At 62.7% G+C, this 210872-nt stretch carries 172 protein-coding genes, 1 tRNA gene, 1 pseudogene and 1 riboswitch; of the genes and pseudogenes, 91 read left to right on the top strand and 83 right to left on the bottom strand.

Going from position 1 to position 210872, the window contains the following annotated elements; translation table 11 throughout:
- The 8 genes and pseudogenes from ACFQ95_RS09320 to ACFQ95_RS09285 all read right to left on the bottom strand — a co-directional run.
- The coding region (locus tag ACFQ95_RS09320; protein WP_422830567.1) for an ATP-binding cassette domain-containing protein at nt 1-242 on the bottom strand (242 nt) is incomplete at its 3' end.
- Nucleotides 235-1002, bottom strand: coding sequence for an ABC transporter ATP-binding protein (locus ACFQ95_RS09315; protein ID WP_422830579.1), 768 nt, complete (start codon nt 1000-1002; stop codon nt 235-237). The genes ACFQ95_RS09315 and ACFQ95_RS09320, both read right to left, overlap by 8 nt.
- A gap of 48 nt (nt 1003-1050) precedes the next feature.
- A pseudogene (locus ACFQ95_RS09310) lies at nt 1051-2337 on the bottom strand (FAD-dependent oxidoreductase); the annotation flags it as partial.
- Nucleotides 2334-2606: a 2Fe-2S iron-sulfur cluster-binding protein gene (locus tag ACFQ95_RS09305; protein WP_422830566.1), complete on the bottom strand. Its 273-nt coding sequence runs from the start codon at nt 2604-2606 to the stop codon at nt 2334-2336. The pseudogene ACFQ95_RS09310 and the gene ACFQ95_RS09305, both read right to left, overlap by 4 nt.
- Nucleotides 2603-3730: an NAD(P)/FAD-dependent oxidoreductase gene (locus ACFQ95_RS09300; RefSeq protein ID WP_422830565.1), complete on the bottom strand. Its 1128-nt coding sequence runs from the start codon at nt 3728-3730 to the stop codon at nt 2603-2605. The genes ACFQ95_RS09305 and ACFQ95_RS09300 overlap by 4 nt, the downstream gene beginning before the upstream one ends.
- 20 nt (nt 3731-3750) lie before the next feature.
- Nucleotides 3751-4884: a branched-chain amino acid ABC transporter substrate-binding protein gene (locus ACFQ95_RS09295; protein ID WP_422830564.1), complete on the bottom strand. Its 1134-nt coding sequence runs from the start codon at nt 4882-4884 to the stop codon at nt 3751-3753.
- Between the two features lie 30 nt (nt 4885-4914).
- On the bottom strand, nt 4915-5829 hold the full coding sequence (locus ACFQ95_RS09290; protein ID WP_422830563.1) for a dihydrodipicolinate synthase family protein: 915 nt from the start codon (nt 5827-5829) through the stop codon (nt 4915-4917).
- A 379-nt stretch (nt 5830-6208) separates the two neighbouring features.
- Nucleotides 6209-7132 carry a LysR family transcriptional regulator gene (locus tag ACFQ95_RS09285; protein ID WP_422830562.1) on the bottom strand — a complete coding sequence of 308 codons (924 nt, stop codon included), beginning with the start codon at nt 7130-7132 and terminating at the stop codon, nt 6209-6211.
- Nucleotides 7133-7397: 265 nt separating this feature from the next.
- On the opposite strand from ACFQ95_RS09285, the gene ACFQ95_RS09280 reads away from it, so the two are divergent.
- The 4 genes from ACFQ95_RS09280 (at nt 7398) to ACFQ95_RS09265 (ending at nt 13069) form a co-directional block, all read left to right on the top strand.
- A complete protein-coding gene (locus ACFQ95_RS09280) occupies nt 7398-8816 on the top strand; it encodes an MFS transporter (protein WP_422830561.1) in 1419 nt (472 codons plus the stop codon).
- A gap of 115 nt (nt 8817-8931) precedes the next feature.
- Nucleotides 8932-11562 carry an alanine--tRNA ligase gene (alaS, locus tag ACFQ95_RS09275; protein ID WP_422830560.1) on the top strand — a complete coding sequence of 877 codons (2631 nt, stop codon included), beginning with the start codon at nt 8932-8934 and terminating at the stop codon, nt 11560-11562.
- 383 nt (nt 11563-11945) lie between these two features.
- On the top strand, nt 11946-12272 hold the full coding sequence (locus ACFQ95_RS09270; RefSeq protein WP_422830559.1) for a hypothetical protein: 327 nt from the start codon (nt 11946-11948) through the stop codon (nt 12270-12272).
- Nucleotides 12272-13069, top strand: a complete 798-nt coding sequence (locus ACFQ95_RS09265) for a hypothetical protein (RefSeq protein ID WP_422830558.1) — start codon at nt 12272-12274, stop codon at nt 13067-13069. Before ACFQ95_RS09270 ends, ACFQ95_RS09265 begins: the two co-directional genes overlap by 1 nt.
- A gap of 36 nt (nt 13070-13105) precedes the next feature.
- Here ACFQ95_RS09265 and ACFQ95_RS09260 read toward each other — a convergent pair whose 3' ends face one another.
- The 5 genes from ACFQ95_RS09260 to ACFQ95_RS09240 all read right to left on the bottom strand — a co-directional run bounded on the left by ACFQ95_RS09260 (nt 13106) and on the right by ACFQ95_RS09240 (nt 18226).
- A complete protein-coding gene (locus ACFQ95_RS09260) occupies nt 13106-14032 on the bottom strand; it encodes a pseudouridine synthase (RefSeq protein WP_422830557.1) in 927 nt (308 codons plus the stop codon).
- Nucleotides 14029-14784: a tRNA (guanosine(46)-N7)-methyltransferase TrmB gene (gene trmB / locus ACFQ95_RS09255; protein ID WP_422830556.1), complete on the bottom strand. Its 756-nt coding sequence runs from the start codon at nt 14782-14784 to the stop codon at nt 14029-14031. The genes ACFQ95_RS09260 and trmB overlap by 4 nt, the downstream gene beginning before the upstream one ends.
- Nucleotides 14781-15749 (bottom strand): tRNA glutamyl-Q(34) synthetase GluQRS, encoded by a 969-nt coding sequence (gene gluQRS, locus ACFQ95_RS09250; protein WP_422830555.1) that lies wholly within the window; start codon nt 15747-15749, stop codon nt 14781-14783. The genes trmB and gluQRS overlap by 4 nt, the downstream gene beginning before the upstream one ends.
- A gap of 16 nt (nt 15750-15765) precedes the next feature.
- Entirely contained in the window at nt 15766-16842 is a 1077-nt protein-coding gene (locus ACFQ95_RS09245) for an NAD(P)/FAD-dependent oxidoreductase (protein WP_422830554.1), read from the bottom strand.
- 436 nt (nt 16843-17278) lie between these two features.
- Nucleotides 17279-18226, bottom strand: coding sequence for a LysR family transcriptional regulator (locus tag ACFQ95_RS09240; RefSeq protein ID WP_422830553.1), 948 nt, complete (start codon nt 18224-18226; stop codon nt 17279-17281).
- Nucleotides 18227-18381: 155 nt separating this feature from the next.
- Here ACFQ95_RS09240 and ACFQ95_RS09235 point away from each other — a divergent pair, with 155 nt between their 5' ends.
- The 5 genes from ACFQ95_RS09235 (at nt 18382) to ACFQ95_RS09215 (ending at nt 21802) form a co-directional block, all read left to right on the top strand.
- Nucleotides 18382-19083: a pirin family protein gene (locus ACFQ95_RS09235; protein ID WP_422830552.1), complete on the top strand. Its 702-nt coding sequence runs from the start codon at nt 18382-18384 to the stop codon at nt 19081-19083.
- Nucleotides 19084-19265: 182 nt separating this feature from the next.
- Nucleotides 19266-19676: a DoxX family protein gene (locus tag ACFQ95_RS09230; protein ID WP_422830551.1), complete on the top strand. Its 411-nt coding sequence runs from the start codon at nt 19266-19268 to the stop codon at nt 19674-19676.
- 110 nt (nt 19677-19786) lie between these two features.
- The gene (locus tag ACFQ95_RS09225) at nt 19787-20341 is read left to right on the top strand and encodes an NAD(P)H-dependent oxidoreductase (RefSeq protein ID WP_422830550.1); all 555 of its coding nucleotides are present in this window, start codon (nt 19787-19789) and stop codon (nt 20339-20341) included.
- Nucleotides 20342-20440: 99 nt separating this feature from the next.
- Nucleotides 20441-20869: an OsmC family protein gene (locus tag ACFQ95_RS09220; protein WP_422830549.1), complete on the top strand. Its 429-nt coding sequence runs from the start codon at nt 20441-20443 to the stop codon at nt 20867-20869.
- Nucleotides 20870-20920: 51 nt separating this feature from the next.
- Nucleotides 20921-21802, top strand: a complete 882-nt coding sequence (locus ACFQ95_RS09215) for a pirin family protein (RefSeq protein WP_422830548.1) — start codon at nt 20921-20923, stop codon at nt 21800-21802.
- Between the two features lie 60 nt (nt 21803-21862).
- Here the strand turns inward: ACFQ95_RS09215 and ACFQ95_RS09210 are convergent, their stop codons facing one another.
- Nucleotides 21863-22630 (bottom strand): sulfurtransferase, encoded by a 768-nt coding sequence (locus ACFQ95_RS09210; protein ID WP_422830547.1) that lies wholly within the window; start codon nt 22628-22630, stop codon nt 21863-21865.
- Nucleotides 22631-22860: 230 nt separating this feature from the next.
- Between ACFQ95_RS09210 and ACFQ95_RS09205 the strand changes: the two genes are divergently transcribed.
- Nucleotides 22861-23562: a PEP-CTERM sorting domain-containing protein gene (locus ACFQ95_RS09205; protein ID WP_422830546.1), complete on the top strand. Its 702-nt coding sequence runs from the start codon at nt 22861-22863 to the stop codon at nt 23560-23562.
- Between the two features lie 50 nt (nt 23563-23612).
- Here the strand turns inward: ACFQ95_RS09205 and ACFQ95_RS09200 are convergent, their stop codons facing one another.
- Complete coding sequence (locus ACFQ95_RS09200; protein ID WP_422830545.1) at nt 23613-24095, bottom strand: hypothetical protein; 483 nt, start codon at nt 24093-24095, stop codon at nt 23613-23615.
- A gap of 249 nt (nt 24096-24344) precedes the next feature.
- Between ACFQ95_RS09200 and ACFQ95_RS09195 the strand changes: the two genes are divergently transcribed.
- Together ACFQ95_RS09195 and ACFQ95_RS09190 are read left to right on the top strand one after the other, a co-directional pair.
- The gene (locus tag ACFQ95_RS09195) at nt 24345-25226 is read left to right on the top strand and encodes a DMT family transporter (RefSeq protein ID WP_422830544.1); all 882 of its coding nucleotides are present in this window, start codon (nt 24345-24347) and stop codon (nt 25224-25226) included.
- A 193-nt stretch (nt 25227-25419) separates the two neighbouring features.
- Nucleotides 25420-28047 (top strand): diguanylate cyclase domain-containing protein, encoded by a 2628-nt coding sequence (locus tag ACFQ95_RS09190; protein ID WP_422830543.1) that lies wholly within the window; start codon nt 25420-25422, stop codon nt 28045-28047.
- A gap of 13 nt (nt 28048-28060) precedes the next feature.
- Here the strand turns inward: ACFQ95_RS09190 and ACFQ95_RS09185 are convergent, their stop codons facing one another.
- The 4 genes from ACFQ95_RS09185 to ACFQ95_RS09170 form a co-directional block, all read right to left on the bottom strand.
- The gene (locus ACFQ95_RS09185) at nt 28061-29461 is read right to left on the bottom strand and encodes an MATE family efflux transporter (protein WP_422830542.1); all 1401 of its coding nucleotides are present in this window, start codon (nt 29459-29461) and stop codon (nt 28061-28063) included.
- Between the two features lie 104 nt (nt 29462-29565).
- Nucleotides 29566-30495, bottom strand: a complete 930-nt coding sequence (locus ACFQ95_RS09180) for a DMT family transporter (RefSeq protein ID WP_422830578.1) — start codon at nt 30493-30495, stop codon at nt 29566-29568.
- A 23-nt stretch (nt 30496-30518) separates the two neighbouring features.
- Nucleotides 30519-31064 (bottom strand): methylated-DNA--[protein]-cysteine S-methyltransferase, encoded by a 546-nt coding sequence (locus ACFQ95_RS09175; RefSeq protein WP_422830577.1) that lies wholly within the window; start codon nt 31062-31064, stop codon nt 30519-30521.
- On the bottom strand, nt 31060-32667 hold the full coding sequence (locus ACFQ95_RS09170) for a DNA-3-methyladenine glycosylase 2 family protein (RefSeq protein WP_422830541.1): 1608 nt from the start codon (nt 32665-32667) through the stop codon (nt 31060-31062). The genes ACFQ95_RS09175 and ACFQ95_RS09170 overlap by 5 nt, the downstream gene beginning before the upstream one ends.
- Before the next feature lie 96 nt (nt 32668-32763).
- Here ACFQ95_RS09170 and ACFQ95_RS09165 point away from each other — a divergent pair, with 96 nt between their 5' ends.
- A complete protein-coding gene (locus ACFQ95_RS09165; RefSeq protein WP_422830540.1) occupies nt 32764-33651 on the top strand; it encodes a Kdo hydroxylase family protein in 888 nt (295 codons plus the stop codon).
- Nucleotides 33652-33664: 13 nt separating this feature from the next.
- On the opposite strand, the gene ACFQ95_RS09160 is transcribed toward ACFQ95_RS09165, so the two are convergent.
- Nucleotides 33665-34285 (bottom strand): glutathione S-transferase, encoded by a 621-nt coding sequence (locus ACFQ95_RS09160; protein ID WP_422830539.1) that lies wholly within the window; start codon nt 34283-34285, stop codon nt 33665-33667.
- A 99-nt stretch (nt 34286-34384) separates the two neighbouring features.
- Entirely contained in the window at nt 34385-35941 is a 1557-nt protein-coding gene (locus ACFQ95_RS09155) for a glycine betaine ABC transporter substrate-binding protein (RefSeq protein ID WP_422830538.1), read from the bottom strand.
- 76 nt (nt 35942-36017) lie between these two features.
- Here ACFQ95_RS09155 and ACFQ95_RS09150 point away from each other — a divergent pair, with 76 nt between their 5' ends.
- Entirely contained in the window at nt 36018-36524 is a 507-nt protein-coding gene (locus ACFQ95_RS09150; RefSeq protein ID WP_422830537.1) for an Lrp/AsnC family transcriptional regulator, read from the top strand.
- 33 nt (nt 36525-36557) lie between these two features.
- Here ACFQ95_RS09150 and mnmC read toward each other — a convergent pair whose 3' ends face one another.
- Nucleotides 36558-38321, bottom strand: a complete 1764-nt coding sequence (mnmC, locus tag ACFQ95_RS09145; protein WP_422830536.1) for an FAD-dependent 5-carboxymethylaminomethyl-2-thiouridine(34) oxidoreductase MnmC — start codon at nt 38319-38321, stop codon at nt 36558-36560.
- Between the two features lie 90 nt (nt 38322-38411).
- Nucleotides 38412-38684 carry an oxidative damage protection protein gene (locus ACFQ95_RS09140; protein ID WP_422830535.1) on the bottom strand — a complete coding sequence of 91 codons (273 nt, stop codon included), beginning with the start codon at nt 38682-38684 and terminating at the stop codon, nt 38412-38414.
- Between the two features lie 127 nt (nt 38685-38811).
- Between ACFQ95_RS09140 and ACFQ95_RS09135 the strand changes: the two genes are divergently transcribed.
- The 12 genes from ACFQ95_RS09135 (at nt 38812) to ACFQ95_RS09080 (ending at nt 49871) form a co-directional block, all read left to right on the top strand.
- Nucleotides 38812-39846, top strand: a complete 1035-nt coding sequence (locus ACFQ95_RS09135; RefSeq protein WP_422830534.1) for a sulfate ABC transporter substrate-binding protein — start codon at nt 38812-38814, stop codon at nt 39844-39846.
- 33 nt (nt 39847-39879) lie between these two features.
- Nucleotides 39880-40470, top strand: a complete 591-nt coding sequence (gene ssuE / locus ACFQ95_RS09130; RefSeq protein ID WP_422830533.1) for an NADPH-dependent FMN reductase — start codon at nt 39880-39882, stop codon at nt 40468-40470.
- A 172-nt stretch (nt 40471-40642) separates the two neighbouring features.
- Nucleotides 40643-41596, top strand: coding sequence for a sulfonate ABC transporter substrate-binding protein (locus tag ACFQ95_RS09125; protein WP_422830532.1), 954 nt, complete (start codon nt 40643-40645; stop codon nt 41594-41596).
- A gap of 23 nt (nt 41597-41619) precedes the next feature.
- The gene (locus ACFQ95_RS09120; RefSeq protein WP_422830531.1) at nt 41620-42648 is read left to right on the top strand and encodes an aliphatic sulfonate ABC transporter substrate-binding protein; all 1029 of its coding nucleotides are present in this window, start codon (nt 41620-41622) and stop codon (nt 42646-42648) included.
- Between the two features lie 65 nt (nt 42649-42713).
- Nucleotides 42714-43931, top strand: coding sequence for an FMNH2-dependent alkanesulfonate monooxygenase (gene ssuD / locus ACFQ95_RS09115; protein ID WP_422830530.1), 1218 nt, complete (start codon nt 42714-42716; stop codon nt 43929-43931).
- Between the two features lie 13 nt (nt 43932-43944).
- Complete coding sequence (locus ACFQ95_RS09110; protein ID WP_422830529.1) at nt 43945-44328, top strand: VOC family protein; 384 nt, start codon at nt 43945-43947, stop codon at nt 44326-44328.
- Complete coding sequence (gene ssuC, locus ACFQ95_RS09105) at nt 44325-45200, top strand: aliphatic sulfonate ABC transporter permease SsuC (RefSeq protein WP_422830528.1); 876 nt, start codon at nt 44325-44327, stop codon at nt 45198-45200. The genes ACFQ95_RS09110 and ssuC overlap by 4 nt, the downstream gene beginning before the upstream one ends.
- 78 nt (nt 45201-45278) lie before the next feature.
- On the top strand, nt 45279-46196 hold the full coding sequence (locus ACFQ95_RS09100) for an aliphatic sulfonate ABC transporter substrate-binding protein (RefSeq protein WP_422830576.1): 918 nt from the start codon (nt 45279-45281) through the stop codon (nt 46194-46196).
- A gap of 2 nt (nt 46197-46198) precedes the next feature.
- Nucleotides 46199-47023, top strand: coding sequence for an ATP-binding cassette domain-containing protein (locus ACFQ95_RS09095; RefSeq protein ID WP_422830527.1), 825 nt, complete (start codon nt 46199-46201; stop codon nt 47021-47023).
- Between the two features lie 50 nt (nt 47024-47073).
- Complete coding sequence (locus ACFQ95_RS09090) at nt 47074-47289, top strand: TOBE domain-containing protein (protein ID WP_422830526.1); 216 nt, start codon at nt 47074-47076, stop codon at nt 47287-47289.
- A gap of 135 nt (nt 47290-47424) precedes the next feature.
- Nucleotides 47425-48387, top strand: coding sequence for a CysB family HTH-type transcriptional regulator (locus ACFQ95_RS09085; RefSeq protein ID WP_422830525.1), 963 nt, complete (start codon nt 47425-47427; stop codon nt 48385-48387).
- Nucleotides 48388-48473: 86 nt separating this feature from the next.
- Nucleotides 48474-49871 carry an LLM class flavin-dependent oxidoreductase gene (locus tag ACFQ95_RS09080; RefSeq protein WP_422830524.1) on the top strand — a complete coding sequence of 466 codons (1398 nt, stop codon included), beginning with the start codon at nt 48474-48476 and terminating at the stop codon, nt 49869-49871.
- 79 nt (nt 49872-49950) lie between these two features.
- Here ACFQ95_RS09080 and ACFQ95_RS09075 read toward each other — a convergent pair whose 3' ends face one another.
- Nucleotides 49951-51564, bottom strand: a complete 1614-nt coding sequence (locus ACFQ95_RS09075) for a rhodanese-related sulfurtransferase (protein WP_422830523.1) — start codon at nt 51562-51564, stop codon at nt 49951-49953.
- Nucleotides 51565-51590: 26 nt separating this feature from the next.
- Nucleotides 51591-52169 carry a cysteine dioxygenase gene (locus ACFQ95_RS09070; RefSeq protein ID WP_422830522.1) on the bottom strand — a complete coding sequence of 193 codons (579 nt, stop codon included), beginning with the start codon at nt 52167-52169 and terminating at the stop codon, nt 51591-51593.
- 142 nt (nt 52170-52311) lie between these two features.
- Between ACFQ95_RS09070 and ACFQ95_RS09065 the strand changes: the two genes are divergently transcribed.
- The 6 genes from ACFQ95_RS09065 to ACFQ95_RS09040 all read left to right on the top strand — a co-directional run bounded on the left by ACFQ95_RS09065 (nt 52312) and on the right by ACFQ95_RS09040 (nt 58736).
- Complete coding sequence (locus ACFQ95_RS09065) at nt 52312-53322, top strand: ABC transporter substrate-binding protein (protein ID WP_422830521.1); 1011 nt, start codon at nt 52312-52314, stop codon at nt 53320-53322.
- A gap of 14 nt (nt 53323-53336) precedes the next feature.
- A complete protein-coding gene (locus tag ACFQ95_RS09060) occupies nt 53337-54401 on the top strand; it encodes an ABC transporter permease (protein ID WP_422830520.1) in 1065 nt (354 codons plus the stop codon).
- A complete protein-coding gene (locus ACFQ95_RS09055; RefSeq protein WP_422830575.1) occupies nt 54395-55201 on the top strand; it encodes an ABC transporter ATP-binding protein in 807 nt (268 codons plus the stop codon). Before ACFQ95_RS09060 ends, ACFQ95_RS09055 begins: the two co-directional genes overlap by 7 nt.
- Nucleotides 55202-55213: 12 nt before the next feature.
- Complete coding sequence (locus ACFQ95_RS09050) at nt 55214-56383, top strand: c-type cytochrome (protein WP_422830519.1); 1170 nt, start codon at nt 55214-55216, stop codon at nt 56381-56383.
- A 119-nt stretch (nt 56384-56502) separates the two neighbouring features.
- A complete protein-coding gene (locus ACFQ95_RS09045) occupies nt 56503-57633 on the top strand; it encodes an LLM class flavin-dependent oxidoreductase (protein ID WP_422830518.1) in 1131 nt (376 codons plus the stop codon).
- A gap of 461 nt (nt 57634-58094) precedes the next feature.
- A complete protein-coding gene (locus ACFQ95_RS09040; protein ID WP_422830517.1) occupies nt 58095-58736 on the top strand; it encodes a LuxR C-terminal-related transcriptional regulator in 642 nt (213 codons plus the stop codon).
- Between the two features lie 14 nt (nt 58737-58750).
- Here ACFQ95_RS09040 and ACFQ95_RS09035 read toward each other — a convergent pair whose 3' ends face one another.
- Nucleotides 58751-61402: a PAS-domain containing protein gene (locus tag ACFQ95_RS09035; protein ID WP_422830516.1), complete on the bottom strand. Its 2652-nt coding sequence runs from the start codon at nt 61400-61402 to the stop codon at nt 58751-58753.
- Between the two features lie 169 nt (nt 61403-61571).
- On the opposite strand from ACFQ95_RS09035, the gene ACFQ95_RS09030 reads away from it, so the two are divergent.
- A complete protein-coding gene (locus tag ACFQ95_RS09030; protein ID WP_422830515.1) occupies nt 61572-62915 on the top strand; it encodes a dicarboxylate/amino acid:cation symporter in 1344 nt (447 codons plus the stop codon).
- 71 nt (nt 62916-62986) lie between these two features.
- Here the strand turns inward: ACFQ95_RS09030 and ACFQ95_RS09025 are convergent, their stop codons facing one another.
- Entirely contained in the window at nt 62987-64021 is a 1035-nt protein-coding gene (locus ACFQ95_RS09025; protein ID WP_422830514.1) for an ABC transporter substrate-binding protein, read from the bottom strand.
- A gap of 222 nt (nt 64022-64243) precedes the next feature.
- Here ACFQ95_RS09025 and ACFQ95_RS09020 point away from each other — a divergent pair, with 222 nt between their 5' ends.
- The 4 genes from ACFQ95_RS09020 to ACFQ95_RS09005 all read left to right on the top strand — a co-directional run bounded on the left by ACFQ95_RS09020 (nt 64244) and on the right by ACFQ95_RS09005 (nt 67879).
- Nucleotides 64244-65080, top strand: coding sequence for a class II aldolase/adducin family protein (locus ACFQ95_RS09020; protein ID WP_422830513.1), 837 nt, complete (start codon nt 64244-64246; stop codon nt 65078-65080).
- A complete protein-coding gene (locus ACFQ95_RS09015; RefSeq protein ID WP_422830512.1) occupies nt 65077-66240 on the top strand; it encodes an acyl-CoA dehydrogenase family protein in 1164 nt (387 codons plus the stop codon). The genes ACFQ95_RS09020 and ACFQ95_RS09015 overlap by 4 nt, the downstream gene beginning before the upstream one ends.
- A gap of 46 nt (nt 66241-66286) precedes the next feature.
- Nucleotides 66287-67219 (top strand): ABC transporter substrate-binding protein, encoded by a 933-nt coding sequence (locus ACFQ95_RS09010; RefSeq protein ID WP_422830511.1) that lies wholly within the window; start codon nt 66287-66289, stop codon nt 67217-67219.
- Nucleotides 67220-67432: 213 nt separating this feature from the next.
- Nucleotides 67433-67879, top strand: coding sequence for a rhodanese-like domain-containing protein (locus ACFQ95_RS09005; protein ID WP_422830574.1), 447 nt, complete (start codon nt 67433-67435; stop codon nt 67877-67879).
- 5 nt (nt 67880-67884) lie between these two features.
- Here the strand turns inward: ACFQ95_RS09005 and ACFQ95_RS09000 are convergent, their stop codons facing one another.
- Nucleotides 67885-68451 (bottom strand): PaaI family thioesterase, encoded by a 567-nt coding sequence (locus ACFQ95_RS09000; protein ID WP_422830510.1) that lies wholly within the window; start codon nt 68449-68451, stop codon nt 67885-67887.
- Nucleotides 68452-68525: 74 nt separating this feature from the next.
- Here ACFQ95_RS09000 and ACFQ95_RS08995 point away from each other — a divergent pair, with 74 nt between their 5' ends.
- Nucleotides 68526-69026 carry a MarR family winged helix-turn-helix transcriptional regulator gene (locus ACFQ95_RS08995; RefSeq protein ID WP_422830509.1) on the top strand — a complete coding sequence of 167 codons (501 nt, stop codon included), beginning with the start codon at nt 68526-68528 and terminating at the stop codon, nt 69024-69026.
- Nucleotides 69027-70265 carry an MFS transporter gene (locus ACFQ95_RS08990; protein WP_422830508.1) on the top strand — a complete coding sequence of 413 codons (1239 nt, stop codon included), beginning with the start codon at nt 69027-69029 and terminating at the stop codon, nt 70263-70265. It begins immediately after the preceding gene.
- 8 nt (nt 70266-70273) lie between these two features.
- Here the strand turns inward: ACFQ95_RS08990 and ACFQ95_RS08985 are convergent, their stop codons facing one another.
- The 3 genes from ACFQ95_RS08985 to ACFQ95_RS08975 all read right to left on the bottom strand — a co-directional run bounded on the left by ACFQ95_RS08985 (nt 70274) and on the right by ACFQ95_RS08975 (nt 76287).
- A complete protein-coding gene (locus ACFQ95_RS08985) occupies nt 70274-71698 on the bottom strand; it encodes an efflux transporter outer membrane subunit (protein ID WP_422830507.1) in 1425 nt (474 codons plus the stop codon).
- A gap of 1 nt (nt 71699) precedes the next feature.
- Nucleotides 71700-74843 (bottom strand): efflux RND transporter permease subunit, encoded by a 3144-nt coding sequence (locus ACFQ95_RS08980; protein ID WP_422830506.1) that lies wholly within the window; start codon nt 74841-74843, stop codon nt 71700-71702.
- 280 nt (nt 74844-75123) lie between these two features.
- Nucleotides 75124-76287 carry an efflux RND transporter periplasmic adaptor subunit gene (locus ACFQ95_RS08975; protein WP_422830505.1) on the bottom strand — a complete coding sequence of 388 codons (1164 nt, stop codon included), beginning with the start codon at nt 76285-76287 and terminating at the stop codon, nt 75124-75126.
- A 117-nt stretch (nt 76288-76404) separates the two neighbouring features.
- Here ACFQ95_RS08975 and ACFQ95_RS08970 point away from each other — a divergent pair, with 117 nt between their 5' ends.
- Together ACFQ95_RS08970 and ACFQ95_RS08965 are read left to right on the top strand one after the other, a co-directional pair.
- Complete coding sequence (locus ACFQ95_RS08970) at nt 76405-77097, top strand: TetR/AcrR family transcriptional regulator (protein WP_422830504.1); 693 nt, start codon at nt 76405-76407, stop codon at nt 77095-77097.
- Nucleotides 77098-77540: 443 nt separating this feature from the next.
- Entirely contained in the window at nt 77541-79913 is a 2373-nt protein-coding gene (locus ACFQ95_RS08965) for a DNA polymerase II (RefSeq protein WP_422830573.1), read from the top strand.
- 138 nt (nt 79914-80051) lie between these two features.
- Here the strand turns inward: ACFQ95_RS08965 and ACFQ95_RS08960 are convergent, their stop codons facing one another.
- From ACFQ95_RS08960 to ACFQ95_RS08950, 3 genes are all read right to left on the bottom strand, one after another.
- Nucleotides 80052-81011 carry a Bug family tripartite tricarboxylate transporter substrate binding protein gene (locus tag ACFQ95_RS08960; RefSeq protein ID WP_422830503.1) on the bottom strand — a complete coding sequence of 320 codons (960 nt, stop codon included), beginning with the start codon at nt 81009-81011 and terminating at the stop codon, nt 80052-80054.
- A 128-nt stretch (nt 81012-81139) separates the two neighbouring features.
- Nucleotides 81140-82135, bottom strand: coding sequence for a Bug family tripartite tricarboxylate transporter substrate binding protein (locus ACFQ95_RS08955; RefSeq protein WP_422830502.1), 996 nt, complete (start codon nt 82133-82135; stop codon nt 81140-81142).
- A gap of 44 nt (nt 82136-82179) precedes the next feature.
- Nucleotides 82180-83325 carry a mandelate racemase/muconate lactonizing enzyme family protein gene (locus ACFQ95_RS08950; RefSeq protein ID WP_422830501.1) on the bottom strand — a complete coding sequence of 382 codons (1146 nt, stop codon included), beginning with the start codon at nt 83323-83325 and terminating at the stop codon, nt 82180-82182.
- 89 nt (nt 83326-83414) lie between these two features.
- Between ACFQ95_RS08950 and ACFQ95_RS08945 the strand changes: the two genes are divergently transcribed.
- A complete protein-coding gene (locus ACFQ95_RS08945; protein ID WP_422830500.1) occupies nt 83415-84326 on the top strand; it encodes a LysR family transcriptional regulator in 912 nt (303 codons plus the stop codon).
- A 123-nt stretch (nt 84327-84449) separates the two neighbouring features.
- Here the strand turns inward: ACFQ95_RS08945 and ACFQ95_RS08940 are convergent, their stop codons facing one another.
- The 13 genes from ACFQ95_RS08940 to ACFQ95_RS08880 all read right to left on the bottom strand — a co-directional run bounded on the left by ACFQ95_RS08940 (nt 84450) and on the right by ACFQ95_RS08880 (nt 96639).
- Complete coding sequence (locus tag ACFQ95_RS08940) at nt 84450-84659, bottom strand: hypothetical protein (protein WP_422830499.1); 210 nt, start codon at nt 84657-84659, stop codon at nt 84450-84452.
- 8 nt (nt 84660-84667) lie between these two features.
- Nucleotides 84668-85081: a hypothetical protein gene (locus tag ACFQ95_RS08935; RefSeq protein WP_422830498.1), complete on the bottom strand. Its 414-nt coding sequence runs from the start codon at nt 85079-85081 to the stop codon at nt 84668-84670.
- Between the two features lie 244 nt (nt 85082-85325).
- A complete protein-coding gene (locus ACFQ95_RS08930) occupies nt 85326-85829 on the bottom strand; it encodes a hypothetical protein (RefSeq protein ID WP_422830497.1) in 504 nt (167 codons plus the stop codon).
- A gap of 587 nt (nt 85830-86416) precedes the next feature.
- Nucleotides 86417-86812 (bottom strand): hypothetical protein, encoded by a 396-nt coding sequence (locus ACFQ95_RS08925; protein WP_422830496.1) that lies wholly within the window; start codon nt 86810-86812, stop codon nt 86417-86419.
- A gap of 147 nt (nt 86813-86959) precedes the next feature.
- Entirely contained in the window at nt 86960-87472 is a 513-nt protein-coding gene (locus ACFQ95_RS08920) for a hypothetical protein (RefSeq protein ID WP_422830495.1), read from the bottom strand.
- 588 nt (nt 87473-88060) lie between these two features.
- Nucleotides 88061-88474 carry a WapI family immunity protein gene (locus tag ACFQ95_RS08915; protein WP_422830494.1) on the bottom strand — a complete coding sequence of 138 codons (414 nt, stop codon included), beginning with the start codon at nt 88472-88474 and terminating at the stop codon, nt 88061-88063.
- Between the two features lie 174 nt (nt 88475-88648).
- Nucleotides 88649-89110: a GNAT family N-acetyltransferase gene (locus ACFQ95_RS08910; protein WP_422830493.1), complete on the bottom strand. Its 462-nt coding sequence runs from the start codon at nt 89108-89110 to the stop codon at nt 88649-88651.
- Nucleotides 89110-89898, bottom strand: a complete 789-nt coding sequence (locus ACFQ95_RS08905) for an SDR family NAD(P)-dependent oxidoreductase (RefSeq protein WP_422830492.1) — start codon at nt 89896-89898, stop codon at nt 89110-89112. Before ACFQ95_RS08905 ends, ACFQ95_RS08910 begins: the two co-directional genes overlap by 1 nt.
- Before the next feature lie 2 nt (nt 89899-89900).
- Nucleotides 89901-90539 (bottom strand): 2-dehydro-3-deoxy-6-phosphogalactonate aldolase, encoded by a 639-nt coding sequence (locus ACFQ95_RS08900; protein ID WP_422830491.1) that lies wholly within the window; start codon nt 90537-90539, stop codon nt 89901-89903.
- 18 nt (nt 90540-90557) lie between these two features.
- Nucleotides 90558-91487, bottom strand: coding sequence for a 2-dehydro-3-deoxygalactonokinase (locus ACFQ95_RS08895; RefSeq protein ID WP_422830490.1), 930 nt, complete (start codon nt 91485-91487; stop codon nt 90558-90560).
- Nucleotides 91484-92440 (bottom strand): sugar kinase, encoded by a 957-nt coding sequence (locus tag ACFQ95_RS08890; protein WP_422830489.1) that lies wholly within the window; start codon nt 92438-92440, stop codon nt 91484-91486. The genes ACFQ95_RS08895 and ACFQ95_RS08890 overlap by 4 nt, the downstream gene beginning before the upstream one ends.
- A 173-nt stretch (nt 92441-92613) precedes the next feature.
- Nucleotides 92614-96102 carry a response regulator gene (locus ACFQ95_RS08885; protein ID WP_422830488.1) on the bottom strand — a complete coding sequence of 1163 codons (3489 nt, stop codon included), beginning with the start codon at nt 96100-96102 and terminating at the stop codon, nt 92614-92616.
- A gap of 150 nt (nt 96103-96252) precedes the next feature.
- The gene (locus ACFQ95_RS08880; protein WP_422830487.1) at nt 96253-96639 is read right to left on the bottom strand and encodes a RidA family protein; all 387 of its coding nucleotides are present in this window, start codon (nt 96637-96639) and stop codon (nt 96253-96255) included.
- A 257-nt stretch (nt 96640-96896) separates the two neighbouring features.
- Here ACFQ95_RS08880 and ACFQ95_RS08875 point away from each other — a divergent pair, with 257 nt between their 5' ends.
- From ACFQ95_RS08875 to adh, 10 genes are all read left to right on the top strand, one after another.
- Complete coding sequence (locus tag ACFQ95_RS08875) at nt 96897-98390, top strand: ABC transporter substrate-binding protein (protein ID WP_422830572.1); 1494 nt, start codon at nt 96897-96899, stop codon at nt 98388-98390.
- Nucleotides 98391-98577: 187 nt separating this feature from the next.
- Complete coding sequence (locus ACFQ95_RS08870) at nt 98578-99525, top strand: ABC transporter permease (protein WP_422830486.1); 948 nt, start codon at nt 98578-98580, stop codon at nt 99523-99525.
- The gene (locus ACFQ95_RS08865) at nt 99522-100382 is read left to right on the top strand and encodes an ABC transporter permease (RefSeq protein ID WP_422830485.1); all 861 of its coding nucleotides are present in this window, start codon (nt 99522-99524) and stop codon (nt 100380-100382) included. Before ACFQ95_RS08870 ends, ACFQ95_RS08865 begins: the two co-directional genes overlap by 4 nt.
- A 7-nt stretch (nt 100383-100389) precedes the next feature.
- The gene (locus ACFQ95_RS08860; protein ID WP_422830484.1) at nt 100390-101460 is read left to right on the top strand and encodes an ABC transporter ATP-binding protein; all 1071 of its coding nucleotides are present in this window, start codon (nt 100390-100392) and stop codon (nt 101458-101460) included.
- Nucleotides 101457-102461: an ABC transporter ATP-binding protein gene (locus ACFQ95_RS08855; protein WP_422830483.1), complete on the top strand. Its 1005-nt coding sequence runs from the start codon at nt 101457-101459 to the stop codon at nt 102459-102461. Before ACFQ95_RS08860 ends, ACFQ95_RS08855 begins: the two co-directional genes overlap by 4 nt.
- Before the next feature lie 26 nt (nt 102462-102487).
- Nucleotides 102488-103759 (top strand): amino acid deaminase, encoded by a 1272-nt coding sequence (locus ACFQ95_RS08850; protein ID WP_422830482.1) that lies wholly within the window; start codon nt 102488-102490, stop codon nt 103757-103759.
- Nucleotides 103760-103813: 54 nt separating this feature from the next.
- Complete coding sequence (locus ACFQ95_RS08845) at nt 103814-104707, top strand: MurR/RpiR family transcriptional regulator (RefSeq protein WP_422830481.1); 894 nt, start codon at nt 103814-103816, stop codon at nt 104705-104707.
- A 16-nt stretch (nt 104708-104723) separates the two neighbouring features.
- Nucleotides 104724-106193 (top strand): N-acyl-D-amino-acid deacylase family protein, encoded by a 1470-nt coding sequence (locus ACFQ95_RS08840; protein ID WP_422830480.1) that lies wholly within the window; start codon nt 104724-104726, stop codon nt 106191-106193.
- A gap of 120 nt (nt 106194-106313) precedes the next feature.
- The gene (locus ACFQ95_RS08835; RefSeq protein WP_422830479.1) at nt 106314-107312 is read left to right on the top strand and encodes a tripartite tricarboxylate transporter substrate binding protein; all 999 of its coding nucleotides are present in this window, start codon (nt 106314-106316) and stop codon (nt 107310-107312) included.
- A 377-nt stretch (nt 107313-107689) separates the two neighbouring features.
- Nucleotides 107690-109210: an aldehyde dehydrogenase gene (adh, locus tag ACFQ95_RS08830; protein WP_422830478.1), complete on the top strand. Its 1521-nt coding sequence runs from the start codon at nt 107690-107692 to the stop codon at nt 109208-109210.
- Nucleotides 109211-109217: 7 nt separating this feature from the next.
- On the opposite strand, the gene ACFQ95_RS08825 is transcribed toward adh, so the two are convergent.
- From ACFQ95_RS08825 to lptF, 6 genes are all read right to left on the bottom strand, one after another.
- Nucleotides 109218-111188, bottom strand: a complete 1971-nt coding sequence (locus ACFQ95_RS08825) for a sigma-54-dependent Fis family transcriptional regulator (RefSeq protein WP_422830477.1) — start codon at nt 111186-111188, stop codon at nt 109218-109220.
- A 109-nt stretch (nt 111189-111297) separates the two neighbouring features.
- Complete coding sequence (locus ACFQ95_RS08820) at nt 111298-112479, bottom strand: pyridoxal phosphate-dependent aminotransferase (protein ID WP_422830476.1); 1182 nt, start codon at nt 112477-112479, stop codon at nt 111298-111300.
- Nucleotides 112480-112663: 184 nt separating this feature from the next.
- A complete protein-coding gene (locus tag ACFQ95_RS08815) occupies nt 112664-113605 on the bottom strand; it encodes a CysB family HTH-type transcriptional regulator (RefSeq protein ID WP_422830475.1) in 942 nt (313 codons plus the stop codon).
- A gap of 53 nt (nt 113606-113658) precedes the next feature.
- Entirely contained in the window at nt 113659-114021 is a 363-nt protein-coding gene (locus tag ACFQ95_RS08810) for a sirohydrochlorin chelatase (RefSeq protein ID WP_422830474.1), read from the bottom strand.
- Between the two features lie 15 nt (nt 114022-114036).
- Nucleotides 114037-115146: an LPS export ABC transporter permease LptG gene (lptG, locus tag ACFQ95_RS08805; RefSeq protein ID WP_422830473.1), complete on the bottom strand. Its 1110-nt coding sequence runs from the start codon at nt 115144-115146 to the stop codon at nt 114037-114039.
- A complete protein-coding gene (lptF, locus tag ACFQ95_RS08800; RefSeq protein ID WP_422830472.1) occupies nt 115143-116246 on the bottom strand; it encodes an LPS export ABC transporter permease LptF in 1104 nt (367 codons plus the stop codon). Before lptF ends, lptG begins: the two co-directional genes overlap by 4 nt.
- A 23-nt stretch (nt 116247-116269) precedes the next feature.
- Here lptF and ACFQ95_RS08795 point away from each other — a divergent pair, with 23 nt between their 5' ends.
- From ACFQ95_RS08795 to ACFQ95_RS08765, 7 genes are all read left to right on the top strand, one after another.
- Nucleotides 116270-117802, top strand: coding sequence for a leucyl aminopeptidase (locus ACFQ95_RS08795; protein WP_422830471.1), 1533 nt, complete (start codon nt 116270-116272; stop codon nt 117800-117802).
- 25 nt (nt 117803-117827) lie between these two features.
- Nucleotides 117828-118262, top strand: coding sequence for a DNA polymerase III subunit chi (locus ACFQ95_RS08790; RefSeq protein WP_422830470.1), 435 nt, complete (start codon nt 117828-117830; stop codon nt 118260-118262).
- Nucleotides 118262-118681: a hypothetical protein gene (locus ACFQ95_RS08785; protein WP_422830469.1), complete on the top strand. Its 420-nt coding sequence runs from the start codon at nt 118262-118264 to the stop codon at nt 118679-118681. The genes ACFQ95_RS08790 and ACFQ95_RS08785 overlap by 1 nt, the downstream gene beginning before the upstream one ends.
- A 219-nt stretch (nt 118682-118900) precedes the next feature.
- Entirely contained in the window at nt 118901-120034 is a 1134-nt protein-coding gene (locus ACFQ95_RS08780; RefSeq protein ID WP_422830468.1) for a branched-chain amino acid ABC transporter substrate-binding protein, read from the top strand.
- A gap of 372 nt (nt 120035-120406) precedes the next feature.
- Nucleotides 120407-123946 (top strand): DNA polymerase III subunit alpha, encoded by a 3540-nt coding sequence (dnaE, locus tag ACFQ95_RS08775; RefSeq protein ID WP_422830467.1) that lies wholly within the window; start codon nt 120407-120409, stop codon nt 123944-123946.
- Between the two features lie 107 nt (nt 123947-124053).
- A complete protein-coding gene (gene ppk1 / locus ACFQ95_RS08770) occupies nt 124054-126159 on the top strand; it encodes a polyphosphate kinase 1 (RefSeq protein ID WP_422830466.1) in 2106 nt (701 codons plus the stop codon).
- 13 nt (nt 126160-126172) lie between these two features.
- Nucleotides 126173-126634, top strand: a complete 462-nt coding sequence (locus tag ACFQ95_RS08765; protein WP_422830465.1) for a SixA phosphatase family protein — start codon at nt 126173-126175, stop codon at nt 126632-126634.
- A gap of 15 nt (nt 126635-126649) precedes the next feature.
- Here the strand turns inward: ACFQ95_RS08765 and ACFQ95_RS08760 are convergent, their stop codons facing one another.
- Nucleotides 126650-127168: a hypothetical protein gene (locus ACFQ95_RS08760; protein WP_422830464.1), complete on the bottom strand. Its 519-nt coding sequence runs from the start codon at nt 127166-127168 to the stop codon at nt 126650-126652.
- A gap of 214 nt (nt 127169-127382) precedes the next feature.
- On the opposite strand from ACFQ95_RS08760, the gene clpS reads away from it, so the two are divergent.
- The 3 genes from clpS (at nt 127383) to ACFQ95_RS08745 (ending at nt 131645) form a co-directional block, all read left to right on the top strand.
- Nucleotides 127383-127742: an ATP-dependent Clp protease adapter ClpS gene (clpS, locus tag ACFQ95_RS08755; RefSeq protein WP_422830463.1), complete on the top strand. Its 360-nt coding sequence runs from the start codon at nt 127383-127385 to the stop codon at nt 127740-127742.
- Between the two features lie 69 nt (nt 127743-127811).
- A complete protein-coding gene (gene clpA, locus ACFQ95_RS08750) occupies nt 127812-130151 on the top strand; it encodes an ATP-dependent Clp protease ATP-binding subunit ClpA (RefSeq protein ID WP_422830462.1) in 2340 nt (779 codons plus the stop codon).
- Between the two features lie 405 nt (nt 130152-130556).
- Complete coding sequence (locus ACFQ95_RS08745) at nt 130557-131645, top strand: serine hydrolase (RefSeq protein ID WP_422830461.1); 1089 nt, start codon at nt 130557-130559, stop codon at nt 131643-131645.
- Nucleotides 131646-131768: 123 nt separating this feature from the next.
- Here ACFQ95_RS08745 and ACFQ95_RS08740 read toward each other — a convergent pair whose 3' ends face one another.
- From ACFQ95_RS08740 to aat, 3 genes are all read right to left on the bottom strand, one after another.
- Nucleotides 131769-132563, bottom strand: a complete 795-nt coding sequence (locus tag ACFQ95_RS08740; protein WP_422830460.1) for an IclR family transcriptional regulator — start codon at nt 132561-132563, stop codon at nt 131769-131771.
- A gap of 87 nt (nt 132564-132650) precedes the next feature.
- Entirely contained in the window at nt 132651-133421 is a 771-nt protein-coding gene (locus ACFQ95_RS08735; RefSeq protein ID WP_422830459.1) for an arginyltransferase, read from the bottom strand.
- Nucleotides 133418-134182, bottom strand: coding sequence for a leucyl/phenylalanyl-tRNA--protein transferase (aat, locus tag ACFQ95_RS08730; RefSeq protein WP_422830458.1), 765 nt, complete (start codon nt 134180-134182; stop codon nt 133418-133420). Before aat ends, ACFQ95_RS08735 begins: the two co-directional genes overlap by 4 nt.
- Before the next feature lie 292 nt (nt 134183-134474).
- On the opposite strand from aat, the gene dinG reads away from it, so the two are divergent.
- On the top strand, nt 134475-136667 hold the full coding sequence (dinG, locus tag ACFQ95_RS08725; protein WP_422830457.1) for an ATP-dependent DNA helicase DinG: 2193 nt from the start codon (nt 134475-134477) through the stop codon (nt 136665-136667).
- 34 nt (nt 136668-136701) lie between these two features.
- Here the strand turns inward: dinG and ACFQ95_RS08720 are convergent, their stop codons facing one another.
- Both ACFQ95_RS08720 and ACFQ95_RS08715 read right to left on the bottom strand, forming a co-directional pair.
- A complete protein-coding gene (locus tag ACFQ95_RS08720; RefSeq protein WP_422830456.1) occupies nt 136702-137334 on the bottom strand; it encodes a LysE family translocator in 633 nt (210 codons plus the stop codon).
- 48 nt (nt 137335-137382) lie between these two features.
- Complete coding sequence (locus ACFQ95_RS08715; protein WP_422830455.1) at nt 137383-137892, bottom strand: flavodoxin domain-containing protein; 510 nt, start codon at nt 137890-137892, stop codon at nt 137383-137385.
- Between the two features lie 202 nt (nt 137893-138094).
- Here ACFQ95_RS08715 and ACFQ95_RS08710 point away from each other — a divergent pair.
- Nucleotides 138095-138171, top strand: a tRNA-Pro gene (locus ACFQ95_RS08710).
- A gap of 102 nt (nt 138172-138273) precedes the next feature.
- Here ACFQ95_RS08710 and ACFQ95_RS08705 read toward each other — a convergent pair.
- The 3 genes from ACFQ95_RS08705 to imuA are packed head-to-tail and all read right to left on the bottom strand — an operon-like array spanning nt 138274 to nt 143676.
- Entirely contained in the window at nt 138274-141450 is a 3177-nt protein-coding gene (locus tag ACFQ95_RS08705; RefSeq protein WP_422830454.1) for an error-prone DNA polymerase, read from the bottom strand.
- Between the two features lie 56 nt (nt 141451-141506).
- Nucleotides 141507-142793 (bottom strand): Y-family DNA polymerase, encoded by a 1287-nt coding sequence (locus ACFQ95_RS08700; RefSeq protein ID WP_422830453.1) that lies wholly within the window; start codon nt 142791-142793, stop codon nt 141507-141509.
- Nucleotides 142794-142836: 43 nt separating this feature from the next.
- Nucleotides 142837-143676 carry a translesion DNA synthesis-associated protein ImuA gene (gene imuA / locus ACFQ95_RS08695; protein WP_422830452.1) on the bottom strand — a complete coding sequence of 280 codons (840 nt, stop codon included), beginning with the start codon at nt 143674-143676 and terminating at the stop codon, nt 142837-142839.
- Between the two features lie 105 nt (nt 143677-143781).
- Nucleotides 143782-143881, top strand: a riboswitch (TPP riboswitch).
- A gap of 91 nt (nt 143882-143972) precedes the next feature.
- Here imuA and thiC point away from each other — a divergent pair.
- Complete coding sequence (gene thiC / locus ACFQ95_RS08690; protein WP_422830451.1) at nt 143973-145868, top strand: phosphomethylpyrimidine synthase ThiC; 1896 nt, start codon at nt 143973-143975, stop codon at nt 145866-145868.
- Nucleotides 145869-145957: 89 nt separating this feature from the next.
- On the opposite strand, the gene ACFQ95_RS08685 is transcribed toward thiC, so the two are convergent.
- The 6 genes from ACFQ95_RS08685 to ACFQ95_RS08660 all read right to left on the bottom strand — a co-directional run bounded on the left by ACFQ95_RS08685 (nt 145958) and on the right by ACFQ95_RS08660 (nt 153689).
- On the bottom strand, nt 145958-147280 hold the full coding sequence (locus tag ACFQ95_RS08685) for a hypothetical protein (protein ID WP_422830450.1): 1323 nt from the start codon (nt 147278-147280) through the stop codon (nt 145958-145960).
- 187 nt (nt 147281-147467) lie between these two features.
- Nucleotides 147468-148478: a hypothetical protein gene (locus ACFQ95_RS08680; protein WP_422830449.1), complete on the bottom strand. Its 1011-nt coding sequence runs from the start codon at nt 148476-148478 to the stop codon at nt 147468-147470.
- Nucleotides 148479-148705: 227 nt separating this feature from the next.
- Nucleotides 148706-149617, bottom strand: coding sequence for a 3-hydroxyisobutyrate dehydrogenase (mmsB, locus tag ACFQ95_RS08675; RefSeq protein WP_422830448.1), 912 nt, complete (start codon nt 149615-149617; stop codon nt 148706-148708).
- A gap of 24 nt (nt 149618-149641) precedes the next feature.
- The gene (locus tag ACFQ95_RS08670; RefSeq protein ID WP_422830447.1) at nt 149642-150772 is read right to left on the bottom strand and encodes an enoyl-CoA hydratase/isomerase family protein; all 1131 of its coding nucleotides are present in this window, start codon (nt 150770-150772) and stop codon (nt 149642-149644) included.
- A 97-nt stretch (nt 150773-150869) separates the two neighbouring features.
- A complete protein-coding gene (locus tag ACFQ95_RS08665; RefSeq protein ID WP_422830446.1) occupies nt 150870-152030 on the bottom strand; it encodes an acyl-CoA dehydrogenase family protein in 1161 nt (386 codons plus the stop codon).
- Between the two features lie 141 nt (nt 152031-152171).
- Nucleotides 152172-153689, bottom strand: coding sequence for a CoA-acylating methylmalonate-semialdehyde dehydrogenase (locus ACFQ95_RS08660; protein ID WP_422830445.1), 1518 nt, complete (start codon nt 153687-153689; stop codon nt 152172-152174).
- A gap of 173 nt (nt 153690-153862) precedes the next feature.
- Between ACFQ95_RS08660 and ACFQ95_RS08655 the strand changes: the two genes are divergently transcribed.
- A complete protein-coding gene (locus ACFQ95_RS08655; RefSeq protein WP_422830444.1) occupies nt 153863-154771 on the top strand; it encodes a LysR family transcriptional regulator in 909 nt (302 codons plus the stop codon).
- A complete protein-coding gene (locus ACFQ95_RS08650) occupies nt 154768-155961 on the top strand; it encodes a VanZ family protein (RefSeq protein ID WP_422830443.1) in 1194 nt (397 codons plus the stop codon). Before ACFQ95_RS08655 ends, ACFQ95_RS08650 begins: the two co-directional genes overlap by 4 nt.
- On the opposite strand, the gene ACFQ95_RS08645 is transcribed toward ACFQ95_RS08650, so the two are convergent.
- Nucleotides 155948-158248: a VanZ family protein gene (locus ACFQ95_RS08645; protein WP_422830442.1), complete on the bottom strand. Its 2301-nt coding sequence runs from the start codon at nt 158246-158248 to the stop codon at nt 155948-155950. The genes ACFQ95_RS08650 and ACFQ95_RS08645 overlap by 14 nt on opposite strands.
- 152 nt (nt 158249-158400) lie before the next feature.
- On the opposite strand from ACFQ95_RS08645, the gene ACFQ95_RS08640 reads away from it, so the two are divergent.
- From ACFQ95_RS08640 to ACFQ95_RS08615, 6 genes are all read left to right on the top strand, one after another.
- On the top strand, nt 158401-159516 hold the full coding sequence (locus ACFQ95_RS08640; RefSeq protein ID WP_422830441.1) for an NADH:flavin oxidoreductase/NADH oxidase: 1116 nt from the start codon (nt 158401-158403) through the stop codon (nt 159514-159516).
- Between the two features lie 253 nt (nt 159517-159769).
- Nucleotides 159770-163297, top strand: a complete 3528-nt coding sequence (gene smc, locus ACFQ95_RS08635) for a chromosome segregation protein SMC (protein ID WP_422830440.1) — start codon at nt 159770-159772, stop codon at nt 163295-163297.
- A gap of 5 nt (nt 163298-163302) precedes the next feature.
- Nucleotides 163303-164385 (top strand): cell division protein ZipA C-terminal FtsZ-binding domain-containing protein, encoded by a 1083-nt coding sequence (locus ACFQ95_RS08630; RefSeq protein WP_422830439.1) that lies wholly within the window; start codon nt 163303-163305, stop codon nt 164383-164385.
- 6 nt (nt 164386-164391) lie between these two features.
- Nucleotides 164392-166560: an NAD-dependent DNA ligase LigA gene (ligA, locus tag ACFQ95_RS08625; protein ID WP_422830438.1), complete on the top strand. Its 2169-nt coding sequence runs from the start codon at nt 164392-164394 to the stop codon at nt 166558-166560.
- Between the two features lie 326 nt (nt 166561-166886).
- Nucleotides 166887-167894, top strand: coding sequence for a dihydrodipicolinate synthase family protein (locus ACFQ95_RS08620; RefSeq protein ID WP_422830437.1), 1008 nt, complete (start codon nt 166887-166889; stop codon nt 167892-167894).
- On the top strand, nt 167891-168706 hold the full coding sequence (locus ACFQ95_RS08615) for an aspartate dehydrogenase (protein WP_422830436.1): 816 nt from the start codon (nt 167891-167893) through the stop codon (nt 168704-168706). The genes ACFQ95_RS08620 and ACFQ95_RS08615 overlap by 4 nt, the downstream gene beginning before the upstream one ends.
- A gap of 63 nt (nt 168707-168769) precedes the next feature.
- On the opposite strand, the gene ACFQ95_RS08610 is transcribed toward ACFQ95_RS08615, so the two are convergent.
- Complete coding sequence (locus ACFQ95_RS08610; RefSeq protein ID WP_422830435.1) at nt 168770-169687, bottom strand: LysR family transcriptional regulator; 918 nt, start codon at nt 169685-169687, stop codon at nt 168770-168772.
- A gap of 236 nt (nt 169688-169923) precedes the next feature.
- Here ACFQ95_RS08610 and ACFQ95_RS08605 point away from each other — a divergent pair, with 236 nt between their 5' ends.
- The 4 genes from ACFQ95_RS08605 (at nt 169924) to ACFQ95_RS08590 (ending at nt 173510) form a co-directional block, all read left to right on the top strand.
- A complete protein-coding gene (locus tag ACFQ95_RS08605) occupies nt 169924-170559 on the top strand; it encodes a nuclear transport factor 2 family protein (protein WP_422830434.1) in 636 nt (211 codons plus the stop codon).
- A complete protein-coding gene (locus ACFQ95_RS08600; protein ID WP_422830433.1) occupies nt 170559-171554 on the top strand; it encodes a Bug family tripartite tricarboxylate transporter substrate binding protein in 996 nt (331 codons plus the stop codon). The genes ACFQ95_RS08605 and ACFQ95_RS08600 overlap by 1 nt, the downstream gene beginning before the upstream one ends.
- 64 nt (nt 171555-171618) lie before the next feature.
- Entirely contained in the window at nt 171619-172953 is a 1335-nt protein-coding gene (locus ACFQ95_RS08595) for an amidohydrolase family protein (RefSeq protein ID WP_422830432.1), read from the top strand.
- 62 nt (nt 172954-173015) lie between these two features.
- Nucleotides 173016-173510: a RidA family protein gene (locus tag ACFQ95_RS08590; RefSeq protein WP_422830431.1), complete on the top strand. Its 495-nt coding sequence runs from the start codon at nt 173016-173018 to the stop codon at nt 173508-173510.
- Between the two features lie 26 nt (nt 173511-173536).
- Here ACFQ95_RS08590 and ACFQ95_RS08585 read toward each other — a convergent pair whose 3' ends face one another.
- Nucleotides 173537-174442, bottom strand: coding sequence for a LysR family transcriptional regulator (locus ACFQ95_RS08585; RefSeq protein WP_422830430.1), 906 nt, complete (start codon nt 174440-174442; stop codon nt 173537-173539).
- An 82-nt stretch (nt 174443-174524) separates the two neighbouring features.
- Between ACFQ95_RS08585 and ACFQ95_RS08580 the strand changes: the two genes are divergently transcribed.
- The 7 genes from ACFQ95_RS08580 to ACFQ95_RS08550 are packed head-to-tail and all read left to right on the top strand — an operon-like array spanning nt 174525 to nt 180662.
- Nucleotides 174525-175562 carry a porin gene (locus tag ACFQ95_RS08580; protein ID WP_422830429.1) on the top strand — a complete coding sequence of 346 codons (1038 nt, stop codon included), beginning with the start codon at nt 174525-174527 and terminating at the stop codon, nt 175560-175562.
- A gap of 20 nt (nt 175563-175582) precedes the next feature.
- Entirely contained in the window at nt 175583-176668 is a 1086-nt protein-coding gene (locus tag ACFQ95_RS08575; protein WP_422830428.1) for an amidohydrolase family protein, read from the top strand.
- Entirely contained in the window at nt 176665-177579 is a 915-nt protein-coding gene (locus ACFQ95_RS08570) for a dioxygenase (protein ID WP_422830427.1), read from the top strand. The genes ACFQ95_RS08575 and ACFQ95_RS08570 overlap by 4 nt, the downstream gene beginning before the upstream one ends.
- 7 nt (nt 177580-177586) lie before the next feature.
- Entirely contained in the window at nt 177587-178360 is a 774-nt protein-coding gene (locus tag ACFQ95_RS08565) for an SDR family NAD(P)-dependent oxidoreductase (RefSeq protein ID WP_422830426.1), read from the top strand.
- 8 nt (nt 178361-178368) lie between these two features.
- Nucleotides 178369-179262 carry a 3-keto-5-aminohexanoate cleavage protein gene (locus ACFQ95_RS08560; RefSeq protein ID WP_422830425.1) on the top strand — a complete coding sequence of 298 codons (894 nt, stop codon included), beginning with the start codon at nt 178369-178371 and terminating at the stop codon, nt 179260-179262.
- Nucleotides 179263-179289: 27 nt separating this feature from the next.
- A complete protein-coding gene (locus tag ACFQ95_RS08555) occupies nt 179290-180294 on the top strand; it encodes a quinone oxidoreductase family protein (RefSeq protein ID WP_422830424.1) in 1005 nt (334 codons plus the stop codon).
- A 14-nt stretch (nt 180295-180308) separates the two neighbouring features.
- Nucleotides 180309-180662 (top strand): cupin domain-containing protein, encoded by a 354-nt coding sequence (locus tag ACFQ95_RS08550; RefSeq protein WP_422830423.1) that lies wholly within the window; start codon nt 180309-180311, stop codon nt 180660-180662.
- A 116-nt stretch (nt 180663-180778) separates the two neighbouring features.
- On the opposite strand, the gene ACFQ95_RS08545 is transcribed toward ACFQ95_RS08550, so the two are convergent.
- The gene (locus ACFQ95_RS08545) at nt 180779-181141 is read right to left on the bottom strand and encodes a GNAT family N-acetyltransferase (protein ID WP_422830422.1); all 363 of its coding nucleotides are present in this window, start codon (nt 181139-181141) and stop codon (nt 180779-180781) included.
- Nucleotides 181142-181293: 152 nt separating this feature from the next.
- Nucleotides 181294-182172 (bottom strand): LysR substrate-binding domain-containing protein, encoded by an 879-nt coding sequence (locus ACFQ95_RS08540; protein WP_422830421.1) that lies wholly within the window; start codon nt 182170-182172, stop codon nt 181294-181296.
- Nucleotides 182173-182305: 133 nt separating this feature from the next.
- On the opposite strand from ACFQ95_RS08540, the gene ACFQ95_RS08535 reads away from it, so the two are divergent.
- The 4 genes from ACFQ95_RS08535 to ACFQ95_RS08520 all read left to right on the top strand — a co-directional run bounded on the left by ACFQ95_RS08535 (nt 182306) and on the right by ACFQ95_RS08520 (nt 189819).
- On the top strand, nt 182306-183439 hold the full coding sequence (locus tag ACFQ95_RS08535; RefSeq protein ID WP_422830420.1) for a M14 family metallopeptidase: 1134 nt from the start codon (nt 182306-182308) through the stop codon (nt 183437-183439).
- 56 nt (nt 183440-183495) lie between these two features.
- A complete protein-coding gene (locus ACFQ95_RS08530) occupies nt 183496-184830 on the top strand; it encodes an MFS transporter (RefSeq protein WP_422830419.1) in 1335 nt (444 codons plus the stop codon).
- A 304-nt stretch (nt 184831-185134) separates the two neighbouring features.
- On the top strand, nt 185135-186580 hold the full coding sequence (locus tag ACFQ95_RS08525) for an efflux RND transporter periplasmic adaptor subunit (protein ID WP_422830418.1): 1446 nt from the start codon (nt 185135-185137) through the stop codon (nt 186578-186580).
- A gap of 38 nt (nt 186581-186618) precedes the next feature.
- Complete coding sequence (locus ACFQ95_RS08520; RefSeq protein WP_422830417.1) at nt 186619-189819, top strand: efflux RND transporter permease subunit; 3201 nt, start codon at nt 186619-186621, stop codon at nt 189817-189819.
- Between the two features lie 140 nt (nt 189820-189959).
- On the opposite strand, the gene ACFQ95_RS08515 is transcribed toward ACFQ95_RS08520, so the two are convergent.
- The 6 genes from ACFQ95_RS08515 to nirB form a co-directional block, all read right to left on the bottom strand.
- Nucleotides 189960-190250 (bottom strand): zf-TFIIB domain-containing protein, encoded by a 291-nt coding sequence (locus ACFQ95_RS08515; RefSeq protein ID WP_422830416.1) that lies wholly within the window; start codon nt 190248-190250, stop codon nt 189960-189962.
- A 120-nt stretch (nt 190251-190370) separates the two neighbouring features.
- Entirely contained in the window at nt 190371-192122 is a 1752-nt protein-coding gene (locus tag ACFQ95_RS08510; RefSeq protein ID WP_422830415.1) for a protein kinase domain-containing protein, read from the bottom strand.
- A 99-nt stretch (nt 192123-192221) separates the two neighbouring features.
- Nucleotides 192222-193034, bottom strand: a complete 813-nt coding sequence (locus ACFQ95_RS08505) for a formate/nitrite transporter family protein (RefSeq protein ID WP_422830414.1) — start codon at nt 193032-193034, stop codon at nt 192222-192224.
- A 336-nt stretch (nt 193035-193370) separates the two neighbouring features.
- Nucleotides 193371-194678, bottom strand: a complete 1308-nt coding sequence (locus ACFQ95_RS08500; RefSeq protein ID WP_422830413.1) for a nitrate- and nitrite sensing domain-containing protein — start codon at nt 194676-194678, stop codon at nt 193371-193373.
- 65 nt (nt 194679-194743) lie between these two features.
- Entirely contained in the window at nt 194744-195097 is a 354-nt protein-coding gene (nirD, locus tag ACFQ95_RS08495) for a nitrite reductase small subunit NirD (protein ID WP_422830412.1), read from the bottom strand.
- A 23-nt stretch (nt 195098-195120) separates the two neighbouring features.
- Nucleotides 195121-197646, bottom strand: coding sequence for a nitrite reductase large subunit NirB (gene nirB / locus ACFQ95_RS08490; RefSeq protein WP_422830411.1), 2526 nt, complete (start codon nt 197644-197646; stop codon nt 195121-195123).
- Nucleotides 197647-198159: 513 nt separating this feature from the next.
- On the opposite strand from nirB, the gene ACFQ95_RS08485 reads away from it, so the two are divergent.
- Nucleotides 198160-200502, top strand: coding sequence for a diguanylate cyclase domain-containing protein (locus ACFQ95_RS08485; RefSeq protein ID WP_422830410.1), 2343 nt, complete (start codon nt 198160-198162; stop codon nt 200500-200502).
- Nucleotides 200503-200523: 21 nt separating this feature from the next.
- Here the strand turns inward: ACFQ95_RS08485 and ACFQ95_RS08480 are convergent, their stop codons facing one another.
- Nucleotides 200524-200961 carry a YbaN family protein gene (locus ACFQ95_RS08480; RefSeq protein ID WP_422830409.1) on the bottom strand — a complete coding sequence of 146 codons (438 nt, stop codon included), beginning with the start codon at nt 200959-200961 and terminating at the stop codon, nt 200524-200526.
- 75 nt (nt 200962-201036) lie between these two features.
- On the opposite strand from ACFQ95_RS08480, the gene def reads away from it, so the two are divergent.
- The gene (gene def / locus ACFQ95_RS08475) at nt 201037-201576 is read left to right on the top strand and encodes a peptide deformylase (RefSeq protein ID WP_422830408.1); all 540 of its coding nucleotides are present in this window, start codon (nt 201037-201039) and stop codon (nt 201574-201576) included.
- Here the strand turns inward: def and ACFQ95_RS08470 are convergent.
- The 3 genes from ACFQ95_RS08470 to map form a co-directional block, all read right to left on the bottom strand.
- Nucleotides 201528-203012, bottom strand: a complete 1485-nt coding sequence (locus ACFQ95_RS08470; protein WP_422830407.1) for a serine hydrolase domain-containing protein — start codon at nt 203010-203012, stop codon at nt 201528-201530. The two genes, def and ACFQ95_RS08470, sit on opposite strands and share 49 nt — an antisense overlap.
- A gap of 65 nt (nt 203013-203077) precedes the next feature.
- Nucleotides 203078-205714 carry a [protein-PII] uridylyltransferase gene (locus ACFQ95_RS08465; protein ID WP_422830406.1) on the bottom strand — a complete coding sequence of 879 codons (2637 nt, stop codon included), beginning with the start codon at nt 205712-205714 and terminating at the stop codon, nt 203078-203080.
- An 88-nt stretch (nt 205715-205802) separates the two neighbouring features.
- A complete protein-coding gene (map, locus tag ACFQ95_RS08460; protein ID WP_422830405.1) occupies nt 205803-206633 on the bottom strand; it encodes a type I methionyl aminopeptidase in 831 nt (276 codons plus the stop codon).
- Nucleotides 206634-206825: 192 nt separating this feature from the next.
- On the opposite strand from map, the gene purL reads away from it, so the two are divergent.
- Entirely contained in the window at nt 206826-210860 is a 4035-nt protein-coding gene (gene purL / locus ACFQ95_RS08455; RefSeq protein ID WP_422830404.1) for a phosphoribosylformylglycinamidine synthase, read from the top strand.
- The last annotated feature ends 12 nt before the right edge of the window (nt 210861-210872 follow it).

Genomic DNA, 210872 nt, shown 5'->3' with positions numbered 1-210872 from the left:
ATGCGGTGTGGCGGCATGCTGATGGTTTCTTTGCCTTCCACCATGATCGAGCCCGTGCGTTTGCCCACCAGGCCGAGTATGGCGCGCAGCGTCGAGGTGCGGCCCGCGCCGTTGCGGCCCAGCAGCGTGACACATTCACCGGCCTTGACTTCAAGGTCTATGCCCCGCAGCACATGTGATTCCCCATACCAGGCGTTCAGGTCCTTGATGGACAGCACGGTTGAAGAGTTGGTGTCAGACATGTTCGGCCTCTTCTTCCGTGCCCATGTAGGCTTCGCGTACGGCGGGATCGACCGATACCTGTGCATACGGCCCTTGGGCCAGGATCTCGCCGCGCTGCAACACGGTGATGGTGTCGCTGATGTCGGCGACCACCTTCATGTTGTGTTCGACCATCAGGATGCTGCGGTCGGCCGAGACCTTTTTGATCAGGTCCTTGATGCGGTCCACGTCTTCGTGGCCCATACCTTGGGTGGGCTCGTCCAGCAGCAGCAGTTCGGGGTCCAGCGCCAAGGTGGTGGCGATCTCCAGTGTGCGTTTGCGGCCATAGGGCAGGTCACCGGCCAGCAGTTGCGCGGCGTTCGTCAGGCCCACCTGTTCGAGCAGGGCCATGGCCACAGGGTCGAGGGTGCGCAGCGCCGCCACGGGCTGCCAGAAGCGGTAGTCAAGGCCGGCCTTGCGCTGCAGCGCAATCTTCACGTTCTCCAGCACGCTGAGTTGCGGGAACACGGCCGAGATCTGGAACGAGCGCACGATGCCGCGGCGCGCAATCTGCGCGGGCTTTTCGTGGGTGATGTCTATGCCATTAAAGGTGATGCTGCCCGCGCTGGGAATGTGGAACTTGGTCAGCAGGTTGAAGACGGTGGTTTTGCCCGCGCCGTTGGGGCCAATCAACGCGTGGATGGAGCCACGTCTGACCTTGAGGTCGACGTTGCGCACGGCGACGAAACCACGGAACTCTTTGCTGAGTCCCTTGGTTTCGAGTATGAAGTCAGGCTGCATGCTGGAATTCCTCGGCGTTTTCTGGGGGGGGTTTTGCGAATGGAGCACGGCAAGCCCGGCCAGCGTGCTGATGCGTACCGGCGACAGCGGCGGGCGCGGCGCGCTCGGGGCCCAGCCGTACATGAATTGCGTGGCCGCGCCGCACACCCGGCCCTGGCAGGCACCCATGCCGCAGCGGGTGTGCAGCTTGGCTTCAGTCCAGCTGTGGTGTTGCGCCAGCGATGCGTGTTGCACGTCTTCGCAGCGGCAGACCAGGGTGTCGGGGGTCGCCAGGTGGCGCAGCGGCTCGGCCAGCGCGAAGCTGCGCTGCAGGCTGCTGGCGAATTGCTCCCAGCGCGCACCTTGGGCGCGAAGGGCCTTGGCTTGTGCGGTGCTGCCCACAGCAGCGTGGCCGGCCATGGCGCCCTGTGCCAAAGCGCGTTCGCTGCCACCCACACCGGTGTTTTCACCGGCGGCGTAAACGTTTGGCAGGCTGGTGGCTTGCTGGGCATCTACCGCCAGGGCGGCGGCGCCGTTGCGCAGCACTACCGCACAGCCCAGGTGTTGCCCGAGTTCGGTATTGGGCACCAGGCCAAAGCCGCAGGCCACACGGTCGCAGGCTATGTGTTCCATGTGAGCCGTGCTGCCTTGCACGTTGCGTTGTAGCTGCACCGATTCCACCCGGCCTTCGCCCTGCACCGCGAGCACGTGGCTGCTTGTGCGGTAGGCCGTGTTGAACAGTCCTAGCGATTGCATGGCCTTGTCTGGCCAGCGCGCGAGTTGCGCCGCGAAAGCGGCCACGGCTTTGAGGCTGGCCTGTTCGGCGATGCGCAGTACATGGGCTCCGGCCTTGCTGGCCGTGGCGGCTGCGGCCAACAACAGCGGGCCGCTGCCGGCGACGATGATGCGTTCGTCTTTCACTGGCATGCCGGATTTGATGAGCGCCTGCAATGCTCCCGCGCCGCTGACGCCAGGCAGCGTCCAACCCGGAAAAGGCAGCAGTAGTTCACGTGCGCCGGTGCACAGAATCAGTTTTTGCCAGCCCATGCGCCAGCCGTGTTCGGCATTCTCCAGCAGCAACTCTTGCGGGCCGGACTGGGCGATGACACGTGTGCCACTGAACACGCGGATGTTGGCGCAGCGCGCGATGGCATCGCGGCGCTGCAGGGCGCCAACAGGCAGGTCGACGGATGGGCCATCGCGCCAGATCTGGCCACCGGGCGAGGGGTTGTCGTCGACGATGGTGATGGCAGCGCCGCTGGGCGCGGCCGCCAGTGCGGCGGCCATGCCCGCGGGGCCGGCGCCTATGATCAGCACGTCGCAATGTTCTAGGGGAAGGGACGTGGGGTTGGTCATGACGTGGTCTCCACCACCATGCCGTCGGCGCAGCGGGTCTGGCAGGCCAAACGGCGCCGGCCGTCGATGTTGACGCGGCATTCCTGGCATATGCCCATGCCGCAAAAGGGCGCGCGCGCTTCGCCCAATACCGATCGCCGTGCCACGCCCATATGTGTCATAGTGTGGGCTGCCTGCGCCACGCGCAGCGCGGCGGCGACCGAGGTGCCGGCGGCAATGCGCAAGGCCTGGCCGTTGATGTGCAGACTGACTTGTTTGTCGCGGTTCATGCTGGTGTGGTCTCGGAAGAAGTCGCGGCAAAACGCTGGACCGCATAAGGCGCGGGAGCGAAGGCGGGCGCGCCACCCGTCATCAGCGCGGCCAGCAGATGCGCCGTTCCGGTGGCCGTGGTCACACCCAGGCCTTCGTGGCCCACGGCCAGCCACAGGCCTTCGCGCCAGGGGTGGCGGCCGAGCAGGGGCAGACTGTCCGGGGTGGCGGCGCGCAGGCCGGTCCAACTGCGGATGGCGTTGAGCTCGCCCAGCGCTGGCATGTAGTGCAGTGCGCGCTGCAGCATCTGCGCCACCATGTCAGGTTCGACGGCCAGGTCGGTGGTGTCGAACTGGCGCGAGGAACCTATGAGCATTTGGCCGGTCGGGCGCGGCTGCAGGTTGAAGGCCACAGAGGGCCCTTCGGCGTGGTGCGCGCTGGTGATGTAGCCCAGCTCCACCAGTTGGTGGTGCACCGTGCCGGGGTAGCGGTCGGTGATCAACAGGTGGCCCTTCTTCGGGCGTATCGGCAGCTCCGGGCACAGTCTGGTGGCGTGTATGCCGTTGGCCAGCAGGATCTGCGGCGCGTGGCGCTGGCTGCCATCGGCCAGGCGCACGTGGCCGGGTTCAATGGCCACAACCTCGGCCTGTGCGACGGTGATGTGGCCGCCGCCCTGTGCAGCGTCGTGCAGAAACCAGCGTGCGGCGTTCGGTGCGTAGACGATGGCGTCGCCCATCACTTCAAGTGCGCCGCTCAGGCCCGCCCGAAGTGCCGGTTCGGCTGCGGCCAGTTGTGCGGCGTTGAGCAAGCGGCAGTCCACACCTTGTGTGCGCAGGCGTTGCCCCTTTTCTTCGGCAGCGGCCATTTCGGCGTCGTCAGCTGCCACCCACAAGGTGCCGCAGGCGCTGTAGGCGCAATCGGCCGCGAGGCGCGGCACCAGACTGCGCCACAGGTCCAGAGAGTGCCGGCTCAAGGCGAGTTCGGCCGGGTTGTCGTCCATCACCACCAGGTGCCCCATGCCCGCGCCGGTGGCACCGCCCAGCTGTGCGTCCAGCACCAACACGCGCTGGCCGGCCTGCGCCAGGGCGTGGGCACAGGCTGCGCCGACGATACCGGCGCCAATGACGATCACATCAGGTTGCATGGAGCTGGGCACGTTGGGGGTCAGTAGCTTGCGAGCGCGGTGGGCACTGTGTTCTTGAACGTGAACACCGTGATCGGTGCTTGTGTCATGTTGCCCTTGTCGTCATAGGTGTAGGTGCCGGCCACGCCCTTGTACGAGGCCTTGTAGATTTCGGCTCCGACCTTGTTCGGGTCAATCGAATTCGCCTTTTGCATAGCCTCGCCTATGAGCATGGTCTGGTCGTAGAACGAAGCGCCGTAGGCATCGGTGTCGGTGTTGAAGCGCTTCTTGTACTTGGCCTTGAAGGCCGGGCCACCAACGGCTTTTTCCAGCATCGAGCCGCCTTGGGCGCAGTACACGGTGTCGTTTACCGCATCACCGCCTAGCTTGCCTACCTCGGGACTGCACAAGGTGTCGCCGCCCAGCAGCTTGGCGGTCAGGCCGAGCTGCTTCATCTGGCGTGCCATGGGGGCGGCTTGGGGGGCATAACCACCGAAGAAGATGGCCTCGGGTTGCCTGGCCTTGAGGCTGGTGAGTATGGACAGGAAGTCCACCGCCTTGTCGGTCGTGAACTCCTGGCCCACCACCGTCAGGCCCTGCTTCTTGGCTTCCTTGGTGAACTCTTCGGCCACACCCTGGCCGAAAGCGGTGCGGTCGTCGACCACGGCAACCTTGCTGACCTTCAGCACCTTGGCCGCGTAGACCGCCATGTTCGAGCCTATCTGGGTATCGCTGGCGATGATGCGGAACAGGTTCTTGTAGCCACCGTCGGTGACCTTGGGGTTGGTGCCCACGGTGGAGACCATGGCGCCGCCGTTGCTGTACACCCGCGAGGCCGGAATGGCGACGCCGGAGCAGTAAGGCCCCATCACGTACTTGACGCCGTTGTCGACCAGTTTTTGCGCCACGTTGACGCCCGACTTGGCATCACACTGGTCGTCTTCCGACGACAGCTCGAATTTCAGCGTCTTGCCAGCCACCACCATCTTCCTGGCGTTGAGTTCCTCAATCGCGAGCCGGACACCGTTTTCGTTGTCTTTGCCCGCGAAGGCATTGGGGCCGGACAGCGGGCCGCTGTGGCCTATGGTCACGACCTGTTCCTGGGCGCTCGCCTGGCTAGCGCAGGCCAACACGGCAAGGCCCAGGGCCGAGAGAAGATGGGGGCGGGTGTTCATGGGAGTCTCCTGGTGTGATGACGACGGAAATCAGGCAACCGACTGGTACTGGGTGGGGCGCGTGGCCAGGGCCTTGGCGACGATGTTTTCGATGAAGGCGCGCTCTTCGCCGATCAGCGGCAGGCGCGGGCGGCGCATGTGTTCCGTGCCCACACCCACCAGCAGGTCGATGAGCTTGAGGTTCTGCACCAGCTTGGTCGACACATCCAGGTGCAGCATGGGCGTCATCCACTGGTACAGCTTCAGCGCCTCGGCCCACTGGCCGGCCTTCATCAGGTCATACAGCGCCACGGTTTCGCGCGGGAAGGCGCAACCGACACCGGCCAGCAGGCCGTCGCAGCCCAACGCCAGGCCTTCATAGGCCAGGTCGTCCACACCCAGGAACAACTGGTAGCGGTCACCCAGCACGTTGCGCAGGTCGGTGATGCGGCGGATGTTGTCGGTGCTTTCCTTGATGGCGACGATGTGTTCGCAGTCGGCCAGTTGCACCATGTGTTCGGGCTTGAGGTCGACGCGGTAGGCCACCGGGTTGTTGTAGACCATGATGGGCTTTTGCGCCGCGTTGGCCATGGTGCGCACGTTCTGCATGGCTTCGCGGGCGTCGGCGACGTAAATCACCGAGGGCATCACCATGAAGCCGGCCACCCCCAGTTTGTTGGCGCCATCGATGTAGCGCAGGGCTTCGCGGGTGCTGGTTTCCGAGACGTTGGCCAGTACCGGAATACGGCCATCGGCGGCTTCCAGCGCGATCTTGGCGACCTGCAGCTTTTCTTCCAGCGACAGGGTGCTGGCTTCGCCGAGGGAGCCGCAGGTCACCAGGCCGTGAATGCCGTTGCGGATCTGGAAATCAATGTGTTTGGCGGTGCCGGCGGCGTCTATGCTTTCGTCGGCGTGGAACTTGGTGGTGATGGCGGGGAAGATGCCTTTCCAGCGCGGGTTGGTCATGAGAGTGAGCTCCTAAAAGTGAGGTTGAAGAGGCCCCGAGGGCCGTCGTGGTGTTCTCTGGGTAGAGGATTGTTAATATATTAAGAAGATATTTAAAATATCTTGTTGGGGTATTAAGCAGGTTGCGTGCCACATCTTTTGGGTGTATTTGCAGCCGTTTTGGGGCAGCTTTGCGGTGCATGCAGGGCGTTTGCCCGCAGGTATCACCCGTTTTGGCGCAGGCGGGCACACGCTTGAAGCGGCGTGCCGCAATTTGGGGCTAGCTTGGCGACGGGCGTGGCCAGGCCGGGTCTGGTGCTGGACCAGCAGACCGTTCTGTAAATGCTGAGGTTGCCACCCTCAGGGCGCAATGCCAGCAGGGATTGGGTGCTTTGGGGCGTTAGCCGCTTTGTGGCACGCGTGCGCGGCACACGGTCAGCACCAGTTGCCGCAGCCAACGGTGTGCTGGGTCGGCTTCCAAGCGCGGGTGCCACATTTGCGAGACGGTGATCTGCTCGGTGGGCACGGGTAGCTCAAAAGCGTAGGGTGCCGATGCTTGGGGCTCGGATGGGTTGGCAAGAAACGTCTCAGGCACCAAAGCCACCAAATCCGAGGACCGCGCCACGGCCAGCGCCGCAGGAAAGCTGGGCACCACGGCGACGATGTTTCTTTTCAGCCCCAAGGCCGCCAGACCAAGGTCTACCGGGCCGCTTTTGCCGCTGCGGCGCGAGGCCACCACGTGGCCGAATGACACATATTGTTCGGCGCTGACGGCCAACGTTGATGCGAGTGGATGTCCGGCCCTGACCACGCCCAGAAAACGATCGCGGAACAAGGCCTGCACGCGTACTTCGGGGCCCATTTCACCGAGCACGCCGATTTCCAGGTCGGCCGTCCCTTCGCGCAAATGCGCGGCCGTCTTTTCCAGCTTGGGGGCGAAGCGCAAACGCAGCTGCGGCGCGATGGCCATGGCGGCGGCGATCAGCGGCGCGGCGAAGGCTTCGATGAAACCGTCGTTGGCGCGTATGGTGAAGCTGCGCTGCAGCGTGCTGAAGTCGGCCTCGCTGGTGACCGGACTCAGCAAGGCGCGCGCCTGGTGCACAGCATCTTGCGTGCGTTGGCTCAGCGCCTCGGCGTGGGGTGTCAGCACCATCTGGCGGCCGGCGCGCACCAGCAACGGGTCGCCTGTGGCCTCACGCAGGCGGATCAAGGTGCGGCTCATGGCCGAGGCGCTGAGGCCAAGGCGGCGCGCCGCGCCTGCGACGCTGACCTCCGCCAACAAGGCATCGAGTGCAATCAGCAGGTTTAAATCGGGTTCGGACATGCTTGATCGTAACGAGAGTGTTGAACTGAACCATGGCGTTTACTGCAGTGTATGAATGCAGTCGCAGCGCCTTCCGCCGGCTGTGTCGCGTCGCTAAAGTGGCTGCACCGACCCATCACCACAACACCATGCCAAACATCTTCTGTCTCAAAACTGCCAGCAGCCCCGATGGCTGGGTACGCCCATGGGGTATTCGCTCTGGGCACAATCGCGGCTTCGCCCTCTCTTACGGGCTCGCGCTGGTCATGCACCATGCGGGGGCCACATGTCCATGACTCTAGCGTCTGCAACAGTTCCGATCCAAGACGGACTTCCCGCCCCCGCGCGTTACCGCGCCATGTTTGTCATCCTGTTGGGCGTGGCCTTCTCGGTGCTCGACGGCACCATCGTCAACCTGGCCTTGCCGGGCCTGGCAGTGGACCTGAAGGTGACCGACGCACAAACCATCTGGGTGGTCAATGCCTACCAGATGGCGGTGCTGGTGGCGCTGTTGCCGTTGGCGGCGCTGGGTGACCAGATCGGTTACCGGCGCGTCTATCTGTGGGGCGTGGCGCTGTTCACCGTGGCATCGCTGGGCTGTGTGATGGCCACTTCCTTGCCCTGGCTGGTGACGGCGCGGGTGCTGCAGGGCCTGGGCTCGGCCGGCATCATGGCGGTGAATGCGGCGCTGGTGCGGCTGACTTATCCCAAAGACCTGTTTGGGCGTGGTGTGGCCTTCAACTCCATGGTGGTGGCCTCGACCTCGGTGGCCGGCCCCACCGTGGCGGCGGCGATTTTGTCCGTGGCCTCGTGGCCCTGGCTGTTTGCGATCAACCTTCCCCTGGGCGTGCTGGTGTGGTTCCTGGGGCGTTCGGCGCTGCCGTTCAACCATGCCAGCCAGTCCTCGGCAGCACGCTTGGCGCCGCTGGACATTGTGCTCAATGCGCTGATGTTCGGCCTGGTGTTCATGGGTGCAGACGCTCTGGGCACCGGCGTGGCGGATGGCAAAGCCCTGACCGAACTGACTGGCGGCATCGTCATGCTGGCCGTGGGTGTGGCGGTAGGCTTGGTGTATGTACGCCGGCAGATGCGCCAGGTGGTGCCGCTGCTGCCGCTGGACCTGCTGCGCATCCCGGTGTTTGCCTTGTCTATGTGTACTTCTGTGGCCGCTTTCACCGCACAGACCCTGGCCTATATCGCGCTGCCCTTCATGCTGTTGAATGGCCTGGGGCGTTCCCACTTTGCCGCCGGCGCGCTGATCACCGCCTGGCCCATCGCCATTGTGGTGGTGGCGCCCATGGTGGGGCGGCTGATTGGCAAGATTGCCGATGGCCTGCTCGGCGGCCTTGGCCTGGGTCTGCTGGCCCTTGGTTTGGCGATGCTGGCAGGTTTGCCCGCGCAGCCTGGTGATGTGGAAATCGCGGCCTGGCTGGCTTTGTGTGGTGTCGGGTTTGCGGTGTTCCAGTCGCCAAATAACCACACCATCCTGACCTCGCCACCGGCCCACCGGGGCGGTGCGGCCAGTGGTATGTTGGGCACGGCGCGTCTGACCGGGCAAACCCTGGGCGCGGTGTTGATCGCCGTGGTGTTCAGCCTGTGGAGCGCCCACGACGGCACGGGTGTGCGCGTGGCACTGGGCCTTGCTGCAGGTTTCGCCGCAATGGCGGGGGTCTTCAGTTCGCTGCGGCTGCGCCACGCCAAATAACAGCAGCTGTATAGGTTTGGCGCTAAGAAAATTTATAATCGCGGGTTCGGCAAAACCAAAGCCAGCAAGTGAACATACGGCTGGCCTTGGCCCACGGCTCCCAACATTGCGCACCATGACCACTCCAAAGCTTTCCGTCGCAGACATCCGCAAGACTTTTCTCGACTTCTTTGCCTCCAAGGGGCATACCGTGGTGCCGAGCAGCTCGCTGGTGCCGGGCAACGACCCCACGCTGATGTTCACCAACTCGGGCATGGTGCAGTTCAAGGACGTGTTTCTGGGCACGGACAAGCGTTCCTACGTGCGCGCAACCTCGGTGCAGGCCTGCCTGCGTGCTGGCGGCAAACACAACGACCTGGAAAACGTCGGTTACACCGCGCGCCACCACACGTTTTTTGAAATGCTGGGCAACTGGAGCTTTGGCGATTACTTCAAGCGCGAGTCGCTCAAGTGGGCCTGGGAACTGCTGACCGAGGTTTACAAGCTGCCGGCCGAGCGCCTGCTGGCCACGGTCTACGAAGAAGATGACGAGGCCTACGACATCTGGACCAAGGAAATCGGCCTGCCACCCGAGCGTGTGATCCGCATCGGTGACAACAAGGGCGGCCGCTACAAGAGCGACAACTTCTGGATGATGGCCGACACCGGCCCGTGCGGCCCGTGCTCGGAAATCTTCTACGACCACGGCGACCACATCCCCGGCGGCCCTCCGGGCAGCCCCGAAGAAGACGGTGACCGCTTCATCGAGATCTGGAACAACGTGTTCATGCAGTTCAACATGGCCGAGGATGGTTCGGTCACCAAGCTGCCCGCACCCTGCGTGGACACCGGCATGGGTTTGGAGCGCCTCGCCGCCATCTTGCAGCACGTGCACAGCAATTACGAGATCGACCTGTTCGACGCACTGATCAAGGCCGCTGGCCGCGAAACCGGCGTCAGCGACCTGAACCAGAAGAGCCTGCGTGTGATCGCCGACCACATCCGTGCCACCTCGTTCCTGGTGGCCGATGGCGTGATTCCTAGCAACGAAGGCCGTGGCTATGTGCAACGCCGCATCGTGCGCCGTGCGATTCGCCATGGTTACCTGCTGGGTTGCAAAAAGCCGTTCTTCCACAAGCTGGTGCCCGACCTGGTGGCGCTGATGGGCGACGCCTACCCCAAGCTGCGTGCCGACGAACAACGCATCATCGAAGTGCTGAAGACCGAAGAAGAGCGCTTCTTTGAGACCCTGGCCAACGGCATGGGCATTCTGGACGCAGCCCTGGCGGGCGGTGTCAGCGTCCTGCCCGGCGAAGTCGCCTTCAAGCTGCACGACACCTACGGCTTCCCGCTGGACCTCTCGGCCGACGTCTGCCGCGAGCGCGGTGTCACGGTGGACGAAGCCGGCTTTGCCGCCGCCATGGAAAACCAGAAAGCCATGGGCCGCGCCGCTGGCAAGTTCAAGATGGACAAGGCGCTGGAATACACCGGCGAGGGCAATCTGTTCACCGGCTACGACGGCCTGCAGTCTGCTGCGAAAGTGGTAGCGCTCTACGTAGACGGTACCAGCGTTAACGAGCTAAAGAGTGGCCAAACTGGCACCGTGGTGCTGGACACCACGCCGTTTTATGCAGAATCCGGCGGACAGGTGGGCGACGAAGGCCGCCTGACCGCTGCTGGTGTGCGCTTCGACGTGGGCGACACACAAAAAATCAAGGCCGATGTCTACGGCCACCAAGGTACGCTGGCCGAGGGTTCGCTCAAGGTGGGCGACAGCGTGAGCGCCGAGGTCAACACCGCCGTACGCGCCGCCACCGTGCGCAACCACTCGGCCACCCACTTGATGCACAAGGCCTTGCGCGAAGTGCTGGGTGAGCACGTGCAGCAAAAGGGTTCGTTGGTGAACGCCGAGCGTACGCGTTTCGATTTTGCGCATGGCGCACCGGTCACCGATGCGCAGATCCGCCAGATCGAGGACATCGTCAACGCCGAGATCCTGAAGAACGAGCCGACCCAGGCACGCATCATGGACATCGAGTCGGCCCAGAAGACCGGCGCCATGATGTTGTTCGGCGAGAAGTACGGCGAAACCGTGCGTGTGCTCGACATCGGCTCCAGCCGTGAACTCTGCGGCGGCACCCACGTGCAGCGTACCGGCGACATCGGTCTGTTCAAGGTGGTGGGCGAGGGCGGCATTGCCGCTGGCGTGCGCCGCATCGAGGCCATCACCGGCCTGAACGCCCTGGCCTATCTGCAGGAAACCGAAGCCACCGTGGCCCAGGCTGCGGCCAGCTTCAAGGCGCCGGTGGCCGAGTTGCAGTCGCGCATCGCACAAGCGCTGGACAACGCCAAGGCGCTGGAAAAGGAAGTCGCCGCTCTGAAGAGCAAGCTGGCCGCCAACCAGGGCGCCGAGCTGCTGCAGCAGGCCGTGGAAGTTGCTGGTATCAAGCTGCTGGCGGCACGACTCGACGGCGCGGATGCCAAGACCCTGCGCGACACCCTGACGCAGCTGCGCGACAAGCTCCAGCCTTCCGTGGTGGTGCTGGCTGCGGTGGACGGCGACAAGGTGCAGATCGCCGTGGGCGTGAGCAAGGAAACCACGGCCAAGGTCAAGGCCGGTGAGCTGGTCAACTTTGTGGCCCAGCAAGTGGGTGGCAAGGGTGGCGGCAAGCCTGACATGGCCATGGCCGGCGGCACCAATGCGGCAGCCTTGCCGGCCGCGCTGGCCTCGGTGCAAGCCTGGGTGCAGCAGCAACTCGCTGTCTGATCGGTTCTGCGCGCAGTTTCGGGCGCGGCTGTGCAGGCCGTGCCGCGCGCATACTCTGCAAAATCCTGATGGGCCAGGCGACGACCAGGCTCTTGGGCCTTGGCCAGGCAGGGCGGTTCTAGCCGCATCCGCGCGCCCGCGCGCGCGTTTGACGGCTGCTGAAGCCGTCCAACTGAGCAGAAATCAACGTTTAGCCATCTCGAAGCGGCCAAGCTAGCGAAATGCGCGCTTCTTGTGAAATATGCAACGAGGCCCGGCCCATTCCCGAGGCCAAATAGCACCTGCGTTGCACGCACCTGTCAACGCGCATCTGGATCGCCTGGTCGCTGTCCCGCAGTGCCAAGGCGCCACCAAGAAGAAGCCACAACAAGAGCGAGGGAAGCATGAGCAACAAGCAATTTCAACCGGCCGACACTGCGGAAATGCTGTCTGGGCCTGAGCCCAAGACGGGCCCGGTGGGGGCTTCCGCGTATTTCGATCGCGCCGGGATGTTATGGATTGCCGGCTGTCTTGCCTTGGCCGTGGGTGCCGGCCATTTGATTCCGCGACTGGATACATTGCTGAGCCCACCGACGCAGCCAAACCGTGAGCGTATGGAGCTTTCCCGCAGCCCGGTGCCCGTGGCGCCGTCAAATGTGACACCTGCCGTCGTCAACGGTCAGGCCGGCGGCGCGGCGGTCATGGCAACCGGCCCGTCAAAGGTGTGGTGATGCAAGCCTCTACCCTGGGGCAACGCTATTTTGGTGTTCCGCACCTGAGCTTGTATGGCCGACGCGCCTCGGATCGGCTGAGCGCATCGCGTTGTGCCAACGCAGATCCCGTCAGCAGCTTGGGCGCACCTCTGGCACCTAGTGACTTGGCGGCTACACCAGTGGGTGGTGTGCGTGTGCTGATCGTGGATACACCCGGTCCCGACCTGGAGCGCTTGGTCGGCGTGGTCCGTGCCTATGCGGGTTTTCAGTTGCTGCCGCCGCTGGACTACGGCCTGGAATACGGCCTGGAATACGCCGCTGAGCTGGTGGAAGAGGTCAGGCACCAGTCTCCGGACATCTTGGTGATGGACATCGGCAGGGGCGATGCCGGCGTGGCGGCTTCGATCCGTGCTTGCCGTGTGGCTTCACCACACACGGAGATTTTGTTGCGCACCCCGGTGGGCAACGACGGATATGTGTTGGCCTGCATAGAAGCGGGTGCATCGGGTTACTTTTTCAAAGATGCCGCAGCCGAATGGATTGTTGCTTGTGTGCTGGCCTTGCGTGACGGTGGCGCGCTTATCAGCCCGGGTATTGCGCGGCGAGTTTTGTCGCGGTTTCCGCTTGCTGCAGCCGGCCTGCACCCGGCCGCAGGCGGCGCGGAGTTGACCGAGCCGCAGGTGGATGTGTTGCGCCTGGTGGCGTGTGGTACGGGTTTGCACGAGATCTCGGATACCCTGGCCCTGACAACACGCCAGGTACTGGCGCTGATCAAAAGTGTCTACCGCGTCTTGGCCGATACCGCGCAAGCTTGAGGTGTATCGCCTGTCTGGCGCTAGGCGCCCCCGGGCTTAGGCGTCCGGCAGCACCAGGCGCCGCGCGCTTTCGAATACCCTGAGTTCACCCGTGACCGGGTCGGTGAAACGCACTGCACGGGCCAGCAACTGCAGCGGTTGTGCCATGTCTTCCGGGCTGTTGTCCACCACCGGGTAAAAACGGTCGTTGCGGATCGGGGCGCCAATAGCCGCCATGTGCACCCGTAGCTGATGGCGCTTGCCAGTCAGTGGCGACAAACTGTAGCGTGCCCAGGCGCCACGTTGCTCCAGCAGCTTCATCTGGGTTTCGGAGTTCACCGCGCCCTCGACCTCACACAAACGAAAAAAGGGCTCACCCTGGGCCATGCAACTGCGGTGCAGCCGGGGAAAAGCCAGTTCCGGGCGTGCGGGTGCAATGGCTTCGTAATGTTTGTGCACCAGTCGTTCGCGAAACAGCCGGTGGTAGGCGTTGCGGTCTTCCGGGCGTATGGAGAAGAGGGTGATGCCGGCGGTTTCGCGGTCGAGCCGGTGCAATGGTGCCAGCGAATCGATGCCAAGCTGCTGCTTGAGTTTGACCAGCAGCGTTTGTGTCAGGTACTGGCCGCCCGGCACGCTGGGCAGGAAATGCGGTTTGTCGGCCACCAGCAGATGCCTGTCCTGAAACAGGATGGTGGCGTCGAGCTGAAGCTTGATTTCGTCTTCTACGTCGCGGTAATAGAACAGGCGGGAGTGCGCCCGGTAGGGCGCTGTAGGGGGGACGGGGGTTCCCGCAAGATCGACCACCAAGCCACGGCTCATGCGTTTGAGCCAATCAGCCCGGGGAATCGCCGGAAAACGCTCTGCCAGAAAGTCCGCCACCGTGGCCCATGCCCCATCGGGCAGGCCGACCAGACTGGGGCCTACCCCGTTGCGCACCGGTGGTGTGTGCTGGGCGGCGTTTTGCCGCCCCGGGCTTGCTTTCACGCGCGTCGGAACACCACATCCCATACGCCGTGGCCCAAGCGAATGCCGCGATTTTCAAACTTGGTGAGTGGGCGGTAAGGCGGTTTGTTGGCGTAGCCCGATGGGTCGTGTGAGGTGTTCTTCAGACGTGGCTCTGCACCCAGCACCTCCAGCATTTGCACGGCATAGGGTTCCCAGTCGGTGGCGCAATGCAGGTAGCCGCCGATCTTCAGCCGGGCCGCGAGCTTGGCCACCAGGGCTGGCTGCACCAGGCGACGTTTGTTGTGGCGTTTTTTGTGCCACGGATCGGGAAAGAAGATATGCACGCCCTCGATGGAGCCCTCGGGCAGCATGTTGTCTATCACTTCCACGGCGTCGTGCGCCAGGATGCGGATGTTGCCGATATTTTGTTCGCCTATGCGCTTGAGCAGCGAACCCACGCCGGGTTCATGCACTTCGCAGCACAGGAAGTTGGTGTCCGGCATCACCTTGGCAATGTGCGCCGACGCCTCGCCCATGCCAAAGCCGATTTCCAGCACCGTGGGGGCTTTACGGCCAAACGCCGCGGTCAAGTCCAGCGGTCGGGCCGCGTAGGGCAGCACAAAACGCGGGCCCAACTCTTCCGTGGCCTTGGCTTGGCCCACGGTAGTGCGGCCAGCGCGGCGCACAAAACTCTTGATGGTCTTGGGAAAGGGGACACCGGCGGGCGCCGCTTGTGGCGAGGCTTCGGGGCTGGTGTCCGGGACGAGAGGGGAGGAAATTGGGGCGTTCACGGAGCGAGATTGTAAATACCGTGCCAAGCCTTTATCCAGTAAGCCAGCTTTTCTTCACGGCTACCTGTCACGGGCGGCAACTGCAAGGCCTTCGCCGCGGCGTCCAGCGCGGCGTTTGGCATGGACATGTCGAAGGCCTGTGCGCCATTTTGCTTGGACAGTTTTTCGCCGTTGACGCCTAGCACCAGCGGCGTGTGCAGGTAGTGCGGGGTGGCCAGGGCCAGGGCTTGCTGCAACAAGATCTGGCGCGGCGTGTTGTCGGCCAGATCTTCGCCGCGCACCACGTGGGTGATGCCTTGGGCCGCGTCGTCCACAACAACCGCGAGCTGGTAGGCCCAGAGGCCATCGGCTCGGCGCAAAACGAAATCGCCGACCTCCTGGGCTACGTTTTGCTGTTGGAGGCCGAGGCGGCGATCCGCCCAGTGCAGCATGTTGTTTGTTATTGAAAAAGTAGCATTTTGCGCTTGAGCAGCATGCCTGGAAGCCGATTTTTCTTCAGATTTTTGAATGTCAAGACGCCAGGCGCGCGCGGGTTTGCCATCCAGTCCGTGCCGGCAGGTGCCGGGATAAACCAGTTCACCATGCCGCGTCGGGGCTTGCCCGAGCTTCAACGCGGCTTGGGCGATTTCTTTGCGTGAGCAAGCGCAGGGATAGACCAGCTTTGTCTGCTGCAACAGGTCCAGCGCCTGCTGGTAAAGCGGGCCACGCTGCGATTGCCACACGGGCTCGGCATCGGGCCATAAACCGCAGGCGGCGAGTTGTTGCAGGATGACGCGGTCCATGCCCGGCAGGCAGCGCGGGCTATCCACATCTTCGATGCGCACCAGCCACTGGCCGCCATGGGCGCGCGCGTCGAGCCAACTGGCCAGGGCCGCAACCAACGAGCCCGCATGCAGCGGGCCCGTGGGGGAGGGGGCAAAGCGGCCGATGTAATCACCGACGTAGCGGCCAGCGTCGCCGCTCAAATCACCACCTCTTGACTCATGCCACGCTGAGCGCCAACTCCAGGCCCGAGATAAAAGCGTCTTCGACCCGATGCCCCAGACACCAGTCGCCCGCCAGGCCCAGACCGGCTTTGTCGTCCCACAGATGGCTGCGGCCCAGGGGTTTGATGGTTTGTGCCGAGCCCCAGCAGTGCACGGTGGCCATGGTCGGTTCGGCGCGGATGCCGGTGACTTCGGCAAAGGCTTTGTGTAGCTTGGCCTGTACGCGCGGGGTGTCGTCTTCCTGGTGTTCGTGTGACCACGCGGCGCTGGCCTGCACGGTCCAGCGTTCCACACCGCCACGGCCGGGTTTGGATGATTCACGGGCCAGCCAGGCGATGCGGTGGTGGTTGCTGCGCGCCGCGTTCCACTGCGGCCCCAGGTGGCTCAGCGTGGGCTGGCTCGCCTGTGGGTAGGCCAGCAGCAGTGTCCAGCACGGAGCGACGCGTACGTCCTGCAGCGCCTTGGCGAATTTGGGATGGGCGGCGTCGTCAAACAACAGGCGCTGCGCCTGCGCTGCGGTGGTGGCCAGCAGCACTTGGTCGAAGCCGGAGAACACGTGTTCCGCGTCCGGCACGCCGGGCGAGCCCTGGGTGCGCAACTGCCATTGTCTGGGCGCCATGCGATCGCGTTCAATGCCAACCACGCGGGTTTCCAGTTCGATCTGCTTCTGGCTGACAAAGGGCTGGGCCCAGTGTTCGACGAGTGCGTTCATGCCGGGGGTAGGCACCCAATGTGATTCACGGCCGGGCAGAGCGGCAGAAGCGACGCGGCCAAAGGCGTCGAGCACACGCACCAGGTTGGCGCTCCAGGGGCGGCAAACATGCTGGGCCGTGGCTTGCAGGGCCAGCAGAAAACGCGGGTCACGCACGGTGAAGTATTGCGCGCCGTAGTCGAAGGTGCCAAACGCTGTCTCGGTGGTGGCCATGCGTCCGCCCACGGCTTGGTTTTTGTCGAACACCGTGACGTGATGGCCTGCCTGCATCAAGGTGCGGGCACAGGCGATGCCGGCGATGCCGGCGCCGATGACGGCAATGCGTCGAGGAGGTTTGGCTTTCGGTTTGGATGTTTTCATGTCGGTTGCCTGGTTGAGTGTCAGAACGTTGTGACGGCGGTCGTTGTCTTTGTCTCAGCTCCGTGTGGCCAGCACAAATTGCCAATGCCCACGGCGTCCACTCTACACGCTGCGCCAAAGGGTTTTGCGAAACGGCACTCAGGTGTCACACCATTGACTTAGGGCCTGTTAACACTATGGATGAGAGAGCGAACGTGATTCAAAAGCCGCCAATCAAGACGCTGTGTCATCAGAACTTTGGCGGCCAGGCGTCTGCCTGGCCTAGGAGTGCAACGCGGAGTGGCGGCTTTTTAAGCACGTTCCCAACGGGTTGCGGCCCAAAAGACCAGCCGCGTCGTTGCAAAGCCTTGCCGGGGTTCACCCCGGCTGCGTTTTGCGCCTCGCCCCTGGCCTTTTGGACTCGCAACGCGTCTCCCATCCATGGGGTTAACAGGCCCTAATCCCATTGTTGGCTTTGACGTTCCAGCAATGCCTGGCGTGTGGGCGCGCTTTCCAACTGCTGCAGCCACCACTTCAACGCGCGGCCTTGTGTGCCGCGCGCCGGCGTGCGCCAGGCGTAGTGCAGGCGCACGATGCGGTTTGGCCGCTCTACGCGTTTGCTCACCAGGTGGCCCGCGTCGAGATACGGGCGCACCAGGCTTTCAGGCAGAAAGCCCACGCCCAGGCCGCGCAGCTGGGCTTCCAGCTTGGCGCGCATGCTGGGCACGGTAAACACGTCCTGGCCCGCGAGCAACCCATAGGTGAGCCCGCCGCCGCGCTGCACGCTGTCGGCCACGGCCACCGCGCGATGCTGGCCTATGACGGCGTCCGCAATCGGTTCCACCGCTTTGGCAAGGGGGTGGTGGGGCGCTGTCACAAAAATGAACGGCATCTCGCCCAGCAAACGGGCTTCGATTTCGGGACTGGAGGCCACCTCCATGGCCACGCCAATCGACAAATCGGCCTGGCCCGAGGTCAGCGCTTCCAGCGTGCCCGAGAGGATTTCTTCACGTAGCCGGATGCGTGTGGGCGGGTTCAGCGCGTAGAAGGCTTCGCACAGCTCCATCATCGTGGCGTGGGAGACCACGCTGTCCACCGCCAGGCTGAGTTGTGGTTCCCATCCCGTGGCCACACGTTTGACGCGGTTCGCCACCGCATCCACGTCGGCCAGCAGGCGGCGGCCCTCGCGCAGCAATTCGGTGCCCGCCTCGGTGACCTTGGCCTGGCGCGAGCTGCGGTCGAACAGCAGCACGTCGAGTGCATCTTCGATCTGGCGTACGCGGTAGGTGAGGGCGCTGGGCACCATGCCCAGGCTGCGCGCTGCGCCGGCAAAACTGCCCGCATCGGCAATGGCGACCAACATGGCCAGGGCTTCAGGTGTCAGGACTTCGCGCGGGTTTTGCATGATCGGCTATCGACTATTCAAATAATTTGAATGATGCCATCAAACGCCATGACTCGCAGAACAGCCTCAGACGCCTAAAGTTGAGCCCATGGAAGCACACGATGCCTCCACAACCAGGGCGCCGGAAGGCGCGCTAACCAAGACAGGAGTTCGTTATGTTGACACTTCGTAAATCTCAGGACCGCGGCCATGCTGATCACGGTTGGCTGAAGTCCCAACATAGTTTTTCGTTTGCCGGTTACTTTGACGCTGACCACATGGGCTGGGGCAATCTGCGTGTGATCAACGAAGACCGCATCGCCCCGGGCACCGGCTTCGGCGCCCACGGCCACCGCGACATGGAAATCATCAGCTACGTGCTCGAAGGTGAACTGGCCCACCAGGACACCATGGGCAACGTGAAGGCGATTCCGCCCGGTGACGTGCAACGCATGAGTGCGGGCAACGGCGTGCGCCACAGCGAGTTCAACCATGCACCTGATGCGACAACGCACTTTCTGCAAATCTGGATTGAACCCAATGTGACCGGCATTCCCGCCAGCTACGAGCAAAAGACCTTTGCGGCGAACGAGAAGCGTGGTGCCCTGCGCCTGGTGGCCTCGCCCGACGGTGCCAATGGTTCGGTGAAGGTGAATGCCGATGCTGCCATGTATGCTGGCTTGTTTGACGGTGAGGAATCGGCCACTTTGGCGCTGAACCCGGAGCGCAAGGGCTATGTGCACCTGGTGCGCGGTGCGTTGCAGGTCAACGGCGAAAGCCTGAGTGCTGGCGATGCGCTGTTGCTCGACGGCGAGAAGTCGGTTTCGCTGAGCGGCGGCCAGGATGCCGAGGTTCTGGTTTTCGACCTGAGCCGGTAACCAAGCTCGGGCGGTGCGGTCACCTCGCTCGTGGCTGTACCGTTGAGCGGTTGATTCCAACCGTTCATACCGCTTGGGGGTGATGCCGGGAACTAGTTCCTGGTGCGTTTCCTCCACGGCGGTGGTGTTTCCAAGAGTTGCGTTTTCTTTTTTGTTTCTTTTATTTTTTAGGAAAAATCATCATGTTGAATTCTTTGCAAAATCCGCTGAACCTGGTGGGTCGTCTGCTGATCGCGCTGTTGTTCCTGCCTGCAGGTATCAGCAAGCTCACCGGCTTTGCCGGCACGGTGGGTTACATCGCGTCCAAGGGTCTGCCCATGCCGTCGGTTGGCGCTGCAATTGCGCTGGTGGTGGAGATTGTGGGTGGCTTGGCACTGATCTTCGGCTTTGGCACACGTATCGCGGCACTGGTGTTGGCGGTGTTCACCTTGGGCGCCAGTGTGTTCTTTCACAACTACTGGGGTGTGCCAGCTGAACAAGCCATGGTGCAGCAACTGATGTTCTTCAAGAACATCGCCGTCATCGGTGGCCTGCTGGTGTTGGCCGCCCATGGTGCAGGTGCCTGGAGCCTGGACGCACGCCGCGGCAACTAAGCGCTTGCGCTAGCAGGAAAGGGCCGGCGGTTTCGTCCGGCCCTTTCTTTTGGGTGATGCGCTCGTGGGCCGGCGCAGCCATACTGTTGAATCAAAAAAGGGAGATTGAGATGTCTGAAGTTGTTGTTGTTTACCACTCCGGTTATGGCCATACCCAGCGCATGGCGCAAGCCGTTGCCGCTGGCGCCGATGCCGAGTTGCTGGCCATTGATGCGGACGGCCAATTGCCTGAAGGCGGTTGGGAAAGCCTGGCCGCAGCCCAGGCCATCATCTTTGGCTCGCCCACCTACATGGGCAGCGTCAGCTGGCAGTTCAAGCGTTTTGCCGACGCCTCGAGCAAGGTCTGGTTTGCCAGCGGCTGGAAGGACAAGATCGCCGGTGGCTTCACCAACAGCGCCAGCCCCAGCGGCGACAAACAAAACACCCTGGTCACCTTGAACACTCTGGCCATGCAGCACGGCATGTTGTGGGTCAGCCTGGGTGTGATGCCCAGCAACGCCAAGGCGGCGGGGCCGAACGACCCTAACGCCTTGGGCTCCTACATGGGGGCCATGGCGCGCTCGCCATCCGACGCCAGTGCTGGCGAGATGTTTGCCGGGGATCTGGACGGTGCCCGCGCTTATGGCGCACGTGTGGCCGAGATGGCCAAACGTTTCGCGGCTTGAGTTCACTGAGCCAGTTTCAGCGCGGAAGTCGGTTAGGCTTGCCGCCTGCGCTGAGCGTGTCCGGCCTCGAAACAGAAATTGCCTTGGAAGGGATTGTTTATGTCGATTGAACTCAGTCTTGCACGCCATGTGGTGCCTGCTCAAGCGGCCAGCGCCCTGGCCCAGTCCGTCAAAATTGATATGCACCAGTTGCTGGCCGACGTGAGTGTGGCCGAAGGTGGCAACGATGCCGGACCCAGCCCGCATGACTTCTACGATACGGCGCTGGCCAGTTGCAAGGCACTCACCGTGATGTGGTACGCCCGCAAGGCCGGTATTCCGGTGGACGACATCCACACCGTGGTGACGCGCGACAGCAGCAAGGAGCGCGACGGCATTTACCGTCTCTCGGCCAAACTGCAGATCAAGGGCGAGCTGACCGACGCGCAGATGCAGAAGCTGCAGGCCGTGGCCGAGAAATGCCCGGTGCACAAACTCATGACGGCCGTGACCACCGAAATCGAAACCCAGGTCGAGCGTCTCGCCTGAGCCGACAATAGCCAGAACAGCCAACTCAACAGCACAACAGGAGCCGCCACCATGGGTATCGCCGCACAGATCAACGGACATCAAAAAGACCTGGGCGGTGGCTTCTTCGTGCGCCGCTTGCTGCCCTCGGTGCACAAGCAGGGCGTGGGCCCGTTCATCTTTTTCGACCACTTCGGCCCGGTCACGGTACAGCCCGAAACCGAGCACGACGTGCGCCCGCATCCGCACATTGGCCTGGCCACCGTGACCTATCTGTTCGAGGGCGCCATCATGCACCGCGACAGCCTGGGCTCGGTGCAGAAAATTGAACCCGGCGCCATCAACTGGATGACGGCGGGACGCGGCATCGTGCACTCCGAGCGGCGCCCGGAAGAGCTGGCCAAAGTGCCTTATGTGAACCACGGCATCCAGCTCTGGGCCGCCTTGCCGCAGTCAGCGGAAGAGGTGGAGCCCAGCTTCATCCACACCGCCGCCGCTCAACTGCCGGCCAAGGCGGTCGGCGCCTCCACCGTGCGCGTGCTGATTGGTGAGGCCTTTGGCCAGAAGTCGCCGGTGGCCACGTTTTGCCGTACCTTGTATGTCGATGTGAAACTCGCCGCAGGCGAGGTGTTCGAGTTGCCCGCGAGCGAAGCCGAGCTGGGGGTTTATGCCGTCGACGGCCCGGTCGAGATTGATGGCGAAGTGCTGGCGCAACAGGCGTTCGCCTTTCTGGAGCCCGGCAAGACCTGCCTGCTGCGCGCCGATGCCGATGTGCAGTTGATGGTGCTGGGCGGTGACAAACTCGACGGCCATCGCCACATGGTGTGGAATTTTGTCTCCAGCCGCAAAGAGCGCATACAGCAGGCCGAGCAAGACTGGCTGGCGCAACGCATGGGCCAGGTGCCCGGCGAAACCGAGTTCATTCCACTGCCACCGCCGCGCAAGCCGGCTTGAGCAAAGTTTTTGCCACTTGCGCAGGCTGCATATGCGCAGGCAGCTATTAAAACTGTAGTTTTAGCTGGAGGCTTCTTCGGTCGCGGTGGTCTGGCTCAGGTCTGCGCCCAGTGTGCGTCGCTCGTCAAACACAAAACAGTCGCCGTGGTAGTGGGCGCCATCGGTTTCCTCGAAGTACTTGAGGATGCCGCCTTCCAACTGGTAGACCCGCTCCACGCCCACCTCACGCATCAGGATGGCGGCCTTTTCGCAGCGTATGCCGCCGGTGCAGAAGCTCACCACGGTCTTGCCCTCGAACGCGTTCTTGTGGGCGTTGAGTGCCGCCGGGAACTCGCTGAACTTGGTGATGCGCCAGTCGATGGCGCCGTCAAACGTGCCGTGGTCCACCTCGAAGGCGTTGCGTGTATCCAGCGTCACCACCGGGCGGCCCTCGTCGTCCACGCCGCTGTCCAGCCAGCGGCGCACGGTGGCCGCGGCCACGGCTGGGGCCCGGCCATCGTTGCGTGAGAAATCGGGCTGAATGGTCGGGTAGTCCATGCGGATGATTTCGCGCTTGACCTTCACCAGCATCTTCTTGAACGGCTGCGTGGCCGACCAGCTCTCCTTGGGCGCCAGGTCGGCAAAGCGTGGGTCGGCCTTGGTTTGTGCCATGAAGCCGTGCACCGCTTCGGCCGGGCCGGCGAGAAACATGTTGATGCCCTCGTGCGCCAGCAGGATGGTGCCCTTGAGCTGAAGGTCGTTGGCCCGGGCCAGCAACACCTCGCGCACGGCGTCGGCATCGGGCAGGGGGACAAACTTGTAGACGGAGATGTTGAGGATGGAGTTCACACGCGGATTTTAAGAGGCCGACCCGATCCGGTCTCTGTGCTGCATCAAAGCCCCAGTCCGGAACGCTTTGCAGAACGTTTTGGCAAGCGAGGCGCGGAATCCGGCCAAGTGTTCAAAATTCGTCGAAATTGTTTACACAATTGACACAAATCGCGGCTAAGTTGTTGATTCAACATGGTGGCATGAAGTCTGCTGTTACTTAATGAAACAACTTAAAACTTTTCGCAGCCATGAACTTCGTCTCCAAATTTCTGCTCTCCGCCAGCATGGCCCTGATGTCTCTCAGTGCCTCTGCTTCGCTCACCCCGGCCTATGACACCTTCGGCACCCTGGCCGGCGCCACCTTCGGCGGCACTGGCATATCCAATAGCGCTGTGGCGATCGACAGGTTCACCGGCCGCAACATCTTCGGCCAGGCGACTGGCACCATCACGCTGGGCCTGACGGTGACCGCACGTTATGCCAACCAAGCCGTGACGAACAACGGTGCCGGTGTTTTCTACGCTGCCGCCGGGGTGGACCAGACCAATGCTGCGTCGATCGCGCAGCAACTGGCAACCTGGAACATCGACTACTACATTGGCGGCGACACCATCGCCAACCCCTACAGCTACTCGCTGTTGTTTGACGTTGACCCTAGCGCCAACGAAAACTTCAAGACCATTTACTGGGGGCTGACAAATTCGCAGAACTCGACAAACGTGGGTTTTAACCTTGTTGAACTGCTCAGCGGATACAGCTTTGACCCCAATGCGATCGGCCAGTACAGCTTTATTCTGGAAGCTACGAACATATTCACCGGCAACATCGTGGGCATGACCTCGGTGCTGGTGACCGTGGGCAACAACACGGTGCCAGAACCCGCCTCGCTGGCGCTGCTGGCCTTGGGTCTGGTGGGCGTGGCTGCAGCCAGTCGCCGCCGCAAAAGCTGATCTGTATCGCTGGCCCTGCGTTTGGGGGGACACAGCAGCCCTGTGTCCGCTCAAGCCACGTTGCCACGGCCTTGCATGCGGTCGTCGACCTCTCCAATGTAGGCGGCAAGGGTGTTGCCCGAGCTGTCGATACGGCTCAGGATCAGCTCGGTCTGCCGTTGCAGCTCCTGGCGCAGGCTGGCCTCGTGGGCCGCTTCGCGCTGCAGCGCGTTTTGGTTCATCTGCTCCAGCGCCTGGCGTAACTCGGTGAAGCGTGAAGCTTCGGCCTTGTCGGCCAACTCGCGCTGCGCGTTGATCTCTTTGCTGAACTTGCGGCTTTCCAGCAAATACGCGGTCTGCTGGTAAGCCGATGCCAGCATGAACACCAGCAGCGACACCACCAGTAGTCCAACCATCACCAAGCCCAATGGGGCCTGAAAAATGGCAAACCCCAGGCTGAGTTCCGTGGGCTGCATGAACTCGCTCCAGTTGAGGGTCACAAAGGCGGCAATCAACAGGATGAAAGCAATCAGCAAAATGGTGCGCAGGCGCATGGGAGTTCTCCTCTGTGGTTGTACATGCATTATGTAGAGGTGAGGGCACATGCCGCTGTAGGCGAAGTTTGTCTTTGTCGGGCTTGGTCTGCATGCCGGCGGGCGAGGGCAATGGCGGCCCTAGGGGTTTGCCGCGCCACTGGCTGGTGCAGATCTGGGCGAAAATAGCGCGCCGCATACGTCAGCAATCGCCATCAGTTTCATCTCGAACTTGGGGCCCGTATGGGCCTCCCAACGTTCTGTCATTCCATGAAACTCTCTCACGCGCGCGCTTTGTTCCTGATGGTTCTGGTTACCTTGATGTGGTCGATCGCGGGGGTCACCACACGCCATCTCGAATCGGCCAAGAGCTTCGAGGTCACTTTCTGGCGCAGCTTTTTCACCTTGCTGTCCCTGCTGGTGATACTGCCGGCCTTCCAGGGGCGCGAGGTATTTCAGAAGATCCGTCGCGGTGGGGTCTCGGTGCTGGTGTCGGGTGTGTGCTGGAGCATCATGTTCACCGCCTTCATGGTGGCACTGACACTGACCACGGTCGCCAACGTGCTGGTGACCATGGCGCTGGGGCCGTTGTTCACGGCTTTGGTGGCGCGCATTTTTATTGGCCATCGTCTGGCGCTGCGCACCTGGTTGGCGATTGCCGTGGCAGGCCTGGGCATAGGTTATATGTACGGCACGCAGTTGCAGATGGAAGGTGACATGTTGCTAGGCACCGCGGTCGCCTTGTGTGTGCCCTTGGCTGCTGCCATCAACTGGACGGTGGTGCAGCGCAGCCAGGCGCATGGCCAGCATGTTGATCTGGTGCCGGCGGTCATGGTCGGGGCCTTGATCTCCACGCTGGTGACGCTGCCTTTGGCATACCCGTTCCAGGCCACGGCGCATGATGTGGGTCTGCTGGCCCTGTTGGGGCTGGTGCAACTGGCGATTCCCTGTGTGTTGTCGGTGTTGTGCGCGCGGGTTCTGCAGGCGCCGGAAGTGTCCTTGCTGGGGCTGCTGGAAGTGATCTTCGGTATTGCGCTGGCATGGTGGGGCGCCAACGAAGCCCCGGGTGCTACCGTGCTGATCGGTGGTGCCATGGTGGTGGGGGCCTTGGTCACCAACGAGGTCTGGGGCTGGGCGCAACGCCGGGCCTGAGGCGGTGCGGTTATAGCCCGTACGCCCCCCGTTGGATGCGGTATTTCTCCTTAGCATTTGTTGGCTTTCTGTCAGGCCAAACTCGTATCATCAGGAAAATTGCGGCACAAAACCAAGCCTTTGAGGCTTGCTTGGGCGTCTTCAACGGTCCCTGGATAAACGATCTGAGTGAATAGCGAGTGAGGGTGCCTGCATGAAGAGTGCAAATGGGGAAGTTCATCCTCTGCCGTTGCGCTGGCTGCTGCTGGTCGATGTGCTGGTGATCGTGTTGTTTGTCTCGTTGGCGGCGGTGACGCTGAAGGCCAGCCGCGAGTCCTATCACCAACGTGCGCTGACGGCCGGCGAAAACCTTGCCCAGGGTTTGCAGCAAAACATTGCCGCCGAATTGACGCGTGTGGACACCGCCATGCGCAGTGTCATCCAGGAGATGCGCCGCTCCCGCAGCGGCGAAGGCTTTGACGCAGCCTTGACCAACACCATGCTCGCCGAACAAATGGCGCTGGTGCCCGAGCTGCAAGGTCTGCGCATCGCCGACGCCGATGGCGTTGTGCGTTTCGGCAGCGCCGTGCCGACCCTGGCTCCGCTGGAGATTAAATCGCGTGCATTTTTTGTGCGCGCCCGGGACGACGTCAGTGGCCGCCTGGTGATCTCCGAGCCTCTGGTGTCGCGCATCAGCCACCAGCAGGTGATTGCGCTGGCGCGGCGCTTCGACAATGCCGATGGCTCCTTTGGCGGTGTCATCTATGGGGTGTTGGACATTGCACATTTGGCGCAGCAGTTAGCCAGTGTGGATGTGGGCAGCGAGGGCGCAGTGAGTTTGCGCTTCCTCGACCTGACGCTGATTGCGCGCCAGGTCGCAGGCCGACCCGAGACCGAACCTCCCGCCAGCGACAACGTTTCCCCGGCACTGCGCCAGGCCGTGGCGGCGCGCCCGGACCGGGGGGTGGTGGTCACACGTGCGCCACTGGACCAGGTGGAGCGCATAGGCGCCTACCGCCAGGTCGAAGGGTATCCGCTGCTGGTGTTGGTGGGCCTGGGCACGCAGGAATATGCGCTGACCTGGCGTACACAACTGAGCCAGGTTGCCGGCCTGGTCACGGCGGCGGCGCTGGTACTGGCGTTTTCCTCGGTGGCGGTGTACCGCGCCTGGCGGCGTGAACGTGCGGCCGCGGCCGCGCTGGCCCATGAGGCGCGGCGCCACCAAGCCCTGCTGCACACCGCCAGCGACGGCATCCATGTGCTGGACCGCACGGGACAATTGGTGGAGTTGAGTGCGTCATTTGCGGCCATGCTGGGTTATAGCCCCGAGCAAATGCGTGGCCGGCACGTTGCGGACTGGGACGCGGCGCTGCCAGAGCAGAACATTGCGCAGTTTCTTGCCACCGCCGACCTGCGCGAACTGCGCAAGTTTGAGACGCGGCACCGCCGTGCCGATGGCAGCAGCATCGATGTGGAGGTGAGCAGCGTGGCGGTGTCGATTGAAGGCGAGGAGCTGATCTACTGTTCGTCGCGCGACATCACCGAGCGCAAGACCTTGGCGACCCGGCTGGCCAACTCGGCTGCGGAGATCCGCGATCTGTATGACAACGCCCCTTGTGGCTACTACTCGCTGGACGCGGATGGCTACTTCCTGCACGTCAACACCACCGTGGCGTCCTGGCTGGGGTGCACGCCGCAGGCGCTCATTGGCCAGCGCCAAATTTCCGAGTTTCTGACGGACGAAGGCCGGGCGCAGTTCAAGCGCCTGTTTCCCCAGGTCAAGGCCAATCAGGCCGTCTCTGGCCTGGTGCTGGACTTGGTGGCACCTGGCATGCCGGCGCGCCAGGTCAGCCTGAGTGCCACCGCCGTGACCGATGCGCAGGGTGCATTTCTGATGACCCGCACCGTGATCTACGACATCACGGAACTCAAGGCGACCAAAGAACGCTTGCAGCACGTGCTGCGGGAGCAGCAGTTGATGCTGGACAACGAATTGATAGGTATTGTGAAATTGCGCGACCAGAAGGTGGTGTGGCGCAACCAGGCCATGCAGACCATTTTTGGCTACGCGCCGCAAGACGTCGAAGGGGCGTCGCTGATGCAGTTCCATGTCAATGAAGAGGCCTACCACACGCTGCGCGCGCGCGCGCTGACCGCATTGCGCGCTGGTGAGCGCTTCCGTGCGCAATTTCAGGTCAGGCACAAACTCGGACATCTGATATGGGTGGACGCCCACGGCGTGATGTTAGACCACGCGCTGGAGGAGTCGATGTGGATGTTGGCCGACATCACGCCGCTGAAGGCTTCGCAGGAACGGGTCGAGCACATGGCTTTTCATGACGCATTGACGGGCTTGCCCAACCGCTCCTCGCTGGTCAGCCGCATCACACCTGCCATGGCCATGGCCACGCGTTACCACCAGCGTCTGGGCCTGTGTTACCTCGATCTGGATGGCTTCAAGCAGGTCAATGACGTCCACGGCCACGCGGCGGGAGACGAGTTGCTGAAAACGATGGCGCAGCGGCTGCAGGCCACGGTGCGTGGCAACGACACCGTCTGCCGGCTCGGCGGGGACGAGTTCGTGATCCTGCTCGCACATCTGGAAAGTGCCGACGAGCACCTGACCGTGTTGCGCCGGGTGGTGGCGCTGATCGAAAGCCCGGTGCAACTGTCTAACGGCATAGAAGTCGCGGTCTCGGCCAGTATTGGTGTGGCCTTCTACCCCGAGCATGGGCAGGATCTACAGAGCCTGCTGGGGAATGCGGACCAGGCGATGTATGCCGCAAAAAAAACCGACGAGCGTGTGCGTGTGTTTGAACCCCCGGCGGCGCCGCGCGGCTAGAAGAAGCGCTGGATCAACGCGGGCCTGCGGCGGCCAGCAGGCGTTGCCTGGACACGCGTCCGAGCAACAGCCACAGGCTGACGGCGGCCACGGTCAAGCCCACCACCAAGGCCGTCCAAAAGCCTTGGGCCGCCATGGGCACGGCCGGTTTCCAGGGCAACCATTCGGGCGCCAGGCCCAGCACACAGCCCAAGGGCAGGCAAATGCCCCAGAACGAAAACATGTGAATGAACATCGGCAGGCGCGTGACCTTGTAGGCGCGCACGGCGCTGGCCACAGCCACCTGGGTGCCGTCCGACAACTGGAATACCGCCGCAAACAACAGCAGGTGGGCGGCCAGAGCCGCCACGCCGGCGTCGCTGGTGTAGGCATTGGCAATGACCGTGTTGAACAGCGCAATGCCCAAAGCCGCCCCAGCCGACAACGCCAGCGCCATGCCAACGCCAACCCAGGCACGCATGCGCGCCGCGTGTGCATCCTGGGCGCCCAAGGCCTGGCCGACGCGGGTCAGCAGTGCCACGCCCAGGCTCATGGGCAGCATGAACACCAGTGACGTAAAACTCAGCGCCACCTGGTGTGCGGCCACCACGGTGGCGCCAAAGCCCGCCACCAGGAGCGCCACCAGGCTGAAGGCGCTGGACTCGGCAAAAAACGTCACGCCAATCGGCAAACCGAGCTTGAGCAGGCCGCGGATCTCGCGCCATTCGGGCCACTCCCATTGGCGCAGCGGCTGGGTGCTGCGGTAGGCCGGTGCGCGGCGTACCCACCACAGAATGGCGCCCAGATCGAACCAGACACAGGCCACCGTGGCCCAGGCACAACCCTGGCCGCCGAGTCGCGGCAGGCCGAACAGGCCAAACACCAGCAGGCTGTTGAGCACGATGCTGATCAGCAGCGCCAACACGGCAATCACCATCATCGGTTTGGTCTGGTTGATGCTGGTGCTGTAGCCGTACAACACGCGATAAAGGCAAAACGCCGGGAAGGCGGTGCTGGTGATGCGCACGAAGTTTATGGCCAGTGTGCGCACTGCGGGCTCCAACTGCATGTGGTCAAACACCACGGTCGCGACGTTGGCCGCCAGCATGGCCAGCACACCCAGGCCCAGGGCTTTCCACATCGCCTGGCGCACCACGTGCGGAATGCGCCCCAGCGCCTGTGCGCCATAGAGTTGCGACACCACGGGGTTGACCGACAGCAATGCGCCGGTGAGCGTGATCATCAGCAAGTGCCAGATCGACACGCCCAGTGACACACCGGCCAGATCCTCGGCCGAGGCATGGCCGGCCATGGCCACGTCGGTCACACCCAGGCCGACGGTGGCGAGTTGCCCGATCAGCACCGGCCAGGCCAGCCGCCACAAGGCTTTGATTTCGGTTTGTATGGCGGCGCTGCGCAGGTGGCGAATGGGCATTGAGCGAAAAAGGCGGTCAGGCTGGCAAGCGGGCAGAGGCAGCAGCGCCGTGAGCCATGCCCGCAGCGCTACAAAGGGCCCGCGAGTCTACCCGCCGAGTGGCTCTACGCGTTTTTGGTTTTGCCAAGCTTGACCAGCCCGGTCGACAAGACCGTGCCACAGACAATCACCAGGCCACAACCTACCATCCACAGCGTGAGGCTTTCACCCAGGAAAACCGTGCCGTAAAACACGCCGAACACCGGAATGGCAAAGGTCACGGTCAAGGCTTTGGCCGGCCCCACGGTGGCGATCAGCCGGAAGAACAACACATAGGCCACGGCCGAACACAGCACCCCCACCACCAGCAGCGAGCCCCAGGCGTGTGCGCTGGGCAGCACCTCAGGGCGCAGCCACAGCGCGGGCAAAGCCAAACCTATGGCCGCGCCGATCTGGCTGCCGGCCGCAGTCGCCATAGGCGGCACGCCGGTGAGAAAACGTTTGGTGAAGCTGCCCGCAATGCCGTAGCACAGGCAGGCCAGCAGGCAGGCCAACACCGCCCAACCGGTGGCCGCGCCGCTGGCGCCGGGCTTGAAGCTGGCCTTTTCCCAGGCCAGCAGCACCACACCCAGAAAGCCTATGGCCAGGCCGATGATGCGCGAGCCGTCAGGCTTTTCGCGCAGCCAGACCCAGGCCACAACGGCGCCAAACAAGGGTGTTGTGGCGTTCAGGATGGACGACAAACCGGTGCTGATGGACAACACCGCATATGAGAAGCAGGCAAACGGAATCGCCGAGTTCAACAGCCCTACGCCGAGCACCGCGCGCCAGTGCTGGGCCAGTGCGGGAAACAAATTGCGCATCCACAGAAGAGGCAGCAGGGCGATGGCCGCGATCAGCACCCGCAGGCCTGCGGTGGGCACGGCGCCAAACTCCAGCGCCGCGCCACGCATGAACAGAAACGATGCGCCCCAGATGGCGGCCAGCAGCACAAAGTCGAAAATCCATTTCTTGGACTGTCCGGTGCTGGAGGTTGCGGCTGTAGCTGCGCTGATGGGTGTTTTGAGGCTGGGGTTGTTCACTGTGTTTTTCTCGTTTTATGGCTCACATGGGGCTGGGTCGCCAGGGGCGCATTCTCTCTCTGAAGCAGCCAGGCTTTGCGCTCCACACCGCCGGCATAACCGGTGAGGTCGCCGCTGCTGCCGACCACGCGGTGGCAGGGCACGACCACACTGATGGGATTGCGGCCAATCGCCGCACCCACGGCGCGCACGGCCTTGGGGCGGCCTATGTGTTGGCTCAATGCGCGGTAACTGGTGGTCGCACCGGCCGGGATCTGCAGCAGCGCTTGCCACACGGCTTGCTGAAACGGCGTGCCGCCGCCCAGGTCCAGTGGTACGTCGAACCGGGCGCTGGTGCCGGCAAAGTAAGCGACCAAGGCGTCACGCGTTTGCACCAGCACAGGATGGCTTTCCAGTGGCACCAGCGGCCATTGGTTCAGGTCGGGTTCGTGGCGCTGGCCGTCGAACCACACACCACATAAGCCTTTTTCCGAGGCGGCGAAGGTCATGGGGCCCAGCGGGCTGAGCCAGCTGGTGCGCACGGTATTGGGCGAATAGTTAATCATGATTTTGATCTCCAGCGCTTGCTGTATCTGCGAGGGCTGCTGCTGTTTTTGATAGCTTTTGGGGCTTTGCCGGGGGCGCAAGTTCGGCCCAGGCAGACAACACGGCGTAGCTGCGCCAGGGGCGCCACGCCTGGGAGGCTTCTTCCGCGGCACGCGCCGGTTGCCGTTCGGCGCGCACACCCAGCGCGTTCTGCAGCGCCACGTCCCCCGCAGGAAACGCGTCCGGCCAGCGCAGCGCACGCATGGCGATGTATTGCGCGGTCCAGTCGCCAATACCGGGCATCGCTTTCAAGGCCTGCACGGTGGCTTCCACCGGAGCCCCTGGAAACAAGGCCAGCTGCTGGCCAGCCACGGCCTGCGCCAGCGCGATGATGGCCGCCTGCCTTTGCCGCACGATGCCAAGCTGGCCGAGGGCGTCACCGGCGGCGTCGCCCAAAAGGCTGATGGCCATGGGTGTGGGGAACAAACGGTTGAGTTCGGGTCTGCTGGTTTCCATGGGTGTGCCCAGACGGTTCACCAGGCGCTGCGCCAGGGTGCGTGCGGCAGCCACGGTGATCTGCTGGCCCAACACGGCGCGTACGGCCAATTCGAAGCCGTCCATGCTGCCCGGCACACGCTGGCCCAGGCCTTGCGGAAAACGCTGGCCCAGCACCGCGTGGATGGCTTCGGGGTCGGCGTCCAGGTCTAGCCAGGCGCGCACGCGCCGGATCACATGCGGCAGTACCGAGCCCAGGCCGTCACTCACGCGCAGGACTACGCGGTGATGTGCGGGTTCAAATTCAACTTCAATCCAGCCGGTATGTTCCGCACCCGCTGCCTGCACCCGCAGCGTGCGGGCCATTTGCAAAGGCATGTGCGGGGCTTCATCCACGGGGGTTATCCATTCGACCCCCGACACCAGCCGCGTCCGGAAAAAGGCCAGCAGCGCGGCGGCATCAAACGGCGGGCGGTATGCAAGTCTGATGTTGCTGGAGGCCAGATGCTGCTCGGCCGGCGCTGCACCCTGGCGCCGCAGTTGGCTAGGGCTGAGCCGGTAGTGCGCCGCAAACGCATCGTTGAAGCGGCGCACGCTGGCATAACCGCTGGAGAGCGCTACCTGGGCCACGGGCAACTGGGTATCGGCCAGCAACTGCTTGGCGGTGAGCAGGCGGCGGGTTTGCAGGTATTGCATGGGCGACACGCCAAACTCGGCCATGAAGATGCGGCGCACGTGGCGATCGCTCACACCCATGCGTGTGGCCAGGGCTTCGACCGTGGGGGGCTCGTCGGGCCAGGCGTCGGGCTCGTCGAGCAAACGCGCAGCCTGCTGGGCCAGGATGCGCGAAGCGTCCTGCACCGACCAATGCAGGCTGTGTGGCGCCAGTTCCGGCCGGCAGCGCAGGCAAGGGCGAAAGCCGGCCAGTTCGGCCTGGGCCGCATGGGTGTAGAAGCGGCAGTTTTCGCGTTTGGGTGTGCGCACACCACATACCGGCCGGCAGTAGATGCCGGTGCTGGTGACGGCAGTGAAGAAGCGGCCGTCAAAGCGTGCGTCACGAGTGCGCAGCGCCATGTAGCAGGCATCGTCTTCCAGGCTGTTGGGGGCGGGGGTGAGGGCTTCCATGGCTTGAATCATAGGCTTGGCCTGGGCACAGGTTAGCCGTTTTCGGACATGTGCCTGAGCAGCCCTTTCAGCGCCAAGGTTTGCGAGAATGCAGCGATGCAAAACCCTATTGTTGAAGTTGCCGGGGCGTCGTGGACCGGCCGCAGCCCGCAGGCCGACTGGGCCGAGGCGCTGGAAGGCGGCGGTGTGTTGTACTTCCCGCAAATGGCCTTCAGCTTGTCGCCGGCCGAGGCGGCCTTGCTGCGCCCCGAAGTGCGTGACCCTAAGTCGCGCAACATCAGCCAACGCGCGCAGCCGGATGCGCCGGTGAAAGGTGCTGTGGGCACCGAGGCCGAGCTGGCCACGCTGAGCGCCATGATGCTGCGTTACCGCACCCAAGCCAACGCGCTGATCGACCAACTGTTTCCCAACTACACGCCGCACCTGCGACTGGAGCCCACCAGCTTTAGGCCCATGCAGGTCGAATCGCGCACGCAGTCCTGGCGTGCCGACGACAAGCGCCTGCATGTAGACGCGTTTCCCTCGCGGCCGAACCGGGGCGAACGCATTCTGCGCGTGTTCACCAATCTGAACCCGGCCGGTGTGCCGCGCCTGTGGCGTGTCGGCGAGCCGTTTGACGTGATGGCCCAACGCTTTCTGCCCCAGGCCAAGCCCTACCGTGCCTGGCAGGCCGCGTGGTTGCGGCGGCTGCGCATCACCAAGTCGCTGCGCAGCGAATACGACCACATGATGCTGCAACTGCACGACCTGCTGAAGCAGAACCTGGACTACCAGCGTACGGCCGACCAGATGGAAATGCCGTTCGCCGCGGGCAGCACCTGGGTGTGTTTTTCGGACCAGACCTTGCACGCGGTCTACAGCGGCCAGTTCATGATGGAGCAAACCTACTTTATGGCGCCGCAATACCAGACCCATCCCGAGCGCAGCCCGCTGGGGGTGTTGACGCGGCTGACCGGGCGGCCGTTGCTGGGCGCGCCGCTGTAGCGGGTGCACGGCCTCATAGCGGCGGTGCCGTTTGGAATGCGGGCAGCGTTTCGGCCTGTGCAGAAAACGCCGTCAGCACGGGATGGGCGGCTTCAGAAATCAAGTCGCCCACCAGTGGCGGCAGCAACATCTGGCTGAACTGCCAGGCGACTGCGGCCGTCACACCCGCCTGGGTCATGCCGGCCGCAGTGCAGGCCAGCGGCACACGTACCAACTCCGCCTCAAGCTCGGCATAGGCTGTCACCAATTGCTGCTGCACCCGCTCCAGCCAAGGTGCGTGTAACTTGTCTGCGGGGCGCAGCTTGTGTTCGTAGACGATTTGCACCGACTTCTCGCAGGCTGCCAGCGCCAGCCCCACCACGCGCAGCGCGTGCCGCAGGTCTTGCAGATCGGCGGGCCAGAGCGACCTGCCGGCTGCGGCTTCCACGTAGTCCAGGATCAGGTTTGAATCCATCAGCACCGTGCCGTCGTCGCAGACCAGCGTGGGCGCTTTCACCACCGGATTGAGCTGCTTGAATTGCTCAAAGGTGGAGAACACCGAAATCGAGCGATGCTCAAATGCAATGTTCAACAAATGCAGCGTGATGGCGACGCGGCGTACATAAGGCGAATCGAGCATGCCTATGAGTTGCATGATGGGTCCAGGGAGTGGAATGAGAGCGTTTGAAGATAGGCAATCCCTCGCCCTGTGTACAGGCGCAAACATCGGAAAAACCGGCCCTGGGCCGATGAACTATTGGGCAAGCGCTGCGGCGCGTGTCTGGGTCGGCCGCAGCCAGCGTTGCAGCAACTCAAAAAAAGCTTCGCTCAGCAAGGCCAGCAAGGCCGCAGGCAAGGCGCCAGCCATCAGCAGTTCGCGGTCATTCAAGGCCAGGCCGGTGACGATGCGTTCGCCATAACCACCCGCGCCGACAAATGCCGCAATGGTGGCCGTGCCAATGGCAATCGCCATGGCTGTGCGCACTCCGGCGATCAGGGTGGGCAGGGCCAAGGGCAGTTGCACGTAACGCAGGCTTTGCGTCGGCGTCATGCCCAGGGCGGTGCTGGCGTTGCGCAGGCCATCGGGCACTTCGGCCAGGCCGGTGACGGTGTTGCTCATGATGGGCAGCAACGAATAAAGCGTCAGGGCCATCAGCGCTGGCACCGTGCCAATGGCGCCGGTGAGCGAAATCAAGATCGCCAACAGCGCCAGCGAAGGCACGGTTTGCATCAGGCTGGTGAAGGTGAGCGCGGCGGCACGTGCGCGCGGCTGGGCCGCCACGGCAATTGCAATCGGCACCGCAATCACCATCGCAATGCCCACCGACAGCAGCACCAGCAGCAAATGCTGGTAGGTGAGGCGCGCGAGATCCGGGCCCAGCAGCTTGGCCATGAAACCGCGCGCGGCCGTTTCCGTGCCACCCGCTGGGCTGCCGCCAGAGGTGAGGCTTTTCAGGAAGTCGCGCGCAATCACATCAAAGGCGACACCTTGTAATTCTGCGCGGGCGTTCATCGCGATCATGGCGTGTTCGTCTATCCTGCCTTCCAGTGCCTTCAGCGCGGCCCAAGTTTGCGGCAGGCGTTGTGGCAGGTCCAGCCGGTGCAATACCAGCGCGTCGTAGCGCGGGAAATAGGCCTTGTTGTCCTGCAGCACACGCAGGCCCAAGTGGTCGATCTTGGCGTCGGTGGTGTAGATGTCGATCACGTCCACTTGCTTGGCGCCAATCGCGTCGTAGGCCAGGCCATGGTCCAGGCCCACGGGTTGGGCCTTCAAGGCGTAACGCTCGGCCATACCGCGCCAGCCGTCGGCCCGGCCTATGAATTCGTTGGACAAACCGAACTTCAACTGCGGGTGCGCCGCCAGGTCGCTCAGGGTGCGAATGCCCAGTCGCTCGGCATCGGCTGCGCGCATGGCCAGCGCGTAGCCGTCATTGAAGCCCAGCGCAATGGCTACGCCCAGGCCCAGCGGCTTGAGGGCCGCGTTCATGGCCTCGATGGAGGTGGCCTTGGGGTCTTTGAGAATCTCCTGCGCAATGGTGCCGCTGTACTCGGCATACATGTCAATGCTGCCGGAGCGCAGCGCCTCGTAGACGATGGCCGTGTTGCCTATGCCCTGCGTGAGCTTGGGCGGCTGCTGCAATGTCGGCTTGGCCGTTTGTGACAGCACCTCGGCCAGGATGTAGGACTCGGTAAAACGTTTGGAGCCAACCGTCAGCGTGCCCGGGTCCTGGGTGGCGGCATGTGATGCCGAGGCGGCGCACAAGGCAAGAAGCCCCATGAGCTTGAAGAAGGCGTTGTGCAGGAGTGACAATGCAATGGCCCCTTACGATGGTTAGGGGCCAGTTTACGTAGATTCCCTTCAAGCGAGGCAAACGGCCGTGGGCAACTTGGTGTTGGACAAAAAGGATTGGCAGATTCTCGAAGCCCTGCAGGCCGACGCAAGGCAGAGCCTGGCGGCCTTGGGTAAACAAATTGGTTTGTCGCAGCCGGCCATGAGCGAGCGTGTACGCAAGCTCGAGGACGCCGGGGTGATAGAAGGCTACGGTGCGCGCATCAACCTGCGTGCGGTGGGTGTGGGGCTGCAGGCCATCATCCGCATCCAGACCAACCACACCGGCATTCAGCCCTACCTCAAGCTATTTGCGGAAATGCCCGAGGTACTGGAGGTTGACCGCGTGACGGGCGCCGATTGTTTTGTTGTGCGCTGCGCCATTGCCCAGCCGGAAGATCTGGAGCGTGTGGTCGACACCCTGGCCACCTATGGCGCGGTGACCACCTCGTTGGTGTTGTCCAGCCCGGTGCGCAAAGGCGTGCTGCGGCCTGCGCAAAACCCGCCTCAGCCTAGACTGGTCGCGGTGGCGCCAGCCCCGGCCAAGCCACGGCGCAAGGCTTGAACCTGGCTGAATGTGCTTGAGTGCGCTAGAACCTCAGCCCTTGGCCTGGGCGCGCCGTGCGTCCAGTGCGGCCGCCAGTTTGGCCGGCAGGGGCAGGGGCTCGCCGTGCAGGCGTGCCGCCAATAGTTCTGCACACAACACGGCCAGCGTCAGGCCGCGCGAGCCCATGGCGGTGCTGACCCATAGGCCAGGTGCGTGCTGCGCATCGAGCGGGCCCACCAGCGGCAGCCGATCCGGATAGGTGCAACGCACTCCGGCCCAGGCAGTGACCGCGCCTTCCTCAAAAGCCGGCTGCAAGGCGGCTGCCACCTGGGGTAAAAGTATTTGTAATTTGGCCCAATTCGCGGTGTGGTCTTCGGGGCGGATCAGGGCCTGATCACAAGCGCGTTCGTAGGTGGCGCCGGTGATCCAGATCGCTTGGGCCTCATCGGGCCCGGGCACACCGCTGATGAAACTGCCCAGGCCATTCACGGGAAACGGCGGGCGTGTCGCTTCCAACTCGGGCGGGGCCTCGCTCATGGAGCCATAAGCCACCTGGCCGCGTAGTGGGTTCAGCGGCAGCGCGGCGGGCAGCAAACCATGTGTGAGTGCCCGTGTGCCGTAGGCCGTGGCCAGCACCACCAGCGGCGCTTGCAGAATGTTGTTGCCGGTTGCGTCCAAGAGTTGCCAGGCCGCGCCATCCGCCGTGCGTTGCAGGCGCTCCACGCGCACGCCGCCACACCATTGCACACCCGGCGTGGCCAGCAGCGCGCGCACCAGAGCGGCCGGGCGTAGCCAGCCGGCGCTGGCGTGCCAATGGCATGCCTCACTGGGCAGATCGCTCGGCAGGCCGGCTTGTGTACGTTGCGCGTGGCTCGCGGGGCGGCTCCAGTCGCGGCTGGCGGCGTCGTCATGTGGCAGTTTTTTGACCGAACCCTCGGCTTGATGCTGCAGCACACCAGTGGGGCCCCAGTCCACATCTTCACGCAGCAGGCCGCGCGCCAGCTCGCGTGTGGCGCGCACACCCGCACGCGTGATGCGTGAGACCAGGTTGTCATCTCCCGACACATGGGGCGCAAACAAGCCCGCTGGCAAGGCCGACGCGCCGGTGGCGGGTCGATCGGCCGCGTCCAGCACCAGCACACGCCAGCCGCGCCGCGCCAGGCTGGCGGCCGCGCTGGCACCTGCAATGCCCGCGCCAATGACGATGCAGTCGCCTGGCTCGCCCGTCCAATAGGCGGGCTCGCTCACGTCGCCACGCGGCGTCCATGCTGGGGCGTATTCGCCTTTTAGGAGGTCGTGTGTTTTTTGTACCTTGAATCCCACTTGCGCCAAAGCGTCGTGTACGGCTTGCGTGGTGGCTTCAGTGGCGATGCGCGTACCCAAGCGGCAGCAGCGCGCCACGGCCTTGAGTGTGTGTGGCGACCATTGCTCTGTGTTCGTTCCATCAAGGTACACGCTGTCAGCCTGACAGGGCCGCTCGCGCAGCATGACCTGGGCATCGCCAATACACAGGGTCAGCAGTACTTGGCCGCCTTCAAATACCAGGCGATGCACGCCCGGCTGCAGCCCCCACAACTGCGCGGCCAGTTGCGTTGCGAGCGGGTGCTGCACGTGATCAAAGTTGACCGGCCCAGCCGCAATGGCGACGAAGTGCAGCACACGTGGCCGCGCTGGGTCGCGTCGCCAGGCATCCCAGGTGGCGAGAAAGTTCAGCCCAGCGCCAAAGCTTGTCTCCAATACACACCAGCGCGGCTGACCGCGCCAAGCCACGGGCAGGCCGCAGCCTTGGAGCAACGCATCAGCAGATTCAGCCATGAGGGAACAAATACGGGGTCATGAAACAAAAACGGCCTGGGACTTTCGCCCAGGCCGCTCAATTGTGGCGGTTAGAACCTGCTTACGAACTTAGGCCGAAGGCGGCACGTAGCCCTGCGCGGCGTCGGCGCCGGCGCCGAAGAAATGGTTTTCCATCTGCCGCGCCAGGTATTGGCGGGCGCGCAGATCGGCCAGGTTGAGGCGGTTTTCGTTCACCAGCATGGTCTGGTGCTTGATCCAGCCGGCCCAGGCTTCCTTGCTGACGTTTTCCCAAATGCGTTGGCCGAGCGCGCCGGGGTAGGGGGGGAAATCAAGTCCTTCAGCTTCTTTGCCGAGCTTGATGCATTGAACCATGCGTGCCATGAGTGTGGGTACTTTCGCTTGTCTTAGATGTTTGGGTAATTTAAAACTGAAAACTAAGTAGTTTTAGTTTTTTGCAACGGCTTCCAGAATGCGTTCCATCAAGTTTTTTGAGGAATTGGAGCCAAAAATGACGTCACGCCGCAACTTTATCAATGTTTCCGCCCAGGCCGCTTTGGCCCTCACCCTCGCAGGGTCGGCTATTGGCGCCATCGCCCAATCGGCACCAGCGCCTGTCACGTTGCTGAACGTGTCGTACGACCCAACCCGCGAGCTGTATGTGGACTACAACGCCGCCTTCAGCAAGTACTGGAAGGGCAAGACCGGCCAGGACGTGACCATCAAACAATCGCATGGCGGCTCGGGCAAACAGGCCCGCTCGGTGATCGATGGCATTGACGCCGATGTGGTGACGCTGGCGCTGGGCGGCGACGTGGACGCACTGGTGAACAACGGCGGCCTGATCAAGCAGGACTGGGTCAAGCGCCTGCCGCACAACTCGGCACCCTACAGCTCGACCATTGTGTTCCTGGTGCGCAAGGGCAACCCCAAGGGTGTGAAGGACTGGGACGACCTGATCAAGCCCGGTGTGTCGGTGATCACCCCCAACCCCAAGACCTCGGGTGGTGCGCGCTGGAACTACCTCGCCGCCTGGGAATACGCCAAGCGCAAGCAGGGCGGCGACGCACAAGCCAAGACCTTCGTCAGCGCACTGTTCAAGAACGTGCCCGTGCTGGACACCGGCGCACGTGGCTCCACCATCACCTTTGTGCAGCGCAATGTGGGCGACGTGCTGCTGGCCTGGGAAAACGAAGCCTTCCTGGCGCTGAAGGAATTCGGCCCCGAGAAGTTTGAAATCGTCGTGCCCAGCATCAGCATCCTGGCCGAACCTTCGGTCTCTGTCGTAGACAAGGTGGTGGACCGCAAGGGCTCGCGTGCTGTCGCCACGGCCTACCTGGAGTACCTGTATTCCGATGAAGGCCAAGAAATTGCCGGTCGTAACTACTACCGCCCCACCGCCGACAAGGCCAAGGCCAAGTACGCCAACCAGTTCCCCAAGCTGACGCTGTTCACCATTGACCAGGCGTTTGGTGGCTGGGGCAAGGCCGACAAGGCCCACTTTGCCGACGGTGGCTCGTTCGATCAAATCTATACCAACAAATAAGCCGTCACGGCTTGCTGAAACCAGGGAACCCCCATGTCTGTTTTGTTGATTGCCGGTAGCCCGTCCGAACGTTCACGTTCTGCGGCTTTGCTGGACAGCGTTTCGCAGCAACTGGCCAGCCGAGGCCAATTGGTCGAACGCCTGCATATTCGCGATCTGTCGCCGCAGGCGCTGCTGCTGGCCGACGTGGGGCACCGCACCATCAGCCAGGCTGTGGATCTGGTGGCCCGTGCCCGTGTGCTGGTGGTGGCCACGCCGGTCTACAAGGCGGCCTACAGCGGCGTGCTGAAGGTGTTTTTGGACCTGCTGCCACAAACCGCACTGAAGGGCAAAACCGTGTTGCCTTTGGCCACCGGTGGCAGCCCACACCACATGTTGGCGCTGGACTACGCGCTGCGTCCGGTGTTGCAGTCGCTGGGGGCCAAACACATACTGCCCGGCATCTATGCCACGGATGCGCAAGTGACCTCGATTCCCGAGGGCGCCTACCTCGTAGGCCCGGAGATCTCCAGCCGTATCGACGAAGCGGTGAACACGCTGGTGACCGAAACCCTGCGTCCAGCGCCAGTGCCCGCCGGGCGTTTCGAGCCTGTGCATTTCTCGCAAGTGCGATGTAGCGTTTAACAAGCGGTGAGGGCAGGCGGCAAACGCCGCACTGCTCCGCACCGGTCTTTTCATCTTTTCCATTTGTTTTTGCAAATGCCCCGGTGTTGCGGGCAGGGGCTGCTGTTGCCCTGCACCACGTATACGCCGCCAAAGATTTGTTGAACCTTCTACATCCTGAAAGAAATTTGCCATGACCATCTCATTTAATCGCCGCCAGGTCCTGACCAGCGCCATCGCCGCAGCGGCCCTGGGCGGCAGCAGCCTGACGCAGGCGCAAAGCGGTGAACGTATCTTGCGTGTGGGCCATCAGAAAGGCTGGCTGTCCGTGCTGAAGGGCCGCGGCACGCTGGAGAAACGCCTGGCGCCGCTGGGCGTGAAGGTCAGTTGGACCGAATTCAACGCCGGTCCGGTGCAGCTGGAAGCGCTGAACGTTGGTGCCATCGATTTTGGTGACGTGGGCGAAGCGCCGCCAATCTTTGCCCAGGCCGCCGGTGCGCCGCTGGTCTACGCCGGTGCCACCGTGCCACGCCCAGCGTTAGAGGCGGTGATCGTGCCCAAGACCTCGGCCATCCAGCACGTCAAAGACCTCAAGGGCAAACGCATCGCCTACAACAAGGGCTCGAACGTGCATTACTTCCTGGTGAAGCTGCTCGAAAAACACGGCCTGAAGTACAGCGATGTGCAGTCGGTTTTTCTGGCGCCAGCCGATGCGCGGGCGGCGTTTGAAAAAGGCGCGGTCGATGCCTGGATCATCTGGGACCCGTTCCTTGCCGCCGCACAAAAAACGCTGGACGCCCGTACCCTGGCAGACGCCACCGGTGTGGTGCACAACCGTGCCTACTACTTCACCTCGCGTGACTTCGCCACGCGTAATGCCGACGTGCTGCGCATTGCGCTCGAAGAACTCAACAACATCGACAACTGGGCGGCACAGAACAAGGATGCTGCCGCTGCCGAGCTGGCCAGTGTGCTTGGCCTGGACAAGAGCATCACCGCGCTCTACCTCAGCCGCGCGCAGTTTGGCACCGCCCCGGTGACCCGCGCCATCCTGGCCGAGCAGCAGCAAATTGCCGACACCTTCTTCGACCTGAAGCTGATCCCGAAGAAGCTCAACCTGCTGCACGCCGCACCGGTGGATCTGTAAACACACACCGTCTGGAGCACACCATGAGCCTGTTATCCGTTCCACCAGCACAGCGCCGCCGCGCACTGCAGTTGTTGGGCACCACCGCGTTCAGCTGGAGCCTGTCCAGCCTGTTCGCGCAGGATGCCAAGGCGCAAGGTGTCTCCGCCGTGGCGGCACCCGAGGTGCTGCGCATAGGCTACCAAAAGGCGGCCGTCAACCTGGTGATCCTGAAGCAGCAGGGCGTGCTGGAAAAACGCTTCCCCAACAGCAAGATTGTCTGGCTGGAGTTTCCGGCTGGCCCGCAGTTGCTGGAAGCATTGGCCAGCGGCAGCCTGGAGTTTGGCTTGACCGGCGACACCCCACCGGTGTTTGCACAGTCGGCCGGCATCGAGTTGCTGTATGTGGGCGCCGAGCCTTCCAAGCCCGACAGCTCGGCCATTCTGGTGCCGGGCCCCTCACCGCTGAAGTCGCTGCAGGACCTCAAGGGCCGCCGTGTGGCGTTCCAGAAAGGCTCCAGCGCGCACTACCTGGTGCTGCGTGCGCTGGAGAAGGCCAACCTGGCCTGGAGCGACATTCAACCGGTGTACCTGGCACCCGCCGATGCACGTGCCGCGTTTGAAAAAGGCGCGGTCGATGCATGGGCCATCTGGGACCCGTTTTATGCGGCGACCGAACTGGCGATCAGCCCACGCGCCTTGGCCACGGGACGCGGGCTGTCTGGCAACAACTCGTTTTACCTGGCGGCCAAACCGTTTGTGCAAAAACACCCGCAAGTGCTGGGCGCGTTGTTCGACGAACTGACCCGCGCCGACCGCCTGGCGCAGGACGCGCGCAAGGAAGCCATCAAGCTGATTGCCAACTTCAGTGGCCTGGATGCCGGGGTGGTGAGCCTGTTCATACAGCGCCGCCCGCCATCCCCCGTGGGTTTGCTGAACGCACAAATCGTGGCCGACCAGCAGCGTGTGGCCGATGCCTTTCTAAAGCTAGGCCTGATCCCCCGCGCCGTGCGTGTGAGCGACATCGTCTGGCGCCCCACGCCGGCCGAGCTTGGCCGATTGGCGGCTGGCTGAGCAACGTACTCCCCTTCAAAAAACACCCCTAGAAATTTCCGAACACGTCTTCAGGAGCCTCTTCCATGCAAGTATTCTGGTTCATTCCCACCCACGGCGACAGCCGTTACCTTGGCACCGCTGAAGGCGCGCGCCAGATCGGCCACGATTACTTCAAGCAGATCGCCGTCGCGGCCGACAGCCTGGGTTATGAAGGTGTTTTGTTGCCCACAGGCCGCACCTGTGAAGACCCTTGGGTGGTCGCCGCGAGCCTGATCCCCGTGACACGCCGCCTCAAGTTCCTGGTCGCCGTGCGCCCCGGCCTGCACCAGCCTGGTCTGGCCGCACGCATGGCCGCTACGTTCGACCGCCTCTCGGGTGGCCGCCTGCTGATCAACCTGGTCACCGGCGGCGATCAAGCCGAGTTGGAAGGTGATGGCGTGTACCTCGATCACGCGGCACGCTACGAACAATCGGCCGAGTTCATCCGCATCTGGCGCGAAGTCATTGCGCGCAGCCATGAAGGCCAGAGTCTGGACTTCGACGGCCAGCACATCCAGGTCAAAGGCGCCAAGCTGCTGTTCCCGTCGGTGCAGCGTCCCTATCCGCCGGTTTATTTTGGTGGCTCGTCCGAGCCCGCACACGATCTGGCCGCCGAGCAGGTGGATGCCTACCTCACCTGGGGTGAACCACCGGCCGAAGTGGCCAAGAAGATTGCCGACGTACGTGCGCGTGCCGCCAAACACGGCCGCACGCTGCGCTTTGGTATCCGCCTGCACGTCATCGTGCGCGAAAGCGACAGCCGCGCCTGGGAAGCCGCGGAAGACCTCATCAGCCGCGTGAAGGACGAGACCGTGGTCAACGCCCAGGCGGCCTTTGCACGCATGGATTCGGTCGGCCAGCGGCGTATGGCCGCGCTGCATGCCAAGGGGGTCAAGCGTACGCGCGCCGACCTGGAAATCAGTCCCAACCTGTGGGCTGGTGTAGGCCTGGTGCGTGGTGGTGCCGGCACGGCCCTGGTGGGCGACCCGCACACCGTGGCCGAACGTATGCAGGAATACGCGGCGGCTGGCATAGACACCTTTGTGTTGTCGGGCTACCCGCACCTGGAAGAGGCCTACCGTTTTGCCGAACTGGTGTTCCCGCTGTTGCCGCTGGCGTTGCGCGACAAGCTCCATGGCGGGCCGGTTTTTGGTGAAGCCGTGGGCAACAGCTATGTGCCACGCGCTGTGGTTCCGCACACCGCACTGCACGCCGCAAATTCGCTAGCACCTGATGCCGCACGTGCGGCATCACAAAGCTGAGGAGGACCAGCCCATGCCCATCCATTCCATCCAACGTGTGCACCACGTGCAACTGGCCTATCCGGCCGGCGCCGAGGGGCAGATCCGCAACTTCTACCACCAGCTTCTGGGCCTGCCCGAGCTGCGCCAGCCGCCCAGCCGCACCCTGCGTTTTGCGGCCGGTGCGCAGCAGATAGAGCTGGTGCCCACCGACAGCAACGCGCCCGCACCCGTGGCCTCGCACCTGGCCTTCGAGGTCGACAACCTGCCTGAATTACGCAGCCGCTTGCTGCAAGCGCAACTGCAGTTGGTGGAGAACCGCGCATTGCCCGGTTATCTGCGTTTTTATGTCAAAGACCCAGCGGGCAACCAACTGGAGTTTTTGGAACCCGACGACGAATTGGAGTACCCCGTATGACGCAATCTGTGCAAGAACTCTCTGTCTCGCCGCTGCCCGATAGCCAGTTGGCCGAGCCCGGCAGCGGTGCCACTGCTGCCGCCCTAGGTCGCTTTGCCACTGTGCTGGGCCAACGGCTGCTGCCCTGGCTGGTGCCGGTGTTGTTGATCACGGTGTGGCAAATCGCCTCCACGCTGGGTTGGCTCTCAACCCGCGTGTTGCCCGCGCCGGTGGACGTGGTGCGTGCTGCCTGGACGCTGGCCGTGTCGGGCGAGTTGTGGGTGCACGTGAAGATCAGCGCTGGTCGCGCACTTGCCGGCTTGGCGATTGGTGGCGGCTTGGGCCTGCTGCTGGGCCTGCTGACTGGTTCCATCCGCTTCTTTGAGACGCTGCTCGATTCGACCATTCAGATGGTGCGCAACATCCCCGCATTGGCACTGATTCCGCTGGTCATCCTGTGGTTTGGCATTGACGAGTCGGCCAAGCTGTTCCTGATCAGCGTGTCGGTGTTCTTCCCGATTTACCTCAACACCTTCCACGGCATCCGCAATGTGGATCCGGGCCTGATCGAAATGGGCCGCACCTACGGCCTCACACGCTGGCAACTGTACCGCGACATCGTCTTACCGGGCGCGCTGTCGTCCATCCTGGTGGGCCTGCGTTTTTCGCTGGGTTTGATGTGGGTGATTCTGATCGTGGCCGAGACCATTTCTGCGCAGTCTGGCATTGGTTACCTGACCATGAACGCCCGCGAATTCCTGCAGACCGACGTGGTGCTCGTGGGCATTCTGCTCTACGCGCTGCTGGGCAAGCTGGCCGACGTTTTTGCGCGTGGGCTGGAGCACTGGTGGCTGCGCTGGCACCCCGGCTACCAAGCCAAGGTCAACGCTTGAAGCACAGCATCTGAGAGACACATCATGAATTTGAATCGTTCTTTGAACCGCCGCCATGTGTTGACAGGCTTGGCAGCAATGGGCGTGCTGGGCACGACTGGATTGGCGTCCGCACAAGCTAACGCTACGGTTCGCATCGGCTACCAAAAGTCGTCCACGCTGATCGCCGTGCTGAAGACCCAGGGAGTGCTGGAGCAACAACTCGCGCCGCTGGGCGTGAAGCTGTCCTGGCACGAATTCACCAGCGGCTTGCCGCTTTTGGAGGCCTTGAACCTGGACAACCTGGACTTCACCGCCGACGTGGCCGACACCGTGCCGGTGTTCGCCCAGGCGGCTGGTGCAAACCTGACCTTTGTGGCGCAGGAAGCGCCGTCGCCCACGGCCCAGGCGATTGTGGTGCGCTCCGACTCGCCCTTGCGCAGCGTGGCCGACCTCAAGGGCAAACGAGTCGGTTTTGCCAAGGCTGCGGGTGTGCACTACCTGCTGATCGCCGCGCTGGAAAAGGCCGGGCTCAGCTTGCGCGACATCGAGCCCGCCTACCTGACCCCGGCCGATGGCCGTGCCGCGTTTGAACGCGGCGCCATAGACGCCTGGGTGGTGTGGGACCCATTTTTGTCCGCCGCCCAACGCCAGTCGAACATCCGTGTGCTGGCCGACGGCACGGGTGTGGCGTCCTACCAGCGCTACTACCTGGCCAGCACGCGTTATGCGCAGGCGCGGCCCGATGTGCTCAAGGTGATCTACGCCGAACTGGTGAAAACCGGCCAATGGGTGAAGGCCAATCCACGCGACGCGGCGGCACTGCTGGCGCCGGTGTGGGGGCTGGATGCCGCCACCGTGGAGCAGGCCAATGGTCGCCGCAGCTACGCCGTGCGCCCGGTGGTGCTGGACGGCCTGGCCGAGCAGCAACGTATTGCCGATGCCTTCCTGAGTGAAAAGCTGTTGCCCAAGCGTGTCAACACGCTGGAAGTTTCTCTTTACAAACCTGGAGCCTGAAGATGTCCGACGTTTCCGCACCAGAAAAAGCCGACACGGCCAAAGGTGGCCTGCGCCTGCGCTTGCGCAACCTGAGCAAGAGTTATGGCGCACGCGAAGTGCTGCGCAACACCCAACTGGAAATCGAACCCGGCGAATTTGTCGCCATCGTGGGCCGCAGCGGCTGCGGCAAAAGCACCTTGCTGCGCCTGGTGGCCGGCCTGGAGTCGGCCAGCAGCGGTTCGCTGCAGACCGATGGCCAGGAGATCAAGGGCTTGCGCCCCGACACCCGCATCATGTTCCAGGAAGCGCGCCTGCTGCCCTGGCACCGCGTGCTGGACAACGTGCTGCTGGGCCTGCCCACGGCCGCCATCCAACGCGGCCGCGAAGTGCTGCAGCAGGTGGGCCTGGGCGACCGCGCCAACGAATGGCCGGCGCGTTTGTCGGGCGGTCAACGCCAACGTGTGGCGCTGGCGCGGGCGCTGGTGCACCGCCCGCAGTTGCTGCTGCTGGACGAGCCTCTGGGCGCGCTGGATGCTTTGACGCGCACCGAGATGCACCGCCTGATCGAAGGCCTGTGGCAGCGCCATCGTTTCACCGCCTTGCTGGTGACACACGACGTGCAAGAGGCCGTGGCCCTGGCCGACCGCGTGATCCTGATCGAAGACGGGCGTATTGCGCTGGATGAACGCATCACGCTAGCACGCCCGCGTTCACAAGGTGATGCGGCCTTTGCCGCGATCGAAAAACGCATTCTCGACCGTGTGCTGCAAAAGCCCGACGCTGAACCCGCGCAGCCCAGCGACTGGCCGGGTGTGCCAGCCGTTGGCCTGCGCTGGGCGATCTGAATCTTTTACTGTTTCAACATTTCTCTAACGGACTACAAAAGGAGTACCCCATGTCCATTCAAGCCATCAATGTGCGCAACCAGTTCAAAGGCAAAGTCCGCGAAATCATCCGCGGCGACGTGGTCTCGGAAGTCGACGTGGAAACGCCGTTTGGCGTGGTCACCTCGGTGATCACCACGCGCTCGGTCGACGACCTGGGCTTGGTGGTGGGCTCGGATGTTGTGGCCTTGGTCAAGTCGACCGAAGTCTCTATCGCCAAGCTGTAAGGTCAAGCTGTCAGGCCAAGCTCTCAAACGTTTTAAGAAAAAAGTGGCTGCAGCACTTGCACAACAAGCGTATGCAGCTACAAGAATAGGAGCCCTTGCGACATCGCAGCCCGGTGGGTGCAGGGCCGTCTGGTCATGAATTTTCAGCAATTGCGCTCTGTGCGCGAAGCCGTGCGTTGCGGCTTCAATTTGACCGAGGTGGCGCACATGTTGTTCACCTCGCAACCCGGCGTGAGCCGCCAGATCCGCGAGCTAGAGGAAGAGCTGGGCGTGGAGATTTTTGTGCGCGCTGGCAAACGCCTGACCGGCCTCACGCCGCCGGGCCAGACACTGTTGCCGATTCTGGAGCGCCTGCTGCTGGAAGCCGAGAACCTCAAGCGTGCGGGTGAAGACTTTCACGCCAGTTCACATGGCCGCCTGTCGGTCGCCGCCACACACTCTCAAGCGCGTTATGCCTTGCCACAGGTGGTGCGCGACTTCAGGGCGCGCTTTCCCAATGTCAGCATGCATCTGCACCAGGGCTCGCCACGCCAGGTGGCCGAGATGCTGCTCAGCGGCGAGGCCGACATTGGTGTGGCGACCGAGGCGCTGGCCACTTACGACGGCCTGGTGACACTGCCGTGTTACCGCTGGACGCACAGCATCGTGGTGCAGCCCGGCCATCCCTTGCTGGAGACCGATGCGCCGGTGACGCTGGAGCAACTCGCCGAGTACCCCATCATCACCTACGAACAGGGCTACACCGGCCGCGCCCACATCGACGAAGCCTTTGCGCGCGAAGGCCTGCGCCCCGACGTGGTGCTGACCGCCATGGACGCCGATGTGATCAAGACCTATGTGGAGCTGGGCATGGGGGTGGGCATCGTGGCCTCGATTGCCGTGGATCCGGAGCGTGACCGCCAGTTGCGCATTCTGGAGGCGCGCCATTTGTTCGAGGTCAACCTCACGCGGCTGGGCTTGCGCCGAGGCGGCTGGCTGCGCGGTTATGCCTACCACTTCATCGAGAGTTTTGTGCCCACGCTGACACGTGAGGCCGTGGACCTGGCCTTGCAGCAGGCGGCGCAATCGGCAGCGGCGGCAGCGCATACCGATAGTTGATTTTCTTCGTTGGCGATCAAAGCCCTGCGGCCTACGCTGCAGGGCTTTGTCATTTTTGCCCGCCACATTCTTCAAGGACGCTCTCCATGGCCCAGAACCCCAGCACCCAAGCGCGCACCCTCAAACTCGGTTTTGTTCTCCACGGCGTGGGCGCCGGCTGGGGCGACTGGCGCTACGAGACGGCGGTGACCGACGCCAGCGTCAACTTCGGCTTCTACAAGGCGCAAGCGCAACTCGCCGAGCAGGCCGGGTTTGAATTCTTGTTCGTGGCCGACAGCGTGCACATCACGCCGCGCTCCAGCCCGCATTACCTCAACCGTTTCGAGCCCATCACCATTCTTTCGGCCCTGGCCGCGGTCACCGAGCGCATAGGCTTGGTGGCCACGGTGACGGCCAGCTACAGCGAACCTTTCACGGTGGCGCGCCAATTCGCTTCGCTAGACCACATCAGCGGTGGCCGTGCGGGCTGGAACGTGGTCACCTCGTGGCTGGACGGCAGCGCACGCAACTATGGCCGCGAAGAACACTACGCCCACGACGTGCGTTACCGCCTGGCCGGTGAACACCTGGACGTGGTGCAAGGCCTGTGGGATTCATGGGAAGACGATGCGCTGGTACGCGACAAAACCAGCGGCCAGTTCTTCGACGAAAAGAAGCTGCACAAGCTGGACCACAAGGGCGAGTTCTTCCAGGTGGAAGGGCCGCTCAACATCAGCCGTTCCCCACAAGGCCAGCCGGTGATCTTCCAGGCCGGTGCTTCGGAGGACGGCAAGGCCTTTGCGTCCGCCAGGGCCGATGCGATCTTCTTCCATGGCGACACGTTTGAAGAGGCCCGCGCCTACGCACAAGAGGTCAAAGGCCGCGTGGCCGCAGCCGGCCGCAACCCGGACCAGGTGTTTCTGTTGCCCGGCATACGCCCCATCGTGGGCCGCACGGCAGAAGAAGCCGAAGCCAAATTCGAAGCCCTGGCCGCGCTGGTGCCGATTGAAAACGCACTGGCGGCCTTGGCCCGCCCATTCAACGACCACGACTTTCGCCAGTACCCGCTGGACGCGCCATTCCCGGATCTGGGCGAGCTGGGCCGCAACAGCCAGGCTTCGGCCACTGATCGCATCAAACAACACGCGCGTGAGCACCAACTGACGCTGCGCGAGGTGGCGCAATGGTTTGCCCGCCCCAAGCGCAGCTTCGTGGGCACGGCCGAGCAAGTGGTGGATGAAATCCAGCGCTGGTTCGAGGGTGGTGCGGCCGATGGTTTTGTGTTCTTCGAGGCCTTGCCCAACGACTCGCTGAAGCAGTTTGTCGCGCTGGCCGTGCCGCTGCTGCAAGCGCGTGGCCTGTTGCGCCCGGCATTGCCACACACCACGTTCCGCGCGAACCTGGGGCTGACTGTGCCGGAGAACCGCAACACCGTGGCACGGACCGCCATCGCCCAGGCTGCGCAGCCCGCCGTTGCCAAAGCCAGGGAAGCCGCCACGGTCTGAGCCGCGCACACCATCTGCACAAAACAAAAGGGGGACAGTTTGTCCCCCTTGTTGTTGGTGCCGTTTGCTCTGCGCTGGACTACAACACCTTGAACCCATGTGTGCCATCACGCGCCAGTTGGTCGACCAGGCCAAACTCCCAATCCAGATACGCCTGCATGGCTTCGCGCGGGCTTTCCGTGCCTTCGTAGGGGCGGCGGTAGCGGTCTATGCGTGGCGCGGCCAGGCGGGTTTCGCCGTGTTCCAGCGGCAGGCCCTGGGCGATCCAGGCTTGTGTGCCGCCGTCCAGCACCCAGACTTCGGCGCCGGTTTGTTCGGCGATGTCTTGCACCGCGTAGCGGGCCAACAGGCTGCTGCCGCAGGTCACTACATAACGTTTTGCCTTGGGGATTTCTTTCAGCCCTTGGGCCAATTGCGAGCGCAGCACAAACCAGGCGCCGGGAATATGGCGTTGCACGTAGTTGGCGCTGGTGGTGAAGTCGAGTACCGCGGTGTCGCCGGCGGGTGTGTTCGCCAGCCAGTTGGCCAAGTCGGCGGCGCTGACGTTTTGCGAGTGGCCACGTGGCTCTGGGTAGGCGGCGGCTTGTGGCGCGGTCGTGAAGTCGCTTGCCGGCACGTCGTCCAGCACCCAGACCTCCCAGCCCAATTGGGCCAGCCACGAAGCCGTCATGTTGGCGCGCACACCGTCGGTGTCGGCCAGCACCAGGCGGGCACCGCGTACCGGGGCGGAGTGGTCGGTCTCCTGCACCAGTTGACCGCCGGGTGCGCTGGCAAAGCCGGGCAGATGGCCGCCAGCAAATTCTTCCGGGGTGCGCACATCAAAGAAATAGCTGGTGCGGCTGGCTTGTTCGGCGGCGCTGCGCCAGCGTGCCAAGTCGGCGGTTTTGGCGCGGCCCACAGCCGCGCGGTCGGCCACACTGCGGGCCTGGGTTGCGGCCTGTGCGCGCTGTGCTTCGTCCAAAGGTGCGGCTTCGGCGCCTTGGCGACTGGCACCTTTGTCGAGTTTTTGGCTGGCCAACAGCCAGCCTATGGTGCCGTTGCGCAGGGCCGCCACGGGGTTGGGCACACCTGCGTTCACCAACGATTGTGTGCCTATGATGCTGCGGGTGCGGCCCGCGCAGTTGACGATGATTTGTGTCGCCGGGTTGGGCGCCAGGGCGCGTGCGCGCAGCACCAGTTCGGCCCCGGGTACGCTGGTGGCGCTGGGGATGCTCATGGTCTGGTATTCGTCGAAGCGGCGTGCGTCGAGAACCACCACATCGGCCTTGGCGTCCAGCAGCGCCTGCACTTCCTCGGCAGCGAGTGACGGTGTGTGGCGTTTGGCTTCCACCAGTTCACCAAAGGCTTTGCTGGGCACGTTCACGTCGATGAAGATTTCGCCGCCAGCATCGCGCCAACCCTGCAGGCCGCCTTGCAGCAAGGCCACATCGGTGTAGCCGAGTTGCTGCAGCGTGGCCGCCGCCGGTGCGGCCAGGCCTTCGCCGTTGTCATACACCACGATGGTTGTGTTGCGGCGCGGGATACGACGCCAGGCGTCCAGCTCCAGCCGGCTGGCGGGAAAGTTGGCTGCGAACAGCGGGTGGGCTTGGGCGAAGGGGTCTTCTTCGCGCACGTCGATCAGCGCAATTTCTTGCTGCGCCAGCAGGGCTTGGCGCACGTCGGCAGGGGTCTTGAAAGCAATCGTTTGAGGCATGTTGGAAGTGAAAAGCAGTCGGGAAATTAAGCTGTCGCCAGCGCCGGTGCGCTATAGCCGGAGATGAACAGTTTGCTCGAGCCATCGGGGAAAAACACCTCGCGTTTCACCTTGCCAATGTCGGCGCCGTAAACGTGGATGCTGATGGAGGTTTGCCCAGCCAGTGCGTTGTGCACGCGGTGCACGTCGCCCAGACGCGGTGACACGGCTTCCACATCGCCGGGGTGCAAGGTGATGGCGCTGCCGTCGGCCTGCCATTGCCCGTCGGCACTTAAGGCATAGGCTTGCGACACCTCGGCGCCGCGCAGCATGCCGATTAGCCCCCACACGGTGTGGTTGTGTATGGGTGTGGCCTGGCCCGGCCCCCAGACAAAACTCACCACCGAAAAGCGCTCGCGCGCATCGGCATGCAGCAGGTATTGGCTGTAGCGGGCGGCATCGGGCTGGGCGTGGCTGGCGGGCAGCCAGTCGTCATGGCGCACCAGGGCCTGCAGCAGCGCGCCGCCCTCGGCCACCACGCGGGCTTCATCGGGGCCGGTGTCTAGCAGGGCGCCAAAGGCCTGCACGAAGTCGTTCAGGCGTGGAATGTCTAGCAAAGTGGTCATGGTGTGGATTGAACCAGTGAATGCATGGCTTTGTGCTGACGCTTTTGCATATCCATAACTGAAATCCTTCTTTCCCAGGTTTTGCATTTTTGATTGCAATAGCCGTCGATTCAGCCTCAATTTAAACCAAAGGGATGACCGCATGGAACAGAACAAACTCGCAAACTGGTCGCGCCGCCAATGGCTGCAGGCCGCCGGTGTGACAGGCGCTGTGGCCGGCGCCAGCGTGATCGGCCGTTCGGCCTTTGCGGCCGGGCCGCTGCGCGAGGTGAAACTGGCCTGGAACGCCAACGCCATTTGTTTGTCGGCAGCGCCTGTGGCGCAAGAGCGCGGCATCTTTGAAAAACACGGCTTGAAGGTCGAGCTGGTGAACTTTGCGGGTTCCACCGACCAGTTGCTCGAAGCCATCGCCACCTCCAAGGCCGACGCCGGTGTGGGCATGGTGCACCGCTGGATCAAGCCGCTGGAGTCGGGCTTTGACGTGAAGCTGGTGGGCAGTTCACATGGCGGCTGCTCGCGCCTGGTGGGTTACGGCCCCGCCGGTGTGACCGACCTGCAAAAGCTCAAGGGCAAAACCATCGCCGTGTCCGACCTCAACAGCCCCGGCAAGAACTTCTTCTCGGTGCTGCTGACCAAGGCCGGGCTGAATCCCGAAAAAGACGTGACTTGGCGCCAGTTTCCCGGCGACATGCTGGGCCTGGCGGTAGAGAAGGGTGAGGCCCACGCGATTGCCGACGGTGATCCCAACCTGTTCCTGATCCAGCGCCGTACCAAGGGACTGGTGGACCTGGCAAGCAACCTGTCGGGTGAATACGCCGCCAAAACCTGCTGCGTGCTGGGTGTGAGTGGCAACATGGTGCGCAACGACAGACCCACGGCCGCCGCGTTGACACGTGCGCTGATAGAGGCCTCAGACTTCGTGGCCGACAACCCGAACGAAACCGCCAAAATCTTCAGCCCCTACTCCAAGGTGCCGCAGGAAGACTTGCGCGCCGTGTTGGGCACGTTGACGCACCGCAACCACCCCGTGGGCACGGCGTTGCGCCAGGAGATCGAGTTCTACGCCCGCGACTTCAAGCTGGTCAACGTGCTCAAGCCCAGCACCGACCCGGCCAAGTTTGCGGCCCACGTCTACGCCGACGTGTTGGCTTGACGCTGGAGCCAGCCATGAGCATAGTCGCCGACAACCTCTTGCCCGCGCCACCCGGCGTGGCTGCGCCGCGCACCCGAACCCAGGCAGCCGCGCGCCCGCTGCAAGCCGTGGCGCCCGCCAGGTTCTGGAGCATTGGCCTGCTGGCCAGCATAGCCTGGGCTTTACTCGGTGCGCTGACCTACCTGTGGCCCAACAAGCCCGCAGGCTTCAACGAGTGGACCTACACCGAAGAGTTTGCCTGGGCGGCCTTTGGTGTGGCCGGGCTGCTGTTCGCGCTGGTTTTGGCTCCGGTGTTGACACCCTGGTCTGTCGCCACACAAAGGGTGCGCCCGCTGGGCCCGTGGCTGGTGGCGCTGGCGCTGGGCTTTTCCATCTGGCAGGTGTTCACCGCCAAGCTGGGCACACTGCCGCCACCGTTTTTTGCGCCGCCGCAAACTTTGGTCGAGGTGTATGCCACCGACTACGCACGCCTGGCCGAGAGCGCTGGCAACTCACTGCGATTGCTGGCCGTGGGCATTTCGATTGGCGCCAGTGTGGGTTTTGTGATTGGCGTGTTGATAGGCTGGTCGCGCCAGGCCAGCTACTGGATTCACCCGGTGCTGCGTATTCTGGGCCCAGTGCCGACCACGGCGCTGCTGCCCATCAGCTTTTATTTCTTTCCATCGAGCTGGTCCACGGCGATTTTCCTGATTGCGCTGGGCATGGCGTTTCCGGTGGCGGTGCTCACCTGGTCGGGGGTCGCCAACGTGCATAAAAACTACTACGACGTGGCGCGCACGCTGGGCGCCTCGCAATGGTTTCTGGTGTTGCGTGTCGCCATCCCGGCAGCCTTGCCGCAGGTGTTTGTGGGCTTGTTCATGGGCTTGGGTGCGGCGTTTTCCACGCTGGTGGTGGCCGAGATGCTGGGTGTGAAGTCCGGCCTGGGCTGGTACCTCACCTGGGCGCAAGGCTGGGCGGCCTATCCCAATATGTATGCCGCCTTGATCATCATGGCGCTGCTGTTCTCGGGTGTGATCACCTTGTTGTTTGTGCTGCGCGACCGGGTGTTGTCGTGGCAGAAGGGGGTTGTGAAATGGTGAGTGTGGTCGAGAAAGAGGCGCCTGCAGCAGCGCAGAACAGCGTGAAAGGTTCACAGATTGATGTGCGCAATGTGAGCCATTGGTTTGATTTGCCGGGTGGTGCCCTGCATGTGATAGACGAGCTGGACTTGTCTATCGCCCCGGGCGAGTTTGTCGCCTTGCTGGGCCCCAGCGGCTGCGGCAAAAGCACTTTGCTGCGCTTGGTGGCTGGGCTGGAGCCGGCGACCACGGGCAGCTTGCTGCAAGACGGCAAAACCATCACCCAGCCCGATCCGTCACGCATTGTGGTGTTTCAGGATCCCACGCTGTTCCCTTGGCGCACGGTGTGGGACAACGTGGCCCTGGGCCTGCAGGCGCGTGGTGTGCTGAAGGCGCAGCGCCAGCGTGTCGAGCAAGCGCTGGAACTGGTGGGCCTGGCCTCGTTTGCCAAGGCCTTTCCGCACCAGTTGTCGGGCGGCATGGCGCAGCGCGTGGCCCTGGCGCGGGCCTTGGTCAACGACCCCAGCCTGCTGGTGCTCGATGAACCCTTGGGCAAGCTCGACTCGTTGACGCGGCTGAGCATGCAGACCGAGTTGGTCGAGTTGTGGCAACGCACCGGTTTCTCGGCACTGCTGGTCACACACGATGTGGAAGAGGCGCTGTTCATGGCGCAGCGCGTGGTGGTGTTCTCCGACCGGCCGGCGCGTATCACCGAAGTGCTGGTGAACGACCTGCCATATCCGCGCCACCGTGGCGACCCCAAGTTGGCGGCACTGCGCCACCGTGCGCTGGCCTTGCTGGGCCTGGATGCGAGCTGGTAAGCAACGTTTCCTGTGGCACTTTCTCCCGAGATAGTCAACGGCCTGCTCGAAGGCCTGCAGGCCGCGCAACAAGGTCTGCGTAGCCTGTTGTCGTGGCTGGGCCTGGCGCCCGAGGTGTATGGCCAACCGGCGTGGCCGTTTGCGCATCGCCTATCGGCCGAAATGCTGCTGGTCGATGCTGGCCATGCGCGGCGTGTGCTCACAGCGCTGGGCGCCAGCGTGTTTGCCGCCGGCCTGGTCCTATGGTCGTTTTTTTGGCGGCGCGCGCGCGAGCGGTTGTGGCTGCTGGCCGTGGCGGTGCTGGTGTTGACGCCCTGGCCCGATGCAAACCTGTTGTTGACTGCCGCCGTGCCCACCAGCCTGCACCAGTCGCCCAGCGGCTTTAGCGCACAAGGCATTGTGCGTGGCCAGGCGGTGTACCAGCAGCAATGTATTCGTTGCCACGGCACGGACGGTCGGGGCGAAGGACCCGACGCGGCCAGCCTGCCGATGTGGCCACCATCACTCAATGGCGCCTTGTTGTGGAAGCGCCTCGATGGTGAGTTGTTCTGGCGCGTGCGCGAAGGTATGCAAGGTCGTGGCGGTGTGCCCACCATGCCGGGTTTTGGCCATGTGCTGAACGACCAAGAGGTCTGGGACGTGCTGGACTACCTGCAGGCCCACGCCGCTGGCCAGATGCTGCGCGAGAGTGGCGCCTGGGAGCGGCCTATACGCTTGCCCGCCTTGGCGGTGCGCTGCAGGCGCGGCCTGAGTGGCGAGCACAGCACACACGATTTGCTGGGTCAGCGCGTCCGTGTGGTACTGCCCAGCGCAGCGGGCCTGCCCGAACAGGATCCGCGCCTGGTCGACCTGGTGGCCACCGCGCGCCCACAAGACGCGGGCGACGACCCTGAATGCCTGACCGATGGCCCGGCGTCCATGGCCGCCTTGGCCTTGGTGTTGGGCGTGCCGCAAACCGAGTTGCCGGGCTACCAGATGATTGTGGATCGCGCCGGCTGGCTGCGTGCGCGTGGCCTGCCGGGCGCACCTGCGTGGTCGGAGGACGACCTGGTGTGCCGCTCGGGTGTGACAGGGCCGGCCGTCACCAAAACCAACGCAACACCGGGCGAAGGCCTGGATGCCCTGGTGCGGCGCATGGACGCAGAACCGGTGCGTTTGCTGCGCGGCGGCTTTCCACATTGAGCCCGCTGTACATGTGCAAAAACCGCATGCCCAAACACGTTTTCCTTCGTTGGCAATGAGGCCTCTGGGTTTGAAGATCCAGGCATTGACAGCATTTCACCTGACAGGAGTTTTCTCACATGGCAGTCCAGTTCATAGGCATGATTCAGTCGCAAGAGGTTTCAGAAACCATTGCACCCAAAGGCCCGGCCCTCAACCCGGCTTACGTGCGGGCGTTTGCACAAGCGCATGAACATGCAGGCTTTGACCGCGTGTTGGTGCCCGCCAGTTCCACCAGCCCAGATCCGCTGTTGACCGTGGCCTATGCCGCTGCCGCGACGCAACGTGTGCACTTCCTGCTGGCCCATCGCCCCGGTTTTGTGTCGCCCACCCTGGCCGCGCGCCAATTGGCCACGCTGGACCACTACACCGGCGGGCGTGTGGCGGTGCACTACATCTCGGGTGGCTCGGACGAAGACCAGCAGCGCGACGGCGACTACCTGGGCCACGACGAACGTTATGCCCGCACCGATGAGTACCTGCAAGTGCTGCGCCGCGTCTGGGGCGAAGAAAAGCCGTTTGACCATGACGGCACTTACTACCGCGCCAAGGGGGCGTGGAGCGAAATCAAACCGGTGAACGGCAAGCGTGTGCCCATCTTCTTTGGTGGTGCTTCGGCCCCGGCTTTGAAGGTGGCGGGCAAACACGCCGACGTCTACGCCTTGTGGGGTGAGTCCTTGGCGCAAGCCGGCGACCTGGTGCGCCGTGTACGTGCCGAAGCCGCGCAAAACGGCCGCGAACTCAACTTCAGCATTTCGTTCCGCCCCATCCTGGGCAAGACCGAAGATGAAGCCTGGGCGCGTGCCGATCAAATTTTGCAGGACACGCGCCGCCTGCGCACACAACAGGGTTTTGCACGCGGTGCCGGGCCGCAACAAAGCGAAGGGGCGCAGCGCCTGCTGGCCGATGCGGCCAAGGGTGATCGTGTGGACCAGCGCCTGTGGACGGCGATTGCGCGCGAAATCGGCGGCCGCTCCAACTCCACATCGCTGGTGGGCACGGCCGAGCAGGTGGCCGATGCCTTGCTGGAGTACTACAAGCTGGGCATCAGCACCTTCCTGATCCGTGGCTTCGACCCGCTGGTCGATGCCATTGAGTATGGCCGTGAACTGCTGCCGCTGGTGCGCGCCAAGGTCGCTGCGCTGGACGCCAAACTGGCCGCGCAAGCCAAGGATGTACATGTGCAGCCGCTGGAGCGCAAGGCAGCTTGAAACCACATGGGTTGGGGAAGTCAAGACTGGGGAGTCTTGACGGATAGCGGAAGAGAGAGAAGAGAGAAGGGGAAAGATAGCGGGCAGATTGGGGATGCCCAGGCGGTGTGTTCCTCGCAAGTTCATGTATGGACCGGCGGGTGATGCACTTTTGTGCCGGCAGCGCGGTTGGAGTGATCCAGCGGCTCTGCCGGCATTTTCTTTGGTGCGAGCCCATTGCGTGGCAGCCGTCGAAGCGGGCTGGTCCAACTGGCAGAATGCCAGTCTCTTCGCATTCCTCAAAACACAAAGTGAAAATCCTGAATTCGATCATGACGGCCGTCGGTTGGATCGTGACCATCGCCGCTCTTTTGGCTGCCTTTGGCTTTGGCTACATGCACATGCGCTACGGCCCGGTGGACATACGCATTCCGGTGCGTGGCCGTTAAGGCGACGCGAGCCCTGACTTTCCGCCAAGACCCATGCCCGGCACCACACTGCTTGTCGCCGACGACCATCCGCTGTTTCGCGCAGCGGTGATCCATGTGCTGCGCCAGTCATTGCCTACCCTGTGTGTGTGGGAAGCGGCCAGTGCCGCCACGCTGCGTTCCGCGCTGCAGGAGCACGCCGACATTGAGCTGGTGCTGCTTGACTTGGCGATGCCGGGGGCGCACGGTTTTTCGTCGCTGCTGCACGTGCGTGGCGAGTACCCCGATATTCCGGTGGTGGTGATCTCGTCGAACGAACACCCGCGTGTGGTGCGCCGCGCGCAGCAGTTTGGCGCGGCCGGGTTTATCCCGAAATCGGCACCGGCCGAAACCATGGGTGAGGCCATACGCACGGTGCTGGAAGGCGGCAACTGGTTTCAGCCTATGGCGGCGGAACGCTCCGAGGCCGATGCGCAACTGGCCGCAAGATTGGCGCAACTCACGCCGCAGCAGTTTCGCGTGTTGTTGTGTCTGGCCGACGGCTTGCTCAACAAACAAATCGCCCACGAACTGGGACTGGCCGAGAACACCGTCAAGGTGCACATCACCGCCATTCTGAAGAAGCTGGAGTGTTATAGCCGCACCCAGGCGGCGGTGCTGGTGAAGAGCCTGGAGCCCGAGAGCGGCAGTAATTAAATTTTTCGCACCGCTTATTGGTGGCGCAGCAGCATCTGGCTCATCAGCGCGCGCAGCGCCGGTGCACGTACCGGTTTGGCCAGCAGTCCCCAGCCGTGTTCAGCGGCCTCTTGCCGCAGTACCTCGTCGCGCTCGGCGCTGAGCAGTATCACCGGCGGCTTGGCATCCCAGATCTGGCACAGGCGGGCATAGAGGTGCGGGCCATACACCGTGCCCATGCGCACGTCCAGCAGCAGCAATTGTGGTGCCGCCTGGGCGGCATCGCCGCTGGCCGCAAGCAGGGCGTCTTGCGGGCCGCCGGCAAAGGCCACGTCGCAATCCCAGCGCTGCAGCAAGGCACGCATGGCGTCGCAGGCCCTGGGGTCGTTGTCTATACACCAGCAGCGGCAAGCGCGCAGCGGTGAATCGTCCAGAGGTTCCAGCGCCGATGGCGGCGGGGGTGCGGTCTGGCTGGCCGCCACGTCGCCCAACGGCACGCGCACCCAGAACACGCTGCCGCGGCCTAGCTGCGAGCGCAGGCCGATTTGATGGCCCAGCACGCGGCCAATGCGTTCCACAATGGCCAGGCCCAGGCCGGCGCCCCGGTCGTTGCCATGGCCTTCGTCCAGGCGGCGGAACTCCTCGAAGATTTCGCCCTGCAGGCTTTCGGGAATGCCCGGACCCTGGTCGTGCACCTCGATGCGCAGATGGTCGCCATCGAAGCGGCAGCCCAGCAGGATGCGCCCTTGCCGGGTGTAACGCACGGCATTCGACAAAAAGTTCTGCAGGATGCGGCGCAGCAGCGCCTCGTCGGTGCGCACGATGTAGTGTGTGGGCACGCCACGCAGCCGCAGGCCGTGGCTTTCGGCCAGGATGCCGAACTCGCGCACCAGCGCATCCAGCAGTGGCGCCAGCGCGAAGTCGCGCACATGCACCTGCAGCTGGCCGGCCTCCATGCGCGCGATGTCTAGCAGGCTGTTGAGAATGCCGTCCTGCGCCATCAGCGCACTCTCCACATGGTCGGACAGTTGCTGGCCGGCCTCGTCGTGTACATGGCCACGCAGCGCCGAAAGAAACATGCGTGCGGCGTTCAGTGGCTGCAGCAGGTCATGCACAGCCGCGGCCACAAAACGGGTCTTGTAGCGGTTGGCGTTCTCGGCCTCGCGCTTGGCCTGGGCCAGGTCGCGTGTGCGCTGGTCTATGCGGTGTTCCAGCGCATCGGCCAGCGAGCGCAGTTCGCGCGCGGTGTTTTTATAACTGGTGATGTCGGCGTAGCTGGTGACGAAGCCGCCCTCGGGCAGCGGGTTGCCACGGATTTCCAGCACCGTGCCGTCGTCTTTTTCGCTCTCGCGCAGGTGTGGCTTGCCGCTGCGCAGATGGTTCAGCCGGCGCTGTATGGCTTCTTCTATCGGACCGGGCCCGAGCAGCCCACGGCGCGCGTTGTAGCGGAACAAGTCTTCAATCGGCCGGCCGATCTGCAGCAGGTCGGCCGGAAAACGAAACAGCTCGACGTAGCGCGAATTCCAGGCCACGAGCTGCAGTTGCGGGTCTATCACCACCACGCCCTGGGGCAGGTGTTCCAGGCTGCGGCTGAGGCCGGTGTCGGCTTTTTTCGCGGCCAGCACAATGCCGTCCTGCGCCGAGCGCAGCTCCTGGGCGTGGTGCTGCAGCACGGCCTCGAGTTCCTGGCGGCTACGCAGGCGCAGCGCCCACAGGCGGCGGCGCTGCTGGATGAACAATACCAGCAGCGACAGGGCCAGCCAAAGCCCCGCGGCGGCGATTGCCGCTGCGCGCGCCGCAACGGTGCTGGCGTGGGTGTCGTGCAGCAGGTGCAGGCGCCATTCGGGCTCGGGCGCCTGCAGGGTTTGCCAAAGCAATTCGCCGCGTTCGAGCGGCTGCTGCACACGCACGATGCGGCTGTTGTTCGTCAGCGTTTCCTGCGTGGTGTAGTGCAGTGCCTGCAACTGCTGGTCGGCGTATTGCCGCGTGGCGCCCAGCTCCTGCTGGTCTTGCGCGCTCAGCGGCGCGAGCAGGCGGTAACGCCACTCGGCGCGGCTGGCCAGAAACACCACGCCGTGGGCATCCGAGGCGAAAACGATGTCTGGCGTTTGCAGCCATTCGCGCTCAAGCTCGGCCAGGGCGATCTTGATCACCACGATGCCGCGCACCGCACCACTGGCGTCCAGCATGGCTTGTGACAGAAAGTAGCCCGGCTCGCCCGTGGTCAGCCCTATGCCGTAGAACTGGCCCTTGCCGCTGGCCAGCGCCTGCTGCACATAGGGCCTGAAGCTGTAGTCCACCCCCACATTGCTGCGTGGATCGCGCCAGTTGCTGGCGGCCAGCGCCGTGCCCTGGTGGTCTATGAGCGTGAGGGTGGATGACAGGCTGGCGCCGTTGGCGCGTTCCAGCTTGAGGTTGAGCCGCGCCACGTCGGAGGGTGACAGCGGGCGCGACACGGCCTCGCGCAATTCCTGGTCCAGCGCCAGCACCTGGGGCAGGGTGCGGTAGCGGTCTATGCGCTGTTGCAGCGCCTGGGCATAAAGCCGTAACTGGCCGCGCACGTTGTCGCCTTCTTCGGCCAGCGCCCGGGCGTTGGCGAAGTGGTAGGCGCCCAATACCGACAACACCAGTCCGCCAACGATGATCAGCGCGATCAGCCAGGGGCGTGGAGAGCGAAGGAAATGCATGCCCGGAGTATCGCGGCAAGCCCGGATTTGAGCGTGTGGCGAGGGCAAAACCGTTCTACGCACTTCTACCTAATACCAATAGGTTATGGGCGAACCGGCCGCCAAGCGTTACAAACTGGGCCGGGCGCGCCTGCGTGCCCAGATCACTCGAATGACCAGGAGCCAAACCATGCTTGCCATCCCCACCCCAACCGCTGCGCCCGTGCGCTTACCGTTTTACCGGCAGCTCTACTTTCAGGTCGTGCTGGCGATCATCCTGGGGGTGCTGCTGGGCCATTTCGAACCGAAATTTGCGGCTGAATTCAAGCCGCTGGGCGACGCCTTCATCAAGCTGGTGAAGATGATCATTGCGCCGGTGATTTTCCTGACCATCGTCACCGGTATTGCCAGCATGACGCACCTGAGCACCGTGGGCCGGGTGTTTGCCAAAGCCATGGCTTACTTCCTGTTCTTCTCGACCCTGGCGCTGGTGGTGGGCCTGGTGGTCGCCAACGTGTTGCAGCCTGGCACGGGCATGCACATCAACCCGGCTGACCTGGACCAGAAGGAAGTGACCTCCTACGTCGCCAAGTCGCACGAAATGAGCCTGGTGGGCTTCGTGATGGACATCATTCCGAAGACGCTGATCAGCCCGTTTGTCGGCGACAACATTCTGCAGGTGCTGTTGGTGGCAGTGTTGTTTGGTGTGTCGTTGGCGATGGTGGGTGATGCGGGCAAGCCGGTGCTCAATTTCCTGGAAGCGCTCACCAAGCCCATCTTCAAGCTGGTGCACATCGTGATGAAGGCCGCGCCGATTGGTGCTTTTGGTGCCATGGCGTTCACCATAGGCAAGTTCGGCCTGGGCTCGCTGGTCAACCTGGCGGGCCTGGTGGCCACGTTCTACATCACCTCGCTGCTGTTTGTGGTGGTGATTCTGGGGGGCGTGGCACGTGCTTGCGGCTTCTCGGTGTTCAAGCTGATCCGTTACCTGAAGGCCGAACTGCTGCTGGTGCTGGGCACCTCGTCTTCTGAATCTGCCTTGCCATCGTTGATGGAAAAGATGGAAAAAGCCGGTTGCAGCAAGTCTGTGGTGGGGCTGGTGGTGCCCACGGGTTATTCGTTCAACCTGGATGGCACAAACATCTACATGACGCTGGCGGCGCTGTTCATTGCGCAGGCCACCGACACCCACCTGACGCTGGGCCACCAGGTCGCACTGCTGCTGGTCGCCATGCTGAGCTCCAAGGGCGCAGCCGGCGTGACCGGCGCAGGCTTCATCACCCTGGCCGCCACCTTGGCCGTGGTGCCCGAAGTGCCGGTGGCCGGTATGGCGCTGATTCTGGGGGTGGACCGGTTCATGAGCGAGTGCCGTTCCTTGACCAACTTCATGGGCAACGCCGTGGCGACCGTGGTGGTGTCGCGCTGGGAAAATGCACTGGACCGTGACCAGCTCAAGCTGGCGTTGGACGGTGGCCCTAAGAGTGTGGACATCGATGACCTGCCGCTGTCGGGGGCATTGCCTGTAGGCAAGTAAGCTTGCTGCCCATCCGTTGATGCGTTGTTGAAAAGAGGCCCGTTGGGGCCTCTTTTTTTGTTTGAGCTGCGTCAGACTGCGGCGGGTGTAGCTTGCAGCGCAGAGGCGAAGCTGCGGTCCCACAGCGGCGCGACCTGCGCCGGGCCGTCCAGCACGCCGAGTTGCAAAAAGGTATCGGCCCCGGCCTGGTGGCCTTTCACCACATCTTCGGTCACCGGGCGCAGGTCGTAGTCGGTGCTGCGGGCGTTCCAGAGTTCCACCAGATCACCCACGGGCACACGGGTTTCGGCGGCCTGGGCGCGCGCGTAGGCCAGGTAGTTGCTGTTGGACCACAGGTAGGCGCGGCGCAGGCGCTGCAGGTAGTCGCTGATGGCCGCGTGTTTCAAGGGCTCGGCTACCGATTTCGGGTTGGCGTAGATCGGGAAGTTGCCCGACAGATAACCCAGCCCGGTCTTGAGCACACGGGCACCATAACGCAGGCGTGCGAGTTGGCCGTTGTAGCCGTAGATGGCCCAGGCGTCGAGGTCGCCACGATCAAAGGCCGAGAGTCCATCGGCCGGCGTGAGGTTGATGGCGTTGATGTCGCTGAACGACAGACCGGCCTCGGCCAACTGCTTGCTCAGGAAGTAATGCGCGGTGGTGGCGCGCACGTAGCCCACACGTTTGCCCTTGAGATCGGCAATGCGTTGAATCGGCGCGTCCTTGCGCGCCAGGGTGACCTGGTTGTTCAGGTCTTCACGCACCACGGCGATGAACTTCACCTGCGCCTTTTGCCGCGCGGCGAACAGCGCCGGGATCTCGCTGCCCGAGCCCAGGTCGAGTGCGTCGCCGTTGATCGCCTCAATGTGCAGCACACCGTTGTTGAGTTCGTGCCACTCGATGCGGTAAGGTGTTTGCGCCTGTCCGGCGGCGGTGAAGAGCGCACGCCACAAACCTTTGTAGGTACCTATGCGCAATGTGACCTTGGACAGATCGGGCGTGGTGGCGGCGCTGGCGGCGAATACCGGGCCGGCGATGGCACTGGCTCCCACAGCCGAGATCGCCCTCAGCAGCGAGCGGCGGCGCGGGGAATTGGTGAGAGCGGGGGGAACTGGGGTAGCGGTCATGGAGGCAGGCCTTTCAAGCGGGCGGTCACAAAACCCAGAGCTTGGCCCCGGCGGCGCGTGGCTGCAAAGATCGATGGGTAGCAACGATATGCAGTAAATGTCTGCCGCCGAACGGGCTTGCGCTACATGCCGAAACCGCATGTCTTCACGCGGTTTTCTTCGTTGTCGTGCACCTGGGGCCTGCCTAGAGTGGGGCTGTTGTTTCCCCTACAGAAAGCCCCCATGTCCGCAGTGCTGTCCGTGCCCGACCTTGAAGAACTTGCCCGCAGTGTCAAGCGCCCGTTGAACCATCCGGCGCAACGCCACGATTGGTTTGACGCGGCCGCGCCGCGCAGCAGCCACGCGGCCGAGCGCCGGCACCGGCAGGAAAACCTGGCGGTGGCCTTCAGGCTGTTTGCGCAGCAGGGCTTTGACTACGGCCTGGCCGGGCACATCACCGCGCGCGACCCTGAGTTCACCGACCACTTCTGGGTCAACCCGCTGGGTGTTCACTTCTCGCAGATCAAGGTGTCCGACCTGCTGCTGGTGAACCACAAGGGGGAGATCGTCATCGGCCAGGGTCCGCTGAACCGCGCCGCGTTTGCCATCCATGCGGCCTTGCACGAGGTGCGCCCGGATGTGGTGGCTGCGGCACACACCCATTCAACCTATGGCAAAGCCTGGTCGGCCCTGGGCCGCCGGCTGGACCCGCTGTCGCAGGACGCCTGCATTTTTTATGAAGACCATGCCTTGTTCGATGACTTCACGGGTGTGGTGCTGGAGACCGATGAAGGCTTTCGCATTGGCAAGGCCCTGGGCCAGCAGAAAGCCGTGATCCTGCAAAACCATGGCATCTTGACCGCAGGCCCGAGTGTGGAGGCCGCCGCCTGGTGGTACATCGCGCTGGAAAACACCTGCAAGGCGCAATTGCTGGCCGAAGCCGCCGGTGTGCCACGCCCCATACGCCCCGACGTGGCGCGGCATACCCACAGCCAGATTGGCGGGCCGGGTGGAGCGGTGTTCTCGTTTAAAAGCTTGTTCGACGTGCTGGTGCGCCGGGAACCCGAGGTGTTGCTGTGAACGCGCCTTTGACCCCGGCGCAAGTGGCCGGCACTTTGGCCGCGGGTTTTGCCAGCCGTGCCGCCACACACGACCGCGAAGGCAGTTTTCCACACGCCAATTTCGCCGAGCTGCAGGAGGCCGGTTTGCTGGCCCTGGCAGCGCCACGTGCATTGGGCGGACAGGGGGCGCCCGTGGGGGTGCTGGCCGAGGTGATTGGTGCGTTGGGCCATGCCTGCCCGGCCACGGCACTGGTGCTGACCATGCAATACATGCAACACCGCAGCATGGGCCGGGAGGGGGCGGCCTGGCCACCGGCGCTGGCAGCGCAATTGGTGCAGGAGTCGGTGCACGAGGTGTCGCTGGTGAACGCGCTACGGGTGGAGCCTGAGCTAGGATCGCCCGCGCGTGGCGGCCTGCCCGCAACGGTGGCACGCCGCACGGCAGACGGCTGGCGCATCAGCGGTCACAAGGTGTACTCCACCGGCGCGCCCATACTGCGCTGGCTGGTGGTGTGGGCGCGCACCGATGAGGCAACACCCCGCGTGGGCTCGTTTGTGGTGCGCAGCGACGCGCCTGGCGTCAAGGTGCTGCCCACCTGGGACCACTTGGGCCTGCGCGCCAGCGGCAGCCACGATGTGTTGTTCGACGATGTGGCCCTGCCGGCCGAACATGCGCTGGAGCTGCGCCAGCCACAGGACTGGGCCTATGGCCCGGCGGCGGCGCAATCTGCGCAGGCCATGCAGGCCGAGATGGCCTTGCTGCTGGGCGCGCTCTACACCGGTGTGGCGCGTGCCGCGCGCGACTGGTTGGTGGGCTTTTTGCAGGAGCGCAAGCCGGCCAGCCTGGGCGCTGCCTTGGCCAGCCTGCCACGTGCGCAGGAAGCGCTGGGCCACATCGAGGGCTTGCTGCTGGTGAACCAACGCTTGTTGGGCAGCCTGGCGCAAACCCTGGATGCCGGTGGTCTGCCGGCTTCGGCCGAAAGCGGCCTGGTGAAGGCGCAAACCACCCACAACGCCGTCGCGGTGGTGCAGGGCGCTTTGGCGCTCAGCAGCAACCATGGTTTGTCGCGCCACAACCCACTGGAGCGCCACCTGCGCGATGCCTTGTGTGGCCGCGTGCACACGCCGCAAGACGACAGCGTGTACGTCGCCGCGGGCAAACATGCCCTCGGTTTGTGAGCTTGCAGTCCCTCGTTTCAACGATTGTTTTTAAGCTGAATCCATCATGTTAAGACGCCAATTCCACCGCGCCGCCTTCACCGCGGCCACCACCCTGCTGGCCGCACCCTGGGTGCAGGCCCAAGGCCGCCCCGTGCTGCGCGCCGGCGACCAGAAAGGCGGCTTGCGTGCCTTGCTCGAAGCCGCTGACGGTTTAAAAGACCTGCCTTACGACATCCAGTGGAGCGAATTTCCCGCCGCTGCGCCTTTGGCCGAAGCGCTCAACGCCAATGCGGTTGACCTGGGCCCGATTGGCGACGGCCCTTTGTTGTTCACCCTGGCGGCCGGCAGCCGTGTCAAAGCCTTTGCGGCCAACCGCTCCGATGCCTATGGCACGGCGGTGCTGGTGCGCCCCGATTCCACTTTGAAAACCGCGGCCGACCTCAAGGGCAAACGTATAGGCACCAACCGTGGCTCTGTGGGCCACCTGGTGGCGCTCAGGGCATTGGAGTCGGCCGGCCTGCGCGCGAGCGACGCCGACTTTCGTTTCTTGCCACCGCCCGAAGCCAAGCTGGCGTTGACACAGGGCTCTATAGACGCCTGGTCGACCTGGGAGCCCTATACCGCGCTGGCCGAAACCGGCGGCCATGCGCGGGTGTTGGTGAATGGGCGTGGCCTGATGACGGGCTTGAGTTTTCTCGCCGCCACCGACGACGCCTTGAAAAGCAAGCGTGCCGCGCTGCGCGACTTTCAGCAACGTGTGGAGCGGGCACAGCTCTGGTCGTACCAACACTCGGCTGAGTTTGGCGCTGCTCTGGCGCGCATCATCGGCATCCCGGCCGATGCCGCCAAGCTGCAGTTTGAACGCCGTGCCACACGCTGGATTCCCATCGATGCACAAGTGCTGAAAGACCAGCAAAACACGGCCGATTTCTACCTCGCCGCCGGCCTGATCCGCCAACGCCTGGACGTGAGTGGCACGTTTGATTCGGCGGCCTGAGCCCGCAGCTTGAGTGCGCCAAAGGCCTGAGATTTTCAAAGGGAGAAAAAGCCCATGACGACACCGATGCAACTCTCGTTGCGCCCCGTGTTTGGCCGCCTATTGGGCCGCCCCGTGATAGGCAAGCCCGCGCTGCCGCCGAATCACCCTCGCTGGTCGTTCGCCATCTGGGCGGCCGCGCTCGCAGGAGAACCTTTGGCGGCGCGTGGCGAGGTGCCGGTTTTGCCCGGCAAGGCCGAAGCGGGTGCGACGGACGAGCCATTGCCCACCAGCGTAGAGCCTACGCGGGCCTGGTCGCTGGTGCAGGCCGGAGACGCCTTGCTGGTCGATGTGCGTTCGAGCGCCGAGTACCGTTTTGTCGGCCATGTGCCGGGCAGCCTGCATCTGCCCTGGGCCGAGGGTTTGCCGCTGATCCGCAACCCCTTGTTCCTGCGTGAACTCGAAGCCCTGGTGGCCGATGCGGCGACGCCGGGTTTTCCGGTGCTGCTCTTGTGCCGCAGTGGCAAACGCTCAGCCTTGGCGGCACAGGCCGCCGCGCGCGCCGGTGTGCCTAACGTGTGGTTTGTGCGCGAAGGTTTCGAGGGGGATCAAAACGACGCCAAGCAGCGCGGCCGTTTTGATGGCTGGCGTTTCCACGGCCTGCCGTGGGTGCAGGATTAGATTCTTTAACGCGACGGCATCTCAAACACCAAACACGTGGTCGTGGCATGCGCGTAAAGCGTGCCATCGGGCCCCACCAGCCGCGCGTCTGCGGTGGCCAACTGGCGGCCGCAGTGCAGCACCTTGCCCTCGGCGCGCACCAGGGGCACCTTGGGGGTCAGCGCTTTCACAATGTTCACGCTGAGTTCGGCCGTGGTGTAGCCCCGGCCAGCGGGCATCATGGAATGCACGGCGCAGCCCAGCGCTGAATCCAGCATGGTGGCAAACCAGCCACCATGCACTGTACCCATGGGGTTGAGCAGCGCGGGGCCCGTGCGTCCCTGGAACACCGCGCGCCCAAGTGCCACTTCCATCAACTGAAAGTTCACCGTCTTGGCGATGGGCGGGTAGGGCAGCTCGCCGGCCAGCATGGCTTGCATCATTTCCAGCCCGGTTTTGCCGACCAGTTGATCGGGCCGGGCCACGCCCGGGCCAGCGCCCGCCAGCATGCGTTGGCTCATGTCGGCTTCAGCGGCCAGCCAATCGGCCAGCAGGTCAGGCCTCACTTCAGTTGAGGGGGCGGTGGTGCTCATGGTATAGGCCTTTCTTCAGCTGGGTTTGAAATTTAAAAAATTGCATATGCAACTATTGCAGCTACAATGATGCCATGATTGCACCTGCAGATGTTTCCCCAGATGTCGCCTCCGCGCCAGAGGTGGCGCTCAAGCCGCAAGGCTGTACCAACCTCAAGCTGCGCCAGTTGATGCGCCGTGTAGGGCGTTTCTACGACGCCGAATTGGCCGGTGCCGGGCTCAAGACCACGCAGTATTCGCTGCTGACTTGCCTGGCCAAAAAGGGCCCTATGCGCCCGGCGGATCTGGCCAAGCTGTTGAAGATGGAGGCCTCCACCCTGACACGCAATGTGCAGCCCACCATTGCGGCCGGTTGGGTGGAGCAAAGCGCCGGGCCCGATGGCCGCAGCCGCATGCTCACACTCACCGAGGCCGGCCGCGAGAAGCGCCAGTTGGCCCAGCGCCGCTGGCGGGTGGCGCAAGAGCAGTTGAACCAATTGCTGGGTGTGGAGCGGGTCATCGCGCTGCACCAGCTGGTTGATGAATCCCTGGCCCTGTTGTCGCCAGAGGCCGTTGAAGCTTTCGAGGAACTTTAAATGTCCACCACTCCTTTGAATCCATCGAAGATCCACCCCGCGTGGCTGATTCTGCTGGCCGCCGCCGGTGCGTTTGCGCTGACCATGGGCGTGCGCCAAAGCATGGGCTTGTTTCTTAGCCCGATCAACACGGCCACCGGCCTGGGGGTCGGGCAGATCAGCCTGGCGTTTGCGTTTGGCCAGTTGTGGTGGGGGCTGACGCAGCCGTTCGCCGGTGCCATGGCCGACAAGGTGGGCACAGGCCGTGTGGTGCTCACGGGTGTGCTGCTGATTGTGCTGGGCACGTTCATCACCCCCTTCATGACCAGCACCTGGGGGCTGATCCTGGCCATTGGTGTGTTGTCGGCCGGCGGCGCCGGCATGGCCGGGCCGTCGGTGCTGATGGCCGCCACCACACGTTTGCTGCCACCCGAGCGACGCGGCTTTGCCACCGGCGTGGTGAACGCTGGTGGTTCATTTGGCCAGTTTCTGGTGGCGCCCTTGGCCGGTGCGTTGACCGTGGGCTTGGGTTGGGGTGGTGCGCTGCAGGTGTTGGCGGTGCTGACGCTGTTGGCGCTGCCGGCCGCCTGGGTGCTGCGTGGCAACAGCAGCAGTCTGGCCGCATCGGCGGGTGCGCCGGTGGTCAACCAGACGGCTTCCGAGGCCATTCGCACCGCTCTGCGCACGCCCAGTTATCTGATGCTGAGCGCGGGTTTCTTTGTCTGTGGTTTCCACGTGGCGTTTTTGGCCACCCACTTGCCGGGTGTGATCGAGGCTTGTGGCCTGTCGCCGCAGTGGGGCGGTTGGGCCCTGTCGGTGCTGGGCCTGTTCAACATCGTGGGCAGCCTGAGTATGGGCTGGGCCGTGGGCCGCTGGCGCATGAAGTCGCTGCTGACCCTGGTGTACGCCAGCCGCGCGCTGGGCATTGTGCTGTTTCTGTTGGCGCCCAAAACGGGTTTTGTGGTGCTGGTTTTCGCCGCGTGGATGGGCGTGAGTTTCCTGTCTACCGTGCCGCCCACGGCTGGCTTGGTGGCCAAGATGTTTGGCACGCGCCACATGGCCATGCTGTTCGGCATGGTGATGCTGGCGCACCAGTTGGGCGGTTTTTTGGGCGCCTTGCTGGGCGGCAAGGTATTTGCGGCCACCGGCAGCTACAACTGGATGTGGTACGCCGACATCGTGCTCGCGATTGGCGCCGCGCTGGTGCATTTGCCGATACGCGAAGCCAAGCTGCCGCCGCGTGTGGCAGTGGCAGCGTAAACCCACGGTCAGCTGGCGCCGGCTACGCCGCCTCCCAGAGCGCGGTACAGCGTGACCTGGTTTTCCAGCGCCGTGAGGCGCGTGGTGACCAGGCTCTTTTGTGCGCTGTACAAGCTGCGTTGTGCATCCAGCGCGTTGAGGAAGCTGTCCACACCTTTGACGTAGCGCGCGGTGGCCAGTTGGTAGCTGTCGTTGGCGGCCAGCACCAGGGCCTCTTGCGCGGCGAGTTGTTCACGCATGCTGCCTTGGCGTGCCAGCGCATCGGCGACTTCGCGGAATGCGGTTTGCACGGCCAGTTCGTAGGTTGAGACATAGAGTTTTTGCTGTGCTTCTGAATACGCCAGATTCGCCTTGTTGGCGCCACCATCAAAAATCGGCAGGCTCAAGGCGGGCGCCAGCGACCAGATGCCGGCACCGCCACTGAACAGGCTGGACAAGGCTGCGCTGGCGACACCGGCGCTGGCGGTGAGCGACAGCGTGGGGAAAAACGCCGCACGTGCCGCGCCAATGTTGGCGTTGGCCGACTTCAACTGGTGCTCGGCTTGAAGCACGTCAGGGCGCTGCAGCAACACGCTGGACGACAGGCCCGCTGGCACGGCGGCCAGGCTGCTTTTTGAATCAGGCAGTTCGCTGGGCAACAAGGCGTCATCGATGGCGCTGCCGGCCAACAGTTCGAGCGCATTGCGGTCTTGTGCGATGCTGGTGGTGGCTGTGGCCACGTCGGCGCGGGCTTGCTGGTAAACGGTTTCGGCCTGGCGCACGTCCACACGTGAGGTCACGCCGGCTTCCAGCCGCTTTTGCGTCAGCGCCATGGAGTTTTGCGCGCTGGCCATTGTGCTTTGGGCGATGGCGAGTTGGTTGCGGTCGGCTGCCAGCGTGTACCACGCCATGGCGGTTTCCGCGATCAGGCTGATGCGGGTGGCGCCGGCGGCTTCTTCGGTGGCGAGATAACTTTCGAGCGATGCATCACTCAAGCTGCGCACCCGGCCAAACAGGTCCAGCTCGTATGCGCTGATGCCTATGCTGGCGCTGGCCGATTCTGCGATGCCGGTGGCCGTGGTGCCGCTGTTGTTGCCGGTGATCGTGCCGCGCGCACGTGTGCCGTTGACACCCGCGTTCAGCGTGGGCAACTCGGCCGCGCGTTGCACGCGGTACTGCGCGCGCGCCGATTCGATGTTGGCAATGGTTTTGCGCAGGTCGCGGCTGTTGTTCAGCGCTTGGCTTATGACGGTTCGCAGACGCTCATCGAGTATGAAGTCGCGCCATGGAATGTCGGCGGCCCTGGTGCTCGCTGCCGTTGGCGTGGCGTAAGCCGCGCCCGTGGGCCAGCTGGCGGCCACAGGCGAGGCTGGTTGTTCATAGGTAGGCGCCATGCTGGAGCAGGCGCTCAACACCAGGCTGGCCAGCAGCGTGAGTATGTGTTTTTTTGTCATGTCAGATTCCCTGGGCCGCTTCGCCACGTGTGTGCGCCAGCGTTGGTGTAGGTGCGCTGAACAGCTTGCGCACCAGCACAAAAAACAGCGGCACGAAGAAGATGGCCAGCACGGTGGCGGTGAAGGTGCCACCGACAATGCCCGTGCCAATGGAGATGCGGCTGTTGGCGCCCGCGCCGCTGGACAAGGCCAGCGGCATGACCCCAGCGATGAACGCCAGCGAAGTCATCAAGATTGGCCGCAAGCGCAAACGCGCACCTTCGATGGCCGAGGCCACCAGGCCCGTGCCGCGCTGGAAGGCCGCCTCGGCAAACTCCACGATCAAAATCGCGTTCTTCGCCGCCAGGCCAATGGTGGTCAGCAAGGCGACCTGAAAGTACACGTCGTTTTCCAGCCCGCGCAAGGTGGCGGCCAACACCGCGCCCACCACACCCAGCGGAATCACCAGCAGTACCGACAGCGGCACCGACCAGCTTTCATACAAGGCTGCCAAACACAGGAACACCACCAGGATGGAGATGGCGTACAGCATGCTCGTTTGGCCGCTGGCCAAACGCTCCTGATACGACAGGCCGCTCCAGGCAAAGCTGCTGCCCGGGGGCAATTGGCCCGCCAGGGTTTCCATTTGGTCCATGGCCGTGCCGGAGCTGATGCCGCTGGCGGCCGCGCCTTGAATGGCGTAAGAGGCCAGGCCGTTGTAGCGCGACAGGCTTTCCGGCCCATAGGTCCACTCGGTGGTGGCAAAGGCCGAGAACGGTGTCATCGCATCCGAGTCGCCACGTACACGCCATTGGTTGATGTCGTCGGGCTTGGCGCGGAAGGGGGCGTCGGCCTGCATGTAGACCTTCTTCACGCGCGCACGGTCTATGAAGTCGTTCACGTAGGTGCCGGCCCAGGCCGAGCTCAGCGTGGCGTTGATGTCGTCCAGCGACAAACCTAGCGACAAGGCCTTGGCCTGGTCCACGTTGACCTTGAGCTGCGGTGTGTCTTCCATGCCGCCCGCACGCACGGCTGTGAGCTGTGTGTCTTTGCCGGCCGAACTCAGCAGGCTGTCGCGCATGCTTTTCAGCGTGGCACGCTTGGTGCCGGCGTCGGCCTGCAGTTGGAACTCGAAGCCGTTGGACTGACCCAGGCCCTGGATGGCTGGCGGGTTCAACGCAAACACCTGCGCGTCGCGCACGCTGCCCAGTGCTTTGGTGGCGCGGCCGGAAATCGCATCGGCGCGGTTTTGCGCACCGCTGCGCTGGCTCCAGTCTTTGAGCGAGACAAAGGCCATGCCGGCGTTTTGCCCGCTGCCACTGAAGTTGAACCCGGAGATGGTGAAGATGGCTTCGGTGTTGTCTTTTTCCGCGCTCAGGAAGTGTTGTTCCACCTGCTTGGCCACATCCATGGTGCGGCTCACCGAGGCACCTACGGGCAGGGTGTATTGCACCATGGCTTCGCCTTGGTCTTCATTCGGCAGGAAGCCTGTGGGCAGGCGCGTAAACAACACCGCCAACGCGCCCAGAATCAAACCGTAGACCAGCATCCAGCGCAGCGGGGTCTTCAACATGCGGGTGACACGGCCCTCGTAGCGGCCCAGCAGACGGTCAAAAGTGCTGTTGAACCAACCGGCCAAGCCGCGCGCCGAAGCTTCGCCTTCATGATGCTTCAAGAGCGTTGCGCACAGGGCGGGCGTTAACGTCAACGCCACCACCACCGACAGCGCCATCGACGACACAATGGTGATGGAGAACTGGCGGTAGATCACGCCGGTCGAGCCGCTGATGAAGGCCATGGGCAGGAACACCGCCGACAGCACCACGGCAATGCCGACCAGTGCGCCGGTGATTTCCTGCATGGACGCAATAGTGGCCTCGCGCGGCGAGAGCTTCTTCTCGCGCATCAGCCGCTCGACGTTTTCCACCACCACAATCGCATCGTCCACCAGCAGGCCGATCGACAGCACCATGCCAAACATCGTCAAGGTGTTGATGGAATAACCAAACACCGACAACACACCAAACGTGCCGAGCAGCACCACCGGCACGGCAATCGCCGGAATCAAGGTGGCGCGCCAGTTCTGCAGGAAAACAAACATCACAATCACCACCAGGGCGATGGCTTCAAACAGCGTCTTCACCACTTCTTCGATGGAGATCTTGATGAACTTGGTGCTGTCTTTGGGGTAGGCCACCTGGTAGCCCGTGGGCATGCCGGGCTGCAGCTTTTCAATGGTGGCGCGTACACGTGTGGCGGTGGAGAGTGCATTCGCGCCAGGTGCCAATTGCACGGCCAGGCCGGAGGCCGGGTGGCCGTTCAGGCGCGTCACGTTGTCGTAGCTTTCGCTGCCGATCTCCACCCGCGCCACGTCACCCAGGCGCACCATGGCGCCATGGCTGTCGTGTTTGACCACGATGGCGCGAAACTGCTCGGGCGTTTGCAGCTTGGACTGCGCCGTCACCGTGGCATTCAGTTGCTGGCTGCTGGCCGCCGGCAGCGCGCCAATCTTGCCGGCCGAGACCTGTGCGTTCTGCGCCTCGATGGCGCTCTGGATGTCGGACGGCATCAAGCTGTAGCCCGCAAGCTTGGCCGGGTCCAGCCAGATGCGCATGGCGTATTGCGAGCCGAAGACCTGCACACCACCCACGCCGTCGACGCGGGCGATCGGGTCCTGGATGTTGCTCACCAGGTAGTCGGCAATGTCGCTGGCGCTGGCCTTGTCGGTGGCGTCATACAGGGCGGCAATCATCAGAAAGTCGGTCTGCGACTTGGTGACCGTCACGCCGAGTTGCTGCACCGCATTGGGCAGCCGTGTCAGCGCTTGCTGTACCTTGTTTTGCACTTGCACCTGGGCGGTGTCGGGGTTGGTGCCTTGTTTGAAGGTGACGTTGATGCTGGCGCTGCCGGCCGAACTGCTGCTCGACGAAAAGTACAACAGGCCATCCAGGCCGGTGAGCTGCTGCTCCAGGATTTGCGTGACGCTGTTTTCCACCGTTTCGGCGGAGGCACCGGTGTAGGTGGCCTGGATGCGCACGGTGGGCGGCGCCACATCGGGGTATTGCGCCACGGGCAGTGACGTGATGGAGGCCGCACCGGCCAGCATGATGGCGATGGCGATGACCCAGGCGAAGATGGGCCGGTTGACGAAGAAACGGGCGAGCATGGTTAGGGCCTGTTAACACTATGAATACAAGATGCGTTGCGAGTCCAAAGGGCCAGAGGCGAGGCGCAAAACGCGGCCGGGGTAAACCCCGGCAAGGCTTTACAACGATGCGGCTGGTCTTTTGGGCTGCAACCCTTAGGGAACGCGGTTAAAAAACCGCCACTCCGCGTTGCTTTCCTAGGCCAGGCATGAGCCTGGCCGTCAAAGTTCTGATGGCACAGCGCCTTGATTGGCGGCTTTTTAATCACGTTCGCACTGGTATTCATAGTGTGAACAGGCCCTAGCGCTCCGTTGTGGTTTTGGCTGCCGAAGACAGGGCCAGCGCCTCGGCCTTGTTCGCGCCAACTTCTACTGGCTTCACCGTGTCGCCCTCCCGCACCTTGTTGCTGCCCTCGACCACGATGCGGTCGCCGGCTTGCAGGCCGCCGGACACCAGCCACTTGTCGTTGATGGCGCGTTGTGTGGTCACGCTGCGGCTGCTGATCTTGTTGTCGGCCGTGACCACCAGGGCCGTGGCATTGCCCTTGGGGTCGCGGCTGATGCCTTGTTGCGGCGCCAGGATGGCGTTCGGGTCTACGGCCTGGGCCAGCAGTGCCTGCACATACATGCCGGGCAGCAGGGCACCGTCGGGGTTGGGGAACTCGGCGCGCAGCGTCACCGAGCCCGTGGCTTCGTCCACCGCCACTTCGGCAAACTTCAGCTTGCCGGGCAGGGCGTAGGCGCTACCGTCCTCGAGCTTCAGGCTCACGTTGGCGCTGCCGGCCTTGAGCGCGCCCGAGGCAAGCGTGCGGCGCATCTGCAGCAGTTCAGCGCTGGATTGGGTGAGGTCCACATACATAGGGTCGAGCGCGCGTATGGTGGCCAAGGCCGTGGTCTGGCTGGCCGTGACCAAGGCCCCGGCAGTGACGCTAGATTTGCCGATGCGCCCCGAGATCGGTGCGCGCACCTGGGTGTAGTCGAGGTTGATGCGCGCCGTCGCCAGCGCGGCCTTCTTCTGCGCCACGGCCGCGACGGCTTGCTGGGCCGCGGCATGGGCGTCGTCCGCGTCCTGTTGCGACACGCCGTCAATCGCCAGCAGTTCGGCGTAGCGTGTGTCTTTGAGCTTGGCTGCGGCTACGGCGGCTTCGTCGCTGGCCAGGTTGGCGCGGGCTTCGTCGGCTGCGGCCTGGTAGCTCGAGGGGTCAATTTCATACAACACCTGGCCGGCTTTGACCAAGGCGCCTTCTTCAAATCTGCGTGCCTTGACGATGCCGCTGACCTGGGGGCGCACTTCGGACACCAAGGCCGCCGTGGTGCGGCCGGAGAGTTGGTTTTGCAGGGCCACGGCTTCGGTTTTGAGCGTGACCACAGCCACTTCGGTGATGCCGCGTGTAGGCGGGGCGGCTTTGTCGCTGCAGGCGCCAAGCAGCAGCGTGGCGGCCAGGATCAGGGTGGTGGTTTTCATGGTGAACGGCTTGTCTTGCGGCGTCCTCAAGGGGACTGGAGATGAATATAAATATGAGTGTGAACGTTCATTCTCATTTAAAATAAGATCACTTCCATTGCGCCGAGGTAAAGAAACGTGAACCGGTCCACCAGATCCGCCAGCTCCAACGGCATCCGTGCCGACCAAGAGCAAGCCAGTCCCGTGAAAGCTGCGCCGCGCCCGGCCAAGGCCGAGCGTGATGAATTGCGCCGCAGCGAAATTGCCGCTGCGGCGCGCGCGTGTGTGGTGCGCCACGGCTTTCACGCGGCCAGCATGGCGCAGATCGCCGAGCAGGCGAAGATGAGCGTGGGCCAGATCTACCGCTACTTCCCCAACAAGGAAGCCATAGTCCACGACATCGTCGAGCGCATCGTTTCGCAGCGCCTGGCGTGGATTGCCAGCAGCGCGCGGCAGTTTGATCTGGCCGCCTTCCTGGCCTCACGCATGTTCAGTGAAGACAAGGTCGAGATCGAAGACCGTGCCCTGCTGCTGGAAGTGACCGCCGAGGCCGCACGCAACCCGGTGGTGGCCGAGATCGTGAAAAAGGCCGACCACCGGCTGCACGCCCAAGCCATGGCGGCTGTGCGGGTGGACTACCCAGACCTGAGCGAGCGCGAAGCCGCCGCGCGTGTGGAGTTTGTCGCGGTGTTGTCCGAAGGCACGGCTTTCCGGCGCGCAACCGAACAGCCTGCCGACGTGGCGACATTGGAGGCCTTGTACCGCGAGGTGATAGGGCGGCTGTTTCCGCCGTCAAAGCCCGCCGCGCCTAAGAAGCGCAAAACGTCTTGAAGAGCTTGTGGCGCTCTTGTGTGTGTGCCACGCTTGCGTGAACCAGCAGCGGACCAGGTCAGCCATAAGCGGTGGCAATAAGCGGTGGCCATGAGCGGAGGCAATGAGCGGAGGCAATGAGCGGAGGCAATGGGCAAGTGTGAATGTCGCCTGTGGGCCCGACTGAGTCGCTTCGGCTTCACACAGAATTCGGCCAGGAACAGACATCCGGCTTCCTTGGTCAGAAACATGCTTCGACGGTGGTGGATATTCGAACAGGATTGGCTTGGGCGTCCGCCGCGTAGTGGACTCGCATCACCGCAGTTGGATGGAATGTTGGTATAGCCACTGGTGGTCACTGTTTTTTTGCACAGTGGGATAAACTGGGGCGCTATCTCTTGCGTAACAGAACCCCATCGCCCTTTAGCCTGTACTGAGTGCCGCGTCCAAGGCCCTGACTCCAAATTTCCGTGACCGAATTCAAGGGCTTCATCCTCACCCGCCATTGGCGGGATGCGCCGGCTGGCACAGAAATCGAGTTCTGGCTGGCGACCGAGGCCGGGCCGAGAAAGGTGCTCATCACCGAACAGACCTCGGTAGCCTTCGTCCCAACAGCGTATCGGGAAGTGGTCGAGGCGCAGCTGGCTGCATTTCCTCGTATGCAACTTCGCCCGCTTGAGTTGCGGACTTTCCATCAGGAACCGGTCTTCGGTGTCTACGCGACGCATTTTCGGCAACTTGGAAAACTGGCCCGCAGCCTTCAGCCGCTGAAGGTTCCGCTGTTGGAGGCCGACGTTCGTCCCCACGACCGCTACTTGATGGAGCGGTTCATCACTGCGGGTGTCCTCATCGAAGGCGGCCGCGTTGAAGGCTCGACCATCGTTGACTGCAGGCTCAAGCCCGCATCCGACTATAGGCCGGTGCTGAAGCTTGTGTCACTGGACATCGAGACCAGCCAACACGAGGCCTTGTATTCGGTTGCGTTGGACGGAATGGCCGAGCGCATCGTGTTCATTCTTGGCGAGCCACCGACGGATGTGGCCGAACCTCTGGATTTCGCGCTGATCTACTGTCCTACACGTAAGGCGATGGTCGAGAACCTCAACGCCTGGTTCGAACGCAACGACCCCGACGTCATCCTCGGTTGGAACGTGATTCAGTTCGACCTGCGGGTGCTTCAAAAGACGGCTGACGATTGCGGTGTTGAGCTGCTGCTGGGCCGAGACCGTCAAGCCATCCAGTGGCGTACCCATCCGGGCAAACAAGGCTACCTGTTCGCGCCAACACCTGGCCGACTGGTCATAGACGGCATAGACGCACTGAAGGCGGCGGTGTGGAGTTTTCCTTCCTTCAGTTTGGAGAATGTCTCGCAGACGCTGTTGGGGGAGGGTAAAGCCATTGGCGACGAGTACGACAAGATGGCCGAGATTGAGCGTCGGTATCAGGAGGACAAACCAGCCCTGGCCGTCTACAACATCCGCGATTGCGAGTTGGTTCTGCGCATCTTCGAAAAAGCCAAGCTTTTGCAGTTTGTATTGGAGCGGGCCCAAACGACAGGCCTGCAGGCCGACCACTTTGGCGGCTCCATCGCCGCATTTAGCCACCACTACCTGCCGCGTATGCACCGCCAAGGCTACGTCGCGCCCAATGTGGGCGAGATAGAGACCAAAGCATTTCCTGGCGGCTATGTCATGGACTCCAAGCCCGGCTTCTACGACTCAGTCGTGGTGCTGGACTACAAGAGCCTTTACCCCTCGATTATCAGAACTTTCCTCGTCGACCCCGTGGGTTATGCGGAAGGCATGAACTTGGCCGACACAGCGCTGGGCGTCGCTGGGCCCCAGGAGACCGTGTTCTCACGTGAGAAGCACTGCCTGCCGGAAATCGTGACCACTCTTTCAAAGGCCCGCGATGAAGCCAAGCGGGTCAAGAACGAGCCTTTGTCGCAGGCCCTGAAGCTGCTCATGAACTCCTTTGCCGGGGTGCTGGGTGCCACCGGATGCCGGTTCTTCAACCCCAAGCTGGTGTCCGCTGTGACCTTGCGTGGGCACGAGATGATGAAGCTGACCCGGGTGTTCGTCGAGGACCGAGGGTATGAAGCCATTTATGGCGATACCGACTCCATCTTCGTCTGGCTTAAAAAAGCCCACACGAATGACCAGGCACATGCTGTTGCGGCGCAACTGGTGAGAGACATCAACGCCTGGTGGACGCGGACTCTGCGTGAGGAGCAGGGTCTGGAGAACTTCCTGGAAATCGAGTTTGACACCCATTACAAGAGGTTCTTCATGCCAACCATCCGCGGGTCGGAGGTGGGCAGCAAGAAGCGTTATGCGGGGCTGAGCGTGGATGCAAGCGGACGGGAGATGATGGTTTATCGTGGCCTGGAGATGGCGCGCAGTGACTGGACTCCGTTGGCTCGCCAGTTCCAAGAAGGTTTGCTGACGCGCATCTTCCATGATGAGCCACACCGCGCGTTCGTCACCGACTATGCGCAGTCGATGCTGGCGGGGCAAAAGGATGACCTGCTCATCTACCGCAAGCGCTTGCGCCATCGCCTGGACGCCTACGAGGTCAACGTCCCGCCGCAAGTGCGCGCTGCGCGTATGGCAGACGAGCACAACGCGGCAGTTGGTCGACCCAAGCAGTACCAGAACGGCGGCTGGATTCAGTACGTCATGACCAGGGGTGGGCCAGAGCCGTTGGAGGTGCGCCAGTCCGGCATCGACTATGAACACTATTTATCCAAGCAACTTCAGCCGATTGCCGACGCCATTCTTTTTCCCTTCGGCGAGAGCTTTGGGTCTTTGACCACTTCCCAGCAAGACCTCTTTTAAGAGGGGGGCTTGGTGGGCTAGGCCACGGTTTCACTTCGGGCCCGCTGCTCCCCGAGCGGCCCAGGCTAACCCCAGTCACAAGGCTCTCAAGCCAACATTCAATGCGCCAATTCGACGGCACAAACAGGTAGGACTTGCCTAGTCCGCCTTGATACCGCGCGACTTGATAAGTTCTCGCCAACGAACATATTCTGTTGCCTGGAAGGCCGTGAACTCAGCCGGATTGCTGCCGACGATTTCGAGTCCTTGCTCGACCATACGCTTCTTGATCACTGGGTCGTTGATGGCCGCAATGGCTGCAGCCGCAATTTTTTGCTTCACAGCGGGCGGAAGACCTTTGGGTGCTGCGAGTCCCTGCCAGGAATAGACCTCAGCGCCCTTGACGCCAGATTCAGCAAGCGTGGGTACATCGGGCAGAACGGACGCGCGTTTGTCGCCAGTCACCGCCAGCGCGTGCAGCTTGCCTGCCTTGATTTGCTGGAGAACCGCGTTGACGTTTTGGAACGAGTACGCGACCTGGTTACCGAGCAAATCATTGATGGCTGGAGCACCTCCTTTGTAAGGAACATGCAGTCCCTCCGTGCCGGTCTGCTGCCAAAAGACTTCAGCGGAAAGATGGTCGGACGAGCCATTGCCCGAGCTGGCGAAGCTAATCTTTCCGGGGTTTGCTTTCAGCTCTGCGACCACGTCCGCAACGTTGCGGGATTTTTGCGCCGGACTCGCGACCAGCACATTGGGCGCTTGGACCGGAACACTCAGGTAGTCGAAGTCCTTGGTCGCATCGTAGGGCACAGACGGCAGCAAATGAGGCGCGACCACGTAGGAGCCCAGCGATGAAACCAACAGGGTGTAACCATCGGCTGGAGCACGCTTGACCATGCCCGCCCCAATGGTTCCCGTGGCCCCCGGCCGGTTGTCGACCACAAAGGATTGGCCAAACTTGTTCTGCATCTCGGTTGCAAGCGCACGGGCGACCATGTCTGTTGAGCCCCCCGCTGGAAAGGGAACGATGATGGTGACGGCTTTTTCAGGCCAACTGGTTTGCGCCATGGCAGTGCAAGTCATCACGAAGGCACATGCGGTGAGAAGTTTCTTCATTTCTTCGGTCTCCAAAAAATTGTTGTGAATCCAAGCTCCGTTGCGCACGCTTTGCACCGGGTGTTAGGCGCATGTACAACGGATGTTGGCGGGAACTGACGGCGTGAACCAACCAGCGAGGCCGGCTTCTATTCCGCCTGCAGGTTGGCGGCCTTTGCAAGCTGGGTCCACTGAGTGACTTCCTTGCGCACGAAGGCTGTGAAGTCAGCCGATGACATCCCCCCAGCTTGGTTGCCCGTGGACTCGAGCCTTTCTTTCACTTGTGGCTCCTGCAATGCGGCCACGACACCTTGCTGCAGCTTTTGTGCAATCTCGGGCGGCAGACCTGCCGGAGCGGACAGGCCGGTCCATGACACGGCCCTGAACCCGGCGAAGCCAGACTCGGCCACGGTGGGCACCTCTGGAAACAATGGGCTTCGTGTTTCGCTGGTGACCGCCAGAACTCGCAGCTTGCCGGCCTTGACGTATTGCGAAAGGGTGTCTGCCACCATGACCAGAATCGGCACCTGTCCACCGAGTACATCGGTAACCGCCGGGGCCGCGCCCTTGTATGGAATGTGGGTCAGGTCCAAGCCGGCCTTCTGCTTGAGCAGCTCAAACGCCAGTTGTCCAGAAGAGCCGTTGCCTGGACTTGCATAGTTGTATTTGCCAGGGTTCTGTTTGAGCAAGTCCAGCAACTGCGCAAAGGTCTTTGCCGGGAAACTGGTGTTGACAACGATGGCATTGGGACTGGATGAGATGTTTGTGATGTGGACGAAGTCCTTGACGGGGTCATAGGGCATGTTGGCAAACAAGCCGACGTTGGCGGCATGTGTGCCAACGCCTGAGACCACCAGGGTGTAGCCATCCGGTTTCGCTCGTGCGACAAAGGCCGAACCAATGTTTCCGCTCGCGCCCGCCTTGTTGTCTATGACCACGGCCTGTCCCAACGACTTCGTGAGGCTTTGGGCAATCAGTCGCGCGTTGACATCGGTGGTGCCGCCTGGCGGGAAAGGTACAACCAAGGTGATGGGGCGCTCAGGCCAAGGGGCGGCCGCGAATGCAGCGTTGCTGCCAAATACCAAGGCGGCGCTTGCCGCCAGCACGGAACGCCGGTTGATTCGATTTTCTTGTTCTGTTTGCATTCTTTTGTCTCCTTATCGATTTAGCAAATTTCAGATGTCGGCGGTCAAGGTAGATGCACCGTCCAACTTTCAACGGTCCAGGGATTGAGCATTTCGGGCTGAAGCTTGATGCCTAGGCCAGGTCCTTCAGGCAGGGCAACACAGCCATCTTTCTCCAGACGAAGTCCAAACAACTCCATCAAGGGATTTCCTGTTGGGTCCCATTCAACAAATGGGTAATTTGCCGGGCCACCGCCGCGCCGCGACGGCAACAAAGCGGCCATTTGCAGCGACGCATGGAAATTGATGCAGGTGCTGAATGCGTGTGGCATGACCGGAAGGTCATAGGCATCGGCCAAGCTCGCAACACGGTCGAATCCTGAGAAGCCGCCGCACACCGTCATGTCTGGCTGCACCATAGAGAGGGCGCCGGCCTGGAAGAACTCTCTAAAGCTGGCCAGGCTTCCCAGGGCTTCGCCACCTGCAACAGGCGTAGGGGTTGCGCGTGCCACGGCCTGGTAGCCGGCCAAGTCTTCGGGTTGCACAGGCTCTTCAATCCACAGCAAGTTGGCGTCTCGCATCGCTTGCGCCGACGTGCAGGCCGCGCCGCTTGTATAACCTTGGTTGATGTCGACCATCAGTCCCACATCGTGGCCGACCTGACGGCGAAGCTTCGTCACCATTTCGCCATCGGCAACCGGCGACAAGCCTGCGCGTGGTTTCACGGCTTTGAAGCCTTGCTCCAAATACGTGTCGACTTCAGCGCCATAGTGGCCGTAAGGTTCTTCAGCCTCTCGCATGAACGGGCCACTGGCATAGACGAACACACGGTCGCGCAGGGGGCCGCCCAGCAGGTCGACAACACGCACGTCAGCGGCCCGTGCGGCCGCATCGTGCAGCGCCATGTCAATCGCAGAAATAGCCATCATGGCGGGGCCGCGCCGGTCGTAGCCCAGCGTGCCCAACATGTCGTGGAAGATGCTGCGATACATCTCGGGCGAGCGTCCCAGCACCAGGCGGGCGAACTGATGCCGCACCAAAGCAGCCGCGGCCCAAGGTGAGGAGAAAACCTCACCCCATCCACAAACGCCCTGGTCGGTCTTGACGCGAAGGGCCAGGAAATCGCGATTACGCATGAACGTGCGCGCGTTGCCCAGCGCATGCTGGGGCTTGAAGCTCAGGTGGAACCCGTTGATTTCGATGACTTTCACGCAAACGTCCTTGCTTTGAACGCATGAGTTTCGAATCACCAGTACATATAGTCAAATATATACTTCCACTGAATTCATTTGATATTTGTATGAAAAAGCGCGAAATGGTTTTGGTCAGCGCATTGGCGCGCACGGGCTCCGTCACCCTTTCGGCCACTGCAGCCGGGATGTCTCAACCAGCGGCTAGCGCCATGCTTGCGCAACTTGAAGATCGTCTCGGCGTGGCGTTGTTCACGCGCAATCGACGGCGGCTTGAACTGACTGCGGAATGCCGTGCATTGATGCCCGAAATCAGCCATGCCCTGATCGCGCTGGAGTCTGTAGAGCGAGCGGCAGAAAGTATGGGGCGCGGCAAGCGTCGGCGCATTGTCATAGGTGCGGTTCCAGCGGCATCCACTGGCGTGCTTCCGCAGGCTGTGAAATCGCTGCTTCAAAAGCGTCCCGACACTGCCATCGTCGTCAAGGCGGGCACTGCGAACGAGGTTGTCGAAATGGCCGTTCAGGAGCGTATAGACCTAGGTCTTATCTACGGCTCAACGCTGCATGAACATGTCGCCTACAAAAATCTAGGGCCGCTGGCCCTGATGTGCGTTATGCCGCACGGGCACCCCTACGCAGAGTCCCCCGAGGTCACTGTGGCTCAACTCATCGCGGCCCCCTACATTTCGCACAGCCGGTACTTGCCGGTGGGTGCGCTCACCGCCCAGGCGATTGAATCCGCTGGCGGAGAGTTTTCGCCCTGTGTGGAAGTGATGCAGTTTTCGGCCGCGTGCGCCATGGTGGAGGCCGGCTGCGGCGTCGCCGTTCTTGAAAGCCTGGCTGCCCGTTATGCAGAGGGCCATGGACTGGTCGCAAGGCCCTTGATTGCAGAGAGTGGACTCGCGTTAAGAGCAGTTTGGTCATCCACCAAAGGGTTGAATGCCACGTCACTGGAACTTCTCGGATACCTCGAGTCGCTGATGAGTGCCCAGCCTGCGTATTCCGGCGCAACCGAGCACTGATGCCGGACTGCGTTGACCACAATGCCGGTGTTGAGCGGCGAAAACAAGCCATTCAGTTGTCCGCTGGGTCAGCCCCCGACCGTTCCGACGAGCGACTGCTCCCGGCAATAGGCGGATGGCTGCTCAATCCTTGAGACTCACACCCAAGGCTTCCAGCTTCTTGGCGTATGTATCCCGGCGTTTTGCCGCCTTTGCCGCTGCGTCAACGGCGGCTTGGATGGCCTTGGGCCCTTTTTTCGCAGCAGCCTTGATCAGCCCGGACTTGTGAGCGGCATCTGCCTCCGCCCGCTTGAAAGTGGCGATGATTTCCATATGGGCAAGAGATTGATTCATAGCTGCCCTTAAAGCTTGATGTTAGTGCGCAGCAAAGCTGTTTTTAATTCGCGGCTAGCTGGTTTTGAAACATCGATGCCCTGAACCGCCAGGTCAAACGGTGAGCCGGGTTTGATACTGGTTGGGAGTATCTTTTTTGTGGGATTCGTCGTGGGGTACTTGCCACCAGCAGCACACATACGAACGGACAGCCCGAATTCGTCGAGTACACCTTTTGCGTATAGCTCCGCCAAATGCTGAAACGACACGAATGTTGAGCATTTCACCTCTTTGACCCCTGGCTTGCGGATGCTACGTACGATCTCGAATTTGCCAAGAGAATCGCGTTGGGTGTTCGTAAAGGGATGCAGAAAAAACGTCTCGCGAGGCCCTCCCGTTTTGGACGCCAGCGTGTGCTCGACGGCGATATCAGTTAAGAGCATTTTGTTTTCCTTGTGATTCAATAAGCCGCAGCTTTCAAAGCCACAACGGTCTCCATCACGTCCCAAAGTTCCCGTTCGCGATTTTCAAACTAGGCAACGGGGAACCGATGATCCTTGAGAGGCAAAGTGTTCGACATGGGTCGTGCTTGACTTGCGGCACGGGACTTTAACTGAACGAACTGCAAATGGCCGACCCATATTGCAAGGTGATAGAGCGCTATGGGCCCACAGCAGACATCGCCAATCAGTCCAGCGGGGAATATGGAGCAAGGCGCCAGAGACGTTCAGGTACGGGCTGAAACGTCGGCAATATGAGATTGCCCCAAGGACTAAACAGGAATGCTGAATCCGCCCAGTCATGAATCCAGAAGACCAGGCGGAAGTCTCCCAACGTCGGAGGTACCTGATAACCCTCGTGCACTACTTCCGCCCCATCCGCAGACAGAAATGCCGGCTCCCAACCCTGCAGGCCGGTTACGGGGTTGCCGATGTCAGATGGCTCCAGCGTCCCGCGGTTGCCGGTGATCTGAAGCTCAAAAAGCGCGGCCTGCTGGAGGTCTGCGTCAAGATCTTCCCGCATCTCCTCACAACGCAGATCGACGTCTTCAGATGTGAGGTCACGAAAGAAGCCTTTGGCTTGCAACTCAGGGACCGAACGTCGCCAATCGTCTATGTCGCGCTCAATGAACCGCGAAATCCCTGCTTGATCCAGTCGAGGCAAATAGGCGTTGACGACGGTGATCTGCATATCTGAATGTCGGTTTTTGGCCGTATTCTGCCGCACTGGCAATGGCAGGCACGGGGCCGAAGCTGCACATGGCAAGAAAACAGAACCTACCGAGTTCGACCTCGAATGCTCTCTTGCATTTGCTCACTTAGCCGTTGGAAGTCCCGAATGAGCTGGTCACAAGGCTCTTTCTCTGCCTGACAGAGCGCGACCATTTCGACTGAGACGTTGCCCGTGGTGTCTTGTCGAATAGCTCTACGGACGACTGCAGGATGAGCCGGATGGTCCTGAGGCGTAAAGGACCAGACGGCAAAGACAGGAGAAGCTTCACTAACAATTGTCCAGCCATCGGGCTGTGTCACGGTGACCGTACTGCCGGGCTTGCTTTTCAGCGATTGCAGAGCCTCCGCGACGTTTGCATAACCAAGCTTTCCCGCAGCATTTGCCGATTCCTCAACTTTGGGAGCGGGCTGCGCGTAGCTGCTGACGGCAAGCACCGAAATGACTGCCCATAGACCAAACCTCATTGCATCATCCTAAACGTCCGCTATTGGCCGAATAGAGGAGCTTCTTAATTGAGTTCAAAGTAATCCAACGCTTAGCCAGCATTAGTTCACCTTTCGAATACGGGACACGACCAGAAAGCTTCCGGTCGTTACATCAGCGAATGTCATCTGCTCCCAAACCTCACCAGAGCCAAGTGGATTCTCATGCCGAATACCCGAAAGTCTCAGCACGCCTCTTTCAGCATTTGGGGGCTCAAATTCTGCCCTGACGTTTCTCCCGGACCTTCGGGTATGCAACATGAAATCGTTGAGCACTTTGTCTTGGTCCGAGAGCTTCAGCGTTAACTGAGACGATTGCTCCACAACGGTGACCGCATGCCCTTGGGAAATAACAGGATGCGGGACTCCCGCTTCGACCCTTAACCAACGCCATTCACTAGCTAAAACGCCGGGTAACCACAGAGCGGTCGCGAGGATGAATACCAAACTCTTCAACATACGACGTTCATCCCTGTACTCTAAAAGCCACTGAAATAAATTTCTGGAATCATAGAGGTCTGCTTTTAGGCGAACTAAGCGGCATCCGTGACAGACCGCTCCTGGGCGCACCCGGCCTTCGGCTAACCGCGATCTACGTAGAAGAATTCACGTCGGGCACTTCACTTCACCTGATAACAGTTTTTGTACCAATTTAAATGTATTCGACATAGGCGCAACCCCCGCTTGACCTTGCACCTCAACACGACCTCCGCTACCACTCGGAAAAACTACAACATCGTGATTGAGTAAACCACCCCAAAACGATCCCGTCCCAGTCCGCTCTCCAAACTGAATATTAAAAATTTCGAGTTTGGCCATGTCTAACGACTTGTCATAAGAGTAAGCGGCTCCAATCCCATTGCCTACACCATTTAGTACTGGTGGCTTGCTTGTGAAACATTGACTCAAAATTGCACCAGCTTGTTGAGGTTGAAGAGGGGTATCGAAGACAAAGCCGCCAGGAGGCACGGTCGCACAACCAGCAATCGATGAAAGGGCCAATAAGATCGTAAAAGTTTTTCCAGGGATCATTTGTGAATATTTCTCTTTAGATTTATGACCACAGCCAATAGTTAGCAAGCTCCAACCCATAGCGCGATTTGCGTTTTTAGCGATCAACTTGATACCGTTCGATATTCTTACTTGTCACCCGGATACCACTTTGGTCGACAAATGGAGCCAGAAACGGCTTCCTTACACTTTTCCTCGCACAAAGAAGGATTCAAGTTACGACGAGTCAGTGAAAGCTGTATTTCGTTGCGGATTCCATCCGCCTGCCTACCCTGAAAGGCACGACTTCGCCATTGGCCACAAATTTCGGCCAAAGTTAGGGAGTCGTAATAGGCCTCAACATCCTTCTTTGGAGCGTCACTGGTCCATCCGGGGCTCCCCTTCGCTCCAAAGGTATACGACCCGTCAGAGTTCGTAGAGCATCCTTGCGAGATTGCGAGGATCACAAGAAATGCTGAGAATTTTAAAAACTTCTGTAACTTCATCTGTCAAATCCGAGTAAAAATTAATTAATGGCGCGCATCCCATCATTGCCCCAGCAATCCCCAGACCGACTATTTCAAACCGGAGTGCCCAGGCTGATCCTATTTTCGACAAAATATGAAGGTGAGCTCGCTATGTGCTTTGACGCTGATAGGCGATTGAGCCACATGTAAGCTAGCGGGAGTTAGTTAGTCGACAGGCCGCTTCAGGTCGCTAGGAGCTAGCGCCACCTAACTCAAGTATCAAAGATTCAACACTGCTCTTAAGGGCGGGCAAATAGCTTTGGTCAAGCTCGAACGAGCCAGACAGCTTTGTTGACCCATTGCCAGTGCTTTCATTTTCGAAGACGTATGACCCTTCAATTTGCCCAAGGGGTTGCATGCTCAGCGTTACATCGACTCCAGGTTCATGACTCACCAACTGTGCGGAATTCGACTTGCCAATATTGGCATCCATATGTTCAAGCTCAGTCTTAAAACGAACCAAGTCGTTGAGCTGCAGCCAAGCATCGAAGTTTCCAGTGAAAACATCTGCCTTCGTCGTGACATGTATACGCACCCAATCCTCATCATCGACAGCGCGAAGAGGGTCAAGGTTTACTGAAAATGAGTTCGTGAAGAGCTTCATTGCTTGAGGTGTCTTAGACGTGTATGAGTAGCGAAGGTCTGGTCTTGGCCGACAGCCATCATTCGGAAATACCAAGCAATTGGGAATATCAAAATCTGAAAGTGTCCCGAAAGCATTTTCAGAGACCACATTCCTGTTGTTGGCAGGGCTGAAATCATGTCGCAGCCCAGGAGCTCAGGCAGCCGGTGGGGTCCAGTTGTAGGTCAGGAAAATCTCATCGCGCTGCCAGCCGCAGCTTTCATATAGCGCCTGCGCGCGGCTGTTGGTGCGGGCGGTGGTGAGGTCCATGCGGGCCGAGCCTGCGGCCTCGGCAAAGTCTTGCGCGGCCTGCATCAGGGCGCGGCCTGTGCCGCTGCTGCGTGCTGGTTTGGCGACAAACAGGTCGTACAAAACATGGATGGGCGCGGCCGCCACCGAGCAGAAGCTCGGGTACAGCTGGCAAAAGCCCAGGGCTTGGCCCTTGCTGTCTTCGGCCAGCAGCACGGTGGATTCGCCGGCGCGCATGCGTTCGGCTATGAAGGCCGTGGCCAGCGCCAGGTCGGCTGGCTGCTGGTAGAACTGGCGGTAGGCGTCGAACAGCGGGGCAATGTTGTCCAGGTCCGCCAGGCGCGCCTGGCGCACGGTCACGCCTTGCATCAAACCGGAACCGTGTAGTTCAGTGTCATGCGGCCACCGTCCACGGTGACGATTTCGCCGGTGACGTAGCTGGCGGCATCGCTGGCCAGCCAGGCCACCACGTCGGCGATTTCGCTGGGCTCGCCCAGGCGCTTCATGGGGGTGCGGCTGAGGATGCGGTTCTTCGCGTCTGCACTGGTCAGCACCGCCTTGGCGGCCAGTTCGGTGGCAATCGTGCCGGGCGCCACGGCGTTCACACGTATGCCTTTGTCGGCCAGGGCCAGGGCCATCACGCGCGTGAGCTGGTTCACGCCGCCTTTGCTGACGTTGTAGCTGGCGATGTTGGGTATCGCCAGCACGCCGTTGACCGAACTCATGTTGATGATGCTGCCCTGGGTACGGCTCTCGGCCATGACACGTGCCACCGCCTGGCCCACCAGGAACGAGCCCTTGATGTTGACGCGGATCACGGCATCAAAGTCGGCTTCGCTCACCTCCAGAAAGTCGGCTGCGCGAAAGATGCCGGCGTTGTTCACCAACACGTCGATGCCGCCATAGGTGGCCACGGCTTGCGCCACCAGGCCGTCGACCTGCGACTTGTCGCCCACATCGCAGCGCACATACAGGCCGCCGAGTTGGCTGGCGAGTGCCTGGCCGGGTTCGTCCAGCACATCGGCCAACACCACCTTGGCACCTTCGCGCGCAAAACGTTCGGCGCAGGCCGCGCCTATGCCCTGGGCCGCGCCGGTGACGATGACGGTTTTACCGCCGAGGTCGAGATTGATTTTGGTGTTGACTAATGATTTCATGCTCAAGTGCTTATAGAGCCTGCGTAAGCTGCTATGAATTCGGATGCGGATTCACGCACGGCGGTGGCAGATTTTCCGGGTTTGTAAAGCGCCGATCCTATGCCAAATCCATGCGCACCAGCGGCGCGCCAGGTGGCCATATTGCCCGGCGTGATGCCGCCCACGGGCAGCATCAAGGTGCCCTTGGGCAATACCGCCAGCATGGCCTTCAGCGCAGCCGGCGAGGCCAGCTCGGCCGGGAACAGTTTGAGCCCGGTGGCACCCGCATCCAGCGCACCAAAGGCTTCGCTGGGGGTGACGATGCCTGGCAGGCACACCAGCCCCAGGCGGGCGGCTTCGCGCACCACTTCGGCATTGAAGTTTGGCGAGACTATGAGTTGACCGCCGGCGGCATGAACGTCGCGCACCTGGGCTGGCGTGAGCACGGTGCCGGCGCCAACCAGCGCCTCGGGGTGCTGTTTGGCCAGCAGCGCAATACTCGTCAAGGGGTCGGGCGAGTTCAGTGGCACTTCGAGCAGGCCAAAACCGGCGCCGGTGAGCGCCGCACCTACGTCCGGTGCCTCGGCTGGTGTCAAGCCGCGCAGAATGGCCACCAAGGGCATGCGCGCAAACTGGGTGGAGAATTTTTCTAGGGGGGACATGCTGGAGATCCTGTTCAGTTAAGCGTTGACCTTGGCGGCCAGGGCGGCGAGTCCGCGCCAGGTGGCCTCGGACCCAAAGGTCTGGCAGCGCAGGCCGAGTTCATGCAGCGCCAGGCTGTAGCGTTGGTTGAGACCGGGCGAGCCCACGAGCACCACCTCGGCCACCGGGCCTATGGTCTGGGCGCGCAGTTCTTCACCTATCACCAGGCCCGACAAATAACTGGCCAGCGGTCCGGCCTGCATGCGGCCAAACAAGGACAGGGTGCGCGCGCTGAAGGCGTGGTGCAGCAAGCCTGCCGGGCCCTGTGCATTGGCCACGCCGCGCGCGAAGGCGGCTTCGTCAAACGGCGCATCGGTGGCGATGGTTTTGGCCAGTATGGTGTGTTGGCTCAGCGCCGCGAACACCTCGCCGGTCATGAAGGACTTGAAGCTGGTGATGCGGCCGTCCTGCACCACGGCCCATTTGCTGTGCGTGCCGGGCAGCACAAACAAGCCGTTTTGCCAGCCGCTGAGCTGCATGGCGCCGAAGATCTGTACCTCTTCGCCGCGCATCACATCCGGCACGCCGGCTTCTTCGCTGCTCATGCCGGGCACGATGGCGATGCGGTGGCCCTTGGGGTTTAACGCCCCCTGGGGCAGCCAGGCCAGTTGGCCGGCCAGTTCGTCAAACCCGGCGGGGCAGGCGCAGTAGGGCGCTTCCACCCAGCCCTGGCGGCTGCCGGCCATGCCGGAGATCAGGCAGAGTGTGCCTTCGGTGCTCATCCAGTCGCCGAACAGGGCTTCAAAAACCGAGGCGAATTCGCTAGGCGGCACGGTCATGATGCCGCGTGCAAAAGCACGTTCTTCGAGGGCCCGGCCTTGGGCGTCGAGTCGCGCGCCGCGCAGCGATGAGGTGCCCCAGTCGACGGCGATCACAGAGGTGGCGTGGTGGTTCTCGTGCTGGCTCACAACATGGCCTCCACCTGGGCCGGGCGTGGCAGCGGCGCCACGGCGCCAAAGCCTTGCACGGCGATCGCGGCGGCAGCGTTGGCGTAACGCGCGGCTTGCACCACGTCCACACCCTTGGCCAGCTGCGCCAGCAGGTTGCCGCAGAAGCAGTCGCCCGCGCCCGTGGCGTCGACCAGCTGGACCTTGTGGCCGGGAATGCGTTCGCGCCGGTTGTCGGCACCCAGGCCTTGGCTGATCAGCACACCGTCGGCGCCGAGCTTGAGCACCACGATGGGCGCGCCCTGGGCGTGGCCCCAGTCGGCCACGGCATCGGGCAGGGCTTGGACGCTGAGGTGACCCAGGTCGCACAGCGTGACCATGTCGTCCAGGCTGGGCAAAAACACATCGCACAGCGCTACGGCTTGGGCGATACAGGCGCGGGCACGGTCCAGCGGCCAGAGTTTGAGGCGCAGATTGGAGTCGAACGACACCAGCGTGCCTGCGGCCTTGGCCAGGCGCATGGCGGCAAACGAAGTGTCGCAAGCGCTGGGCGAGATCGCCAGGGAGATGCCGGAGAGGTGCAGCACGCGGGCCTGGGCAATGGTCTCTGCAACCGTGCCGTCCAGCCATTGCGGCGTCATCACACTCGCGGCCGAGCCGGCACGCAGGTAGCTGAACTCGTGGCCCTGAGGGCCGTGGGTGACGAAGTAGATGCCGGTGGGGTGCGTGTTGTCGCTGGTGACGGCGCGCGTGTCCACGTCTTCACCGGCCCACAGGTCGAGCAGGGCGCGGCCAAAGGTGTCGGCACCAACACGTGTGAGGTAGGCCGATTTGGCGCCGGCGCGGGCGGCGGCTATGGCCGCGTTGCTGGTGTCTCCTCCAAAGCCTTGCAGATACTGCGGCTGACCCGGGTGGGTTTGGTTGAATTCAAGCATGGCTTCGCCAAGGGCGGCCACGTCTATTGATTTGTTCATGGACTGAAATGGTGGTTGAGCATGAATTGGGCAAACCCAATGCTATTACACCCGGACCGCCTCCCGCGCGTGGAGCGCCAAAGGCCGCCATCTTTTTCTTGCGGCCATGCGTGTAAGCGTGGCGGCCTGGTCGGTCCAGGCCTCTCTCCGGGCATCGCGCTGCGGTACCGCCGTCATCTAATCGCGCCATCGGCCGGTGCGCCGTCCCGCGGCGGCAACCAGCGCAGCAGGGTCGCGTACAGCAGCTCAGGGTTCACTGGCTTGGCGACGTGGTCGTTCATGCCTGCATCCAGGCAGGCTTGGCGGTCGTCGAGGAAGGCATTCGCCGTCATGGCGATGATGGGTAACACCTGGTCCGCTTGGCCCAGACTGCTGCGGATGGCGCGTGTGGCCTCCATGCCGTCCATCAACGGCATCTGCACGTCCATCAGCACCACATCGTAGGGTCTGGAGAGCGCCATTTCGACGGCCTGCTGGCCATCTTCTGCGGTCTCGACCACCAAGCCGGCCATCTGCAGCAGATCCTGTGCGAGTTCGCGGTTTACCGGGTTGTCTTCGGCCAGCAGGATGCGCTGGCCGGTATGCCGTTGCTGCAGTGTGAGCTCGGTGCTGGAGGCTTGGGAAGCCGGCGCCAGTTCGGCCAGGGGTTGCTTGCGTAGCAGCAGCATGAGCTGGTCCAGCAGTGCCGAGGCTTCTATGGGCTTGAGCATCACGGCGTCAAACCTTGCCTCGCGCGCCCGGCGCACCAGTGCATCCTGGTCGAATGCCGTGATCAGAATGCTCGGAGGCATACCATCTCCCACGCGCTCGCGCAGAAGCTTCAAGGTCTCGATGCCGTCCATGGGCTCCATGCGCCAGTCGATCAGGAACACGTCGTAGGCGCGGCCTGCCGCCAGTTCGGACAACACGCGTTGCACGGCCTCGGCGCCGCTGCCGCAGGCATCGACCTTGAGCCCCATCTGGCGCAGGCGATCCCCGATCACGGCCTGGGCTTCTGGCAGATCGTCGACCAGCAGCGCGCGCAGCCCGGCCAGACTGACAGGCGCCGGCGCGTAGTTCTGCGCCTGTGCCACGCGCGTGAGCGTGACGGTGAACCAGAACATGCTGCCTGAGCCCACCACGCTTTGCACACCGGCGTCGCCGCCCATGGAGCGCGCCAACTGGCGTGACAAGGCCAGCCCCAGGCCGGTGCCGCCATGGCGCCGTGAAGAAGAGTTGTCGCCTTGCTCGAAGGCGTTGAACAGCAGGCGCTGGCGTTCCTCGTCAATACCCGGCCCGGTGTCCTGCACCTCAAAGCGCAGTTGCACGCGTTGTCCTTCTTCTGCGAGCAGTTCCCCCCGCAGGCGCACCCATCCGCGCTCGGTGAACTTGACGGCGTTGGCCAGCAGGTTGATCAGGATCTGCGACAGCCGCGTCGGGTCGCCGCGCACTCGGTGCGGCAGATGGTCCTGGTCTAGGATCATTTCCAGACCCTTGTCGCGGCCCTGCGCAGCCACCAGTTCGGTTGCGTCGCTCAACAATTCATCGAGCGAGAACTCCCTGTCGTCCAAGGTGAGTTTGCCGGCCTCGATCTTGGAGATGTCGAGGATGTCGTTGATGATCTGCAGCAGGTGCTGGGCGGCGTTGCTGACCTTGTCGAGCCGGTCGCGCTGCATCGCGTCGCGGGTCTCGCGCGTCATCAAATGGGTCAGCCCGATGATGGCGTTCATGGGGGTGCGGATTTCATGGCTCATGTTTGCCAGAAAGGCCGATTTGGCGCGGCTGGCCGCGTCGGATTCGAGCCGCGCCTGCTCCAGCGCGGCATTGCTTTCCCTGAGTTCCAGCGTGCGTTCCTGCACGCGCCGCTCCAAGGTCAGCGCCATGCTGCGCAGTTCGTCGGTTGCGGCCTTGCGCTCGGTGATGTCGGTCGAGACGCCGAGCAGAATGGTGGATTTGCCGTCTAGCGCCAGGATGGGGCGTTTGACGGTGGAGACCCAGCGTGTTTCTCCCTCGGCGTTGCGCACGCGCTGCTCGGCGATCACCAGTTCCTCGCCGCTGGCGATCACCTGCTGGTCGGTTTCCTGGAACTGGCGCACCAGTTCTTTGTCGGGGTTGAATTCGGATTCGGTGCGGCCAACGATTTCTTCGACCTTGAGCCCATACGCCTCGGCCATGGCCGCGTTGGCCAAGACAAAGCGGCCGCTGAAATCCTTGGCGAAGATGCGGTTGCGGTTCAGGTCGATCACGCGGCGCAGGAACGACTGCTGCACCTCCAGCTCGGCCGTACGTGCGAGCACGCGGTCTTCGAGCTCAGCGTTCAGCCGCTGCAAACGGTCCTCGGCCTCGCCACGCGCCAGCACTTCCTGGCGAATATTGCGGAACAGCCGTATGAAAACCCCAGACAACAGTGCCAGCGTGGCAATCAGCACGCCCAGCATCCAATGCCGCTGTGATTGCGCGCGCTGCAAGCGCAGGTTCAACAGAGTCTCTTCGGCCTGGTCCATCTGCTCGATGACGTCCTGCGTTTTCGCCATCAGGCGTTCGCTGGCTTCCGTACGCAGCGCGCGCTGCGCGGCAGGACCGCCTTCATGCAGGAAGACCTGGGCCACCGTGTCCAGCGCTTTGAGTCGACGTTCTGTCAAATCCGCCAGTTGCCGGTGTTGCTGCAGCTGCGCGGGGTTGTCTTTGATCAAGCCCGCCAAAGTGTCCAGGTGTTCGCGTGCGGCTTTCGCGCCGCTATGAAAATCTTCAGCAAACTGACTGTCATTGGTCAGCATCTGATTGCGCCGCGCCAGTTCGGCTGCGGCCAGGGCGCTGTAGACGCGGCTCAGTTCAGCGCGGACCTCTTGCGTGTGGGCGACGAGCTGCGCGGTTTCGGCAAAGTTTTCGTTCGCACGGAAGGTCAGTCCGCCGCCGACCAGCACGAACAGCGCGGCCGGAATGAAACCACCCAACACCAGGTTTTCGAGCCGGCTGCGCGTGCGTGTATGGGCGTTCGTGCGCGCGCCCCGGCTCCAGAGGTAAATGACGCTGCCCAGCAGGATGAAGCACAAGGCGGTGTGCACGGCCACTGGCGGAATCATGCGGTCGGTGACGATTTCACTGATGTTCCACAGATAGCCCAGGAAGGACACCAAGCCTATGGCGACCGACACCGCCGATGCACCGCGCCCCAGCAGAGACAGACCACGGTAGGGGAGTGCCATGAGCGCGCTGCCGAGCAAGACAAACGCGACAGCACTGTAGGGTGACATGCGGCCGCGCGCGGTATTGAAGGCCGCTGCGCTATCTTTGAAAAGCCATTCATCCAGGCCCGGGTTCCAGTCAAAGGCGTACTCCGCCAATGTGAGCAAACCGAGTATGGCAACCGCAGCCGACAGCACTGCCGCCAAGGGGCTGCGCTGGGCGGCGGCCCGGCCTTCGCGGTTCGCGCTGCGGCGCAGTGTCATGAGTGCCAGTGCCGCAGCGCTGGCCACCAGGCCCAGCGCCGTATTGGCCTTCATCTCTACCGCACCGGGAATCACGCTGCGCAACAGCGGCAGCCCAAAGGCCCAGCCGTAAAGAACGGCCAGGCCCAGCAGCGTGACCAATAAACAGACGATTCTTGTTAAACCATATGGCTTGCTGATGTCGGACGGTGGCGCAAGGCTGCTCAAGGTGGCTGCGGATTCCGTTTGCGGCATGCGGAAGGCCCTCCCCGGGGGTTGGTGTGCCAACCGAGTAGAGCACTATTTTCGCCAATACGGTTGCAGATTTTTACGAATTGGCGCCAGGGCAGGCTTGTACGGGGGCCGCGAGCCCTTTTTTCGGGCACCGGGCCGTTGGGGGCGTGGTCAGCGAGGCTTGTATGCCGTTACATCAATCTCGACCTTGGCGTCGATCATCAGGCGCGATTCCACGGTGGAGCGCGCCGGGCGGTGGTCGCCAAAACATTCCATGTAGACGCGGTTGAAGCTGCCGAAGTCGCGTGCATCGTCCAGCCAGACGTTGACCTTGGCCACGTCGGCCAGCGTGCAATCGGCCAGCGCCAGGGCCTTTTCCAGCAGTTTGAAGACCTGGCGCGTCTGGGCTTCTATGCCACCTGGTACCACTTGGCCCTGGTCGTCGGTGGGCACGGTGCCAGAGACGAAAACGAAATCACCTGCACGCACAGCGGGCGAGAGCGGGCGGGCTTGGCGGTCAGATGCTATAGGGGATTGACCAAGGGTTTCTACTGTCATTTTGTGGGCTCCTGTGTGTAAAGATATTACATGCATCGAGGGATTAAAGCCATTGGTGCATGTTTTTTGGCATGAATAGTGCTTTTGGTTGTAATCCTATTACTTTGAGGCCCACGATGCAAACTTCTGAACTCAATCTGGTGCAAATTTCTGAAGCTGCTCAAGTCAGCGCCCTTGCACGCACCACTGCGCAGCAACACAAGACTGCACGCCGCAGCTTCATCAGCGCCGTGGCATTGGCCGCCGCCGTGGGCTGCATGGTGTCTGGCGCCGCCTGGGCCCAGGCTCCAGCCAAGGGTGGCGCAGCCAATCTAGCCATGGTGGGTGAACCCCAGGGTCTGGACCCTATGGTCAGCACCGCCGATCTGGTGGGCACCATCATGCAGCACGTCTACGAGACGCTCTACACCTTTGATGGCAACTGGAACGTCGCCCCCATGCTGGCCGAGGCTGCCCCCACGGTGAGCAAGGACGGCCTGACCTATACCATCCCGCTGCGCAAGGGTGTGAAGCTGCACAACGGCCGCGACCTGAACGCCGAGGACGTGGTGGCCTCGCTGCAGCGCTGGATGGAGTTGTCTCCACGTGGCAAGGCTGTTGGCAAAGAGTTGGCCTCCATCACTGCCAAGGGGCCGCTGAGTGTGGAACTGAAGCTCAAGGCGCCTTACGCACCGCTATTGGCCCAGTTGGCCCTGCCTAGCGGCATGGCCGCCATCATGGCCAAGGAAAGCATTGCGCCGCAACTCAAGGAATTCATCGGCACCGGCCCCTACAAGTTTAAGGAGCGCCGCCCCGACCAGTTCACCGTGCTGACGCGTTTCGACGAATACAGCAGCCGCAAGGAAGCCCCCAGCGGCTACGCCGGCCGCCGCGAAGCGCTGCTGGATGAGTTGCGTTTTGTGCCCGTGCCCAGCGCCAACACGCGCGTCGAAGGTGCGCTGTCGGGCCAGTTCCAATACGCTGACCTGCTGCCCGTGGAGGCCATTGGCCGCGTTGAAAAGGGTGCACCTGGCGTAGTGCCCATCGTGACCAAGAACTTTGGTTTCCCCTACATCGTGTTCAACACCAAGGAAGGTGTGTTGGCCCAGCAGCCCATGCGCAAGGCCGTGCAGACCGCCATGGGTGCGGGCGAAATGCTGGCCGCCGGTTTTGGCGACAACCGCTTCTTCGTGGTCGAGCCCAACTTCTTCCCCAAGGGCACGCCTTATTACTCTGAAGCCGGTGGCAAGCTCTACAACGAGCGCAACCCGGCTGTGGCCAAGGAGCAAGCCGCCAAGGCTGGCTACAACGGCCAGCCGGTGCGCATCATGGCCAGCCGCCAGTATGAGTTCCACTACAACATGGCGCTGGTGATGTCCGAGCAGTTGAAGAAGGCCGGTTTCAAGACCGATCTGCAGGTGGTCGATTGGGCCACGCTGGTGCAGCGCCGCAACGACTCTAAGCTATGGGACGTGTACTTCACCCATTCCGGCCTGTTCCCCGAGCCCATGCTGTCGCCGCCACAACTGGGTGACGGTGCGCCTGGCTGGTGGGATTCCGCTGCCAAGAAGAGCACACTGCAAGCCTTCAACCAGGAAACCAACATCGCCAAGCGCGGCGCCTTGTGGGGCCAGGTGCAGCAGACGGTGTACGACGAAGTGCCGTTTGTCGAAGTCGGCAAGTTCAACGCCTTGTCGGCGCGTTCGGCCAAGCTGCAAGGCTACACGCCAGCGATCTGGCCGTTCTTCTGGAATACCAGCCTGGCGAAATAAGGCTCACCCCCAGGTTGCTCGCTTCGTGTAGCCGCCCACCCCCTTGCAGGGGGCAACTCCTACGGCCTGGCAAAGCCAGTTCCGTGGAGTTTCCCTAGGGGGCAGGGGATGCTTTGGGCATCCCTGTTCGCCCTTTGATGGGACCATACTGCCCAGCGGGCAAATGCAGACGTTGGAGAACTAAATCATGCACTTTTTATTGAAACGCCTGGGCGGGGCTGTGGTGGTGCTCGCCTTGGTTGCGGTGCTGGTGTTCGCGTTGACGCGCCTTGCGTCGGGCGACCCGGTGGCGCTATTGCTGGGCGACCAGGCCACGGCCGAAGACATTGCCCACGCACGCACCCAATACGGCTTGGACAAACCACTGCCCACGCAGTTTGCGTTGTGGGTGGGCGAGTTGCTGCAGGGCAATCTGGGCCAGTCGCTGTTCTTGCAGCGCCCGGTGGCACAGGCTTTGATGGAGCGTGCCGAACCTACGCTGTTCCTGGCGCTGTTTGCCGTGGCGATTGCGGCGCTGATAGGCATTCCCTCGGGCATGGCGGCTGCCATCTGGCGCGGCAGTGCGGCCGACCAGGCGGTGAGCAGCGTGGCCATGCTGGGGGCGAGTGTGCCCAGCTTCTGGCTCGGCCTGATCTTGATCCAGTTGTTCGCCGTCAAGCTGGGCTGGTTTCCGGCCTCGGGTTATGGCGACCCCACGGCTGGTTTTGCCGACCGCCTGCACCACTTGCTGCTGCCAGCGCTGGTGCTGGGCCTGCTGAACTCGGCGCTGATCATCCGTTTCACACGCGCTTCCATGCTCGACATCCTGGGTGAAGACTATGTGCGCACGGCGCGTGCCAAGGGCCTGCCCGAGCGCGTGATCATGATCAAACACGTGCTGCGCAACGCGCTGGTGCCCATCGTCACCGTGCTGGGGCTGACCCTGGCGCTGATGATAGGTGGCACCGTGGTCACCGAGACCGTGTTCAACCTGCCCGGCGTGGGCAACCTGGTGGTGCGTGCGGTGCTGCGCCGTGACTACCCGGTGATCCAGGGCACGTTGTTGGTGATTGCTGCGATCTACGTGTTCATCAACCTGGCGATCGATTTCCTCTACACCCTTGTGGATCCCCGTATCCGTCTGGAGTCCAAATGAATCCGACCTCTAGCTGGAGTCGCTTCCTTGTCACGCTGCGCCGCCTGTTCGCGCGCAAGGTGGTGTTGGCCTCGGCCATCGTGCTGCTGTTGGTGGTGGGTGTGGCCGTGGTTTACCCGTTCCTGACCGACGCCGACCCTAACGCGCTGGAGATCAGCCAGCGTCTCAAAGAGCCGTCCATCACGCATTGGGCCGGCACCGATGAGTTGGGCCGCGACGTGATGCTGCGCATCGTCTACGGTGCACGTTACTCGCTGTTGATCGGTTTCATCACCGCCGGTGGCGCGGTGCTGCTGGGCACGCTGCTGGGCATTTTTGCGGGCTTCTTCCGTCGCCTGGACGCGCCGCTGATGCGTATCGTCGACGCCATGATGTCCTTCCCCGACATCCTGCTGGGCATTGCCCTGGTGTCGATTCTGGGCGTGTCGTTGTGGAACGTGATGCTGGCGCTGGTCATCGTCTACACCCCACGCGTGGCGCGGGTGGTGCGCGCCGCCACGCTGGTGCTGCGTGAGCTGTTGTTTGTCGACGCGGCGCGTGCGCTGGGTGTGCGCACGCCACGCATCTTGCTCAAACACATACTGCCGAATTTGATGTCGCCCATTCTGGTGCAGGTGACCTTTATCTTCGCCTACGCCATTCTTGCCGAAGCCGGTTTGTCGTTCCTTGGCGTGGGTGTGCCACCCGATATTCCAACCTGGGGCACGATGATTGCGGGCAGCCTGGAATATGCCGACAAAGCCTTCTGGACCATCTTGACGCCGGGCCTGGCGATCGTGATCACCGCACTGGCCTTGCAAATGCTCGGTGACGGTGTGCGCGACTTGCTCGACCCCAAGTTGAAGAAAGCCGTGTGAGATTGCCATGAGCGAAAACAACAATACCCCCACGAACATGGCCCGACTGGAAGTGACGGGCCTCTCCACCTCGTTCGCCACCGATGCCGGGCGCATCCAAAGTGTGGCCGACGTGTCGTTCGCCATCCACCCCGGCGAAACGCTGGCCCTGGTGGGCGAGTCGGGCTCCGGCAAGTCGGTCACCAGCCTCACGCTGATGGGTCTGCATGCCAAAACCTCGCAGGCCCAGGTCGACGGCCAAGCCTGGTTTGTGCAGCGCGATGGCCAAAGGGTAGACCTGCTGGCCATGGCCGAGCCCGCCAAACGCAAGCTGCGTGGCAACGAGCTGGCGATGATCTTCCAGGAGCCCATGACCAGCCTGAACCCGGTACTGACCGTGGGTGAGCAGATCGCCGAATCGGCGCGTCTGCACCTGGGCATGGACGGCCGCACCGCGCATGCACATGCGCAACGCATGCTGCAGTTGGTGGAGATCCCGGCCGCGGCACAGCGCGTCAACGAGTATCCGCACCAGCTTTCCGGCGGCATGCGCCAACGCGTGATGATTGCGCTGGCCATGGCCTGCAATCCCACGCTGCTGATTGCCGACGAGCCGACCACTGCACTCGACGTGACCATTCAGGCGCAGATTCTGGCGCTGATGGGCCGCCTGCAAAAAGAGACTGGCATGAGCATGTTGTTCGTCACACACAACCTGGGTGTGGTGGCGCAATACGCCGATGCCGTGGCGGTGATGTACGCTGGGCGCATTGTGGAGTCGGCGCGTGTGCACGACCTGTTTGCACGGCCCGAGCATCCTTACACACGTGGCCTGCTGGCTTGCCTGCCTGGCGTGGCACGCAAGCGCCAGATGGAAGCGGCCAAGGAGGCCGGGCAAGCAGCGCACCCTGGCAAACGCCCACGTCTGGTGGCCATTCCCGGCCAGGTGTCCAGCCCCTTGGCGCCGCCACCGGGCTGCGCCTATGCGCCGCGCTGCGATCGCAAAACCAATACCTGCGAAGCCCGCATGCCCGCGCTGGAAGCCGTAGGCGCTCAGCGCATGGTGCGCTGCATCCACCGAGAGGAAGCCACTGTATGAACGCCGTTTTGGACCAAATCGTGGCCCCCACAGCAGTGGAGGCCGAACCGCTGTTGCAGATCCAGCATCTGCGCAAATACTTTGGCAGCGGCACCCACCCGGTGCGCGCCGTCGACGATGTGAGCTTCACCATCCGCAAGGGCGAAACCCTGGGCCTGGTGGGCGAGTCCGGCTCGGGCAAAAGCACCATTGGCCGCTTGCTCACACGCCTGGTCGACCCTACCAGTGGCGAGATGCGTTATTTTGGTGAAAACACGGCCGGTGGCGTGGACCTGGCGGGTTTGTCGCAAGGCCAGTACCGGCCGCTGCGCTCGAAGATCCAGATCATCTTCCAGGACCCCTACGCCAGCTTGAACCCGCGCATGCGTATCCGCGAAGTGCTGGCCGAGGCGCTGGACACACACGGCCTGGCCAAGGGCAAGGCGCGCCTGCCGCGCATCCACGAGCTGTTGCAGCAAGTGGGTTTGCGGCCCGAACACGCCGAGCGTTTTCCGCATGAGTTTTCGGGCGGCCAACGCCAGCGCATAGGCATTGCACGTGCCCTGGCGGTGGAGCCCAAGTTCATCGTCGCCGACGAGCCTTTGTCGGCGCTCGACGTGTCGATTCAGGCGCAGGTGGTGAATCTGTTGATGGAGCTGAAAGAACAACTGGGCTTGACGCTGCTGTTCATTTCGCACGACCTGGATGTGGTCGAATACCTGTGTGACCGCGTGGTGGTGTTGTACCTGGGCCGGGTGATGGAAATCGCCCCAACCGAGTCGCTCTACGCCAGCCCGCAGCACCCGTACACGCGGGCGCTGTTGGCCGCCGCGCCCATCCCGGACCCGGCCCAAAGGCGCGACATTCCGCTGCTGCAAGGCGACCTGCCAAGCCCGGCGAATCCGCCCTCGGGTTGTGTGTTTCGCACACGTTGCCCCATGGCCGAAGAGCGCTGTGCCAGTGCCGACATGGCTTTGCGCGAAGTGGCGACTGGCCATTGGAACGCCTGCTGGAAAACCTGAATTTGTGAACGAGAAGTGAGCCAAAAATGACAACAGCCTTCACCTTAGACGCCCACAGCAAGAGCTTCCCACTTGCCGCTGCGGCCTGCACCTCTGACACCATCGCCGCCAAAGGCTGGAACCTGCTGGCCGATGACCTGGCCTACCCGGTGGTGGCGCTGCGCAGCTCAGCGCTGGCGCATAACCTGGCCTGGATGCAGGACTTTGTGCAGCGCAAAGGCATTGACCTGGCACCGCACGGCAAAACCACCATGTCGCCCGAGCTGTTTGCGCAGCAGTTGGCGGCCGGCGCCTGGGGCCTGACGTTTGCCACCATCTTCCAACTGGCCGTGGGGGTGCAGGCCGGTGCACGCCGCGCCATCATCGCCAACCAGGTGGTGTGTGATGCCGACCTGGACAGCCTGCAGCATCTGCTGCAGCAAACGCCCGGTTTGCGTGTGTGGTTCCTGGTCGACTCGTTGGCGCAACTGGCCTTGATTGAAGACTGGGCCGTACGTCGCAAGGCGACCGGGCGTTTCGATGTGCTGCTGGAGATGGGTGTGCCCGGCCAGCGCACCGGCTGCCGCACGCTGGACGAAGCCTTGGCCCTGGCCAAGGCCATCTCGGTGTCGCCCGCTGCGCAGTTGGGTGGCATTGAATGTTACGAAGGTGGCGTGGCGCGATGCGAAAGTGAACACGATGCGCGTGAAGTGACTGCGCTGGTTCGCCGCGTGACCGACGTGGCGCGCGAGTGCGACACCCGTGGCCTGTTTGCCGACCCTGAAATTCTGCTCACCGCCGGTGGCTCGGCCGTATTTGACCTGGTGGTGCCGCTGCTGCGCACCCGGGGCTTGTCGCGCCCGGTGCGTGGTGTGTTGCGCTCGGGTTGCTACATCACCCACGACCATGGCAACTACGCGCGTTTTCTGAAGGTGCTGGAGCAGCGCGAAGGGCTGGACAGCTCGCTGCGCCCCGCGCTAGAAGTGTGGGCCATGGTGCAGTCTGTGCCCGAGCCTGGCCTGGCGCTGCTGACCTGCGGCCGCCGCGATGTGTCTTACGACCTGGAAATGCCCATGCCGGTGCGCCTGGCCCGCCGTGGCACACGCGAAGCCGTTGACGCGCCTGCGGGCTGGACCATCAGCGCGCTGAACGACCAACACGCCTACCTGCGCTTCGACCCTGCCGGCACCGTGCCAGCGGTAGGTGACCGTGTGGCCCTGGGTATTTCGCATCCCTGCACCACGTTCGACAAGTGGCGCTGGCTGCCGCTGATCGAAGACGACTGGTCGGTTTCGGGCGCGATCAGCACACACTTCTAGAAACCAAGACAGCACGATTTCGGCACGCCTCAGCACAACCAACCCGGCACCAACATGTCCGCATTACCAACGACCTCCAGCCTGTTGCAGCAGTTGCGCGAACGCCAACCCGCCTTGCCCGAAGCGCAGCGCAATGTGGTGCGCATCGTGCTGGACGACCCGCGCGCGGCCGTGGTGGCCACGGTGGAGCAACTCGCGCAGCAAGCCGGTGTGTCCATGCCCACCATCGTGCGCACCTGCCGCAGCTTCGGCTACGACTCGGTGCGCGAGTTCATGCTGGCCCTGGCGCAGGATCTGGCGGTCTCGGGCTCTTACCTGCACCGCAGCGTGTTGGCCGAAGACAGCGCGAGCGACGTGTCGAACAAGATCGTGCATGCGGCGGTGTCGTCGCTGACCGATCTGGGGCGGCGCATAGACCACGCGGTGCTAGACAAAGTGGCCGACAAGCTGGCCGCGGCGCGGCGCATCGATTGTTATTCGGTTGGTGCAGCATCGACCTTCATGGCCAGCGAGCTGCAAAGCCGCTTGTTCCGTTTGGGCTGCACGGCCAATGCCATTTTTGATGCACACCAGCAACTGGTGTCGGCCAATACCCTGGGGCCGGACGGTGTGGCCTTTGTCATCTCGCATGTGGGGCGCATGCCCTACACGGTGGAGGCCGCACGTTTTGCGCGCTCGCAGGGCGCCACGGTGGTGGCCTTGACGCAACCCGATACCCCGCTGGCCGAAGTGGCCGATCTGGTGCTGGCGGTCTCGGTGCCCCAGGACGCGGTGATGCGTGTGGGCACAGAGGCTTATCTGGCGCATCTGGTGGTGATTGAAATTTTGATGGTGCGCCTGGCGCAAAAGCTCGGGCCCGTGGCCACACGCGGCCTGCAGCAATTCAAACAACTGCTGCACAAGCATGGGTTCGACAGTGCCGAGTTCTCCGGCAACACCGAATCCTAGAAATGAAAGCTAAACCATGAGCAAAGCAACCCTTCTGAAGAATGGCTGGATCGTTGACGGCACCGATAGCCCGCGTTGGCAGGGCGACATCTTGTTGGCTGGCGAGCGCATTGTGGCGCTGGCCAAGACCGGTGAAATCGACGCCGCCACCCTGGATGCTTACGGCCCGGTGGAAAGCATAGACTGCACCGGCCGCGTGGTCGCCCCAGGCTTTATCGACGTGCATACCCACGACGACGCCGCGGTGCTGGACGACCCGGGCATGCTGCCCAAGCTGTCGCAAGGCGTGACCACGGTGATCGTGGGCAACTGCGGCATCTCGCTGGCGCCGGTGGTGACCGAGGTGCCGGCCGCACCGCTGTCGCTGCTGGGCCGTCTGCAGTTCCGCCATGCCAGCATGGCCGAGTACGCACAGTCGGTCGATGCCGCCACACCCGCTGTCAATGTGGCCGCCCTCATGGGCCACACCGCGCTGCGCATGCGCCACATCAGTGACTTGCGCCATGCAGCCACCCAGGCCGAACGCGATGCGATGGCCGCGGACATGCAGGAGGCGATGGACGCGGGCGCACTCGGTTTGTCGTCCGGCATCTTCTACGCCGAGGCTTATGCCGCCGACATGCCCGAGCTGGTGTCCGTGGCAACGGTGGCCGCGCGCAACGGCGGCGTCTACGCCACTCATATCCGCGACGAACTGGCGGGCATCTTGCCCGCGCTGCAAGAGGCTGCGGCCACGGCCAAACAGTCGGGCCTGCCGCTGGTGTTGTCGCACCATAAATGCGCTGGCCCGGCCAACTGGGGCCGCACCAAGGAGACGCTGCCGCTGATCGAAGAGATGGCCAAGGGCCAGGAGATCGCGATGGACGTCTACCCCTATACCGCGGGCTCGACCGTGCTGCGTGAAGACCTGGTTGACGGCATCATCGACATCCTGATCACCGGCAGCCAGCCGCACCCCGAAATGGGCGGCCGTTACCTCGCCGACATCGCCAAGGAATGGGGCGTGACGCAGCAGGAAGCGGCGCTGCGCCTCAAGCCCGGCGGTGCCTGTTACTTCCAGATGCGCGAAGACGACGTGGACCGCGTGGTGTCGCATCCCTTGTCGATGATAGGCTCCGACGGCCTGCCGCACGACGAGCGCCCGCACCCACGCCTGTGGGGCGCGTTCCCGCGTGTGTTGGCCAGCTATTGGCGCGAAAAGGGTTTGCTGCGCCTGGAACAGGCGGTGCACAAGATGACCGGCATGTCGGCCCGGCGTTTTCGCATGGGCGAGCGTGGTGTGCTGCGCGCCGGTTTCATGGCCGACGTGGTGGTGTTCGACCCCGAAGTCGTGCAAGACAAGGCCACCTTCGAGTCGCCAAAGCAGTTCAGTGCGGGCATAGAGAAGGTGTGGGTCAACGGCGTGTTGAGCTACACCGCAGAGCAGCGCGCGACCGGGCAGCGCGCTGGGCGCTTTGTGCGGCGCGGGGCGGCACAGGCGGCCTAGCCGATTGCCGTTGCTGCAGAAGAACTGAGCTGGCGGCGACAGCGGCGCAGGGTTTTCCTAGGGTGTTGGTGGCGGCGGGCTGCGTAAGCTGGCCGACGCCCCATCAGAGGAGACAACAGCATGCCCCAACAGCCCCCACAACGCCGCCATTTCTTAACCACTGCTTTAACCACAGCGTCCGCCACCTTGGCGGGCCTGGCTGTGCCCGCCCTGGTGCGCGCCCAGGCTTATCCAGCGCGGCCCATACGCCTGATCTGTCCCTGGCCTGCGGGCGGCTCCACCGACGCGGTGATACGCGCGCTGGCCGTGAGCGCCAGCCGCAACCTGGGCGACACCAATATCATTGTCGACAACAAGCCCGGCGCGGGCGGCATGCTGGGCGCCAATGAGCTGGTCAACGCCAAGGCCGACGGTTATACCTTGTCGCAAGTGCCGTTTGGTGCGTTCCGTTTTCCGCACATGCAGAAAACGGCCTACGACCCATTGAAGGATTTCACCTGGATCGTGTGCCTCACGGGCTACACCTTTGGCCTGGTGGTGCCGGCCGATTCACCGTTCAAGACCATCAAGGACCTGGTGGACTTTGCCAAGAAGAATCCCGACCAGGTGACCTATGGCTCCACCGGCACCGGCACCAGCCCACACCTGGCGGTGGAAGAGTTTGCGCAGACGGCCGGCATACAGCTGCGCCATGTGCCCTTCAAAGGCAATGCCGACAACATGCAGGCCGTGCTGGGCGGCCATGTGATGGCCGCCACCGACGCCACCGGCTGGGGCCCGCACGTCGACGCCGGCAAGCTGCGCCTCTTGGCCACCTACGGCTCGCAGCGCACCAAGCGTTGGCCTAGCGTGCCCACGCTGGACGAGCTGGGCTACAAGACGGTGTCAGATTCGCCGTTTGGCGTGTGTGGGCCCAAGGGCATGGATACCGCCGTGGTGAAAACCATCCACGATGCGTTCCGCAAAACGCTGGAGGATCCAGCGGTGCTGGCCACGTTCGAGAAGTACGACCAGACCGTGATCTACAAGGACACCGCCGCCTACACGCAGTACGCGCGCGAGACCTTTGTGGCCGAGAAGGCGACGATAGAGCGGCTGGGCCTGGCCGGCAAGAGCTAGGTTGGGGTTTAAGGAGAAAAGGCCTTTTGCGCTTTCCGAGCATGCGTAGGAAGCTATTGAAACAATAGCGTCAACGGGCTTGTGTACAGACGCCGCCAAGCACTGCTGTGCTGGCGGCGTTTTGGTTTCTGAAGAGTGTTCAGCAGTGTTCAGTTTCTGCGCAGTTGTGCCGTGTTGGCGCAACTGCGCAGTTGCTGACACTGATGGGCTCTCGCCATTAAACAGTGCCGAATGCCGCGCCGGCATTGGCTTGGCGCCGATGTCCAGGCGTTTGGTATTGCTTGGTACGCGCTTTGCGCAATGCCTGGGGTGAGCCGCTTAGCTTGCGGCTCGCAGATGTCACAAGCCCTTCAAACCCGCCAGCAGGAGACAACACCATGGACATGGCAGAGATCAAGCACTTCGGCCTAGAAAACCCCTACAAGAAGCAATACGGCAACTACATCGGCGGCGAGTGGTTGCCGCCCATCGACGGACAGTACTTTGACAATGCCACACCCATCACCGGCAAGGCGTTCACCAGCATTCCGCGCTCCAACGCCAAAGACATCGAGGCCGCACTCGATGCGGCGCACAAGGCCAAGGACGCCTGGGGCAAAACCTCGACCACCGTGCGCGCCAACATCTTGCTGAAGATTGCCGACCGCATGGAGGCCAACCTCAAGACCTTGGCCGTGGCCGAGACCATAGACAACGGCAAGCCGCTGCGCGAAACCCTGGCCGCCGACCTGCCGCTGGCGATTGACCACTTCCGCTACTTTGCGGGCTGCATACGCGCGCAGGAAGGCGGCATCAGCGAGATCGACAGCAGCACCGTGGCCTACCATTTCCACGAGCCGCTGGGTGTGGTGGGGCAGATCATTCCGTGGAACTTTCCCATCCTGATGGCGGTGTGGAAACTCGCCCCGGCACTGGCGGCGGGCAACTGCGTGGTGCTGAAGCCGGCCGAGCAAACCCCGGCATCCATCCTGGTGTTGCTGGAGTTGGTCGGCGACCTGCTGCCACCGGGTGTGCTCAACGTGGTCAACGGCTTTGGTCTGGAGGCCGGCAAACCGCTGGCATCGAGCCCACGCATCGCCAAGATTGCGTTCACCGGCGAGACCAGCACCGGCCGTTTGATCATGCAGTACGCCAGCCAAAACCTGATTCCTGTGACCCTGGAGCTGGGCGGCAAAAGCCCGAACATCTTCTTTGCCGATGTGATGGACAAGGACGATGCCTTTTTCGACAAGGCGCTTGAAGGCTTCTCTATGTTTGCGCTCAACCAGGGCGAGGTCTGCACCTGCCCCAGCCGTGCCTTGGTGCAGGAGTCGATCTACGAGAAGTTCATGGAACGTGCGCTGGTGCGTGTGAAGTCCATCAAGCAAGGCCACCCTCTGGACGCCACCACCATGGTGGGTGCGCAAGCCTCGCAGGAACAGCTTGAAAAAATCATGTCGTACATCGAGATCGGCAAACAAGAGGGTGCCACCCTGCTCACCGGCGGCGAGCGGCGTATGCAGACCGGCGACGCGCTGGGCGGCTTCTACGTTGAGCCAACGGTGTTCAAAGGGCACAACAAGATGCGTATCTTCCAGGAAGAAATCTTTGGCCCGGTGTTGTCGGTCACCACCTTCAAGGACGAAGCCGAGGCTTTGGAAATTGCCAATGACAGTTTGTATGGTCTGGGCGCCGGTGTCTGGTCGCGCGACATGAACACCGCCTTTCGTATGGGCCGTGGCATCCAGGCGGGCCGGGTGTGGACCAATTGTTACCATGCCTATCCGGCGCACGCTGCGTTTGGTGGCTACAAGCAGTCGGGCATTGGCCGCGAGAACCACCGCATGATGCTGGACCACTACCAGCAGACGAAGAACCTGTTGGTGAGTTATTCACCCGACAAGCTCGGTTTCTTCTAAGCGCTTTCTAAGCTTTGGTGTAGCGGTAGACCGTGTTGCGTGACACACCCAGCGTGCGCGCAGCGGCCGACACATTGCCTTGGTGCCGGGCCAGCGCCTGGGCAATGGCGTCTGCGGTCACCTGCTGCAGGCGTGGGGTGGCGGCTGCGGGAGCATAGGCCGGCTGCTGTGACTTGGGCTGCGTTGCGCATTCATCGAGAAAGTCGTCCGGTAGATGCTCGTGCCGAATCTCGGCTTCGCCCTCGGCCAGCACGGCGGCGCTGCGCAGCACATTGGCCAACTGGCGCAGGTTACCAGGCCAGGCGTGGCTGTGGAACAAGGCCATCACCTCGGCGCCAACACCTTGTGGCGATGTGGCTTCAGCTTGGTTTTGCAGCATGCGCGCCACCACGGCGGCCAGGTCTGTGCGCTCGCGCAGCGGCGGCAGCTTCACCACCAGGCCATTGAGCCGGTAGTACAGGTCTTCGCGGAAACGGCCTGCGGCGATCAGCTCACGCAGGTTGCGGTGTGTGGCGCAGACCACGGCCACGTCCACTCGCACCACACGGCTGCCGCCCAGCGGGGTGACGCTGCGCTCCTGCAGCACCCGCAGCAAGCGTGCCTGCATCTGCAGAGGCATATCGCCAATCTCGTCGAGAAACAAGGTGCCGCCATGCGCCTGCACAATCTTGCCCACGCTGCCTTTGCGGCGCGCGCCGGTGAAGGCGCCATCGTCGTAGCCAAACAGTTCCGACTCGATCAGGGTTTCAGGAATGGCGGCGCAGTTCAGCGCCACAAACGGGCCGCTGCGGCGTGGTGAGTCGTTGTGGATGGCCTGGGCCAGCAGCTCTTTGCCGGTGCCGGTTTCACCCGTGATCAGCGTGGCGATGTCGCGGCCCAGCAGCTTGCTGACGCGTTGCAAGGCCTGGGCGAGTTGCGGGTCGCCGGTGTTGAGGTAACGCAGGCTGGAAAGGGCTGGCTTAGGGGAGGATTGAGGGGTGGGCTTTGAAGGCGCTGGCGCCAGCGCAACATCATCAAACCGGCCAACATCAAACGCAAAACGACGCTGCTGCGTGAACGGGTGGTACTCGGCGCGCGCCATCACCTTGACGCCGCTGGGCAGTGTCATGCCCAACAGCTCGGGCGTGGCACTGCGGCAGTGCGCCAACACCGTGGCCATCTCCATGCCCATCAGCGAAGAGCAGGTATGCGCCTGCAGGGCGCGCAAGGGCATGCCGAGCTGGAATTGCCCGCTGCGGTTGGCCGAGAGAAAACGCCCGTCGGGCGTGAACGCCGCCATGCCTTGCATGAGGGTGCCGATGAACTCGGGTCGCGCATGAAAGTACACCAGCACCTGCTGCTCAAAGCTTTTGTGGAACACATGGTTTTCCACCATTTGCGCAGACATGCGCACCAGGGCCATGGTGTGTTTGTTCTGGCTGTGCTGGTCGCCGCTGACGTCCAGCGCGCCCATGATGTGGCCCGCCGGGTCGAGGATGGGTGCACACGAGCAGGTGATGAAATGGTTGGCGCGCAAGAAGTGTTCACCGGCGTGGACTTGTGTGGGCGTGCCCTCGACCAGGGCCGTGCCAATGGCGTTGGTGCCCTTGCTTTGCTCGGACCAGATCACACCCGGGCGCAGTGCCACGCGGTTGGCCTTGGCCAGAAAGTCGTCGTCGCCCAGCGCATGCAAGATGGTGCCGGTGCTGTCGGTCAGGATCACCATGCTGTCGGTACTGATGATCTGCTGGTAGAGCGTTTCCATCACCGGCAGGGCGTGGCTGCACAAGGCGAGATTGCGCGCACGTAATTCGCCCAGGGCGTGGTCGGGCAGGGCGTGCAGGTCGGCGGCGTCGTGCGCCTGCAGGCCGTGGGCCAGCGAGCGCTGGTGGGCAAGGGCGATCAACGCCCCGGCGGCCTGCGCGGCCTGAACGGACTGTGCGGCAGACGTATCAAAAGAGCCGGGCTGCGCCAGCCCTGATGGAGAACGGGTCGACATGTCTCCTCCATGAGAGGTGCGAGCCCGGGGGAACTGACGGTTTTTAGAAGGCGGGCTCGGTGTTCACCATAACACGCGAGCCCAATACCGTACTGACAAGGCTGTAGCTTTACAGCTTGGCCAGGCGATCGAGTGCCAGTTGCAGGGTTTCGTCTTTCTTGGCGTAGCAGAAGCGCACCACGCGCTGGTCGAACTGGTTGCCGTAGAACGCCGAGAGTGGAATCGCCGCCACACCAATCTCAGCCGTGAGCCAGAGGCAGAAGTCGGCCTCGCTCAGGTCGCTGATGGCCGAAATATCCACACACTGGAAGTAGCTGCCTTCGCTGGGCAGGAGCTTGAAGCGGGTTTTCGCCAGGCCTGCGCGGAACAGGTCGCGCTTGCGCTGGTAGAACGCGGGCAGGTCCAGGTAGGGCTGCGGGTTGGCCATGTAGCGCGCCAGGCCGTGCTGCACCGGCGTGTTGACGGTGAACACGTTGAACTGGTGCACCTTGCGGAACTCGGCCGTGAGGCTGGCCGGTGCGGCCACGGTGCCCACTTTCCAGCCGGTGACATGGTAGGTCTTGCCGAAGCTGGAGACGATGAAGGCACGCGCCGCCAAGCCGGGGTAACGCGCCGCGCTTTCGTGTTGGCGCTGGTCGAACACCATGTGTTCGTAGACCTCGTCGCTGATCAGCAGCACGTCGGTGGGCGCCAGCAAGTCCTGCAACTGCAGCATGTCTTCGCGCGACCAGATGGTGGCACTGGGGTTGTGCGGCGAGTTGATCAGGATGGCGCGGGTCTTGGGCGTCATGGCCGCCGCGATCTTGTCGAAGTCGGGGCGGAAAGTGCCCGGCGTGAGCGGCACACGCACCACGGTGCCACCGGCCAATTCGATGTTGGGCACGTAGCTGTCGTAGCAGGGCTCGAGCACGATGACTTCATCACCGGCGCGCACCACGGCCAGGATGGCGGTGATGATGGCCTGGGTGGCGCCGGCCGTGATGGTGATCTCGCTGGCCGGGTTGTATTTGTAGCCGTGCAGCGCCTCAATCTTGGCTGCCACGGCTTCACGCAGCGGCGCCACGCCGGTCATGGGCGGATACTGGTTCAGGCCTTCCTGCATGGCCGAGGTCACAGCGTTGACCAGTGCCGGGTCGCAATTGAAGTCAGGGAAACCCTGACCCAGATTCACCGCGCCTTTTTCGGCCGCCAGCGCCGACATCACCGTGAAGATGGTGGTGCCCACGGCGGGCAGCTTGGTTTGCAGGACGGGGGTGCGGGGTGTGGTGTTGGCAGTTGTCTCGGTGCTCATGGTCGCAAAACAATCAGTTGGGCGGTTGAATCAAAAAACAAAAAGTGATCGTACGGTTTTAACGGTTAGTTAAGGCGAACACGGTTCCAGATCAGAATCACCACGGAACCGGCTTCGCCGGGCCGTCGGTGGTGCCCCCTGCAAGGGGGTGGGCAGCTACACGCAGTGCGCAACCTGGGGGTGTTCAAAGCTCATAATCGTTGACGTGGCCGTTCATGGCCTTGGCGACCAGATTACGGTTCAAGCGGTCGCTCAGCAGCTCGGCAAACTGGTAGACAAAGTTGCGCAAATAGGCGCCACGTTTGAACGCAACACGTGCCACGTTGATGCCGAACAGCGAACCCACGGGGCGGGTGATGAGGTCGGAGTTGACGTCGTCGCGCACCGCCATTTCGGCCACGATGCCTATTCCCAGGCCCAGGCGCACGTAGGTCTTGATCACGTCCGAGTCGATGGCTTCGAGCGCAATGCGTGGCTCAAGCTTGCGCGAGGCAAAGGCCTGGTCGATCTTGGTGCGCCCGGTGAATGAGGGGTGGTAGGTGATCAGCGGCTCTTTGGCAATATCTTCCAGCGTGAGGCGCTCTTTGGCGGCCAGCGGGTGGGTGGGCGGCAACACCACCACGTGTTGCCATTCATAACAGGGCAGCGTCACCAGTTCGGGGTAGTTGGACAGCGATTCGGTGGCGATGCCGATTTCGGCCACTTCATCCAGCAGCATGCGCGCCACCTGGTCGGGTGCACCCTGGTGCAGGCTGACGTTGACCTTTGGGAAGCTTTCACGCAGCCGCGCCACGGGCACGGGCAGCACGTAGCGCGCCTGGGTGTGGGTGGTGGCAATCGACAAGGTGCCGCTGTCCTGGGCGCTGAACTGTTCACCAATGCGCTTCAGGTTGCCCACTTCGCGCATGATGGCTTCTATGCTTTGCAGCACGTGCTGGCCGGGTTCGGTGATGCGTTTGAGGCGCTTGCCATGGCGCGCGAAGATCTCGACGCCCAGCTCTTCTTCGAGTTCGATGATGGCTTTGGACACGCCCGGTTGCGAGGTGTGCAAGGCCTTTGCCGCTTCGGTCAGGTTCAGGCCGCGGCGTGCCGCTTCCTGCACAAAGCGAAATTGGTGTAGATTCATATCGAATTTCAGCTAACGTTGAAATTCATTATGCATCAGTGCTCTATTGAAAGTCAGCCAAGCGCGATTTTGGCAATCAAATCGATCAGCTCTGGATGCTCTCCCACCGCCGGTTGAAGCTTCCACACCACACTTGGGTGGCGCGTTTGAGCCGCCTGCAGCAGTTGCGGCAAATCCTCTCGCGCATGCCGTCCTACTCCCAGAAACAAGGGCACGACAGTGATGTTGCTCACCCCTTGCGCCAGCAATTGTGCGGCCGCAGTTGCAAAATCCGGCTCGGTGAGTTCCAGGTAGGCGCAACACACGGCGGCATTCGGCTCCAGGGCGGCAACACGCGCAGCCACGGCCTGCATAGGTTGATGCCACAGCGGGTCACGCGAGCCGTGGGCGAACAGAAGAATGCCTTTACGGGGCATGGCCTGTGATCGCTGCTAACGTTTTAATACCAGCCAGCCAAACGCCCCCAGCGATAACACCGAATAAATCAGTCCCGGCGCTGCGGCGGTGAGCCAGGGTTGCCAATTCTGCAGGTTGCCGATGTAGCCAAAGACGTTGTTCAGCAAGAAGAAACTGATGCCGGCCATGACACCGCCAAAGACATAGGTGGCGATGCCGCCCGAGCGGAAATGCAGGTAGGCAAAGGGCAGGGCCAGCACCACCATCACGATGCAACTGATGGGGTAGAACACTTTGCGCCAGAACTCGATTTCGTAGCGTTGCGCGGACTGGCCATTGGCTTCCAGGTGGGTGATGTATTGGTAAAGGTCAATGGTGCGCATGCGATCGGGCTTGAGCAAGGCGGTGGACACCATTTCCGCCGAGATTTCGGTAGGCCAGCGCAAGCTGTCCAATTGCGTGCGTTGCACCGAAGCCTGTTCGTTATTGCTGGTGTCGAACACGGTGCGCCGCACCTTGGTCAATTCCCACGCTTTGTTGTCTGGGGTGAAGCTGCCCGATGCGGCTTGTACGCTGGCGCTCAAGCGGCCACGTTCGTCAAACTCGAAAATACGGATGTTCTCCATGGAGCGTCCGGCCTTCAGGGCGCCGACGTTGACAGCCGAGGAGTTATTGCCTTGCTTCTCTTTGAGCCAGGCGCCCGTCTGGCCAATCGAAATCGCGCCGACAAAGGGCGCCTTGACCAACTGTGAGGCGCGGTCGGTGGCGGGAGCGAGATAGTCGCCCACCGCAAAGGTCAACACCACAAAACCGAATGCCATGATCAGCAGTGTTTGCAGCGCGCGCCAGGGCCCGAGGCCGCTGGTGCGCAGAATGGTGTACTCCGAGCTTTGTGCCAACCGGGCCATCACGAAAATGGTGCCTATCAACACGGCGATGGGCAGCAGTTCATACAAGTGGCTGGGGATCATGAGCGCCACCACCAGCAGCAGGCGCAGCATGTCGTAATTGGCGGAGCCGGGTTTTCCGAGGTCGCGCAGTTCGTCGATAAAGTCAAAAAAGAAGAACAGCGCAAGAAAGCCCAGTGCCACAAACACCACGGCGGAAAGGACTTCTTTGTAGAGCAGGCGACGGATGGTTTTCATGGCGTAGGGGCTTGCGTCTTGGGGCGGGTGAGCGATTGCAAGGTCCAGCGGTTGTGGCGCACCGTGAGCCACACCATGCTCAGCACAAAAACGCCGCCGTGCAAGGCGAGCAGAAATGGGGCAAAGCCTATGGAGCCGTTGCCAATCCAGTTTTGCCCCAAATTCAGCATGTTGTAATAGACCACAAAGGTAAACAAGGCCAGGATCTGGTTGCCGCCGCGAGCCGAGCGGGGGTTGCCCGACGACACCGCCAATGCGATCAGCACAAAATTAAAGGATGCCAGCGCCAGCCCGATGCGCCACGCCAGTTCGGCTAGGTCGCTACGTGTGCGCGAGATCAGCAGATCAAGCGTGGTGCGCGCGCGCGCGGGCACGGCTGCCATGGCGTCCACCACCTTTTCTCCGATACGCGTGCCGTATTCGTCGAATTCGCTGACCTTGAGATCGAGTTTGCCTATGCTGGACTCCACGCGCTGGCCGTTTTGCAGCATGAGGAAGCGTCCGTCCTCTTCGACCTCGATACGGGCGCTGCGCGCCGAGGTCACGGCTTCCTTGCCATGGTCGACAGACGAGATGAACACGTTGTTGCCGGTGCGCGCGTCGGGTGAATCCTTGTCGATAAAAAACACCCGGGTGCCGTTGGACGATTCCTGAAACTGGCCAGGTGCCACACGCTCCAGGTCGCCGCGCTTTTCATAGCGGTTTTTCATTTCGGCAATTTGCTGGTTGGTCCATGGCCACACCAGCAAGGCCAAGCCGGCCACGGCCAGCAGCATGGGCCAGGCAAAACGCAGCAACGGCCGCAGAAAGCCAAAAAGCCCCTGGCCGCCGGCAAACCAGATCACCATCTCACTCTCGCGGTACATGCGCGAAAGTGTGGAGACAACCGCAATGAACAGGCTCAGCGTGAGGATGGGCGCCAGATAACCCAGCACGGTGTAGCCCATCACCATCAGCACCTCTGACGGGTTGACGCTGCCTTTGGAGGCCTGGCCCAGGGTGCGGATCAGCATCATGGTCATGACCACGGTGACCAGGGCCACCAAGGTGGCGCCAAAACTGCGTGCCAGCTCTTTGCGAATGGAGGAATGGAATAACATCGTCTTCAACGAAAGGGTGAATTATGAACTTTGAGTTGAAATCGTTGGATCTGGCCGGCGCCGCCGCAGAAAAGAGTGAAGCATTGGTGGTTTTGGTGCCTGAGGCCTTGGCCAAGTCCGGTAAGAGTTCATTGTCACTGCTCATCGAGCAGTCCGGTAAAGCCGGGGATTTCGAAGGCAAGGCCGGCAAGCTGCTGCAGACCTACCGTGTCGATGGTGTGGCCGCCCCGAAAGTGGTGTTGGCCGGGATGGGCGATGGTAGCGCCAAACAGGTGCGCCAAGCCGTCAGCGCCGCCTGCGCAGTGCTGAAGGGCAGCAAAATCAAAAAACTTGTGTTGGCTTTTGCCAGCACACCACAAGCCGGCGCCATACGCGCGGCGGTTTTGGCCGTGGCCGATACCACCTATGTCTATACCACCACCAAACCCAAGGCAGAAGGCAGGAGCCTGACGCGGGTGCTGCTTGGCTTGCCAGAAGCCGCGCCTTGGCGCGCCGAGCTGGCTTTGGGCCAGGCCTTGGCCACGGGCATAGAGTTCACCAAGGAGTGGGGCAACCGTCCAGCCAACCACGCCACGCCTACGCTGTTGGCACAAGCGGCGAAAGGCTTGACCAAGCTGGCCAAGATCAAATGTGAGGTGCTTGGCCCGCGTGAGGTCGAAAAGCTGGGCATGCACACCTTTATGTCGGTGGCACAAGGTTCTAAAGAGCCGCTGCGCTTCATCGTGCTGCGTTATGAAGGCGCCGCCAAAACAGCCGCGCCCCATGTGCTGGTCGGCAAAGGCATCACCTTCGACACCGGCGGCATCTCCATCAAACCCTCGGCCGAGATGGACGAGATGAAATTCGACATGTGTGGTGCCGCGAGTGTGCTGGGTGTGTTCCGCGCGCTGGGCGAAATCCAGCCCAACATCAATGTGGTGGGTTTGATTCCCGCCTGCGAGAACATGCCCGATGGCGGCGCCGTGAAACCGGGCGATGTGGTCACCAGCATGAGCGGCCAAACCGTGGAGAACCTCAATACCGATGCCGAAGGCCGTCTGGTGCTCTGTGATGCGCTGCACTATGCCGCACGCTTCAAGCCTGCTGCGGTGATCGACATTGCCACCCTGACGGGCGCCTGTGTGGTGGCTCTGGGTGGAGTGCGCAGCGGCGTATTTGCCAACGACGACGGCCTCGCCCAGGCACTGCTGGAAGCGGGTGACACCGCACTCGACCCCGGTTGGCGCTTGCCACTCGACGATGAATATGGCGAAGGCTTGAAGAGCAACTTTGCCGATGTCGCCAACGTCGCCGGGCGTGCGGGGGGTGCCGTCACGGCCGCCAAGTTCCTGCAGCGTTTTGTCGGCACGACGCGTTGGGGCCATCTGGACATCGCCGGTACGGCGTGGCGCAGTGGCGCGGCCAAGGGCGCCACTGGCCGGCCGGTGGGCCTGCTGGTGCACTATCTATTGGGCCAGGCCGGGAGCCCGGCCAAAACCGTGACGCCGCGTACGGCTGCGCGCCGCCAAGCTGTCGCCAAGACCGCGCCGCGCGCGGTGGCCAAGCGCGTGGCATGAGTTTGCGACCGGAGGCAGTTTCGCGATGACGGCCATAGCTTTTCACTTCAACGCACCTGACAAGCTGGCCTATGCCTGCCGCCTGCTGCGCAAGGCCGTGGGTTCGGGGGCGAAGGTGGTGGTGACCGGGGAGGGGGCGGTACTGGCACGCCTCGACACTGTGCTGTGGACGTTTTCGGCACTTGACTTTGTGCCCCATGCCACCGATCGCGCGCCGCGTGAGGTATTCGACCAATCTCCGGTGGTGTTGACCACGCAACTGGATGTGTTGCCGCACAAGCAGGTGCTGCTGAACCTGGGCCATGTGGTGCCCGCTGGATTTGACGGGTTTGAGCGCGTGATCGAGGTGGTAAGCCTGGACGATGAAGATCGTGCCTTGGCGCGGCAACGTTGGAAGCAATATGCATCGCTTGGTTATGAGATCGAGCGCAAGGATCTGGTCTTAAAGGAGTCGGCTTGATGCAGTCCCCCCCGCGCGTTCCCCCTCGTTTTGTGCCCACCTTGACGGAGGTGGTGTTGCCCACCGTGGCACTGGAGACACCCCAGACCTTGCGGGAAGAGGACGCGCTGGCTGCGGGCATGCTTCCGGGGCAGCCCACGCCCTCTTTAGGCGCCGAACCGGGCACGGAAACGGTGCATCAGCAGACTTTGCAGTCGGCGACTTTGGCGGCCGAGGCGCTGGAAGATCAAATTATTCACCGCGTCATGCAGCGTGTGGACCTGTCGCTAGAGCGACGCTTGAAGGAGGCCATTGCCAGCATGGTGTTGCAACAAACGCAATCACTGGTGCCAAGACTGCGCGAAGAAATCGAATTTGTCGTGCGCCAGTCGGTGTCCGATGCCGTCGCTGATGAGCTTGCCACCCGCAGCCCGCCTTGATTTAGGGCTAAAGCAATTGAGGCTGAGGCGAGCAAGCTGACGATGGCCTGACAGCAATGATCGCCGCAGGGATTTGGCTTCATTAACAAAAAGCAACAATCTGCCGACCTCGCGCCTACCCCTATGTTGTGGGCCCGGAAATTGCGCTATTGTCACGCTCGTGAATTTTGTGCATTCACGGAGTGATAACTCTTAAGCCATTTTCTAATCGGAGTATTTATGCAAATGAAGTTGAAACTGACCGTCGCAGCCGCCATTGCTGCTGTTGCTGGCATGGCCTCTGCACAAGACGTGCAAGTGGTCAAGATTGGCCACGTCGGCCCGGTTTCCGGTCCTCAGGCCCACTACGGCAAGGACAATGAAAATGGTTCGCGTATGGCTATCGAGGAGCTGAACACGCAAAACATCGTCATCGGCGGCAAAAAGATCAAGTTCGAAATTCAAGCTGAAGATGATGCTGCTGATCCAAAGCAGGGCACTGCTGCCGCACAGAAATTGTGCGATGCCAAGGTCGCCGGCGTGGTCGGTCACTTGAACTCCGGCACCACCATCCCAGCCTCCAAGGTTTACAACGACTGCGGCATTCCGCACGTCACGGGCGCGGCAACCAACCCCAACCTGACCAAGCCTGGCTACAAGACCACTTACCGCATCATCGCCAACGACAACGCTCTGGGCGCTGGCCTGGGCTTCTACGCCGCTGACGCACTGAAGCTGAAGAAGGTTGCCATCATCGATGACCGTACGGCTTACGGCCAAGGCGTGGCAGAAGTGTTCAAGAAAACGGCTTTGGCCAAGGGCCTGACCGTGGTCGACGAACAGTTCACCACCGACAAGGCCACTGACTTCATGGCCATCCTGACCGCCATCAAAGCCAAGGCCCCGGACGGCATCTTCTACGGTGGTATGGACCCACAAGCCGGCCCCATGCTGCGCCAGATGGAACAGCTCGGCATGGCCAACGTCAAGTTCTTCGGCGGCGACGGCATCTGCACCTCTGAAATTGCCAAGCTGGCCGCTGGTGCCAAGACTCTGGAAAACGTGATTTGTGCTGAAGGCGGCGCTTCGCTGGCCAAGATGCCTGGCGGCACCGCATGGAAAGCCAAGTACGACGCCAAGTACCCAGGACAGTTCCAGGTTTACAGCCCCTACACCTACGACGCGACCTTCCTGCTGGTGGACGCGATGAAGCGTGCAAACTCGGTTGATCCCAAGGTTTACACCCCTGAACTGATCAAGAGCAACTACAAGGGCGTGACCACCACGATTCAATTCGAACCTAACGGCGAACTGAAGAACCCTGCCATCACCCTGTACGTGTACAAGGACGGCAAGAAGACCCCGCTGAACTAAGCACTTGCTTGAGCGGTAAAACGTCGACCCATGGGTCGGCGTTTCAGACTGACGCAAAACCCCCACTTTTTGAGAAGGTGGGGGTTTTGTTTTTGTGGTGGGATGGGTTGCTGCGTAACAGCTTGGATGGGGCCGACATGGCGGATATGGCGAATGTTGGTGATCAGCGGGCAGCCACGCGACCCGCAACCTGCTTGTACTGTCAGCGCTCGACCGGCACTGGCCCGGGACTCCCGACATGCTCCTGTAGGCCAAGCTCAACTTCACCCATTCAGGGCGTTTGCCGGGCCGGGCGCTCGGGCGCCGCGTAGCGGGTAAATTGTTGGCCGGGGTATGAATGCCGGGTAGGGAGGGCCGCTCTAAAATGGCCAGATGTTTGTCCATCTCCGCCTCCACACCGAATTTTCCGTCGTCGACGGAACCAACCGCATTGACGAAATTGTCAAGGCGGCCGCCAAAGATCAGCAGCCCGCCTTGGGCATTTCCGACCTCAGCAACCTGTTCGGCGGCATCAAGTTCTACAAAGAGGCGCGCGGCAAGGGCATCAAGCCGGTGGTGGGCGCCGAGGTTTTTATCGAAGGACTGGGGGCCGAGCTGACCACGCTGTCGCGCATCGTGCTGCTGGTGCAGAACAAGGCCGGTTATCTGAATATTTCAGAACTGCTGGCGCGCGCCTTTACACAAAACATTGTGAAGAACCAGGCCGTGGTCAAGCTGGCCTGGCTGCAGGAATTGCATGAGGGCTTGATCTGCCTGGCTGGCGCCCAAGCGGGGCCGGTGGGCCAGGCGTTGGTGCAGGGCGACGAAGTCCGGGCGCGCGAGGTGGCGTTACAGCTGGCGGCGCTGTTTCCGCACCGCTTCTACCTGGAGTTGCAGCGCGCCGGCCGCCCGGAAGACGAGCCCCACGTGGCCGCTACGGTGCAATTGGCGGCGCGGCTGAAGATGCCGGTGGTGGCGACACACCCGGTGCAGTTCACCAATGAGGAGGACTACGAAGCGCATGAGGCGCGGGTCTGTATTTCCGAGGGGGAAATCCTCGGCAACGCACGCCGCGTGCGCCGCTTCACGCGTGAGCAATACTTCAAGTCCGCGGCGCAGATGGAGGCGCTGTTTGCCGACATTCCATCGGCCATTGCCAACACGTTGGAGATCGCCAAGCGCTGCAATCTCACGCTGGTGCTGGGCAAGCCGCAGCTGCCAGATTTTCCTACGCCTTTGGTCAATGGCGAGAAGCTGTCGCCCGAGGACTATTTCCGTTATGCCTCGCACGAAGGCTTGAAGGAGCGGCTGGTCCATCTGTTCCCCGATGAGGCCGAGCGTGAGTCGCAGCGTCAGCGCTACATCGACCGCCTGGAGTTTGAGCTCAACACCATTTTGAAGATGGGCTTCCCCGGCTACTTCCTGATCGTGGGCGACTTCATCAACTGGGCCAAGAACAATGGCTGCCCGGTTGGGCCGGGCCGGGGATCGGGGGCCGGTTCTCTGGTGGCGTATGCGCTGAAGATCACCGACTTGGACCCGCTCAAGTACAACCTGCTGTTCGAGCGCTTCTTGAATCCGGAGCGGGTGTCCATGCCCGACTTCGACATCGACTTCTGCCAGGGCAACCGCGATCGCGTGATCGATTACGTGAAGGACAAATACGGCAAGAACGCCGTGAGCCAGATCGCCACCTTCGGCACCATGGCCGCGCGTGCGGCCATCCGCGACGTGGGCCGTGTGCTCGACATGAGCTACACCTTCTGCGACGGCATCAGCAAGTTGATTCCCAACAAGCCGGGCATGTCGGTCACGCTGCAGTACCCGCCCGAGGTGAAGAAAGAGGGTGACAAGAACAACTATGCCATCGAGATGGAGCCGGTACTGGCCGAGCGCATCCGCACGGAAGAGGACGTGAAGACGCTGATCGAGTTGGCGCAAAAGCTCGAGGGCATGACGCGCAACATCGGCATGCACGCCGGGGGCGTGTTGATCGCCCCGGGCAAGCTCACCGACTTCTGCCCGCTGTACCAGCAGCCCGGCAGTGAATCGGCCGTGAGCCAGTACGACAAGGACGATGTGGAAGCCATTGGCCTGGTGAAGTTCGACTTCTTGGGGCTGGCCACGCTGACCATCCTGGAGATCGCCAAGGAATTCATCGTCAAGCGCCACAAAGGGCAGGAAAACTTCGCGTTCGAGAATATTCCGCTCGACGACAAACCGACCTACCGCTTGTTCTCCGAGGGCAAGACCGAAGCCGTGTTCCAGTTTGAAAGCCGCGGCATGCAGGGCATGCTGAAGGACGCCAAGCCTACACGCCTGGAAGACCTGATTGCGCTCAACGCTTTGTACCGCCCGGGGCCCATGGATCTGATCCCCAGCTTCGTGGCACGCAAGCACGGACGCGAGGAAGTGGAGTACCCGCACCCGGCGGTGGCCGAGATGCTGTCCGAAACCTACGGCATCATGGTCTACCAGGAGCAGGTGATGCAGACCGCGCAGATCCTGGGCGGCTATTCGCTGGGTGGCGCCGACTTGCTGCGCCGCGCCATGGGTAAGAAGAAGGCCGAGGAAATGGCCGAGCACCGCGTGAAGTTCCGCGCCGGCGCTCTGGCGACCCACGGCATCGTGGAGGCCAAGGCCGACGAAGTCTTCGACTTGATGGAAAAGTTCGCGGGATACGGCTTCAACAAATCGCACGCCGCCGCTTATTCGCTGCTGGCCTATCACACGGGTTGGCTCAAGGTGCATTACGCCGCTGAGTTCTACTGCGCCAACATGACCGTGGAAATGGACAACACGGACAAGCTCAAGCTGCTGCATGAAGATGCGCTGAAGATGGGCCTGACGTTTGAGCCGCCGGATGTCAATCGCGGCCGTTACCGCTTCGAGCCGGTGACCGACAAGATCATCCGTTACGGCCTGGGTGCGGTGAAGGGCACGGGTCAGCAGGCGATTGAAGCCATTGTGGCCGCGCGTGAGGAAGGCGGGCCGTTTACCAGTCTGTTCGATTTCTGTCTGCGGGTGGACCGCTCGAAGATGAACAAGCGAACGGTGGACGCGCTCATCAAGGCCGGCGCCTTCGATGCCATCCAGTTGAACCGTGCGGCGCTGTCTGCGTCGATTGACCTGGCGTTCGCCTATGCCGCCACCAATGTTGCCAACGCCGACCAAGGCGGCCTGTTCGACATGATGGAGGACAGCCATGGCTCCATGGCTCAGGAACCGGACCTGGTGGAGACCACGCCTTGGGGTGTGAAGGAGCAGCTCACGCTGGAGAAGACGGCCGTGGGTTTCTATCTATCGGGCCACTTGTTCGATGAAGTGCGCGCCGAGGTGCGCCAGTTTGTCAAGCGCAAGCTCTCTGACGCGGCGGAGAGCCGTGACCCGATTTTGCTGGCCGGCATTGTGTCCGACTTGCGCGTCATCAACGGCCAGCGCGGAAAACTCGGCTTGTTCCGGTTTGACGACGGCACCGGCATGCTGGATGCACGTGTCTCTGAATCGGTGATGAACCAGAATAAAAACCTGTACAAGGATGACGAGTTGATGATCGTCATGGGCAAGGTGCAGGTGGACCGCTTCGGTGGCGGCGGCCTGCAGTTGAGCATCACCGAAGCCTGGGATTTACCCACGGCGCGCTGCCGGTTTGGCAAGTATTTTCGGGTCACGGTGCCGTCTGGCGAACGTGCGCCTGGCGATATCAGCGGTGTGGTGACGGCGTTTCCGCCGCGCGCCGAGACCACCGAACACGGCGAGGTGCTGCGCGGGCTCATGGTTCGCATGCGTTTGCAGCGCCAGAGCGAGCGCGGCGCCGTGGCGGCCGAGCTACAACTGGGTGAGGTCGCCAAGTTCTTTCCCACAGATGCGGCGTTGGCGGGCTGGCGTGGACAGGTCGGCTCCGGCACGGTGGAAGTGGTCTACGAAGAGTAATGCCGTTGACCCAAGTGGCAGGTTGTAATGCGTTTGACATGAAATCGTCATAAACGAGGCGGATACTGAGAGGAAGATCATCCATTTCCTCAGCCGCCTTGTTGTAGATGCCGCATTCCAAAAAAGCAACGGAAGTTCTCTCACCCACGTCCAAACTGGTTCCATTGGACCGTGATCGCTGTATTCTGGCCTTTAATGAACGGGTCTTGGACTGGGCCCGGCGCGAGGATGTGCCGCTGCTCGAGCGGCTGCGCTATTTGTGCATTGTGTCGTCCAACCTGGACGAGTTCTTTGAGGTGCGTGCGGCGCAACACCTGGACGTCCTTTCCCCCGATGCCACCGGCCTGATGCAGGGTGATGCGGCAATGGTGCGTTTGTCCGCGGCGGCACACGAACTCATGGACGCCGTGTACGCGTTGTACAACGACCGCTTGTTGCCGGCGTTCGAAAAACAAGGCATACGCATCATTTCGCACGGCGAGCGCACCCATGCGCAACGCCTGTGGGTCAAAGAGTATTTCGATCGCGACGTGCGTCCGCTGCTGTTGCCCGTGGGACTGGACCCGGCGCACCCATTTCCCCAGGTGGCCAACAAGTCACTGAACTTCATTGTGCGGCTCAACGGTGTGGATGCGTTTGGCCGCGAGAACGACATCACCATTGTGAAGGTGCCCCGGGTGCTGCCGCGTTTGATCCGCCTGCCCGACCGTATTGCGGGTGGTGGCGTTGCAGTGGTGTCGGTTTCGAGTGTGATCCGCGCGCACTTGCAGGAGATGTTCGCCGGGCGCGAGGTCACGCAGTTTTCGCAGTTCCGCGTGACGCGTAATTCTGAACTGGCGGTGGAAGAAGATGACGTGCGCAATCTGCGCATGGCGTTACGCCAAGGGCTGGATGTACGCCATTTTGGCAAGGCGGTGCGCCTGGAGGTGGCGGCAGGGTGTTCCGACTACCTGGCCGACTTTCTATTGCGCCAGTTCTCATTGCCGCCAGAAGCCCTGTACCGCGTGCAAGGCCCCGTCAATCTGGTGCGTATGTCGCAGTTGCTGGACTTGGTGCAGGCGCCCAAGCTCCTGTTTCCGCCGTTTGAGGCGCGCTGGCCAGTGGAGTTGCGCCGCGACCAATCGTTTTTTGAACGCCTGCAGCATGGCGACGTGTTGATCCACCAGCCTTTTGAGCGTTTTGATGCGGTGCTGGCGTTTCTGCGTGAAGCCGTGAGTGACCCCAAGGTCCTGGCCATCAAGCAAACAATCTACCGAACCGGCGCGGATTCAGAGTTGATGGCACTGCTGCTGGAGGGTGTGCGCTCCGGCAAAGAGGTGACCGTGGTGGTGGAGTTGAAGGCGCGCTTCGACGAAGAGGCCAATATCAACTGGGCGGAAATGCTGGAGTCCGTGGGCGCGCAGGTGGTGTACGGCGTAGTGGGCCTGAAAACCCACGCCAAGATGCTGCTGGTCACGCGCCGCGAGGGCCGCATACTGCGACGTTATGGCCATTTGTCTACCGGCAACTACAACCCGCGCACGGCCAAGCTTTACACCGACATCAGTCACCTCACGGCCGATCCACACATGACGGGCGACATGGAGCGCGCTTTCACCCATATCGCCGGGCAGGGCAAGCTGCTGCCGCTGAGACGTTTGTGGATGGCCCCGTTTCACTTGCAGAAAAACGTCATTGAGTGGATCCATCACGTGGGGCGTGCAGCGGCCCAAGGCAAAGGCGGGCGCATCGTCGCCAAGATGAATGCGCTGACCGACGATGACATCATCCATGCCTTGGTTGACGCCGGGCAGAAGGGTGCCAAGATCGATCTGATTGTGCGCGGAGCCTGTACCTTGCCAGCGGGTGTGCCGGGACTGACTGACAATATTCGGGTGCGCTCGGTGATAGGGCGTTTTCTTGAGCACACCCGGGTGTTTTATTTCCGGGCTGGGGAGCATGAGGAACTCTATCTTTCGAGTGCCGACTGGATGAACCGCAACATGCTGCGCCGTATTGAATTGGCCTGGCCGGTTTCTGAGCAGGTGGCGCGGCAACGCATCATCGACGAATGCCTGGTGCCATATTTGCTTGATGACACTGACGCCTGGGTGCAAAAGGCGGATGGGCATTACGAACGCCTGATGGGCTTGCCTAGGCAGTCCACGCGGTCCGCGCAGGCAGCGCTGATGGAGCGGCACCGCCATCGGCACGCCAGCAGCTTAATCGCCTAAAAAGGAGCCGCGCATGGACTTGATTCTTTGGCGGCATGCGGAAGCGGAGGAGCCCGCGGGCGAGGTCGATGACCTGGGGCGCAACCTGACCCCGCGCGGCGTGAAACAAGCCGCCCGCATGGCCGTCTGGCTGGACCGGCAACTGCCCGACAGCGTGCGCATTTTCGCCAGTCCAGCCAGGCGCACCCATGAAACCGTGCAGGCGCTGGGGCGCAAGTTTCGCCTGCGGCCAGAGTTGGCGCCGGGCTGCAGCGTGGCGCAGTTGCTCGAGGTGGCGCAATGGCCCCACGGCAAGGGCCAAGTGATGATTGTTGGGCATCAGCCGGTGCTCGGGCAAACCGTGGCGCAAATCCTGGGCTTGGCGCAGCCCGAGCTTTCCATCAAGAAAGGCGCTGTCTGGTGGCTACGCAGCCGCCAGCGGGACGAGTTGCCGCAGGTGACGCTGCTGGCGGTTCAGTCCGCTGACATGCTTTAGCCCCTTCGGCGCCGGTTAATCCTTGGCCGGGCGACCGGTCTTGATGGTCGGCACCGCTTGCACGGCGACCAGGAACGCGTCGTCCGCCATGCTCGCCAGGGCCTTGATGCCCGCGCGGAGCAATTCCCCCTTTTTGATCGGATGCTGCAATTGCAGCGCACGCAGCTTGAGTTCGTCGAGCACCAGGTACTCGGGCTTGGGGATGGTGAAGCTGTCGCGCACCAGCTTGGGTTTCTTGGCTTTGGGTTCAGTTTTGGTGGCGGCTGCTACTGCAGCTGTAGGCGCTTTCTTGGCTGGCGCTGCAGATGTTTTTGCTGGCAAGGCCTTGAGCTTTGGTGCTTTGGGCGCATCTGCAGCAGGCGTTTTTTTCTTCTCGGCTTTGACCACGGGTTTTGCAGGCGCTTTGGCCGGCGTTTTTGCAGCCTTGGGCTCTTTTGCGGGCTTTGGCGCCTTCGCTGCTTCGACGACAGGCTTTTTACTGGCCGACTCTGCGATGGTGGCTGCTGGGGCGGTAGGTTTTTGTGCGCTGGTCATGGGGTCCTTTTGAGAAAAAATGATTTATATAGTTTATATAGTTTTTAAGGGGTTTCCAAATGCCAGGTGAGCGTTGCGTTCGGGCCTGCTTTTGCAGCGGCGAAGGGCATTAGATATCCGTTTTATTGTTGGGGTTTTCTTATTCAGTGCCGCGCCGGGCTTTGGTTGCCGTAGGGGCAATACGCAGGCGGTCCCGGCTCTATAAAATGACACTATGGCGACCAAAAAACCAGTACAACCCAAACCAGCAGCACCCCAGCCGTCGACTCCAGATGACGGCGGTTCGGTTGTTCTTGAGCGACTGACGCAGCGGACCAAGCCGCCGCAGATGCACCAAGTGTTGATGCTGAATGACGACTACACCCCCATGGAATTTGTGGTGGTGGTCATTCAAGAGTTTTTCAGCAAAGACCGCGAGACGGCCACGCAGATCATGCTCAAAATTCACCTCGATGGACGTGCGGTTTGCGGCATCTATACCAAGGATGTTGCAGCGACCAAGGTCGATCAGGTGTTGGAGGCTGCGAAACGGGCCGGGCATCCCTTACAGTGTGTGAGCGAACCTGTTGAATGATGAATTGAAAACAGCAAACGCGAACCCATGTAGAGTGTGTAGTAACAGCTAGGCGTTAAAGGAAATCACATGATTGCCCAGGAATTGGAAGTCAGTTTGCACATGGCGTTTGTGGAAGCGCGGCAGCAACGCCACGAGTTCATCACGGTTGAACACTTGTTGTTGGCTCTGCTGGACAATCCAAGCGCGGCGGAGGTGCTGCGTGCATGCTCCGCCAACATCGACGACTTGCGTAAGTCGTTGACCGATTTCATCAAAGACAACACCCCCCAGGTGGCCGGTACAGACGATGTCGACACCCAGCCCACCCTGGGTTTCCAGCGCGTGATTCAGCGCGCCATCATGCACGTGCAATCCACGGGCAGCGGCAAGAAAGAAGTGACCGGCGCCAACGTGCTGGTGGCGATCTTTGGCGAAAAAGATTCGCACGCCGTGTACTACCTGCACCAGCAGGGGGTGACGCGTCTGGACGTGGTCAATTTCATTGCCCATGGCATCAAAAAGAGCGATCCACCAGAAGCCACCAAGTCATCTGAAGGCCAGGCCGAAAGTGAAGAAGGCGGCAGCGAGAAGAACGAAAAGGCTTCTCCGCTGGAGCAGTTCACGCAAAACCTGAACCAGCTTGCCAAAGAAGGCAAGATCGATCCGCTGATTGGGCGTGAATACGAAGTCGAGCGCACCATCCAGATCCTGTGCCGTCGGCGCAAGAACAACCCGCTGTTGGTGGGTGAGGCTGGCGTGGGTAAAACCGCGATTGCCGAGGGTTTGGCCTGGCGCATCACGCAAAAGGATGTGCCCGAAATCCTGATGGAAGCCCAGGTGTACTCGCTGGACATGGGCGCATTGCTGGCTGGTACCAAATACCGTGGTGACTTTGAGCAACGGCTCAAGGGTGTCCTCAAGTCGCTGAAGGACCGTCCCAATGCGATTCTGTTCATCGACGAAATCCACACGCTGATTGGCGCGGGTGCGGCCTCGGGTGGCACTTTGGATGCGTCAAACTTGCTCAAGCCGGCGCTTTCCAGCGGCCAGTTGAAGTGCATAGGCGCGACCACGTTTACCGAATACCGTGGCATTTTCGAGAAAGATGCAGCCTTGTCGCGTCGCTTCCAAAAAGTCGACGTGGTGGAGCCTACGGTGCAGGAAACCGTGGAAATCCTCAAGGGCTTGAAGTCGCGTTTCGAAGAGCACCACAGCGTGAAGTACGCCATGGCCGCCCTGCAGGCGGCGGCGGAGCTCAGCGCCAAGTACATCAACGACCGTCATTTGCCCGACAAGGCCATCGATGTGATCGACGAAGCCGGTGCTGCTCAGCGCATCCTGCCGCCAAGCAAACGCAAAAAGACGATTTCCAAGGCCGAGGTCGAAGAAATCGTGGCGAAGATCGCGCGTATTCCCCCGGCCAATGTGTCGAATGATGACCGCGGCAAACTCAAGACGCTGGAACGCGACTTGAAAAACGTGGTGTTTGGTCAGGACAAGGCGCTGGACGTGTTGGCTTCCGCCGTGAAGATGGCGCGCTCGGGTCTGGGCAAGGGCGACAAGCCCATAGGCTCCTTCCTGTTCAGCGGCCCTACGGGTGTGGGCAAGACCGAGGCGGCAAAGCAGTTGGCCTACATCATGGGCATTGAGCTCATCCGCTTCGACATGTCCGAGTACATGGAGCGCCACGCGGTGAGCCGTCTGATTGGTGCGCCTCCGGGCTACGTTGGTTTTGACCAAGGTGGTTTGCTGACCGAAGCGGTGACCAAGAAGCCGCATTGTGTGCTGCTGCTCGATGAAATCGAAAAAGCGCACCCGGATATCTTCAACGTGTTGTTGCAGGTCATGGACCACGGCACGCTGACGGATAACAACGGTCGCAAGGCTGATTTCCGTAACGTGATCATCATCATGACGACCAATGCCGGCGCCGAGACGATGAACAAAGCGACCATAGGTTTCACCAACCCGCGCGAGTCGGGTGACGAAATGGCCGATATCAAGCGTTTGTTCACGCCAGAGTTCCGTAACCGTCTGGACGCCACGGTGAGTTTCAAGGCACTCGACGAAGCGGTGATTCTGCGCGTGGTCGATAAGTTCTTGCTGCAGTTGGAAAACCAACTCATTGAGAAGAAGGTGGAAGTGACCTTTACCGATGCATTGCGCAAGCATCTCGGCAAGAAGGGCTTTGATCCGCTGATGGGCGCGCGGCCTATGCAGCGCTTGATCCAGGACACGATTCGCCGTGCCTTGGCCGACGAGTTGCTGTTTGGCCGCTTGGTGGACGGTGGCCGCCTGACGGTGGACATCAAACACGACAAGGACGAGAAGGGTGTGGAAACCAGCGAAGTGCTGCTCGACATCCAGCCTTTGCCGAAGAAGGAAGGCAAGTCCAAGCCCGAGGCAGAGGAGGCGGCTCCTGTCTAAAAGAAGTTTCAGTCCCAGCCCTCTGCTGGGTTGAACTTGCAAAAGCAGCGCATGGCGACATGCGCTGCTTTTTTACTTTTACGGCCGGTTGGGCTTTGTCAGCGGGACAAGCTCAGTGGCGCACATCGTTTCTCAGAATATTTGTGCTGCTTTGTCATCTCAAACGTATGCTGATTAGTTTAGGTGATGAAGCAACTATTGCGACCTCATGCCGCTGTGGCTTGGCGCGGCCCTTAAGCAAGGAGCGTGCGCATTCCCATCAAGCAGAGAACTTGCAAATTGATGTAGTCCAGTCGCAAAGTCGGCCAAATTGGTGCATAGCTGATTTACACTTTAAATATGCAATCTAAGTCGTTGATCTTGTGTAATCTTTTTTAACTCTATAAACTCTCCCGCAATGCCTTGATGCCGGGAGATGAACCAATGTCATCCAAGAATCGTTATTTTTTGAACCGCTTTATACAAATCGTTGCTGTTTTGGCATGCTCGGCCACGCTCGCCGCCGCGCCTGCGGGTGCCGCCGAACGCAAAAAAGTGGCGATTGAGAAAAAAGTCAGCTCCACCAGCAAAAGCAAGGCGCGCCCGGCAGTTGTCAAAGTGACGCGCACGAGCAAGACTTTTTCCGCCGGCAAGGTCAGCACCCGCAAAAGTGTTGCACGTGCTGACGTCATTCCCGCCAAGCCTTCTTTCGGCCAAATGGCTGGCCTGCATGGCGCTTCCGATCCGCTTGACCTGAAATCCAGTGTGGCGTTGGTGGTGGACCAGGACACCAGCGAGGTTTTGTTCAGCAAGAACGACCATGCGGTGTTGCCGATTGCCTCGCTGACCAAGTTGATGACCGGTCTGCTGATCAACGAAGCCCATCTGCCTGAAGATGAAATGATCACCATCACCCAGGATGACGTGGACACCGAGAAGGGCAGCAGTTCACGCCTGATGGTCGGTACCACGCTGAGTCGTGGCGAATTGCTGCATCTGGCGCTGATGTCCAGTGAAAACCGCGCGGCACATGCCTTGGGCCGTACCTATCCGGGTGGTTTGCCGCTGTTTGTCTCGCTGATGAATGCCAAGGCCCGCCAGTTGGGAATGAAAGACACGCGTTATGTCGAGCCCACCGGCCTGTCTAGCCACAACCAGTCGAGCGCGCAAGATCTGGCGCTGCTGGTGAAAACCGCCTACAACGAACCCAAGCTGCGTGAATTGTCGACCTCGCCTGGATACCAGGTGGATGTGGGGCGCCGTACCTTGCAGTACAACAACACCAACCGCCTGGTGAAGAACCCTGACTGGGACATAGGCCTGCAAAAAACGGGCTACATCTCCGAGGCCGGCCAATGTCTGGTGATGCAAGCCAAGATTGCAGGCCGCAAGGTCATCATGGTGTTCCTGGATTCCGCGGGCAAACTCAGCCGCCTGGGTGATGCTGAACGTGTGCGCCGCTGGGTCGAGTCGAATGCCTCACGTCTGCATGAGGTCAAGGCTTCTGCAGGTTAAGACTGCGGGTGTATTGAGTGCCGGAGAGATGACCAAAGAGTTAAGGGCTTGATCTCCAAAGCAAAACGGCTGAAGCGATAAACCGCTTCAGCCGTTTTGCTTTTTGAGAGCTTGGGTGGTGTTTTACAGCGGTGGGTTGTTTTTCGGCTGATAACCCAAGGCCGACGAGATTTCATTGGCCGTGGCCTGCAGCTTGGGCAACCAGGCTTCGTCCAGCCGGTCGGCCGGGGAGGAAATCGACAAACCTGCCACCAGACGGCCCTGGTCGTCGTAGATGCCGGCGGCCATGCAGCGCACGCCCAGTTCCAGCTCCTCGTTGTCTCGGGCAATGCCGTACTGGCGTGCTTTGGCCAACTCGCGCTCCAGCAAGGCCAGATCGGTCAAGCTGTTCTTGGTGTGGCCGCTCAGGCCGGTGCGCAGGGCGTAGGCACGCACACGCTGGGCTTCGTCGGCTGCCAGAAAAAGTTTACCTACCGAGGTCAGGTGCAGCGGCGCCCGCCCACCTATGGCGCGTACCACCTGCATGCCCGAGCGCTCGCTCAGGGCACGCTCGACGTAGACGATTTCATCCCCTTGGCGCACGCTCAGGTTGACGGGTTGCTGTGTTAGGCGGTGCAGTTCGCGCATGGGGTGCAGGGCGGCATCACGCACACTCAGGCGGCCTTTGACGAGGTTGCCCAGTTCCAGCAGGCGCATGCCCAGGCGATAAGTGCCGGGCTCGGGGCGGTCGACAAAACGACCCACCGCCAGATCGTTGAGGATGCGGTGTGTGGTGGACGGGTGCAAGCCCGTCTTCTCGCTGATCTCTTTCAGCGACATGGCGTCTTCACGCGCGGCCAAGGTATCGATCAACGCAAACATGCGTTCTATGACCTGAACCGTAGGCGTCTGGGTTTCCGCTGGAGTGTTGTGTCTCATGGGGCTACTCAAGAAAGTTGCGGCCAATTTGCACTCATTTTATAGGATGAAACGCATATTGCGCCATCCGAAATAAAGCGGTTGTTTTTAGGTTTTTGTCATCCCGTTTGCGCCGCGGTCTGAGTCCACCGCGATCCACTCGGCCCCGCGCAGCATTTCATACGGCTTGAAATTGGCCTTGTAGCGCATCTTGGGGCTTTGTTCTATCCAGTAGCCAAGGTAGACATAGGGCAGACCCAATTGACGCGCCTGCTCGATTTGCCAGAGCACGTTGAAGGTGCCGTAGCTGGTGCGTTCTTCTGGCTCGTAGAAGGTGTACACGGCGGAGATGCCGTCATCGAGCACGTCGAGAATGGAGACCATCTTCAGCGCGCCCAGGCTGCCGTCGGGCCGGGTTTCGTGAAACTCCACCAAGCGCGAATTGACCCGGCTTTGCAGCAGGAACTGGGTGTATTGATCGATGCTGTCCTGGTCCATGCCGCCGCCGGCGTGGCGCCCGTTCTGGTAGCGCAGATAAAGGGCATAGTGTTCGGGCACAAAACACAGGCGTAACACACGCGCCTGCAGATGGGCGTGCTGGCTGGCGGCGCGGCGCTGGCTGCGGTCGGGCTTGAAGCGGGCGGCCAAGACGCGCAGCGGCACGCAGGCCTGGCAACCATCGCAATACGGGCGGTAGGTGAACATGCCGCTGCGCCTAAAGCCGGTGTTGACCAGTTGCGAATAGGTGGTGTTGTGGATCAGGTTGCCGGGCGTGGCCACTTGCGAGCGCGCCTGGCGGTCCGGCAGATAGCTGCACGGATAGGGTGCCGTGGCGTAGAACTGCAGGGTTTGAAGGGGCAGGTCGTTGAGATGCGTCACGCTGAGGCAGCCGGTAGTGAGAGCAGTTCGTTCCAGTATAGGGGCTTGAATTGCCACACGGGGCCGACCAAGGCGGCCTGTTGTTTGACTTTGGCGCCAAACACATGGCGCGGAATTTCACGTGCGCCCAGTGAGGCCAGGTGCGAAGTATTTTGCTGGCAATCGATTTGCGGAATCTGGTGTGCCCGGCAAAAAGCCACCAGGGCGGCGAGGGCGATTTTTGAGGCGTCAGGCACACGCGTGAACATAGACTCGCCGAACACCGCACGGCCCAGGCCCACGCAGTAGAGGCCGCCCACCAGTTCGCCATCCATCCAGGTCTCGATACTGTGCGCCATGCCGGCGCGGTGCAGCGCGGTGTAGGCGCGCACCATTTCCGGCAAGATCCAGGTGCCGGACTGGCCTGTGCGCGGGCTGCTGGCGCAGGCGCTGATGACGCTGCTAAACGCGCTGTTGAAGCGCACTTCGCAGTGTGCATCAGCGACAAAATTCTGCAGGGTCTTGCGCAGCGAGCGGTGCAGTCTGAAGGCCTCGGTTTGCAGCACCATGCGCGGGTCGGGGCTCCACCACAAGATGGGCTGGCCGGCGCTGTACCAAGGGAAAACACCTTGCAGATAGGCGTGGCGCAAGGTGGCCACGTCCAGCGCGCCACCGGCGGCCAGCAAGCCGGGTGCCGGGGCATCTGTGCCCCAGGCCTCTTTCACCGGCGGAAACGCTTCGCCAGGGGCTAGCCAGGGGAGGGGCGGTTGGGCGGATGTCATGGTGCAATGGGCCTTGGCTGCAAAGCATAGCGAGCTTGCGCGTTGGTGGTAAAGGCTGGTTTCTGGGCTGTCGGCAATTTGCTACAAAGTTGGAAGCTACTCACGCATGCACGGAATACGTAAGAGACCATTTTGGCCTGAATTTTTGGCGCTGCCAGCAAAGCCTTGGCGAGTCCGGTAAACTGTGCGGATATACAGCACTGCATTCAGCCCGCTTGGCAAAGTGTGGACGGCCCAGTGTGCAGCAACTGGCCGAGTCTTTTCCCCATCGTTTTCTCTCCATCGTTTCTCCATGTCGTCCTCCCTTATCGCCGCTGCCGCGCTCAAAGCCTTTGACGACGTGGTGCGCGCTGCCGGCGATTTTCGTGACCGCCCGGGTCAGCGCCTCATGGCCGAAAAAGTCGCCCAGACCTTTTGCGAAGCCACACTCGGCAAACTCGAGTCGGAAAACGACGAGCCCGAGCGCGCCATCGCCGTGGTGCAGGCCGGCACCGGTGTGGGCAAGTCGCTGGCGTATTGCGTGCCGGCCATCAGTGTGGCGCTGGCACGCAAGACGCGGGTATTGATTTCCACCGCCACGGTGGCGCTGCAGGAGCAACTGGTCAACAAGGACCTGCCCGCGCTGGCCGCGCTGATGCCCGAGCCGTTTCGCTTCGGCTTGGCCAAGGGGCGTGGGCGCTACGTGTGCAAGCTCAAGCTTTCGCGTCTGGCCGGTGGTGGTGCTGAGGCCGATACCGCCGAAGACGACCTGTTTGCCGACGAACTGGCCCTCGCTGGTGGGGCGTCCTTGTCGACCTACGATCAGGAGGCGCGTACGCTGTTCTACGGCCACATCAACCGCGAACTCTCTGCAGGCACCTGGGATGGCGACCGCGACAGCCTGGCCACCCCGCCCGATGGCGACTGGTGGCAGCCCGTGGCGGCCGTGGCCAGCTCATGCACCGGCAAACATTGCCCGGTGTTCAGCTCGTGCACTTATTACGAGAAACGCAAGGAGCTGGTGGGCGCCAATGTCATCGTCGCCAACCACGACCTGCTGTTGTCCACCCTGGGCTCGCGCACCCTGCCCGAGCTGGACAACTGCCTGCTGATCCTCGACGAAGCGCACCACCTGCCGGCCGTGGCGCTAGACAAGTTCTCCGCCGCCATGGACCTGCATTGGCTGGACTGGATCGACACCCTGGCGAATCGCGCGCGGCGTGTTGGCAGTTTGATGATGGTGTCCGACGCCGGCGACCTGGGGCGCATGAGCAGCCAGCTCAAGCAGTCGCTGCAAGAATTGTCTTCACTGGTGCAGCAGCGTTATGGCGCGGTGTTGCTGGAGCCGAACCGCGGTGGCAATGCACATGGCCCGGCGCGTGTGCGTTTGCCACAAGGCGTGTTGCCGCCCGAGCTGGTGGAGCCGTTGCGCACCATAGGGGTATTGGCCGAAGGCTTTCTGGCGGTGTTGAACGAAATCGCCAAGGCGCTGCGCGCCGAGATGCGCGACAACCCGAACGAGGCGCGGCGCTTGTCGGTGCTTTACGCGCAGCTGGGCGTGCTCACGCCGCGCCTGGAAGGGGTACACGCCGCGACCGAAATGCTGCTGCGCGAAACCGCCGCACCGGCCGCGCCCGTGGCCAAGTGGTTCACGCTGGAAGGTGAACCGGGCGCGGCCCACCTACGCATCCGCGCCTATGCCAGCCCCATCTTGCCGGGCTCGGCCTTGTGCCACAAACTATGGCCCAATGTGCGCGCCGCCGTGCTCACCTCGGCGACCTTGCAGAGCTGCGGCCAATTTGACTTTTACCTGCGTGAAACCGGCCTGGCCGACGACCCGGCGGCGACCACGCTGGAAGTGCCCAGCCCGTTCGACTACGCCAGGCAAGGCCAGTTCATCACCGTGGAGACGCGGGCCGATCCGCGCCAGGCCAGCGAGTTCACCACCGAGATGGTGCAACTGCTGCTGCGCGACGTGGCGCTGGTGGAGCACGGTGCCTTGGCCTTGTTCACCTCGCGCGACCAGATGCGCCAGGCCGTGCAGGCGCTGCCGCCGGTGTTGCGCGAAGTGGTGCTGGTGCAGGGCGATCTGCCGCGCACCGTGCTGCTGCAGCGCCACCGCGAGCGTGTGGGCAGTGGTTTGCCCTCGGTGATCTTTGGCATGCAGTCGTTTGGCGAAGGGCTGGACTTGCCCGGCGAACTGTGTGAGACGGTGTTTATCGCCAAGCTGCCGTTTGCCTCGCCCGACGACCCTGTGGGTGAATCGCGTTCCGAGTGGCTGCGCTCCGTCGGGCGTGATCCGTTCTCCGAGCTGGTGGTGCCCGCTACCGCCGTGCGTCTTGCGCAATGGGCCGGACGCGCCATCCGCACCGAAACCGACCGCTCGTTTGTGTATTGCTACGACCGGCGTTTGGCAGGCTCGTCTTTCGGCCAGCGTTTGATGCAGGGCTTGCCGCCGTTCCAGCGGTTGCGCAAAGACGTGATGGGGCGGCTGACTGCCGCTTAATAGTCTCGACGCAGTATTGTGTCTTTGCAGGCTGTTAAGCGTGGCGGCGCATCGTCAAGACGACGCCACCCATCAGCGCAAAGATGCCGCCACATGCGCGGTTCACCCAGCGTATGCGTGTTTCGGAGGCGAGCCACGGCGCAATGCTGGCCGCGCCAAACGCACACAGGGTGAGCACCGTGAGTTCCATGGCGGCAAAGGTGCCGCCCAGAATGGCGAACTGCGGCGCCAAGGCTGAGCCCGCGTGCATGAATTGCGGGAAGAAGGCAGCGGCGAACAACAAGCCCTTGGGGTTGCTGGCGCCGACCAGAAAACCTTGCAGGTAACTGGCGCTGCGGCTCATGCGCGGGCCCACCGACGGTGTGTTCCTGCCCATGGCCAGGGCCGGGCTGTTCCAGGTCTTGATGCCGAGATAGATCAAATAGGCCGCGCCCATCACCTTCAGAATGGTGAAGGCGGTTTCAGAGGCCGCCAGCAAAGCGCCCAGGCCCAGGGCCGAGAGCAGCATCGCGCCCAGGGCCGCGGTCACACTGCCCAGACCGGCACACAGCGCGCGGTCCCAGCCGTGCTGTATGGCACGGGTGATGCACATCAGCATCGTTGGGCCGGGAGAGAGCACCAGCACGGCGACAGCGGTGATGTAAAGCAGGTAGGTGGTGATGGTCATGTGGGCCGTGGCTCAGGTCGACGTGAGTGGAAATGGCATGCTGGTGCATCAGGCCGCGCTGGTGGCCTGGTTAGCGGCCTGGTTCACCGGGTGCGCCGCCAGTGCCGCAGGCAGCCATTCGCGGCACCAGGCCACGCCGGCTTCTTCGGCCACCACGTCGCTGCAGGCATCGTGGATGAAGAGCTCGCCCACACGGTGTGCGCCCACGTCTTGCAGCGCGGCGTCGAACTTGCGGCCGCCGCCGGCAAAGGTGTCGCCATAACTCTCATCGCCCAAGGCGATGACGCCGTAAAAGACGTGGCCCAGGTAGCGCGGGTCGGCGCTGAAGGCGTTGAGCAGGGCCTGGGCGTTGTCGGGCACGTCGCCGCTGCCATAGGTGGAGCTGCAGATCAGGTACAGCGTATGTTGTGCGCGGTCTTCATCGAACACGCTGAGATCCACGTTGTCCATCAAGGTGACGTCAATCGATTCGACCAGATCGGCGCAGTCCATCTGGATGGCTTGCGCCACGGATTCGGCGTTGCCGGACATGGTGCCGACGAGAATTTGGAGATTCATGAGAGAGAAAAGCAAAGCTGCATCGAGTGCGGCGCCCATTGGATAGGACGCCAACGCGGCGCGAGCAAAAGAAGACAAGCCGCAAATTGTCCTTTGCTTTGGCTTTTTCGGTTGGCGTCGCGCAGGGTGACACCAATTCTTTTTCACTTTTTTTAGTGCGGATGGTTAAAGTCGAAAAATCGATGTAGAATCTGAGGCTTGTCGGGGCGTAGCGCAGCCTGGTAGCGCATCTGCTTTGGGAGCAGAGGGTCGTGAGTTCGAATCCCACCGCCCCGACCATTATTTAAAAGCCTGGATACTGAAAAGTGTCCGGGCTTTTTCTTTTGCTGCACTGTTTTGTTGTGCTGTGACGTGTTGCAAGAGAAATGGATGTGGCCTGGCTCAATGAAAGTCCCGGCTCGCCACGGCAAGTTGTCCCAGCCGGTGGGTGATGTCCAGCAGCCGCTCGGCCACCAAGTGGCGCACATTGCTCTCAACCTGCCAGCGGCCTTCCACCACCAGCACCTGCGCATTCAGCAAGACCGCGCGTTGTGCGTCGCGCAGTTTCGGCCAAACGATCACATTCACGTTGCCGCTTTCGTCTTCCAGCGTGACGAACACGGTGCCCTTGGCCGTGCCCGGTTGTTGGCGCACGGTGACCAGCCCGCCCGCACGCACGCGGCAGCCATCGCGCATGGCCTTGAGTTCTGCAGCGCTGCGGATGCGGTAGCGGCTGAGCCAGGGCCGCAGCAGGGCGACCGGGTGGCGGCGCAAGCTCAGGCCCAGCGCCGCGTAGTCGTGGCCTATCTCTTCACCTTCGGCGGCTTGGGGCAGGTCGAGAAAGTCTTCTTCTACCGGTGCCTCGCGCAGCAGCGGTGGTGTGGCGTGCAGGGCGCTGGCGTCCCAGGCTTGCTGGCGGCGGTGGCCGCTGAGCGAGTGCAGGGCATCGGCGCGGGCCAGGTGGTTCATGTCCTGGCTGTCGAGCGCGGCGCGGCGCGCCAGGTCTTCGGTGCTGGTGAACAAGGCTTCAGTGCGGGCGCGCACCACGCGCTCGGCACTGGCCGCGGACAAACCAGAGACCAGGCGCAGGCCCAGGCGCACGGCCGGCGGCGGGCGTTTGCTGGACGGGGTTTGATCAGCCGCCGGGCTTTGCGGCTCCAGTATGTGTTGCCATTGGCTGTGCAGCACATCCACCGCGCGCGTGAGTACACCATGGCGCTGTGCGTCCTGCACCAGTTGCGACACGGTATAAAAACCCATGGGCAGGGCATTGAGCAGGGCGGTGAGAAAAAACGCCGGATGGTGGCATTTGAACCACGAGCTTTTATAGGCCAGCAGCGCAAAACTCGCGGCATGGCTTTCCGGAAAACCATAGTTGCCGAAGCCCAGCACCATCTTGAAAATCGATTCGGCAAACTCTGGGCTGTAGCCGTTGGCCGTCATGCCGCTGACGATGCGCGCATGGTATTTGTCGACGCCGCCATGGCGTTTCCATGCCGCCATGGCGCGGCGCAGGTCGTCGGCCTCGCCGCCGCTGAAGCCGGCTGCAATCATGGCGATCTGCATCACCTGTTCCTGAAAAATCGGCACGCCCAGCGTGCGCGCAAGCGCCGGGCGCAAGGCATCGTTTTCATAGACCTCGGGCTCCAGCCCTTGGCGGCGGCGCAGAAAGGGATGGACCATGCCGCCCTGGATAGGGCCGGGGCGCACGATGGCCACCTGGATCACCAGGTCGTAGAACGCTCTGGGCCGCAGCCTTGGCAACATGCTTTGCTGCGCGCGCGATTCGATCTGGAACACCCCCACGGTTTCGGCCTCGCAAATCATGTCGTAGGTGGCTTGGTCGCCATCGGGGATGTCTTGCAGGCAGAAGTCGCTGCCTTCCCACTCGCGTTTGAGTTGCATCGTGCCCTGCAGCGCGGTGAGCATGCCCAGCGCCAGCACGTCGATCTTCAACAGGCCCACGGCGTCGATGTCGTCCTTGTCCCACTCGATGATGGTGCGCCCGTCCATGCTGGCGCTGACCACCGGCACGGTGTGTGTGATGGGCACGCCGGCCAGCACAAAACCACCGCTGTGCTGTGACAGCTGGCGTGGAAAGCCTTTGAGCTCTTGGCTCAGCTTGACCCACTGCTGCACGCGCGGGTTGGCGGGGTCGAGGTCGACCTCGCGCAGGCGTTCATTCATACCCTCGGCGCCAGCGTCTGGATCCAGCCATTTCTGGTTCTTGGCGAGGCGGTCGATTTGTTCGGGCGTCATGCCCAGAGCCTTGCCCACGTCGCGCAGTGCGCTGCGTGTGCGGTAGGTGCTGACGGCGGCCACCAGCGCCGCGCGGTGGCGGCCAAATTTGCTGTAGATATATTGGATGACTTCCTCGCGCCGGTTGTGCTCGAAGTCGACATCAATGTCGGGCGGCTCGTTGCGCTCGCGGCTGATGAAGCGCTCGAACAGTGTGGTGATCAGGTCTGGGTTGACCTCGGTGATGCCCAGGCAGTAACACACGGCCGAGTTGGCGGCCGAGCCGCGCCCCTGGCACAAGATGTCTTGGCGGCGCGCAAACTGCACGATGTCGTAGACGGTCAGGAAGTACTTCTCGTAATGCAGGTCGCTGATCAGCTCCAGCTCTTTCTCCAGCATGCTTTGCACCTTGGCCGGCAAACCTTGCGGGTAACGCCGGCCCGCACCTTCATAGGTGCTGCGGCGCAGGTAGCTGGTGGGGGTTTCACCATCCGGCACCACCTCGCTGGGGTATTCGTAGCGGAGTTCGTCCAGGTTAAAGGTGCACTGGCGCGCCACGTTCAAGGTCTCGGCCAGGCAATCGGGCGGGTACAGCCCGGCCAGGCGCGGGCGGGGGCGCAGGTGGGCTTCGGCGTTGGCCTCCAGGCCGTAGCCGCAGTCGGCCAGCGGCTGGCCCAGGCCCACGGCGGTGATCACATCGTGCAGGGCTTTGCGCGCGCGTTTGTGCATCAGCACACCGCCGGCCGCCACCAGGGGCACACCGCTGTGCTGGCTGGCCGTGCGCAGGTGGTGCAGCCACAGGGCGTCGTCCATGCGCTGATGCAACTCCACGGCCAACCAGGCGCTGCCGCCGGGGAATTGCTGGCGCAGCCACAGCGCGTGGCTGGTGATAGCCTCCAGCGTGGCGCTGTGCTGCAGGTCGCGCCGCGGCAGCAGCAGGGCTTGGCAGTCGGGCAGGGCCAGCGGCCAGTGGTCTTTTTGCAGCCGATAGGCGCCGCGCGGCAGGCCGGCGCGGGCCTGGGTGATCAACTGGCACAACTGGCCATAACCTGTGCGGTTGCGTGCCAGCAGTACCAAGCTAAACCATGGGCTGTCAGCGGCCGGGCCGTCATGCACCTTGAATTCGGCGCCGATGAGAATGGGGAAGCTGCGTTTCTTCGCCTCGACATGTGCGCGCACCACACCGGCCAGGGAGCATTCGTCGGTGATGGCCAGCGCGGTGTAGCCCAGTTCCTGCGCACGTGCCACCAGTTCAGCGGGACTGGAGGCGCCACGCTGAAAGCTGAAGTTGCTCAGGCAGTGCAGCTCGGCATAGGCTGGCGGGATTTCATCTTCATGCATGAAATCGCCTCTTTGGGCATGCTGCATAAGCGGTGATAGCTATGAAAAACATAGATTTATCCATAGATGCCGTGCAGAAACCAACCGGTTTGAGGCTCGCGGTAAATCCATACCAAACCGGCGTGTTCACTCAGCGCCAGGTAGTAGTCGCGGCGTGTGGGGGCGCTGTCCCACCAGTTGGCCTCGATGCGCTCGGGCCCGGCCAGGCGCGTGAGCTGGCCCTGGTACAGCGGACGATCACCGTGCATGGCCAAAGCCAGGGGTTGGCGCAGCAGCCAGGGCGGTTGCTGGGCCAGTGCAGCGGGAAAGGGCGGTGTGCTGGTTTGGCGCGGCTTGGGTTTTGCCCAGGTGGCCGGTTGCCACGACTGGTGCTGCGGCGTGCGGTGGTCGGCATGGGCTTGCGGGCGCAGCACCTTGCTGGGGCCTAGGCGCGCGGATAAACGTTCGACCAACTGCTGCAACGAGTCGCCGCTGGCCTGGTCTTGCGGCAGCAGGCTGGGCGTGTGGTCGGGCTGGGCTTGCACGTCGAGCGCTTCCAGCGTGATGGCCACCACGGGGGCGGCGAGTGTGGTGCGCGCCAGGTGCTCGGCCAGCAGGCGCGCCAGGTGGGTGGTGTCGCGCGTGGCCTCGGCCGTGCGCACGCTGAGGGTGCCGCTGGCGGCTTCGCTACGGCGCTGTAGGTCGTGTTCCCAACGCAGCACCAGCCCGGTGGTGCCGCACTGGCGCGCCAGCAGCCAGGCCTTGAGTTGCAGCAGCAGGCGGTGGACACCAAACATCAGGCCAGAGGCGACTTCAATCCGGCCCAGGAATTCGAGCCGCTGCGTGAATTGTTCCGGCAGTTGCACCCAGGCGTAGCTCTCAGCCGCCAAGCCGTAGGCCTGGTCTATGGCGCGCAGCAGGTCGGCGCCAAAACGGCGCGACACACCGCCGCGGGGCAGGGCGCGCAGCGGGCCGAGGGTGTGGCAACCGAGTTGCTGCAGGGTGATGTCGTGGGGGCGCGCAGCGGCCAAATGGGTGGCGGGCAGTGCGTCGAGTGTGGCTTGCAGTTGTTGGCTGTTGCAGCCTACGAGCTGGAGCCCATCTTGTGGCGCCAGGGTTTGCAGCAGGGCGAGCGCGGCCAAGGCCGTGGGGGCCACGGCCATGCAGGGCACACCTTGTTGTTGTGCCTGCTCTTGGATGCGCCCGAGCAGCGCGCGCCGGCCACCAAACAAACGCTCGCTGCCCGAGGCCTCCAGCAGCACGCTGGCTTCAAGCACACACACCCGCGGGCTGAACTGCAGCGCCCACCAGCTCAGTGCCTGCAATTGCTCCTGCTGCAGTGCGGCTGGGCTGGCGGCTTGCACGCCACCCGCTGCCGCCTCTGGTGGTGCTAGGGGCGCTGCCGGCTCAGGCGTGTTTGTGCCATCGCTCGGGGCTGAGGGGCAGGACGCTGGCGGGGACAGGGCGATCCACAACATGGACGGGCGGTGGTGACGAGGTGACGGGGTTGGTGACGGGGGTGATGACTGGGATAGGTTTCGGGTTCTGCCAACTCTGCTGTCGTCGCTTGCCCAGCACGGCCAACACCGGAGGCATGGCGGTGTGGATTAGCAGCGGCTGTTCACGCACCGGGCCACGGCGCTTGAGGATTTGCACCTCCAGCGCGGGCAGGCTTTCAAGCGCGCCTGCTGGTGCGGCCTGCGTGGCCTGGCGTAGGCCTATGCGCAGGGGCGCGGGCGAGGTGGCGTGTTGTGTATCCAGAGGGCGAAACACAAACAGCAGCGGCGGGCGCGGCTGGTGCGCGGCCTGGCTGGCGAGTTGCAGGCGGCGCAGTTGCTCGGCACGGGCCTGCGGCAGCCACACCAGCAACGCGGCCAGGTCGCGGCAACGCAGGGCCTGCTCGGCGGCCCACAGGCGCTCCTGGTGCACGTCGGTATCGACCATCAGCAGATCCGCCAAACCCAGGCCCGCAGCGCTGAGGGCCGGCATGTGTGGCCAGTGCGGGCTGCCCACCAGCACCACCATGCCGCGTGCCGCCGTGGCGCGCAGCACCGGACGCAGCAAGCGCCATTCGTGCAGGCCGGGCTGGGCCTGCAGCACTTCGCTGATCTGCCCTGCGGGCCAGCCGCCACCGGGTAATTCGGCGTCCAGTACGGCGTGCCCCGTGGGCTGCACGATGCTGGGTGCAACACCCAGTTCGCTGGCGCGCCAGAGGTGGTCGAGGGTGGGCAGGGCGGCGCGGGGCATGTGATGCTCTTGAAAATACTGTTTATATACACAGTATATAGGGATGTGTGTGATCCAGGAAGAAAAGAATTCGGACCAGGGCGGCGTGCTGCAGCGCGTATACTCGCGCTCGCTCCGGGGTGCACCATGTGCTGAGACGATGCAAATCGAACCCGATGAACTTGAACCGGTTAGTACCGGCGGAAGAAGAGCGCAATGTCAGAAAAAGTCCGTGTGTGGAGCAATCCGTGCACGCACACATTTGACGGCGGCACTGACCGGAGCTTTTTGTACCCACGTACTTTGAAAGGCTCCAGATGAATGCTCCCGATAGACTTGCTCTCGCCGACTTTGCCGAACGCCTGGCACTGACCCGCGCACCGTTTCCCGCCTCCGCCAAGACATACGCCTCGGGTGTGCTGCATCCGCAATTGCGCGTGCCCATGCGCGAGATCGCGCTCAGCAATGGCGAGCGTGTGTCGGTTTATGACACCTCTGGCCCCTACACCGATGCGAGTGCACAAATCGACGTGCGCCACGGCCTGGCGGCCTTGCGCGCACCCTGGATAGAGGCGCGTGGCGATTCCGAGGCCTACACCGGCCGCGCCCCGCAAGCGCTGGACGACGGCACACGCGACGAACAGCACACCCGCCTGCTGGAACTGCGCCGTGAAGCCGCAGGCCTGCAGCGCACACCGCGCCGCGCCAAGTCTGGCCAAAACGTGACCCAAATGCATTACGCGCGGCGCGGCATCATCACGCCCGAGATGGAATACGTGGCCATACGCGAGAACGGCCGGCGTGAATGGATGGCCGAATACCTGAGCGACGCCGAGCGCGAACAACGCCTGCGCGGCAACCCCATGGGCGCGCAGATTCCGGCGCTCATCACGCCCGAATTCGTGCGTGACGAAGTGGCCCGTGGCCGCGCCATCATTCCGGCCAACATCAACCACCCTGAAGTGGAACCCATGGCCATTGGCCGCAACTTCCTGGTGAAGATCAACGCCAACATCGGCAACTCGGCGGTCACGTCTAGCATTGACGAAGAGGTGGAAAAACTGGTGTGGGCGATACGCTGGGGCGCCGACAACGTGATGGACCTGTCCACCGGCCGCAACATCCACACCACACGCGACTGGATCGTGCGCAACAGTCCTGTGCCTATCGGCACCGTGCCGATTTACCAGGCGCTGGAGAAGGTCGGTGGCGTGGCCGAAGACCTGACCTGGGAGATCTTCCGCGACACACTCATCGAGCAGGCCGAGCAGGGCGTGGACTACTTCACCATCCATGCCGGCGTGCGTCTGGCCTACATCCACCTCACGGCGGGCCGGCGTACCGGCATCGTTTCGCGCGGCGGATCCATCATGGCCAAGTGGTGTATCACGCACCACAAAGAGAGCTTCATCTACACCCACTTCGAAGACATCTGCGACATCATGAAGCAGTACGACGTGAGCTTCTCGCTGGGCGACGGCCTGCGTCCCGGCTCGGGCGCCGACGCCAACGATGAAGCCCAGTTCGCCGAACTGCGCACCTTGGGCGAGTTGACCCAGGTGGCCTGGAAACACGACGTGCAGACCATGATTGAAGGCCCGGGCCATGTGCCCATGCACATGGTGCAGGCCAACATGACCGAGCAGTTGAAGCACTGCCACGAGGCGCCGTTCTATACCCTGGGCCCGCTGACCATAGACATCGCCCCCGGCTACGACCATATTGCCAGCGCCATAGGCGCGGCCATGATTGGCTGGTTTGGCACGGCCATGCTGTGTTACGTCACGCCCAAGGAACACCTAGGCCTGCCGGATCGCGACGACGTCAAGGCCGGCATCATTGCCTACAAGATTGCCGCACACGCGGCCGACGTGGCCAAGGGCCACCCGGGCTCGCGTGCGCGCGACGACGCGCTGAGCAAGGCCCGCTTCGAATTCCGCTGGAGCGACCAGTTCAACCTGAGCTTGGACCCCGACACCGCGCGCGACTTCCACGACGAAACCTTGCCCAAGGATTCGAGCAAAGAGGCGCACTTCTGCTCCATGTGTGGCCCCAAGTTCTGCTCGATGAAGATCACCCAGGACGTGCGCGACTACGCCGCGCAAAAGGGTGTGAGCGAAGACGCCGCGCTGGCCCAGGGCTTGGCCGATAAATCGGCCGAGTTCCGCAAGGCCGGTGGCGAGTTCTATATCCCGATACAGCCGGTGGCCTAGGGGAGAACTATCAAAACAGTAGCTGCCATCGCTTTGCTTTTAAGCGCTGGCAGCCTGTTTTTCTTAAGAGTCCTGGCCGCTTTTTCGCTTTATTCGCGGTAAGCGACGCTGTCCGGGTAGTCCAGCCCGCTGTCGTTGGTGATGGGCGCCGAGAAGCTGCGCAAGCTTGTGTTCAGTTTGCCCTGTACCTCGGCGGCGCTGTTGCCAATCTGGTGGTACACGCTCCAGCCGTGGCAGCCATCCGGTGGGTTGCCGCCTTCTATACAAATGGTGTATTTGCCGCGCAGGTAGTCGAAGAACTTGGGCCGCATCTGTTTCAGCAGCAGGTCGCTCACCTGGTAGGGCACGGCGTCTGTATGGCCGCTGGGCTGCTGCAGGGGTGACACCCGGGGAACATCAAAGGTCCACTGCACGGGTGTGATCTGCTCCACCAGGGTGATGTTGTTCTTGTCGCTGCGGCTGTGTTTGAGCGCGGCGTAGTGCACCACGTACATGGTGCCGTAGAGTTTGATGCGGCTGTCTTGGCCGGCCGTGTTGGCGGGCGTGGTGTTTGGCATCGTGTTGGTGTTCGATGCGAGCTGCGTTGGTGCTGCGGTACGCGCATCGGCCTGCAAGCGCTGGGCCGTGGCCTGGGCGGTTTGTGCGGCTTGGCTTGCCTGGGCACGTTGGGCTGCTGCTGCATCCAGTTCGCGCTGAAGCTGCGCCTGCCGCGCATTGTTTTGCGCCAGCAATGGGGTGGATGGGGTAGATGGTGTGGCCTGCGCTGCGGTCGACGGCACTTGTGCCTGGGTGCGCGTCTGTGGCTGTGTTTGTGTGGCTGAGCCCTGTGGCTGAGGCCGCTGCAGGTTTGCCCGCTGCGCTTCGAGCCGCGCACGCTCCTCGGCAAAACGCTGCTGATTCCGTGCCACGTCGGCTTGGCTTGCATAAAGCTGCTGCTGAATGCGCCTGGCGTTCGCCGCCTCGGCCAGGCGCGCGGCCGCCTGGTTCTGGTAAGCCTGGCCAAGCAAGGTGCCAAACAAGGCCATGCCCTGCGCCGTGCTCATGCCCGAGTCTTCTTCGGCCTGGGCCGCAGCCTGACGCGCCGCACGTTCTTCGGCAAGCTTCAGGCGGCGCTCCTCTTCCTCCAGCTCGCGTTGGCGTTTGGCCAGCGCCACGCGCTCGGCTTCCAGCGCTTCTTTCTCGGCCACCAAGCGGCTCTCGGCCTTGGCCAAGCTAGCCTTCGTCGCCGAACCCGTGGCCAGCTTGCGCGCGGCTGCCAACTGCGCCTCGGTGCAGGCGAAGTCTCTGGCCTGGGTGCACCTATTCGCCCGGTCTATGGCCTGGTCGAAGTCCAGCTTGTCCATCTGGTCGAGCTGCTCCGTCATGCGCAGCAGCTCGTCCGTGGTGGCGGCTTGCGCGGCAAAGCAGGTCATCAAAACGGCGCTGATGAGGGCGCGTCGAATAAGTGAACGAATGGTCGTGAGTTCAGGAAAACAGCTTAAAAAAAAGCAGCACTTAACCATGTATTCGAAAAGCGAGATCAAAGCACATACCGTCAAATTACGTTTTAAAGTTTTTATGGGAATTTATATAAACTTTCGTTTGTAATTGGAGGGTATCCTAGGGGATATTTGTAATGCGAAATGCAATTAACTTGGCTGCAATGGATACACATAGTCCGCCAGCCAATTTTAATATTCCCCAGACTATAGCTCCTTGATTCCGAGATTTGGCTAATGCCACCTCTTTTTTGTCACCATCAGTTATGCAAATATAGGCTAAATCAAGCCAATCATCAATTGAATCTTCTGCCGCTGTGCCTAGATGATCTGCAATTTTATAAGCAGCAAAAATGCATGCTCCAGAAATTAATAAGAAATGGGCAAGTTGAAGTAAAGATGCTTCGGAGTTTAAATAATATGGAGCAAGAAAGATCATTAAAGCCAATACCCCGGCACCAGCTAAATATCTTGTTATGAGGGGAGTCCAGTCAGTATGCGAGCGAATAAATCTCCATGCCGCGTTACTTCTCGCCTGAGGAAGTGCGTTAAACCATTCATCGATTGTGTTGAGAAGGGTTCGTGCGACCGCGTAATCCACATATTTAATACTAACAACAGCAGTTCGGGCACCTCCCATTAGCCGAAAGATTTTGGGCATATCAATATTGCTCATCTTTCTTTGTATCGCCACGGGTGAGGCAATTCTTACGCTAATGGTATAGCTTTGTGGTTGGGCAAGTTTGGGGAGAATTAGTAAAAAATTATACGTTACTAAAACACTTTCAACCGAACTGGTTGATCCGGTATTGAATGCTTCAAATCGCTCGAAGGAACTAAATGTGTCTTTAGTGTCGTTTATGTAGAAAACACTAACGGAGCAGTTGGAAGAGCAAATGTTATATTGCTCACAAATCTGCCCAATTCGCAGATTTAGCTGCTTGAAATCATTGAAAACGACATGAAAAGATTCATCATATGTTTTTGAAACTTCTTCTGATTTTCCTGTTAGTTCATGATATATGTTTTGAAGTACTTGAATACTTACAGGAGTTCTATTCGGGGTTCCCTCTCCTACAACTGCCATATCGCCCGAGGAGCCCGCTGTATCATTGATATTTGATTGATTCATTAATGTCAACGTTGCTATAGTTTTTAATAAATCAACGCGATCTCCTTAACAGGAACATTAAAACGCCTTGTAAAATTTTTGGCGTTATGATTGCGTTAGATTTTTGTTACAAATATTAACTATAGCGGTGTCCCCACGAACTCGAGATGTGAGGACGCCAAATATTCGAGGTGCAGATAACTTTCGTCGCGTGAAAGCGACGGTCGCGCTCCAGTGAGTCGCTCACCTCACCCCTTGCGCTGCACCAGTTTGATCACGCTGGAAAAGTCCAGGGCCCCATGGCCCGCCAGGCTGTGCGCGGCGTAGAGGCTGCGCGCCAGGCCGCCGAGTGGTGTGGCAGCGCGCACGGTGGTGGCGTTTTCTTGCGCCAGGCCCAAATCCTTCAACATCAAATCGGTGCCAAAGCCACCGGCGTAGCCCTTGGAGGCGGGTGCGGTTTCCATCACGCCGGGCATGGGGTTGTATTTTTCCAGCGCCCAGTTGCCGCCCGAGCTGCGGCGCATGATCTCGGACAGCACTTTGGGGTCCAGGCCGTTAGCGGCGCCCAGGGCCAGGGCTTCGGAGGTGCCTATCATCAAGATGCCCAGCAGCATGTTGTTGCAGATCTTGGCGGTCTGGCCCGCGCCCACAGCGCCCGCGTGGAAGATGTTCTGGCCCATCTTTTCAAGCAGCGGGCGGGCGCGCTCCAGGTCGGCTGCGGCAGCACCGACCATGAAGGTCAAGCTGCCGGCGATGGCGCCGCCGGTGCCGCCGGAAACCGGCGCGTCTATCACCTGCACGCCGCGTGTGGCCGCCACCTGCGCCACCTTGATGGCACTGCTGGCCGAGATGGTGCTGGAGTCAATCACCAAGGTGCCGGACGACAATTTTTCCAGCAAACCCTCTTCACCTGCGCGGCCCAGGTACAGCGCTTCCACGTGCTGGCTGGCGGGCAACATGCTGATCACCACCGAGGCACCAAGTGCCGCATCCAGCGCGGTGGCCGAGACCGGCACACCTGCGGACTTGACCTTGTCGCAGGCATCGGGCGACAGGTCGAATGCGCGCACGGCGTAGCCGGCCTTGTGCAGGTTGATGGCCATGGGGCCGCCCATATTGCCCAGGCCTATGAAGGCGACGGTGGTGATCTTGTTTTGCATGTTGGTCTCCGGTTGATTTTGTTTTTAAGTCAGATCGGCCAGCGGGTGTGTGCCCTCAAAGCGGTCGATGAAGTGGTCTTCTATGATGGCCGGCGTGACCTCGGCCAACGTAGCTGGCTGCCAGCGTGGGTTGCGGTCCTTGTCGACCAGCAGGGCGCGTGTGCCTTCAGGGAAATCGGGGTGGGCGCAGCAGGCCAGCGACACGTTGTATTCGACGCGGAACACCTCGGCCAGCGACATGCGTGGCACACGTTGCCACAGCGCAAACGAGATGGCAGCGCTGGTGGGCGAACCCTTGGTGTAGGTGGTGGCAGCGGTGGTCAGCCACGGCACATCACTTTGCAAGCTGCGCAGGCGTTGGTCGATCACGGCCAGCTCTTCACCGGCCATGAGTTGGTTGACGCTGTCAAAGTGTTCGCGCACCAAAGAGGCGGGCAAGGCGCTCACGACAAAACCGTCGAGCAGGCGCGAGAGTGTGGCGCGGTTGGCTTGGGCGTCTGTGCTCCAGCTGGTGTTGCTGATGGCTTGCAGCACCTCGGCCTTGCGCGCCTGGTCTATACACACATCGGCCAGGCCGCAGAACAAGGTGTCGGCCGCGTTCAGCGGCGCGGCGGTGAGCGCCAGGAACAGGCCCACGCGTCCCGGCATGCGGCGCAGAAACCAACTGCCGCCCACGTCGGGGTACAGGCCGATGTTGATCTCGGGCATGGCGATGCGGCTCGTGGGCGTGACCACGCGGTGCGACGCGCCCGCCAACAGGCCCACACCACCGCCCATCACAATGCCATGGCCCCAGCACAGAAAGGGCTTGGGGTAGTTGTGTATCAGGTGGTCGAGCACGTATTCGGTGGCGAAGAAGTTTTGCGCGTAGGGGTTGGGCGCACTGCCGTGTTCGCGAATGGTGTCGTACAGGCCACGAATGTCGCCGCCCGCGCAAAAGGCTTTTTCGCCGCTGGCCTGCAGGATGACACCAGCGATGTTGGCGTCAGCAGCCCATTGCTGCAGTTGCGGCGTGAGCAGCTCCACCATGCGCAGTGACAGTGCGTTGAGCGCGGCGGGCACGTTGAGTGTGGCCACGCCAAAACTTTGGCCACCAGCGGTGGCGATTTCATCGAACAGGATCACGTCGTCGGATGAGGATGAAGCTAGGGTCATAGAGAAATGTAGATGGCTATGGAGGTTTCGAGCTGCTGATGCACAGTGAATCAGCGCTGCAGCTTGATTTGATGATAAGCGTGCAGCGCGTCCGGTTTCACCGTGGGATGTCGTGTGTGTTCACATCCAGCAGCCGCCGCGCCACGATCACCCGCATGATCTCGTTTGTGCCTTCGAGGATCTGGTGCACACGCGCGTCGCGCAGCAGGCGCTCCAGCGGAAATTCGTTGAGGTAGCCATAGCCGCCATGCAACTGCAGCGCTTCGTTGCAGACGTTGAAGCCGGCGTCCGTGGCAAAACGTTTGGCCATGGCGCAATAGGTGCTGGCGTCGACGTGCGCGGCGTCGAGTTTGCTCGCGGCCAGGCGCACCATCTGGCGGGCGGCCACCAGTTCGGTGGCCATGTCGGCCAGCTTGAATTGCAGTGCCTGAAAGCTTGCCAGGGGTTTGCCAAACTGCTGGCGCTCGTGCAGGTAGCCGCGTGCGGCATCCAACGCGCCTTGGGCCGCGCCGACCGAGCAGGTGGCGATGTTGATGCGCCCGCCGTCCAGCCCCTTCATGGCGATGCGAAAACCTTCACCCTCGGCGCCTAGCAGGTGGTCGGCGGGGATGTGCACGTTGTCAAAACTGATGGTGCGTGTGGGCTGGCTGTTCCAGCCCATCTTGTGTTCCTTCTTGCCGTAGCTGATGCCCGGTGTATCGGCCGGCACCGCAAAGGCCGAGATGCCTGCGGCGCCCGGGCCGCCGGTGCGTGCCATCAGCACCAGCACGTCGGTGCTGCCCGCGCCCGAAATGAAGGCCTTGCCACCGTTGATCACGTAGCCGTCGCCCTGGCGCTCGGCTCGGGTTTTCAGCGCGGCGGCATCCGAGCCCGCGCCCGGCTCTGTGAGGCAATACGAGGCCAGCTGTGCGCCGCTGGTCAGCGCTTCGCCCCAACGCTGGCACACGGCGTCCGTGCCCCAGGTGCCTAACATCCAGGTGGCCATGTTGTGGATGGTGATGAAGGCCGTGGTCGAGGGGTCGACCGCCGCCAGTTCTTCGAACACCAGTGTGGCATCCAGCCGGGGCAGGGCCAGGCCGCCGATGCGCTCGGGCGCGTACAGGCCGCAAAAGCCCAGGGCACCGGCCTTGGTGATGGCCTCCTTGGGAAAGATGGCCTCGCGATCCCACTGCGCCGCGTGGGGCGCAAACTCAGCTCGGGCAAAGGCGCGCGCGGTTTGCGCAAACGCGCTTTGTTCTTCAGACGTTTCAAAGTCCATGAATAGGGCAATCGTTGTCGGTTTTACTGTCTTCGCGCGCAGACACCATGGAACCGGCTTTGCCGGGCCGTGGGTGTCGCCCCCTGCAAGGGGGTTGGCGAAGCGACACGCAGTGCGCGAAGACTGGGGGTGTTCAAGTGTTCACTTCAGGCTGATGGTGGTGTTGACGCCATGGGAGACGGTGCTGTCGTCAAACCAGCGCTGCGTGATGGTTTTGGTTTGGGTGTAGAACAGGATCACCTGTTTGCCATACGGGCCCAGGTCGCCCAGCTTGGAGCCGCGCGAGCCGCTGAACGAGAACAATGGCACTGGCACAGGAATCGGCACGTTGATGCCCACCTGGCCCACGTCTATGTCTTCCTGGAAGCGGCGTGCTGCCGCACCGCTTTGCGTGAAGATGGCGGTGCCGTTGCCGTTGACGTTGCTGTTGATGAGTTCAATCGCGTCGTCGATGTTGTCGGCGGCGGCCAGGCATAACACCGGGCCGAAGACTTCCTGGTCGTAAATCGTCATGCCGGGTTTCACACCCGAGAAGATGGTTGGGCCTACGAAGTTGCCTTTCTCGAAGCCGGGCACCGTGGGCTTGCGGCCATCGAGCTCCAGCTTGGCGCCATCGGCCTCGCCTCGGGCGATCAAGCCGTTGACACGGTCATATGCGGCGCACGACACCAGCGGGCCCACGTCCACCCCTTTTTCGGTGCCGGCACCGATCTTCAGCGTCTTGGCCTTGGCCACGAGTTCGGGCACCCATTGCTGGGCTTCGCCCACCAGCACCACCACCGACAGTGCCATGCAGCGCTGGCCGGCCGCACCAAAGGCCGCACCGGCAATGGCGTTGAGGGTTTGCTCCTTGTTCGCATCGGGCATCACGATGGCGTGGTTCTTCGCGCCCATCATGCATTGCGCACGTTTGCCGGCCAGTGTGGCGCGGTTGTAGACGTGGGTGCCGACCTTGGTCGAGCCCACGAAGGACACAGCCTTGATGTCGGCGTGGTCGCAAATGGCGTTGACCACATCCTCGCCGCCGTGGATGACGTTGAGCACGCCGGGCGGAATGCCGGCCTCCAGCGCCAGTTCACACAGCCGCATGGTGACCATGGGGTCTTGCTCGGACGGCTTGAGCACAAAGGTGTTGCCGGTGGCAATCGCCATGGGGAACATCCACAGCGGGATCATGGCCGGGAAGTTGAACGGTGTGATGCCCGCGCAAACGCCCAGCGGCTGCAGCAGGGTGAAGGTGTCCACACCACCGGCGACGTTGTTGGCCAGTTCGCCCAACTGCAGGTTGCCGATGTTGGCCGCGTGCTCTACCACCTCCAGGCCACGGAACACATCACCTTCGGCATCGGGCAGGGTCTTGCCTTGCTCGGCCGTGAGGATGGCGGCCAGCGCGCCCATGTTTTCGCGGATGAGTTGCTGGTACTTGAGGAAGATGCGTGCGCGGGCACCGATGGCGGTTTTGCGCCAGGTCTTGAACGCGGTCTTGGCCGAGGCCACGGCGGCATTAACTTCGTCCGCTGTCGCAAACGGCACACGGGCCAGCACCTCTTGTGTGGCGGGGTTGACGACGTCGCGCCACACCGTGGTCTTGGACTCCACAAACTCGCCGTTGATCAGCAGTTTGACGGTGGGGATTTTGATGGTGGTTGGGGTGGTCATGTTTGTCTCCGTGATCGGTCCATTTGGGCAAGTTTGCGGTGTCTAAAGCACCTTCTCGGACGATGCTAACATTGCAAACACGCCCTTACAAGCTTCAAAATTACGATTGATATCTGCAAATTTGCACAGCGATACGGGCGCAATCACGCTGCAAAAATGACTGGGAGGCAACCGTGAACTGGGACGACTTGCGCTTCTTTCTGGAGCTTTCACGCACCGGCCGCCTGGTGGTGGCGGCGCGCCGTCTGGAGGTGGACCACACGACCGTGTCGCGCCGCATCCAGGCGCTGGAAGCCGCCATCGGCGCCCCTTTGTTTGACCGCATGCCCGCTGGTTACACGCTGACCGAGGTCGGCCGCAAACTGCTGCGGCACGCCGAGAACATGGAGACGGCTTCCATCGCCGTGCAGCGCGAAGTGCTGGACCCGGCGGGCGACCTGGCCGGTGTGGTGCGTGTAGGCTGCACCGAAGGTTATGGCACCAATATGCTGGCGCCGCAACTCGGCCAACTGGTGGCGCAGCACCCGCGCCTGGTGGTGGATTTGCTGGCCGTGCCACGTGTGGTCAACCTCTCGCGCCGCGAGGCCGACATCGTGATCACGCTGGAGCGGCCGAAACGCGGCCCGTTCGTGGTGCTGAAGCTCACCGACTACGTGCTGGGCTTGTATGGCTCGGCCAAATACCTAGACGCACACCCGCCTATCCAAAGCCGCGAAGATCTGGACCAGCACATGTTTGTTGGCTACGTGGACGACCTGTTGTTCAGCCAGGAGCTGCATTACCTGGACGAGTTGTGCCGCCCCGAGCGCGTGGGCCTGCGCAGCACCAGCATATTGGCGCAGCACCAGGCGATTGCGGCCGGTGCCGGCATTGGGGTGTTGCCGCGCTTCATTGGGCACCAGGATGCCAGCCTGCGCCCGGTGTTGCCCGAACGGCTGATGACGCGCACCTTCTGGATGTCGATGCCGGTGGAGATCAAACACCTGGCGCGTATGCAGGCGGCGTGGGCGTTTATCAAGGGCTGTGCCGAAGGGCAGCGCGATTTGCTGCTCGGGCCACACAACATCAAGGACAGGAAATGACTGCACGTCCCGCCGCCATGTCTGCTGCCACGGCTGACACGACGCCGAACACCACGAGCGTGAGCCACTACCGCATCGCCGTCGGGCTGGTGCTGCTGCTCATCGTCTACGGCTCGTTGTTTCCGCTCGAATGGAACTTTGCACATCCGCAGGCGTTTCTGTTCAACGGCACGTCCGACCTCAGTGACGTGCTGGAAAACGTGGCGTTGTTTTTCCCGCTTGGGTGTTTGCTGGCCGCACGTGGTGTGCGCAGCGCGGCGCGGTTCGTCGTGTGGTTTTGTATCGCCCTGGTGGTTGCGGCCGGCTTGCAGTGGCTGCAGAAGTTTTTGCCACGCACGCCGGCGCTGTCGGACGTGTTGTTCAATATGCTGGGGCATGTGCTCGGCTGGGGTTTCGGCGCCGTGATGGCGCAGATGTACACACGGGCCGCAGAGCGCCGCCCCGGCTTGCGCCAGGGCAACTACTTTGTCATGGCGCTGCTGGTGTTGTGGCTGGTGGCCGAGCTGTTTCCGCTAGTGCCGTCGCTCAACCCCGGTGCATGGCTGCACAAGCTGCTGGGCCTGCTGCACCAGCCCTGGTGGGAGCCGCGCCGCCTGTGGTTGCATCTGGGCATGACGGTGATGGGCTTGGCGGCGTTGGCCGAGTGGCTGCATTCCGTGGGGGCGAGCCGCGCGGCTGTGGGCCGTGCGGGTGTGGCGGCTGGTCTGTTGATGCTGCTGGGCAAGTTTGTGGTCTGGCATCAGAACCCGGGGCTGGCCGTGGTGCTCGGCATTCTGGCCGGTGTTGGGCTGTGGTGGCTGATGGCGCAAGCACATGACGGGCTCAGGACCTGGCTGCTGTTTGGTGTGGCGCTGATCACTTATGGCGTCCATGCCTTGTGGCCGTTTCAGTGGCCAGGCCCGCCCAAGGCCATGCTGTGGCTGCCGTTTGCGTCGTCCTTGTCGAGCAACATCGAATCGGTGATCACCACGGTGGCGCTCGAGTCGTTGTGCTTTGGCAGCTTGATCTGGGGGGCTGTGCGCCGGGGTTTGGGGCTGCCCGTGGCCGCTGTGGCCGTGGCGCTGCTTGCATTTGGCGCTGAATGGAGCCAGCGCTACCAGCCTGCGCGCACGGCCGAGATCACCTCGGTGCTGTTGGCCTTGGGCATGGCCTGGCTGGTGGCTGCGTTGGGCAAAACTAGGCGCGTGTGACCGGGGCGCTTGGCATACGTTGCCGCAGCTTAGGCCTAGGGCTTTGCAGGCCGATCCACACGCCCGCGGCCATGGCGCCAATGCCGGCCAGAAACAAGCCGACCCAGCGCATCAGCAACTCGGGTGTGCTCAACGGGTGGGTGCGGTCGGGCCCGAGCAGGAATTGCGGGCCGGAGAACACGGCGCCGTATTTTTCAATCTGGTCATTCAAGCCGTGGGTCAACAGCCACCAGCTCAGCGGCACCGACAGCACCAGCGTGAACACTGCTGCCATGCGTTGACCCCAGCGCAGCTCACCCATGGAGCCCAAGGCCACGGCGTTGCCACACATCAAGGCCACCAGCAGGTACAGATAACCACCACCGCCCCAGCCCATTTCGCCGTCGGGTTCAATCAGTTCGTTCAGGTTGTCGGTGGAACTCCAGTCAAACGCAATGCCCTTGCACAGCCACAGCGTCAGGCCGGCCGCCAGCACAATCGCCAGCTGACGGCCCACGGGCAGGCCCTTTTTGTGGCGCGGCGGGCGCAGCACCATCATCAGCGCCAGGAAGATCGGCAGCGGTGCGTACAGCGCCGAGAAGCGCACGCAGTACTCCAGGAAGCTGATGCTGCCGGGCGCGTCCAGGGTGATGAACACTTTGCGCATGGTCTCGCCCCAGATGTCTTTGTTGATGACAAACCAGTTGATGTTGGCCGAGCCGGCAATGTCTTCAATGCTTTCGGTGGTGACACCCGACCACAAAAACGTCAGCGTGACCAGGCACACCGCCAAGGCGGCAAACGGGAACAGCAGCGCCGGGTGGCGTGCGCGGCGCAACCAGCGGGCCAGCCATACCGGACCCGCACCAATCGACACCACGGCCAGTGCAAAACAGGCTATGGCCAGCGGGCTGGCATCGGCGCGGAACATGTCCACCACGTTGTAAGGAATGCCCGGCAGGCGCAACACCGCCGACATGGCCAGCACGATGAGCGCCACCAGCACGGCGGTGGCGATGAGGCTTTTGCGCCACGAGGAGGTGGCGGAGGGGGCGCTCAGGGGTGCCGAGGCGCTGGCCGGTGCCGAAGCCGTCGTGGCGGTGCGCGCGTCGCGCTGAGCCGTGGCTTCGCGCGGCCCGCCGTGTGCACGGTGCCCGCTGTGCCGAACTGCCGCAGCGGTTTCCTTGCGCTTGATGGGCACCAGGGCCAACACCTGGCCCAAGGCCAGCACCAGCAGCACCTCGGTGATATCGGCCGTGCGTGTCGAGATGAAGATCTGCGCCGACTCCATCACCAGCACCCACACCGCCAGCAGCACGCTGATGGTCATAGGCTTGGAGCCGCCGAGTTGCGCCATGTGCAGCATGCCGCCAAACAACACCAGGTTGGCGACCAGCGCGCCCACGTTGGCGAGCATGGAGCCCTCCAGCATGGCCGCGAACGGAATCCAGCGCATGTCGCCGGGCACCTGGGCCAGCGTGAACGGGGCGAGCGAGGCAATCGAATACGCCAGAAACAGCGCGATCGACACGGCTTGCCGCCGCTGCCGCTCTGGCATGCCGGACAACACCGCCCAGCCCACCACACCCACGGCCAGACCCAGCATGCTGGCAAATTCCACATGGCTGCCCTGGATGAAGAACTTGCCCGCCATCACCGCCCCGCAGAGCAGCGCCAGGCCCAGAATGCCTTGCGCACGGCTTTTGAAGAACTGCAGTTCCGTCAGCAGTTGGCCCACCAGCAAGGCCAGCGCGGCACGCAGCACTAGTTCACGCAGGCTGAAATCGCTGGGGCTGATGAGTTCCTTGAGCTTGTCTTTCAGCAGTTGCAAGTCCAGGCTGGGCACCAGGGGCAGCCATTCACCAACCACCCAGGCTGCCAGCAGTGCGGCGGCCACCATGCGCTCGGTCGACAATTGGCCGGCCGAGAGACGCCGCAGCACCGGCACGCTGATGGCCACGCCGGTCACACAACCCACCATGTTCCACAGTACGTCGCCCACCGCCGGGTCGCGCGACGGTACCCAGGCCTGGCCAATCTGTGCCACCACCGCCACCACAAAACCCCACACCAGGGTTTTGACCAATGCCTTTTGGTGGCTGCTGCGCGGTGCCCACACGGCGATGCCGGCAATGCCCCAGGGCACAAACAAGCCTACGTTGCCCAGCACGTCGCCCCGCCCGGTGAACAGCTTCAGGTCGGTCAGTGCCTGCTGCCACACATCGGGCGGCGCTGCCGTGAAGTTGAACGGGTAGAGCGACCCGTACATGATCAGAAAACCGGTCAGCGCCAGAAGTGCATTTGCCATGGTGTTTTTGTTGTGAGGGCGGAGGATTTGCGTAGGTTTTGCCGCGTCGCTCGCATGCTACTGCAAGCGTATTGGAATACGGCCCGCGCCGGGCAGACTTTATGCGGCGCTGCTATAACCTGCGCTTCCTTCTTGCAGAGTGATCCAATCCTATGAGTGCATTGTTCTCCCCCACGTCCATCGGCCCGCTGACCCTGGCCAACCGCATCGTCATCGCCCCGATGTGCCAATACAGCGCGGACGATGGCAATGCCACCGACTGGCACATGATGCACCTGGGCCAACTGGCGGCTTCGGGCGCCGGCTTGCTGATCATCGAGGCCACGGCGGTGGAAGCCATTGGCCGCATCACGGCCGATGACTTGGGGCTTTACAGCGACGCCAACCAGGAGGCCTTGGCCAAGGTGTTGGCGGGCATTCGCCGCTTCGCGCCGATTCCCATCGCCGTGCAGTTGGCCCACGCCGGCCGCAAGGCGTCTAGCGAAGTGCCGTGGGCCGGCGGCCAGCAGGTGCCGCCGGGCCAGCCACGCGGCTGGGACACGGTGGCGCCGTCGGCCGTGCCACACAATGCCAGCGAAGTACCGCCGCTGGCGTTGGATGAAGCTGGTCTGGCTCGTGTCAAAGCCGCGTTTGTGCAGGCCGCGCGCCGCGCACACGCGCTGGGCATAGACGCCATTGAGCTGCACGGCGCGCATGGTTATCTGCTGCACCAGTTCTTGTCGCCGATCTCCAACCAGCGCACCGATGCCTACGGCGGCAGTTTGGAGAACCGCATGCGTTTCCCGCTGGAAGTGTTTGACGCGGTGCGCGCGGCCGTGCCAGCAACCATGGCTGTGGGCCTGCGCCTTTCGGCCAGCGATTGGGTGGATGGCGGCTGGGACGTGGAACAAAGTGTGGTCTTCGGCCAGGCGCTCAAGGCGCGTGGCTGCGACTTCATCCACGTGTCCAGCGGCGGTGTGTCGTCGCAGCAAAAAATTCCGTTGTCGCCGGGCTACCAGGTGGCGTTTGCCGAGCGCATCAAACAAGACTGCGGCATGCCCACCATTGCGGTCGGGCTGATCACCGAAGCCCAGCACGCCGAGGCCATCGTGGCCAACGGCCAGGCCGACATGGTGGGTGTGGCGCGTGCCGTGTTGTTCAACCCGCGCTGGCCCTGGCAGGTGGCGGCCGAGCTCGGCGCGCAGGTGCAGGCGCCGCCGCAATACTGGCGTTCGCAGCCGCGCGAGTACAAGGACTTGTTCATCGGTGCGCGTATAGGCCAACGCTAGGCGTTTAAGCCAAATAAGCCGTTTGCGCTTTTTTTATCAGCGCAGGCAGCTATTGAAAACGTCGCAAACCCGCCGCTTGAGGCAGCCCAAAGCAAGCGTGATTTAGTGCCAAGCCCTCGGTTAAACTCGCCCGCTTGTGCGCCGCCGCAAGCGGTGCCCACACAATGTAAAAAGTTCGTTACAAAACAAGGGCTTAGCGGCTGAACTGTGCGTTGCATAGTAAAACTGCGGGTTCTACAACACAGGGTGTGCGGTGCGTCTTAGTTCGATCAAGTTATCTGGCTTCAAATCCTTTGCCGAGCCCACGACCTTTCATCTGCCAGGCCAACTGGTAGGGGTGGTGGGGCCGAACGGCTGCGGCAAATCCAACATCATGGATGCGGTGCGCTGGGTGCTGGGTGAGAGCAAGGCTTCCGAGCTGCGTGGTGAGTCCATGCAAGACGTGATCTTCAACGGCACCAACACGCGCAAGCCGGCCAGCCGTTCCAGCGTGGAATTGGTGTTCGACAACGCCGACCACCGCGCCGGTGGCCAGTGGAGCCAGTTCACCGAAATCGCCGTCAAACGCGTGCTGACGCGTGATGGCACCAGCAGCTACTACATCAACAACCAGCCGGTGCGCCGGCGCGACGTGCAGGACGTGTTTCTCGGCACCGGCCTGGGCCCGCGCGCCTACGCCATCATCGGCCAGGGCACCATCAGCCGCATCATCGAGTCGCGGCCCGAAGAGCTTCGGCTGTTCCTGGAAGAGGCCGCAGGTGTTTCCAAATACAAGGAACGCCGTCGCGAAACCGAAAACCGGCTGGGCGACACACGCGAAAACCTGACGCGTGTTGAAGACATCCTGCGCGAGCTGAATGCCAACCTCGAACGCCTGGAAAAGCAGGCCGAAGTCGCCAACCGCTACAACCAATTACATGCCAGCGCCTCGCTCAAGCAGCACCAGCTGTGGTACTTGAAGAAGACCGAGAGTGAGGGCGACAAGGCGAAGATACAGACCGACGGCCTGCAGGCCGTGAACGACCTCGAATCACGCGTGGCCGACCTGCGCCATGTGGAGGCCGAGCTGGAGGCCGTGCGCCAGGCGCACTACGCCGCTGGCGACGAGGTCAACCAGTTCCAGGGCAAGCTCTACGAGGCCAGCGCCGAAGTCGGCCGGCTGGAGGGTGAGATTCGCTTTGTGGTCGAAGGGCGCCAGCGTGTCGAGCAGCGCCTGGTCACGCTGAAAGAACAGATTGCGCAGTGGGCGCAGCGCCGCGACGACGCCACGGCCGAGGTGGAAAACCTCGAAGCCCAAGGCGTACACGCCGAAGAGCAGGCCGAACTGCTGGCCGCGCAGGTGGAAGAGCAGGCCGCGCAATTGCCTGACCTCGAAGATACGCAACGCCGCGCGCAAAACGAGGCCAACGAACAACGCACCCAGGTCAACCAGGTACAGCAGCAAATCCAGGTGCTGGCGGCCGACCAGCGCAGCATTGAAGAACAGTCGCGCCAGCTCAACCAGCGCCGCGACCGCCTGAGCGCCGACCAGAAAGCCCTGGCCGCGCCGGATGAGGCGCGCCTGCAAGACCTGCAGGAACAATTGGCCGCCGCGCAAGAGGCGGCCGCCGAGGCCGATGCACGCCTGCAAGACCTGCAGGAAAGTGTGCCGCAGTTGGACGACGCGCGCCGCACGGCCCAGCAAACGGTGAATGCCGAGTCGAGCAAACAAACCGACTTCTCGGCGCGTATGGAAGCGCTGAAGGCGCTGCAAGAAAAAGTGCGCACCGATGGCAAGCTGCAGCCCTGGCTGGCCAAGCAAGGCCTGGACGGCTTGCAAGGCCTGTGGACACGCCTGCACATACAGCAGGGCTGGGAAAACGCCTTGGAAGCCGCCTTGCGCGAACGCATGGGCGCACTGGAAGTGTCGCGCCTGGAGATGGTGCGCGGCTTCCTGGGCCACAACGGCACCGAGGCGCCACCGGCCAAGCTGGCCTTCTACAGCCCGCCACCAGCCGGCGCGCCTGTGGCCGCTGCTGGCCTGCCACGCCTGGCCAGCCTGCTGCGCATCCATGACGCCAGCCTGACCGCGCTGATGGAAAACTGGCTGCAAGGTTGCTTCACGGCCGAGAACCTGGACGAAGCGCTGGCCCAGCGCAGCCAGCTCAAGGGCGGCGAAGTGATCTACGTGGCCAACGGCCATGCTGTCAGTGCGCATGGCGTGAACTTCTATGCCCAGGACTCAGAGCAGGCCGGGCTGCTGGCGCGGGCGCAGGAGATCGAGAATCTAGAGAAACAACTGCGCGCTCAAACCTTCATCGTCGACGACAGCCGCAGCGCCCTGGTGCGTGCCGAAGCGGCCTACGGCGAAGCCTCGCAGCGCCTGGTGACGGCGCGCCGCGAGGCCACCGAAGTACAGGGCCGTGCACACGAGTTGCAGGTGGAAACCATGCGCCTGGCGCAGCAGGCCGAGCAGGCGCGTGCACGCAACGCGCAGTTGACCGGAGACCTGGCGGAAGTTGATGCACAACTCGAAGACCTGCAAGAGCGCCGCGTCACCGCCGAAGGCCGCTTTGAAGAGTTGGACATGCAGTTGGCCGACACACAAGAGCGCCACGCCCAACTGGAAGAACGTGTGATCGAGGTGCAGCGCAAGCTGGCCGAATGCCGCGAGCAACAACGCGGGCTGGAGCGCCAGGCGCAAGAAGCCACGTTTGCACACCGCAGCGTGGGCGCGCGCCGCACCGAACTCACGCGCTCCATCGACATGGCGGCGCAGCAAACCACCGCACTGACCGACGAAGAACAACGGGCCCGCGACGAACTCGCGCGCCTGAGCGACGCGGCGGCGCAAGCCGGCCTGCAGAACGCGCTGGAGCTGAAGTCCGAACGCGAAGCCGCCCTGGGCGCCAAACGCAGCACTTACGACGACCTGACCGCCAAGCTGCGCGCCAGCGACGAGCGCCGCCTGAAGCTGGAACGCGAACTCGACCCGCTGCGCCAGCGCATCACCGAGCTGCAACTGAAGGAACAGGCGGCGCGCCTGGGTTTCGAACAATACGACCAGCTGCTGACTGACGCCAAGGCCGACCTGGAAGCCGTGGCCCGCTCGATTGAAGAGGGCAATGTGCGCCTCACCGGCCTGCAAAGTGAAATCGACCGTTTGAACCGCGAAATTGCCGCGCTGGGCGCGGTCAACCTGGCCGCCCTGGAAGAGTTGACCGCCGCGCGCGAACGCAAGCAGTTCCTCGATGCACAGACCGCCGATTTGACCGAGGCCATGAACACGCTGGAAGACGCCATCCGCAAGATCGACGGCGAAACGCGTGAACTGCTGTCGGGCACCTTCAACACCGTGAACGACCACTTCAGCAAGATGTTCCCCGAGCTGTTTGGCGGTGGCAACGCCCGCCTGGTGATCACCGGTGACGAGATTCTGGATTCCGGCGTGCAGGTGATTGCCCAGCCGCCGGGCAAGAAGAACCAGACCATCCATTTGCTGTCCGGCGGCGAAAAAGCGCTGACCGCGATTGCCCTGGTGTTTGCGATCTTCCAACTGAACCCCGCGCCGTTTTGTTTGCTCGACGAGGTGGACGCTCCCCTCGACGACGCCAACACCGAGCGCTACGCCAAACTGGTGTCCAGCATGAGCAAAGGCACACAGTTTCTTTTCATCAGCCACAACAAGATCGCCATGGAGATGGCCCAGCAACTCATCGGTGTGACGATGCAGGAGCAGGGTGTGTCGCGCATCGTGGCCGTCGACATGGAGTCTGCGCTTTCGATGGCGGAGGCAAATTAACAAGCATGAGCAGTACCCTACAAATTGGATTGGCCGTGGCCGGTGGTGTGGTGTTGGCCGCCGTGGTGGCCCATGGCGCCTGGACTTCGCGCCGCAACGCACCGCGCCAGGCCGAGCCCGAGGCCGGCGACAGCAAGCCCGCAAATTCCGCTTTTCAGCAGGAGCCGACCCTGGACGGCGCGCATCCTGCGGGTGAAGGCGCCGAGCGCCAGGATCCCGGTTTTGATGACGGCTTTGCCGGTATGGCGATTCCATCACCCGAGCGCCGCGCCGGGCTGGACCCGTTGATCGACGTGATTGCGTCGATCTCGCTGGAGGCCGAAGTGTCCGGCGACGCCGTGCTGGCCGCGCTGCCCAGCACCCGCCGCGTGGGCAGCAAGCCATTTGCGGTGGAAGGCCTGAACAGCGCCAGCCAGCAGTGGGAGCCGCCGCAAGCTGGCCAGCGTTACGACGCCTTGCAAGCCGGTGTGCAACTTGCCAACCGTACCGGCGCGCTGAACGAAATCGAGTACTCCGAATACGTGATGAAGGCCACGGCCTTCTGCGACGCCGTGGGGGGCGCGCCCGAATTTCCCGAGATGCGCGAAGAAGTGGCGCGTGGCCGTGAGCTAGACCAGTTTGCCAACGACCACGACGCGCAACTCGGCTTCACCCTGCGCGCCATGCGCACCGCCTGGAGCCCCGGCTATGTGCAGCAACACGCGGCGCGCCTGGGTTTTGTGCCGGGCCTGATTCCCGGCCGCATGGTGCTGCCGGCCAGTGTGGCAGGGCAGCCCGCCGTGCTGGGCCTGGCGTTCGACTCCCAGGCCGCGCTGGCCGAAGACCCGGATCAATCGGCCATACGCGAAATCTCGCTGAGCCTGGACGTGCCGCAAGTCGCGCGCAGCGAGCAGCCTTTCGCCCGCATGCGCGAAGTGGCCAACACCTTGGCCCAGGCCATGGACGGCATGGTGACCGACGACGACGGCCGTCCGTTGCAAGCCGAGGTGATGGACCAGATTGGTGTTGATCTCGAAAAACTCTACGACACGCTGGATGCGCGCGAACTGTCTGCCGGTTCGGCGCTGGCGCGTCGTTTGTTCAGTTAAGCCCTTATGAGCACGCAAGATCTCTTTGGCGCGCAAGCGCCTGATGGCGCTGGCGCCGACAAACTGGCCCAGGAAGTGGCGCAACTGCATCAGCAGTTACATGCCTGGGCGCACCAGTACTACGTGCTCGACCAGCCCAGCGTGCCCGATGCCGAGTACGACCGCGCCTTTCAGCGCCTGCAGGCGATTGAAGAGGCGCACCCCGAACTGCGCAGCGCCGACTCGCCCACGCAACGTGTAGGTGGCGCACCGTTGCCGGTGTTTGCCTCGGTGCGCCATGCCGTGCCCATGCTCAGCATCCGGACTGAGACCGACATCACCGAAGAAGGTGCACGCGCCTTTGACGGTCGGGTGCGGCGCGAGCTGGGCTTGGCCGAGAGCGATGCAGCTATCACCTACGTGTGTGAACTCAAGTTCGACGGCCTGGCCATGAACCTGCGCTACGAGCATGGTGTGTTGGTGCAGGCCGCGACACGCGGTGATGGCGAAAACGGTGAAGACGTCACGCAAAACATCCGCACCATCAAGCAGATCCCGCTGCGAATTGGGGCCCCCACGCTCGGCACTGACGTGTTCTCGCTGCCCCCCGAGGGGGAGCGTTTCGCCTTGGGGCGGCCCGGCGGCGAAACAGTGCCTCCGGTTCCTGCTGTGCTTGAAGTGCGCGGCGAGGTCTACATGCGCCGCGCCGACTTTGAGGCCATGAACGAGAAACAGCGCGAGAAGGGCGAAAAAAGCTTCGTCAACCCGCGCAACGCAGCCGCCGGAGCGGTGCGCCAGTTGGATTCGAGCATTGCCGCGCAACGCCCGCTGAGTTTCTTTGCCTACGGCCTGGGTGAAGTCACGCCCGCAGCCGATGGCGGCCCGGCTTTTGCCACACATTTCGACATGCTGCAAACGCTGAAGGCATGGGGTTTCCCGGTCGCGGCGCAGGTCACACGTGCGCAAGGCGCTGCGGAATTGATCGCGTTCCACCAAAAGATCGGCGCTGCACGCGACCAGTTGCCCTATGACATCGATGGTGTGGTCTACAAGGTCGACAGCCTGGCGCTGCAACGCCAACTCGGTTTTCTGAGCCGCGAGCCACGCTGGGCCGTGGCGCACAAATACCCGGCGCAAGAGCAGATCACACGCGTCGAAGGTATTGATGTGCAAGTGGGCCGCACCGGCAAACTCACACCCGTGGCGCGCCTGGCGCCGGTGTTTGTCGGCGGCGTGACGGTGACCAATGCCACGCTGCACAACCTGTTTGAATTACGCCGCAAGAAGGTGCGTGTGGGCGACCAGGCCATTGTGCGCCGCGCAGGCGATGTGATCCCCGAGGTGGTCGGCGTGGTGGTCGCAGAGCGCCCGCAGTACGTGCCGAACTTTCGTATGCCACGCCAATGCCCCATCTGCGGCAGCACCGTGGTGCGCGAAAAAGGCGAGATGAACCACCGCTGCAGCGGCGGGCTGTTTTGCGGCGCACAACGCAAGCAGGCGATTCTGCATTTTGCGCAGCGCCGCGCGGTGGAGGTCGAAGGCCTGGGTGAAAAGCTGGTCGACCAACTGGTGGAAACCAATGTCATCCGCACGCTGCCGGATCTCTACAAACTGGGGTTGACGGCGCTTTCGGCCTTGGACCGCATGGCCGACAAGTCGGCGAAGAACGTGTTGGCGGCGCTGGAGAAGTCCAAACAAACCACTCTGCCGCGTTTTTTGTACGGCTTGGGCATACGCCACATCGGCGAGGCCACGGCCAAGGACCTGGCGCGGCATTTCGGCACGCTGGACGCCATCATGGATGCGAGTGTGGAGCAACTGCTGGAGGTCAACGATGTCGGACCCATCGTCGCCCAGGCCTTGCGCACCTTCTTTGACCAGGCGCACAACCGCGAAGTGGTGCAGCAATTGCGCGCCTGCGGTGTGACCTGGGAAGAGGGCGCGCCCGCAGCGCAAGCGCCGAAACCGCTGGCCGGCAAAACCTTTGTGCTCACCGGCACCTTCCCCACGCTGAGCCGCGAGCAAGCCAAGGAGACGCTGGAGGCCGCAGGTGCCAAAGTGGCCGGCTCGGTGAGCAAAAAAACTGACTACGTGGTGGCCGGCGCCGAGGCCGGCAGCAAACTCAGCAAGGCGCAGGAGCTGGGTGTGGCGGTCTTGGACGAGGCGCAAATGCTGGCGTTGCTGGCGGCCGCGTAACCGGCTCGCGTGGTGTGTTATGCACCGATACACGGCGAGCGCAGCCGTGTTGTGTTTGCGGCCCTAGGCTTGATGTCTAACGGGCGATAGAGCTGATGGCCGGGCTTGTCAACCCTTGTTCGGTCATCTCCCCAAACCGCTTGGTGTGGGGCGCTTGGCACGGGCGCCCATGAAGAATGAGGGTGCGCGTGTTGAGCTGAAGCACACTCAGATTTTCTGAGCGATCCGCAAAAAACATTCGCTTGTTGGGAGAGCGGCTTTGGCGTCGAATCGAGTTTCCATAGATCGATTCCTGCCATCTCTCTTTACCTGGATCCCGCTACACCATGAGCACAAAGTACAGCAAGTACGACGCCAAAGATTACGCGCGTGAACACTTTCGCGGCGTCTGGGCCGCCACCACCACCCCCTTTCTTGAAGACCTTTCGTTTGACGAAACCGGCTTTCGGCAAAACCTTAGGCATTGGATTCGCACCCTTGGCCTGGGCGGCTTGTTTGTCAGCGGCAAGCAGGGTGAGTTTTTCTCCATGTCGGTTGCAGAACGCAAACGTACTTTTGAACTTGCGGTGGAAGAGGCGCACGGCCGCTGCGGCATCGTGACTTCGTGCTCGGATGCCAACCTCGATGTGGTGCTGGAGCTGGCACGCCACTCGCAGAATGTCGGAGCCGATTACATCGTGGTGCACAGCCCGGTGCTGCACTTCCACCACAACCCCGATGAGACGGTCTATGCCTATTACCGCTATCTGAGCGAGCAGACCGACATCGGTATTGCGCTGTGGAACCATCCCGACTGCGGCTACATCATGAGCCCGGAGCTGTGTGCGCGTATTGCCGAGTTGCCCAATATCGTGGCCATCAAGTACAGCGTAGAACGCGCGCTGTACAAGCGGCTGACCGAAATGGCGGGTCACAAGATCCTGGTGAGTTCGGCATCGGAGGAGGACTGGCTGGACAACATTGTGGAACTTGGTTGGCGCCTGTATCTGTGTTCTACGCCGCCGTTTCTGCTGCAGACCGCTGTTGACCAACGCATCAACGAATACACCCGCCTGGCCTTTGAAGGCCAGTATTTGGAGGCACGTGCGGTGCGCGACAGCCTGGAGCCTGCGCGCCAAGCCTTTGCTTCGGCTAGACCCTCGGGCACGCCACAGGCGTATAGCAAATACTGGCTGGAGCTTCTGGGCCAGACCGGCGGGCCGGTGCGCCGCCCGCTGCTCAATCTGAGCGAGGCCGAGAAGGCTAAAGCGCGTGATGCCTTGGCGCGTAGCGGCTTGAAGCTGCCGACGCAAGCCGCTGAAGCATCTCGTGTGTCGCTCGGAGGCCGGGCATGAAACTGCGTGTTGCTCTGATCGGTTTTGGTGCCATAGGCCAGAGATTGGCGCGGGGTCTGCTGGCCCATTCCGAAGCCATAGAAATCACCGGGATTCTGGTGCATGAGCTTGAGCCGGCGCAGGCCGCGGCCCATGGCGATCTGGCCGGCCTGCGACCTTTGTTGAGCGTCGAGCGTGCTCCTTGGTTGGCGCAACGCCCGGCCCTGGTGGTGGAGTGTGCCGGCCATGCGGCCGTGGACGCCCATGCGGAGGCGGTGTTGTCGTCTGGTTGTGATCTGCTGTTGGCGTCCGTTGGTGCGCTGACCGACGACATACGCCTTGCGCGCTTGCGCGCTTTGGCGACCGGGGCGGGGCGTCAGGTGTTGTTGGTCTCCGGTGCCATTGGCGGTATCGACTGGCTGAGCGCCGCGTGCGACGCAGGGCTTGGCAAGGTGGTCTACCGCGGGCGCAAGCCGCCTGCCGCTTGGGCCGGCAGTCCGGCCGCAGCATCGCTGTCGCTGGATGCGCTGGCGGCACCGGCGCTGGTGTTTGCCGGCAGCGCTCGTGATGCCGCGCGCGACTACCCGCGCAATGCCAACGTGGCGGCCACGGTGGCGCTGGCTAGCTTGGGACTGGACCACACCAGCGTTGAACTCTGGGCGGACCCTGGTGTCAGTGAAAACTGCCATGAAGTCGAGGCCTGGGGCGAAGCCGGCCACATGCTGCTGCGTCTGGAAAACCGGCCCGACCATGACAATCCACGCACCTCGATGATCACGGCGCACAGCTTGTTGCGCGCGGTGCTCAACTACTGTGCACCTGTAGTGCTTTGACGCCATGCCCCTGCACCCGGGGGCATTTTTCAGATGGATCCGAGGAATGCAGCGGCTGAATTCTCACGCCACGCTGAAGTCCTGCCCCGCAGTCTGCTTGGCATAGGCGATAAAGGCTTCGCCAGCGCTGGTGAGCGGGCGTTCCGCCGCATGTAATGCCACGATGGCGCGCTCCACCACCGGTTCGGTCAACGCTATGGCCCGTACGCCGACGGCACGTGTGCGGATCAACGCATAACGCGGCAGCACCGCAATCGCCAGACCGGCCTCCACCAGACCCACAGCCGTGGCCACATTGGCCACTTCGAAAGCCGGCTCCACGGCTTCGCCCATCTCGGCCAGACCACGCGCCGAAAGTTTGCGTAGCCCCGAGCCGGGCTGCATCAACGCCAAGCGTTCACCCGCGAGATCACGCCATTGCACTTCCGGGCGGGCTGCCAGGTGGTGGCCTTCCCGGCACGCGAGCATCAACCGGTCCTGGTACAGAACGGTGGCGTGAAGATCGGTCGGGTCCACATCTGCGGTGCACAAGCCCAGGTCGGCCTCGCCAGCTCTGACGGCTTGCGCCACCTCGGCAACCGGGAGATCACGCAGCGTGAGCCGCACAGCGGGAAAGCGCTCATGAAATCCAGCCATCAGATGCGGCAGCAGTGTGGCCGCCATCAATGGTGATGCTGCGATGCGCAAGCGCGAGCTACGCCGCTGCGAGAACTCCTGCAGGTCGGTGATCGCGCCATCCAGTTGCCCCATCATTTCTTCGATAGACGGCAACAGCTTTTGCCCCTCTTCGGACAAGACCATGCGCCGCGTTGTGCGCTCAAACAAGCGTGCCCCAAGCTCGCCCTCGAGTGTGCTGATCAGCATGGAGAGCGCGGAGGCTGTCAGGTGCATGCGTTGCGCTGCACGCACCACGCTGCCCTCTTCGGCGACGGCAATAAACGCGCGCAGTTGGCGCAAGGTGACAGCGGAGGTTCGAGACATGGTATTCCTGATGCAGACAGTCCTTGGCGCGAACAAGAGGCGCGAGGGACTTGGATGGGCGAATTGTCGTCTCCAGGCGCATCCTGTGCAGTCGTCTGAAGTATTGGAAATACTTGTGAATCCATTAAATTAAATCGTTTGAAAAATATCACTCCCAGCGTTGAAATACACACAGGCCAGAGGTTTACATGTATCAGCCGGGCCTGCCCGATCACGACCCCACGGAGAAAATGTCGATGGAAAAATCACCCCTGAAAATTCGGCTGCTGTTAGCGGTGCTGGCGACAGCATTCAGCGTCAGTCTGACGCTGCCATTGCAGGCCCATGCGCAGAAGGCCACACCTACAGCAAGCGCCACAGAAATTGAAACCTTGTTGGCCAAGCAGGCCATCACCGAATTGATCTACAAGTACCCGCGTGGTCTGGACAGGGGAGACCGTGCATTGTTGATCTCCTTGGCCCATCCGGGTGCCAAGATGAGTTTTGGCGGCCGCGAGTTTCCCAACTGGGAGGCCTATGTGGATTGGTTGATCCAGGCGCACGATGAAATGACAGGCAACAACCACCGCATCAGCAACATCCTGATCGAGGTCAACGGCGACCGTGCCGTGAGTGAATCCACCGGGACCGCAACCCTGCTGGTGCCCAAGCAAGGAAACCCCGGCCTCTACGAAGAGCGCTGGATGCATTCACGTTATCTTGATAGCTGGTCGCGGCGCGACGGAAAATGGGCGCTGGATGGGCGGCAAACCGTCAACGACTATCGCCGTGTGTTGGATGTCCCGGCCGATCTGGTCAAGGCGCGTTACCAGGTGATAGGCCACATTGGCCGCAACGATTCCTCCTACCGGCATTTCGAGAGCATCAAGTGATGAAGTCAGCGTTGAATTGTTCGCGCCGCAGCGTATGCACGGCTCTGGGTATGGCCGTCGCCAGCCCTGTTTCCTGGGCACAAAGTGCACCGTGGCCCGGACGTACGGTGAAGATTGTGGTGCCCTACGCGCCAGGCGGTGGTGTGGACTTGCTGGCTCGTATGTTGGCGGACCGCCTGCATAGGCAGTGGGGCCAAGCGGTGGTGGTGGAGAACAAGGTTGGCGCCTCTACGCTGATTGGTGCCACGGCTGTTGCTAAAGCGGCGCCGGATGGGCTCACGTTATTGCTGACCAGTGAGGCCACCATCACCAGCAACCCATTCCTGTTCGACAAACTGCCCTATGACCCGCAACGCGAGCTGACACCTATCAGCCAGCTGGTGAGCCTGCCGCAGATGGTGGTGGCGCACCCCTCCGTGGCGGCGAACAACATGGCTGAACTGGCCACCTTGGCAAAGTCGCCGGCAAGTGCATTGAGCTACGCCTCCTACGGCTCGGGCAGCCTGCCGCATCTGCTGTTCGAGTCCTTCAAGGCCAAGCTTGGTGTGAATCTGGTGCACGTGCCTTACAAGGGCATCTCGCCTGCGGTCACGGCCGTGCATGCGGGCGAAACACAGCTCACCCTGGCCGGTGTTGCCGGGGCCCTGGGGCTGCTGCGTGCCGGCAAGCTCAAGGCCTTGGCTGTGGGACGGGCTACTCGGCTGGCCGAGATGCCCGAGCTGCCTACGCTGCGTGAAGCCGGCTTGGCAGACATAGACCCCGGCGAGTCCTGGTTCGGGCTTTTCGCGACGGGTGGTACACCGGCTGCGGTTGTGCAAAGGATTCACCAGGACGTGCTGGCCATTGGCCACGACCCAACGTTCCGCGACGCCGTGTTGGTTGCGCGTGGCTTTGAGCCGGTGTTTTCGGCACCCGATGCCTTTGCACGCTTCATTCAAGCTGATATGCGCCAGAAGGCGCAATTGATCCGCATCTCGGGCGCCAAGGCCGAGTAGCGCCGCCTCTTTCCCTCTTTTTTCTCGAGATACATGCGCCCAATCGTGGCGCAGGAGATTCTTTGTGCCTTCGATATCCTCATCCGCCCGCAGCGGCTTAGATCAAGAGCTCATCATCCGTGGCGCATGTGTGCTCACCATGGACCCCGCGTTGGGTGATTTACCTTGCGCCGACGTGCACATCCGCGACGGCGCCATCGTGGCCGTGGGGCCGGATTTGCTGGCCCAGGGCGTGCCCGAGATAGACGCTCGCGACATGATTGTGTTGCCCGGCTTTGTCGACACCCACTGGCACCTTTGGAACAGCGCGCTGCGTGCGCTGGTGCGGGGCGACGATCCCCAGCACGGCTACTTTCCGGTCACGCTGGGCACAGGGCCGCTGTTCACGCCTGAAGACAGTTATCGCTCCGTGCGTCTGGGGCTTGCCGAGGGCTTGCTCTCCGGCATCACCACGGTGCAGAACTGGGCGCACAACACGCGCTCACCGGCCCATGCCGATGCCGAGTTGCGCGCCATGGCGGAGATGGGACAGCGCGGTCGTTTTGCCTATGGCTGGGGGCAGGAGCAGCCGCTGGATCAACCCATGGATCTGGCAGACCTGGGCCGTGTGTTGCAACAGGGGCTGCCCTCCGAGTTGCTCAGCCTGGGCGCAGCGGTGCGCACGCCCGTTTCCAATCCACGCGGCGCCGTGCCCGTACGTGTGGTGAGCGAAGAATGCGCCCACATCCGGGCGCTTGGTTTGCCGTTGACCATGCACGCCCGTCCGGGGCTGGTGCCGGTGCTCGCTGAACATGGCTTGCTGGGCCCGGATCTGCAACTGGTCCATCCACAGGGCATGAGCGCTGCCGACTGCGCATTGCTGGCGTCCAGCGGCACCACCATGACCTGTTCGCCGACGATAGAGATGCTCTACGCCCAGGCGACACGTGGTGTCATCCAGTTCCATGAGATGGAGGAGGCCGGTGTGCTGCAAAGCCTGTCGGTAGACAGCTCTGGTGCATCGGCCAACGCCGACTTTTATGCCTGCATGCGCGCCCTGCTGTGGTCACACAAGCAGCGCTTCGGCAATCGCCAGCCGCTGACCGCCCATCGCCTGCTGCGCCTGGCAACGCTGGATGGTGCGCGCGACCTGGGGCTGTCGCACCTGATTGGTTCGTTGACGCCCGGCAAACGTGCGGACATCCAGATGTTGCGGGCGACCGATCTCAACCTGGCGCCGGTCTTCGACCCGGCCCATGCGCTGGTGTATTCGGCTCAGCCGGCCAACGTGGACACGGTGCTGGTCGACGGCCGCGTATTGCTGCGAGGCGGCCGGCCGACCCGCTGGGACGGCGCCGAAATTGTCCGTGAGGCCGCTGAGTCCATGCGTGTGCTGGCCAGCCGTTACCCGCTCGTTTAAACGCGATTTCCCCCACCCAGGCGGGCATTTGCGCCCGCCAAAACTACCCTCAGGAGCATTGAATGAAAAACCGACACAGCCGTTGGCTGGCCGCTGTTGCCTTGGCCGCAGCCCTGTATCCCCACGCACATGCGGCCGACTACATGGAGCAAGGTGAACGCATCAAGGGGCGCTCGTATTCGCCGGCCGTGGTCACCGAGGGCGGGCGCATCGTCTGGCTGGCCGGCGAGACCACCACCACCGACCTTGCCGGCAAGGACATCAAGGGTGATGTCGAGGCGCAGACCCGCACCATATTTGCCTTGTTGGAACAGACGCTCAAGCGTGCGGGTGGCAGCCTTAAAGACATTGTGAGCATGACGGCCTACCTGACCGACGCCCGTAATGGTGCGAGCTTTGCCAAGGTGCGTACCGAGATGTTCCCCGACCGCAACTTCCCGGCCAGCGCGCAGATCACGGTGTCCAACCTGGCGGTGCCCGGCATGTTGATCGAGATCCAGGCGGTGGCCGTGATCGGTGACAAATGCTCCAAGGCGAATCCGTGTTTTCCGAACTGAACCCGGACTTCGTCGCAGCGCTTCGCCTATCCGGCCTGAAGCGGCTTGCAGCAGGTTTCCAGGCAACTGCGAAACGCACTGGCACTCGGCGACAGCGAGCGTGTGGCGCGCCACACCAGCTCGATCTGGCGCTGGATCACCGGATCGTTGAGCGCGCGAAAACGTGCCCGCGTCGAGCGCACCAAAGCCCCCACATAGGCTGGCACCACGGTGGCGCCGAGACCGGCTTCCACCAGCCCCACGGCGGTGCTGAGATGTCCGACCTCGAACTTCAGCGAGGCCAGCTCTCCCTCGCGGTGCAGCAGCGGGTCGACCAGGCTGCGGAAGCCGCCCGCAGGCACCAGGCCAATCATGGGCTGCCCATCCAGGTCGGCCCAGGTCAGGCGCCGGCGGCGCTGCGCCAATGGCCAGACGGCGGGCAGCATCACGCCCAGGTTATGGCGCAGCAAGGTGACGCGTTCCAGGGCCACGTCCAGTTGTGGAAAAACACCGAAGCCCATATCGGCATCGCCGCTGTCGACAACACGCACCAATTGCTCGGTTGGCAGATCGGCGATGCGCACCGAAATGGCCGGGTGCGAAAGCTGGAATTTGGCAATCACCTCGGGCAAGAAGTTGGCAGCGAGAAACGGGGTGGTCGCAATCGTCACCCGGCCACGGCGCTTCTGCACCAGGTCCTGTGTGTTGGCGACGGCGTGCTCTACGTCCGCGAGTATGCGTTCGGCGCTGTCAAACAACTCGCGGCCCGCATCTGTCAGCGCAATTTGCCGCGTCGTTCGGTCCACCAGCGCAAGGCCCAGCTGCTGCTCCAGCTCGCGGATCAACAGGCTGGTGGCGGATTGCGTCAGGTGCAGCTTGCGGGCTGCCGCGGTGAAGCCACCGCTATGTATGACTTCAACAAAGGCGCGCAATTGCCGCAAGGTGATGTTCATATGAATTGCTGATTAATTTGCTGCATTCATTTCATTTTCACATTCAACGCCAGCTTTTAACTCTCCATACCCGAAGTACACGATGAAAAATAGTTTCTCTGCCTTGGCCTTGGTCGGCCTTGCCGCCAGCGGCTGTGCTTTTGCGCAATCCCAGGTCACGATATTCGGTGTGGTCGACCTTGGGGTCGCACACATTTCACAGGGTGACGCCAGTCTTACGGCCGTGAGCTATAGCGGCAACAGCCACTCGCGCATAGGCTTTCGCGGCACGGAAGATCTGGGGGGCGGACTGTCTGCAGGCTTCTGGCTGGAGGGCGCGCTGATTCCCGACACGGGTGCTGGCGCCATGAACTTCCAGCGCCGTTCAACGGTAGGTCTGACGGGCAGCCTGGGCGAGTTTCGTGTGGGCCGCGAATGGTCGGCCACTTACCTCAACCCCTCCTGGTTCGACCCGTTTCAAGGCGCCGGTGTTGGCCAAACGACCGCTTTCAGCATGTTGGGTGCGCCGATTCGCGTGAGCAACGCGCTCACCTATCTATTGCCCAGGCAACTGGGCGGTTGGTACGGTCAGGCCCAGTACGCATTCGGTGAGGAGCCCAGCACCAGTGCCAACAGCAAGAACAACAGTTACGTCGGGGCACGCCTGGGCTATGGCGACAAGGCGCTGAACGTGGCGGGCGCCCTGGGCCGGCGCTACAGCGGCACCGCCACGACGCCAGCGCAGGTCAAGGCCGCGAACATGGCGATTTCCTACAACTTCGGTGCGCTGACACCCATGGCCTTCTGGGCCCGTGAAGCCGACACCAGCGGCGCGCGTATCGACGCCTGGTTGTTGGGCGCCACATGGAGCCACGGGGTAGGGGAGTGGCGCGCCGCGTACAGCTACTACAACCGCAAAAACAGTGGCGACGATTGGAGCAAGCTGGCACTTGGCTATGTGCACAACATGTCCAAACGAACGGCGCTCTACGGCACGTTCGCCTTCCTCAACAACAAGGGCGCATCGGCGCAACTGGTGACTAGCACCGGTGTAGGGGATTGGCCAGCGACTTCGCCCTTGCCGGCCCAGGCGGGCATCAATTCGAGGGGACTCGAATTCGGCATTCGCCACAACTTCTGAACCAAGCCGGGAGCATCTTCATGGACCACAAACCCTGTTCTTTATCCGGCCCAGACACCCACACGGCTTCGCGCCGGGGCTTTCTCGGCATGTTCGGCTCGCTCGGCACCCTGGGGGCGCTGGGCGCCGGCGCCTTGCTGCCCGAGGGGCGCCCACTGGCCCAGACCCTGGGCACAAAGGGCACACGTATCGACTTTCACCATCATTTCTTCTCACCCGCCTGGATCAAGCTGGTGGAGCGGCAGCATCTGAAACAGCCGGTCCTGGGATTTGAGCAATTCAAGTCCTGGACGGTAGCGAAAGACCTCGAAGCCATGGAGCGTGGCGGTGTGGAGAAGGCATTTCTGTCGGTCACCCAGCCCGGTGTATGGTTTGGTAATCCCCTGGAGTCGCGCCAGGCGGCGCGTGAGCTCAACGAGTTTGCCGCCCGCATGAAGGGCGATCACCCGGGCCGCTATGGGCATTTTGCGGTGCTGCCCCTGCCCGATGTAGAGGGGAGCCTGCGCGAAATCGAGTATGTATTCGACGTGCTGAAGGCCGACGGCGTGGGGCTGCTGTCGAGCTACGACGACAAGTGGCTGGGCGATCCATCCTTCGCCCCGGTATGGGCCGAGCTCAACCGGCGCAAGGCCGTGGTCTACACCCACGCCACCGCGCCCAATTGCTGCGCCTGGAACTTCCAGCCAGGCATATTGCCAACTTTTGTCGAGCTTGGGTCCGACCTGGCGCGCGCCATGGTGAGCTTGATCCAGAGCGGCACCGCCAAGGCAACGCCGGACATCCGCTACATCTGGTCGCACGGCGGCGGCAGCATCTGGGCACAGCGTTTCCTGGTGGGCGAGACAGCCGAATCCCTGGCGCGCGTGGCGCCGCCCGATTCGCGGCTGCACCACTTCCGCCGCTTCTACTATGACACTGCCGCCGCAGCGGACGCGGTACACATGGGCATATTGAAGATGATTGTGCCGACCTCGCAGATCGTCTTCGGCTCTGACTTCCCGTGGGTGGAACCGGCCAAGATTGCCGAGGGGCTGGAGCGCTCCGGCTTGAGTGCCTCCGAGCTGCAGGCGATCTACCGCGACAACGCGCGGGCGTTGATGCCATGAAAAGCGCCCACGCCTTGAACATGGGCGCGCCCACACCAGGCGCGCTGTCCGCCTCGGACCCGGCGGCATTGCTGGCCGCCGTTTTGCAGGCCAATGCCGGCACCGCCAACACCCGGCTGAAGCAGGTCATGGACGCGCTGATCCGCCACCTGCACGCGCTGGCGCTGGAGGTCGACCTGTCGCCCGCCGAACTCGACCAGGCGCTGGATTTCCTGGTGCGTGTAGGGCAGGCCAGCGGGCCGCAGAAGAATGAAGGCATTCTTCTGGCCGACATCCTGGGGCTGGCAACCCTGGTGCAACTGCGTGGCGCGCGTGAAGCGCTGGCGCAGGGCGGAACCGAGCCAGCGTTGGTCGGGCCGTTCTGGCGCGCCAACCAGCCGGTGCGTGCCTGCGGCGAAAACATTGCCTTGGCCGACACCCCTGGTGCACCTTTGCATGTGCGCGGCCGTGTGCTCTCGCTCACTGGTGTGCCGCTGGTGGATGCGCGGGTCGAGACCTGGCAGGCCTCACCCCAAGGCCTTTACGAGAACCAGGATCCACACCAGCAGGACATGAATCTGCGCGGCGTGTTCCTCACCGATGGCCAGGGCCGCTTCGACTTTCACAGCGTACGTCCCGCTGGTTACCCGGTGCCGGTGGACGGCCCGTGCGGCGAACTGCTGGCAGCGCAGGGGCGTGGCGTGATGCGTCCCGCACATCTGCACTTCATCGTGGTGGCCGCCGGCCACAAGGTGCTGGCGACGCAGTTCTTCGACATCGAAGACCCACACGCCCACAAGGACGTGGTGTTCGGCGCCGTGGGCTCCTTGCTGCGCCGCTTCGAGCCCGATGGCCGAGGCGGTTTCAGCCTGGACCTTGAACTCCGGCTAGAACGCGGCGAAACCGTGCTGCCCCACTGCCCATTACCTTGAGATCGATATGCAAGACAACAGAAGTTTCGCTCCACGCGAGCGGCTTGATGGCGAAATCGCCGTCATCACCGGAGGCACGGGTGCCATCGGTTTGGCCACCGCACAGCGCCTGGCAGCACTCGGTGCCCGAGTGGTGCTGCTGCAGCGCGGCGCACCCGAGAACGCCGCGTCCGTGCTGGCGCAACTGCCGGGCTCCGGACATCGCGCGCTGCAGGCCGACGTCACCGACAGCGCCGGGCTGCGCACCGCCGCACAGACGATAGAGCAGCAGATAGGCCAGGCCAGCGTGCTGGTAAACAGCGCGGGTTTCACGCGGCAGGTGGCGGCGGCGGATCTTGACGGCCTGGATGACCAACTGATTGACGACATCTTCGCCACAAACTGGCGCGGAAGTTTTGCCGCGGTACGCGCGTTTGCGCCCCAGATGAAACGTGCTGGCGACGCCGTGGTGATCAACGTATCGTCGATCGCGGCCTTCACCGGCCTGGGCAGCAATCTTGCGTACGCGGCCGCCAAGGCGGCTTGTGATGCGCTCACGCGTGCTCTGGGCAAAACCTTGGCGCCGCAGATCCGCTGCATGGCGGTTTCTCCGGGCGTGGTCGACACCGCTTTTGTGCCCGGGCGCGACGCGGCTTTTAACGAACGTGTGGGCGCCACGATTCCTTTGAAACGTGTGGGCGTGGCAGACGATGTGGCCGCAGCCATCGTGGCCTGCTGCACCACATTGCGTTATGCCACGGGCAGCGTCATCGTGGCCGATGGTGGCCGCCATCTGGGATGAAGACACACATGGAACAACCCACCATACTCACCTGCGCCGTGACGGGCAACCTCACCCGTCCCGATCAGACGCCGCATCTGCCGATCACGCCAGCCCAGATCAGCGAGGCCTGCCTGGAGGCGGCTGATGCCGGTGCGGCGGCCGTGCACATCCACGTACGCAACCCAGAGACCGGCGCGCCGTCTATGGATGTGGAACTCTATGGCCGTGTGGTCGAGAGCCTGCGACGCCACCGGCCCGAGCTCATCATCAATCTCACGACCGGCCCGGGTGGACGGTTTGTGCCCAGTGTGGACGAACCGCGCATGGCCGCCGCTGGCACCACGCTGTTGCCACCGGAGCAGCGTGTAGCGCACATCGCCGCGCTGCGACCAGACATTTGCTCGTTAGACCTGAACACCATGAATTCCGGCGAACAGGTGGTGATGAACACGCCCGCGAATGTGCGCAGGATGGCCGCCGTGATACGTCAGCACGGTGTGGTGCCTGAACTCGAATGTTTTGACACCGGCGATCTGATGCTTGCGCAGGCGCTGCTGGCCGAGGGCACGCTGCAGGGGCCCGGCCTTTACACCTTTGTGCTGGGTGTGCGTTACGCATTGCCCTTCAGCCCGGCGGCGCTGGCGCTGGCGCGCTCCTTGATCGCGCCCCAGGCCTCATGGTCCGCCTTCGCGGTGGGGCGCCACGCCTTTCCCGCAGTAGCCCAGGCTTACCTGCTGGGTGGCAACGTACGCATAGGCCTGGAAGACACCATTTACCTCGACAAGGGTGTGCTGGCACAGAGCAATGCCGAACTCGTGCATAAGGCGCGTCGCATCGTCGAAGACCTCGGCGGGCGGCTCGCGACCTGCCAGCAAGCACGCGCGAGCTGGGGCTTGCGCCCCAGCAACACCGATCTCTGATTTTTTATTTTTCCAAGGACCTTCACCATGACCACTGTGACCCTGACAACTGCATCGCGCGCCCTGCGCATCCGCCAGAAAGCCGAAACACCCGAGGCTTTGCAGCTGCAACTGGAAACCCAAGATCTGCCCCATGCACCACCTGGTCATGCCGTGGTCGAGGTCTTGGCGGCGGCTGTTAATCCCAGCGATGTAAAGGCGGCGTTGGGCCTGATGCCGCAGGCCGTCTGGCCGCGCACCCCGGGGCGCGATTTCTCCGCCCGGGTGGTGGCCGGCCCCGAGGAATGGCTGGGGGTCCATGTCTGGGGCACGGGTGGTGACCTGGGCATCACCCGCGACGGCAGCCATGCACGCTACTTGGTGTTGCCCATCGCCGCCCTGGTGCGCCGACCCGAAGCCGTGTCGGCGGCTGCCGCCGGCACCGTGGGTGTGCCGTTCATCACGGCGCATGAAGGGCTGCGCCGTGCCGGTCTGGTGGGGCGAGGCCAGACGGTTGTTGTCTTCGGTGCCAACGGCAAGGTTGGCCAGGCGGCCATTCAATTGGCGACACGTGCCGGCGCGGCGGTGATTGGTGTGGAGCGCGGTGCAGGGCGTTACCGTGGCCATGCCAGCCAATCGGTGACGTTGCTCGACGGCACGCGTGCAGACCTGGGCGAGGCGGTGCTGCAAGCCACGGGTGGCCGGGGCGCTGACATCGCCTACAACACCGTGGGTTCGCCGTATTTTGCTGCGGCGCTGCAAAGCCTGGCCGTGGGCGGCACACAGATACTCATCTCGACCATAGAGCGCTCGGTGCCGTTCGACATCCTGGGCTTCTACCGCCGCAATCTTCAACTGGTGGGGGTGGACAGCCTGAAGCTGGATGTGGTGAAGTGTGCGGCCATTCTCGATGCTCTGGCCCCGGGTTTTGCCGACGGCTCGCTGCGCGCATTCGACGTTGATGCTGCAGGCCTGGTATCACTGGAGCATGCGGCAGCGGCCTATCAGGAGGTGCTCGCGGGCTCGTCCTCACGCGTGGTTTTTGTTCCCTGAGCCCGGAGATCAGCATGCATTTGGTTCGACTCGAAGATGCACCGCGCTACGACGCTCCAGGCCACGATGGCTTCAACATGTCGCGCCTGCAGGGGCGCGAAGCCGGTCCTGCGGATGCGCTGTGGCTGGGCCTGTCTGTGGTGGCGCCGGGCGGCAGCACAACACTGGTGGCCTCGGCGCAGGAGAAGTTCTACGTGGTGTTTGATGGAGAGCTGGAAATCACAGCGCAGATGCCTGATGGTGTCAGCCGCTGCGAGGTGCTGCGCCGGCTGGACAGTTGCCGCATCGCGCCGGGCGAGGCCAGGCAACTGCGAAACCGCAGCGACAAGCCCGCACAAGTGCTGCTGATCATGGCGCAGGAAAGATAAGCTGCCCGGCCGTATTCCACAGCATCCGGTCACGTGGCGGCGGCGCTGGCGGCTTGGCGTCCCTGTCAGCGCCCCTGCCAGCGCGCCCCTGTCTGTGCGTGCTTATCTGTGTCTGTTTATGCGCCTGGCGCGCGCTTGATGAAGCGAATCGGTCCGTCCAGCAGGTCATCCTCCTGCCAGCCCAGGTGCCGGTAAAAGCCATTTGCGCGCACGCGTTCGTCATCGTCCGTCACCAGCCAGATCTCCTCGCACCCTTGGGAGAAAAGCCATGCCTCGGCGCGTTGCATGAGTTGCCGGCCCAAACCCTGGCGCTCATGGCCGGGTCGCACAAACATGGCCACGACACGGGCGTCCAGGGCGCTTGCGATCACAAAGGCCATGACCGTGTTCTGCTGTTCGGCGACCCAGGCACATACGTGCCTGTCCAGCAGCGCGGGCAGGGTCTGCGGCGTCACACCTTGCGAGGCAAGCTCCGTCATGGACATTTCGTTTTCACGTACGCTGGTCCGGATCTCGAAGAAGGAGGGTAAGTCGGCTGGAACTGCGGGACGGATTCGCATGGCACTAAGCTGGAGTTGCGACGGTCTGGACGGTATCACGCGGGCCGTTTTTGCGCAGCCTTGACGCCCGCTCAGCGCAGGCTTGCCTGCAAACACTCCACCAGGCATTGGGCCGCAGGCGTCAAGCGGCTGTTGCGCAGGGTCACCACGCTCACCTGCACCGGCGCAAAGTTTTCGCGCAGCGGCAGGGCGCGTATGCCGCGCGTGCCGAGTTGTTCGTCGAACTGGTTGGCGGTGACGATGGCCACCAGGTCTATGCGCGACATCAGGTGGATGGCGACGTCGAAGGACTCACACTCGAGTATGCGCGTGGGCAGTTCCAGCCCACGCGAGCGGAACAGGCGCGAGTGGTAGTCGCGGTCCAGCGAGGGCACCAGCCAGGTTTGGTCCTGCAGTTCGCGCAGGTGGCGTGCGTTGACACACGGGTGCTCGGCGCGTGCCCCCACCGCCAAGGCCATCTCAAACAACGGCAGATAACTGAACTCGTCCGGCGGGCCGCCGGGAATGGTGTTGGCCACGATGAAGTCGAGCGAGCCGTCCTGCAGCTTTTTGTGCGCCGCCATGCCCGAGTCCTGTGTCAGCCGTATGTGCGCCTGGGGCATGCGGTCGGTGAAGGCCTGCAGGGCCTGGGGCAGCACGGTCAAGCCCACGGCGGTGGTCACGGCGGCGGCCACACGGCCATGGCCACCGGCCTTCAAAAAGCTCAACTCGTCGCGCGCGCGGCGCATTTCTTCCAGCAGCAGGTTGGCACGTGCGTAGAAGGCGTGCCCTGCTTGTGTCAGCTCCACACCATTGACGCTGCGGTGCACCAGCTCCACATCCAGATCAAGCTCGAGCTCGCGAATGGTGCGTGTTACCGCCGGTTGCGACACATACAGGGCGCGTGCAGCGGAGCGGATGCTGCGGCATTCGGCCACGGTGATGAAGGTTTTGAGCTGCTGTGGTTTCACGGGTGAAGCATCTGCATGGGGTGACAACAAAAGCTGATCGTAGTGATGAAAATTTTGTCTTTTGCTTATACATATGACTCTATAGCATTAGTTCATGACTCAACAACTTGGTGCGAATAAACGCCTTGCTGCCATGGAAAAACCGCCTGCCTATTCCCCTTCGGCCATGCCCGCCGAGTTTTTTTTCTCCGCTACTTACCAGCAGGCACGCCAGCGTTTTGTGGCCGCTGCGCGTGTACGCGGGGCGGCGCTGGCGAGCTTTGGCATTGATGCCGTGGGCGCCGAGGGTGAAGCCTTGACGACGGACGTGGCCTTGATTGGCCCGCCGGATGGCAGGCCCGCGAGCAAGCTGTTGTTGATTACCTCGGCCACACATGGCGTGGAGGGTTTCTGCGGCTCGGCCTGCCAACTGCAATTGCTCGCCGACGATGCGTTGCTGGCACGCGCGTCCAGCGCCGGTGTGGCGCTGCTGCTGGTGCATGCCATCAATCCTTATGGCTTCTCGTGGCTGAGTCGCACCAACGAACACAACATCGACCTGAACCGCAACGCACAAGACTTCAGCCAGCCGCTGCCGGTGAACGTGGCCTATGCCGGTTTGCACGATGTGCTGCTGCCCGCAGCCTGGCCGCCCACGGCCGAGAACCAACAGGCCAAGGCCGATTACATCGCCCAACACGGCGCCGTGGCCTATCGCGATGCCGTGTCCAAAGGCCAGTACAGCCACGCCGGCGGTGTGTTCTACGGCGGTGCGGCGCGCAGCCAGTCGCTGCAAAATCTGGAGCAGATTCTGCGCACCTATGCTGCGCCGTTTGCCGATATCGGCTGGATAGACGTGCACACCGGCCTGGGCCCTTACGGCCATGCCGAGAAGATTTTTGCCGGTAGACGCGACGACGCCGAGGTCGCCCGCGCAGGCCGTTGGTGGGGCAGCGACATGGCCGTGCCGTTTGCTGGCAAGTCGACCTCGGCGGACGTGACGGGCAATCTGTCGTCCACCATCTACGGCGCCTGCCCCGATTCGCGCTGCACCTTGATGGCGCTGGAATACGGCACGGTGCCGTTTGAGCAAATGACCGATGCGCTGCGTGGCGAAGCCTGGCTGCGCGCCCACCCGGATGCACCCGCCGAGCTGGCGCGGCAAATCCGCCAAGCCATGTTTAACGCCTTCTGTGGTGGTGACGACGTGTGGCGCGGCATGGTGCTGGGCCAAAACCGCGTGGCCATGCTGCAGGCGATTCTGGGCCTGCAAGCTGCTCAGTCTTGAAGTTTCGTTTCTGCTTTTCTCCCCCTATATCCAATTCCCTAACCCCGAGCCCGCAGATGGAAAGTACCGTGAACTCCCCCTTCGACGCCAGCGCAGCGTCCACGTCCTCCACGCAAGATGCCGCCAACGCTCCCCCGGGCGGCTGGCGCATCATTGCCGCCGCCACCATTGGCAATGCCCTGGAATGGTTTGACCTGGTGGTCTACGGTTTTTTTGCCGTCACCATCGCCAAGCTGTTTTTCCCGACCGGGGACGACACGGTGTCGTTGCTGCTCACGCTGGGCACGTTTGGTGTGTCGTTTTTCATGCGGCCGCTGGGTGCGCTGGTGCTTGGGGTGTATGCCGACAAGGTGGGGCGCAAGGCGGCGCTGATGTTCTCCATCGCGCTCATGACCATAGGCACCTTGATGATTGCGGCCATGCCCACCTATGAGGCAATTGGTCTGTGGGCACCGGCCGGCATTGTGCTGGCGCGCATGATCCAGGGCTTTTCGGCTGGCGGCGAGTTTGGCAGCGCCACGGCTTTCCTGGCCGAATATGCGCCCAAGCGCCGTGGCTTTTACGCCAGTTGGCAGGGTGCCAGCCAGGGTATGACCACCTTGCTGGCGGCGGCTTTCGGCGCGGTGCTGAACAACCAATTGAGCCCCGAGCAAATGCAATCCTGGGGCTGGCGCATTCCCTTCATCTTTGGCCTGCTGATTGCGCCGGTGGCCTACTACATCCGCAAACACGTGGACGAAACGCCCGAGTTTCTGGCCGCCAAGGCCGAGATGCGCACCCGCGCCGTGCACAGCGCGCCGCTGGCCGAGACCTTTGCCAACCAGAAAGAGCGCTTGCTGCTGGTGATCGGTGCCGTGGTGCTGGGCACCGTGTCGTCTTACCTGATCTTGTACATGCCCACTTTTGCGGTGAAGCAACTCGGCTTGCCGGCGTCTACCGCGTTCACCGCCATCATTGCCACCGGCGTGGTGCAAACCGTGTTCAACCCGATTGTGGGTCATCTGTCCGACAAATGGGGCCGCACCGGCCTGATGCTGACTGCCGCTGTGCTGTTCGGTGTGCTGGTCTACCCGGTGTTCCACTGGCTCAGCGCCAACCCCAGCTTTTACGCCATGCTGGCGGTGCAGATCTTCATTGGCTTGATGGCGGTGGTCTACTTCGGCCCCTTGCCTGCGTTGTTGACCGAAATGTTCCCCACCCAGGCGCGCACCACCGGCATGTCCTTGGGCTACAACATTGCGGTGACCATTTTTGGCGGCTTTGCGCCGTTCATCATTGCCTGGCTGATCAGTGCCACGGGCAACGTGCTGGCGCCCAGCTTCTACGTGATGGGTGCGGCCGTGATCAGCATCGTGGCGCTGCTGCGTATTCGCCGGCTGAAGATGTACTGAGCGGCGATAGGGCGGCGGTCACCCGTTGGCCGCACCGGCCTCCCGCACGCCAAAGTCTTGTGTCTGGCGCCTGGCACTGACTCGGTGCGTGGATGTTGAGGCCTGAGGACTTTCCCGTCCTAGGGATTTCCCTGGGCTAGTGGACGGAACTGATTGCTCGTGTCTGGACCGTAACTTGGATGCCAGCCTGCGCACCACTCATGGTGCGGAAATTGCATTTGTAAATGCGTTCGTATGACGCGACGACGTCATCGGCTGCTGCTACATTCGCGGGTTAGGTTGGCATTACAAATTTTTACTATCCATGGCATCCAAGATTTTTTACAGCGTGGTGGCGGTCGTGGGCATTGCCGCGGCCTCTGGTGGGGCATGGTGGCTGCAGCAACCCGGGCGTAGCGCGGGCGCGGCGGCGTCGGGCGGCGCCGCAGAAGGAGAGAAAGGCGCCAGCTCCAAGCCCGCGCCGGCGTCTAGCGTAGAGGTGGCGAACGTAGCTGTGACGCGTGTGGTCGATGACGTCCAGACCGTGGGCAGTCTGCGCTCGCGCCAGAGTGTGGTGTTGCGTCCGGAAATCAGTGGCCGGGTGGTGCAGATCAATTTCCGGGATGGCGAACGTGTGCGCCGGGGCCAGCTTCTGGTGCAACTCGATGACAAGCTGCAGCAGGCCCAGGTGCAGCAAAGCGAGGCCGAGCTGTCCATCGCCAATGCCAACCACAAACGCAACCAGGATCTGCTGGCGCAAAACTTCATCAGCCAGCGCGCGGTCGACGAAAGCAGTGCCAACCTGCAAGTGGCCCAAGCCAAGCTGGAACTGGCGCGCGCCACCGCCGCACGGCTGAAGATCGTGGCACCGTTTGACGGCATGGCCGGCATACGCCAGGTCAACGTGGGCGACTATCTGAAAGACGGCGCCGACATCGTCAACATCGAAGACATGGACGCGCTGTACGTCGACTTCCGCCTGCCCGAGCGTTTCCAGCCCCGGGTGCAGCGCGGCCAGCGGGCCAGCCTGGAGCTGGATGCCTTGCCGGGCCAGAAGTTTGCTGCCGTGGTGCTGGCCATCGATCCCTTGGTCGATGCCAATGGCCGCTCGGTAGGTGTGCGCGGCTGCATAGACAACCGCCAGCAACAGTTGCGCCCGGGCATGTTTGCGCGCGTCAGCGCTGTGTTTGGCGAACGCCAGAACGCTCTCACGGTGCCGGAAGAGGCCATCGTGCCGCAAGGCGGGCGCCAGTTTGTGTTGCGTCTGCTGCCTGGCCCCGATGCCGGTACCTTGGTCACGCAGCGTGTGGAGGTCAAGGTGGGTGTGCGCCGCCCCGGTCAGGTGGAAATCGTGAGCGGCCTGAGCCAGGGCGACCGCGTGGTCACGGCAGGCCAGCAGCGTTTGCAAAAAGACGGCTCACCGGTACGCGTGGTGGACCTGGCGAGTAAAACCGCGACCGCTGGCCCAAGCGGCAACGGCAACAGGAACGGCCAGGAAAAATCCGCTGCCGACGCGGCTGCGGCCAAGCCCGCTGGCAACGCCAACACGGACACCGCCAGCGCGCGCGCGGGAAACCCTTGCCTGACCTCGGTGTCGCACATGGCCTTGCCCATGCAGCCGATCCGGCCGGTGACCCCAGGCGACTCTGCGGCTCCTGCCCCGGCGTTGAACCCCATGAACGGTCCGGCCCAACCGAATCGGTCCGCCAGCCCGGTCGATGCCCAGGCGCCGAAGACGGGCACGGTGGCGCAATCGCGCGTGCCCGCCTAAGCTGGCTGAGTTGATCCTCATACCGCGAAGTTACCTGTATGCAGCTCGCTGAAATTTCCATCCGCCGCCCGGTGTTTGCCACCGTGTTGTCGCTGCTGATCGTGCTGATCGGTGCCGTCAGCTTCATGCGCCTGAGCGTGCGCGAATACCCCAAGATCGACGAGCCCGTGGTCACCGTCACGGTCAAGTACCCGGGCGCCTCGGCCGAGGTCATCGAGTCGCAAATCAGCAAGCCGCTGGAAGACTCGATTGCCGGCATTGATGCGGTCGACGTCATCACCTCCATCAGCCGCGCCGAGCAAAGCCAGATCTCGGTGCGTTTCCGCCTGGAGAAAGACGCCGATGCGGCTGCCGCCGAAGTGCGCGACCGCACAGCGCGGGTGCGCAACCGCCTGCCCGCGGCGATTGACGAGCCGGTGATCGCCAAGGTGGAGGCCGATGCGTTTCCGGTGATCTGGCTGGCTTTCTCCAGCGACAGCTTGTCGCCGCTGGAGATCAACGATCTGGTCAACCGCATGGTCAAGCCGCGCCTGCAGACGGTGACCGGCGTGGCCGACGTGCGCATCTTCGGCGAACGCAAATACGCCATGCGTGTGTGGCTGGACCCCGACAAGCTGGCCAGCTACCGCCTCACCACGGGTGATGTGGAAGACGCCATTCGCCGCAGCAACCTGGAGCTGCCCGGCGGGCGCATCGAGTCGCAGCAGCGTGAGTTCAGCGTCACCTCGCAAACCGATTTGATGCGTCCGGCGCAGTTTGGCGACATCACCATCAAAAGCGTCAACGGTTTTCCGGTGAAAGTGCGCGATGTCGGACGCGTGGAAGAGGGCCCGGTGGACGAACGCAGTGCGGTACGCCTGAACGGGCGCCCGGCGATTTCGGCCGGTGTGATCCGCCAGGCCACGGCCAACCCGCTGCAGCTCTCGGCCGGTGTGCGCGAAATGCTGCCCAAGCTGCGCGCCGACCTGCCAGCCGGCATGACCATCGACGTTGCCAACGACAACTCGGTGTTCATCGACCGCTCGGTGAAAAACGTCTACCACACCATTTTTGAAGCCGTGGTGCTGGTGGCGCTGGTGATCTTTGTGTTCCTGCGCACGCTGCGTGCGTCCATCATTCCCATCATCACCATTCCGGTGAGTTTGATCGGCACGTTTGCGCTGATGGCGTTGGCCGGTTTCAGTATCAACACACTCACGTTGCTGGCCCTGGTGTTGGCGATCGGTCTGGTGGTGGACGACGCCATCGTTATGCTGGAGAACATCTTCCGGCACATAGAAGAGGGCCTGGACCCGTTCTCGGCGGCCATCAAAGGTGCGCGCGAAATCGGTTTTGCCGTGATCACCATGACCGCCACGCTGGTGGCGGTGTACGCGCCGCTGGCCTTCACGCCGGGGCGCACGGGGCGCTTGTTTGTCGAGTTTGCACTGGCGCTGGCCGGGGCGGTGGTGGTGTCGGGTTTTGTGGCGCTGACACTCACGCCGATGATGTGTTCGCTGATGCTCAAGCACAACCCCAAGCCGAACCGTTTTGACAGCGGCATGGAGCGTGCGTTGACAGCCTTGTCCGACGCCTACGGCCGCCTGCTGCGTCGCATCATCGTCACCGGCTACAAGCCGCGCGCGGGTGAGCGTGGCATGGGTGTGCGTACCAAAAAAATGCTGCTGCAGGCGCGCTGGATTGTGCTGAGTTTGATGATTGCCAGCGCCGCCGCCATCTACTTTGTCTACCCCAGCATGAAGCAGGAGCTGTCGCCACTCGAAGACCGCGGCACCATACTGGCCAACATCAACGCGCCCGATGGTTCCACGCTGGAGTACACCGACCGCTACGCCAAGGAACTGGAAGAACTGGGCAAGAAGTATCCCGAGTTCGACCGTGTATTCGCCAACATCGGCAACCCTACGGTGTCGCAAGGCAGCGTGGTGTTCCGCACCGTGGACTGGGAAGAACGCAGCCGCAGCACACTCAATCTGGCGCGCGAGATGGGGCCCAAGATCGGCGCATTGCCGGGCGTTAGCGCGTTCACCATCACGCCGCCGTCGCTGGGCCAGGGTTTCCGTGACCGGCCGCTGAACTTCGTCATCCAAACCTCGGACAGCTACCAGAACCTGGCCCAGGTGGTGCGCCAGTTCCAGGATGAAATGGCGAAGAACCCGGGCATCCAGTCCGTTGACATTGACCTGCGTTTGAACAAACCCGAGTTGCGTATCGACATCGACCGCGACAAAGCCGCCGACATGGGGGTTTCGGTGGACGCCGTGGCGCGCGCCATCGAAACCATGCTGGGTGGGCGCAACGTGACGCGTTACAAGCGTGATGCCGAGCAGTACGACGTGATTGTGCAAACCCGCGCCAGCGGCCGCACCACGCCGGAAGACATCGACAGCATTTACGTGCGTGGCCGCAACGACACCATGATCCCGCTCTCGGCCTTGGTGAAGACGCGTGAAAACGTGTCGCCGCGCGAGTTGAACCACTTCGGCCAACGCCGCTCGGCCACCATCTCGGCCAACCTGTCGTCCGACTATTCCCTGGGCCAGGCCCTGAACTTCATGGAGCAGACTTCGGCCAAGGTGCTGAAGCCCGGTTACACCACCGACCTGAACGGCATCTCGCGTGAGTTCCGCAATTCGCAGGGCGCGCTGGCCGTGGTGTTTGTGCTGGCGCTGGTGTTCATCTTCCTGGTACTGGCGGCGCAGTTTGAAAGCTTCATCGACCCGCTGGTGATCATGCTGTCGGTGCCGCTGTCCATGATTGGTGCGCTCCTGGCGCTGAAGTGGTCGGGCGGCTCGCTGAATGTGTATTCGCAGATCGGCTTGATCACCCTGGTCGGGCTGATCACCAAACACGGCATCTTGATTGTCGAGTTCACCAACCAGTTGCGCGAACACGGCATGGACATGGTGGACGCTCTGGTCAAAGCCTCGTCGCAGCGCCTGCGGCCGATTCTGATGACCACCGGCGCGATGGTGCTGGGTGCGGTGCCGCTGGCTTTGGCCGACGGCGCGGGCGCCGAGAGCCGCCAGCAAATCGGCTGGGTGATTGTCGGCGGCATGAGCCTGGGCACCTTGCTCACTATCTTTGTGGTGCCCACCGTCTACACGCTGCTGGCGCGCGGCACGGTGCCGGGTGCCAAGACCACGGTGGCCAAGGATGCACCGGATGCGGGCCATGGCCATGGTGCCGACGCGCACAAGCCGCTGGCACCAGCTCACGAAGAGTTGATCGCCAAATAAACCAGGGCTTCAACACAAAACCCGGCATGGCCCCATAAGCCATGCCGGGTTTTTTTATGCTCCAGATGCTATTGCTTCTGTAGCTATTCACGCATATCCAGTATGCGTAGAGAAGCTAAAAGGCTTAAAGCCTTTAAAGGCTAGTCAAAAATCTCGCTGAGCCAGGACTTTTGTTTGCGGTAGCCCTGGCGCTTGTTGTAGCCAGAGTCGTCAAAGTCAGGGCGGCGCTGCTGCTGGTATTGCGGCTGCGCATACTGCGGCTGCTGAACGGCTTGCTGTACTGGCGCTGCGCCCGCGCCGCTGCGTTCAATCAACTTGTCGAGTTCGCCCCGGTCCAGCCACACGCCACGGCACTGCGGGCAGTAGTCGATCTCTATGCCTTGGCGGTCGGCCATCACCAGGGTGGCGTCGGGACAGGTCGGACATTTCATTTCGGGCTCCTTCAAAACAGCTTCTGCTAACAGGGTGCAGCAACCTTAGGTGAAGAGGCCAATGGCTTGAGGGCTGTAGGTGTACAGCGCGCATGGGCATGTGTGCTGTCGCCGCCGGCCTTAATGGCCGTAGGCCCGCAGCCCGAGCAACACCACCACCGCCAGGCCTAGCAGCAACGACGTCAGCTGCCAGAACACCACCGGGTGTTTTTCCACCAAGGGCGGCGCGCGTTTGCGTTGGAACTGGGGGCCTGGTGCATGCAGGTCGTGGATGAACTCGCTGAGTGCTTCCTGGCGCTTGGCGGGCTGCGGCTGCAGGGCTTTTTGCAGCACGGCATCCAGCCATTCCGGCAGCTCGGGGCGCAGGTGGCGTAGCGGCTGGTAGCGCAGGCGCTTGAGATCGGCGGGCGACTTGAGCTGGGGCACCTGCAAACCGTAGGGCAGTTGTCCGGTAAGCATCTGATAGCTGAGCACGGCCAGCGAGAACAGGTCGGAGCGGGCACTGCCGCCGTCGCCGGTGAAGTATTCGGGTGCGGTGTATTGCAGCGTGCCGGCGATGGCGTCAGCACGTGCATGGGGTGTGCCCTCGGAAAGGCCGGCCACGTAGGTGGAGCCGAAGTCTATGATTTTTGCCGTGCCGCTGCGGTCTATCATCACATTGGCCGGGCGCAAGTCCTGGTGCAGCATTTCTTTGCTGTGGAAGGCTTGCAAACCTTTGGCGATTTGCGCCACCAGGCTGCGCACGCTGTCGAGCTCGGGTTTGGGGTGGTCGGTCATCCACTGCGCAAGGGTTTGGCCGTCGACAAATTCCATCGCCACGTAGACATGTTGGCGCGGGCGGTCGGTGTGGAAGGGCTTGAGCACATGCGGGCTGTGTATGCGGCGTGCCACCCATTCTTCGAGCAGAAAACCATCCAGGTAATGCGCGTCATCGCGCAGATCGACCGAGGGCGTTTTCAGCACCACGGGCTGGCCGGTGGTGTCGTCCGTGGCCAGGAACACGTGGCTGCGCGCGCTGGTGTGCAGCTCGCGTGCAATGCTGTAGCCCTCGAAGCTGGCACGCGGCGCCAGCGGTGGCGGCAGGGCCAGGCCTTCGCGCTGTGCTTCAAGTTTGAGCAAACTCAGCGGGTTAGCATTGGCCGCGGGCAGGGCGTCTATGCGCAGCAGTTGCACCGTGGCGTCGTCGTCGGCGCCACGCGCCTGGGCGATGCTGATGAGGGCGCTGGCGGCCGCGTCAAAGTCGTCGGGGCATAACGCCAGGGCCTCGGCCACGGCGGCGGCATCCAGGTGCAGGTAGGCGCCGTCGGTGGCCAGCAGGTAGATGTCGCCCACCTCGGCCGGCAGGCAGCGGTAGTCGATCTCCAGATTGGGGCCGAAGCCCAGGGCGCGGCCAAGAAACGATTCGACCGATGACAAATGCACACGGTGGTCCTCGGTCAATTGTTCCAGCGCCTGCGGCTGCAGGCGGTAGATGCGTGAGTCGCCGACGTGCAGCAAGTGCACTTCACGGCCCTTCAGGATGAGGGCGCTGAAGGTGCAGACGTAACCCCGGTCCTTGTCGAAGCGCGCATGGCTACGCATGGTTTGCGCGTGCAGCCAGGCATTGGTCGCACCCAGCACACGTTGTGCCGAGCGTCGCACCGACCACGCATCCGAAGTGGCGTAGTAGTCGTCGAGAAATCCGCGTACCGCCGCCGCACTGGCTTCCTGGCTGACGGCGCTGGAACCAATGCCATCGGCCTGCGCCAGCGCTATGCCTTTGCTCGTCAGCAATGCACCTTGCGGCAGCATGGCGCCGTGGAAGTCCTGGTTGACACCCTTGGTCCCGGCGCGCGAATGCTGGCCCAGTGTCACGCGTAAAGTTTGGCTCATGGCATCCCGTGTGGAAGTACCGCAGAACTGGCTATGCCAGGCTGCAGGTGCTGCCCCCAGCGACGGGGGCGGAAAGTGCGCAGCACCGGAGCCAGGGGCTTACTGCGCCACGCGCTTGGCGGCGGTCTTGTAGTGTGTGGAGTAAAGCGTCAGGCCAACAAAGGTCAGACCACCGACCAGGTTGCCCAGCACAGTGGGAATCTCGTTCCAGATCAGGTAGTCCATCAGCGTGAACTTGCCACCCAGCAACAGGCCTGTGGGGAACAGGAACATGTTGACGATGGAGTGCTCAAAACCCATGTAGAAGAAGATCATCACGGGCATCCACATGCCTATGGCCTTGCCCGAAACAGTGGTCGACATCATGGCTGCGACCACGCCGGTGGACACCATCCAGTTGCACATCACGCCGCGAATGAACAGTGTGAGCATGCCGGCGGCGCCATGTGCGGCATAACCCAGCGTACGGCCTTCACCAATGTGGCCTAGCTTTTCGCCCACTGCATTCGGCGCTTCGCTGAAACCAAAGGTGAAGATGATGGCCATGAACACGGCCACCGTCAGTGCGCCGGCGAAGTTGCCAACAAACACCAAACCCCAGTTGCGGAAAACACCTTTCCACGTGGCGCCGGGGCGTTTGTCGAGCACAGCCAAGGGCACCAGGGTGAATACGCCGGTGAGCAGGTCAAAACCCATCAGGTACAGCATGATGAAACCCACGGGGAACAGGATGGCGCCCAGCAGCGGGTTGCCGGTGTTGACGGTCACGGTCACCGCAAAGGCAGCGGCCAGGGCCAGGATGGCACCGGCCATGTAGGAGCGGATCAAGGTGTCGCGGGTGGACATGAGCAACTTGGATTCACCGGCATCGACCATTTTGGTGACGAACTCGGCAGGGGCGAGGTAGGCCATTTGACTTCCTTTGGGCTGGATAAAAGGGGAGGGATGGGCGTTGCTGAACATGGCGTTCAAGCACTGCAGAATGCAAAACGGCGTCCGTTGCGGCACTCAGGTTTGCGAGTGCTGCAATGGACGCCGTTATCCGGGGTGCGCTGTGGGCTTGCTCAGGCCTTCATCAGCCCGATGTGTGGGTTAAGCAATATCCATACCTTTGCCAAGGCCGGCATGTTGCACATGTGTGGGGCACAAAAAACACGGCATGTATAGGTTTTGCTGAAACGCCGGGTGTGATGCCCGCCGCCTGGCCTCGCGTCAGTGCATAGCCGGCACGCGATGCACCGCAATGGTTCAGCGTTGCGCCAATTGGGCAAAGGCCGAGTCCGGCAACGCCAGGGTGGCTTCGGCCACATCCAGCAGGCGGCGGTTTTCGTCCATCGAGGTCTTTTGCAGGGTGCGGAAGGCGACCTCTTCGCTCATGCCCAGTTTGCTCATCAGCATGGCTTTTGCGCGGTCAATCACCTTGCGCTCATTGAGCTTGCGGCGGGCCGCGACAAGCTCCAGTTCCATGTCTGTCAGGCGTGCGGTCTGGGCTTGCAGCACATCATGCAGCGAAGTGCTGGCCTGGCCCGTGGCTGCGGAACTTGCCGGCGCAGCCGTGGGGGCGCTGGCGTTGCCCGGGTCAAAGAAGCGGTCCACCGCGTGGGTGCGCGGCGGCGGGTTGTCGCGCAGATGGCGCAGCAAGCCCTTGGAGTCTTGCAGGTCCTGCTGGGCTGCGGTGATGCTTGCGGCGCAGGCCGCGCGCAATTGTGTCATCAGCGCTATCTGCAACTGCCACAACTGGTCAATGCGTTCGGTGCACACGTCGAACCAGGTGTCACTGAGATTGCTGTCCAGCGGATGCTCCGGCCGGGTGGTGCACAAGGTGCGCCGCAGGCGCTCCAGCCGTGCCACACCGGGCTGCAACTGCTGCTGTTCCCAACGCTGGCGCAAGGCCGGGTCGGCAAATTCGGCGAACACCAGCAGGCTGCGCTCCTGCGCGTCGATGAGGTTCAGCACACGCTGTTGCTGTTCTTCGCTGGCGCTGCCCGAGGCATACAGCAAGGCGCCCAGAGCGCGTTCCTGGCCGGCTTCTTCCTGTGCCTGCACCAATTGCAAAAAGGCCACCAGGATGCGTGAGACGCTGGGCAGGCTGGCCGCGTCGGCCACATGGAACACCAGCTCAATCAGTCCGGCGATCAGATGGCTGAAGGCGGCAACCGCGTCGTGTGCCGACATGGCCTGACGCTCGATCTGTGTGCGGAGTGCGGTCAGCGCGTCCAGACCGAGCAGGGCCCATGCCATCAGGGACAGCGATTTGGCGGTGGCCCCCTGCGCCGTCTCGGTGTGCTGGGCGAACACCTCGCGCAGCCGGGCCTCCATGGCCTGGGCTTCGTGGACGGTGTTGCGGCGCACGTCGGCAAAACGCAGTCCTTTGGAGGCCAGGTAAATGCTGGAGGCGCCGCGCTCGCGCTGCAGGGCCTGGATCAACTGGCCGAGTGCGTCCACCAGGTCGGCGCGGCAGGCGAGATGGCGCACCGCATCAATCTCCAACTGCTTGGCGCGCAGCACCAGGGTGGAGACGGAAAAAGCTGCCAGGGGATCGGCCGAGTCGGGCATGCGGAAATTCTATGCAGTGGTGGGGCTGCCGATGCTATCAGCAGCGCTGGGCCATCAACCGCCGCTCAAGCCAAAGCGACACTCACGCGACCGCCATCGGTGCGCACACCGTGCGCACGTACCGAATGCTCGGGCGCCTCCAGGCATTCGCCGGTGTGCAGGTCGAAGTGGTTCTTGTACAGCGGCGAGGCCACGACCACACGCTCGCCCAGGTTGCCGAGCAGGCCACGCGACAACACACTCGCGCCCGACTTGGGATCGACGTTGTCGATGGCGAAGAACTGGTCGCTTCCATCCACAATGTTAAGGCGGAACACGGCGACGTGCCGGTTGTCCACCAGCGCACAGACGCCTGTGCTGGGCAGGATGTCGTCGACAGCGCAAACGTCAGTCCAGGTCGTTTGGGTTTCGGTTTTCATGAGGGGCTTTCTGGTGATGGTGTTCAAGCGGCTTCTGCCAGCGCCGGTGCGCGTTCATCGGGGCGGGCAGGGCGGATCTGGCCGCGCTCCTCGACAAAGATCACGTGTTCGTCGGCCTTGTCGCTGTTGACAAACGAGCGGAAGCGTTTGCGTGTTTCGGGGTCGGTGATGGCGGTCTTCCACTCACACTGGTAGGTGTCTACCACATGCTGCATTTGTGCTTCCAGCTCGGCGCAAAGGCCCAGGCTGTCTTTGATCAGCACGTCCTTCAGGTAGTCCAGCCCGCCTTCCAGGCTTTCGCGCCAGGTGCTGGTGCGTTGCAGGCGGTCGGCGGTGCGCACGTAGAACATCAACACGCGGTCTATCATGGCCACGAGTTCTTCCTTGCTCAGGTCGGAGCCAAACAGTTCGGCGTGGCGCGGCTTCATGCCGCCATTGCCGCAGATGTAGAGGTTCCAGCCTTTTTCGGTGGCGATGATGCCAATGTCCTTGCCCTGGGCTTCGGCGCATTCACGTGTGCAGCCGGACACACCAAACTTGATCTTGTGCGGCGAGCGCAAGCCCTTGTAGCGGTGTTCCAGTTCCACGGCCAGGCCCACGCTGTCGCCCACGCCGTAGCGGCACCAGGTGGAGCCCACACAACTCTTTACCGTGCGCAGCGACTTGCCATAGGCGTGGCCCGATTCAAAACCGGCGTTGATCAGCTCTTCCCAAATGGTGGGCAATTGCTCGACACGTGCGCCAAACAAGTCGACACGCTGGCCGCCGGTGATCTTGGTGTACAGGCCGTACTTCTTGGCGACTTGACCGACGGCGATCAGGCCTTCGGGTGTGACCTCGCCACCGGGCATACGTGGCACCACCGAGTAGGTGCCGTCTTTCTGGATGTTGCCCAGGTAGTAGTCGTTGCTGTCTTGCAGGCCAGCGAGTTCTTTCTTCAGCACAAACTCGTTCCAGCAGGAGGCGAACACACTGGCCGCCACGGGTTTGCAGATGTCGCAACCCAGGCCCTTGCCATGTTTGGCCAGCAGGTCGTCAAAACTCTTGATGTTGCCTACGCGCACCAGGTGGTAGATCTCCTGGCGCGAGTACGCAAAGTGTTCACACACATGGTTGTTCACCGCCATGCCGCGGCGCGCCATTTCGAACTTCATCACCTGGGTGACCAGCGGCACACAGCCGCCGCAGGTGGCGCCGGCCTTGGTGCAGGCCTTCAACTCACCAATGGTGCAGGCGCCGTCGCCCACGGCGGCGCAGATGGCGCCCTTGCTGACGTTGTTGCACGAGCAGATTTGGGCGCTGTCGGGCAGGGCGTCCACACCCAGGCCAGGCTTGGCTTTGCCGTCGCTCGACGGGAAGATCAAGAATTCGGGTTCGGCCGGCAGCGTGATGCCGTTGAGCGCCATCTGCAGCAGCGTGCCGTATTCGGAAGCGTCGCCAATCAGCACCGCGCCCAGCAGTTGTTTGCCGTCTTCGCTGATCACAATCTTCTTGTAGATCTGGCGCAGCTCGTCCACGTATTGGCACGAACGGCTCTTGGGCGTGCGGCCATGGGCGTCGCCTATGCTGGCCACGTCCACACCCATGAGCTTGAGCTTGGTGCTCATGTCGGCGCCAACAAAGGCGGCGTCCACATCACCTGCAATGTGGCGCGCGGTCACGCGGGCCATGTCGTAACCCGGGGCCACCAGGCCAAACACCTGTTCGTTCCAGGAGGCGCATTCGCCAATGGCGTAGATGTCGTGGTCGCTGGTGCGGCAGGCGCTGTCAATCACCACGCCGCCGCGCGGGCCAATCGCCAGCACACATTGGCGCGCGATTTCGTCGCGTGGGCGGATGCCGGCGGAGAACACGATCATGTCGGTCTCCAGGTGTGTGCCGTCGGCAAACACCATGCGGTGGCGCGCCGTGGCGCCGTCGGTGATCTCCTGGGTGTTGCGCCCGGTGTGCACCGTCAGGCCCAGCTCTTCGATCTTGGCGCGCAGCACGCGGCCGCCGCCTTCGTCCACCTGCACGGCCATCAACCGGGGGGCGAACTCGACCACGTGGGCTTCCAGGCCCATGTCGCGCAAGGCCTTGGCGCATTCCAGGCCCAGCAGGCCGCCACCCACCACCACGCCGGTTTTCGACTTCTTGCCCGAGGCCGTCATGGCCTCCAGGTCTTCTATGGTGCGGTAGACATGGATGTGTTCGCGGTCGCGGCCTGGCAGCGGCGGCACAAAGGGGTTGGAGCCTGTGGCCAGCACCAGCTTGTCGTAGGGCAGGATTTCGCCGTCCAGCGTGGTCACGGTTTTACCAATGCGGTCTACCGAGGCGGCGCGTGCCGCCAGGCGCAGTGTGAAGCCGGTGCGCTCAAAAAAGCCGGCTTCTACCAGGGACAGGTCTTCGGCCGTTTTGCCGCTGAAGAACTCGGACAGATGCACACGGTCGTAGGCGGGGCGGGGCTCTTCACACAGCACCGTGACGTCGACGTTGCTGAGGCCGGTTTCTGCCAGGCTTTCGAGGAATTTGTGGCCAACCATGCCGTGGCCGATAAGAATGATTTTCATGATGATCCTGCAAGGACGCAGGTGGCAACGCAGCGGGATGCAGGATCGTGTGCGGGGTGCCCGAGCGGGCCAACGCCACAACGCACCCACCGCGGAACCACGGGCGTGGGTTGGAACAAACCAAACGCCGGCCATTCAGGCCACTGCGTTCAGGGGGCGCCATCATTAGCGGAGGGAGACATCAGTCCAGGCAGCTTCACCTCGAACACGGCTTGTCAAGCAAGCTTCATGCCGGGAGCTTTTGACTGCAGACCGCGGCTCTATGCGCCGGTCTGGCCCCGGGCGCAGGTATTTCCCGGCGTCGTCACACCGTCCCGGTGCGGGGCCATCCCCAGTTTGGGGCGTTGATGGCCGTCTTTGCCTAGTGCGAACCACCGAGATACGGGCTAGGGCTGCTGCATTTCAAAGCAGAACCGTTGATCGGGTATTGGCTTATGCACATAAACTAGGGTGGCCGCTTTCCTGTAAGACCTTCAGGTTCCTAGACCCGTGACATCCGCGACACCCGCATCCATGGCCACCCCGTTGGCACATTCCCAAGACTCCCAAGACGATAGAAAACCCTACAAACAGGCGTGGCTGGGGCTTGCTGTGTTTCTGGTATTGGCCTTGGGCCTGGGCATTTTCCAGCTCTACATCGGTTACCAGCGCATCACCCAGGAAGAGCACAGCCGTCTGCAAACCCAGGCACGTGTGGTGGCCGACAACCTGGCGCGGCAGTTTGACGGGGTCAACAACGCTCTGGCCAGTGTGCGTTATGACCTGGTGGCGGGGGATACACCGGGTGAGTCGACCTATGCTCCGTCGCGCCTCAAGGCCTTGGCCGATGCAATGCCGGGCGTGCGCGGCATCGCCGTGCTGAATGCGTCGGGCACGATGGCCATCACCGACCGGCCAGAGTTGCGTGGCATGAATTTTCGGGAGCGTAGCTACTTCTCGGCAGCACAGAAGGACCCTGACTACAGCCGCTTGTATGTGAGCCCGCCGTTCAAATCCATGGGCGGCGTCTACTCCATCAGCCTGAGCAAGGCGATACAGGCGGTCAACGGTGATTTTGCGGGCGTGGTCACGGCCAACCTGAACCCCGAATATTTTGAGATTCTGGCGAAATCGGTGCTGTATGCGCCCGACATGCAGGTCGGCGTGGTGCACGCTTCGGCCCGCTTGTTTGTCGACGCGCGGCACGACGAGGCCTTGCTCGGGCGTGACCTGAGTGCGTCGACCTCGCTGTTCAGCCAGCACGTGGCCAGCGGCCGCGAAGAGTCGACCTTTGAGGGCATCTCGGCGGCCACGGGGGATGACCGTCTGATGGTGCTGCACACCGTGGCGCCGCAGGCCTTGCGCATGGACTCGCCCCTGGTGGTGCAGTTGAGCCGCAAGCCATCGGCTATTTATGCGGCGTGGCGCGACGATGTGGCGATGTACGCCGTGTTGTTTGCGTTGCTGACCCTGGGCAGTTGCACGGCACTTTATTTTGCCCAGCAAAGCGCGATGGCCAAGAGCCGCGGCGACCAGGTGCGGCGACGTCTGGAGCGCGAAAACGCCTTGCGTTTTGAGTTTGGCCTGAAAAGCGCCGCCCTGGGCTTATGGGACCGGCGGCTGGACGTGAATACCTTCACCGTCAATAGCCGCGAGCTGGAGATCCTGGGCTACCACCACGGAGAAATTGAAGTCAACGCCGAGAACTGGCGCAAGCTGGTGCATCCCGATGATTTGACGGCGGTGTATGACGGCTTTTCTGAGCACATGAAAAACAGTACCGAGCCCTACCGGGTGACGCACCGCATGCTGCACAAAGACGGCCGACTGGTTTGGGTGCTGGCCCACGTCATGGTGGTGGAGCGCGATGTACACGGCCAGGCCATGCGTGTACTCGGCACACATATGGACATCACCGAGCGGGTGCAGATGGACGCCACTTTGCGCGATTCAGAACAGCGCCTTGCCCTGGCCATGAAGACCGGCAAGATGGGTCTGATCGACTGGCATGTGGCCAGCGACCAGGTGCTGTTCAACAGCCGCGCCTACGAGATCCTGGGCCTGGAGCCCGAGGGCGAGCGGCTGAACCTTGCCGCGTGGAGCGCCTTGCGCCATCCGGACGATGCGGAGCGCGCCGATGTGCTGTTGCAAGGCATGCTCAGCGGTGCACTCGCCAACGCCGACATCGAGTACCGCGTGCGCCACAAGGACGGTCATTACCTGTGGGTGCATTTGCGTGCGGAAACCATTGAGCGGGGAGAGCAGAACCAGCCGCTGCGCGTCATGGCCACGTTCAGAAACGTCAGCGCGCGCAAGGCTGCGGAGTTCGAGCTCAAAAGAGTCAACGAACAGCTGGAGCGCCTCACCGTGACCGATGGCCTGACCGGCGTCGGCAACCGGCGCCTGTTCGACAAAACCCTGCAGGAGGAATGGCAGCGTTGCGCTCGCCACGGCTTGCCGCTGGGCCTGCTGATGGTCGACATTGATCACTTCAAAAAGTACAACGACAGTTATGGTCACCAGGGCGGTGATGTGGTGCTGGCCAGCGTGGCTGACATCTTGAAGCGCTGTGTGCAACGCTCGGGCGAATTGGTGGCGCGTTACGGTGGTGAAGAATTTGCCCTGTTGCTGCCCAGCAGTGACATGGCGGCTTGTGTGGTGATGGCGCGGCATTGTCTGGCGGCCTTGCAGGAGGCCACCATCCCACACAAGGCCTCACCGGTGTCGCCTTGGGTTTCGCTGAGCATTGGACTGGCCAGCGTGGTGCCCGATGCCAGCCAATCCGCCAGCAGCCTGTTGAAGACTGCGGACGCCGCTTTGTACGAGGCCAAACGCCTGGGGCGCAACCGATACGCACCGGCCGAAACGGAGCCTTAGAAAGAGCCCGGCAGCGCTTTGTCAGGCGTCTGTCTTGCGAGGCTCTGGCCTGAACCACAGCCAAACCAGGACGGTTGCCATACATCCCATGGCCAGATATCCCAGCCAGGGCCGGTGCGCCGTCAAGCCGACGATGACCGCGCACAGCGACATCATGATGGTGGCACTCCATTTGGCGCGGCGGCTCACGGTGCCGCCGTTGCGCCAGTTGAGGATCATGGGGCCGAACAGGCGGTGGCTCTCCAGCCAGGCGCTGAGGCGCGGTGAACTGCGTGCCGCTGCCCATGCGGCCAGCAGGATGAACACGGTGGTGGGCAGGCCCGGCACAAACACGCCAATCAGCCCCATCACCAGGCACAACACCGCGAACAGCAGCAGCAACCAGCGCAGCAGCAGGGGCAGCGGGCGGGTGGGCAGTGTCGGGTCCGGTGATGGCGGCAGGGCGTCGGGTTGGGTCAAGTCAATTCCTGTAGGCAATACAAGCATTGTGCCCGGCGTTATGCTCGCTTCTTTTGATCTAGGCAGACGAAACCCATGACCGTACGCGACATTCTGATGATGGGCGACCCACGCCTGCTGCGTGTGGCCCAGCCGGTGACCACCTTTGACACCGATGAACTGCATTTGTTGATCAGCGACATGCTGGACACCATGCGCGCGGTCAATGGCGCCGGCCTGGCCGCGCCGCAGATTGGCGTGGACCTGCAACTGGTGATCTTCGGCTCGAACGACCGCAACCCGCGTTACCCGGATAGGCCCATCGTGCCGCCCACGGTGCTGCTCAACCCGGTGATCACACCGATTGGCGACGCCGAAGAAGACGATTGGGAAGGCTGCTTGTCCGTGCCCGGCCTGCGCGGCGTGGTGCCGCGTTGGTCCAAGATCCGCTACACCGGCTTTGACCAGTATGGCGATGCGATAGACCGCACGGTGGACGGCTTCCACGCCCGGGTGGTGCAGCACGAGTGTGACCACCTGATAGGCAAGCTCTACCCCATGCGGGTGCGCGACTTCTCCAGGTTTGGTTACACCGAGATTCTTTTCCCCGGGATTGCGGCCACCGAAGACGATTGAGCCTTGGGTTTTTGGGTTGCCTTCGCCTTGGCCGGCTGCAGCGGCTTGGCGGGGCTGTAGCGCTGCGTGGCTTCGGCCACAAAAGCCTCTTTGGGCAGCAGTTTGCCGCCGCCCCACCAAAATGCCGTGACGCGGCCCTTTTTGTCGCGCTCCAGGTGGACGGATTGCCCCGGGCTGTTGTAGGCCGAGGTTTTTTGCAGCACGCCTTGGTCTTTGCCGGTGACCGTGATTTCGGTGATGGCGGCGTGGAAGGGCACCGTCATCTGCGGCGCGATGGCGCAGACGATGTTGCCCATGGGCACCAGATCGGAGGCGCCCCACAGGTTCCACCAGCGGCCGCGCCAGTCGGCCAGCTTCTTCGATGGTGCGCCGTGTTGCTGAAATGCCGCGAGTATGCTGGCGATGCCCTCGACCCAATCGAAAGGAAAACCGTCTTGCGCGTGCACCAGCACGGAGATGGTGAAACCCGTGTGCGGGAAATGCGCGGTGCGCGACACAAAACCCTGCAGCCCGCCGGTGTGGCCGTGCCATTCTTTGGGGCCGGGCGCACTAATCATGGTGCCCAGGCCGTAGTGGGCTTCCAGCAGGCTGACCGGGTCGCGCCAGCGGCGCTGCACCATCTCGCGCCGGCTGGCGGCTGACAAGATGCTCTGCTTGCTGCTGGGGGCCAACTGGGCGAAGAAACGCGCCACGTCAGACGCGGTGGAGACAAAGCCGCCGGCGGGCGCGATGGCATTGCATGGGTTGTCTCCGGGCACGATCAGGCGCTGGCCGAATGGGAACTCGGTGCTGTGGCCCACGGCCATGGGCGCCGACTTGGGCAGGAATGGCATGTCGGGCACAGTCTCGCGCAGGCCGGCTGCGGCAATGATGTGTTTGCTCATCCAGGAGGCGTAGTCGGAGCCGGTCACTTGCTCCAGCATCAGGCCGAGCAGGGCATAGCCATGGTTGGAGTACTTGAGTTGCACGCCTGGCGCCAGTGGTTGCTTTTGCGCGAGGTCGGCCAACAGCTCCTCGCGTGTGAAGAAGGGCCGACGATCGACGAATTGGCCGGCGTCGTGGCCGTCCCGGATGACACCCGCGCCGTGCGACAGCAGTTCGCTGATGCGCGCCTTGGCGAGGTCTTTGTGCAAGCCGCTCACATAGCGGCCAATCGGATCGTCCAGGCCCAGCTTGTGCTGCTCGCGCAGCAGCATCACGCCGGCGGCGGTAAACGTCTTGGAGTGGGAGGCAATGCGAAAGCGGTGGCGAGGGGTGAGTGTTTCGCCGGTGCGCAGGTCGGCAACACCAAAGGCCTGCTCGGCCACCAGTTCAGTGCCATGTGCAATGGCGATGGAACAGCCCGGTTGTTTGTAGCGCTCGAGCTGAAAGTTCAGCCATTCGGGAATGTAGTCCAATGCCGCTTGGAGCCAGGGAGACTTTGCAATCTTTGCCATAACACTCGCTTTGCCTTGATGGGCTGGCGAGTGTAGGGCGGCAGCTCAGGCCTGATCAAGCTGAATCACACTGGATTCAGGGCTTCCAGCAGTTCTGTCTCTATCTGTATGCGTGTGTGGTTGAACTGCAGCTCGGCCCCTTGCACCAGGAAGGTATCTTCCACACGCTCGCCCAAGGTGTTGATCTTGGCCAGAAACACGCTGAGTTGGTGTTTGGCCAGGATGCGTGCCATGGCGTAGAGCAGGCCCACGCGGTCACTGGCCGAAATACTGAGCAGCCAGCGTTGGGCTTTTTCGTCGGGGCGCATGTCGACACGTGGCACGATGGGGAAGCTTTTCACGCGGCGTGAGACACGGCCTTTGCTCGGCGGCGGCAACGGGCCTTGTTGTGTCAGCGTGCGCGCCAGGTCGTTTTCCACCATGCTGGTGAGTTCGCGGTAGTGCTCGGGCAGCATAGAGGTGACGATCTGGAAGGTGTCCAGCGCGTAGCCGTTGCTGGTGGTGTGGATCTTGGCGTACAGGATGCTGAAGCCAGACTGGTCGAAGAAGCCGCAAATGCGCGCAAACAGGTCGGGCTGATCCTGGGTGAAGACCATCACCTGCAGGCCCTCGCCCACGGGCGACAGGCGGGCCCGCACAATCGGCTTGATGGCTTGTGCCGAGGCGCCATCGGCAGCGATTTTGTCTTTGCTGGCCTTGTCGATGTGGCGCGACAACTGGCGTGTGTGCCAGGCAATGTCGGCCGCGTCGTGGCGCATGAAGTAGCCCACGTCCAGTGTGTCCCACAGGGCTTTCTGCGATTCAAACGGCTCGGCGTGCAAGGCGAGGATGGACAGGGCTTCACGTTTGCGTGCTTCCACCTCGGCACCGGGGTCGGGCGCGCGGCCCCCCAGGGCGCGGATGGTGTAGCGGTACAGGTCTTCCAGCAGCTTGCCCTTCCAGGCATTCCACACCTTGGGGCTGGTGCCGCGGATGTCGGCCACGGTCAGCAGGTAGAGCGCCGTCAAGCGGCGTTCGGTGCCCACGCGGCGCGCAAACTCGGCAATCACTTCGGGGTTGCTGAGGTCTGATTTCTGCGCCACCTGGCTCATGGTCAAGTGTTCATGCACCAGGAACTCGATCAGCTTGGCGTCTTCACCCTTGATGTCGTGCTGGCTGCAGAAGCGGCGTACATCGCGTGCGCCCAGGTCGGAGTGGTCGCCGCCACGGCCCTTGGCGATGTCGTGGAACAGGGCCGCCACGTACAGCACCCAGGGCTTGTCCCAGCCAGCGGCGAGTTGCGAGCAACTCGGGTATTCGTGCGCGTGTTCGGCCATGAAGAAGCGGCGTACGTTGCGCAGCACCATCAGGATGTGCTGGTCCACCGTGTAGACGTGGAACAGGTCGTGCTGCATGCGCCCGACAATGCGCCTAAACGGCCGCAGATAACGCCCCAGCACCGAGGTCTCGTTCATCAAGCGCATGGCGTGGGTGATGCCCACCGGCTCTTGCATGATGCGTTTGAAGGTGGCGCGGTTCACCGGATCGTTGCGGAACTCGGCTTGCATCAGGTTGCGTGCGTTGTACAAGGCGCGCAGCGTGCGCGCCGAGAGGCCGTGCAGACCTTCGTTGGTCTCGTAGAGCAGAAAGGTTTCGAGAATTGCGTGCGGGTGTTTTTCGTAGAGGTCGTCGCTGGCCACATCGATCATGCCGGCCTTCTCGTTGAAGCGCTCGTTGATCGGCCGCAGCGGGTGGCTGGACGGGTTCAGCCGCTCCTCAATGTTCAGCAGCAGGATGTGTGTGAGTTGCGTCACCGCCTTGGCCGCCCAGTAATAGCGGCGCATCAGGATTTCGCTGGCACGCGCCTGGGTGCCAGACGGTCCGGCCGTGCTGTTCTCATAACCAAAGGTCTGGGCCACGGCGGTTTGCAGGTCGAACACCAGGCGGTCTTCGCGCCGGCCGGCCACCAGGTGCAGGCGTGCGCGTATCAGGCTCAGCACCGCTTCATTGGCCTTGATCTGGCGTGCTTCTAGTTTGGTGGCCAGTCCCTTGCGCGCCAGTTCGTCCCAGGTCTTGCCCAGGCCCGCAGCCTTGGCCACCCACAGAATGGTCTGCAGGTCGCGCAGCCCGCCGGGCGACTCCTTGCAGTTGGGTTCCAGCGAGTAGGGCGTGTTCTCAAACTTGTTGTGGCGCTGGCGCATCTCCAGCGTCTTGGCGACAAAAAAGGCCTTGGCGTCGATCTGGTCGGTGAATTGTTTGCGAAAGCGCCGGTACAGCGTGGTGTTGCCGGTGATCAGCTGCGATTCGAGCAGAGAGGTCTGCACGGTAACGTCTTTGCCGGCCTCCAGAATGCAATCGGCCACGGTGCGCACGCTGGAGCCTATCTCCATGCCGGTATCCCAGCAACTGCCTATGAAGGTCTCGATGCGCTGCTGCAGCGCCGGGTCGGTTTCGGGCGTGGTGTTGTCTGGCAGCAGCAGCAACACGTCGATGTCGGAGTTAGGGAACAACTCGCCACGGCCAAAGCCGCCCACGGCGACCAGCGCGCAGTGGTCGGTAAAACCGGCCGCAAACCAGAGCTGGCGCAGCGTGTCTTGCGCCAAATGCCCCAGGTTGCGCAGCGCCGGATGCACGCTGCGCGTGCCCACACCGCTGTTGCGCACCGATTCCAGCAGCACTTTCTTTTGCTGCTGGTAGGCCACTTTGAGAGCCGCCACATCCACGACGGGCGGGACTTCTATCGGCGGCAGCGCCGCTGTCAGTGGGGAAAGGTCACTCAGGGCGTTCAAAGTAGTGCGGCTCGGCTTGTGGTCAGGCGGTGGCAGGCAGGGTTTCAGCGTTCACAAAGGCGGGAGTGGCAGGGCTGCCGGCCGACATGGTCATGACCTCGTAGCCGGTTTCGGTCACCAGCACGGTGTGTTCCCATTGGGCCGAGAGTGAACGGTCTTTGGTGACGATGGTCCAGCCGTCGTTGCCGTGTTCCTTGATTTCGCGTCGGCCAATGTTGATCATGGGCTCTATGGTGAACACCATGCCGGGCTTGAGCACTTCCAGCGTGCCGGGGCGGCCGTAGTGCAGCACCTGCGGCTCTTCGTGGAACACCTTGCCTATGCCGTGGCCGCAAAACTCGCGCACCACCGAATAACCATGGCCTTCGGCAAACTTTTGAATCGCGTGGCCCACGTCGCCCAGGCGGTTGCCGGGTTTGACTTGCATGATGCCGACCCACATCGCCTCAAAGGTGACCTGGCACAGGCGCTTGGCGGCAATCGATGTTTCGCCAATCAAATACATACGGCTGTTGTCGCCAAACCAGCCGTCCTTGGTGATCACGGTGACATCGATGTTCATGATGTCGCCTTTTTTCAACGGCTTCTCGTTTGGAATGCCATGGCACACCACATTGTTCAACGAGGTGCACAGCGACGCCGGATACGGTGGGTAGCCCGGTGGCTGGTAGCCCAGCGTGGCCGAGCGTGTGCCTTGCACGTTGACCATGTATTCGCCGGCCAGGCGGTCTATCTCTTTGGTGGTGACGCCAGCGGTCACAAACGGCGTGAGGTAGTCCAGAACCTCCGAGGCCAGACGGCAGGCCTCGCGCATGCCCTGAATATCAGCGGCGCTTTTGATGTTGATGCTCATGCTTCGAATTATCCCACCGCAGAAGCCGCCGTGCAGAAAGGATGAATGTCAAGGCAAGATGCGGCGGCCAGCCTTGGTTAAAATCCCTGGTTTTCCCCAAGTCCCTTTTTCGGGCGGGGCCGGGCAACCCCATTCAGCGGTTGAGCCGGACACCGAAATCATCTGCAGACCTAGCTCAAAACAGGCCGCCACGTGACCCTGCACCTTACCCAGTTCGACGGGGGCAATGCCCTCAGCGATTTCCGCGCCCAGCAACTCCTGCCCCGCCTGCAAGTGATCCACGAGAAGATCGTGGGTATTGCGGCCCGGTTTGTCCACGTGGTCGCCACCGACCATGCGCTGAGCGAGGCCGAACAGGCGCGCTGGCAAGCGCTGTTGAACTACGGCGACCCGTATGTCGGTGCTGCCGATGGCGTCGCGTTGATCGTCAGCCCGCGCATCGGCACGGTCTCGCCCTGGGCCTCCAAGGCCACCGACATTGCGCACAACTGCGGCCTGTCGGTGCGTCGTGTCGAACGTTTGACCGAATACCGCCTGAGCCTGAAGCCCGGCCTGCTGGGCAAGCTGCCCACGCTGAGCACCGAGCAGCAAGAGCAGGTTGCCGCGCTGCTGCACGACCGCATGACCGAAAGTGTGCTGGCCGAGCGCGCCCAGGCCCGAGCCCTGTTTGAATCGCTGCCCGCCGCGCCGCTGGCGCAGGTGGACGTGTTGGGCGGTGGCCGCGAAGCCCTGGAGACGGCCAACCGCAGCTTCGGCCTGGCCCTGGCCGACGACGAGATCGACTACCTGCTTGCCGCCTTCACGCAGCTCAAGCGCAACCCCAGCGACGTCGAACTGATGATGTTCGCCCAGGCCAACAGCGAACACTGCCGCCACAAGATCTTCAACGCCGAATTCGTGATCGACGGCGCCGAGCAGGACCAGAGCCTGTTCGCCATGATCCGCAATACCCACAAGCTGGCGCCCGCGCACACCGTGGTGGCGTACTCCGACAACGCTTCGGTGATGGAAGGCCTGCAGATTCAGCGCTTCCAAGCCAAATCGGGCGTTGGTGCTGCAGCAGAAAGCGTCGTCAGCTACGAAAAACATAGCGCCTTGAGCCATGTGCTGATGAAGGTGGAAACGCACAACCACCCCACGGCGATCTCGCCTTTCCCCGGCGCCTCGACTGGCGCGGGCGGTGAGATTCGCGACGAAGGCGCGACCGGCCGCGGCTCGCGCCCCAAGGCGGGGTTGACCGGCTTCACCGTGTCCAACCTGTGGCCTGCGGCCGGCGAAGCGGCTTACGGCAAGCCCGAGCACATCGCCAGCCCGCTGCAAATCATGATCGAAGGGCCCCTGGGCGGCGCCGCGTTCAACAACGAATTTGGCCGGCCCAACCTGCTGGGCTACTTCCGCGAATACGAACAAACGGTGCAGTCCGACGTGGACAACATCCGCCGTGGCTACCACAAGCCCATCATGATCGCCGGTGGCCTGGGCGCCATCGACGCTGCGCAAACCAGCAAGATCGTGTTCCCCGCCGGTTCGCTGTTGATCCAGCTCGGTGGCCCGGGCATGCGCATAGGCATGGGCGGCAGCGCGGCCAGCTCCATGGCCACGGGCGCGAACGCGGCCGAACTCGACTTTGACTCGGTGCAACGCGGCAACCCTGAAATCGAGCGCCGTGCGCAAGAAGTCATCAACCAGTGCTGGTTGCAAGGCGACAAGAACCCCATCCTGGCGATCCACGACGTGGGCGCGGGTGGTTTGTCGAACGCCTTTCCCGAGCTGACCAATGACGCCGGCCGTGGTGCGCGTTTTGACCTGCGCGCCGTGAAGCTCGAAGAGAGCGGCATGTCGCCCAAGGAAATCTGGAGCAACGAAAGCCAAGAACGTTATGTGATGGCCATCGCGCCCGAATCGCTGGCGCAGTTCCAGGCTTTGTGTGAACGCGAGCGCTGCCCGTTCGCCGTGATTGGCACGGCCACCGAAGAGCGCCAACTGGTGTTGTCCGATGCCGAGTCGGCTGGCCCGGCGCCGGTCGACATGCCGATGAACGTGCTCTTGGGCAAGCCGCCCAAGATGCGCCGCGATGTGAAGACCGTGGCGCGCCAGTTCGCACCGGTCAACCTCACCGGCGTGGCGCTGCAGCAAGCCGCCATCGACGTGCTGGCCCACCCCACGGTAGCCTCCAAACGTTTCTTGATCACCATTGGCGACCGCACCGTGGGTGGCCTGTCGCACCGCGACCAGATGGTTGGCCCCTGGCAAGTGCCCGTGGCCGACGTGGCCGTGACGCTGGCCGACTACGCCGGTTTTGGCGGCGAGGCCATGAGCCTGGGTGAACGCACACCGCTGGCGGCGATTGATGCACCGGCTTCGGGCCGCATGGCCGTGGCCGAAGCCATCACCAACCTGCTGGCCGCGCCGATTGAACTGCCACGTGTCAAGCTGTCCGCCAACTGGATGGCCGCCTGCGGCGAACCCGGCGAAGATGCCGCGCTGTACGCCACCGTGCACGCCGTGGGCATGGAACTGTGCCCGGCGCTGGGCATCTCCATCCCCGTGGGCAAAGACAGCTTGTCGATGCGCACGCAGTGGAAAGACGCCGGCGGCGAAGCGAAGAAAGTCACTTCCCCCGTGAGCTTGATCGTCACCGCCTTCGCCACCCTGGGTGACGTGCGCAACACCCTCACGCCACAACTCAGCACCGTCGAGGCCGACACCACGCTGGTGCTGGTCGACCTGGGCCGTGGCCAAAACCGCATGGGCGGCAGCATCCTGGCGCAAGTGCTCGGCCAAGTGGGCGACAGCGTGCCGGATCTCGATCACCCGCAAGACCTGGTGAACCTGGTCAAGGCCGTGAACCTGCTGCGCAGCCAAGGCCGCATCCTGGCCTACCACGACCGCAGCGACGGCGGCCTGTTTGCCAGTGTCTGCGAAATGGCGTTTGCCGGCCACGTCGGCGTGGCGTTGAACGTCGACATGCTGGTCACCGAGGGCGACGGCATTTCCGACAGCCGCATGGACAGTGGCGACGCCAAGAACTGGGCCAGCCAGGTCAGCGCACGCCGCGAGGAACTCACCCTCAAGGCGTTGTTCAGCGAAGAACTCGGCGTGGTGCTGCAAGTGCGCACCGTCGAGCGCGACGCCGTGATGCAAACCCTGCGCGAGCACGGTCTGAGCCAACACAGCCACATCATAGGCAAGACCCGCCCCGCAGGCGGCACGCCGGGCATGAATGTCGGTGTGGGCGAAATCCAGGTCTGGCGCGACACCAAGGCCGTGTTCTCGGCCAAGCTGTCCGACCTGCACCAGGTCTGGGACAGCGTGAGCTGGAAGATCAACCAACAGCGCGACAACCCGGCCTGCGCCGATGCCGAACACGCTGCCGCCGGCCGTGAAGACGACCCGGGCATGCACGTCTACCTGCCGCCAACATTCGGGGTAAACCAACCGGCCGCTCCTGCCGTGTTGACCTCGCGCCCCAAGGTGGCGGTGCTGCGCGAGCAGGGGGTCAACTCACACGTGGAAATGGCCTACGCCTTCACCGAGGCTGGTTTTGAAGCCTATGACGTGCACATGACCGACCTGCAAAGCGGCCGTGCCAAGCTGGCCGACTTCATGGGTGTGGTGGCCTGTGGTGGCTTCAGCTACGGCGACACCCTGGGTGCAGGCATTGGCTGGGCCCGCTCCATCACCTTCAACCAGGTGCTGGCCGAGCAGTTCCAGGCCTTCTTTGCGCGCCCCGACACTCTGGCGCTGGGGGTGTGCAACGGCTGCCAGATGTTTGCCGAACTGGCCGACATCATCCCCGGCGCACAAGACTGGCCACGCTTCACCACCAACAAGAGCGAACGTTTTGAAGCGCGCTTGTCCATGGTCGAAGTGCTGGAATCCCCCAGCGTGTTCCTGCAAGGCATGGCCGGCGCGCGCCTGCCCATCGCCGTGGCGCACGGCGAAGGCTACGCCAACTTCTCGGCGCGTGGCGATGCGGCCAAGGCCATCGCTGCCATGCGTTATGTGGACAACCATGGCCAGGCCACGGAAGCCTATCCGTTCAACCCGAACGGCAGCGCCGGTGGCCTGACCGCCGTGACCACCGCCGATGGCCGCTTCACTGCCATGATGCCGCACCCCGAACGTGTGTTCCGCAACGTGCAAATGAGCTGGACCAGCGGCGACACCAGCGCCGCCAGCCCCTGGCTGCAGATCTGGCGCAACGCGCGTCGTTGGGTGGGTTAAGCCGAACCCGCA

It is taken from the genome of Variovorax sp. HJSM1_2, assembly GCF_049316285.1.
Classification (GTDB): Bacteria; Pseudomonadota; Gammaproteobacteria; order Burkholderiales; family Burkholderiaceae_C; genus Rhodoferax_B.
Note: the sequence above shows the minus strand (reverse complement) of the source record. Positions and strands in the feature narration are given on the sequence as shown.

Bases quoted from the DNA above. Each gene is read 5' to 3' on its own strand.
- ACFQ95_RS09315 (WP_422830579.1), bottom strand. From the start codon at position 1,002: ATGCAGCCTGACTTCATACTCGAAACCAAGGGACTCAGCAAAGAGTTC.
- ACFQ95_RS09305 (WP_422830566.1), bottom strand. From the start codon at position 2,606: ATGAACCGCGACAAACAAGTCAGTCTGCACATCAACGGCCAGGCCTTG.
- ACFQ95_RS09300 (WP_422830565.1), bottom strand. From the start codon at position 3,730: ATGCAACCTGATGTGATCGTCATTGGCGCCGGTATCGTCGGCGCAGCC.
- ACFQ95_RS09295 (WP_422830564.1), bottom strand. From the start codon at position 4,884: ATGAACACCCGCCCCCATCTTCTCTCGGCCCTGGGCCTTGCCGTGTTG.
- ACFQ95_RS09290 (WP_422830563.1), bottom strand. From the start codon at position 5,829: ATGACCAACCCGCGCTGGAAAGGCATCTTCCCCGCCATCACCACCAAG.
- ACFQ95_RS09285 (WP_422830562.1), bottom strand. From the start codon at position 7,132: ATGTCCGAACCCGATTTAAACCTGCTGATTGCACTCGATGCCTTGTTG.
- ACFQ95_RS09280 (WP_422830561.1), top strand. From the start codon at position 7,398: ATGTCCATGACTCTAGCGTCTGCAACAGTTCCGATCCAAGACGGACTT.
- alaS (WP_422830560.1), top strand. From the start codon at position 8,932: ATGACCACTCCAAAGCTTTCCGTCGCAGACATCCGCAAGACTTTTCTC.
- ACFQ95_RS09270 (WP_422830559.1), top strand. From the start codon at position 11,946: ATGAGCAACAAGCAATTTCAACCGGCCGACACTGCGGAAATGCTGTCT.
- ACFQ95_RS09265 (WP_422830558.1), top strand. From the start codon at position 12,272: ATGCAAGCCTCTACCCTGGGGCAACGCTATTTTGGTGTTCCGCACCTG.
- ACFQ95_RS09245 (WP_422830554.1), bottom strand. From the start codon at position 16,842: ATGAAAACATCCAAACCGAAAGCCAAACCTCCTCGACGCATTGCCGTC.
- ACFQ95_RS09240 (WP_422830553.1), bottom strand. From the start codon at position 18,226: ATGCAAAACCCGCGCGAAGTCCTGACACCTGAAGCCCTGGCCATGTTG.
- ACFQ95_RS09235 (WP_422830552.1), top strand. From the start codon at position 18,382: ATGTTGACACTTCGTAAATCTCAGGACCGCGGCCATGCTGATCACGGT.
- ACFQ95_RS09230 (WP_422830551.1), top strand. From the start codon at position 19,266: ATGTTGAATTCTTTGCAAAATCCGCTGAACCTGGTGGGTCGTCTGCTG.
- ACFQ95_RS09225 (WP_422830550.1), top strand. From the start codon at position 19,787: ATGTCTGAAGTTGTTGTTGTTTACCACTCCGGTTATGGCCATACCCAG.
- ACFQ95_RS09220 (WP_422830549.1), top strand. From the start codon at position 20,441: ATGTCGATTGAACTCAGTCTTGCACGCCATGTGGTGCCTGCTCAAGCG.
- ACFQ95_RS09215 (WP_422830548.1), top strand. From the start codon at position 20,921: ATGGGTATCGCCGCACAGATCAACGGACATCAAAAAGACCTGGGCGGT.
- ACFQ95_RS09205 (WP_422830546.1), top strand. From the start codon at position 22,861: ATGAACTTCGTCTCCAAATTTCTGCTCTCCGCCAGCATGGCCCTGATG.
- ACFQ95_RS09200 (WP_422830545.1), bottom strand. From the start codon at position 24,095: ATGCGCCTGCGCACCATTTTGCTGATTGCTTTCATCCTGTTGATTGCC.
- ACFQ95_RS09195 (WP_422830544.1), top strand. From the start codon at position 24,345: ATGAAACTCTCTCACGCGCGCGCTTTGTTCCTGATGGTTCTGGTTACC.
- ACFQ95_RS09190 (WP_422830543.1), top strand. From the start codon at position 25,420: ATGAAGAGTGCAAATGGGGAAGTTCATCCTCTGCCGTTGCGCTGGCTG.
- ACFQ95_RS09185 (WP_422830542.1), bottom strand. From the start codon at position 29,461: ATGCCCATTCGCCACCTGCGCAGCGCCGCCATACAAACCGAAATCAAA.
- ACFQ95_RS09170 (WP_422830541.1), bottom strand. From the start codon at position 32,667: ATGGAAGCCCTCACCCCCGCCCCCAACAGCCTGGAAGACGATGCCTGC.
- ACFQ95_RS09165 (WP_422830540.1), top strand. From the start codon at position 32,764: ATGCAAAACCCTATTGTTGAAGTTGCCGGGGCGTCGTGGACCGGCCGC.
- ACFQ95_RS09160 (WP_422830539.1), bottom strand. From the start codon at position 34,285: ATGCAACTCATAGGCATGCTCGATTCGCCTTATGTACGCCGCGTCGCC.
- mnmC (WP_422830536.1), bottom strand. From the start codon at position 38,321: ATGGCTGAATCTGCTGATGCGTTGCTCCAAGGCTGCGGCCTGCCCGTG.
- ACFQ95_RS09140 (WP_422830535.1), bottom strand. From the start codon at position 38,684: ATGGCACGCATGGTTCAATGCATCAAGCTCGGCAAAGAAGCTGAAGGA.
- ACFQ95_RS09135 (WP_422830534.1), top strand. From the start codon at position 38,812: ATGACGTCACGCCGCAACTTTATCAATGTTTCCGCCCAGGCCGCTTTG.
- ssuE (WP_422830533.1), top strand. From the start codon at position 39,880: ATGTCTGTTTTGTTGATTGCCGGTAGCCCGTCCGAACGTTCACGTTCT.
- ACFQ95_RS09125 (WP_422830532.1), top strand. From the start codon at position 40,643: ATGACCATCTCATTTAATCGCCGCCAGGTCCTGACCAGCGCCATCGCC.
- ACFQ95_RS09120 (WP_422830531.1), top strand. From the start codon at position 41,620: ATGAGCCTGTTATCCGTTCCACCAGCACAGCGCCGCCGCGCACTGCAG.
- ssuD (WP_422830530.1), top strand. From the start codon at position 42,714: ATGCAAGTATTCTGGTTCATTCCCACCCACGGCGACAGCCGTTACCTT.
- ACFQ95_RS09110 (WP_422830529.1), top strand. From the start codon at position 43,945: ATGCCCATCCATTCCATCCAACGTGTGCACCACGTGCAACTGGCCTAT.
- ssuC (WP_422830528.1), top strand. From the start codon at position 44,325: ATGACGCAATCTGTGCAAGAACTCTCTGTCTCGCCGCTGCCCGATAGC.
- ACFQ95_RS09100 (WP_422830576.1), top strand. From the start codon at position 45,279: ATGGGCGTGCTGGGCACGACTGGATTGGCGTCCGCACAAGCTAACGCT.
- ACFQ95_RS09095 (WP_422830527.1), top strand. From the start codon at position 46,199: ATGTCCGACGTTTCCGCACCAGAAAAAGCCGACACGGCCAAAGGTGGC.
- ACFQ95_RS09090 (WP_422830526.1), top strand. From the start codon at position 47,074: ATGTCCATTCAAGCCATCAATGTGCGCAACCAGTTCAAAGGCAAAGTC.
- ACFQ95_RS09085 (WP_422830525.1), top strand. From the start codon at position 47,425: ATGAATTTTCAGCAATTGCGCTCTGTGCGCGAAGCCGTGCGTTGCGGC.
- ACFQ95_RS09080 (WP_422830524.1), top strand. From the start codon at position 48,474: ATGGCCCAGAACCCCAGCACCCAAGCGCGCACCCTCAAACTCGGTTTT.
- ACFQ95_RS09075 (WP_422830523.1), bottom strand. From the start codon at position 51,564: ATGCCTCAAACGATTGCTTTCAAGACCCCTGCCGACGTGCGCCAAGCC.
- ACFQ95_RS09070 (WP_422830522.1), bottom strand. From the start codon at position 52,169: ATGACCACTTTGCTAGACATTCCACGCCTGAACGACTTCGTGCAGGCC.
- ACFQ95_RS09065 (WP_422830521.1), top strand. From the start codon at position 52,312: ATGGAACAGAACAAACTCGCAAACTGGTCGCGCCGCCAATGGCTGCAG.
- ACFQ95_RS09060 (WP_422830520.1), top strand. From the start codon at position 53,337: ATGAGCATAGTCGCCGACAACCTCTTGCCCGCGCCACCCGGCGTGGCT.
- ACFQ95_RS09055 (WP_422830575.1), top strand. From the start codon at position 54,395: ATGGTGAGTGTGGTCGAGAAAGAGGCGCCTGCAGCAGCGCAGAACAGC.
- ACFQ95_RS09045 (WP_422830518.1), top strand. From the start codon at position 56,503: ATGGCAGTCCAGTTCATAGGCATGATTCAGTCGCAAGAGGTTTCAGAA.
- ACFQ95_RS09040 (WP_422830517.1), top strand. From the start codon at position 58,095: ATGCCCGGCACCACACTGCTTGTCGCCGACGACCATCCGCTGTTTCGC.
- ACFQ95_RS09035 (WP_422830516.1), bottom strand. From the start codon at position 61,402: ATGCATTTCCTTCGCTCTCCACGCCCCTGGCTGATCGCGCTGATCATC.
- ACFQ95_RS09030 (WP_422830515.1), top strand. From the start codon at position 61,572: ATGCTTGCCATCCCCACCCCAACCGCTGCGCCCGTGCGCTTACCGTTT.
- ACFQ95_RS09025 (WP_422830514.1), bottom strand. From the start codon at position 64,021: ATGACCGCTACCCCAGTTCCCCCCGCTCTCACCAATTCCCCGCGCCGC.
- ACFQ95_RS09020 (WP_422830513.1), top strand. From the start codon at position 64,244: ATGTCCGCAGTGCTGTCCGTGCCCGACCTTGAAGAACTTGCCCGCAGT.
- ACFQ95_RS09010 (WP_422830511.1), top strand. From the start codon at position 66,287: ATGTTAAGACGCCAATTCCACCGCGCCGCCTTCACCGCGGCCACCACC.
- ACFQ95_RS09000 (WP_422830510.1), bottom strand. From the start codon at position 68,451: ATGAGCACCACCGCCCCCTCAACTGAAGTGAGGCCTGACCTGCTGGCC.
- ACFQ95_RS08995 (WP_422830509.1), top strand. From the start codon at position 68,526: ATGATTGCACCTGCAGATGTTTCCCCAGATGTCGCCTCCGCGCCAGAG.
- ACFQ95_RS08990 (WP_422830508.1), top strand. From the start codon at position 69,027: ATGTCCACCACTCCTTTGAATCCATCGAAGATCCACCCCGCGTGGCTG.
- ACFQ95_RS08985 (WP_422830507.1), bottom strand. From the start codon at position 71,698: ATGACAAAAAAACACATACTCACGCTGCTGGCCAGCCTGGTGTTGAGC.
- ACFQ95_RS08980 (WP_422830506.1), bottom strand. From the start codon at position 74,843: ATGCTCGCCCGTTTCTTCGTCAACCGGCCCATCTTCGCCTGGGTCATC.
- ACFQ95_RS08975 (WP_422830505.1), bottom strand. From the start codon at position 76,287: ATGAAAACCACCACCCTGATCCTGGCCGCCACGCTGCTGCTTGGCGCC.
- ACFQ95_RS08960 (WP_422830503.1), bottom strand. From the start codon at position 81,011: ATGAAGAAACTTCTCACCGCATGTGCCTTCGTGATGACTTGCACTGCC.
- ACFQ95_RS08955 (WP_422830502.1), bottom strand. From the start codon at position 82,135: ATGCAAACAGAACAAGAAAATCGAATCAACCGGCGTTCCGTGCTGGCG.
- ACFQ95_RS08945 (WP_422830500.1), top strand. From the start codon at position 83,415: ATGAAAAAGCGCGAAATGGTTTTGGTCAGCGCATTGGCGCGCACGGGC.
- ACFQ95_RS08940 (WP_422830499.1), bottom strand. From the start codon at position 84,659: ATGAATCAATCTCTTGCCCATATGGAAATCATCGCCACTTTCAAGCGG.
- ACFQ95_RS08935 (WP_422830498.1), bottom strand. From the start codon at position 85,081: ATGCTCTTAACTGATATCGCCGTCGAGCACACGCTGGCGTCCAAAACG.
- ACFQ95_RS08930 (WP_422830497.1), bottom strand. From the start codon at position 85,829: ATGCAGATCACCGTCGTCAACGCCTATTTGCCTCGACTGGATCAAGCA.
- ACFQ95_RS08925 (WP_422830496.1), bottom strand. From the start codon at position 86,812: ATGTTGAAGAGTTTGGTATTCATCCTCGCGACCGCTCTGTGGTTACCC.
- ACFQ95_RS08915 (WP_422830494.1), bottom strand. From the start codon at position 88,474: ATGAAGCTCTTCACGAACTCATTTTCAGTAAACCTTGACCCTCTTCGC.
- ACFQ95_RS08910 (WP_422830493.1), bottom strand. From the start codon at position 89,110: ATGCAAGGCGTGACCGTGCGCCAGGCGCGCCTGGCGGACCTGGACAAC.
- ACFQ95_RS08905 (WP_422830492.1), bottom strand. From the start codon at position 89,898: ATGAAATCATTAGTCAACACCAAAATCAATCTCGACCTCGGCGGTAAA.
- ACFQ95_RS08900 (WP_422830491.1), bottom strand. From the start codon at position 90,539: ATGTCCCCCCTAGAAAAATTCTCCACCCAGTTTGCGCGCATGCCCTTG.
- ACFQ95_RS08890 (WP_422830489.1), bottom strand. From the start codon at position 92,440: ATGAACAAATCAATAGACGTGGCCGCCCTTGGCGAAGCCATGCTTGAA.
- ACFQ95_RS08885 (WP_422830488.1), bottom strand. From the start codon at position 96,102: ATGCCGCAAACGGAATCCGCAGCCACCTTGAGCAGCCTTGCGCCACCG.
- ACFQ95_RS08880 (WP_422830487.1), bottom strand. From the start codon at position 96,639: ATGACAGTAGAAACCCTTGGTCAATCCCCTATAGCATCTGACCGCCAA.
- ACFQ95_RS08875 (WP_422830572.1), top strand. From the start codon at position 96,897: ATGGTGTCTGGCGCCGCCTGGGCCCAGGCTCCAGCCAAGGGTGGCGCA.
- ACFQ95_RS08870 (WP_422830486.1), top strand. From the start codon at position 98,578: ATGCACTTTTTATTGAAACGCCTGGGCGGGGCTGTGGTGGTGCTCGCC.
- ACFQ95_RS08865 (WP_422830485.1), top strand. From the start codon at position 99,522: ATGAATCCGACCTCTAGCTGGAGTCGCTTCCTTGTCACGCTGCGCCGC.
- ACFQ95_RS08860 (WP_422830484.1), top strand. From the start codon at position 100,390: ATGAGCGAAAACAACAATACCCCCACGAACATGGCCCGACTGGAAGTG.
- ACFQ95_RS08855 (WP_422830483.1), top strand. From the start codon at position 101,457: ATGAACGCCGTTTTGGACCAAATCGTGGCCCCCACAGCAGTGGAGGCC.
- ACFQ95_RS08850 (WP_422830482.1), top strand. From the start codon at position 102,488: ATGACAACAGCCTTCACCTTAGACGCCCACAGCAAGAGCTTCCCACTT.
- ACFQ95_RS08845 (WP_422830481.1), top strand. From the start codon at position 103,814: ATGTCCGCATTACCAACGACCTCCAGCCTGTTGCAGCAGTTGCGCGAA.
- ACFQ95_RS08840 (WP_422830480.1), top strand. From the start codon at position 104,724: ATGAGCAAAGCAACCCTTCTGAAGAATGGCTGGATCGTTGACGGCACC.
- ACFQ95_RS08835 (WP_422830479.1), top strand. From the start codon at position 106,314: ATGCCCCAACAGCCCCCACAACGCCGCCATTTCTTAACCACTGCTTTA.
- adh (WP_422830478.1), top strand. From the start codon at position 107,690: ATGGACATGGCAGAGATCAAGCACTTCGGCCTAGAAAACCCCTACAAG.
- ACFQ95_RS08825 (WP_422830477.1), bottom strand. From the start codon at position 111,188: ATGTCGACCCGTTCTCCATCAGGGCTGGCGCAGCCCGGCTCTTTTGAT.
- ACFQ95_RS08820 (WP_422830476.1), bottom strand. From the start codon at position 112,479: ATGAGCACCGAGACAACTGCCAACACCACACCCCGCACCCCCGTCCTG.
- ACFQ95_RS08815 (WP_422830475.1), bottom strand. From the start codon at position 113,605: ATGAATCTACACCAATTTCGCTTTGTGCAGGAAGCGGCACGCCGCGGC.
- ACFQ95_RS08810 (WP_422830474.1), bottom strand. From the start codon at position 114,021: ATGCCCCGTAAAGGCATTCTTCTGTTCGCCCACGGCTCGCGTGACCCG.
- lptG (WP_422830473.1), bottom strand. From the start codon at position 115,146: ATGAAAACCATCCGTCGCCTGCTCTACAAAGAAGTCCTTTCCGCCGTG.
- lptF (WP_422830472.1), bottom strand. From the start codon at position 116,246: ATGTTATTCCATTCCTCCATTCGCAAAGAGCTGGCACGCAGTTTTGGC.
- ACFQ95_RS08795 (WP_422830471.1), top strand. From the start codon at position 116,270: ATGAACTTTGAGTTGAAATCGTTGGATCTGGCCGGCGCCGCCGCAGAA.
- ACFQ95_RS08790 (WP_422830470.1), top strand. From the start codon at position 117,828: ATGACGGCCATAGCTTTTCACTTCAACGCACCTGACAAGCTGGCCTAT.
- ACFQ95_RS08785 (WP_422830469.1), top strand. From the start codon at position 118,262: ATGCAGTCCCCCCCGCGCGTTCCCCCTCGTTTTGTGCCCACCTTGACG.
- ACFQ95_RS08780 (WP_422830468.1), top strand. From the start codon at position 118,901: ATGCAAATGAAGTTGAAACTGACCGTCGCAGCCGCCATTGCTGCTGTT.
- dnaE (WP_422830467.1), top strand. From the start codon at position 120,407: ATGTTTGTCCATCTCCGCCTCCACACCGAATTTTCCGTCGTCGACGGA.
- ppk1 (WP_422830466.1), top strand. From the start codon at position 124,054: ATGCCGCATTCCAAAAAAGCAACGGAAGTTCTCTCACCCACGTCCAAA.
- ACFQ95_RS08765 (WP_422830465.1), top strand. From the start codon at position 126,173: ATGGACTTGATTCTTTGGCGGCATGCGGAAGCGGAGGAGCCCGCGGGC.
- ACFQ95_RS08760 (WP_422830464.1), bottom strand. From the start codon at position 127,168: ATGACCAGCGCACAAAAACCTACCGCCCCAGCAGCCACCATCGCAGAG.
- clpS (WP_422830463.1), top strand. From the start codon at position 127,383: ATGGCGACCAAAAAACCAGTACAACCCAAACCAGCAGCACCCCAGCCG.
- clpA (WP_422830462.1), top strand. From the start codon at position 127,812: ATGATTGCCCAGGAATTGGAAGTCAGTTTGCACATGGCGTTTGTGGAA.
- ACFQ95_RS08745 (WP_422830461.1), top strand. From the start codon at position 130,557: ATGCCGGGAGATGAACCAATGTCATCCAAGAATCGTTATTTTTTGAAC.
- ACFQ95_RS08740 (WP_422830460.1), bottom strand. From the start codon at position 132,563: ATGAGACACAACACTCCAGCGGAAACCCAGACGCCTACGGTTCAGGTC.
- aat (WP_422830458.1), bottom strand. From the start codon at position 134,182: ATGACATCCGCCCAACCGCCCCTCCCCTGGCTAGCCCCTGGCGAAGCG.
- dinG (WP_422830457.1), top strand. From the start codon at position 134,475: ATGTCGTCCTCCCTTATCGCCGCTGCCGCGCTCAAAGCCTTTGACGAC.
- ACFQ95_RS08720 (WP_422830456.1), bottom strand. From the start codon at position 137,334: ATGACCATCACCACCTACCTGCTTTACATCACCGCTGTCGCCGTGCTG.
- ACFQ95_RS08715 (WP_422830455.1), bottom strand. From the start codon at position 137,892: ATGAATCTCCAAATTCTCGTCGGCACCATGTCCGGCAACGCCGAATCC.
- ACFQ95_RS08705 (WP_422830454.1), bottom strand. From the start codon at position 141,450: ATGCATGAAGATGAAATCCCGCCAGCCTATGCCGAGCTGCACTGCCTG.
- imuA (WP_422830452.1), bottom strand. From the start codon at position 143,676: ATGCCCCGCGCCGCCCTGCCCACCCTCGACCACCTCTGGCGCGCCAGC.
- thiC (WP_422830451.1), top strand. From the start codon at position 143,973: ATGAATGCTCCCGATAGACTTGCTCTCGCCGACTTTGCCGAACGCCTG.
- ACFQ95_RS08685 (WP_422830450.1), bottom strand. From the start codon at position 147,280: ATGACCTGCTTTGCCGCGCAAGCCGCCACCACGGACGAGCTGCTGCGC.
- ACFQ95_RS08680 (WP_422830449.1), bottom strand. From the start codon at position 148,478: ATGAATCAATCAAATATCAATGATACAGCGGGCTCCTCGGGCGATATG.
- mmsB (WP_422830448.1), bottom strand. From the start codon at position 149,617: ATGCAAAACAAGATCACCACCGTCGCCTTCATAGGCCTGGGCAATATG.
- ACFQ95_RS08670 (WP_422830447.1), bottom strand. From the start codon at position 150,772: ATGACCCTAGCTTCATCCTCATCCGACGACGTGATCCTGTTCGATGAA.
- ACFQ95_RS08665 (WP_422830446.1), bottom strand. From the start codon at position 152,030: ATGGACTTTGAAACGTCTGAAGAACAAAGCGCGTTTGCGCAAACCGCG.
- ACFQ95_RS08660 (WP_422830445.1), bottom strand. From the start codon at position 153,689: ATGACCACCCCAACCACCATCAAAATCCCCACCGTCAAACTGCTGATC.
- ACFQ95_RS08650 (WP_422830443.1), top strand. From the start codon at position 154,768: ATGACTGCACGTCCCGCCGCCATGTCTGCTGCCACGGCTGACACGACG.
- ACFQ95_RS08645 (WP_422830442.1), bottom strand. From the start codon at position 158,248: ATGGCAAATGCACTTCTGGCGCTGACCGGTTTTCTGATCATGTACGGG.
- ACFQ95_RS08640 (WP_422830441.1), top strand. From the start codon at position 158,401: ATGAGTGCATTGTTCTCCCCCACGTCCATCGGCCCGCTGACCCTGGCC.
- ACFQ95_RS08630 (WP_422830439.1), top strand. From the start codon at position 163,303: ATGAGCAGTACCCTACAAATTGGATTGGCCGTGGCCGGTGGTGTGGTG.
- ligA (WP_422830438.1), top strand. From the start codon at position 164,392: ATGAGCACGCAAGATCTCTTTGGCGCGCAAGCGCCTGATGGCGCTGGC.
- ACFQ95_RS08620 (WP_422830437.1), top strand. From the start codon at position 166,887: ATGAGCACAAAGTACAGCAAGTACGACGCCAAAGATTACGCGCGTGAA.
- ACFQ95_RS08615 (WP_422830436.1), top strand. From the start codon at position 167,891: ATGAAACTGCGTGTTGCTCTGATCGGTTTTGGTGCCATAGGCCAGAGA.
- ACFQ95_RS08610 (WP_422830435.1), bottom strand. From the start codon at position 169,687: ATGTCTCGAACCTCCGCTGTCACCTTGCGCCAACTGCGCGCGTTTATT.
- ACFQ95_RS08605 (WP_422830434.1), top strand. From the start codon at position 169,924: ATGGAAAAATCACCCCTGAAAATTCGGCTGCTGTTAGCGGTGCTGGCG.
- ACFQ95_RS08600 (WP_422830433.1), top strand. From the start codon at position 170,559: ATGAAGTCAGCGTTGAATTGTTCGCGCCGCAGCGTATGCACGGCTCTG.
- ACFQ95_RS08590 (WP_422830431.1), top strand. From the start codon at position 173,016: ATGAAAAACCGACACAGCCGTTGGCTGGCCGCTGTTGCCTTGGCCGCA.
- ACFQ95_RS08585 (WP_422830430.1), bottom strand. From the start codon at position 174,442: ATGAACATCACCTTGCGGCAATTGCGCGCCTTTGTTGAAGTCATACAT.
- ACFQ95_RS08580 (WP_422830429.1), top strand. From the start codon at position 174,525: ATGAAAAATAGTTTCTCTGCCTTGGCCTTGGTCGGCCTTGCCGCCAGC.
- ACFQ95_RS08575 (WP_422830428.1), top strand. From the start codon at position 175,583: ATGGACCACAAACCCTGTTCTTTATCCGGCCCAGACACCCACACGGCT.
- ACFQ95_RS08570 (WP_422830427.1), top strand. From the start codon at position 176,665: ATGAAAAGCGCCCACGCCTTGAACATGGGCGCGCCCACACCAGGCGCG.
- ACFQ95_RS08565 (WP_422830426.1), top strand. From the start codon at position 177,587: ATGCAAGACAACAGAAGTTTCGCTCCACGCGAGCGGCTTGATGGCGAA.
- ACFQ95_RS08560 (WP_422830425.1), top strand. From the start codon at position 178,369: ATGGAACAACCCACCATACTCACCTGCGCCGTGACGGGCAACCTCACC.
- ACFQ95_RS08555 (WP_422830424.1), top strand. From the start codon at position 179,290: ATGACCACTGTGACCCTGACAACTGCATCGCGCGCCCTGCGCATCCGC.
- ACFQ95_RS08550 (WP_422830423.1), top strand. From the start codon at position 180,309: ATGCATTTGGTTCGACTCGAAGATGCACCGCGCTACGACGCTCCAGGC.
- ACFQ95_RS08545 (WP_422830422.1), bottom strand. From the start codon at position 181,141: ATGACGGAGCTTGCCTCGCAAGGTGTGACGCCGCAGACCCTGCCCGCG.
- ACFQ95_RS08535 (WP_422830420.1), top strand. From the start codon at position 182,306: ATGGAAAAACCGCCTGCCTATTCCCCTTCGGCCATGCCCGCCGAGTTT.
- ACFQ95_RS08530 (WP_422830419.1), top strand. From the start codon at position 183,496: ATGGAAAGTACCGTGAACTCCCCCTTCGACGCCAGCGCAGCGTCCACG.
- ACFQ95_RS08525 (WP_422830418.1), top strand. From the start codon at position 185,135: ATGGCATCCAAGATTTTTTACAGCGTGGTGGCGGTCGTGGGCATTGCC.
- ACFQ95_RS08520 (WP_422830417.1), top strand. From the start codon at position 186,619: ATGCAGCTCGCTGAAATTTCCATCCGCCGCCCGGTGTTTGCCACCGTG.
- ACFQ95_RS08515 (WP_422830416.1), bottom strand. From the start codon at position 190,250: ATGAAATGTCCGACCTGTCCCGACGCCACCCTGGTGATGGCCGACCGC.
- ACFQ95_RS08510 (WP_422830415.1), bottom strand. From the start codon at position 192,122: ATGAGCCAAACTTTACGCGTGACACTGGGCCAGCATTCGCGCGCCGGG.
- ACFQ95_RS08505 (WP_422830414.1), bottom strand. From the start codon at position 193,034: ATGGCCTACCTCGCCCCTGCCGAGTTCGTCACCAAAATGGTCGATGCC.
- ACFQ95_RS08500 (WP_422830413.1), bottom strand. From the start codon at position 194,678: ATGCCCGACTCGGCCGATCCCCTGGCAGCTTTTTCCGTCTCCACCCTG.
- nirD (WP_422830412.1), bottom strand. From the start codon at position 195,097: ATGAAAACCGAAACCCAAACGACCTGGACTGACGTTTGCGCTGTCGAC.
- nirB (WP_422830411.1), bottom strand. From the start codon at position 197,646: ATGAAAATCATTCTTATCGGCCACGGCATGGTTGGCCACAAATTCCTC.
- ACFQ95_RS08485 (WP_422830410.1), top strand. From the start codon at position 198,160: ATGGCCACCCCGTTGGCACATTCCCAAGACTCCCAAGACGATAGAAAA.
- def (WP_422830408.1), top strand. From the start codon at position 201,037: ATGACCGTACGCGACATTCTGATGATGGGCGACCCACGCCTGCTGCGT.
- ACFQ95_RS08470 (WP_422830407.1), bottom strand. From the start codon at position 203,012: ATGGCAAAGATTGCAAAGTCTCCCTGGCTCCAAGCGGCATTGGACTAC.
- map (WP_422830405.1), bottom strand. From the start codon at position 206,633: ATGAGCATCAACATCAAAAGCGCCGCTGATATTCAGGGCATGCGCGAG.